The following is a 230686-nucleotide window of genomic DNA, read 5'->3' on the forward strand; positions in this document are numbered from 1 at the left end:
TTGCATCAATACGCACATCTTCAAAATAACCACTGGACTGTAAGTTATTATTGAGTTCAGCTATTAGGTTTGAATTATAAGGCGTACCTTCTTTAAAGTTTACAAAACGATATAACAAATCTTCATCAAACGGATTATCTTCTTTACTGAACGTAACTTTTCCAAGGGTTGCTCTAGGGCCACTTTGGTACTGAATATTGATATCAGCCCTTTTTTCTTCTGGATTAATCAATAATTGATGTTGAGTAAATTCACCAAAAAAGAAACCATAGTGTAAGGCCTGTGCTTTGATTTGTGATTTTGCGCTTTCGTAAACCCCATGATTCAAAATAGCGCCTGTTGTTAAGTCTTTACCACTAGGTGTTTTAAATTCTTTAAGTGATGCTGCATCGCCTTGTATATCAATATTTACATTTCTTAAATATACGGGATCACCTAATAAAACTTTTATCCTTAGGGTAGGGCTATTAGTTTTTTTACCCCTTACTCTGGTATGTACTTGAGTATCGTAGTAGCCTAATGCTTGAGTCGCTTCAATCGCTTGTTTTTTTACAACCGATTGCAGCCGCAGTAGGGTGGGTGTATCTTGGTTTTCAAAAGTACCAATATAGGCTTCAATATTATCTTTAATGGCTTTATTTTCTGGTATAACCTCTACACTCACTTGATTAGCTACTATTACTGTTGAGTAGCTAATTAAAATAAAAAGTAAGGTATTATGCAAACTCATAATAAAGTTAGACCAGTGTTAGTAATATATATAGTTGTAATTTAGGGTAAGTTATATTTAATTATTAAATTAAAACAAAAAATAATATTACAAGATATAGTACATTTTGTTATAGAGAGTATTTAAGTAGATTATAAATCCTTGATCTTTCAATTAATTACCTATGTATTCACAGCCACTAGTACAAGTCTCTTTAATACATACTTTGGAGAGTTCAGGTAATAATGGTTTTAGCTGTTGCCAAATCCAAATGGCTAAATTTTCACTGGTAGGATTTTCCAGACCTTTAATATCATTTAGATAATTATGGTCTAGTTGCTCGTAAATAGGTTTAAAAATAGCCTTTATTTCAGCAAAGTCTTTTATCCAACCCATTTTAGGATCAACCTCACCTTGAACGTAAAGGATGACTTTAAAAGAGTGTCCATGTAAGCGACCACATTTATGCCCTGCTGGAACATGAGGTAAAAGGTGGGCGGCTTCAAATGTAAATTCTTTAAATAATTCCAAGGTAGTAAACTCGTCAAGCTAATAAAAACAATATTGTAACAAGTAGCACTTATTAACTCTATGCTTTATATTTATATATTGAGAACCAGTAGGTAAAGACTACGCTGAATCTTTAGCAATTGATTTATTAGTTGATTTATTTGAGAGAATACCAACGTTTAAAGAAAGGTAATGTAAAAATAATAGTTTTTGTGGGCTATGGTGTTTGTAGATGAATGATTATAAGCTATATGAAAATATAAAATTTTGTATTTAAAGGTGTTTCTATGATAATACACTCAATTATAACAAAAATAATAGATTTAGCATTTAAAATGCTATAAATGCTAAGTTAAACAATTATAGTAATTAAATAATTGTAATTATTTAACAAAATATACAAAGCTATGATAAATAGCTAAACTGTTATCATTTAGAATAGTTTAAATACTATTTCACTGTAAGATAATTAATATATTTGATGATAAATCCATGATTAGTAGAGTCGCTATAAAGCCTCTTTTTATAGGATTAATTTTGTTATTAATCCTTGTTTTTGCTCTATCTTTAAGTATTGGTGCGATACCTATTTCTTTTAAAGAACTCTGGAATATATTATTCACTTCACAAGCAGAAGCTTCTCAAAACAGTTTAGTTATCTGGCAAATTCGTATGCCGCGTACTTTACTGGGGGTAATGGCTGGTGCTGTATTAGCTATTTGTGGGGTGGCAATGCAAGGGTTGTTTCGAAATCCTTTAGCAGACCCTGGTTTAATAGGTGTATCGAGTGGTGCTGCATTAGGGGCGGGTATTGCAATTGTTTTTGGCGCCTCTTTAACGATTCCTTTAGTTATAGAACCTTACTTATTGTCTATTTTTGCCTTCTTAGGTGGCATAGTGGTTACTTGGTTAGTATATAGGTTGGGATTGCGTAATGGTCGTACAGATGTGGCTACAATGCTTTTAGCAGGGGTTGCCATTACTGCCTTATCAGGTGCAGGGATTGGGCTATTAGCTTATATTGCTGATGATAGTATGCTACGTAAATTAACCTTCTGGAATATGGGTAGTTTAAATGGGGCTATATATCCTAATTTATGGCCATTATTAATAGTGACAATAGCTATATGTATTTTTTTACCTTTTCGAGCTAATGGCTTAAATGCGCTGTTACTGGGTGAATCTGAAGCGCGTCATTTAGGTGTGAATGTAGAGCGAATAAAAGTCGAACTAATCGTTTGTACTGCGCTGGGTGTTGGCACAGCAGTTGCGGCGACAGGTATGATAGGTTTTATTGGGTTAGTAGTACCCCATCTTATACGATTAGTTGCAGGGCCAAATCATCGAATATTATTGCCTGCTTCGGCAATAGCAGGTGCTTGTTTATTGTTATTAGCAGATATTGTGGCTAGAGTAGTTCTAGCTCCAGCAGAATTACAGATAGGTATTGTAACTGCGCTGTTGGGTGCACCATTCTTTTTATATCTACTTATGCGTAGGAGGTTTTAGTGATCAAGGCTGAAAACTTAACCCTCCAACGTGCAGATAAAACAATTATTAATAACATTGATTTAACGTTGCAAAGTGGTGAATTATTAGGTGTGTTAGGTACTAATGGTGCAGGTAAAAGTACTTTGCTAGCAGGTTTATGTGGTGAACTGGGCAGTGTAACAGGACGAGTAATTTTAGATGATAGACCATTAGACGCTTGGCCAGCTACTGAGAGAGCATGCCATTTAGCTGTATTGCCACAAACCGCTCGTTTAAATTTTGCATTTTTAGTCAGTGAAGTAGTGGGCTTTGGTCGTTTGCCTCATAACACGGGGTTTACAAAAGACCAAGCTATTATTCAGGAAGTGCTTGATTTAACCAATATCAGCTATTTAGCAAAACGTAATTATTTAGAGTTATCAGGTGGTGAACGACAACGTGTTCATCTAGCTAGAGTATTAGCACAATTGTGGCCTATTAATAATCAGTCAGTGTTGTTGCTGGATGAACCTACCTCAATGTTAGATCCGTTGCATCAACATACTTTGCTAAAGGTAGTTAAGTATTGTGCACAGCAGGGGGCTGCGGTGATGGTAATAGTACATGATTTAAATTTAGCAGCTTGTTATTGTGATCAATTAATCTTTTTACAAGCAGGTAAAATTTTTACTCAAGGCATACCTCAACAAGTATTAACTGTAGAGAATATTAAAACGATCTTTGGTTTAGATGTGTTAATCCAGCCCCATCCTATACAAGGATATCCATTAGTTATTGCATGTTAATTTGATATAGCTCTAAACAAAGTGATTCTTCTTTGAGGTGTTAGGTTAATTTATATACTATAGATAATAGTTAGTATATTGATTATCTGAGTTGTTACTATTTAATGAAAGCTTCAAAAGTCCAGATTGAAAATGAAGATGATAGTTTTTTTAGTTTAAGTATTTGGTTTAGTAAAGATAGCTTTCTTAAGTATATTGTAGTTTGCAGGGATGTATTAGATGATCCTGATACCATTGTGTATACAGAGTGTTTAGATAAACTTTATTATTTACAAGCAACAACCGATGATTTCTGTTATCAAATTATTGATAATGTTTTGCATCTTCGATTAAGTTCTGCCACGCCTCTTTGTTTTTTTACTGATAATAGTAAATTGCAAAAAATAGAGTTAAGTATTAATGATCTCGCTAAAGTTCAAGCAATATTAGCAGATATATTTCCACCTAAAATAGAATATAGGAGGGTACATTAGTATTAGATAATTGCCGTAACAGTTTTTAAAATATATAATGTTATTTATTGAATTATAAGGGATTATAGTATGAAAAAAATTTTATTTATTGTTATTGTTTGTGGTATCGGTACTTTAGTTCAAGCCCAATCATTTAAGTGTAAGCAAAGTAATGGTCGTTATCTGTATTCAGACAAGCCTTGTGTAACTTCTTCTGTACAAGCAAAAAAAACTGTTATGACACCCAATGGAGCGGTAGTTCCTTTAGCAAATGATATAACACCTATTCCATTACCTAGTGTGGTAGTTACTGAGTTTTTTACTAACATTGGGAATGCTTGTAAAACGGAAAATGAAGATGCTTTATTAGAGCAATTTTCAGAAGAAATGCAACAGGATATTAAGGAAAGGATAGGTAATAAAACAGTTTTTGAAATGGTTTCTTCTGTTTGTAATAAAATGAATGTTATTAAAGAAGAATTAAATAAATCCTCAGAACAAACATTATTCGCTAGTAAAAGACCAAGCCAAGCAACAGTATTATGTTTTTATAAAGAAACTAAAGGATTAGATAGCTGCATTGGTAATATTCAGATCACAGCTGAGCATAATAAATTAAAATTAAATGGTTACTGAAATCAGTATATTGATATTAGAAAGTTGCTAATAGCTCATTAGTTGTTTTAAGCTAATGAGCTATTTTTCATGATATTGATGAGCAATGCAACCAGTAAAACAAAGCGTTAATATTTTTATAGCATTCTGGCGTGTCATTAGATTATTTTTACACTTTAGTGTAGGAGCTATCAGGGTATTTTTTTTTATAAGATTCTATGATGAGGCTAAAACTGCGCAAGTGCTTCGTGCATGGTCTTCTAAATTAATGAAGATACTGGGTATTAGGTTGGTCGTTGAAGGTAGCCTCCCCCAAAAATTGCATAATACATTAATTGTAGCTAATCATATTTCATGGTTAGATATTTTAGTTATTTTTACGGTTCTAAAACCCCGTTTTGTGGCAAAAAAAGAAATTAGCCATTGGCCCATAATTGGTAGATTAACTAAATTAGGTGATACAGTTTTTATTGAACGAGAGAATAAACGACATATTATGCAAGTTAATCAGCAGTTAGCAAAAGAGTTAACTAATGGGAATTGTATAGCTGTTTTTCCAGAAAGTACTACCTCTGATGGTTTAGCAGTAAATAAATTTAAACCTTCATTATTTGAGCCTGTTTATCGTTCAAAAGGGTGGGTAATACCAATTGCAATACAATATTTAGATACACAGCAAAAGATTACAACACGCCCTGCATTTATTGGTGATATGTCTTTATTAGCGAGCGTTTGGAAAGTATTAACCTGTTATCAATTAACTATAAAAGTTATTTTTAATGACGTGTTAGATAGTCATCAATATACCAGTCGAAGTCACTTAGCTAACATAGCACAACAACAAATTGGTAAGCATTGGGTAATGCAGAATGAACCTACAAACTAGATGGCTAAATAGCTGTCAGCAGTTGGGAGTATCGCCTGATCAAACTATTTTTATAAAGTTAGTTAATTATTACTCACAACCAGATCGTCATTATCACACTTTACAGTATTTGCAAGAGTGCTTTTGTTATTTTGATTTAGTGAAAGATCAGGCTGAAATGTCTCCTATAATTGAAATGGCATTATGGTTTCATGACGCGATTTATAATGTTAGAGGACATAATAATGAGCAACTAAGTGCTCAATGGGCAGCAGAATGTTTACAATCATTGAAAGTTGCACAAAGTATTATAGATGAAGTACAACAGTTAATTCTGGTAACAGACCATCAAACAATACCAAAAACAATAGACGAAAAAATTATTGTAGATATAGATTTAGCTATTTTAGGGGCTACACCACAACGTTATGCAGAATATGAACAACAAATTAGAAAAGAATACAGTTGGGTGCCTTATTTTCTTTATAAGAAAAAACGTAAGGATGTGCTTAAATCTTTTATAAAACGACCCACTATTTACCAAACAGCAAAGTTATTTAATTTATTAGAGCAACAGGCTAGAGATAATCTTAATAGAATAATCTAAGACTATCTATATTATTATCATACTATTAAAGGGATAGGTTTTAACAATAACTGATAATATAATGCCAAGTCATTTTCAATAAATAAAATAATTTTAGAAGGTTAATAATGGGATTATTGGGCATATTATTAGGGCTAGGATTACTGGTTTTTTTAGCATTTAGGGGCTGGACTGTACTTATTTTAGCGCCTCTTTCAGCTTTAATCGTAGCACTGTTTAGTGGCGAGCCCTTATTAGCGCATTGGACCCAAACTTTTATGGGTAATACAGCACGATTTTTTTCTCAGTTTTTTCCCTTATTTTTATTAGGTGCTGTGTTTGGTAAATTAATGGAAGATACAGGTTCAATTTCAACAATTGCTCAATTTATGATGAAGCACTTAGGAGAGAAAAGAGCTATTTTGGCAGTAGTATTAGCAGGTGCAATGGTGACTTATGGTGGAGTCAGTTTATTTGTAGCTTTCTTTGTATTAGCCCCTATGGCAAATGAGTTATTTCGCTCAGCTAATATTCCCCATCGTTTAATACCTGGTGCTATTATTTTAGGTACTTCAACTTTTACTATGTCTGCCTTACCGGGTACGCCTTCTATTCAAAATGCTATTCCAACTGCTTTTTTTGGAACTACTCCTTTTGCTGCGCCAGGTTTAGGTATTATTGCCAGTGCAGTGATGTTAGCAGTAGGTTTATGGTGGTTATATCGTGTGCAACGTATAGCAGTGTTAAATGGAGAAGGTTTTGGTAAAGGCAGTAAAATGGCCACAGCCTCTGCTCTAGCTAATGATGATAAGTTACGTGAGCAGGTAGTACATTCTACCGAATTTGATCCAACAGGTGTTAATAAAGGAAAACGTGTTAAATATTTTCCTCCTATTGTATTTGCAATGTTGCCATTGATTGTTGTGGTGAGCGTTAATTTACTGATGTCAGAAGTTATTTTACCCAATATGGATACCAGTTTTTTAGCAGAAGCAAAATGGGGAAGTACTAGCTTTGCAGCGGTAGGCGGTATTTGGTCAGTGATTACTGCATTAACTTGTGCCATTGTAGTGGTTATTCTTGTTAACTTTAAAAAATTACCTGATTTTCGTAAATCATTGGGGGCTGGTGCTAATTCTTCTGTACTACCTGCTGTTAGTGTTGCTTGTTTAGTCGGTTTTGGGGCTGTGGTAGCAGCCATGCCAGCCTTTACTGTGGTTAAGGATTGGGTGTTAGGTATTGAAGGTGGGCCTTTAGTTTCTTTAGCTGTATCTACCAACTTGCTAGCAGGTTTAACAGGCTCTGCCTCTGGTGGACTATCCATAGCCCTAGATTCTTTAGCAAGCACCTATATGACCTTAGCAGAGCAATTAAATATTGATCCTGCATTAATGCATAGAATTGCGGTCATTGGTTCTGGCACATTAGATACCTTACCTCATAATGGGGCTGTTGTATCCTTGTTAGCCATTTGTGGTTGTACTCATAAAGAAAGTTATAAAGATATTATTATGGCAGGTATTCTAAGTGCTTTAATCGCATTAGTTGTAGTAATTGTGTTAGGTTCAATCTTCGGTAGTTTTTAATAAGATGGCTATTACTTTTTGACTTTATATAGCGTTGATTTGTTATGTCATAATTGTTCTACAGTCTGTGGTTAGTTATGTTATAAAAAACTAAAAAGCATTAATTATAATGCACTCTAGCTTAGAAGATTTTCTATAAAGTTAAACTTTCTGATATAATTATTATTTTGATAGAACCCTTGGAAGTTTCCTCATGCAGCCTATGCTAACCATTGCATTACGTGCCGCCCGTAGTGCAGGCGAATATATTTTTAGAGCAACAGAACGTTTAGATAGTCTTAGTCCACAGCAAAAAGAAACTAATGATTATGTTTCTGAAATCGACAGAAGTGCTGAAGAAATTATTATTACTGCTTTACAAAAAGCTTATCCAAATCACGGTATCCTAGCAGAAGAGCGTGGGTTAATTAAAGGAACAGCGGAAGGTGCTGACTATTTATGGATTATTGATCCATTAGATGGAACAACTAATTTTTTACGTGGTGTTCCACACTATGCTGTAAGTATTGCTTGTCAATATAAAGGGCGTTTAGAACATGCTGTAGTATTAGACCCTGTTCGTCAAGAGGAATTTACTGCTTCCCGTGGTCGTGGTGCGGCGATGAATGGTAAACGAATTCGTGTTAGTGCGCGTAAAAGCTTAGACGGTGCTTTACTAGCAACAGGTTTTCCATTTAAACAAGATCAATTAGACGGTTTAGATAGTTATTTAGCGATGTTTCGCGACTTAATCGGAGCTACTGCGGGTATACGCAGGGCTGGAGCAGCTAGTTTAGATTTAGCTTATGTGGCAGCAGGTCGCTATGATGCATTCTGGGAATCTGGTTTGTCGCAATGGGATATGGCGGCTGGTGCATTATTAATTCAAGAAGCAGGCGGCTTAATTAGTGACTTTAAAGGTGGCCATGACTTTTTAGAAAACGGTCAAGTAGTCACAGGTAACCCTAAATGTTTTAAAGCTGTTTTACAAACTATTCAGCCACACCTTTCTAAAAAATAATATCTCTTTTATGGGTTTGCTTTTTTTAAAGAGCAAATCCACCTTTCTTTTTTCTATTTTTCATTAATGTAAGTAAAAGTTTGGCGTATTTGTTCTAGTTGATTTATTGCAATACAAAGTAAGAGAAATTTCTATATAACACCTCATGAGGAAGTAGCTCTGATCATGCTGTTTAATTAATGAGGATATACAATGAAAGTATTATTAATTGATGGAGCAAAAGCATTTGCAAGTACACGTGGTAAATTGAATGACACAATGTGTGAAATTGCTAAAACTACATTGATAGAATTTGGTCATGAAATACAAGAAACACGTGTTAATGATGGTTATGATGTAGACGCTGAGGTACAGAAGTTTTTATGGGCAGAAATGATAATTTATCAAATGCCTGCATGGTGGATGGGACCGCCTTGGATTGTCAAAAAATACATGGATGAAGTATTTAATGCAGGTAATGGTATTTTTTATGAAGATGAAAGTAATACGCCAGAAGAATTACTAAAACCCTATGGAAAAACAGGTTTATTACAGGGACGTTATTACATGCTATCAGTTACTTGGAATGCACCCGCTGAAACTTTTTCAGAATATGATCATTTTTTTGATGGCAGAGGGGTTGACGCAGTTTATTTAGCTTTTCATAAGGCGCATCAATTCTTAGGTCTAAAAGCATTGCCTACTTTCTTAGCAGCCAATGTTGATAAAGATCCACATATTGACCAGCAAATAGCGGCTTATAAAACACGCTTATCCAGAGTAATTTGGATGATGGCGAAAAAGAACTTTAATGATTTGTAAAATTCTGTATTGATTTATAAGATTAAATTTTATGTTTGACCTTATGGATAACTGATTTTTACTCAGAGAAAATTTATAATTGGCACCATATTTTAAAGTATTTATTTTGAGGTAATTGTGAAAATATTATTAATTAATGGTTCCCAAGTGTTTGCTCATTCAGGTGGTGAACTTAATACAACTTTACATGATGTAGCAGTTAAAATACTGTCTGATTTAGGTCATCAAGTTAAAGAAACCCATATTGAAAAAGGCTATGATGAAACAGAAGAAGTAGAAAAAATACTGTGGGCAGATACCATTGTTTATCAAATGGCAGGTTGGTGGATGAGTACACCATGGAAAGTAAAAAAATACATGGATGATGTCTATACCGCTGGTCATGGTAAGTTATATAAAAATGATGGACGTACCCGTAGCGATCCTACTAAACAATATGGTTCAGGTGGTATGTTACAAGGTCGCCAATATATGCTTTCGGTTACATGGAATGCGCCTGTAGCTGCTTTTGAAGAGTTTGGCAATTTCTTTGATGGCAGAGGGGTAGACGGTGTGTATTTCCCTTTTCATAAATCACAGCAATTTTTAGGTTTATCCGCGCTACCTACCTTTATGGCAAATGATGTCATTAAAGAGCCAAATATAGAAGCAACTACTGCAGCTTACAAGGCGCATTTAAAACAAGTTTTTGCTCAAGTATAAGCTTTAAGTAATACTTTCACTGACTGATGTGGCTTGTTGTTGCTTTGTAGTTAAGTAAGTAATTATCATACTAAGTGTAACGCTACAAGCTAACATCAGTGCTGTTGGATAAGCAGTACCATTTTGTAACCAAGCGGTCATACCAGATAAACTAGCAGCAATAGCAAATTGTATTGTGCCCATTAATGCAGAGGCACTGCCTGCTTGACGAGCATCTACTGCCATAGCACAAGCTGTAATATTTGGCAGTAACACACCTAATGATCCCATAAAGATAATAATTGGTATGGTGAATAACCAGACAGGTGCTTGTAGATAATGGGCTAAGATTAATAAAAGCGCAGCAATAAGTGATACCCAAAGTACTTTAGCAATCCAATAATCAGAGCTATGTTTAGCTAATAAAAAATGGTTAAGTTGTGCAGATAACATAATACTTAATGAGTTAAGTGCAAATATCCAAGCATATTGAGTATTGCTAAGTCCATGCAATTCAACAAATAAAAAATGAGAGCTACCAATATAAATAAACAAACCTGCTAATATAAAACCACTGACAAAGCTATAACCTAGAAATTTCCGTTCTTTAAATAAGTGCTGATATTGTTTAAAAGCAGTGCTTACTGCTGGGCGAGGTGCATTGGCAGATAATGTTTCAGGCAGCCAGAAGAGTGCAGTGATCGCAATACTAATAGCGAAAATAAAACAAAAGTAAAAACTAGTCTGCCAAGAAAAATAGACTAAGAGTAAACTTCCCAATAAAGGGGCAACCATTGGTGTAATACCATTAACTAACATTAACTGTGAAAATACTTTTGCAGCTGTATTAGGGTCACATAGATCTCTTACTACTGCCCTAGAAATAACCATGCCAGCACAACCACCTAATGCTTGTAGAAAGCGTAAAGTGATTAGCCAGTTTAGACTAGAGGCTAATGCACAACCTAATGAGGCAACAATAAATATGCATGCACCAACGATTAAAGGAGGTTTTCGACCTAGTTTATCAGTTAATGGCCCATACAATATCTGTCCAATGGCGAGACCAATAAGATAAACAGACAGGCTAAGTTGTACATTGTCGGTTAATGTGTTGAATTCATTAGCTATTAAATCAAAAGAGGGTAGATATAAGTCTATAGCTAGTGGTCCAAAAGCATTTAAACCTGCTAAGATGAGAATAATTCGTAAAGTCATTAATGCATTTTATAATAAAATGTAGAACTGTGCTGTATTAAATGATATAAATTACATACATCTTGTTTGTAAATAGATTAAAATAGTCATTCAAAATAAATTGAGGAACGATGATTAACTATGCGTCGAACTAAAGAAGAAGCTGAAAAAACAAAAATTGCGATTTTAGACGCAGCCGAAACTCTTTTTTTAAAGAAAGGAGTATCAAAAACCAGCTTAGAGGAAATTGCCCGTGCAACGGGTATGACCAGAGGAGCTGTTTATTGGCACTTTAAAAATAAAGACCATTTAATTAATGAGTTAATAAGTCAGATTTTGCAGCCAGTAGAGCAGGTTTTTGAAGAGTTTATGGCAATGGAAGGCTCTGTTATTCAAAAGTTATTCGGATTATTTAAAAATATATTTGATGCTTTATCTAATGATGAGCAAACGCGTAATATTTTTACCATTTTGTTAAGACGTTGCGAATATACTGAGGAATTAAGTGAGTCAGAGGCACGTTGTAATAATATGATTGAGAGCTTTATTAGTCATTGTGCCAGACTAATTAGTGAGCCTGAAACAGCAAAACGATTACGTCCAGATATTACACCAGATTTAGCAGCGCATATGCTACATATTATGACTATCGGCGTGTTAAATGATTGGGCGCGAGACCCTAAACAGTTTTCAGAAGGTTACAATCCTGATCTTATTATCAAATCGTTTTTTCGTGGTATTTTTGTTGATTGGGAATAATACCAACACAACTTTTACAACAGGTAAGTTACTAAACTAGTAGTATTAGCCTACTAGTTTAGTTCTAACCAAATAGGGCAATGATCAGAAGGTCTTTCCATCCCTCTAATCTCATAATCAATTCCAGCTGCTTTAAGTCTATTTTGTAAAGCAGTAGAGGCAAGAATTAAGTCTATTCGAAGACCGCGTTTAGGGGTATCTTCAAAACCACGACTGCGATAGTCAAACCAGCTAAATCTATTATCAGTATCAGGGTAAAGACTACGGAAAGTATCAATTAATCCCCAATTTTTTAAATTACCCATCCATTCACGTTCTTCTGGTAAAAAACTACATTTGCCTGTACGTAGCCAACGTTTAGCATTTTGTTCGCCTATACCAATATCACAATCTTGTGGTGAAATATTGAAATCTCCCATAATTAATAATGGGTTGCTAGGAGATTGCTGAGCATTTAATAGTTGTAATAAATCAGCATAAAATTTTTGTTTAGCAGGGAATTTTATAGGATGACTTCGGCTTTCACCTTGCGGAAAGTAACCATTCATAATAGTAATGGGTTGTCCTTGGGAATCCTCATATACACCTGCAATAAAGCGACATTGTGCACCTTCAATATCTGTTGGAAAACCAATATGTGTTTGTAAGGGGGCACGTAACGATAGTAAGGCTACCCCATAATGGCCTTTTTGACCATGATATTGTACATGGTAACCAAGGTTTTGAATGGCTTCTAAAGGAAACTGTGGATTATCTACTTTAGTTTCTTGTAAGCCAATGACATCAGGTTGATACTTATCAATAATGGCTTTTAATTGATGAGGGCGAGCACGTAACCCATTAATATTGAATGATATAATTTTCACAATAATAACTTTTTATTTAATAAGACTTAAAAATTCAGCACGTGTTGTTGCTTTTTCACGAAATGCACCAAGCATAACGGAAGTAGTCATTGTTGAATTTTGTTTTTCAACACCACGCATCATCATACACATATGTTTGGCTTCAATAACCACAGCTACACCTAATGCCCCTGTAATTTTTTCAATGGCATTGGCTATTTCATGGGTTAAGTTTTCTTGAATTTGCAGGCGTCTCGCATACATATCAACAATACGCGCAATTTTAGATAAACCTAATACTTTACCATTAGGTAGGTAAGCAACATGTGCTTTACCTATAAACGGCAACATATGATGTTCACACAGTGAGTAAAGCTCAATATCTTTAACTAATACAATTTCACTATTATCAGAGCTAAATAAAGCGCCACCTACTACTTCTTCTAACGTCTGTTGATAACCTTTACAAAGGTATTGCATGGCTTTAGCCGCACGTTTTGGAGTATCTATTAAGCCTTCACGCTGAGGGTTTTCTCCAAGTTCAGTTAGGATAGCTGTATAGTGTTGTTGCAAAGACATGTAAGTTTCCATTTAAGGTATTAAATTAAAATGTTAATAGTACCTCAAACCGTTTATTGATAAAACTCAAATTTTATATTAATTGTTCATTGTAAATATTAATTATCAATGGATTTATCCTTGTATAATAAACATATAGGATATAGTAATGATGCTAAATAACTAGGAGAAATTTTATGGCAGGATTACCAAAAAATATTGTTATTTTAACAGGGGCAGGTATTTCTGCTGAGTCAGGGATTGATACTTTCCGAGATGAAGGGGGAATATGGGACAATCATCGGATCGAAGACGTTTGTACACCTGAAGCATTTAAACGAAATCCTGAGTTAGTACAAGATTTCTATAATATGCGACGTGCCACTTTACAAACGCCAGAAATAAAGCCAAATGCAGCTCATTTAGCTATTACAGAGTTACAAAAAGAACATTCAGGAACAGTAACAGTCATTACCCAAAATATTGATAATTTACATGAACGGGCTGGCTCTACTGATGTTATTCATATGCATGGTGAATTATTAAAAGCGCGCTGTAGCAAAACTGGCCGTAGTTATGACTGGACTGAGAATATTGAAAAGGATGATATTTGTCCATGTTGCCACACTAAAAATACTTTACGTCCTCACATAGTTTGGTTTGGTGAAATGCCTTTAATGATGGATGAGATTTATAAAGCCATAGAGAACGTAGATTTATTTGTTGCTATAGGTACTTCTGGCAGTGTATATCCTGCTGCTAGCTTTGTAACAGAAGCCAATGCTAGAGATGCAGATACTTTAGAGATTAATTTACAGCCAGGACTCAATCAAAGTTTATTTAAACGCGCTATGTATGGTTTAGCTTCAAAGAAAGTGCCTGAGTGGGTAGAAAGTTTATTAGTTAATAGTGTTAGTAGACGCTATCCAGGGCTTACTAAGAAGAAATTTGACTAAAATCAGTTATTTATTTACTAATCATAGCTTTTAAATTATTGATTATAAATCAGTTAGTTATAAAATTTTTGATTTTTAATAATATTGTATCGCTAGATGAAATTAGTTATTGTTTTGTGATATGATAGTAGGTTATTAAAGGATTGAAATTAGCATTTATATAACGCTATCAATGATGGTCTTTAGTAGTTCAGTAGTTATAAGTTCATTTTATATAACCCACTGTTTATTTGCTAAATAAATAGTGGGTTGTATGATATTGATAGTATGTATTATCTGAATGGGCAGTAAGATTATTATTTGGTTGTGTATATAGTGTATTAATTACTATGGATAGTAAGAAAAAAAAATAATTGTGAGTTTATTGAGCTTAGGAATAAGTGAATAATTTATAAAGAGAAATCACTATGCAGAAAAAACCAATATATAAGTCTTTATATTTCCAAGTTATTGTTGCCATTGTTATTGGCATATTATTGGGACATTTTTCTCCCACTATTGTTGATCCTGTAACAAATACAGTGATTGAAAAGGGATGGGGTGAAGCAATGAAGCCATTAGGGGATGGTTTTATTAAGTTAATTAAAATGGTTATTGCCCCCATTATTTTCTGTACCGTTGTCAGTGGTATTGCTGGTATGGAAAGTATGAAATCAGTAGGGAAAACAGGTGGTATAGCTATTCTTTATTTTGAAATAGTTTCAACTGTTGCGCTTGTTATTGGGTTAATTATTGTGAATGTTGTACAACCTGGTGTTGGTATGAATGTAGATGCTTCAACGCTAGATATTAAAGGTGTGCAACAATATATTGGTAAAGAGCAAAGCACTATTGAGTTTATTATGCATATCATCCCTAATACGGTGGTGGGTGCTTTTGCCAGTGGTGAAATATTGCAGGTTTTATTCTTTGCCGTATTGTTTGGTTTTGCTTTACATCGTTTAGGGGACTTTGGTAAGCAACTACTTAATATGATTGATCAAATTGCTCATGCAATGTTCAATGTAGTTAATATGATCATGAAACTGGCACCTATTGGTGCATTTGGTGCTATGGCCTTCACTATTGGTCGTTATGGCATTAGTACCTTATGGCAATTAGGACAGTTAATGATTTGCTTCTATGCTACTTGCTTAATCTTTATTTTCTTTGTATTAGGGGCTATTGCGCGCTACAGTGGCTTTAGTATTACTAAGCTCATCCGTTTAATTAGAGAAGAATTATTGATTGTATTAGGTACTTCTTCTTCTGAGTCTGTACTACCTCGTATGCTAAAGAAAATGGAAATGGCAGGTTGCCATAAATCAGTGGTAGGTCTTGTTATTCCAACAGGTTATTCTTTTAATCTGGATGGTACTTCTATTTACTTAACAATGGCTGCTATTTTCGTTGCACAGGCTACCAATACTCCATTGGACTTAATGCATCAAATTACCTTATTACTTGTATTATTACTTTCCTCAAAAGGGGCTGCTGCTGTAACGGGTGGTGGTTTTATTGTGTTAGCTGCAACCTTATCAGCAGTTGGACATATACCAGTGGCAGGTATTGCACTTATTCTAGGTATTGATCGCTTTATGTCAGAAGCACGTGCTTTAACCAACTTAGTGGGTAACGCATTGGCAACTGTGGTAGTAGCTAAGTACTGTGGTCAGTTAGATGTAGAAAAACTAAATTATGCATTAGCTAACCCAGCGGAAATTGATCAGCAAATGGTAACCGCTGTAAGATAATTAGATAGTTTTCAAGTTAAAAATGGATAATACTTAGGCGTATTATCCATTTTTTTTGACAATTAAAATTAACAGCCTAGTGTATTAACCTAATAATTCATCATAGCCTTCTTGATAGCTAGCATAATTGGGTTTCCAACCTGTTGTTTTGGCTAGTTTATTAGATAGCCTTTTACTGCCTACACGACGCTCACTGTACTCATCAGCCAGTGCTGTGATATTGAGCTTGCTTCTTATCCAAGCCAGTGTTTCTTGAATAGGTGCAGGATTATCATCAACCCCAATGTAGCAATTATTTAATGTATTGCCCATTTGTTGATACTCTATTAATTGTTGTATAAGGTTTGCTGCATCATCAATATGAATTCGATTAGCATACAGCGGTGGCTGATTGGGATAGTGAACGCCTTGTTTAGCCTGATTGATTAGGTAAGTACGATTAGGTCCATAAATGCCTGATAAACGCACGCAGGTGTAATTCAACTTACTGTGCAACGCTAATTGCTCCATTGCTAACATGGTTTTACCCTGTGTGTTATTAGGAGTAGTTGGGCTGTTTTCATCAAGCCATTGCCCATCATTTTGTGCATAAACTGCGGTACTTGAAACTACAAAAAGTCTTTTTGGCATTTGTTGGCATAGTTGCAACCAATGTAGAGTATTTTCTAGTCCTTTATAATAAAGATCATAATATCGATCATGTTCTCCTTTGCTGGGTGCTACACAATATACTATATAGTCCAAATTATGTTGTGGCCAATTTATGGGCAAGTTTTGTTGGTATAGGTTTAGGTTAATACCTACAATTTCCTTAGGTAATTGACTAATATCTCTTCTGGCACCATAAACCTGCCAACCTTTATTAGCCATCTTTATGCCTAGCCGTGTACCTAAATCACCACAACCAATAATAAGTAAAGAGAGTTGTTTATTATTCATTATCAGTTATTCTTCGCTGTTGTAGACAAAATAGCATCCATACCAATAGCGCAACTGTGGCTGTTATAGTGCCAACAAGGGTGACACCCATCCAACCAAAATGAGCAAAAATCCAAGTAGAACTTAGTGAGCCTGTAGCACCACCTATAAAGTAGCACAACATATAGCAAGCATTTAAACGATTTCTAGCGTCAGGATTTATTTTATACACTTGGTTCATTGTAGTAACATGGATAGATTGCACAGCCAAATCTAATATTAAAATACCAATAATTAATAAAATTACTGAATAAGCGGTAAAAGCCAAGGGTAACCACGAAGCTATCAGTAGCATAAATCCTAGCGTAATGACCAAATTACTTTTTCCATGGTCAGCAAGCTTGCCTGCATAAGGAGCCATTAATGCACCTGCTGCACCAATTAAGCCAAACAGCCCAATTACTAAATCACTATAGTTATAAGTATCAGCCAAGATAAGCGCAATGGGTGTCCATAATAGACTGAATACAGCAAAATTTAATGCGCCTAACAGACCATATACCATTAATTTAGGGTATTTAATAAATTGCCCGATGGTAGAAATAAGTAAATGATGGTAAGCCATCTTAGTGGGGGCTGGATAGCGCGGAAGTGTTTTTAACAATAAAAGAATGATAATAAATAAAGTTGCAGCAGCAATAAAATAAATAGTGCGCCAACTGCCTATATAAGAACAAAATCCAGCAGCTGTTCTGGCTAATAATATGCCTAGCAATAAACCGCTCATAATTGTGCCTACTACTTTCCCTCGCTCAGCTGGAGAAGCTAAACTAGCTGCAAAAGGTACAATTACCTGTGCAACTACAGCAAAGAAACCAGTTATTGCCGTGCCTATCAATAACCATGGCATATTTTGCGCTGTAGCTGATACAAGTAGCCCTAACATTGACAGCGTGGACATGCTGACAATAAGTCCTCTTCTTTCAATGAGATCGCCTAATGGCACTAATAATAACAAGCCTGCGGCATAGGCTAATTGGGCAACAGTGATAATAACACCTGTACTACTTAACGGAATGTGCAGGTCATTACCAATAGTATTCAATAACGGCTGAGCATAATAGTTACTGGCTACGCTTACTCCAGTTGCGATTGATAATAGCAGTACAAACCAAGAGGAGAGAGGTTTGGTAGAAGTCATATAAACATTTCTATTTAAAAATTAATTGATTGTTTTGAGGAGTAAAGGTAAAGGCCATGATTAGTAAAACAATGCTTATGATACCCATAAATAGCCAAGCTAAGGCAAGTGAACTAAAGTATTGTAATATCATACCAATAATTAAGGGAAATAGGGTATCAATTAATAGTCAATGGCTAGCTCTCGTAAAACAATAGTAATAAAATTGCTTAGAAGATAAAAGTAACAAAAAAGTGGGCGTTAATTAGTTAAAATATTATTATAATCACCAAAAATAGAATGGAGATTTAAAATGCGAATAACATTAATTTTCACTATGATTTTAGCTACATTGGTGGCTTGTAGCAGTAATTCTCCTGAAAAAAGATATCGTAATGGGCCGTGGGATGGTCTATTTGGTGTACAAATGGGAATTACTAAAGAACAAGTCGAGCGTTATACACCTTTAGCAAGTCTTGGTAATGATGGACAAACATTTGCTGGCAATGCGTTACCTGAAAGTTATGGTTATCAATTTGAATCTATCGTATATACCATTAATTCCATAGAAGGATTATGTGCATTGTCTGTAGTTAGTGCGAGTGATGATGACACTGCTCAAATACGCTATAAAATAGAAGATCTTTATGGTAAACCAACCATTGAACGCCCTAATAAGTATGTAACGTGGGATAAAAAGAATATGACACCTACTGCGGTCATAGTAATTAATTATTCGCCTAACAATAATGTCATTAAGGTTTTTTACCCAAATGCTGATCGTTGCCGCTTACTTTAAATAATATATAGATAATCAGTCGCACTCGGTTTAAGATTTTATGCTGCTGTAAAAGCTAAAGAGGTAACTTTTGACTACTAAAACGTTAATTATAGGCGCTGGTATTATCGGTTTATTAACTGCCTATAAATTAGCAAAGGAAGGCATAGAAGTTATTTTATTAGAAAAAAATAGTGCTGTAGGAAGAGAAGCTTCTTGGGCTGGTGGAGGTATTATTTCACCTTTATTTCCATGGCGACAGCACGCTGCTATTACTAGTTTAGTCAATGTTTCTCAAGATAGTTATCTAGAATTTATCGCTGAGTTAAAAAGCCTTTCCAATATTGATCCAGAATATTATATAACAGGCTTGTATTGGTTAAATTTAGAAGATGAACAACAAGCTCTTGACTGGGCTCAGCAGTATCAACGACCACTTAATAAAGTAGATATTGTTGAGGTTGAACGAGCTGTAAGCGTTTTAGGGAGTGGTTTTACCTCTGCTGTCTATATGGACAATATAGCGAATATCCGTAATCCAAGGTTAGTTAAGGCATTACATTCCATCCTAGTTAATATGCCTAATGTGCAGATTAAAGAAAATTGTCTGTTTATTGATATTATCCAACAGGGAGGTCGGGTCGTTGGTGTTCATACGAGCCAGCAAGATTATTATGGTGATAATGTTGTAATCTGCACTGGTGCATGGACAGGTAGTTGGCTAGATACATTGGGGATTAACCTATCTATACAGCCAGTTAAAGGGCAAATGATTTTATTTAAATGTAAGGAAGATTTCTTACCTACTATTATATTAGCTAATGAACGTTATGCAATTCCCCGTCGGGATGGACATATTTTAGTAGGAAGTACAATTGAGTATGTTGGTTATGATAACGAGCCTACTTTAGAAGCACAGGAAAGTTTGCGACAGTCAGCCGTCGAGATGTTGCCTGAATTGGCAAAAGCACAAGTGATACAACATTGGTCTGGGATAAGGCCTGCGGCACCTGAAGGGATTCCCTATATTGGTGAAGTACCAAATTATTCAGGATTATGGTTAAACTGTGGACATTTTCTTAATGGCTTTGTTTTAGCACCTGCTTCATGTCAGCTATTAACAGAATTAATGTTAGGTAGACAGCCAGTAGTAGATGCAAACCCTTATATGCCAATTAATCGAGTTTAACGTGCTATTTACTCGGAATAAATAAACGCTTACCCGACAATCTGTGTAACGTCATATATTTTATAGGCAATAGCAGATAACATAGTAATAGCACCTAACCACATGATGGCTATGCCCCAATTATGTTGACGGAAATTAAAACCAAAACCTAACAAACAACAGGCAATAATTAGTAATATCAGCACTATTTCAAACGTTGTCATTGTTTTATCCTTATTTTTTGGGTAATGGTGTTAATAAATTAGCAGGGGGAATTTTTCCTTCTAATTTTTGACCTAATAAAGCCTCAATATTAGGTAATATAAAAATATCATCTTCTCCGATTAGACTAATAGAAATACCTTTAGTTCCTGCACGACCAGTACGGCCTATACGATGCACATAATCATCAGGAGTTTCTGGTAAATTATAGTTGATAACATGGCTGATACCATCAATATGGATACCCCGACCTGCTACATCAGTAGCAATTAATACAGCAATTTTACCTGAGCGGAATTTTTCTAACGTTTGTACACGTTTATTCTGAGCCACTTCCCCTGATAATAGAGCAGTGCTAATGCCTTGATATTTCAATTGCTTTTCGATATCTCGTACTTGGTCACGTCGATTAGCAAAAACAATAACCCGTTGCCAATTATTTTGCTGTATTAGATTATAGAGTAAAGTCAGTTTATCTGTTTCTGATACAGCATATATATGTTGCTCAATAGTATCGCTAGCAACGGTTTCTGGCGTTATTTCTACAATCGCTGGATCTGTAGTCCATTGCTTTGCTAAATCCATTACATCATCAGTAAAGGTGGCAGAGAAAAATAGAGTTTGTCTATCGCGTTTATGGGGAGTATGGCGAATAATTTGTCTAACTTGTGGGATAAAACCCATATCTAACATCCGATCAGCTTCATCAAGAACAAGTATTTCTAGCATATCTAAATGAATTTCATTACGTTGCTGAAAATCTAATAAACGACCAGGTGTCGCTACCAAAATATCACAATAATTGTTCTCTATTTGCCGCAATTGCTTGTTAAAGTCCATGCCACCCACAAAACTCATGACATTAAGAGAAGTGTATTTGGTTAATGTTTGTGCTTCTTTAGCGATTTGTATAACCAATTCTCGAGTAGGGGCAATGATTAACGCTCTAGGTTCGCCCATGTAGCGTTCAGTGGGTGGTGGCGTCTCTTCTAATTGGGCAATAATAGAAATAAGAAAAGCTGCTGTTTTTCCTGTGCCAGTTTGTGCTTGTCCAATGCAATCTAGCCCTTTTAAGGTATGGCCTAGTACACCTGCTTGAATAGGGGTGCAATAGGTAAAACCAAGATCATGTATAGCATGCATTAGAGAATTTGATAAAAATAAATCATGGAAGCGTGTTTTACCAGCTTGTGGTGCTACAATAAAATCTTCTAATTGCCAGTCGGTGATAGGTGTTTTTGCTAATTTCTTGTTTGCTGATTGCTGCTTTTTAACACGAGGCTTTTTATAAGGTGTTTTTTTGTGTTTATTATTTTGTTGCGAAGCGTTTTCAGATGGAGCTTTATTAACCACTTGTTGAGGAGTAGTAGCTTGTTTTTTAGTAAAAAAATTCTTTAAAGCTTTTAGCAAAATATTGGTTCCATTTAATAAGTAATAACTTCTTTATTTTAACGTAGATTAGCATTATCTGCACTATCCTAATGCTCTTAAAAATAAACTATTGGTTTGATTATAGTATATTTGTTGCCAATATCTTTTAATGTGCATCATTAATTAGTTGTAAACAATTGGCTTAATTACTTGGGATTATTTATAGTATGCTTTTTATAAGTATTTAAAGGCAAAAATTATGAAAGTACAGTTATTCGTTATGGCAACAATGCTTACTTGTGGAATGGCATGGGCACAAAATACACCAAGTACGCCAAAATTAACTAAAGAAAATGTTTTACAAGAATTAAAAACAGGTTGCTTACAAAGTGGCAATACTGAAAAGTCTTGTGAGTGTTCTATCAAAAGCTTTGATGATAAATTAGCAAAAGAAGAGTGGGATTTATTATTAACACCACCACAAAGCATTACTCAAGAAGATATCACTAAGTTTAAAAATGTTGAAACTAAAATGCTTCAGGTAGTAAGTGATTGTGGTGCAACTAAACAATAGTTTGTATCCAATAAACTAATTAAAGCGCAGTAAGCTGCTTTAATTAGTTGATGCAAAGTTCATTTCATGGTCTTCTATTAATACCTGTGGGATATTTAATTTGTGGCCATAAATGACTGAATAAAATAATACGTTTTGTACATATTGACGGGTTTCGTTAAAAGGTATGGTTTCAATCCATACATCAAAATCAACATTGTTGGCATTTTGTAGCCATTGTCTCACTCTACCAGGGCCTGCATTATATGCAGCCGAAGCTAAAATTCGATTGTTCTGAAAACGCTCATACATTTGTCCTAAGAAAGCTGTACCTAATTGTATATTCGTATTAGGATTTAATGCCTCTTGCGGGTTTGCTAAGGGGATATCAAATTTCTTAGCTGTTTCTTTTGCGGTAGCAGGCATCAGCTGCATTAAACCCATTGCACCTGCATGTGATTTAATGCGGTCATTAAATGCACTTTCTTGACGCATAATAGCAAAAGCCCAATTGGGGCTAATACTTCTATTATCAGCTTCTTTCACTAGAATATCTTTATAAGCAATAGGGAAACGAATAGTTAAATCATCCCAATAACTAGTAATAGCTAAAGTACGTATAGCATAAAAATAAAGATTCATATCATAGGCTAACTGTGAAAGGGCTAGCATTTCTTGTTGAGAAAGATTGCGCGTCAGGTTATGCCATTCAATCCAAGCTTCATTATCCATTCCTTTATACAAGTACTCTATCGCTCTTTGGATAGCAGGCATATTTTTAATTTTTAGCACCATATTATTATTTACGATAATAGGCTGGTGATTAAACTGATAACTCGCATTAACCCGTTGTGCAGCTAAGAAGCCATAAAAATCTCTTTCTTGAGCAAGTTGGCTATATTGCTCTATAATTTTAGGGTCTTTAGGATCAATATATTGTGCTACCCTAATTTTCCAATACTTCCAACGATTGGTTTGAGCGAGTTGCTCAGGTAAACGATCAATTAATTCTTGTGCTTGTTGCCAGCGATTTAAGCGTAATAATAATCTGACATGCCATTCACTGACATCGTTATGATCTAGGTTGGCATCATATTTAGCTAAAATCGGTAATGCTCGAGCATCGTACCGACGTGCAAAGGTTAAACCTATATCATTTGCTAAATCGACTTTTTGCTCATCAGAAAATTGTAAACGAGTTTCGTAATACTGGAGTAAAGATAATGCTTGTTCAGGATCTTGGCGTGCTAAACGTCTTAACCCTAAACCAACAATATCACCTGTAATTTTATCTCTACCTTGATAGCTTTGAGTTTTGGCGATTAAATTAGGATTTTTAGCAACATAAGTAAACTCTTTACCTTGTTCAATTAATGAGGCAGGTAATAAACCTACGATATGGTTAGCCAGCCTATATTCTTTTGCTTCTAGCGCCATTTTTAGGCGCTGCCAACGCATATCAGCAGTCATTTTGCCTTGTCTTTCCCAATCATTGAAGACTACATCGCAAGCATTGGGTTGTGAGTGAGGTTTTAACCAAAGTTTTTCTGCTAATTCATTGGCCTTAGTTATTTGATTAGTTTGATAGAGGTATTGCCCGTAAAAGCAATCCAGCTCAGAAAAACTATCAGCCTGATAATATTTTAGAAATGTATTCCAATCGCCACGCTCTGCTACTAAACGTAGCCAACGCATTTCTAACCAGCGTGTTTGCGGTAAGTCTTGGTGTTTTTTTACAAATAGTATAATTTCATCATCAGAAGCAAGTTTTACACGCTTATTAAGTTCTAAATAGGCAAGGTACGGTTCTAAGGGATAACCTTGTAATGCTTTTTTATGGCTATAGTATACAAGCGGATTATTTTTTTCTAAGGCAGTTTTAGCTTGATCAAAATAGTTACGCTGTTCTTCTAAAGTGGCTGCTTGCAAAGTAAAACTGGCTAGTAATAAGCAACTTATAGTCGACACATAGCGAATCAAAGCGTTAACCATAATAGTGTAAGACCTTTATATTTCATGAAAATACCATAGCTTACCTTGCTCATTCAGAATTTGCGAACACTTAAATAATACAAATTATTGATTGCTAGTTTTGGTTATAAGTAATGCCTGTTAAACTATCTGGCTTGATGGTTGGAGATAACTATGACATTGCTTAAATTTACTGATGTATCATTGGCTTACGGTATGACGCCTTTATTGGATAAGGTATCGTGGCAAATAGAAAAAGGCGAACGTGTTTGTATTATTGGGCGTAATGGTACAGGTAAGTCTAGTTTATTGAGCTTAGTTCGAGGAGTTAATCAGCCTGATGATGGTGAAATATGGCGTGCCCCTGGCTTAAAGATTGGAGAGTTACCGCAAGAGTTACCTAAAGCAGATAATCGCATCGTATTTGATGTGGTGGCAGAAGGTTTAACTGGAGTAGGAGAGCTATTAGCTCGCTACCATCACTTAAGCCAACATATAAATAATGATGATGATTTGCAACAGCTAATGCAAGTTCAGCAGCAGTTAGAAGCAAAAGATGGTTGGCGATTACAGCAATTAGTAGACACCACTTTGACCAGACTACAGTTGCCAGCCGATAAAAAGCTGGCAGAGCTATCTGGTGGATGGCGTCGTAGAGTTTTATTAGCACAAGCACTAGTGGCTGAGCCAGACTTATTGTTATTGGATGAACCTACCAACCATTTGGATATAGGAGCGATTAACTGGTTAGAAAACGCTTTGATGGATTTTAAAGGTGCAATTTTATTTATAACCCATGATCGTAGTTTTTTACAGCATTTAGCTACCCGTATTTTAGAGTTAGACCGTGGTTATTTGATTGATTGGAAAGGTGACTATGCTAGCTTCTTAGTGCATAAGGAGCAACAATTAGCCGCTGAAGAAACAGCAAATGCATTGTTTGATAAAAAATTAGCTCAAGAAGAAGTGTGGATTAGGCAAGGTATTAAAGCAAGACGTACCCGTAATGAGGGGCGTGTACGTGCGTTAAAAGCTTTGAGGCAAGAGCGTGCTGAACGTAGAAATGTGCAAGGTAAGGCTAGTTTTCAGTTAGATAGTTCTGAAAAATCAGGTAAGCAAGTTATTATTGCAGATAATATTAGTTTTGGTTATGAAGATAAACCACAAGTAAAAGATTTTTCGTTAATTATCCAACGAGGCGATCGTATAGGTCTATTGGGTGCAAATGGTACAGGCAAAACAACCTTATTAAAATTATTGCTAGGTGAGTTAGCGCCCAAAAGTGGACAGGTAAAGCATGGCACAAAGCTAGAAATAGCCTATTTTGATCAACTACGTAATCAATTAGATGAAGAAAAAACAGTATTAGATAATGTAGCAGAAGGGCGTGACTTTATTAATATTGCAGGTCAAGAAAGACACGTACTAAGTTATTTAGGTGATTTCTTGTTTAGTCCGCAAAGGGCAAGAACACCCGTGAAAGCTTTGTCAGGTGGTGAGCGCGCTCGATTATTATTAGCTAAACTTTTTAGTAAACCTGCTAACTTATTGGTATTAGATGAACCTACCAATGATTTAGATATAGAAACTTTAGAATTACTAGAAGAAGTACTGGATAGCTTTCAAGGAACAGTGCTGATTGTCAGCCATGATCGTGTCTTTTTAGATAATGTTGTAACCAGTACCTTAGTGTTTGAAGGAGATGGTAAGGTTATTGAATATATTGGTGGTTATGATGATTGGTTAAGACAAGGTGGCTCAGCTAAATTATTAGGTGTGCAAGATGATAAGCAACCAGTAATAGTCAATGAAACCACTACTCAACAATCTAAGCCAACAGTGGCACAAGAGCAAACTACCAAACGTAAGCTAAGTTATAAAGATCAGCGTGAATTAGAAGCATTGCCCGCTAAGATTGAAACATTAGAGTCTGAGTTAGGTGCATTACAGGAGCAAGTAAACAATCCTGATTTCTATCAACAATCAACAGAAGTAACCAGTGTGGTATTAGAAAAGTTAACTACTATGCAGCTTGAGTTAGATAAATTATTAGAGCGTTGGGCGGAGTTAGAGGGGTAATGTAGCTATTGCGCTATATTTTTATACGTTATCGAATGGCGTTGCAGTAGTTATACTGTTTTTTGTCTTTTGCTTTATTTAAGATTGCATAGCAAATGCTATAGATTGTTATAAGAAAGCCCAGTATTAACCGGGCTTTTTATTGAGAGTGGGCTTATTTTTTAAACATCCCCATAAGATCCCAAGGATATTCAGTGATAATACGAAGTTCATTAACATCATCAGAGAAGCCAGAAGAACGATAGATAGCATAGCGAACACGCACGCTTAGATCTTTAGCAGGTCCTTCTTGTACAACGTATTTTGCTTCAATATTGTGTTCAGATTCAGTGACCTTACCACCTGATTTATTGCTATCACGTAAGTATTCAGAAATATTAGTGCCACGAATATAACGAGTCATAAAGCTTAAACCAGGGGCACCATATTTACTCATATCAAGATCATAACGTGCTTGCCAAGAGCGTTCATTTTCATTATTAAAGTCTGAATACTGTACCGAGTTGGCTAAATAAATAGCACCACCACCATCAACCCCATATGGGTTGCCTGGGCCATCGCCTGTAACGCGTTGATGAGCTAAAGTAAATTTATGGGCATCATAAGTATAAGAAGCTTGCAAACTCCAAACATTAGAGTTGATTTTATCACCGTTATATACTTGGCGACTTAAGTGTTTAACGGGCCCTTGGCTCTTAGTATTGTAGTAATTAAATGAAAAATTGACAGCTTGTTTCTCATCTATTGGGATGGCGTAGTCTAAGCCAACATATTTTTTCTTCCAAAAGTCTTTTACATCTGAGTAGTAAAGAGAAGCTGATAAATTATCAGTAAATTGATAAGTGCCACCAATAAAGTCAGCGCGTTTTAATCCCGTACCTCTATAATTATATAAACCCCAACCGTTATCTATTGAATCGCGATAAGTTTGGTTCATTGCACGTAGTGAGGTAAAATGACCTGCGTTAATGGTGAGATTTTTAATTTCGTTACTGGTTAATAAGAACCCTTCGGCTGTTTCAGGAAATAGACGAGCATCATCAGTAGCAAAAACAGGTGTATCTACGATTTGTTCACCATATTTTAAAGTAGTGTTAGATAAGCGCATTTTTACGGCGCCACTGGCTTTGGCGTAGTTGTTTTCAGCTTTTCCATGACTATCAATAGGCAGTAAACCTGCACCATTGCGTCCTCTACCAGTATCTAGCTTAAAACCATACATACCAAATGCATCAACACCAAAGCCAACAGTTCCTTGAGTGAAGCCAGACTCATAGGTGGCTATAAAACCTTGCGCCCACTCTTCTCGATAACTTTGGCGTTCTTTACCATCCTGTGTCATGTTTGAATTGCTAGAATTACGAAAATCACGATTAAAATAAACGTTACGAATAAGCACATTTAAGTTACTATCTTCTAAAAAACCAGCAGATTCAGCTTGCGCGCTTTGGTTTAGTATAGAATTTGATGTATCTTGTTGTTGTTCAGCGATGGCTATAGTGGGTATGAGGGTTGTGATAGTTACTGCCAGTAAGTTTAATTTAGCTTTGTTCATTCGGTAATTCCCCTATTTAAAGTCATAAGCTAAGTTTTTGTAATGTTGCTCGTTAGACGTCTTATTGTAATGAAAAACTATGTAATAAATTAAGTAAACACTTTTTGTTAAATTTGAAAAAATATTCATATTTCCTCATCCGTTAAAAACTATAGCATTAAACACAGCGTTGTAAAATCGGTAATTAAAGATTTTATGATTTAATGCAATTAGTGTGCCTTATGTGTTTGTTTGTTATAAAAACTGATAATTTATTTATCTATAGTGATTATGTTTTTTAGATTTGTGTGAACAGAAAATCATCTCTACGTGATTTATGTTAGAATTTTTTAAAATGTTTTAAGTAAAATTGTTAACATAGCGTAAACTAAGTGACATACGGTTTTTTATAATAGGAATTAATATGTTTATATTAGATGAGTATTTAAATAAGGATTGTATTGCAATTGGTAATTTTCCGCTTTGCCAGTTATTGTTGAAGAATGATAAAAAATATCCATGGTTTATTTTAGTTCCAAGACGCAATGATACGATGGAAGTATTTGATTTGTTGCCTGATGAGCAACATCAGTTATGGGCAGAAGTAACTGCTTTTAGTGAGTTAGTAAAAGATGTTTTTAAGGCTGATAAGATCAATATTGGTGCATTAGGTAACATTGTTAGCCAATTACATATCCATGTCATAGCACGTTATAAAAATGATGTTGCTTGGCCTCAACCTGTATGGGATAAACTACCTGCAAAACCTTATGAAGAAACTGAAATAGAGGCCATTAAGAAGCAGTTGCAAGAAGTAATGCCTGTTACGTTTTCATTTAAGTGATTAATATGACTGAATTAGAGGCACGTATAACTGACTTGGAAAGTCGACAGGCTTTCCAAGATGACACTATTCAAGCACTAAATATTACCATTGTAAAACAACAACAGTTAATAGACCTTTTAGAAAGAAAGGTACAGTTATTGATAAAAGGGCATAATGAGTTATTAGAGCAGTGGCGTGAGATCGAGGATAGTATACCACCACCTCATTACTAAAAATTGTATTATGTAGGGAACTTATTACCTTTTTAACTTTCTGTTAGTGAACAGAATCCTAAAAATCTGAAAAATAAGTTTGAAGAGAAATAATAAATTTCTCAGATATTTCTCTTTTTCTTATCTCTAGTAACTTTGTTATGGAAAAGAAGCTAATTACTTTACTTAAGCAATTAGTCAGTGATTTACGTGTTTGTTAAAATTAGGTTATAAATTAAGTGATATTTCTTTTAATAAGGGAAGTTTAGCACATTTATGAATGCTTTATTACAACCCTTTATTTGCCCGAGTTTAGATGCTGTAAAATTTGCTATTAAAGTGTCTATTGCAGCAGGTTCAGCATTATTCTTCGCGTTTTGCGTAGATTTAAGTCAGCCACAATGGGCGGCTGCAACTGCTGTCATTGTAGCTCAACCACATTCAGGGATGGTGGTAAGTAAGGGGTTGGCTCGATTAGTAGGCACTATTATGGGAACCATAGTGGCATTATTAATGACAGCACTATTTAGCCAAACACCTTGGTTATTTATTATTGCTATGGCTGTTGGTTTAACTATTTGTACTGCAGCCTCTACAGTGATTCGTAGTATTTGGTCTTATTCATTTGTATTGGCAGGTTATACCACCGCTATTATTGTGTTACCTGATGTCTTTAAGCCACTTTCTATTTTTGATTATGCTATTGCAAGATGTACAGAAATTTGTTTAGGGATTATATGTACTTCTGTAGTGTTTGCTATTTTATGGCCAGTTCGTGTTCATCATGGCTTAGTAACTGAGGCATCTAATACTTGGAAGGCAGGTATGCTATCCGCTTGTTCGGCATTAAAAGGAGAAAATGTTAACGAAAGCTTATTGAATAGCCTTGCTAAAATTGTAGCTGTGGATGCACAGCGTGAACATGCACTGTTTGAGGGCAGCGATGGTAAGAATAGGGCAAAAGCCATCCAAGATATGAGCCATGATATTTTGGCGTTATTAAGGGCTGCAAGAGGAGTAGCAAGACAATGGAAGTTTTTATCGAGAGACAGTGTTGAGCAACTACAACCATGGCTTGATGACTGTATTGAGAAACTAACTATACCTACCCATAAATCTTTAACTCAATTAGCTAAAAGCCTTTATGAAGCTGGTCGAGTTAATAAAGAAATGGAACAGAAAGATATTTTAGCACGATTAGAAATGGTTATTCGTCATGCGATTGCAGCTGGTTTGGATTTAGCCTCGGTACGTAGTGGTAAATTACACAGAAGGGCGAAAGCTACTTATTTATCAATACATAGAGATTATTCATTGGGGTTGTTCTTTGGATTGCGAACAGGCTTAGCTTTTTTTGTGTTGGCTGCCTTTTGGATGCTGTGGGGATGGCCCATCAATGAAGCAAGTGGCGCGTTGATGATGGTAGCGGTAACCTGTAGCTTATTTGCTAATAGAGAAAATGCCGCTCAGATAAGTATGGGATTTTTGCGTGGTATTGGCTACGCGGTAGTTGTGGCTTTTGTCGTGTCTCAGCTTATAATTCCTTCATGGAGTGGTTTTCCATTATTATGGTTAGCTATTGGTGTGCCCTTATTTTTTAGCTCGCTTGGCCTTGTAAAACCTGAGATTGCTGGTACTTGTACTATATTTTCTATTAATATTGTAATGTTATGTCGGCCTGCTAATCATGGCTTTCAGTCCACAGAAATGTTTATCAATCAGGGTTTAGCTATGCCAATAGGTATTATAGCAGCGATGTTGGCATTTCATTTGATTAAAATAAATACACCTTATTGGCAGGGGCGATATATGTTAAGCGCCATGCTAAAGGATTTAAGGAAGTTGACACAAAGTTCAGTGGGTGGTGCAGAAACCTGGTTTGGTGGACGTATGGCAGATCGTTTGATTTTATTAGCACGCCATCGAGAAATAATGGCAGCAAACGCTGAAGAGCGTTGGAATGATGCGTTGCATGTAATGGATATAGGGGATGAAATACTTAATCTACGTAGTAGTTTAATAGGGCAAAAAGTGTTAAGTACCGATTTAGCTGATTATTTAGAGGTGTTAGTGAAAGTATTTGAGAAAGAGCCTGATAGTATTAATACACTACTGTTAGATGAAGCGAGTGAAAAGTTTAAATCAGCTATTAGAAAAAAAGAAGTAGATACTAATTCATTATTAGCATTGTCATCTGTTAAGCAGTTACAGCAAATTTGGTCTGCTTGGAGTCAAGAACAATCTACACAGAAGGAAGAAAGTTATGGGGCTGCATGAAGTAGCTATTGGTGGTATTTATGTTAGTCCACTGCTAGTTTTTGCAATATTAGCATTACCTATTACTAAAGGTGTTTTAATGCTTATTCAAAAAACCTCATTACCACAATGGATATGGCATGAAATGTTGTTTATTTGTGCATTATATTTATTGATTTTTTGTATATTAACATTAATTGTTGGCGTCTTTTTTTAGGGTGAGGTAAGTGTGCGTTCAGTTATACGTGTAGGCGTGACTTTATTTGTAGTAGTGCTTGCTATTATTGCAGCCATTTTATTATGGCGATTTTATATGCTGTCACCATGGACAAGAGATGCTAGAGTCAGAGCAGATATCGTTACTATTGCGCCTGATGTGGCAGGTTGGGTAATAGAGCTTAAGGTAAAAGATAACCAGCAAGTGAATGAAGGTGATATATTGATGACGATTGATAAAGATCGTTATCAGGCCGCTTATGATCAGGCAAAAGCAATTGCTGAGACGAAAAAACAACAAATGTATTTGAAACAACATGAAGCGAAACGTCGTCGTATACTTGGTTCACAAGCTATTAGTGCTGAATTATTGGAAAATGCTCAAATAGAAGCAGCTATTGCTAAAGGTGAGTATGATCAGTCTTTGGCACAACTTGAATTAGCCAAACTTAATTTAGATAGGAGTGTTGTTAAAGCGCCACGTTCTGGACAAATTACTAACTTACAACTGGTACAGGGTAACTATATTAAAGAAGGCCAAGCCGCTATGGCTATTGTGGTGAAAGATTCTTTATATATACAAGCCTATTTAGAAGAAACCAAGTTACCAGGCGTTAAAGCTGGAATGCCCGTAGCTATACGCTTGATGAGTGGTAGCAAGTTATTAAAAGGACGAGTTGAAGGCATTAGTAGTGGTATTACGGATCGTAATGCTACACCAGATGGACAATTATTGGCAGATGTAGAACCTACTTATAATTGGGTTCGTTTGGCTCAGCGTATCCCCGTGCGTATAGAGTTTGACGAAATACCTGAAGATATACATTTAGCAGCAGGTATGACGGCAAGTGTAAGGATTGGGGAACCAAGATTTGCTGATTTATTTATTTTATGGTGACAGTATACAGCTTCTCGCATAATGCAGGGATGGGAGAAACTGTTAAAGACAAGAGTAAATTAACCAATAGCTACTTTAGGTAATTCAGCCATTTCTATTGCAACACTTTCATTTGGCAATAAAGCAGTTGCATCACCTACTACAATACGTTTATTACGTTGATTAAATACCTTTGTTGATAAACGTACTTGATTTTTAGGTAATTTTTCTAATACTTCAATTTCAATTCGTAAGGTATCGCCTGCATGAACAGGACGTAGAAATTCTAAGGTTTGTGTTAAGTAAACTGAACCAGGCCCTGGTAGATGGCAAGCCATCGCTGCGCTGATAAATCCTGCACTTAACATTCCATGTGCAATAGGTTTTTTAAAGTTAGTAGTAGCTGCATATTCTGCATTTAAATGAACAGGGTTGTTATCTCCAGATGCTGCAGCAAATAATAATATGTCTTTTTCTTCTACATTTCTTTCGATAGTAGCTTTTTGTCCAACCTCAATGGCATCATAAGTAATAGTTTGAATTATATTTGGCATGGTTTACTCAGTGTAATGTCAATTAAATCATTCATTTTAACTAAAATTAAGCACTAGTTTAAATAAAATTGTTGTTCGTTTTGGTTTGGTTAAGCAATATGAGAGCTTTATTAAATGTTTTATTAGTTTGAAATAAACAACTATTAGTTAATATCAGTCGCTGGAAATGATATAATTTAATATTACATAACTAAAAAATAGTTAAGTTAATGACTCACTTTCTATTAATAGCTATATCATACTAATTTACTAGTTTTGCATAATGATATTCTTATTGATTTTCATTAATAAGAATTAATAAGTAAGGTTTTTTTGTGGCTGAATTAACAACAGAGTTTAGTTACCCTAAACTGGATAAAGTTACCGTAATAGGGTTAGGTCTTATTGGTGGCTCCTTTGCCAAAGCAATAAAGGAGCGAGGGCTTAGTCAACAAGTAATAGGCTTTGATACAAGTACTGTTACTTGCCAAATAGCTATACAAAATCAGGTAATTGACTATTCAGCTACATCACTGGTTGATGCTTGCCAACATGCAGACCTTATTGTATTAGCTATTCCTATTCTAGCATTAGAAAAACTTTTACCACAGTTAGCTGAGCTTGATCTAGGCAAGGCAGTTATTACTGATGTAGGGAGTGTTAAAGGAAATATAGTTAATGCGGTGCGTTTAGCAATGCCAGATCAGTTACCGATATTTGTTCCTGGTCATCCTATTGCGGGTTCTGAGCGTAGTGGTATAGAAGCAGCGAATAGTGAATTATTTATTAACCATAAAGTAATTTTGACACCTACTGAGCAAACCAGTTTATCAGCTTTACAGCTAGTCACAGATATTTGGCTGGCATTGGGTGCTAATGTTGAACAGATGTCAGTTGAGCATCATGATGAAATTTTAGCAGCTACTAGTCATTTACCCCATTTATTAGCCTATGGCCTAGTAGATTGTTTAGCAAAAAATCATGATAACTTGGATATTTTCCGTTATGCCGCAGGAGGTTTTCGTGACTTCACCCGTATTGCGGGTAGTGATCCTATCATGTGGCATGATATTTTTCTGGCAAACAAAAAAGCAGTACTCGCTGTTTTAGATAGTTATATGCAAGAGCTAAATGAACTCTATAAAGCTGTTGAAGAAAAAAACGGTACACAATTATTAGATGTATTTACTCGAGCAAAAGCAGCCCGTGGACATTTCAATAAGATTTTAGAAGAAAGAGCGAATATGAACAATAAATCTCAACAACAATCAGATTTAATTTTTATTGCTAAACCCGTTAAACAATTATCAGGTCAATTACAAGTTCCAGGTGACAAATCCATTTCACATCGCTCTATTATTTTTGGTTCTCTAGCGGAAGGTGTAACCACCGTTGATGGCTTTTTAGAGGGTGAAGATGCACTGGCTACTTTACAAGCCTTCCGTGATATGGGCGTGATTATTGAAGGACCAGAGAATGGCAGAGTGGTTATTCATGGTGTTGGTATGCGAGGTTTAAAAGCACCTTCTGGAGCAATGTATTTAGGCAACTCAGGTACTTCAATGCGTTTATTAGCAGGTTTATTATCTGCGCAATCCTTTAACTCGATATTAACAGGTGATACTTCTTTATCGAAACGCCCTATGAATCGTGTGGCAAAGCCGCTTAGAGAAATGGGTGCTGTTATTGAAACAGGTGCAGAGGGAAGACCTCCCTTAAGTATAGAGGGCGGACATCTTTTAACAGGTATGCACTATGATATGCCAATGGCGAGCGCACAAGTTAAATCATGCCTATTATTAGCGGGTATGTATGCTTCAGGAGAAACATCTGTTACTGAGCCCGCTCCTACCCGAGATCATACTGAGCGTATGCTAAAAGGCTTTGGCTATCCTGTTCAAGTTGATGGTGCAACGGTGACGATTAAACCAGAAGGTAAATTAACAGCAACCAATATCCATGTACCTGCTGATATTTCTTCCGCCGCGTTCTTTTTAGTAGCTGCAACCATTGCTGAGCAGGCAGATTTAACATTGACCCATGTAGGCGTTAATCCAACACGTACTGGTGTTTTAGATATTTTGAAGCTAATGGGCGCAGATATTACCCTTGAAAATGAAAGGGAAGTGGGTGGAGAGCCTGTTGCTGATATCAGAGTACGTAGTGCAAAATTAAAAGGTATTCAAATTCCTGAAGATCTAGTTCCTTTAGCCATTGATGAGTTTCCCGTATTGTTTGTGGCTGCTGCTTGTGCAGAGGGTACAACGATATTAACAGGGGCTGCTGAATTAAGAGTAAAAGAATCTGATCGTATCCAAGTAATGGCTGATGGTTTAATTACTTTAGGTATTAAAGCAGAGCCAACACCTGATGGCATTATTATTGAAGGTGGGCAACTAACTTCAGGCGAAGTGTGGAGTCATGAAGATCACCGCATAGCAATGTCTTTTGTCGTTGCCTCTATTCGTGCGCAAGGTGATGTTCGTATTCGTGATTGTGAAAATGTAGCTACCTCTTTTCCCAATTTCTTAGAGTTGGCTCAGCAATGTGGTATTAATGTAAAACAGGAGTAAAGCCGATGGCAGTAGAGCAAATACCACTAATCACCATCGATGGGCCTAGTGGTTCTGGTAAAGGAACCATAGCTACATTGCTAGCTAAACGCTTAGGTTATAATTTGTTAGATTCTGGTGCTATTTATAGGGTGTTAGCAACAGCCGCTGAAAAGCATCAGATTGCTTTAGATGATGAATCGGCATTAGTTCAGTTAGCAGAAGATTTAGATGTTGTTTTTAAGGTTGATACAAACCAAGATAAACAGTGTATTTTATTAGAAGCTCTAGATGTTTCAGATAAGATTCGTACTGAATCTGTAGGTAATTGCGCTTCTAAAGTAGCTGCTTTACCAAAAGTAAGAGAGGCTTTATTGCAACGCCAAAGAGCATTTTTAACAATGCCAGGCTTAGTTGCTGATGGTCGCGATATGGGAACTATTGTATTTCCTAACGCTCCTTTGAAATTCTTTTTAACTGCCAGTGCTGAGGAAAGGGCTAGAAGACGCCATATTCAGTTGAAAAAAGCAGGTGAAGATGTTATATTGGGGAGTCTTATTGATGAAATTAGAAAGCGTGATGAGCGTGATACTAATAGGTCAGTTGCTCCTTTAAAACCTGCTGCTGATGCTATTACCATAGACTCAACCACACTAACGATTGAACAAGTGTTGCAGGAAATTTTAACTGAAGTATCGAAGCACACTATTTTTCATTAATTTAAAAGTAATTTTTTCATACCAAAGAAACCAGCTAAAGTTCTTTGGTATTTTATTAACTAACCCGTATTTAAGCTGGAAATACGGTTAGACGATTTATCGTCTTTAACTACAGGTATGAACATGAGCGAAAGCTTTGCAGAACTTTTTGAAGAAAGTCAAAAAATCCAATTAATGCAGTCTGGTTCTATTGTAACAGGGACTGTGGTTGATATCGCCGGTGACTGGGTTATCGTAGATGCTGGATTAAAATCTGAAGGTTTTATCCCTTTAGAGCAATTTTTAAATGAACAAGGTGAAGTAACCATTAAAGTGGGTGATGACGTTCAAGTAGCGTTAGAAGCTGTTGAAGATGGTTGGGGTGAAACCAAGCTTTCCCGTGAAAAAGCTAAGCGTGCTGAATCTTGGCAAACCCTTGAAGCTGCATTCGCTGCCGAAGAAGTGGTTAAAGGCCTTATCAATGGTAAAGTTAAAGGTGGCTTTACAGTTGATGTAAATGGTATTCGTGCTTTCTTACCAGGTTCATTAGTAGACGTACGTCCTGTACGTGATACTTTACACCTAGAAGGTAAAGAGCTTGAGTTTAAAGTTATCAAGTTAGATCAAAAACGTAATAACGTTGTAGTTTCTCGTCGTAGCGTATTAGAAGCTGAAAACAGCGCTGAGCGTGAAGCATTATTAGAGAACTTACAAGAAGGTCAAGAAGTTAAGGGTACTGTTAAGAACTTAACTGACTACGGTGCATTCGTTGATCTAGGTGGTGTTGATGGTTTATTACATATCACTGATATGTCTTGGAAACGCATCAAGCACCCATCAGAAGTAGTTGCTGTTGGTGATGAAATCGATGTTAAAGTATTGAAATTTGATCGTGATCGTAACCGTGTATCTTTAGGCTTAAAACAATTAGGCGAAGATCCATGGATCGCAATCAAAGCGCGTTACCCACAAGGTACTCGTGCAATGGCACGTGTTACTAACTTAACCGACTATGGTTGTTTTGCTGAGTTAGAAGAGGGTGTGGAAGGCTTAGTTCACGTTTCAGAAATGGATTGGACTAACAAAAATATTCACCCATCTAAAGTGGTACAAGTGGGCGACGAAGTTGAAGTTCAAGTGTTAGAAATTGACGAAGAACGTCGTCGTATTTCTCTAGGTATCAAACAAACTAGAACTAATCCATGGGAAGACTTCTCCACTCGTTACAACAAAGGTGACAAAATCACTGGTAATATCAAATCAATCACTGATTTCGGTATCTTCATTGGTTTAGAAGGTGGTATCGATGGTCTAGTGCACCTATCTGACATCTCTTGGAACGAAACAGGTGAAGAAGCTGTTCGTAACTACAAGAAAGGTGATGAAATTGAAACTATCATCTTATCTGTTGATGCAGAACGTGAGCGTATCTCTTTAGGTATCAAACAACTTGAAGCTGATCCATTCCTTGATTATGCTGAAACCCATGATAAAGGTACAGTAGTTAAAGGTACTGTGAAAGAAGTGGATGCTAAAGGTGCAATTATCACTTTAGCTGAAGAAGTTGAAGGTCAACTAAAAGCTGCTGATATCTCTCGTGAACGTGTTGAAGATGCACGTACAGTGTTGAAAGAAGGTGAAGAAGTTGAAGCGAAGATCACTAACGTTGATCGTAAATCTCGTGTAATCACTCTTTCTATCAAAGCTAAAGATGTTGAAGAAGAGAAAGATGCACTTAAAGAACTTCGTAAACAAGACGATTCAGCACCAACTACATTAGGTGACTTATTCCGTCAAAAGTTAGAAGATCAAAATAACTAATTGATCGGCTAATTAAGTAAAAAAGGGCGATTTATTCGCCCTTTTTTATTATCTTATAAGTAACTTTAGTACAACAGCGATAATGTTTTTAGCACAAATAAAAGTTAATTGTTTTTTTTCATAAATATCTGCTGTTTTTTAATAGAAAAAGCTTTACAAAAATTAAAAAACCTCTATAATGCACAACCCATAAAGCCGGTATAGCTCAGTCGGTAGAGCAACTGACTTGTAATCAGTAGGTCCCGAGTTCGACTCTTGGTGCCGGCACCATATATAAAGCCTAGTTAATTGATTTAACTAGGCTTTTTTATTTTAAGCTACTTTGAATTGCTAGTTTAACCCTTATTTTAGCTTTTTAAGCTTAAGCTATAACCAATAGGCTTGCAGATGGCCTCGTGAAGCTAATGATTGGGATGGTAGTTCACCAAATAATGTGTGATAGTCTATTGCAAACTGACTCATATGCCAAAATCCCCAAGCCATAGCTGCATCTTGTACAGTTTTATGTTTCGAATAACGGCTTTCTAACTCTCTACGTACAGCATTCAGCCGAATTGCTTTAAGGTATATATTAGGGCTGATTCCCCAAATAGCATGGAAACAATTTTGTAGTGTACGTCGACTCACATGAAGATATTCGCAGAGATTAGCCACAGTAATAACATCTTGTGGATGTCCTAATACATAATCGCGGGCTTTGGTAACAATTTTTTGATAGTTTTCTCTTGTACGAGAGTGTTTATTATCCACTTGGTGAGAGTTGAGTAATAAACCTGCTAGGCTATCTAATAAATCTTGTCGAAGTGTATTTAATGTAGCAGGGTTAGTTGTTAATTCTGGATGTTGTTCACCTGCAATTAATGCTTGTTGAATTAGATGACAAATATATTGTTTCTGTAAGGCGTTAACTTGCAGTGTTGTATTACGCATAAGTGGCAATAAAGTGTCTTGTTGTTCTTTATAGAGGCAGCTTATATGCTTCGTTAACAGTTCTAGATCTACCACCAAGCCCATAATTGTGTAGTCATCAGGAGTATTTAGTTCAAATTCTTTGCCACCTTCTCGAATAGCAATTGTTTGCTGTGAAATCGCTTGCGAGCCAATATAACCTTCTGTGGTTTCTGTATCTGGTGGAATACCTAACCAAACAGCATTTGGCCAAACCATACATGATTGACGTAATGCGGAGCTAGTGTATTCTTTGAAGAATTGTACACCTTCTAACCAACACTCATCTAACTGTCCGATAAATTGGCCAGGTTTTAATTGGTCGTAGAGTTGCTGCCATGCAGTGATATTACAAGCATGTTGATAAACGTCATCTGTTTTACGCACATTGACATTATGTAAATCAACAATGGGCGTAAAATTTTTTTCCTCAACAGCTGACTTTTCGTCGATAGGATCAACGATTAAATGGTGTAAATCTATATCCCTGATTTTATGATTCATAACAACCACCATAGATAACAAGAACCGTTATCTATACTATAGCAGTTGTTGCCATAAATCTCTATGGGGTCTAGGCACAACCATACTATATACAAGTAAGCCTTTTTCTCCTGCATTAGCACTGGCAGTGTTGACCGCAGTAGTTGTGTCAGCCACATCACCTGTTAACACTAAGTAACACTTTCCTCCAATACCGAAGGCCATATGAATTCTAATCAATGTTACATTGGCGGCTTTTACTGCACTATCAGCCGCTTCAATACAAGCAGCGACACTATAGGTTTCTACAACACCTAATGCTTGTTGTGAATCAACTTGTGTTACACCGCTAATAGCAGGTAATACAGAATGGTGAATATTAGGTAAGATAAATTGATCAACTAATAGATGACCACCTTCCTCAGCGCCTACTTCTACTGATTGCTTAACAGCCGCTACATCACCACCTACCATGACAATATATTTGCCTGGACAGATGGTTTTGGCAGTGAGTAAAGTAACCTCAGCTGTTTTTAGCATTGCATCAGCCACTTGTATACCTTTAGCAATGCTATTTAGTTCTACTAACCCAATTGCATGATGCATTTATTAAGACTCCTGAGCAATAACAATATTTTGGTCATCAATTTGTTGTACAAAGCCTGTGATACTAGCATGGAGAGGTACACCAAGTTGCCCTTGTGCCATTTCAGCTAATAATTGCCCTTTGGTTACTTTATCACCTACTTGAACAATTGGTTTTGCAGGTGCACCAATGTGTTGTCTAACAGGTAAGGTTACTTTAATAGGCTGCCAACTGGTATCTAACCAAGGTGCTTTATGGTTCACTTTGTCTAAATCTAAACGTGTGATAAGGCGTTTAATAGGCAGTAAACGATAGCGTGCCATTGGATCTGCAGGGCGAAGTTCGCCTTCATAGCGTCCACCTTGTTCACGGAATTGTTTCTTTAAGGCTTGATTTAAACGCATAGGCGAAATATCAACAGGGCAAGCGTAGGCTTCACAAATTCCACATTCTGAGCAGGTCAGTGCTGATAATAAAATAGAGGCTTCATCTGCTTTTTGATAGTTAACAGCACGTACAATGAGATGGGGGGGTAATTCATGACCAATTAAATGACGTGGACATAGTTCGGTACATAAACAACATTGTTCACATACTGTTCTAGCCATTGCTACCACGCTTTGCATATTTTGCGTACGACGACGGATTAATAAATGATCATCTGGTAATACCAATAAACCGCCTGTTGTTTTAGTAACTGGCTCGTCTAATGATTCTACTAAGGCACCCATCATAGGGCCACCATTGATAAAAGCAGGGTTGCTTATAGTAGGGCCACCCGCTAAATCTAATACTTGCTTTAGCGTTGTACCTAGAGGTACGGTTACGGTAATAGGTTGTTTAACCATACCGTTGACGGTTAGGGTACGATCTGTTACAGGCGTTTCATTCTCTACTGCATAGGCAACATTAATTAAGGTCTGTACATTATTTACTACCACACCCACTGATAAAGGAAGGGCAGCAGGTGGTACTCTACGGCCTGTTGCAAGCCAAATAGTGATAACTTCATCACCTGCAGGATAAATATCTTCTAATATATGTAAACGGATATTAGCAGGTAGTAAAGGTTCAAGTTGCTCAATAGCCTCTTGATATTTTGCTTTTAAAGCAATAATGCCTTCTTTAGCACCTGTAGCTTTCATAGCATATTGCAAGCCGCGAACAAGATCATTGGCTTGCCTAGCAGCTAGTTGCTGATCTACTTTTAATAAAGGTTCACATTCAGCACCATTTACTAAATAAATTTCAGCTTCAGCATTTAATTTAACGTGGGTAGGAAAACCTGCACCACCTGCGCCAACAATACCCGCTTGTTGTACACGTTGCCGTATGGTGGCTGCATCAACTTCAGTAATCATTTTTTAGCCTCAATGATATAGTAACGATTACCTTTTCGACGTAACTTACCTTCACCCACACAATTTTTTAATAATGCAGTAATTTCTGCCTTAGAAACATTAAAATGGTTCATCAGATCAGTTAAATTACGGCCTTGTGGATGTTTGGCAATAAGTTCAATAAGCGTTACTTCATTAATCTCATCAGGTTTGGTAACTTTAACTTGAGTAGTTGTTGCAACTACTGGTTTAGCAGCTTTTTCTGGTGCTGCTTTTGGTGTGGTGTTAGCCACTGCAACTTCTTTAGCAGATTTTACTTTTTCAGGCGCAATAGGTTTAGCTGTTGACGCTTGAGGTTCTTTGTCAGCTTTTGGTGCTTGTTGAAAATTAAGTACAAACCATTCAGTATCTGTTTCTGGGCGGCCTATCTCTTTACGTACGATGACTTGACCTAAACGACTGGCTGCTGCTGAACCTGCATCTAATGCGGCACGACAGGCAGCCAGATCACCTTCAATCACTAAAGTAATCATCCCAGGTGGGGTTATGGTTTGACTGATTAGACGCACTTGAGCTGCCTTAAGCATTGCATCGGCAGCTTCAATGCTGGCGGTTAGGCCACTTACCTCCAACAGTCCTAATGCGTTTATCATAGTTACTCCTTACCTAAGATTGGATAGGATTACGACCTATTTCCAAAACAGCTTCAGTAAATGCATCACAGGCAGATTTACAAGCAGCTTGACTACCTCTTAAAAAAGCAGCTGAATAGTTGGTTTCAGAGGGAGGTGGAACATAACAAACCAAATCCACTTCAGCTGCTTTTAATGCTGCATCAATACCATAAGTAGCTTCTAAAGGTGGAGCTACCAAATAAGCAATTGGATCACCTAATGGAATATTAGCCATTTCAGAAAGGTAAGAACCAGTGCGTGATACTACGTGCGCTAAGAAAGCAGTATCTTCTTGGTCATTTGCCCATTGGAAAGCAGGGCCATCTTCAATGGTAGCAATCATCGCGTTTAAACCAGCGCGTACTTCTGCTGGGTTAGGGCCACCCAACATGATTAATACTTCACCAGAGCTTGGTGATGGTGCATGTGCTGCACCTGCGTATAAGGAACGGCCATATACTACTTGCACTTGAGCTTGTTTAGTTGCTTCATCGGCAGCAATATAGGTTACGTCATCAGAGTCAGCTGTTATTAAACCTAAACTACGAATATTATCAGGTAGTTTTAGCTCTTTGCGAAAATCGTTTTGTAAAGAGGCGATTAATCTTACCGCTTTAACACTGGGTTTTATGAGGTCTAATGTAGGCATGATATTGCCTCCTTATTAACGGGTTAAGCCAATGCCAGAAGCTTTTTTATCTAGCATGCGTTTAACTAAATCAACAATAACTGCTGCTGCTTCTACTGGTGGTGTACCTGCACGGTGAATATTGGAGATACAGGTTCTATCTGCTTCAACAGTATTCGCTACCGTTGGGCTATAAACAGCGTAGCAAGATAAACTTTCAGACTGGCCTAAACCAGGTCTTTCACCTACTAATAACACTACCGTTTTAGCACCTAGTAATTCGCCAATTTGGTCTTCAATTTTTACACGACCATAACGAACGAAGAAAGGAGTACCTACATCTAAACCAGCACTTTGTAAACCTGCTAATAGAGGTGGTAAGATTTCTTCATAGTTAGCAAGGATAGCATCTGTTGATAAACCATCTGAAATAACTACTTGTACTTGAGGGTTCTTTTTACATTTCTCAAGTAAGGTTTTAACAGACTCATCACTTAAAACACGTCCCATATCTGGGCGAGTTAAGTATTGATCTTTATCGCTAACCTCAGATTGTAGCTCTAGTAAACCTTGTTTTTGTACCCATTCTGCTGGTACTTCTTTAAGTACAGTATCTTTTGAACGAGAGTGGTCAGCTAAGAAACGTAATAATGAGTTTGTTCTTGGTCTAACACCAGCGCGACCTGAGCCAACACGTGCCGCAGTATTACTTTTAAGTGATTGTAATACTTCAAGATTGTGTGGATGTTGTACACCAATCCATTGTTTAGCTTCTTCAGAACCTAAATCAAGGGTACAACTTTCAGCACTGGTATTGGTTGCTTGAGAACCATTTTGTGTTGTAGTAAAAGATGTACTATTACCTTTTATATCAAGCTTGCTCATCACTTCGCGAACAAGCGCATCAATTTGTCTTTGATCCATGATTTTTCACCCCTCTTAGAAGAATATAGAAGCATCGCCAGCAATACTGGTTAAGCGGCCGTTACTCATAAGTCCCATACTTTCTAACCAACGCTCAAACTCTGGAGCAGGGCGTAGATTAAGAAGCTGGCGAACCATGGCTGTATCATGGAAAGCAGAGGTTTGGTAATTGAGCATGATGTCATCACCCAAAGGCATACCCATAATATAGTTACAGCCTGCTGCTGCTAATAAAATAGCTAAGGTTTCGTTAACATTTTGGTCAGCATTCGCATGGTTGGTATAACAAGTATCACAACCCATAGAAATACCACTTAATTTACCCATAAAGTGATCTTCTAAACCAGCACGCATAATTTGACGGCCATCATAGAGATACTCAGGGCCAATAAAGCCAACCACAGTATTAACAAGGAATGGATCATAGTGACGAGCTAAACCGTAGTTGCGCGCTTCCATTGTTACTTGGTCAGCACCATAATGAGCATTGGCAGAAAGGGCTGAGCCTTGTCCTGTTTCAAAGTAGAAGAAGTTACTACCTGCAATACGGTTATACTCTCTACCTACTGCTTGAGCTTCATCTAACATTTCTAGGCTAATACCAAATTCTTTTAAGCCTTTTTCACTACCACAGATACTTTGGAAGATTAACCCGCCATGTGCACCTTTGCGGATGGCTTCCATTTGAGTAGTAACGTGACCTAATACACAGCCTTGAGTAGGGATTTTGAATTTATCAATGACTTCATAGATGGTATCTAATACCCGACGTAAGTTTTCAACGTCGTCTGTTACAGGGTTTACACCAATAACAGCATCACCTACACCGTAAGATAAACCTTCATAAATTTGTGCTTCAATACTCTTAACATTGTCACGTGTATCATTGGGCTGTAAACGACCACTAAAATGACCTGGTAAACCAATGGTATTATTGGCTCTTTTAACTACAGGCATTTTCTTACCACCATAGATCAAGTCACCGTTAGAACATATTTTAGCGACTGCAGCAACTACTTCAGATGTTAAGCCTTTACGTAAGTAAGCTATATCATCACAGGTTGTTTCATCACTAAGGATATATTCGCGTAACTCGCCAATAGTCCAGTTTTTGATGGTGTTATAGGAAGTTTCATTAACACTATCTTGAATTAAACGTGTAACGCAGTCTTCTTCATAGGGAACCACAGGGTTCATACGAACATCTGCGACAGTCATTTCAGATAGCACTTGCTTCGCCGCTACGCGTTCTTGTGATGAAGTAGCAGCAACACCTGCTAAAACGTCACCAGAGCGAGGCTCATTAGCTTTTGCTAAAACTTCTTTAACATCTTTAAATTGATAGCTTTGACCAAAAAGCTGGGTTTTAAGTTTCATTAATTAAACTCCTTTAGGAAGGAAATGCCAGTGATTTGACGGTGATTGGTACAATTTCTCCGCCAAATAATGGATTGCCAATATCAATATAATCGCCTTCTCGGGTTACTACTTCATCAATGACTGCCAATGTTCTACCCCCTAAGTGTGGTTGTAGTAACATCCCTAGTACCTTACCGAGATCCTGACGAGCGATCACGATAAGTGGCTGAGAATTAGGATAACGTTGTGAGAAATTGCCCAGTGCTTCAACACATAATTGAATAGCCTGATAAGTTACAGGCACATCAGCAGGAAGTGTTAATGCATAAGAGTCAGTTTCAGCAGATAAATCATGTTGTGTTAGTGCTTGTTGCCAAGCTGTACAAAGCTCCTCTGGATTAAGTGATACACCATTTATTCTGGTATGCATAACTGGAATATTACGAATAGGTAAAGGAACTTGTTTTAACCAAATAGTACTACCAGAGAGTGATAAGGTATGGGCACCTGCACCAATAACAGTAGCTCTAATAGTTTGTTTAGGAGCTTTTAAAGGTAACTTGGCAAAACCTATATGTTTTGTAATAGCACGCGCAAGTAATGGACCAATATCCCCAAACTTGAACAGTTGCTCATCACTCACAGGTTGATAAACACAAGTACCAACTCCACCTGAAATAGTTAATGCATTTAATAGCCCAGAGGTGGGGAGGGCATCTGTCATTAAAAGTTGTTTAGCTAAGTCAGAAGGTTGTCCAATAGTTACTTGATAAAGTAGATCAGCCATTAACTCTGTCACTTGTACAAGTTGCTGTCTATTAAGGGTCAATGGGTCTTGATTACCAAATAGCGCTTGGCAAACTAATTTACCAGGCGCATGGGCACGTATCACACGACCCTGTTGATCTGTTTCTAATAAACGACCACCAATGTTAAGACATGCAGAGTCAACAACCTCACCATCTTCAAATAATACATAGTTAGCAGTACCACCACCAATATCAATATTTAATACACGGCCAATGGTAGTACGTGATAATTCGCTAGCCCCTGAACCTTGTCCTGCAATAATTGATTCTAAATGTGGGCCTGCGGTAGCTACAACAAAGTTGCCTAGGGTTTCTGCTAGTTTTAATACCGCAGGGCGTGCATTACGTGCTTTGGATGTTTCACCAGTAATGATGATAGCACCAGACTGAATTTCTTCAGGGGTAACACCCGCAATACGGTACTGATCTAAAATAAATGACAATAGCTCTTCTTCACGAATACGTCCCTCAAAATCAATAGGTGTAAAGATTACAGGGCTTTCATAAAGAATTTCGCGTTTAGTGAATTCATAGTGAGGTACTTGTGATACAGCAGCACGATTTACTAACTCTAGGCGAGAGAAGATCACCTGAGTAGTTGTCGTACCTATATCAATACCTACACTACGAATTACTGTGCTAGCCATTTTAATATACCTTATTCAGGTTTGATTTCTGTTTCATAAGTGGTTTTTTGTTCTACTACAGCACCTTCTTGCTCTTCCTCAGGCATAGGAGCAGAAGTTTTTGGTGCAATCATCATTGCGACACCAATAGCTGTAATACCACCCACTAATTTGCCAACAATCATTGGGAAAATCATAGTTGACACACCAATACCTGCAACGAAACCTAAGTGATCACCTAGGGCGAAAGCGGCTGATACTGCAAAGGCACAGTTAATAATTTTGCCGCGCTCATCCATTCTGTTCATCATGCTGAACATAGGAATGTTGTTAGCTAAGGTAGCAATCATGCCAGCAGCGGCAATATCATTCATTCTTAATAAGCCACCCACTTTCATTAATGGTTTACCAAACCAACGTGTAATTAGGAATACCATTGGGTAGGCACCCAATAGGATACAAGCGATTGAGCCGATTACTTCCATGGCGCGCATGTCATCCGCTTCAGGTGCTTGAGTGCTGAATATTGGGTCCATACCAGGAATAAAAGTCCAATCAGTGGTAAATTTCAATACAGCGGCTACTAAACCTACAGTAATGATGCCCACTAAGATTTTTGCAAAAATCTGGAAGCCAGAGATCATTTTTTCAGGGAATAGTTTTAATCCGACAGCAATAAGTGCAGCGATGATTATCACTGGAATCATATTGATTAATAGGAATGTAAAGGTAAATGCAGCAGGTTGACCATTAATTTCTGCGCCTGTTGCCATTGCTACTAAACCGCCAGCAATACAACCAATAGGAATAGTTACAATACCTGCAAGTATACCTAATGCTAAATAGCGGCGATCTGATTTATCAATAATGCCAAGTGCTACTGGTATGGTAAATACAATAGTTGGTCCCATCATGGCAGCTAAAATAATACCTGAATATAATTCAGCAGCAGGGGTTGTTGCTAACTGTTTAGCTAAGAAAAAGCCACCCATATCACAAGCTAATATGGTACCTGCAAACATACCAGGATCAGCACCTAACGCTTGATAAACAGGAATAACTACTGGGCCAAGCACATTAGCAATCACAGGCGCCATTGCTGTAATCCCCACCATGGCTAAACCTAAAGCACCCATCGCCATAAAGCCTTCTTCAAACTGGCTTCCTGAACCTTCAATGCCTTTACCTACTTTACCTAAACCAATTTTGCCAAGAATAGATTCTGAGCCCCCAAACTGGTTAAGGATACGATCAAAGGCCGCTATTATCATAAAGGCCATCATGATATAGACAATAATTTCATTAATACCCATTAGCCGAACTCCTACTCAATATAAAATTAAACTTGCTTGTTAGTTTATTAAGAGGTTAATGCATCTTGATAAACTGCAATTACTTGCTCTTTTGTTACTGTCCGTGGATTAGTTGTTAAACAGATATCTTGCATAGCCGCTTCGGCAAGCTGTGGGATATCATCAAGAGACCCTCCGAAATCTCCTAATTTCTTACAAAGGCCAACATCATATATAAGCTGTTGTACTGCTTTAATAGTGTCTTCTGCTTCTATTTGCTTACAGGTTAATGCATGACCAATTTCAGCATATTCTTTTTTACATACTAATTGGTTAAAGCGCATAACAGCTGGCAACATAATGGCATTACACAAACCATGAGGAATATGATATTTAGCACCAATCTGGTGTGCCATTGCATGACATAAACCAAGCCCGCCATTAGAGAAAGCCATACCAGACATATAAGAGGCAAGCATCATTGATTCACGAGCAGGTATATCATTGCCTTGACCTACTGCATGGGGTAATGCTTCACCAATCAAGGTAATTGCTCTATAAGCAAAGCCCTTAGTTAGGGGAGTTGCATGACAGGCTACATAGGTTTCAATGGCGTGCGTGAGTGCATCTATACCTGTAATTGCAGTGATTTCAGAAGGAACACCTAAAGTAAGGCAAGCATCAATAATGGCTAAATCAGGTATTAGTTGCGGATGAACGAGTACTTGTTTGACATTATTGGTTGTATCAGTAATAACTGCAATATTCGTTGCTTCTGATCCAGTTCCTGCTGTGGTAGGAATAGCGATCAGTGGTAGACGTTTTTTTAACTTAATTGCTTTATTGGCTAAGCTCTCAATAGGTAAATCGACATTAGCGGCTAACATAGCAGTTACTTTAGCGGCATCCAAAACAGAGCCACCGCCTAATGCCAGTACACTATCACATTGTGCTGCAAGCAGTTGTTTAGCTGCTTCTTCAACTATTTGAGTAGTTGGTTCACCACCTGCATAGGTAATGATTTCGTATTTAATATTGGCGCCTTCTAAAGAGCGATATAAGCCTTCATCAATGCCTTGTTTGTATAGGAAACCATCAACCATCACAAACACACATTTAAGGTCTTGCTCTGCCATTGCTTCACCACAACGTGCTAACGCGCCTGCACCAATAAAGGTTTGTGGTGGTACGGTAAATTCACGTACAGACTTGGCATTAATTAGATCAAGTGCACGATAAATTATATGGCTGACTTCGTTAATCTGCATGATTATCCTCCATTCCACAAACGGCAATGGCTAAGGGTGTAATGAAGATAGGCAGGGTAGGTAGTATTACTTTCTGTTCAGGAAATGCTTGGCTGAATAGAACTCCTACACCAGGTAGTGCACAAGAACCACCTGATAAATAAATTTCTTCGACTGGGTATTGTTGTAAATGATCGCGCACAATATCAGTCATTTTTTCAAAAACAGGACGTACAATAGGCCAAATCTCTGTACCTTGCTGTTTTTTCTTTGTTTCTGCTTGTTCAATGGGTAGATTAAGGTTGCCTGCTAATGTCAGGGAAACATGATGGCCACCTGTGGCCTCATCACCTGAATAAACAACTTTACCATTTTTAATAACAGCGATGCCTGTCGTTCCACCACCAATATCGACTACAGCCGCACTTTTTAGATGCAACATATTAGCAACCGCGGATGGCTCATCAATTACGTGAGTTACTTCCAAGCCAGCTGCTTCTAAAACATTGACGGAGATTCTGGGGTCTGTTCCAGGAGGAAAAGAGGTTGAGGCTTTGCTAAATTCAACACCCAATTGCTCTTGTAGGCTAGCAAGTTGTTTTTTAACAATTGATACAGCCCCAAAGAAATCCCAAACGATACCATCACGTACTACATCAGCCTGATCGAGGCGCGTAGCTATTGGATTAGCATCTTTGTCTATAACGATTGACACAATATTACAAGTACCCAAATCGATACCTAGAAACCACTCTTTAAGCGGTTGCTCTGGTTTTTTATCAGCTTCATGTAGTTGCTTCTCCGCTAGTTGTAAGCGGTGATTTAACCATTGATCGATATCTCTTTGGGACATGATTTTTCCTTATTACACAATACGGAAATGTTCGGTTAATACACAACGACGTAACCGTACAAAGGTACGTGCGCAAGTTACGCCTTCACCTGTAGGGGTAGTAATCGTCATTGTTGTCCAACCTTCACCACCAAAACCTAAACCAGCAATACAAGGACCATTTTTAACAAAGATACTGGTATCGATAGCGTTAGCCATACGATCTAAGTTATCTAAGTTACGTGAATGCATGGACGCTGTATGGTGGCAACCACCTTCAAGTTTTACGGCTAAATCAATTGCTTGATTAACATCTCTAGCACGTACAATAGGTAGTACTGGCATCATCAATTCAGTAATAGCAAAAGGATGGTCAGCAGGTGTTTCAACAATCAACAAACGCGTGCTTTCTGGAACTTTTAAACCAATAGCGGCAGCGATTTTATAAGCATCACGTCCTACCCAATCACGGCTTACTGTACCTCTACCTTGTTCATCAATTTTAGGTAGTAGTAAAGGTTGTAATTGTTTGGCTTGTTCTGCTGTTAATAGCACGGCTTTGTAACGTTGCATAGCTGCAATTAGTTGATCAGCTACTGAATCAACAACAATAACTACTTTTTCATCAGCACAAATAATATTGTTATCAAAAGAGGCACCGTAAACAATTTTATCGGCAGCTCTATCAATATCAGCTGTTTCATCTACCACGGCAGGAGGGTTACCAGCACCAGCGGCGATAAGACGTTTATTAGTATGCTTGCGAGCAGATTCCACAACAGCATCACCGCCTGTAACAACTAGTAAACCAATGCCTGAATATTTGAATAAACGTTGTGCTGTTTCAATATCAGGGTTTGCTACAGTGACCACAAGGTTAGCTGGGCCGCCAGCAGCAACTACCGCTTCGTTAATAACCGTAATAGCACGTTGAGATACTTTTTTAGCAGCAGGGTGGGGGGCAAAAACAACACTGTTACCCGCAGCAATCATACTGATAGAGTTATTAATAACAGTTGCAGCAGGGTTAGTAGAAGGAGTCACTGAAGCTACTACACCCCAAGGTGCATTCTCTGTTAAAGTAAGACCATTGTCACCTGTTAATACTTCTGGTCTTAAGCATTCTGTGCCAGGTGTTTCACGTGCTTGTAATAAATTCTTAGCTGTTTTGTCATCAACACGACCCATGCCTGTTTCAGCCACAGCTATTTCTGCTAATTCTCTAGCGTATTTCTCGCCTGCTTGGCGTATAGCAGCAATGGCAAGGTTACGCATTTTTACAGTTTTTAATGCAGTTTGTGCTTCTCCTGCAGCAGCAACAGCATCATCTAATTCGTTAAATACGCCTGCAGCGATTTGTTGTGATGCAGCGGATGTTGGTTTGTTAGGCTGACCACTACCCATAGAAGTCAGTACCGCTCTGACTACTTGTTCAATTTCTTTAGGATTTATGTCCACTGTATACCTCACTTATGGTAGAAAACTTTACCATTAAGAACAGCTTCATCTACAATACCTACGATACTAGCATCTACAGGCGCTTCAATACCGTTAACAGTATGGATAGTTTTACGAGCTGCGCTACCACTAACAACCAAGACCCACTCACCATCGCCTGCGCCCACAGAATCGGTAGCGACAAGCCGTTCACCTTCTGGTAAACCGTTTTTATCTATCATGTCTACAAGCAGTAGGCGTTCTTGCTCAAACCCAGCAAGTTTTACGGTACTAACAACTTGTCCTACGACAACGGCTAATCTCATGAGTCCTCCTTTATTGCTATGTTACAAAGGCAACAGCAAACAGCACTGCGTTGTTGGGCTAATAATTAGTACAACAATACCTTTTGTAGCACGCAATACATTAAAACCAATTGGATAATAGAGGTGTGGAATTATTATTAATAAAACACACACCTCAATTCGGGTGAGTTGTTGCTCAGTCCAATGGTTTCTCAGCAGACATTTTGATTGGGAAGATGTCTTCCAAATCGCCATGTGGGCGTGGGATAACGTGAACTGCAATTAACTCACCACCAACACGTTGTGCAGCTGCTGCACCAGCGTCTGTTGCTGCTTTACAAGCTGCTACATCACCACGTACCATTGCAGTTACTAAACCACCACCAATTTGTTTGTAACCAACTAGTTTAACTCTAGCTGCTTTCACCATGGCATCAGAGGCTTCAATTAACGCCACTAAACCTTTGGTTTCAATAATGCCTAAAGCTTCCATTATAAATTCCTCTCAGTTAGCCTCCCGTTATGGGAGTTAATACAAGTGGCAAGCCACCCAGTTAATCTTTTTATAGAAGTTCTAACTATCCTATAAAAAGTGGTAATCGCGTTTTTTACAAATAAAACGCCATATTTCTTATTTAACACGCATTTTGGTAGCAAGCATGGCTACTTGAACCATATCTTGCCAACTACAACCGCGTGATAAATCATGCATAGAACCATTTAATCCTTGAATAAGTGGACCAATGGCTTCGTATTTACCTAATCGTTGTGCAATCTTATAACCAATGTTACCTGCTTCTAAAGAAGGGAAGATCAACACATTGGCTTTACCTGCAACTTGGCTATCAGGTGCTTTTTGCTTAGCAACACTGTCTACCATTGCTGCATCAAACTGAAGCTCGCCATCAACTGCTAAGTTGGGCATACGTTCGCGTACAATATCTGTTGCTAATTGCACATTACTGACTGCTTCATGTTTAGCACTGCCTTTAGTGGAAAACGATAACATTGCCACACGGGCAGTTTGTTCTGTTATTGCTTCAAAACTTTGCGCAGTACTAATTGCAATGTCTGCCAACTGCGCCCCTGTGGGTTGTGGAACAACCCCGCAGTCGGCAAATCCTAGGATTTGATCTCCCTCTGGAGAGATCATAATCATAATTGAAGATAATGTTTTGTTATTAGGTGCCAAACCTAATACACGTAATCCAGCTCTCAATACACTAGAAGTGGAGGAGAGGTTGCCAGCAATACAATAATCACTTTTACCTGTAGCGATCATCGCTGCGCCAAACCATAGTGGATCCTTAATATTTTTCTTAAGGTCTTCTATTGGTTTATCTGGCATACGTTGTGCTAAATAGGCTGTAAATTCAGGTAACCATTCTGATGTGGCTGGATCAATAATATTTAATTGATTAAAAGGTAAATCATGTTGCTCACATAAATTACGCAAATCAGCAGGGTTAGCTAACAACCAAGGATAGCCTAATTGCTGTTGCTGTATATAAATAGCAGCTTGAATTGCTCTGATATCTACTGCATCAGGAAATACAATCCAGCTTGGATTAGCTTTTGCTTGCTGTTGGCAGCGTTCAATAAGGTTCATTATTGGGCTCCCAATTTAGCGCGTAACATTTCTGTAGTAGGCCATTCTTTACCTGTTTCATGGAGTACACATAACAGCATTAATACATAAACTGCACTGGATAACCGATTTAAACCTTGCATAAGGTCAGGTCTTGAAACCACTAAATCACGATCAATAAAAATGGAAGCCGCAGAGGTTTCAGTTTCACGAATCTCAGTACGTAACAAGTTCAATAAACAAGCATTACGACCATGTTCTACTGCGGGCACAATATGATCGTGTCCGATGTATTTAAGTGGTTGATGAGAAAGTTTATGGATGGCTTTTTCATCTAACCCAGCAATCATAAAATCAGTTAATGTTTCATTTAATACATCCGCTCGCATAATATTACCTAACACGGAGCGAATATCTGCTAACCAAATTTGTGGTTCAGCAGTTACTTCAATTTGCAACCAAACAGCCATAGCAATACAGCTGTCTAATTTAGCTCTAAAAGCTAAACGAGGATCAGATTTAGACACTAAAGTGTGCGCATTTAAGTGTGTCAGCGTGTCTGGTTTTTTGGCAACAGCTTGATGGCAAAGCTGACATTCAGCAGCAACATGCCCCTGTTGACTGGTTAAACCATGTACCTGTTTCAATTTAGGTTGATAAGTACTGTCGTTATTGGTTGGTCTGTCTTCTATTGATTCAACAAATAACCGTCCTTGTTCATCATGAAATTTCACTACTAAATGATGATCAGTAATCAAACCACGAGCAGCAGGCGTTAGTTTGCAATCAGCAGGTAAGCGAATTTCAGTACCATCGCTTAGGCTGTAGTTTGCTCTTAGCCAGTCTTCTGTTATAAAGTTACTCATGATTATTCTCCATGACGCAACTATTGGTCTTGCCAATTAGCAGGCCATGAAACATACACAAAACGAACTTTAGTAGGTGTACCAAATTGAATAGAAGAACCTTTAGGAATAAAGATTAAATCTCCCGCTTTGGCTACTTTAACTTCATTGTTGTGACAAATATGTAACTCACCTTCCAGTACAATATTTATTTCATCGTAGTTTAGAGTCCATGGGAAAAAAGCATTTTCCCAAGCCATATAACCAGCAGCCATATTACTGTTATCAGCAGCACCGATCATATCAGCAATACCTACTTGTTTTTCTATGCCTGCACCTTCAAAGATTTCTAATTTAGCCATATTGCCTTTTACTAACTTAACAGCTGAAGGTTTTTGGTTAGCAGTTTTAGGGGCAGCAGTATGTTTGTTTTCTTGTACAGCTTTACAAACTAATTGATCTATTAGTGCATCGCTAATCATGGCACCTTTAGGTAATTGTTCAATAATGGCTTGTCTAATAACTTTAAGTTCTGTTTCACTTAATGAAGAAGAGCATTTTTGTGCATTAGGTTTAGCTGCTGGAGGGCTATTTTTGTCTACTATGCGGATACCTAATTGTTCTGCCACCTCTTTTGCTTCAGGCGTGATAATGCAATTCGTTAAGCTAACCTCAATTTCAGATTGCCCTTTAGCTTTAATCTCGCGGATATTGTCAGCTGTAATTAATTGTTTACTCATTGCGCTTTCCTCTTAGATGGCACATCCTGCTCAAGAAATGTTGCTAAAGCTTGAACACTAGTTGGATCTTGTGTGCAGATTTCAAAAATAGGTTCTTTTAAGCCATGCTCTAACAGCATTTGTTTTATTGCAGGAACATCAACATTAGGTAGATCTATTTTGGTAATAACAGTAATAAGACGTTTGTTTTGATAAACTTCAAGTAGTCCTGTGGGCATACGACAAATAGGATCGTCTGCAGCGTGGACATAAATAATGGTTTCTGCTTCAGTAGTAGTGCTAATTAGCGCACGGTATAGGCGAGGGTGGTTAAAAAACTCACCTGGAGTATCCACGCCACCTTGTTGATCAAAAGCTATAGCTTGAGTTTTAACCGCTAAGCTATAGTCGTCATTGAGTGCATTAAACAAAGATGTTTTACCTGCACCAACGGGACCAACTAACACGTAGCGCTGTTGTAACATGGTTAGCTCCTAGTTACTGTACAGACAGCATAACCCAAAGCTGTGCCTAGGTTACGTATTGTGTGATTGAGTGCTTCTTCAACAGCACCCACTGAACCATAAATTACTAAGGCGCCACTAAAGCGATCAAGAAAACCTATTTCCACATTGGCAGCTTTGGTTGCAAAGTCACCTGCAATCATAGCGGTTTCACTAGGGGTTAATGTCATAATGCCAATGGCTTCAGCATCAGGTACGCCAATTTTCTGTGCTAAATCTTTTCCAGGATGAGCAATAAGATGCGCCAATGTGACTTGTTTACCAGGCACAAATTCTTGGATAATTCTCGTTTGGGTCTTCTCAATATCCATCATTACCTCCTAAGATGTAATGAGCTTAACAAGTAAATTCGCACAGCGAATATCAAAAATTGGCAATTAATTTATAAAATTGTGCTAAGTCATTTTTATTGTGTATTAAGTTATTTTTGTTGTGTGTCTAGCATGCTCTAAAGTACTTTTTATTAATATTAGCCAATTGTCTTATTTATAGAAAAAATAGGTTTTATCCCTTTTCTATAAGTTTCAATATAGAGCAAAATTGTGTATTTAGCCACACTATTTGACGAGGTTTTATTTAAGTGATTGAAAGAATAATAATTAGTATTTTGTACAAGTATTAGCTAAGGCTAGTATTAAATAACACTAGCCTAAATAGCCAACAAATTAGTTTTGTTTGGCTCGGCGTACAGTAATACTTTCTCCACCAATTCCCCAATTATCTTGGTTAATTTCATCAATAACAACTACAGTGGTAGCAGGATTTTTATTAAGTACAGTGGCTAGTAACTCTGTGACCCCTTTAATTAGTTCAGCTTTTTGTTCTTTGCTAGGGGCTTCATTACCGCCTGTTACTTTGATATTAACGTATGGCATGTTGTTTCTCCTTCGATAGTTGAATGTAGATACTTCTTATATATTTAAAAATAAGCAAAATAGCAGCAATAAATAAACTTATTGCTGATAATATAAAGGCCAACTCAAAACCCTGATTATGGGAAATTAATCCTGTAATAAAAGGCCCTATAATCTGCCCAATGCCATAAACACCTGTTAATAGCGCAATAGTGTAGGCGCTGGGCTTGCCACTTAAAGCAATACCGTATTGCAGAGCAAGTACAGTAATACCCATAAAAGTGCCACCTAATAGCAATGCGCCTAACAAGATAATAGCAGGCGAATGCGTAATAATAGGTAAAACTACACCAATGGCTTGCAACAAAAAAGCGAGTATTAACATAGGTTGATAACCTTTTTTTGCTGCGTAACGCCAAAGTGGGGCACTTAATGCAGCAGCAATGCCTGTTATTATCCACGCTGTACTCGCTAGGGTGGCTGATTGAGTGGTAGTTTTTACCAATGATACTAGAAATGTAGTACCAATAATGTAGCCAAAGCCCTCTAAAAAATAGATAAATAGCAATAAATAATAACCACTTTGTACTTTTTGTGGCACAGTTGTGGTTGAACTGTTGTTAAAGTTTAGTGAAAAGTTTTTAGCAGGGCGTAAATAGGTTAATGCTACTAGCATTAAAGGGATACACAGCAATGCAGTAGCTATCCATGCACCATTAACGCCTATGCTATGCACTAAAGGCTGACTACTTAGTCCACTTAATGCAATACCTACACCCACACCACTATAAAGGATACCTGCTAGTATAGGTTTATTAATAGTTGCTAAGGTATCTAATACAATCGCAGAACATAAAACAAAACAAGCCCCCGAAGCAATGCCTGCTATAAAGCGTATAATATTCCATAGGTAAACTTGTTCTGCGAGTCCCATAGCTAAAGTGGTTAAAAAGCTGAGGCATAGGAAAAAGCTCAGGAATAGATAACGGCGTAATCCAGCTTTTTCCTTAAACATAGCCAGTACCCCAAGTAAATAACCTGTATAGTTCCAAGCAGCAATTGTTCCTACTGCTTTTTCATTTAACTGATAACTATGCATCATATAAGGTAATAGAGCAGTATAAGCGAAACGTCCAATGCCCATTACTATAATAAGTACACAAAACCCACCCAGCGTTTGCAGTAAGCCATTTTTATATAATGGGTTCACGATGAAATCCTATACAGAAATTATTTTTAAAAGCTTATTAATTGTTTTATAGGCTCATTCTAGTTAAAATAATATTTCAAGTAAATTGAATAAAATTGAAGTTTATATTCAATTTTGGAGAATATAAAGTGGAATTATCTGATTTAAAAACATTAATAGCGGTTGTTGAGCAGGGTGGAATAACACGAGCTGCAAAATATCTCAATAGAGTACCCTCAAGTATCACAACCAGAATAATGCAACTAGAGGATAATCTTGGGGTACAGTTGTTTATTCGAGAAGGTAAGCGGCTATTAACTACGGATAAAGGACAGTTATTGTATAACTATGCTAAACAAATTATTGAATTAGCAATGGAAGCAGAACTACAAATAAAAAGCTCACTACCTAAAGGTAAACTACGTATTGGTGCTATGGAAAGTACAGCAGCGGCGAGGCTACCTAACTTATTAGCAAAATTACATTTACAGTATCCACAAATAGAGTTAGAACTTACAACAGGTACTAGTCATTCATTGTATCAAGGATTACTAGCTAATCAGTTAGATGCAGTATTTATTGCAGATACACCAAAAGATAATCGATTGGATAAACAAGGAGTTTTTAAGGAACAACTGGTCATTGTTGCACCTAAAGATCATGCTGCTATTAATACGCCACAAGATATTCACAAAAAAACGTTATTAGTATTTAAAGATGGTTGCTCTTATCGTGATAGGTTAGTTACGTGGTTTGTAGAGCACGATGTAAAACCTGAACGTATCGCAGAATTATCTTCTTATCATGCTATTTTAGGTGGTGTATCTGCAGGAATGGGAATTGGTATTGTTCCTGAAGCTGTGCTTAAATTATTTCCAGATAAACAAACCTTAAGTGTTCATCAATTATCTAAATCTATTGGCAGTGCAATAACAGATTTAGTGTGGAGAAAAGGCATGTTATCCGCTAATATTTCAGCATTGCAATCATGTTTAACCTATTAATTTATAATTGAGCTTAATTGAAAAATGAGAGAAATGATTAGCAAAATAATAATGCTATCTTTGTTTTGTTAACTTGATTAGCATGGTGGTTGAGTAGCCTTGCCAATAAAAATAATGTAATAGGAGTTACTTTGTGAAGTCTACTGAAGCTTTAATAGTTATTCATGCAGAAACAGATTCAATAGGTAATTTAGCAGATATATTACCTGAGTTAGGTATTACTTATAAGGTGGTAACTGTTACTGATAATTTACCAGAACCTGATGAGCTACAGTTACTCATTTTATTGGGTAGTCCTGCGTCCGCTTACGATCATCGCTTAGCTTGGATTCCTAAAGAATTAAATTGGCTTAAGCAGGTACAACAGAAGAATATTCCGACTTTAGGAATTTGTTTTGGTGCACAAATATTAACCCGCGCATTAGATGGTCAGGTTTTTAAAAATAGTCAACCAGAGTTAGGTTGGACTGATATCAATAGTGTGAATGATAGTTGGCAACATACAGGCCCTTGGTTTAATTTTCATTATGATGCATTCACTGCCCCTAAAAGTGCTATATTATTGGCGGAAAATGATATAGCACAGCAGGCCTATAGTTATGGAAAGGCTTTAGCTGTACAGTTTCACCCTGAAATGTGTACTACAATGTTCGATTGTTGGATGAAAGAATGGCAAAGTAGTGAAGGGGGTAGAAAGTTTTTAGTGAAATTGGCTGATTTGCCAGAACAATGGCGTCAAGAAACTGCTGCTAGAGAAATAACCAATCGTCAAAACTTCAAACAATTATTAATAACGTTTTTAAAGAATATTTAACTAACAAGAGACTCAAAAATGACAAAATTAACAGTAAATGATTGGCAAGACCGTGCTAAAAATTTAATCATAGAAGGTAGAGCTTTTATAAATGGCGAGTATATGGCTGCAGAAAGTGGTCAAACTTTTGAGTGTATTAGCCCAATAGATGGCATTAAATTAGCAGATGTTGCCAGTTGTGATATTACAGATGCCAATAAAGCTGTTACTAATGCCAGAGAAACCTTTGAATCTGGTGTTTGGTCGCAACTACCTCCAACCAAAAGGCAGGCTATTTTAATTCGTTTTGCTGATCTAATAAAAGCTAATAAAGAAGAATTGGCATTATTAGAAACCTTAGATATGGGAAAACCTATTAGTGATTCTTTAGCTATAGATATTCCTGGCTCTGCTAAGTCAATTCGATGGATGGCAGAAGCAATTGATAAAGTGTACGGAGAAGTCGCTGCTACGCCAGAAGATCAACTTGGGTTAGTGACCAGAGAACCAGTTGGCGTTGTGGCAGCTATTGTACCTTGGAACTTCCCGATGATGATGGCCTGTTGGAAACTAGGGCCTGCATTGGCTACTGGTAATTCGGTTATTTTAAAGCCTTCTGAAAAGTCACCATTAACCGCTATTCGTGTAGCACAATTAGCTATTGAAGCAGGTATTCCTAAAGGTGTGTTTAATGTGTTACCTGGTTATGGTCACACGGTAGGTAAAGCGTTAGCCTTACATATGGATGTGGATACGTTAGTATTTACAGGCTCTACCAAAACCGCTAAACAGCTAATGATTTATGCGGGCGAATCTAATATGAAACGTGTTTGGTTAGAGGCGGGAGGTAAGAGTCCACATATCATATTTGCCGATGCACCTGATTTAAAAGAAGCGGCACAAGCTGCTGCTACAGCCATTGCTTTTAATCAGGGAGAGGTATGTACAGCAGGCTCTCGATTATTGATAGAGCGCTCTATTAAAGATCAGTTTATGCCATTATTGTTAAAGGCTATTAAGTCATGGCGACCAGGTAATCCATTAGACCCTGCCACTAATATAGGGGCATTAGCAGATGCTACCCAAATGAAAACAGTTATGTCCTATATAGAAGCAGGTAAGAAAGAAGGGGCTAAATTGCTATTAGGTGGACAACGTATTGCTGAGGAAACAGGTGGCATGTACGTAGAACCGACTATTTTTGATAATGTTAGCAATGAAATGAAAATTGCTAAAGAAGAGATTTTTGGGCCAGTACTCTCTATTATTACATTTGATACTGTTGAAGAAGCTGTGAAAATTGCTAATGATACTCAATATGGCTTAGCAGCGGCATTGTGGACAGCTAACTTATCTAAAGCTCACCGCGTAGCACGTGCATTGAGAGCAGGTAGTGTATGGGTAAACCAATATGATGGTGGTGATATGACAGCGCCTTTTGGTGGCTATAAACAATCAGGTAAGGGACGTGATAAATCACTGCATGCTTTTGATAAATACACTGAAGTAAAAGCTACATGGATTAAACTATAAATTTTTAATGGTAATAAAAAAAGCTCTACTAAAAAGTAGAGCTTTTATTTTAAATTACTTAAGTAATTCAATAATGCCTTGGCTTTCTAATTCAGCAATTTTTTCATCAGATAAACCAAGATGCCTTTTTAATACATCCTTAGTATGTTCACCTAAACGAGGTGGGGTAAGTTCATAAGTTACAGGCGTACCTGAAAGTTTAAGTGGGCAACCAACCATTGTATAGTCAGTACGTAATGGATGAGGCATATTAACTTTCATACCACGTGCTTCAATTTGTGGTTCAGCCATTGCTTGCCCTACATCGTTAATAGCACCAACAGGTACTTTAGCAGGGTAAATGGCCGCTACCCATTCATCGGCTGTTTTAGAAAGGAAGTGTTTAGAGAGTAACTCTACAATCTCCGCACGGTGCTCCACACGTGCTGCATTAGTAGCAAAGCGTGGGTCTTGTGGTAAATCAGGTAAACCAATGGCTTTAGACAATGAAACAAATTGACTATCATTACCACAGGCAATAATAAAGTCTCTATCAGAGGCACGAAATACTTGATAAGGAACGATATTAGCGTGTGCATTACCATAACGACCAGGGACTTTATTAGAGGTTAAGTAATTCATACCTTGGTTAGCTAACATAGCCACTTGTGTATCTAACAATGCAACATCAACATATTGTCCTTTGCCTGTTTTTTCACGGCTATAAAGGGCGGCTTCAATGCCTACTGCTGCGTACATACCTGTCATTAAGTCTGCTACTGCAACACCAGCTTTTTGAGGGCCACCACCTGGCAAATCGTCACGTTCCCCTGTAATACTCATTAAACCACCAAGCCCTTGAATGATAAAATCATAACCAGGTTCGTTAGCACGAGGGCCAGTTTGACCAAAGCCAGTGATTGAACAATAAATAAGTCTTGGGTTTAGCTTAGAGAGATCATCAAAACCAAGACCATATTTCGCTAAGTCGCCTACTTTATAATTTTCAATTAACACATCTACTTCACAAGCCAATTTACGGATTAACTCTTGACCTTCTGGAGAGGCTATATTAACTGAAACAGATTGTTTACCTCGATTGGCAGACATATAGTATGATGATTCTTTGGTTTTATTACCATTATCATCTGTCATATAAGGAGGCCCCCAACCACGGGTATCATCTCCATGAACGGGTCGTTCAATCTTGATAACTTCTGCTCCTAAATCGGCGAGAAGTTGACCACACCAAGGACCTGCTAAAACTCGACTCATGTCAAGGACACGAACTCCTGCTAATGCTCCCATCACTATACCTCTTTTGTTTTTGTTTAAACGCGTTCAATAACCATAGCTAACCCTTGACCAACCCCAATACATAAACTAATCACCGCATAACGTTGACCAGTACGTTGTAGTTGTCTTGCTACCGTTAAAGCTAAACGACCTCCCGATGCTCCCAAAGGATGACCTACTGCAATCGCTCCACCATTAGGATTCACTCGTGAATCATCTAAAGCTACATCCAGTCCTTTTAAACAGGATAACACTTGGCTTGCAAATGCTTCATTGATCTCGATAATGTCCATATCATTTAAGGTTAAACCCGCACGGGCTACTGCTTTTTTAATCGCTTCTACAGGGCCTACACCCATAATACGTGGTTCTACACCTGCCGCTGCCGCTGATAAAATACGTGCTATTGGTTTAACGCCACGTTGTTCACCAATTTCTTGGTTACCAATTAGTAAAGCTGCTGCACCATCGTTAACACCAGAAGCATTACCCGCTGTGACTACACCACCTTCAAATAAGGATCTTAGTTTTGATAATGATTCAAAATCAGAGCTAGGACGTGGATGCTCATCTTCAGTGATGATTTTTGGTGGTGTCTTTTTACCTGTAGACACTTCTACAGGACAAATTTCATCTTTAAAGAAACCAGCCTGACGAGCGGCTTCGTATTTAGCCTGTGATGCCGCAGCAAATCTATCTGCTTGTTCACGACTAATGCCAAACTCTTTAGCAACGTTATCACCTGTTTCTGGCATGCTGTCATTACCATACTTAGCCACTAAACGTGGATTAGGGAAACGTGAACCGATGGTTGTATCGTAAATGATGGCTGCACGGCTGTAAGCTGATTCTGATTTAGGAATAACAAAAGGCGCACGTGACATGCTTTCAACACCACCTGCTAAGTATAAAGCCCCTTCATTACAAGTGATGGCACGAGCCGCATCAATAATGGCCGCTAGACCACTCGCACAAAGACGATTAACGGTTTGGCCTGGTAGCGTGTAAGGTAACCCTGCTACTAATAATGCATTACGCGCTACATTACGAGAATCTTCACCTGCTTGGTTAGTAGAACCTAGAATAACATCTTCAATATCTTCTGCATTGAATTTGCTTTTTTCGATAAGTTGTTGCATAACGCCTGCAACGAGATCATCTGGACGGATGGAAGAGAGTGCACCTGCATGGCGTCCAAATGGTGTACGAAGACCCTCATAAATATAAGCTTTTAGCATTATTTTTCTCCTGAGTTGTAGCTGTAGTAGTGTTGCGAAAGTTCCTTGTTATATAGCAATATGTTTTTAATGTACTTATTTATCGTGATTAACATAATAGTGATTAGATAAATAGTACAAACTTCTTTTGAAAAATGTACTAATTACTTTATCTCTTTGCAATGTTATTAAAAATTTATTTTATTTTTATCACCTTTTTAACCTAATAAATTGACTATTATTTTAATATAAGTATTTGAATTTATATAAGGTTATTTCTTTTTTTGTCAGCCAGGCAAAGGATTTGTTTTTTTATTAGAAATTGCTAAAAATTTCATTATGCGAAATACAATTTTGTTTTTGTTGATTTTTATTAATAATACGGTTTATGATAAGTAAAAATAAAACATCAACTATATGGAATTTTATAATGGCAAAAATAACAAACTGCCTGCCATTCCAGTAGTTGTTTATAACAGAAGTATCTTGAAGGAGGATTGATTTAGTTACTCAGTCGTATTTACATAGATTTGTTAATAGACAGACTACAATTAGCGTGCAAACTTCAACTAAAGATTTTGGTGCTATAAAAATATAAGTATTAATTTTTAAATGTTTAATAGTTAGGAATATTTTTCATTTAATAAATAAGTAAAACAAACAAAACAATCAGCAAATGTTAGGAGATTAACATGATCCGCGACCAAGAAACATTAGATATTTTATTAGACTCTATTCGCAATTTTGTTACGAATGAGTTGATGCCTAGTGAAAATGAAGTAGCAGAAACAGATCAAATTCCTGAACGTATTGTTTCGCAAATGCGTGAAATGGGGCTATTTGGCTTTTGTATCCCTGAAGAGTTTGGTGGCTTAGGTTTAACCATGGAAGAAGAAGTAAATGTCGCTTTCGAGTTAGGTCATACTTCTCCAGCATTCCGCTCTCTTTTTGGTACTAACAACGGCATTGGTTCGCAAGGTATTATTATTGATGGTACACCAGAACAAAAAGAAAAATACTTACCAAAATTAGCAACTGGTGAGTTTATATCTTCGTTCTGTTTAACTGAACCTGATGCTGGTTCAGATGCTGGTTCATTAAAAACTACCGCTAAGCGTGATGGTGATGACTATATTCTTAATGGAACTAAGCGTTTTATTACTAATGCGCCACACGCTGATATTTTTACAGTAATGGCGCGTACTAATCCTGATATTAAAGGGGCAGGTGGTATTTCAGCGTTTGTTGTGGAGCGTGGTACACCAGGCTTAACTGTTGGTAAGCCAGATAAAAAAATGGGCCAAAAAGGTTCTCATACTGCTGACGTGATTTTTGAAAACTGCCGTATTCCAGCTACCCAATTAATTGGTGGTGTGGAAGGTGTTGGTTTTAAAACAGCGATGAAAGTATTGGATAAAGGCCGTTTACATATCGCAGCATTCTCTGTAGGTGTTGCAGAACGTATGTTAAATGATGCTTTACATTATGCTTTAGAACGTAAGCAATTTGGTAAGCCTATTGCTGAGTTCCAATTAATTCAAGCAATGTTAGCCGATAGTAAAGCGGAGATTTACGCTGCTAAATGCATGGTGATTGATGCTGCTCGCAAGCGTGATGAAGGTAAAAATGTTGGTACAGAAGCTTCATGTGCGAAGATGTTTGCAACTGAAACTTGCGGCCGCGTAGCAGATCGAGCGGTTCAAATTCATGGTGGTGCTGGCTATGTTAGTGAATATAGCATTGAACGTTTCTACCGTGATGTGCGTTTATTCCGTATTTATGAAGGAACTACGCAAATTCAACAATTAGTTATTTCAAGAAATATGATTAAAGAGGCCCAAGGCTAAAGAAATCTAAAAAAGGGGTTTGTTGCTCCAGGAAAGGAGCAACAATAATTAAGTTATGGATTTAAACAAAGAGAAAACATAATGACATCTTCAAATAATCCGACAAGTGCGCCTAATACGCCTAATGAACAAGCAAGTAAAATATGGATTCTAGTATTTATATTTTCTTTCTTAGGTTTGTTGGTTGATGGTGCAGATTTATTATTACTTTCATTCAGCTTAAGTTCTTTAGAAGCAGAATGGGGATTAACGCAATTTCAAAAAGGGATGTTAGGTACTTATACACTAGCAGGTATGGCGATTGGTGGTATCTTTGGGGGGTGGCTAGCTGATCGCTTTGGGCGTGTAAAAGTAGTGGTTGCCAGTATCTTAGTATTCTCTATTGGTACTGCTATCCTTGGTGCAACACAAAGTTATTTTCAGTTTGCAGTAATGCGCTTTGTTGCTTCACTAGGACTTGGTGCATTATATGTAGCTTGTAATACCTTGATGGCAGAATACGTACCTACTAAATACCGTACCACCGTGTTAGGAACTTTACAAGCAGGTTGGTCAGTAGGCTATATCGTTGCTTCATTACTAGCAGGTTGGATTATTCCAAACTATGGTTGGCGTTGGTTGTTCTATATTGCAATTATTCCATCGGTTATGGCTGTGGCGATGCAGTTTATTGTACCTGAGCCTCCAGCATGGCGTGCGGCTAAGGCAAAACGTGATGCAGATAAAGCAGCGGGTATTGATAACAGTAATGTTAAAAAAGAAGGCTCACTAAGCTTAATTTTTGCTAACAAAGCTACACGTAATATGTTCTTATTATGGGCAGCTACTGCTGGGTTCTTACAGTTCGGCTACTATGGCGTAAACAACTGGATGCCTAACTACTTAGAAAAAGAATTAGGCATGGCTTTTAAGTCGATGACATTCTTCTTAGTAGGCTCTTATACTGCAATGATTTTAGGTAAAATTTTAGCTGGTATTGCCGCAGATTACTTTGGCCGCCGTGCAGTATATGCATTTGGTGCTATCGGTACAGCTGCATTCTTGCCTATTATCGTATTCTTTAACTCGCCAGGAAATATTATCTATTTAATGGTTGCCTTTGGCTTCCTGTATGGTATTCCTTATGGTGTAAACGCTACTTATATGACTGAGAGTTTTGAAACCAAAATTCGTGGTTCTGCGGTAGGTGGTGCATATAATGTTGGGCGAGCAGGGGCGGCGATTGCTCCCGCTTGTATAGGCTTTATTGCTACCCACTATTCTATTGGTGCAGGATTCCTTGTAATGGGTGCTGCTTACTTTATGTGTGGTCTAATTCCAGCATTATTTATTAAAGATAAGTTATTTGATCCTCAAAAATAACATTTATCTGTTAAGTAGCTTTTATTCAAAAATAACAACTTCAGAATAAAAGCTACTTTAAATATCTAGAAACATAGCTACTACTATTAGCTAATTGTTTATTAAAGGATTTTCAATATATACTTTTAGCCGCTGCTTTTAAAGTTGTGAGTGGCTTTAGTAAATAGTTGTTAAAAAATAAATACAATAAAGAGAATTGAATTATGACGATATCATCAAATACATTATCATCTAACAAATCACCCAATAAGATTTGGATTTTAGTTTTTATCTTTTCTTTTTTAGGACTTCTAGTGGATGGAGCAGATCTATTGCTGTTGTCTTTCAGCTTAAGTTCGTTAGAAGCAGAATGGGGGTTGACCCAATTTGAAAAGGGTATGCTTGGTACATATACCTTAGCAGGTATGTCAATTGGGGGTATTTTAGGAGGTTGGCTTTCTGATCGTTATGGTCGAGTAAAAACAGTGGTAGGAAGTATACTAGTATTTTCAATAGGTACTTCAATATTAGGGGCTACCCAAAGTTATCTACAGTTTGCTGTTATTCGTTTTTTCGCGTCATTTGGCATAGGTGCATTATATATCGCTTGTAATACCTTAATGGCTGAATATGTACCTACTAAATATCGCACTACTGTGTTAGGAACTTTACAAGCTGGTTGGTCAGTAGGCTATATTGTTGCTTCATTATTAGCAGGTTGGATAATTCCAAACTATGGTTGGCGCTGGCTATTCTATATAGCTATTATTCCTGCCGTATTAGCTTTTGCAATGCAATGGATGGTCCCTGAGCCTGAGTCATGGAGAAAAGCACAAGCAGAAAAAGCAGCTAATAAAAATAAACAAACAGATACAAAAAAAGAAAATGCACTTACCCTCATTTTTGCTGATAAAAGCACACGTAAAATGTTTATCTTGTGGTCTATAACAGCAGGCTTCTTACAGTTTGGTTATTACGGGGTTAACAACTGGCTTCCCAATTACCTTGAAAAAGAAATGTCGATGAATTTTAAATCGATGACGTTATTCTTAGTAGGTTCTTATACAGCAATGATTTTAGGTAAAATTATTGCAGGGATGGCTGCGGACTATTTTGGCAGGCGAATTATTTATGCCTTTGGGGCAATTGGTACAGCTGTGTTTTTACCTGTGATTGTTATGTGGCATACGCCTGATAACATTCTTTACTTAATGATTGGTTTTGGTTTCTTATATGGTATCCCCTATGGTGTTAATGCAACCTATATGACGGAGAGTTTTGAAACCAAAATTCGTGGTTCTGCAATGGGTGGCGCTTATAATGTTGGAAAGGTAGGAGCGGCGCTTGCCCCTGCATTTATTGGCTTTGTAGCTACTCATTATTCAATTGGAGCAGGTTTCTTAGTAATGGGTGCTGCTTATTTCTTCTGTGGTTTAATACCTGCATTATTTATTAGAGATAAACTATTTGACCCACAAAAATAATTAATTAATGAAAAAAGCCCACTTTATAGTGGGCTTTTATTAAGATTTTGCAGTATAACCACGATAAGCTAAAGGCATAAAAGCCACCAATAAGGCAAGTATAGCCGTAATACTAACATAATAAGCTGGGGCCATTGCATTATGATGTAACCATGCACCAGTAATCATAGGGGTTAGTCCACCAAAAATGGCGTAAGACAAATTATACGCAAAAGATAACCCTGTAAAACGAATAGCTGGTGGGAAAGCTTTAGTACCAACTATGGGAGCGGTAGCGGTGGAACCTGCAAAAAGTCCCATTAGGCCATAGTTAAAAATTAAAGTACTTGTACTCATATCAGTATGTAGTGAACTATAAAAGTAAAAACTAGTGATAATCAGGCCACCCCATACTATTGAAAGAGTTAAGCGAATACCTAATTTATCACATAAATAGCCCCATAAAACACAGCCTAGGGTTAGTGTTAAAGTAGCTACACAGTTAGCCTGTAGTGAGGTAGTACGATCAATGTGATACATACCCTCTAAAATAATAGAAGGCGTCATTAATATCGTCACTACAATGGTGGTAGAAAGTGCCCATGTTAATATAGCAGTAATAAAACAGGCTGTTTTATGTTGTTTGATAACAGTAAGAATAGGTAACTGAGTGGCTAATGCTTGTTTTGCTGCCATTTCTTTAAAAACAGGCGTTTCTTCTAAAAATCGACGTAAATAAACAGAAATAAAACCAAAGATGCCACCCAACAAAAAGGGGATACGCCAAGCATATTCTTTGACTTCAGCATCAGAAAAATTTTGTTGAATAATAATGGCTACAATTGAACCTAAAAATATTCCACCCGTGATACCTGAAGTAAGTGTACCAACACCCAGTCCATAACGTTGTTTGGGGGTATGTTCAGCAATAAAAACCCATGCTCCCGGCATTTCTCCACCGATGGCAGCACCTTGTAAAATACGCATAATCAGCAATAAAAGAGGGGCTAATATACCTATGGTTTCGTAGGTGGGTAAGCAGCCAATCACAAATGTAGGCAGTGCCATTAAGAAAATACTTAAGGTAAACATGCGCTTGCGACCAATTTTATCGCCAAAATGCGCCATTATTATGCCACCAATAGGGCGTGCTAAATAACCCGCAGCAAATACCCCTAGTGTTTGCATTTGAGCAAAAAATTGGTTTTCACTAGGAAAAAATAATTGGGTAAGAATATTGGTAAAAAAGACAAATATCACAAAGTCATAAAATTCTAAGGTGCCACCTAATGAAGAGAGAGCCAGTGTTTTATAATCACTTTTATTAAGAGGGCGGGCATGGGGTTGTCCATTTATAGGAACATTTGCTGTATTTATCATGGTGATCCAATAAGTCTTATATAAATAAATCTATTTATTATATAAATGCTTTTAATTAAAAGGCTAGGAGGAGAATAGATTTTTGTTGTAATTACTTCCATCTATTATTTTTATTAGCTAGTTTTTGATACTCGTAATTATCAATTCCATTCAGTCTAAAAGGTGTTTTATATACTGTAAATTGAACATGTGGTTGTTGTTTCTTTTGATAAGAACGGTATGTTTTATGGGCGCGTATAGTAAAAGATAGTTGAGGATTATTTGGGCTTTGCCATATTTGTTGCCAGTCATTTTCTGAACTAATGGTAAAGGTTATTTTAACAGGGGTTCCTATAAAATAAGGGAGTATATTGGTAACAGACCATGTTAAAAAAATAGTAGCTCCACCGATACAAATCAAAAATATAATAATAACTAAATTGAGCAATTTAAAACGACGTATATGTTTAATTGATAAAAATATAGCAGCAGTCATTGCTATTAAACAAAACCATGTCTGCATATTATTATCTAATAGTATAGTAGGTGGCTTAATAGCTAATGCTATTGCTGCTATCATCATAAAAATAGTGAGGTATGCAATATGATAAACCTCCTTAGCTCTGTCATAAAACACAAGCGCATACATATCTATATTATCTTTTTCATTACTTGTAGGTGGTTGTGATATGTTTATATGTTTGTTAGTTTTATTCATAAATAACGAAAGCCCAATATTAATATTTGAATTAATCAGTTAATAAAATATTCATTACCTGAACGAAATTGATTCTGTTACTAGGTTCGACCAGTGGCATTTAGGTCAAAGGATGTTTTATATACGGTAAACTTAATATGAGATTGTTGTACTTTATTATAAGTGGGGTATTTAGTTGAGATTCTTCTAGTCGAATATAATTGAGTGTCATCTATACTTTGCGATATTTGTTGTAGATTATCATCTGTTATTATTATAAATGTCATTTGATAGGGTGTTCCAATAAGTTGCGTAAGAATATGGGTTACAGAAAGCATTAGAAAAGATGTTGTGCGGCAATAAGCAAACTGGGAGTAACCCTAATATATATTTTTACAATGCATAAGCCAAATTGTAAATAGTATAGCAATAGTGGTCGCTGATATACACCACTATAACTGGCTACTGTTACCTAATAAAACAGTAGATAGAAGTTTGTATTTATGTTTATAGAAGATTTACTCATGTCATAAGATCCATTTCTAAATTACTTAATTAGTTTTTAATTATCACATAAGATATATATTAAATATATACTTGTTAGAATTAGTATATCTACAGGTTTATTATTATAATAGTTATTTTATAGGCTTTATATATTAAAGTTATTTTAAAGGATTATTAATATAAAGTTAATGCTTAAAAAGCAAACGACACAGTACTACCCACTAGCCAATTTCTTTTGGCAGCAGGCTCATAAAAATAACCATTTTTTTCATTAACAATAACAGAACCTACATAACGTCGATTCAGTAAATTATCAATTCTTACAAAGCCATTAATTGTCCAGCGATCACTACTTTTCCATGTATATCCTGTGTAAGCAGAACTAGTGAAGTAGGATGGTGCAGCTTCAGAGTTATCATCTGTTACATAGATTTTACTCATATATTGACCATCTACACCTATATACCAACCTGTTTCTGGTTGCCATGCGATAGCACCATAGAAGGTTTGTTTAGCAACACCTGGAATAGCGTTATTACTTCTAATTGAGGTAGAAATATTATCGCGGTAGTAGGCATCTATCCATGTATAAGATACTTGTGTTTTGATATTTTCAGCAAAGTTGTTATTCCAAGCTAATTCAAAACCATTACGACGTGTTTTGCCACCATTTTTATATGTGGTTCTGCCACCGATACTACCTGCTGTAATAATTTCATCCTTTGTATTGATTTGGAATAGGCTAGCGCTGAGCATGCCACGGGGTAACATTATTTTAGTACCAAGCTCATAATTATCACTAACAGAAGGACTAAGGCTTAAATTTAACCCTGCATTACCATCAGGACGATAAGATAATTCAGTAAAAGTAGGGGTTTCAAAGCCTTTAGCATAAGAAGCATAAAGATTAATATCAGAAGTTATGGCATAGCTTAATGCTGCCATTGGTAATATTCTATGGTAGGTTTTAGAACCACTATCATCACCATTGGATAAATACTTATCATTTGATTTAAAACGAACAGTGCTATAGCGAACCCCTGTATCTAGTTTCCACTTAGAAGCTAATTGCCATGCGCTTTGGATATAAGGGTCAATATTATAAAGTTTATTGTTTTCTTTACGTCGTAATTGGCCTTTTTCTCCATAAATAGGATTGCTAGCAGTGCCTATATAGTTTTCATAACCTTTGCGATTATCTTTCATTAAGTCATAAGAAATACCTGAGATTAAAGTAAAAGGTCGATCAGCTAAACTGAGATGGGATGTCCAGCGTAAATCAACACCACCATAATTACGTTGAAAGTCAATTACACCACCTGCATGACCAGCATTTTGTTGCGCACCAAAGGGTATAGATTGATATTGCACATTATCTCTTACCCCATAATAAAGCATGGCCGATAATTGATTATATTCATTTATATTTTGTTCGTATAAAAAGCCACCTTGGGTTTGTGTGGCTTTTTTACGTGTATCGTATTGTTTTGCTTTATCAGCATTTTTAGGATCATGTTTAAATTGTTGGCGTGTTACACCTAAAGGGTCTTGAGCTTTTAAATTAACACTGTTAAGTACAAAACTAACTTTACGATCAGGGTCTACTTGCCAGCTAAATTTGGCATTTTGTAAGTTTTTCTGAGTATCACTATGGTCTCGATAACCAGTGGTTGAAAAGTGGCTACCACTTAATGTGTAATTAAAACTGCCTGTTTCTGTAGGTGTTGTGCCTGTTCCTTTAACACGATTACGATAGGTGTTAAAACTGCCCATGGCGGTGCTACCTTCAACGGTAGGCCGATCAGAACCATCTTCTGTGAAAATTTGGATGACTCCTCCCGAGGAATTACCATACAATGATGAAAAAGGGCCCTTTAATACTTCAATATGGTCAACACTGCCTAAATCAATATTAGAAATTTGCCCTTGGCCATCAGGCATTGAAGCAGGTATACCGTCCACATAAATACGTGTCCCTCTAACTCCAAAAGCAGAACGTGCGCCAGCACCACGTATAGATAATCGTAAGTCTTGCGCATAGTTATTACGATTCTGTATTTGTACCCCTGCAACACCTTGCAGACTTTCAGATAGATTAACTTGTAGCTTACTATCACGAATATCTTTTCCTTCAATAATATCTACCGAAGCAGGCGTGTCAAACACACTGGTATCAGTACGAGTACTGCTAACTTCTATAGTAGGTAACTGTAAATCATCAGCAGCTACTACATAGTCTATTGGTAAAATAATAGGGCATAGTAGATAAATAAAGGTTTTGTTCTTGTTCCGTAATAATTTTTTCATAACATCCATTAAACTTTAAAATTTAGATCTAATCTCTAAGCCACCTACTACAGCATTGCGGACATGTGTTACGCCGCCAGGATTTTTAACATATTGAAGATTGGGACGCACAGACAGCCATTTAGCTATATCAAATGCATAATAAAGCTCTGTGTTATATTCTGTCCTTTGGATAGGTGTGTAACTGGGGTTGTCATAGCCTATCATGCCATTATTAGCTTGATAAATAGCATTAGCTAGCTGTTGTCCTCGTCTTGCTCTCGATCCAGCATCAATCCTTGTTATCGCTAGCCCTAAGCTGTCTTTTGGGCGAAAGTCAAAAGGCCCTTTATAAATCCCACCAATAAACTGACTGTTGGTAATAACATTGGTATTTCTATCATGCATACTTAAGCCAGCAAATAGCACTAAACCTCTAGAAGTATCTTTGCCGTAAGAGGTAATTTGTTGTTGACCCAATAGCCACCAAGCATGCCTACTACCTCTACTTTTTGGTTGGTTGCCTGTTATTGCTATAGGTGAACCAAATTCATCTTTATAAACATCATCTTGATTAGCAGATGTATAGAAATAACCAGCCCTGTATTCTCCTGGCAAACCATTTTCACCCAGTTTAGGTGTCCAAATAAATTCCATAGGGAATAAGGCACCCCGACCACCGCTGCCATTTAATTTAAAGCCATTACTTTTTTCTAATAAAGAAGGATTTTGTTCAAACGCACCTATTTGGAAAGCAAGTTCAGGTGTGAAGTTATATTTTATGTTAGCCGCCCATTGGCCAATAGGGCCGTTATACCAAGAGTTTGTCCAGTTACCCACTTGTGAACCACAAAAGGCTAAATTTTGAAATTCGCAACCTAAAGCAGCAAAGGTATTAAAATCATCTCCAACCCCATAACGACCTGCTTTAATAATCAAGCGATCAAAGAATTTTTGTTGATACCATAAATGACTAAGGCGAACGGTTTGTCCTCTACCATAAATTTCTTGAGTATTCGAAAATTGTCCTGTTCGAGGATCGGATAGGCGGTCGCCTGATAATGATCTACCATTACGTGATGTTATCATTGTTTGAAATTCAGCGTTGGGTAACCCTAGGATTTTCTCTAAGTCTAAATGGCTTACTAATGTCCACTGATCAGCATAACGTGCAGTACGATCATTATTGTAGCCACCGCCTAAATTGGCAGATGCCTCAGATAAATATTCAAAAGAAAACTGATAACCTTTGGCTTCTAAATCTGAACGAACACCGCCCCAATCTCCTAGCATCCAAGGAGAGTCTATATCAAATGGTTTAGCCTGAGCAATTGGGCTAAAAAGAACAGTATGTAATCCTATTGCGACTAATGTTTTTACTAGGTAATTATTAGTTTTTTGCGGTATAGGTATCATAATGTCCCTTTTAGTATCAATTTAATTTAGTCATTGGTTTCTGGTAAGGCGTAAGCAATAATATAGTCGCTGAGTTTAGAACCAAAAGAACCATGACCACCCACCACTAATACAACATATTGACGACCATCTTTACCTTTGTAAGTCATTGGTGTTGCTTGACCACCAGCAGGTAGCCTTGCTTTCCATAATTCTTTACCGTTTGCAACATTGTAACCACGAATATATTGATCTAGTGTGCCACTCATAAAGGCAACACCACCTGCTGTTGTAATAGGGCCACCCATGGCAGGTACTCCTACTGGGAAAGCCATAGGAATAATGGGTGTACTATCGCGTGAAGTACCATTATGGTGTTTCCAAACAACAGAGTAGTCAGTTAAGCTAATGCCAGCAATATCTCCCCAAGATGGTGCTTGGCAAGGGAAGCCTAATTTAGATAGGAAGGGGTGCATAATGACGGCATAAGGTGCCCCTTTATTAAGTTGTAATCCTTGTCCTTCAGACGCTTTTTTAGCATTATCAGCAAGTTCTGATGCAGGTACAAGTTGTGAAACAAAGGCCATGTAATTAGCAGGTGTAAAAATAAGTTGTCTTTCAGGGTCTATTGCAATGCCCATCCAATTAAATATACCCACATTGCCTGGATAGATAAGGCTACCTTGTAAAGAAGGCGGTGTATATTGTCCTTCATAACGCAATGATTTAAAACCAACCCGACAAACTAATTGATCGAAAGGCGTAGCACCCCACATGTCTTTTTCAGTTAAATTGGGGGGTAATAAGTTAAGTGCTGACCTTGGTTGAGTTTTTGAAACCCAATCACCTTCAACTGCACCTTGTGGTGTTTCGATATCGTGGATAGGAACAATCGGCTCGCCTGTTTTACGATTTAATACATATAAACTACCTTGTTTGGTAGGTTGTATTACCGCAGGTTCAACGCCAAGTTTAGTTTGTAAGTCTATTAATACAGGTTGTGCAGGTACATCCATATCCCATAGATCATGGCGCGTAAATTGATAGTTCCAACGAACTTTACCTGTGTCTATATCTAGCGCTACAATGCCAGCACTGTACTTTTCAGCACCTGCGGTACGATCTGCACCATATTGATCAGGCGTTTGATTACCCATAGGCAGGTAAACCATGCCTAATTTTTCATCAGCACTCATTACAGTCCATACATTAGCTGAGTTGCGAGGGTATATTTCTCCTTCAGCAATAGGTTCTGTTTTGTCAGGTTGAGTACTATCCCAATTCCATACTAGATGACCATCATATATATCAAAGGCTCTAATAACCCCTGATGGTTCATCGATAGACTCATCATCGGTAACGTGAGCGCCTACAATAATTAAATTACGTGTAACAACTGCGGGTGAGGTTGGATAGTAGCCACCTGGAGTAAATGGACCAATATTTTTAGTTAAATCCACAGAACCATCATCACCAAAATCGGTACACATTTCTCCTGTATCGGCATTAAGAGCAATTAAGCGTGCGTCGGCGGTAGGTAAAATAATACGACGTGGACAAGAACTATTTTTAACTTTCTCAACAATAGCGTTATCAATACTGTTCGCAGCGGTTAAATCGTTATCTTCGGTAGTTTCTTGATCTTGTGATAAATAGGTATCAGCATCATAGTAAGAAACACCACGGCAAGTCATATGAGCCCAGCCAGCAAAATTTTCAGCACCTTCTAAACTGATTTGTGGGTCATATTCCCAGCGGGTTTTACCTGTTTCTGGTTCTAAAGCTAAAACTCTGCTATGGGGAGTACAAGCATAAAGCAGGCCATTAACTTTTAATGGTGTATTTTCATTAGTAATTTCTACAGGATCTCCTGTAGTAGGCTTATCACCTGTTTGAATACGCCATACTTCTTGTAAATGATGAATATTCTCAGGTGTGATTTGATCAAGAGAAGAGTAGTGTAGACCCGCGTTAGTACCACCATAAGCTATCCAATCATCACTTGCCACCTGGTCAGGGTTAATATAGTTTGCTTTTGGGTTATCTATTACACCTGTAATAGTGGTTTTAGGGTCGGTAAAAAGTGGTGCTATGATAGTAATGGCGCTAAACACTACCGCGATACTAAGTAAAATAGGTAATTTAGGTTTTTTAGTATTTATCTGTAAGGGTTTCCACCACCATGGCAATAACAGTACTACCCCTAGTACAAACCACACCCATAAACGTGGTACGACCAATTGCCACCAGTCTAAACCTACTTCCCACAATCCCCAGCAAGTAGAACCTAGTAAAAATAAAGCAAATAAGATAAGGGCTTCTTCATGATTAAGCGCAATTAAAATACCCGTAGCAATTAACGTAATACCTGCAATTAGATAATAGTAAGAGCCACCTAATGAGACAAGGTCGATACCACCGATGGACAAAAATAATCCCATCAGAATGAAGATTATCCCTGTGGCTATCAGTAATTTATTTTTGCTAAACATTTATTAACCTTCATAAGTTAGTTTGATTTTCTGAAAGGGGGAAAATGATAAATTCAATTTATACTGTAATGATGCTCAGAAATTGAAGGTATTTAAGCGTGTTATTAAAAAACAGTAAATTAACAATAAGTAGCAATTAAAATTTGATTATGCTAGAGAACTTTATCATTGTTTTGCTGTATCTATTTGGGCAATAAAAAGCCAGTTTATCACTGGCTTTTCAACTAAAATGAAAATGATTTATATCTTATTAGGGTCATACTCAAATTTAAGAATAGAACCTGGATTAGCTAATTTTTCAGTAGGCCTACCATTTTCATCTAAAACGGAACCTGTGGAATCTGTAGCAATATAGATTGTTTTTCCATCTGGACTTACTCTTGCTACCCTGTAACGATTAATAGTATGGAAATAAACCTTAATATCTCCTTGGGGTTGAGCTTTGTCCTGACTAAGAGGCAGTTTATATAAAGTACCATTTTTTAAAGAGGTAACTAATAAGCTGTTTTGCCAACTTGTAATAGCTCCTTTAGTGGGATAGTAAGTAATACTGGCTGGCGCTATGGTTGGCCAGCATAAATAAGGTTCACTACTACAATTACCATCGGTAAAGTTATAGCCATCACGCACCGTATAGAAAGTTTTAACAGGCGGTACAAAGTTATCTGCGTGCCATGCACTTTCTTTTTGCGTAGGTACTCCATCTGGAATTACATTAGGATCGTATTTGATATTTTCACAATCATCTGCTTTAGACCAGTTAGCATAAACGTAGGCGTTATCATCTTGGAAGCCAGCAACATGTGGCCAACCATAATTACCACCTGCTTTTAATAAATTAATTTCGTCGTCACTGGAAGGGCCTTGTTCACTTGAATAAAGGTATTGATCTACAAATACCAGTCCTTGTGGATTTCTATGGCCATAAGTGAAAATATGGCTCTTTACTCCATTAATCTTAGGGTTATCGTCTGGAATGCTGCCATCTGGGTTAATACGAAAAACTTTACCCAAATAGTTTTTATAATCTTTATTTTTTATTTCTGCCACGCTGGGAATGTTTTGTGCAGCTATAGGCTTACAATAGTTACCCCATTGGTTATGGCCTAATTCTCCTTTAGATAAATAGAGCTTACCATCAGGGCCAAATAACAGACGGCCACCTTGATGATCATTACCTGCTGGTATACCTTCAATAATGGTATGGGGATTAATTAATTGTTCTTTATTAGCGTTCCAATCTAAACGCACAACTTTCTCTAACTCATCACCTTTATCATTTTTATAGGTATAGGCAACATATACTTGCCCTTTGTTAGCTGTCATATCAGGAGAAAAGGCCATGCCTAAAATACCTTCATGCTGTGGTCCAACAAATACTTCATCGATAGTGGCGGCTACTTTTTTAGCACCTGTTTGGGGATCAACACGAGTAATACGTTTACCATGACGTTCGGTTACCCATAACATATTGTCATGACCCCATAACATTTCCCAAGGTTCATCTAAATTAGTTGTTAACACTGTTCCTTTAAATGGTTCGGCAGTTGCTATGGTTGCTTTCTCAGCACTCCATGCGAATGGACTACAAGTTAGAACAATTGCAGCAGAAATGCCTATAACAGTATTCTTTTTCATAAGATATTCTCTTGTTTAGGTAGTTATACCCTAACAAAATATATAAAGCAGAAACTGCAAACAATTATCAATTGGGTTGATAGCCATGCCATGAAATATTAGTTTTATTTAAATTGCTTCATTATCAAACCCAGTAAAAGTTGTGAAATTAGTAACGGGTTCACGTTCAGTTATTAACTGGTTTTCAGGAGCATTACTGTCCTCATAACCTAACGCCATTCCACATACCAAAATATCATCTTCTGCTATGGGTATATAAGGACGAATAGCTTGATGAAAATTAGCAAAGGCTGCTTGAATACATGTATCTAACCCATAACCTTTCGCAGTTAATACAATATTTTCAATAAATATACCTAGATCAAGATAGCTGCCTGTAGCCATACGCTTATTAAGGCTAAAAAATAACCCAATGGGTGCATCAAAAAATATGAAATTACGTAACATTTGTTGATTGCGTGCTTGTGTATCTTCACGTTTAATGCCCAATGTATCATAAAGGGCATAACCCACTTGGCGGCGGCGGGTTTTATAGGGCTCAAACCAATCTTCTGGATAGTATTGGTATTGAGGGCTAGCTTCTCCCTGTTTGGCAGCAGTAAGTATTGATTGGCTGATTTGTTGTTTAACTTTTCCAGTCACAACATGCACATGCCATGGTTGAATATTACTACCGCTGGGTGCGCGGCTGGCAATTTGTAATATATGTTTTATGGTTTCTTGAGCAACCTGTTTTGGCAGAAAACGCCTAACTGATTTTCTGCTTAGAATAGCGTCATGAACATGCATAAAAACTCCTTATTATTTGGATAGTAGAGTAGCGTGTGTATTTATTGTTTTACCCAGTGAGGAGAGCGTTTCTCTAAAAAGGCATGTAATCCTTCTTGTCCTTCTTTACTTACTCGAATTTTAGCGATGGCTTCTTCTGTATAACGTCTTAATTCAGGTGTAATTTCAGCCGTACCAATTTCTGCAAAAAGTTGTTTGCTTGCTACTTGGGCTGCAGGGCTATTTTGTAAGAGCTGAGTAATCCATTTTTCGGTGAGTGTTGAAAGTTCTTCAGCAGGACAAGATTGCTGGAGTAGTCCTAATTCAGTTGCGCGTTTACCGTTAAAACGTTTTGCGGTTAAGGAGTAGCTAAGAGCCGCTCTTTTTCCCATGCAACGTATAATAAAGGGGCTCATAGTAGCAGGGATTAAGCCAATGCGCACTTCAGAAAGGCAAAAGCTAGCATTATCTGCGCCAATTGCCATATCACAACAAGCAACAAGACCTACTGCACCACCAAAGGCAGCACCTTGAACAACCGCTAAGGTTGGTTTTGGTAAGTGATAGAGTTGATAGAACAATTCTGATAGTAGTTGGGCATCTTTTAAGTTACCTGTTAAATCCAGATTAATAGACTCTTGCATCCACTTTAAATCACCACCACTGCAAAAGTGTTTTCCTTTGCTACGTATTACTAACAATCTAACCTTTGGATCAGAAGAAACTTGTTTAAATGCTGTGGTTAATTCATTAATAAAATCTGCATTGAGGGCATTATTTCGTTCTGGTCTATTTAACCAGAGTGTTGCTACATTACGATTATCTATTTCTAATTGTAGGTAGTTAAATGCTGTCATTATTTTCTCCTTCATCTTCAGTTGCTGAAGATGAGTATATTATTAATACTTACTACTATTTGTTCTATTATGTTATTAAGGTTAATAAGAGTAATGCTAAGTTTAGGGCTTGTAACTATTTTTATACAATACTCAACAGTCGTAATCTACTAGATAACTAATATAACTGTTTATTTATTTTATGTAGAGGTTTGAATAATACAACCATCACTTATTTCTAAAATATGCTCACCGAATAACTCAACATCATCTATATCGTGGGTAATAAGAATAATAGGAATATCAAGCTGTTGTTGCAGTTCATTTATTTCATTTCGTATTTTTTTACGTAAAGCGTGGTCTAGTGCTGAGAATGGTTCATCTAATAACAAAACACTAGGATTAGTAACTAAGGCTCTAGCCATCGCTGTACGTTGTTGTTGTCCGCCAGAAAGCTGATAAGGATAATGATTAGCTAATGCAGATAGTTCAAGTGTTTCTATCCACTTAGTGACTTCTGGAAAATGGGTGCGACGGCTCGGGTTTAATATACCTTTTGTTAGTGAAAAGGCGATATTTTGTTGCACGGTTAAATGAGGAAATAAACTAAAGTTTTGAAATAGATAAGCCAGATTACGCTGTTGTGGTTTAAGGTTAATATTTTGCTTAGAATCAAATAAAATTTTTTCTGTGAGTTTGATTTGACCACTATCTGGTGTTATTAAGCCTGCTATGCTTTTTAGTATCATGGTTTTACCTGCGCCAGAGGGACCAAAAATCACTATACGCTTACTATTAGAGGTAAATTTTACATCCAAGGTAAAGGTATGAGTAGCAGACTTTAATGTCTTCTGAATATCAAGTTCAAGTTGCATAGCGTATTAGTAAGTTACTTTATTGGCTGTTAAACGTTTAGCGAGTAATAATACTACAATACAGACAATAGAAGTAATAATGACGAGTGTATTAGCGATAGCGTCTTGTCCTGCTTGAACAGCTTCGTAGATAGCCACTGATAAGGTTTGTGTCTTACCAGGAATACTCCCAGCAACCATTAAAGTAGCACCAAACTCGCCCAAAGCTCGGGCAAAGGCTAATAATACTCCTGCTAGAATGCCGCGCCATGCTAAAGGCAAGGTTACTCGAAAGAAAATAGCTAATTCAGAAATACCTAATACCCTTGCTGTTTGCTCATATTGTTGATCAATACTTTCAAAGGCTGCCCTAGCAGGTTTAAATATTAACGGAAAGGTAACCACTACTGAAGCAATGACAGCACCTTGCCAAGTGAAGATTAAATTAATATCAAAAACATCTTTCAACCATTGACCAATCCAGCCATTTCTACCTAATAACACCAGTAGATAATAACCTAGCACAGTAGGGGGCATTACCATCGGTAAGGTAAGGATAGTATCTAATAACTCTCTGCCATAAAAGCGTGTACGGGCAAGGATATAGCCCACTGATATTCCCAGTATTAAATTAATGAAGATAGCCCAGCCTGCAACCTTTAAGGAAAGAAAGAGAGCTGACCACGCTATATCCATAATAATTCACTAATTGCCGATAGAAGAGAAACCATATTTAGCCAATATTTGTTGGCCTTCTGTTGATAATACAAACTCAATAAAGTTATTAGCTACTTGATTATGCTTGCTATCTTTTATTTGTGCAATAGGGTAAGTAATAGGAGTGTTTAAAGAGGCTGTTAATAATATTTTTACTTTATCTTGCATAATGGCAACATCGCTACCATACACAAAGCCAACATCAACTTCATCTCGGGCTACATAATCTAATGCTTGGCGGACATTTTGCGTATAAATAAATTTATCTTTTAAAGCTTGCCATTGCCCAGTCTGTTCTAATGCTTCTTGAGTATAGCGTCCTGCTGGTACATTAGCAGGATTACCAACTGCGATACGTTTTACAGTATCTAGGTTAAGATCTGTAAGTTGTTTAATGGTTAATGAGCTTACAAGTGGAGAGATTAATACTAAGGTATTTTTGGTAAAGTCTTTACGGCTTTCAGTATTAATTAATTGTTGTTTTTCAGCCTGATCCATTGTTTCTTGGTCAGCAGAAGCAAATACATCAACAGGAGCACCTTTCGCTATTTGTTGAAGTAGAGTACCTGAGGCTGCAAAATTAAAAAGAATTTGGTCTTCAGGGTAGTTCTTTTCAAATTGAGTAGCAATTTCCTTAAACGCGTTATTTAAGCTAGCTGCTGCGGATACAACAATTTCTGCAGCTTGCACAATTGAAGCGAACGATAAACCAATCACACTAGCCATTAACTGTTTTATTAAGTTTTTGCTAATCATAATGAAATCCGTTTGAATTAAAAAAAGTACCCACCTAACAAGGAAGGATGGGTACTGAGTGAAATACTAAGAACGAGGACGTACTAGTTGCCATGCACGTGTTATATATGTAACAGCAGCAAAGCCACTAAAGACATGAACAAGTCTTGTAAAAGGGAAAATAACAAATAATCCCATTCCCATAAATATATGTAATTTGAAGATGATAGAAGCTTCAGCGATAAAGCTAGCTGCATCACCACGGAAAGTTACAATATGTTGTGCCCAAGTCATTAAAAGCACCATTTCATGACCATCTAAGTGTTGCGAGGATACAACAATAGTACATAGGCCAAGTAATAAGGTAATTAATAACCAAATTAACACTAATTTATCACGCCACGTACTATTGGCTAATAAGCGATCACAGGTAAAGCGACGATGAATTAGGATGACTAATCCTACTAAACACATAACACCCATTATACCACCAGCAGTCATGGCTACTACTTGTTTGAATGAGTGGCTGATGCCAAAGGTATCCCATACAACTACAGGTGTTAGTAAGCCTACTAGATGACCAAAGAAAAGGCCTAAAATACCCACATGGAATAAGATATTACCTAAACGCAATTGACCTGCGTAAAGTAATTGGCTTGATTCACTTTTCCAAGTGTATTGTTCGCGTTCAAAACGAACTAAACAACCTACAATAAAAATACTCATGGCAATATATGGATAGATTCCAAATACAAACTTATCGATATAATTCATTTTGCTTGCCTCTCTAAAGTAGTACTGGCCATACAGGTGTTGGAGCTGTTTATTTGTAAAAGCGGCTCTATACCTTCAGGATTAGGGCCGAATTTTTCTAAAGCTTCATCCATATCCCGTATGGGAGGTGTGGTTAAAGGTTTTGGTTTGACAGGTGAAAGTGATTCTAACACTTGAAAAATACCAGCATACACAGAGTTGTCAGCAGCTAGTTTATTACCAAGATGACTGATAACATCAATAGCTTCACCTAATAGGGCTGTTGCTTTATCTTCATCACAAATAGTTAGAAACTCTAGAAATAATGGTAAATAATCAGGCAGTTCATCTGAAACTAGTTCAAAGCCTGCCGCTTTATATTCTTCCATTAAATCTACCATAGCTTGACCACGAATGCGGTCTTCGCCATGGATATGTTCAAACAAATGCAAAGAATGAGTAGGGGTACGATCAAAAGTTTGTACGTAGTTCTCTTGCAAGGTGATAAGGTCAGTTGTTGTTAACTCAGTTAGCAAGGGCGTTAACTGATGAGTAGCTACTTTCTCATCTGCCAGTAGTTGCTTGATAGTAGGAATACTATCAAGCAAATCCTGTTCAGGATAACAAAGTAATACGGAGATTATTTTGTAAATTGCCATTAGCTATTACTCTCCTTATTTCTATTGGCCTCACGATCTTGCATAGCATCACTAAAGATAATAGGGGAGGCTTTTTTCCTGCCAAATAAGCTAGGTTTACTAACACCATCTGAACAACCATTACCAAAGGTAAAGCCACAAGAACTCTTGTCGTTAAATGCGGCTTCAACCATTTCTTTATGGGAAGTAGGAATAACAAATCTATCCTCATAATTGGCAATAGCCATGATTTGGTACATTTCATCTACTTGGCTAGGCGATAAATGGGTATTTTTTAAAGTAGCTTCATCAGCTTGTTTATCAACAGATTTACTACGCATATAACGACGCATTGCAATCATTGTTTCTAGTGCTTTTAAAACAGGTTCTTCTTTACCCGCTGTTAATAAGTTAGCTAAATAACGTAAAGGAATACGTAAATCTTTAACATCAGGGATAATACCGTTTTCACCAATTAAGCCATTCTCTAAGGCTGATTGAATAGGCGATAAAGGTGGGATATACCAAACCATTGGTAAGGTGCGGTATTCTGGGTGAAGAGGGAATGCAACTTTCCATTCCATTGCCATTTTATAAACAGGTGATTTCTTCGCTGCATCTAACCAGCTTTGAGGAATACCTTGTTTTTGTGCTTCAGCAATCACTACTGGGTCATTAGGGTTTAAAAATATACCTAATTGAGCATCATAAAGATCGTGAGTATTTTCTACAGAAGCGGCTTGTTCAATTTTGTCGGCATCGTATAGCATTACACCAAGGTAACGAATACGACCTACACAGGTTTCAGAACATACTGTTGGTTGACCACCTTCAATACGTGGGTAACAGAAAGTACATTTTTCTGCTTTACCTGATGTCCAGTTATAGTAAATCTTTTTATATGGACAACCAGAAATACACATTCTCCAACCACGACATTTATCTTGGTCAATAAGTACAATACCATCATCTTCACGTTTATAAATAGAACCAGATGGACAACTTGCTATACAAGTTGGGTTTAAACAGTGTTCACATAAACGTGGTAAATACATCATAAAGGTATTTTCAAACGTAGAGTGAATCTCTTTTTGAATACCTTCAAATAACATATCTTTGGCACGCTTCTTAAATTCACCGCCTAAGTCATCTTCCCAGTTTGGACCCCATTCGATTTTGTCCATTTTCTTGCCTGTTAAAACAGAGACAGGGCGGGCAGTAGGTGGGGTTTTTACATCAGGGGCATTTTGTAAACGCTCATAATCATAAGTAAAAGGCTCGTAATACTCATCGATTTGCGGTAAGTTAGGGTTAGCAAAAATATTACCCAATATCTTTAATTTACCACCTTGTTTAGGCTGTAATTTACCACCAGTGAGTACCCAACCACCGTTATATTTTTCTTGGTTTTCCCACTCTTTAGGAAAACCAATACCTGGTTTAGTTTCTACGTTGTTAAACCATGCATATTCCACACCATCACGGCTGGTCCATACGTTTTTACAAGTTACGGAACAGGTGTGACAACCGATACATTTATCAAGGTTTAACACCATGCCGATTTGTGCTCTAATTTTCATCAGCTAATCCTCTTCTCTTATAACTCGACTTTAGGTTGTTGTACGGTATCGGCTTGTTCTAACCAATCAACTTTCTTCATTTTTCTAACCACTACAAACTCATCACGGTTTGAGCCTACTGTACCGTAGTAGTTAAAGCCATAAGCAAGTTGCGCATAACCACCGATCATATGGGTTGGTTTAAGTACTGTACGAGTTACTGAGTTATGGATACCTCCACGTTTACCAGAAACTTCTGCACCTGGAACATTGACGATTTTTTCTTGGGCGTGATACATAAGTGTCATACCTTCAGGTACACGTTGGCTTACAATCGCACGAGCGGTCAATGTACCGTTTAGATTAAAGACTTCAATCCAGTCATTATCAACAATACCCGCTTTTTGAGCATCTATTTCAGATATCCAAACATGTGGACCACCACGTGATAGCGTAAGCATTCTAATGTTGTCTGAATAAGTACTATGGATACCCCATTTTTGGTGAGGTGTAATAAAGTTAAGGACAACTTCTGGATTACCATTACTGTGTTGACCTAACACTTTCTTAGTGGTTTTTAAATCCACAGCAGGTTTATAAACACAAAGCTCTTCACCAAAACTACGCATCCATTGATGATCTTGATAGAACTGCTGACGACCAGTAATAGTACGCCATGGGATAAACTCATGAACGTTGGTATAACCAGCGTTATAGCTTACCTCTTCACTTTCTAAACCTGACCATGTAGGAGAGGAGATAATTTTGCGAGGCTGTGCTTGAATATCTCTAAAACGAATGCTGTCATGCTCACGAGGTTTAGCAAGGTGAGTGTGATCAAGCCCGGTAATTTTAGAGAGGGCATCCCATGCTTTAACGGCAATATGACCATTCGTTTCTGGCGCTAAGGTTAAAATCATTTCAGCTGCATCAATAGCTGTTTCTAATTTAGGTTGGCCTTGTGCTACACCTTCTTGAACTACTTTATTGAGACCGCGCAAGATATCAACTTCATGTTTAGTATCCCAGCTAATACCTTTACCACCATTACCTATTTTTTCTAGTAATGGGCCAATAGAAGTATATTTCTGATAAATAGCACCATAATCACGTTCAACCACCGTCATAGCTGGCATTGTTTTGCCTGGAATTGGCTCACATTCCCCATGTTTCCAGTCTTTAACATCGAATGGCTGGCCTAACTCTTGCGGTGAATCATGCATTAAAGGAGTTAACACTAAGTCTTTTTGTACACCTAAATAATCTTTACCAAGTTCAGAAAATTTCTTAGCAATACCTTTATAAATTTCCCAGTCACTTTTGCTTTGCCATAAAGGTTGCACAGCTTCGCTTAATGGATGAATAAAAGGATGCATATCAGAAGTATTTAAGTCATCTTTTTCATACCAAGTAGCAGTCGGTAATACAATATCACCGTATAGACAAGTAGTAGACATACGGAAGTCAAGTACCACTAATAAGTCTAATTTACCTTCCACAGCAGGACGAACAGTAATTTCGGTAGGTTTAATACAGTTTTCTTCTTCAGAAATAACCGCGTTTTGAGTACCTAGTAAATATTTTAGGAAATATTCATGGCCTTTACCTGAAGAACCTAAAATATTAGAACGCCATACAAACATATTACGTGGGAAGTTAGCAGGATTGTCTGGATCATTACATGACATATCTAAAGAGCCATTTTTTAATCCATTTACTGCATATTGAATAGGATCTTCACCATTTGCATTAGCATGTTTAGTTACTTCTAGTGGGTTAGTGGCTAATTGTGGTGCAGAAGGTAACCAACCCATACGTTCAGCTTTAGCATTGTAATCAATTAAAGCCATCTTGGTGAGTTCGTTGCTGGCAGTAGGTGCAACGATTTCATTAGCACCTAATTTTTCATGACGCCATTGGCTAGTGTGAGCGTAGAAGAAAGATGTACCATTCATTTGACGAGATGGACGATGCCAATCTAAACCAAAGGCTAGGGGAGTCCAACCAGTTTGTGGGCGTAGTTTTTCTTGTCCTACATAGTGAGCCCAACCGCCACCACTTTGTCCAATACAACCACACATCATTAGCATATTGATAATACCACGATAGGTCATATCCATGTGATACCAGTGGTTTAATGCAGCCCCCACAATTACCATGCTCTTACCATGAGTTTTGTCAGCATTCTCAGCAAACTCACGAGCTACTTGAATAACCATTTCTGGTTTAACACCCGTATGTTTTTGCTGCCATTTTGGTGTATATGGCACATCATCCATATAGTCTTTAGCAACATTGCCACCACCTAAACCACGATCAATACCATAGTTAGCTACTGATAAATCAAATACAGTAGTCACTAATGCTTGACTACCATCTGCTAAGGTAATGGTTTTAGTGGGAACATTGCGAACGATTTGCTCGCTGTGTTCATCGCCAGCAAAATAGCTAAAAGCAACGGGTGTAGCTTGATCATACTTATTAAGTAAAGATAGTTGTGCTTTAATTTCACGACCTTTACTATCTTGTTCTTGTAGGTTCCATTTGCCTGATTGTCCCCAACGGAAACCTACAGAACCTTTAGGTGCAACAATATCACCTGTATTTTCATCAATAACTAATGTTTTCCATTCAGGATTATTTTCTTCATCTAAATTATTAGCTAAGTGACTAGCACGTAAGAAGTAGTCTGGTACATATTTTCCATCTTGCTCTTTTAACATGACTAACATAGGCATATCAGTATATTGACGACAGTAATCTGTGAAATATGCAGAAGGATTATCCAGATGGAATTCTTTTAAAATTACATGGCCCATTGCCATTGCTAAGGCGGCATCAGTACCTTGTTTAGGTGCTAACCAAATATCACCGAACTTGGCCATTTCACCAAAATCTGAGGAAACCGCTACGGTTTTAGTACCTTTATAACGTACTTCTGTGTAAAAGTGCGCATCTGGCGTACGGGTCATGGGTACGTTAGAACCCCATACCATCAAATAAGTAGAGTTATACCAGTCTGCTGATTCAGCTACATCGGTTTGTTCACCCCAAACTTGAGGACTTGCTGGAGGTAAATCACAATACCAATCATAGAAAGAGAGCGGTACACCACCAATTAATGATAAGTAGCGTGAACCTGCTGCATAACTTACCATTGACATAGCAGGAATAGGCGAGAAGCCAATAACACGGTCAGGTCCAAAGTTTTTTACAGTGAAATTATTAGCCGCTGCAATGATCTCATTTACCTCGTCCCAGTTAGAGCGGACAAAGCCACCTAAACCACGACGTGATTTATAAGATTTTGCTAGTTCTGGAGTTTGGCTAATATATTCCCATGCAGCAATAGGATCTCTCGTTTTACGAGCTTCTCGCCATAACTTGGCCATTTGTCCACGTAACATAGGGTATTTAACCCGTTGTGCAGAGTATACATACCAACTATAAGAGGCACCACGTGGACAACCACGAGGTTCATGATTGGGTAAGTCTGGGCGTGTACGAGGGTAGTCAGTTTGCTGAGTTTCCCAAGTAATTAAGCCATTTTTAACATAAACTTTCCAGCTACAAGAACCTGTACAGTTTACCCCATGTGTTGAGCGAACAATTTTGTCATGTTGCCACCGTTGCCGATAAGCGTCTTCCCACTTTCTATCTTCTTCAACTACAGCTCCATGGCCATTAGAGAAGGTGCTTTTTACCTTCCCAAAGAAGTTCAAACGATCTAGTAAATGGCTCATAATATCTCCTAATCACGGGATTTTTAATCTAGTAAATCTATTATTTATTATCAGTTAGCAAGGCGCTTCCGCATTCTTACGTGCATAGAACCACCAATTAATTAATACACAAGTTATGTAAAAGCCGATAAAACAATAAAATGCCATTGCAATGGAGCCTGTTTGGTCAATCGACATACCATTAATTCTAGGAATAGCAAAACCACCATAGGCACCAATGGCTCCAATAAAACCTAATACAGCACCTGATTCTTTATTAGCATTAAGCATGGCATGTTTTTGAGCATCTTCACCTTTGCCTACTGCTAAGCGTTTATGGAATTGAATAAAGATATTGGGTACTTGAGCAAAAGTAGAACCATTACCCACACCAACAAAGGCAAATAATAAGAGGAAACTAATTAAGAAGCCTGCAAAGTTACCACCTTGTCCCTGATGAGGTAAGAAAAATAAAACCGCGCCTACACAAAGGATCATGGCAATAAAGCTCCATTGTGTTACACGTGCGCCACCGATTTTGTCAGATAAGAAACCACCAAATACACGGAAGATAGAGCCTAGTAATGGGCCTAAAAATGCATAGGTTAAAGGATTAACAGTAGGGAACTCATGTTTAATCAATAAAGGTAAAGCGGCAGAGAAACCAATAAATGATCCAAAAGTACCCACATACAGCCAACACATAATCCAATTATGTTTACGTTTAAATATAGTAGCTTGATCTGTAAAAGAAGCTTTAGCCGAAGCGATATCGTTCATACCAAACCAAGCAAAAATAACCACTAAACTAATAAAGGGAACCCAAACAAAACCAGCGTTTTGTAACCATAAATAAGAGGTAGTACCATCATGGGTCCAAGTTTGCGAACCGCCTGCAATAGCACCAAAAATACCAACACCAATCACCAGTGGTACAATAAACTGAACAGCAGAAACACCAAGGTTACCTAACCCTGCATTTAAACCTGTGGCACCACCTTTTTCTGCTTTGGGGAAAAAGTAACCAATATTAGCCATTGAAGAACTGAAATTAGCACCACCAAAACCACAAAGAAGTGCAAGAATAGCCATGGTTGAAAAACTAGTAGTTGGATCTTGAATACAGATACCTAAGCCAATAGTAGGAATTAATAGGCTCGCAGTTGATATAGCTGTCCACCGTCGTCCACCAAAAATAGGTACCATAAAAGAGTAGAAAATTCTTAAGGTAGCGCCAGAAAGGGCAGGTAACGCGGTTAACCACATCAGTTCGTTAGGTGTATAGTTAAATCCTATGCGAGGTAGGTAAACCACAACAACACTCCATAGTTGCCAAACAGCAAAGGCAAGTAGTAACGCGGGAATTGATATCCACAGATTACGTCGAGCAATGGAGCGTCCTTGTTGTTCCCAAAACTTGGAATCCTCTGGATTCCATTGAGTAAGTACTTTAGCCATGTGTTTACCTATTTATTTGTTAGAAGCTAATTTGCCAGATTTTTGTAAATTTTTTATTTGCATCGATTTAAATGAGAAGTGCATCCAAATCAAACTAACTGCAACAGTACCGAATAAAAGCATAAAGGAACTAGAGCGAATACCTGTAATATCAACTAGTGCGCCAAACATGATGGGCAGTAAGAAGCCACCTAAACCACCAGCAAGTCCAACAACACCAGATACAGTACCAATATTGTCTGAAAATTCGTCAGAAATAAATTTGAATACAGAGGCTTTACCAATAGCCATGGCAATTCCTGCAAAGAATAATAAAACAGTAAACCAGAAAGCATTAATACCAATAGTGATACTTAAAGGAGCATCAGGATTTACAGTACCAATTAACATTTTTGTTTGAGGGTAAGAAAGAATAAAAAATACAACTAAGCAAACCCACATTACCGCCCAAGTGATTTTATAGGCACCATACTTATCAGATAACCAACCACCAAAGGCACGTAATACACCGCCAGGCAATGAGAAACAAGCCGCTAAGAATGCAGCAGTGGTTAAAGTAAAACCATACTCATCAACATAGTAGTGAACCATCCATAAAGATAAACCAACATAGCCACCAAATACCACAGAATAGTATTGGCAATAACGCAATACAGCAGGATCTTTCATCATCGCTAGTTGTTGTCTTAATGTAACTTGTTCAGATGAAACAATATGCTCAGGCTTGCTGTAACTAAACACATAAAACAATATGGCAGTGGCTAGCATAATAATGGCATACACATTAGGAACCATTTGCCAACCCCAAGCTAAAACAATAGCAGGTGCAATTAGTTTATTAACAGCCGCGCCCGCATTGCCAGCACCAAAGATACCCATTGCTAGACCTTGGCGGTCTTTGGTAAACCAACGAGCAACATAAGGTGTACCTACTGAGAATGAACCACCTGCTAAACCAATAAATAAACCAATAATAAGTAATTGCCAATAAGCAGTAGCATATTGCAGTAAGAAAATAGGGATAACACAGCTCATCATTAAGATGAAGAATACTATTCGACCACCAAAGCGGTCAGTCCAGATACCTAGGGGGATTCGAATAAGTGAGCCAGATAAAACGGGTAGAGCAGTTAAAATACCGAATTGTGTTTCAGTTAGACCAAGCTGTTCTTTGAGTGGAACACCTATAACAGCAAACATCATCCAAATCATAAAGCAGACAGTAAAGGAAACCGTACTAGAACCAAGTACAATATAAGGCTTATAATTTTGCTTAACCATTGTAGTACACCATTAGTCTGAAGTTGTTATGTATACCTTACAATTTTTAATGGTAATTACCAATTGGTCAGAAGCCCAGTCTACTTTAGTAGCTTGGTTTATAGCCAACTAATCATTTTGGCTTAGTTTATAAAATAGTTGTTTGTGCTTATGGGCAATAGCAAAAATTAGTTATTATGGTTCTAATAGCAACACTGATTTTAATGTGATTAATTATGTATGAATGATCAACAATTATTGCGATACAGTAGACATATTTTATTACCCCAGTTAGATATAGCAGGGCAGCAAAAAATACTGGATAGTAAAATGTTAGTGGTGGGCTGTGGTGGCTTAGGTTCTACAGCCATTCCTTTTTTAGCTTCAGCAGGTGTAGGGCAGCTAACCATAGCTGATGATGATAAAGTAGATTTTTCTAATTTACAAAGACAGACCCATTATACCAAACAAAACATTGGCCAATCTAAAGTTGAGGCAATGGCTCGCTATATTCTTCAACAAAACAAAGAGGTTAATATAACCACTCTGGCTAAAAGGCTTGTACTAGAAGAGTTGGTAGAGCTTTGTAAAGAGCATGATGTAGTATTGGATTGCAGTGATAACTTTGCAACACGTAAGGCTATTAATCAAGCTTCAGTTATCACTAAAACACCACTGGTATTTGGTTCAGCTATACGTTTTGAAGGGCAGCTGAGTGTTTTTGATCCTCGTAATAAAAAATCGCCTTGTTATGCCTGTATATTTGATGGTGATGATATAGCGCAGGAAAGTTGCGCAACTTCGGGTGTATTTGCACCACTAGTTGGTATTATTGGCGCTAAACAAGCAGCAGAAGCATTAAAAATAGTCACCAAGATTGGTACTACACCTGTAGGTACAATGCAAAATTATGATGCGTTAGATTTAAACCATTACCCCGTTAAGTTTCAACGTAATCCTCATTGTAAAGTATGTGGCAAACCCCATTAATCAGTAATTAACTGACTATTTCCCATGGTTGCACATCCCCAGTTACTAATGTAAATAGGGGGTGTTGCTTTGGTATTAAAATTTCTTTGTATTCTATAAATAACTGAGGGCTGCGGCTGGCTAGTTTTTTTAATAAATGCTGCCATTCATAATTTAATTGGCCAGAGGTTTCAGTAATTTTAAGTGTGGTTTGTGGATAAAGAATTTTAGCTTTATCAAAACTATAGTTTCTTTTTGTAGCTTCAATAACAATTTCTGTTAAAAAAGAGCCTATCGCTTGTAGTGGTTCTGGATGATTTTTAAATCTATAGAGCTGTGGGTGATTGGTGTAACCTTTAGTTGCACCGAGTAACACTTTTTGGGCTAATAACCCTTCTCGCCAAGCAGCTAAAAGCCCTTTGGTGTCTAGATATTGGGGGTGAACTGTCCACAAGCGCATAAATTAAATATAAAACCTTGTATCAAACTTTATCCAGTCCATGTTCAATAGCATACACGGCAGCTTGCACACGGCTATGTAAATTAAGCTTTCTTAATACGTTCTGTACATGTACTTTGATGGTACTTTCAGTCAAGTCTAATGAGCGAGCAATTTCTTTATTGCTAACACCTTTAGTAAGCCATGCTAAGGTTTCTTTTTCTCTAGGTGTTAATGTTTCATAAAGCGTATCAATATCTTGGCTGCTAGGGGCACGTAGTTGAGTAATTAATTTAGTGGTCATTTCTGGTGATAAAACACTGTCACCATCTACTGCTTTACGAATGCTGTTAAGTAAAAAATCGGAGTTTATATTTTTTAATAAATAACCTCTAGCACCTATACGCATACATTCAGTAAGGTCACTACCATCTTCCGAAACAGTTAACACCAGCACAGCAAGATTAGGTTGGGTACTGAGTAGCTGTGGAAGGGCTTCTCTACCACCCATAATAGGCATATCTAAATCGAGTAATACCACATCAGGGTGGAGTGATTCAGCAAGCTTTATACCTTCTAAACCATCGGAAGCCTCGCCAATAATCTCAAAATCATCTTGTGTTTCTAATAAAAAACGTAAACCACTACGAAACAATGTATGATCGTCAACAAGTAGAATTTTAGTTTTATTATTTGTCATAAAATGCCTCGTTGTTCTTTGGGAATAGTAAGTATTATTGTAGTCCCTTGATTAGGGATAGAGTTAATTTCTATAGTTGCAGAAATTTGTGCAGCGCGCTCTGCCATAATTGACATACCCACATGACGCGTTTTTTTCTGTTCAATAGTTTGTTTATTGAAACCACAGCCATTATCGGCAATGGTCATGATAAATTGATCATCATTTTTAAAAGTGATTTTTACATGGTTACATTTAGCATGTTTACGGATATTAGACAGCGCTTCTTGTAGGATAAAAGTAACCTGTAGTTGCTGTTGTGGGTTGAGGGAAGGGCCATTGCCAGTTATTGTAACTTGCACTTCTGCTTTAGTCTGTAACTTAAAACGATCGGTTAATTTTTGAATGACTTCTTTGAAATCTTCTTTATTAATACGTGTTCTAAAATTTAACAGTAGCTCACGTACATCCTCATAAGACTCTTGCACGCCTTGCTGAATAAAATTTAGGTTTTTTTCAACTTGTGCCAGCTCATTATTGGCTAAAGCTGTTTGCAACATTTGCACCTGTAAATTTAGGAAAGAAAGAGATTGCGCAATACTATCATGCAAACCTTGAGCGATCAGATTACGTTCTTTCATTACGGCAAGTTGTTTATCACTTAATGCTAGTTGTTGGTTTTCTAGGGCAACTGCTAATTGATCTGTTAATGTTTCGATTAAATATTGTGTTTGTGGGGTTAGTTTTGACTCTTCATTGATAAAGTATAGAGTCATAATCCCTATTTCATGGTTATTATGTTGAATATGAAATATAAGAAAATGGTTAAAAGAGTTTTTAATACAATAAGCAACCGTGGGGTTGGTAATATTTTTGATACTGATAAGTTGTACTTCTTTGTCTTGTGAAACGCTGGTGCCACAAAAACAATCAGTGATAGAACTACATTCAGAAGAGGTGATTAGCGCTTCAGGCAAACCTTGGCTAGCTATATAGTTGAATCTATCATGGGTTTCATCAAGCAGTCTGATACTGCCCGCATTGGCATTACTTAAATGGATGATATTATTTAAAAAACTTTCAGTCATTATTTCTTGGGTATGGGCTTCATGTAAAAAAGCAGTAATATCATAAAGTGCTGAAAGTTCGTGATTTTTTTCTTCTAAGGCAGCTGTTTTCTCAGTTACTTTTTGTTCTAAGTTGGTGTATAAATCCTCTAAATTACTTGCCATCTTATTAAAGCCTACTGAAACAGTACCAAACTCATCGCGGCTAGTAATGGTAATACGTTTAGATAGATCACCATGGCTTACATGAGTAATGGCTTCCTGTAGTCGGCTTAAGGGTGAAATCACCAACCGATAAAGTAAGTAGATAGCTGTAAATGCTGAAAAAATTACCATAATAATTAAAATGGTCTGAATAAAACGCAACCAACTAATATGTTGAGTATTTTGCACCTCAATAAATTTAACTAAAGAATCAATATCCCCCACAAATTGATCAAAATAGGCAAGGTCTTTGGCTAATATTTTTTCATCAGTTTGCTGGTAATGACGGACAAGAGGTAATACTTTTTGTTGCCATGAGTTATGAATATTGGATATTTGAATATCAATACTAGGATTTTTAGGTAATAAAAAACTGGTACGATCAATATTTTTCAGGTTCTCTAAAATATGTTCAAAATTTGTTTGTTCTTGTAATAGTTCAGCCTCGTCTTGTTTTAGGGATAATAAGGCAACAATATGATAGACCCTCTTGCGTAAGCTACCCGCATCGTTGATAGCAATACCACCACTTTCTAATTGCCACAATAGCGCAAGCGTATAGCCTGTAAAAATAAGCGCACAAACAACCCATAGCACCACTGAGACCAGTAGTTTGGTAGAAAGGCTATGACGTCTTAAAGTGCTTCGCATCATTTTGTTATTCCGTTGCTTGCCATAAGCCGCTTTTGCCACCTTCTTTTTTTAATAGATGAATGGACAGAATACACATACTTTTATCGACAGCTTTTAACATATCATATACGGTTAAAAGACCAATAGAAACAGCATTTAATGCTTCCATTTCAACACCAGTTTTGCCTACTGTTTCAGCAGTTACTTGGAGGTGTAAACATGAGTTCGCTTGATCAGCATTAAACTCGACACTAACATGGGTTAATGGCAAAGGATGACAGAGAGGAATTAAATTAGAAGTTTGTTTAGCACCTTGAATAGCTGCAATACGAGCAATACCTAAAACATCTCCCTTTTTACTAGCATTATGGCCTAATAATTGGAATGCTTCTGCTGACATTTGAATAGAGCCTGTTGCAATTGCTTGGCGTTTAGTAGATTGTTTTTCTGCAATGTCAACCATATGTGCTTGTCCTGAAGCATCAAAATGAGTCAGCTTTGTCATAAAATTATCCTATAGCTATAAATTACAAAAATTAACACGCTATGTCGTTATAAGCAATTAGCCGAAGTGGTTAGTTACATTAGGACAAATGGTGAGTTGTTTATCTAGTAATATTTTATTATTCTTACTCATAGTTTGAAAGGGTGGTATATTCGATTATGATTAAAATTCGTTATTTTGGTTCGTTAAAAGAAACCTTAAATACTACAGAGGAACAGCTTGATTGGCAAAAAGGGCTTACTACAGATAAGCTATTGCAAGAGTTAAGGCAAAGAGATGCGACATGGGCAGAAGCCTTAGCTGAAAAAAATGTTTTTAGGTTAGTGGTCAATCAGCAAGTTGTTTATCAACCAGTCGCTATTAAAGAAGGTGATGAGGTTGCTGTTTTACCTCCTGTAACAGGCGGCTAACATGATCTCTGTTAGCATACAAACAGAACCTTTTAATAGTTTGCAAGAAGAGAGTAGATTACAGACTACTGCTAGCGATTGTGGTGCTATGGTTAGCTTTAAAGGAATGGTTAGAGGTCACGATCAGCAACAGCCATTGTCTCATCTTTACTTAGAGCATTTTCCACAAGTTACTGAACAAGAAATAGAACGTATTATTAAATCAGCGCAAGCGCGTTGGCATTTTTCAAGCTGTCTAGTTATTCATCGAGTGGGTAAGCTAACCGTAGGCGAAGATATAGTGTTGGTCATGGTTGCCGCTAAGCACCGTAAAGAGGCATTTCATGCTGCTGAGTTTATTATGGATTACTTGAAAACAGAAGCACCTTTTTGGAAAAAGGAGTTTTTTCTAGATGGTACTAGTCAATGGGTTACAGCAAAAGAATCAGATACAAAAGAAAAACAACAGTGGTCTAATTAATGATTAATACTGCATATAAAATTATTGGCTTGATCTTAGCAGGTGGTCAAGGCCAACGTGTTGGTAGACAAAATAAAGGGTTGCTTAAACTACAGGGTAAACCATTAGTACAACATGTATTCGATAATTTATCTGCACAAGTTGATGAAGTAGTTATTAGTGCCAATGAAGATATCAAAAGTTATCAAACATTAGTAAAATCAGTGTTTACTGATAACCCTTGCTGGCAGGGTAAAGGGCCATTAGCAGGAATTATCAGCGCTTCTCAAGTATTACCTAAAAATATTGATGCTATTCAGGTTGTTCCTTGTGATACGCCTTTTTTACCTAGTGATTTAATAGCGCAATTAGCTAAAGCATTATTTAGTGATCCACAGAATGAAATTGCTTATGCAGCTACAAAAGATTGTATACATCCCAGTATTTTCTTATGTAAACCCTATATAAATGCTAAATTAGCAGATCATTTAGCAAATCAAAAATATAGCTTAAAGTCATGGATTTTTAGCCATCATGCGGTAGAAGTCTTTTTTGAAGATGAACATGCTTTTACTAATATTAACCATTTAGAGACTCTAGCTAGCTTTCAATAAGAGGTTACCATGTTAGATTACTATCAAGCATTACAAGAATTATTAGAAAAGCTTTCTCACACTCCAAAAGTAGTGCAAACGGATTTATTACAAGCAACTAACTTAGTATTAGCAGAAGATATAGCTGTGCAATATAACGCACCTTTATTTGATAATAGTGCAATGGATGGTTATGCCGTAGGCGGTGAGCTTGCAGGTTGCGATGAGTGGCAAATTGTTGAGCGAGTTGCAGCGGGTGATAGTGCTGAAAATATTGTTTTAACTACAGGCCAAGCGGCAAGAATTTTTACAGGGGCACCAGTTCCTAAAGGAACTACGGCAGTGATTCAACAAGAGAGTACAATTGTTGAAGGCAATGTTCTAAAGGCTACACAAGCTATTAAGAAAGATCAAAATATTCGCTATTGTGGTGAAGAACTAAGCAAGGGTGGCAAACTATTAACAGCACAACAACGCTTAACACCTGCCGCAATTGCTCTATTAGCAAGCCAAGGCTATAACCAAGTTAAAGTCTACAAACCCCTTACTATTTATGTTTTTTCCACAGGTAATGAGCTAATAGAGCCAAATCAGACATTGTCTACAGGTAAAATCTATGACGCTAACCGTTATTTATTATTAAGTTGGTTACAACAATCTCCCCATCAGATTATTGATGGCGGTATTTTGCCTGATAATCAGCAACAAACAGTGTTAGCATTGGCAGAGGCAAGTAAAAAGGCAGATGTTATTATTACTTCTGGTGGTGTATCTGTTGGTGAAGAAGACCATGTACGGGCGGCTATTCTGCAATTAGGTGAGTTGGTTTTCTGGAAATTAGCAATCAAACCAGGTAAACCATTTGCATGGGGTAATATAAATAACAGTAAAGTATTTATGTTACCTGGTAATCCTGTTAGCTCATTAGTGACTTTTCAACAATTGGTTGTACCTGCGTTAAGGGTTATTGCAGGTGAGCCTGCTAGTAAAGCTATGATTAAGCCGATGATGGCTAAAACTAAGTTTGCAGTGAATAAAGTACAGCCTAGACGAGAATTTTTACGCATTGGCTTAGCCAATGATGAAGCAGGATTTTGGGCAGAAAGGTTAGAAAATCAAGGTTCAGCTATGTTAGCTACTTGTATTACAGCCAATGCATTAGCAGAAATTCCTGCCAATGCAACCGTGAATGAAAATGATTTAATAAAGATCTTTCCTCTTGATTACAAGGTGTAATGATTATGCAGCATATAAAAATAGGGTTAGTTTCAGTCAGTGATAGAGCAAGTACTGGCGTTTATGAAGATAAAGGTTTACCTAGTCTAAGAGAGTGGCTAGATGAGGCTGTACTAAATCCAAAAGAATATATTGAGCGTTTAATTCCTGATGAACAAGACTTAATTGAAAAAACATTGCTTGAGTTAGTGGATGAGCAGCAATGTTCATTAGTGCTTACTACAGGTGGTACTGGCCCTTATCCACGTGATGTTACACCCGATGCTACATTAGCGGTGGCGGATAGATTAATGCCTGGTTTTGGTGAGCAAATGCGCCAAGTAAGCTTACATTTTGTGCCTACAGCTATTTTATCTAGACAAGTTGGAGTTATTCGTAAAAACAGTTTAATTCTAAATTTACCAGGTAGACCTAATGCGATTAGAGAAACTTTAGGGGGGGTTAAAGATGAGCAGGGCAAAACTTTGGTACATGGTGTGTTTGCTGCTGTGCCCCTATGTATTGACGCAATAGGTGGTCCATTTATTGAAACAGATGCTGAGGTTGCAAAGGCGTTTAGACCTAAGAATAGCTAATTTAGCCACCTGTAGCGGACATGATGCGTATGATTTGAGTAGGATTATCTAAAAAATTATGCGCTTCAGGTTTTAATCTAACCGCTTGTTTTATGGCAGTTTCCAACTCTTCATCAGTACAGTTATCCCGTAGTAATGGGCGTAACTCGAAACTGTGATTTTGCCCTAAGCACATATAAAGCGTGCCATCTACCGCTAACCTTACTCTATTACAAGTAGCGCAAAAATGTTGTGACATTGGCGTAATCAAGCCGAGAATAAAATCACCATCTGCTGTTTGCCAATAACGAGCAGGGCCACTACCCATGATTTTAGTAGAAGGTATAAGATCAAATTTAGGTTTTAATTGAGCAATGACTTTCTGTAAATCAACATAGTGTGAATTTTGTCCAGTAACACCCATCGGCATAACTTCAATTAAGCGTAAAATAAACTTATTTTCAATACAAAATTGTATCATTTGCTCAATATCGCCAATATTTTGATCAGGTAAAGGCACCATATTGATTTTAATTTTATTGAAACCTGCATTCCTAGCAGCAGCTAGGCCATCTAAAACTTTATTAAGACTATCACTGCCACTGATTTGCTCAACACAATCACGACGTAGTGAATCTAAACTAACATTTAATCGGTCAACACCTGCTTTATAAAGTGCTTCAGCATGCTTAACGAGTTGGGTGCCATTGGTTGTTACAGAGAGATCATTGACCCCCTCAATTTTTGAGAGATTAGTAGCGAGTTCAGCGAAATTTTTTCTAAGTAGAGGTTCTCCACCCGTGAGACGAAAATGGTGAGTACCTAATTTGGCAAAGGTTTTTACTACACGTTGTATTTCTTCAAAGGTTAACCAGTTTTTAGGCACTTCGAAATCTTTAAAGCCTTTAGGAATACAGTAACTACACCGTAAATCACAGCGATCAGTTACAGATACCCTTAAATAACTAATATTTCTGCCAAAATCATCGGTCAACATAGCACTAACCATATTATAAAACTTTGTATTAGTATAGTAGTAAATAAGGCGTTAGCCACTCCCCTAGAAGTACGATACAACTAACTATTTAGTATTAGTGAAGAATTATAAATAAGTAATCAAGTAAGTGGTGGTACAAATATATGCACTCAAGCTATGGCTATTTACTTTTAAAAGATTGCAAATACTATATTAGCTAATATCAGTAACGTTATTTTTATAATAAAAGGATTTTTTAAGTTTAAATTAAACTAACCATGAGACTATCTAAAAAAGGTAGTGTTTATCTGAGTATAAATACTTGGCTTGTTGTAGTAAATCAGTAAACTTAGTATTTTTTAAGCTATGCTGAGTTCAGATAACATAATAATATTATTAGATTAATAGTTGAGTAACCTATGCGATTTACTCTCAGTTTTAGTTTAGTTGTGGTTAGTTTAGCGATAGCCGCTACTTGTTTATGGGTAGCTAGCCATTTAGCTTGGTATTGGGCATTATTGGCTATTTTTCTATTTGCACATATAAATAATATGCCATTCTCTATCATGCATGAAGCTGCGCATGGTATAGCTGCTAATTCTAAATTAGGTAATCGTATTATTGGTGTTATGAGTAGTTGGGCTTATCCCACTTCTTTTTTATTACAAAAACAAGCCCATCAAGGCCACCATGAACGCAACAGAACAGATGTAGACCTTTATGATTATTATTTACCTCACCAGTCTAAATTTAGGCGAAATATAATTTTGTATGGTGGTAATTTGTTAGGTTTATATTATGTTTGTGTGGTATTGAGCAACATTGTTTATTTGTTTGCTAGTGGTTTTTATAAATCAGCTTTTTTTAAAAAGAAGGTGGGGAATAATTTAGAATGTGGTCACTATATAGCAGATATTTCTAAACTACCCACTTTACAAGTATGGAGTGAGATAGCGCTTTCTTTTGGCTATCAAGTTTTATTAATTTGGCTATTGGATTTAACCTTCTGGGGTTATGTGCTTTGTGTATATGCTTTTGCACTACATTGGTCTGTTTTACAATATGCTGATCATGCGTGGAGTAGTCGTGATATTAAAAATGGTGCATGGAATTTAAAAGTGTTACCTATCTTTCGTTGGCTAGCATTAAATTATCATTACCATTTAGCCCATCACCAACATCCTACAGTACCTTGGTATGATTTACCTAAATATGTGGATAAGCAAGAATTACAGCCTAGTTTTTGGCGCGTATACTTTACTCTGTGGAGAAGGGTGCGCCCAGCTCCAGCTATGGGCGCTCCAGCAGATTTAGCTTTTCTTTTTCCTGAATATAAAGAAACCAAGTAATAATCCCACAATTTGGTTTTATCTTAACGCAGGCTCACATACTGCTCATCATTTAAAGCTAGGTTTATATTGGAGTTTATTACAAGAGGAACACCAGCAAATTAAACGTAACATACCAGATCGCTATCTTCATCATTCAGCAATGGCCTTTTATTTTCGCTATCTGGCTAGTAACAAGTATGTGTTAAACTAATGAGTAATAAATAATGGTGCTTAAGGATATGACTTATCAGGCTTATTTTCAAACAGTGAACTCTCTTACTGATTATAAAAAACAGCAAATGGCCAATATTTACTTTCAATACTATCAAGGTAGCGATTTAGAACGTTTTTATAACGATTTAGAGAGTAAAAATGAAGTCCTTTTTTTAGAGCACAAGGGGCAAATCGTTGGTTTTACAACCATAGAGTTTTATTCTTTTCAGCAGAAAATGATTGTTTACTCAGGTGATACCATAGTGATGCCTGAGCATTGGCAGCAACAGTCATTACATGCCGCTTGGATTCAACGGATGGGCAAACTAAAGCAAGAAAATCCAACAACACCTCTTTACTGGTTTTTATTAGTGAAAGGCTATAGAACTTATAAGTATTTAATTGTATTTGCAAAGAAGTTTTATCCCCATTGGGATGAAACACAACCAACCTTAAAACAATTAGCAGATCAATTAGCAATAGCTAAGTTTGCAGATCTTTATAATGTGCAAACAGGTGTTGTGGAATGTCCTAGTGACTATGGCTATTTAAAAGAGGATTTAACAGAAATTGCAGCCCACGAACAGCAAAAAAAGTCGAGTCAATTTTTTCTCAGTAAAAATCCTAATTATTATCAAGGTCATGAGTTAGTTTGTTTATGTGAGCTTAGTGCTGATAATTTACAGAGACGTGCCCAAAAACTATTTTTAGATACTAATATTGAGTATCGCAATGAATAATCCATGGCAACATTTTACGCAGTATTTAAAGCCAACCATTCAGTCTACGGTTATAGCTCAACAGCAATGGTTGGCGGAGTGTTTGGCGTATAATCAGCAGTCTGCTTATGGTCAACATTATCATTTTGCCAGTATTCACAATATAGCTGAATATCAAGCACAAGTTCCTGTTACTAATTATGAGCTGTTAAGCCCTTGGATAGAAAAATTATTACAGGGAGAAACTAACCAATTATTTAATGGTGAGGTAGTAGCTTTTGAAAAAACGGGAGGGAGTTATAGTGGTGGAAAGTTATTCCCTTATTCAGCTAGGGGACTAAAAGATTTTCGTCATGCTTTATTAAATTGGTTAGCGGAGTTAATCGCACAATATAAAATTACGCAAGGTAAAGTATATTGGGCGCTTAGTCCAGCTACTGCACAGCCACAGACTACAGCAAATGGAATCGCTATTGGTGGTGGCGATTCGCTTTATTTGGGAAATGAAAATCTAGCCGCATTTATGGCATTATCTGCTGTTCCATTGTCTGTGGGGCAGGTAAATAGTGTAGAAGATTGGCAATTATTAACACTCTATTATTTATTATGCAGTGATGATTTAGTGATTATTTCCATTTGGAGCCCTAGCTTTCTTATTCAATTGCTAAAAGCCATACAACAGCAGCAGAATAAGCTGTTAGATTTATTAAATAATGGTGGTATGGTTGCTGGTCATATCTTAGAAAAAGATGTAGGCGCTGCTCAGCGTTTACAACAATATTTAAGTCAGCAACAAACACAAATAATATGGCCAAATTTAGCACTAATAAGCTGTTGGGCTGATGCATCCTCAGCTATGCAAGCCAAAGTATTAGCAGATTATTTTCCTTATCCTGATATACAACCTAAAGGTTTATTATCTACAGAGGCTGTAATTACAGTACCTAATCAAGCCAATGAAGCTGTGCTTTGCACAGCAAGTAATTTTTATGAGTTTTTAGATAAGCAAGGAAAAATATACTTAGCTCATGAATTAGAAGTACAACAGAGTTATCAGGTAATAGTTACTACTAATAGCGGACTTTATCGTTATAACACAACTGATATAGTAGCTTGTTTAGGTTATCAACAAAATAGGCCAATACTTAAATTTGTAGGACGAGCAGGTATAGTATCTGATTTAGTGGGTGAAAAATTAACGGAAAGTTTTGTCAATCAATGCTTAGCTCCCCTTAAAGGATTTGCTATGCTTTGTACAAACAAACAGCAATGTAGTTATATTCTGTTAATAGATAAAAATTATTTTGCTGAAAATATACATATACTTATAACTATTGAGCAGGCGTTGTGTAATAATCCACAATATGAATATGCTAGAAAGCTGAATCAGCTAGCGCCACTAACATATAAAGTAATTGATGTACCTGAAAAACAGTATTTAACTTGGCAATTAGCTAAGGGTAAACGATTAGGCGATATTAAGATTCCAGCCTTATTTTTAGGCGACTGGAAAAAAGTATTTCAAGCATAGGTAATAAACAATGGAAACAAAGTATAACAACGATCGCAAAATGAAATTAGTATTAATTTCACCAAAGGGACCGTTATATCGGAAAAGTGGCGGGATTTTTAAAAAATCCTTACGCTATCAGCCATTGACATTGACCACCTTAGCAGCCTTAACGCCTAAAGAATTACCTATCGAAATCACTTTGATAGATGAAGGTATTATGGAAATACCTGCCGATTTACAAGCAGATTTAATTGGTATTACCGCCATCACTGGCACTGCAATAAGAGCTTATGAGCTAGCCGATCAATTTAGGGCAAAAGGAATAAAGGTATTATTAGGTGGTCCTCATATTACACTAATGCCAGAAGAGGCAGCAGAGCATGCAGATGCTATCTGTATAGGTTATGCAGATCAAACTTGGCCACAATTAATTTATGATTTTTTTGCGGATAAATTGCAAGCTGTTTATAAACAAGGTGAATGTTTTGATTTAACTGATACAACCTTACCTTTTCCTGAAAGAGAACGATTTGATAGTAAATACTTTCTAACCCAAGCTGTATTTGAAGCAACCCGCTCTTGTGGACATGATTGTGAATTTTGTGTAGCGCCTACTGCATGGGGACGTAAACAGTATCAGCATCCTGTTTCATGGGTAGTGGAAGATATTCGCCAATTTGTAGCGAAAACAGGTAAACGAAAACTTATCTTTGTTGATTTAAATTTAGTATCTGATCTTGAATATGCCAAAGAGTTATTTACTGCACTTATTCCATTAAAAATTCAATGGTTTGGTCTATCAACTGTATTAATTGCACATAATAATGAGTTGATGGAATTAATGGCTAAAAGCGGTTGTAAAGGATTATTGTTAGGTTTGGAAACTGTAACCACAGGCAGCTTAGGCGATGCAGGTAAGAAATTTAACTCTTCTGTAAACTATAAAGAATTAATAGCTACATTACATAAGTTGGGTATTTCTATTCAAGGGTGTTTTGTTTTTGGATTAGATCACGATACCTTAGATACCTTTGATGCAACAGTGGAGCTAGCTATAGATGCAGCAATTGATTTGCCTCGCTTTTCAGTATTAACACCTTTTCCAGGAACACCTTTATATAAAAGGTTAGAACAAGAAAAACGTATTTTAACGAAAGACTGGTCACTTTATGATGCACAACATGTGGTGTTTGAGCCAAAGTTAATGACAGTGCAGCAGTTATCAGAAGGCCATGAAAGAGCATGGAAGAAAATATACCAATATAAAAATATTTTTAAACGTTTATGGGGTGCACGTAATTTCCAACCTTTAGCATTGACAGCAAACTTTGGTTATAGATTTTATGCACATAATCTCCATAAGTTTTATACCTGTGATTGGCCTATTGAGCGCAATCCTTCTAAAATAATTTTACAAAGTAAATAACTATGCGGTTAACTTTTGTACATCCTGCTATTGGTCATCGTTTAGGTGAGTCTTATTTGCGTTCATGGCAAATGGAGCCATTACCCATAGCGGCATTAAAAGGGCTTACTCCTGATACGGTAGAAACACGTTTCTATGATGATCGATTAGAAAAAATTCCCTATGATGAACCGACTGATGCGGTGGTTATTTCAGTAGAAACCTATACTGCTAAACGGGCTTATCAAATAGCCAGTGAGTATAGGCGACGCGGTGTACCTGTGGTTATGGGCGGTTTTCACGTGACCCTTATGCCACAAGAAGCTAGCCGTTATGCTGACGCTATAATGGTGGGGGAAGCGGAAGGCAAATGGTTAGAGTTAATAGATGATTTACAGCATCATACCCTTAAACCTTTCTATCAAGGTATACAAACAGATCTTAGTGGTGTAAAAGTAGATAGAAGCCTTTTTAAAGGGAAGCGTTATTTACCCATTGGTTTAGTTGAAACAGGGCGAGGCTGTCGTTTTCCTTGTGAGTTTTGTGCGATTCAAACGTTTTATCAACGCAGTTATCGTAGACGTGATCCTGACCAAGTATTAAAAGAATTAACCAAACAAAAACGTAGCAAAAAAATATTCTTTTTTGTGGATGATAATTTTGCAGGCAATATTCATGAAAGTAGGCTTTGGTTACCAGAGCTAGCTAAATTAAATATTCGTTGGATTACCCAAATGAGTATTAATGCAGCCCATGATGAAAGTTTTTTAAAAGAGCTAGCGGAATCAGGTTGTAAGGGTGTATTAATAGGTTTTGAGTCGCTTAATGAAGAAAATCTTAAACTGATGAATAAACGTTTTAATACCATGAAAGGTGGTTTCTCTCAAGCATTAGCTAATTTAAGAAAATATGGTATAGCAGTTTATGGGACTTTTGTATTTGGTTATGATCACGATACAGAAGATTCCTTTAGCCAAGCGGTTACTTTTGCTGAGCGAGAGGGTATGTATATTGCTGCTTTTAATCATATGACTCCTTTTCCAGGCACACCACTTTATAAGCGATTACAACAAGAAAATAGATTACGTTATGAGCATTGGTGGTTAGATGATTACTATCGTTATAATGAAGTACCCTTTTATCCTACTCAATTAACACCTGAGCAAGTGACTACAGGTTGTGTGAGCGCACGTAGAGATTTTTATAGCTGGCGCTCCATTTTTAAACGTAGTTGGAAAAATCGTAATGACTTTTTTATGTTTCGTAACTTTTTTCCAATCAATGCATTACATCGCAATGAAATTAGTTCAAGGAATGGTTATCCATTGGGTGATGAAACATGGCAAGGTAAGTTATTGGAGATTCAATGATTAATTTCCATGCTGTATCTGCAACTAATCAGCAATACTTTCTTAAGCTATTAGAAGAAAATGCGATGCAAGGTTGGGTAGATATGTTGATGACTCGCCAGCCTAATTATTTAAATAAGCAACATTATTTTGGTCAAGAGTATCCTATTTTGGCAGAACAAGAAGGAAGTTTTTTAGGTTGTTGTCAACTAACTAGACAACAAGGATTTGTAAATGGTCAACTTGTTGAATTAGGCTATCTTAATAGCTTAAGAGTTAGCAAAAATTATAGAAATAAGATACGTGTGCTAAAAGAAGGTTTTAATTATCTAAAACACTTTTTTAGCCCACCTGATTATTGTTATACTAGTATTGCTAGTGATAATAAAACAGCCCGTAGGATATTAGAAAAAGGTGTTGCAGGATTACCTAAATATCAGTTGCTAGGTGAGTTATGCACCTTTGTTATTGCCAAACAAAGAGCTAAAGACTTAGGATTATGGCAAAAAGTAGAACAACCACAAGCTATTGTTGATTTTTATAATAAACAAGCTATCCAGTACCAACTAGCTCCCTATTTAACAGAAGATTGGCTCATAAAAGCTAGCTTGCCAGTATTAGGTTATTATCAAAATAATCAATTACAAGGCTGTACAGTTTTGTGGAATCAGCAGCAGTTTAAGCAGATCGTAGCTGCTCATTATCATCCTATGATCAGTCTATTAAGACCTGTCTATAATGGTTATGCTAAGCTGACTAAAAGGCCAACATTACCAAGGCTTAAGCAAGTATTAGATCAAACTTTTTTAAGTTTCTTCCAAGTACAAGATCAACGAATGATCATACCTTTAATAAAAGACGCTTTGCATCATTGTCAAACTTCTTTATTAACATTTTCTTTAGCTGCTAATCATCCCCAAGCTTCTGCTATTATTAATATATTTAAACCGCTGCTTTATAAAACGAGAATTTATGGCGTTGAGCTAGTCGCTAATCCAAGGTGGGAAAAACAAATGCTAAATCCTGAAGCTGCTATTTTATGAAAATAGTATTACTAAGACCTAATATGGGGGATTATCAGGCTACTGATGCAATGCCACCATCAGCTATGGGCATATTAGCCGCAAGGGCTGAAGGTCATGATATTCAGTTTTATGATGATCGAGTGGAAGTGATACCAGCACAGTTAGAAGCAGACTTAATTGCTATTTCAGTAGAAACTTTTACTGCTAGACGCAGTTATCAATTGGCTGATTATTATAGAAAGCAAGGTATTAAAGTGGTGATGGGTGGCTATCACCCTACTTTTTTGCCAGAAGAAGCATTACAACATGCAGATAGTATTGTTGTAGGAGACGCTTAAGGTGCGTGGGAGCAGTTATTAAAAGTTTTTCGGCAAAATAAATTACAAACTATTTATTATGCTAATCATAGTATACCTTTAGATGACTATCGATTAGATCGCAGTATTTTCAAGGGCAAAAAATATGCATCTGTCGATTTGATTCAATACACTCGAGGCTGTCGTTTTACCTGTGATTTTTGCTCTATTCATGGCTTTTATAAAAATGGTGTATCTGAATATCGTTTTAATCAAGCAGCTTATATTCCTAAGTTGATGACACCTAAACAATTAACTAATGCTTGTCATAATGCTCGTAGTTATTTTAATAGTATCCCCTCAATAATAAGACGTTTTTCTGATTTAAGAGTGACTTTACAATCAATAAACCGAGTGTTTTCTTTTTGGCGTTATACTTTTTTATTTAGAAAAGAAGTTTATAAAAAACATGGTATAAAATTTGGTCTTAAATGAAAAAGTTATTGCAAATTTACCCTTATCTAGCAGCAGATTTATTATCACCATTAGCAGCTTATTTGTGGTGGAAAGAATACCAAAACTTATTGCAAATGTTATTAGCATGGCTAATCCCCGTATTGTGGGCTTATATAGTTCCAGGTGTGGGTACTAATATTTGTAAGGTCTGAGAAGTTAAATCTAGATTTAATCTAGGACGTTTTCGCATACAATATGGATTTGTTTTTGGTAGCGCCACAGCATTACTTGCATGGTTAGTTTATCAATATACTGCACACACAATACTAGATATATTTATTTCAGCATTGATTCTTTGCTCAGTAATGGGTTTTTGGAATATTCTTTATGATATTGTCGCCATTAAAGCAGGTATTTTATTTGTTTATAATGAAGCTTGGGCAAACAATAAAGGAGCAGAGGCAATAGTACTTGATTATGTCCCTTGGATTTTTGGTGGATTTGGCTTTTGCTATGGTTTAGTTATGAGTAGCTATAAATATATAGCTTACTTGTATGGACAGCAAAGTTATTTATTCTATACTGTGTTTTTTATTTTAGGTTTATGTATTTGTATTGTTATCCCTGTATTAGGCGTGATGAATTATTCTTATAAAAAATATGGTCACACAGGCACTAAACCTATTATCCTTAAGAATAAGATTTGAAATAAGGATAGCTTTTTTGTAAGTTGTATCTATTTAACAGGTTACTTTTAAACAAATAATAGATATAGATAATTCTCTTTAATAATATACAAAAAATACTTATAGTTAAGTGAGTAATATATTATCTTGCAATACGATGACTACGGTTTCATGTTCCGTGTTATGAGCAGATGCAATGGATAACATATATTGGTCTTGAAAGTTTTGGGAATATAGATACCAGTTGTTTTCTTTGATATTTATTTGGCTATGATTAATAAATGGAAAAGGTATTTCAAAGGAGCTAGGAGATAGAAAGAAGCCACTACCTTCTGCTTTCATAATAGCTTCTTTTAACGTCCATAATTGAAAGAAATCAAGTTTTTTATTATTTATAAAAGAGTAATATTCACTGTTAGTAAGTGCCTCTTTATATTCGTGTATATTAATAGGTACTTTTTTTTCTATATCTACACCTATAGCTCCTTGATCGTTATAAGCACAAACTACCCAGCTGTTTGAGTGTGAAATATTAAAACCACCTTGCATACTATCAATAATTGGTTTTTGATAATGGTTATAGCTTATATCAGGCAGAGTATTTTTTTGAAAATTCTCATGTTTTTTTAGTATATAAAGTAATAGCATTTTACCTACTAAAGAGCGACATTTATCTTCATTAAATCTAAATTGTTCAAGATCTTTTTGAGTTGAGCTATTAAGTATTTTTTTCTGAGACTGAAGATGTGACCACTCCAATCCTTTTATAGAGGCACAGTAAATATAGTTCATAATATATAAAAAAAACTCCACCAAACAAAAGGTAATTGCTTGATGGAGTATGCAGTAAAGTAGTTAGCTGACTAGTTCAGTGATATAGCTTATGATCTCTTGTTCCTTTTCAAGTATCTTGTAGTGATCACAGTCTATTTCTACAAGTTGTAATTGATTAGGATAAGTGATGTAAGCATCAATATTATTTAGTGGATATCTTTGATAGAGCTCTGCAGAACCATGAATCTTATTAGCTTTAAATAATACTACTTGAGCTTTTTTCAGCTTGCTCGATAAAGGTTGTACAGAAAGTTTATTATCAATCTCCATCATGGATTCTACTTTAGGTTTTAAATAGGCAGGTATATTTAATTCCTTCATGATATGGACAAGATCAATGGGCTGATCATTTAATTTTAAATCATCTTCATTTAATAGCCATGTATCAAGTAGATAAACTTTAATATCTTTTATACCTCTTGCTTCTAAATTAGCGGCTAATTCTAAGGCAATTTGTCCTCCTAAAGACCAGCCCAGTAAGGTGATAGGCTCATCTTTATTAAGTATTGTTTCAATATGCTCTAAGTAGTATTGAGTTAATAAAGTGAGATCATCAATTTTTTGCTCATGATAGAAATTATATGAATCAATACCATAGCAATGATGATGTCCATTTAATTTATTGGCTAAGGAATTATAAACTTCACAGCCACCTAACCCTGGATGGATCATAAACATTTGTGGTTTATCTTGCGCACTATTTAATAGCATAATCGGATTAAACTGCTCTTTAGTATTAGCAATTTTTATAGCTAATTCTCGAATAGTGTTGGTAGTTAAAATATCTACTAAACGTAGTTTAATTTTAAAAGCTTCGTTAATTTTATTGTTTAGTAACATTGCTAAAATGCTATTACCACCTAATTTAAAGAAATTATCTAGCATACTAATTTCAGTATTTGAAATTTTTAAGACACTAGAGAATACTTGGCAGAGGGTATTTTCAATAGCATTTTCAGGAGCAACATAGGTAATGGTTTCAGTAAAGTTTGGCTTGGGTAAAGCTCTCCTATTTAGCTTACCATTGGAGGTAATAGGTAGTTCAGTTAGATGAATAAAGTAACTAGGTATCATGTAACTAGGTAAGTTTTTATGCAAATAGTCGTGTAGTAGTTGTGAGTCAATCTCTTGTGGTGATGTATAGTAAGCCACAAGGTATTTACTACCTGATGAATGCTCGTATGCTATTACAATACTATGATTGATTGCTGAGTATTGTGTTAGACGTGCTTCAATTTCACCTAATTCGATTCTAAAACCACGGATTTTTACTTGGAAATCATTACGTCCTAAGTATTGTATATTGCCATCTGGTAAAGAACGAACAAGATCGCCTGTTTTATAAATACGACTATTATAGTGTTGCTGTTTTTCCTCTGCTGTTTGGAAAGGATTAGCAATAAAACGTTCAGCGGAAAGACTAGCGTTATTTAGATAGCCTCTAGCAACACCGTCACCTCCTACATATAACTCACCAATAGCTCCTATAGGAACAGGTTGTAGCTGTTCATTAAGAATATAGGCAGATGTATTAGCAATGGGCTTACCAATTAGTACATCAGTTATATCAGGATTGTTACAATCGTAATATAAAACATCCACTGTTGCTTCAGTAGGGCCATATAGATTGTGTACTTCACAATTAGGTATCAAGCTATGGCATTTTTTAACTTCGTAAAGATTTAGTGCTTCACCGCTACAGAATAAATACTTTAAGTTTTGTACCTTAGATTGTAGTTCTGTTTGGGTGGCTAATGTTTCAACAAAAGCTACCAGCATTGATGGTACAAAGTGTAATACATTTACTTGTTCACGTTCTATTAACTCAGCTAAATAAAGATTATCTTTATAAAGTTCTGGATGTGCAAAAACAATACAGGCGCCATACCAGTTTGCCCAGAATAATTCCCATACAGATACATCAAAGGTATAGTTAGTTTTCTGTAAGATATGGTCTTGCTCGGTGATTGGATATTGATTATGCATCCAAACAATACGGTTAACCACACCTTGATGTTCTAACATTACACCTTTTGGATTGCCTGTTGTACCACTGGTATAGATAACATAAGCTAAGTTGTTCGGTTGTGCTACTGGTGTTAAGTCATCGCTGCTGTAATTAGTAATTTCAAGTATTGTTTCTGGTGCTTGTAAATTAATAACTACTTGTTCTGTAGTCGCTAATGCTTTGACTTTTTCATAACTTGTGTTGGTGGTTAAAACGACCTTGGTTTTAGTATCTGCAAGCATGTAGCTAATACGCTCAGCTGGAGCTTGTGGGTCCATAGGTACATAAGCACCACCTGCTTTAAGAATAGCTAAAATACTAATTAGCATATGTTGCGAGCGGTCCAAACAAAGTGCCACCAGATCATCTGCTTGTATTGCAAAGTTATCTCTTAAGTAGTGAGCTAACTTATTGGCGCTTTGGTTGAGTTGTTGGTAAGTTAAGCGATTATCTTCATATACCATCGCAATATTATTAGGTGTTTTTTGCACCTGCTCTTCAAAAAGCGCATGAATAGTCGTATTTTTAGGATAATCGCATTGCGTTTGGTTCCATTGATAAATGGTTTTTGCAAAAGTATCTTTGTTTAAATAGTTTAGTTGTGTGATGGTTTGTTGCTTTTCACATAAACTAGCAAATTGCTCAAGTATGCATTGATAAACAGTAATGTAATGCATTATGGTTTGTTCATCAAACAACCGTGTAGCATAGTTAAATATACCTGTGATAGCTTCTTTAGAGTCATCTAACATGGTGGTTATATCAAATTTAGCTACTTGATACTCAGTACCTGCCGCTTGATAAGGCAAAAATAACTGTTCTGTGTCCGTTGTTAGATTATTACCGAAAGACTGTACACCAAACATAACTTGAAAAATAGGATGTCTTGAGGAGTCTTTTTCAATCTGCATAACATCGACTAATTTTTCAAAGGGTAGATCTTGGTGCTTTTGTGCATCAATGATTAATTGCCCTGTATGTTGAATAAACTCAACAAGTGTTTGCTCAGCTGAAATCTGTTGTCTTAATGCTAAGGTGTTAACAAATAAACCAATGGTTTGTTCAATAGCTTGATAATGTCTTCCCGCAATTGGTGTACCAATGACAATATCTTGTTGATTACTGAAAGCACCCAATAATAGATAATAACCACTTAATAATACACTATATAAACTTACATTGAGTTCAGCAGCTAAAGAGCGTAGTTGTTGACTGAGTTTAGTATCTAGCTGAAAATTAATATCTTTACCACTGTAGTCTATTTGTAACGGACGGACATAATCAGTTGGTAAATTTAATGGTTGATAATCAGCTAATTGTTGTTGCCAATAGTGAAGTTGTTCATCTAATACTTTGCCTTGTAGATACTGACGTTGCCATAAAGCATAATCTTTATATTGAATATCAATAGCTGGTAATAACCATTGCTCCGCTTGTTCAACTTGTCCTTGCTGTAGGGCAGTAAGGTATTGATAATAATGAGTTAGCTCTTTAATCAATAGTTCTATTGACCAACCATCAAAAGCAATATGATGAATAATCATACTTATGTAATTATCATTACCTAGTAGGTAATGGTTTACAGCAATCGGCAGTTCTCTATCTAGCTTAAATACGCGATGTATATGCTTGTAAATATGTTGATCTAAATCTTCTTGTGAGGAGCATATAAAGGTATCCACTACAAATGGAGTAGAGGATAGTGACAGTATTTGCTGATAACCTAAACCATCACTATTGGTTTTAATAACAGAACGTAATACCTCATGGCGTTCAATTACTTTTACAATAGCTTGTTCCATAATAGCGATATCAATGGAAGGGGCTACTTTAAATACTAATGGAATATTATAAGCATTGCTGCCATTCTCATAAGAATCAATAAACCATAACCGTTCTTGGGCAAAGGATAATAGTTGTTGCTGTGGGTTATCCACAACAGGGGCTATAATGCACGCATGTTCACCTTTTGATTGTTCAACAAATTTTGCTAAAGCTTGTACTGAGCGTTGCGCAAAGATATCAGCTACATGGATAGGTTTAGCGAATAGTTTAGAGATTTTGCTAGCTAACTTAATGGCTAAAATACTATTACCACCTAATCTAAAGAAATCATCTGAGATACTTATAGTTTCAGCTGCAATATGTAAAAACTCAGCATAACATTCCACTAGTAGCTGTTCAGTTTCTGTAGTAGGTGCTATATATTGTTCTTGGCTAATTAGTGATGGCTTAGGCAAGGCATGGCGATCTATTTTTCCATTGATAGTAACAGGGAAGGATGTTAAATGTACAAATGCAGCAGGTAGCATATAATCAGGTAAAAACTGTTGTAAGTACCTCAACAACTCATCGTTAGTTAAAGCTTCTTCAGCTACATAGTAAGCGGCTAAGTATTTATTACCTGTAGTACTGTCTAGTGCTAAGACGAGAGCTTGTTTAATGGTAGGATAATCATTTAAACGCGCTTCAATTTCACCTAATTCAATTCTAAAACCACGAATTTTAACTTGGAAATCGTTACGGCCAATATATTCAATATCACCATCTGCTAAATAACGTACAAGATCGCCTGTTTTATACAATCTGCTATTATAATCTTGCGCTTTTTCTTGCTCAGTCTGGAAAGGATTATCAATAAATACTTTATTGGTCATTTCAGGGTTATTCAGATAACCACGCCCAACACCAGCTCCACCAATATAAAGCTCACCGATGACACCAGCAGGAACTGGCCGTAAATATTTATCTAAGATATAGGTACAAACATTATGAATTGGTCTACCAATGTTGGTATTAATATCATCTTTTTGGTAAGGGTGAGCGGTTGCCCAAACAGTTGTTTCGCTAGGGCCATAGACATTAATTAATTTTACACCTTGTTGACAGTATTGATTAACTAATTCCTTACTAGTCGCTTCACCACCAACAGTTAAAACAGGTAGTTGGAGCGTTTCATTTTTATCTAGTAAGGCAGGGGGAATAAATGCAAAGTCTATATTACGTTGTTTAATATAACTAGATAAGGCTGTAAAATCTAGTCGTTTAGTCTCTGCAAGGACATGTAAACAATGTCCATTTAATAATGCATTATAAATTTCAAATGCATGAGCATCAAACACATAACTGGAATACCATAGTACATTTTTGGGTTTATTGTGAAGATTACAACGGGCTAAATCCAAAATATCCTGTTGTACGGTAGCAAGATTTGCCAAGGTATGATGCTCGATCATCACGCCTTTTGGTTGCCCTGTAGTACCACTGGTATAAATAATATAAGCCAAGTTATTTGCTTGTGTTTGGCTAGTAATATTTTGTTTATCAAAATTTACTAATTTGTTAATTAATAGAGGATTATCTATATCTATTATTTGAGTACTATAATTTTCAGCAATAGTATTTAATTGACCACAGTAATGTTGATTGGTTAACACGGCTTTGCACTGTGTATCTGCAATCATTAACTGAGTACGTTCCACGGGTGTTTGTGGGCTCATAGGTACATAGGCTGCACCAGCCTTAAGTACAGCTAAGATACTAATAACCATATGCTCAGATTTATCAAGATATAATCCAATCAAATCATCTGGTTTTATTGCTAGCAGTTGTCTTAAATAACTTGCCAGTTGATTGGTGTAATCATTTAATTGTTGATAGCTGAATTGAACATCTTCATAAACCAGCGCAATATTATTAGGTGTTTGCTGAACCTGTTCTTCAAATAACTGGCTAATCAGTTTATTTTGAGTAAAGGGTACAGTTTGTGCTGCCTGATTTTGTATAAGTTGTGTGTGTTCCTGTGTGGTTAACAGTTTTAATTGATTAACATGGATATTAGGATTATTAAGTAGTTGCTCAAGGGTTAGTTCAACACCTTGTAATATCCTAGTAATAGTTTGTTGATCAAATAGCTCACCCGCATATTTTATTTTAAAGTTAATTTCACCTGCTTTTTCATAAACTACGATGCCTAGAGGGTAGTCTAATTTTTCTTTACCTTCTTTAAAGACTATCTTAAGTTGTTCATTGTTACTATCTGAAACTGGGTAGTTTTCAAAAACAAATAATGAGTTAAATAGCCGATTAGCAGATTTTTGTAGTTCTGTAAGATTTACATTACTGTGATTATTTACATTGTTAATATGGGTTTGTAAATTCTTAACAATATTAATTAATGTATCTTCAGTATGCTCTAAGGTAATGGGTAGGGTATTAATATAAAGACCTACCGATGTTTCTATGCCATCAACAGGTAGGTTTCTACCTGATACAGTCATACCTAATGTTGTAGTATCTGTATTACCATAAATACTTAGTTGTTGATGCCAACAGTATTGCATTAATGCATTTAAAGTAAACTCATGGCTTTTGCATAGTTGTATAAGTTGTTCACCTTGCTGTTTAGCAATAGTTATAGAAAGTTCTTGCGGATCTTCAATATAACGATGTTCACTTAGGTTTATATGACGCATCTCTGGTTTAAGAAGACTTTCTAAGTTTTCTTGGTTATCTTGATTGAGATAATTTTTCCAAAACTCATCTGTTTTATGCGTTTGTGCTTGTAAAAATGCTTGTGCGGCTAAATAACTTTTATCTTCCTGTCTATTAATAGGTTGATTATTGAGTAGTGCCAAATAGTTTTGGTGTACATCATGCAATAGAATAGGAAGACTCCAACCATCTAAAATGGCATGATGGTTATTGAAGATACAACGGTAATGTTGTTCGTTGTATTTGATTAAATAGATTCTAAATAACCCCCCTTGAGCGAGGTTGTAATTGATTTGACGATCTGTTTCTAATAGATTGCTTGTAGCAATTAATTGTTGATCTTCTGCTTGATCGCTTAAATCAATAAACTGCCAATTAAAGGTATTGGTTTTATCAACGATTTGGATAAAATCTTCATCCCAAGAGAATCTTAAACGGAGTGTTGGATGTTTTTCCTGGGAAAGTTGCCATGCTTTATGAAGTAAATCAGCTTGTAATGGATTTTGGTAATCCCAAATCATCTGGATACGATAAGCGTTATCTAATTCACCTTGTACAATGGCATGGTATATAAAGCCTTGCTGTAAACTATTAGCAGGGTAGATAGCAGTTATTTCATTATTGTCTTGAATTTTATCTAATAAATTTTTAGAAATGACATGATTAATATCTGATACAGTTAAATAGCTACGATTTAACAGTAACAATTCAGTAATTAAACATTCTAATTGTTGAGTAAAGGCGACAGAGAAATATTCTAGTTGTGCACTATTTAAATAACCTTCCACTGCGAATTGTAATTGTCCATTTAGAATGCCACCATTTAATGCTAACAAATCAGTATTACGATTTTCCGAAGACATTGCGACACCTGAACTTTCATTGCTGAATGTCCAGTATGAATGTTGTTCATCACTATCAAATTGACCTAAATAATTAAAGCAGATAGCAGGTAATGGCTGTTCGATATAACCCACTAATACGCCATAGCCAAAGCCATGATGTGGAATACTTCTTAAGTAATCTTTAATAACAGGTAAATTTTGTACAATTCCTTGCTCTTTGACATCAAGCTTAACAGGATACATACAGGTAAACCAACCAACTGTATTATTTATGTCAATATCATTAAATAAATCTTCTCGGCCATGTCCTTCAAGATGGATATAGTGCTGATTAAGATTAAAGACAAGTTTTAAAGCACTGGCTAGAGCTGTAAGTAAAATATCATTTATTTCTGTACCATAGACTTTATTTACATCACGTAGCAATACCGTTGTTTGTTCTTTTGATAGTTGGATTTTGGTTTTATTGAGTGTATCTGTTCGATAAGAAGCTAATTGTTGATTATAATTATCTAACCCTTTAACTGTTTCATGCCAATAAGCTTGTTCGCTATCAAAGCCTTGTACAGTAAAATTTGGATAGTTTTGTTGCTTATTCACCCATTGACGATAACTTGTACCTTTATCACCTAAAATAGTGCTAGCATCAATGGCGCTATCTAATGATTTATTTTGTTCAGCAAAGAACTGATAGAGTCTTTGTAGATCATTTTTAATAATTCGCCAACTCACTGCATCAATATTTAAATGATGTACTGCAATATGAATACGCGCACTATTATCTTCATAACCCTCAAGATAACCTATGTGGAATAGTGGACCTTCTGCAAAATTAAATTGATTTTGCCATTGAGTTAACTGTTGAGTAATTTGTGTTTCAGTAAGGCCTTTGATATCTATACTATCGAAAGGTAATGCTGCAATTGTTGAATGATAATAGCCCGTCAAGGAGTCTTGATAAGTAGCTCGTAATATATCGTGATATTCAACCAACTTATTAAGGCTTAATCGTAGTAATTCAATATCAAGTTTTGGTACTTTAATTAAAAATGCTTGGTTCCAATGATGATAAGCAGGTAACTTACCTAATTCTCTATTTGCAAAAAACCATTGTTGAATTGGCGCTAAAGGAATATTACCTTCTAAAACACCCTGTTCAGATTGAATAGTGGCTATTACATTATCTTGGTTTTTAAGTACATGGTCACTTAATGCTTTAACTGTGCGATAGGTAAAAATATCTTTAATAGATAGATAATAATTCAATGATTGTCTAATGCGATTAGCCAATTGAATACTGCTAATACTATCACCACCTAATTTGAAGAAATCATCTTCTATGCTAATACTATCAGCTTGTAATCTAAGTACTTCAGCAAATGTGTTGCAGAACAGAAGTTCTGTATCATTGGTTGGTGCTTGATAGTTTTTTGTATTGGTTAAGACGGGTTTAGGTAGTGCTCTGAGATTCGCTTTACCATTACTCGTAATAGGGAAGGCGTGCATATGTATAAAAACAGCAGGCAACATATAATCAGGTAAAAATTGCTGTAAATAATTTAGTAAGTCATTACTATCAAATGCTTCATCAGCCATGTAATAAGCAGCTAGGTATTTATTGCCTATATTATTATCTAAAGCTAAAACAATAGTTTGTTTAATACCAGAATAATTACTTAGCCGCGCTTCAATTTCACCTAATTCAATTCTAAAACCTCGAATTTTAACTTGGAAGTCATTGCGGCCAATATACTCAATATTACCATCTGCTAAATAACGTACCAGATCGCCTGTTTTATAAAGCCTGCTATTATAATCCTCAGCTTTTTCTTGATCGGTTTGGAAAGGATTATTAATAAATACTTTATTGGTCATTTCAGGGTTATTTAAATAACCACGCCCAACACCAGCCCCACCAATATATAGTTCACCAATAACACCCACTGGCACAGGCTGTAGTCGCTCATCCAATATATAAGTTGTTGTATTGGTCAGTGGTTTACCAATGGTGACGGTTTGCTTAAATGGAGCGGTTGCTTGATTGGTTAAATAAGCTGTAGCATAAGTGGTTGTTTCTGTTGGGCCATATACATGAACTAAATTAACGTTTGGATAGTATTCTCTAAATTTATTCACATGAATGGCAGAAGAGGCCTCACCACCAAATAACACGTATTTTAACTGAGCTAAATTAGTTAATTTAGCATCTACTAATGTATTGAAAAAGGCTGTGGTGGAAAAGAAATTAGTAATTTTATAGTCAGCAAGTAACTGATTAAATTTCTCCAGATCTAAGAAGTTATCTTTAGTCGCGATTACTAAACTTGCCCCATTGAGTAAACAGCCAAAAATATCGTAGGTTGAAGCATCGAATTGATAACCAGAGATACTTAATAAATGATCGTCTTGGTTAATCTCAACATAATTAGCATTGATGATTAAACGATTAATATTATGGTGTTCAATCAACGTGCCTTTAGGATTACCAGTAGTACCACTGGTATAAATAACATAAGCTAAATCATGTGGCGTAGTATCAATAATAGGATGAGCTGTTGGATACTGTGCTAATGTATTTACAAAAGCTGGCTCATCGATACAGGATACAGGGATATCTACAGCTAAAGAAGTCACCTTATCTTGATAATGTGATTGAGTAATGATGGCTTTTAGTTTTGCATCTTGTATAATAAAGCCATTACGTTCATTAGGTGCATCAGGATCCATAGGTACATAAGCTGCACCTGCTTTTAAGATAGCTAAAATACAAACAACAATTTGTTCTGAGCGATCCAGATATAACCCAACGAGATCATTAGGCTGAAGCTGATAAGTGGTTTGTAAATAATGCGCTAATTGATTAGCGCGTTCATTGAGTAGCTCATAAGACAATTGTGTTTGATTAAAGATAACCGCTGTATTATGAGGTGTTTTTTGTAGTTGTTGTTCAAATAACTGAACCACAGTTTTGTCATTTGCATAGGGCTTTTTAGTATTATTTTTTGAATAAATTAATTCTTCATAGGCGTCCCCGTTTAAATATTTTAATTTGTTGATAGTTTGTTGTTGTTCACATAAGTTAGCAAATTGTTTAAGAATAGATTGATAAACAGTAATGTAATTTTCTATGGTGTGTTTATCAAAAAGTGAAGTGGCGTAATTAAATATTCCTGTGATTACCTCATCAGAATCATCTAATGTAGTCGTAATATCAAACTTAGCTACCTGATATTGTGTATCTTCAACTTGATAAGGCTCTAATAAGCCATTAATTGCTTTTAATTGTGAGCTACCAAAGGACTGCACACCAAACATTACTTGGAAAATAGGATGTCTTGAGGAGTCTTTCTCAATTTGAAGAGCATCAACTAATTTTTCAAAAGGTAAATCCTGATGTTTTTGAGCTTCACTAACTAATTGTCCTGTTTGTTTAATAAATTCTACTAGTTGTTGCTCAGATTTAATTTGTTGTCTTAAAGCTAAAGTATTTACAAAGAAGCCTATGGTATGCTCAATAGCCTGATAATGTCTACCAGCAATAGGTGTTCCTAATACAATATCTTTTTGATTACTTAAAGCACCTAATAACAGATAATAACCACTAAGTAATACAGTATATAGACTAACATTCAAATTTGTTGCGATGGTTCTTAACTGTTGGCTTAATTGGCTATCCAATTCAAAATAAACATCTTGACCTTTGTAATCAATCTCTAATGGTCGTACATGATCTATTGGTAGATTTAATGGTTCATAGTCAGTGAGTAGTTGTTGCCAGTATTGCAGCTGTTCATCAAGCACTTTGCCTTGTAAATATTGACGTTGCCATAAAGCAAAATCTTTGTACTGGGTTTCAACTATAGGTAATTCGAGTTCTTTAGCAAGCTCATTAGCTCCTTTTTGCTGAGCTTCAAGATACTGGTAAGCTTGGATAAATTCATTAATAAAGAGATCAAGAGACCAACCATCAAAAGCAATATGATGGATAACAATGGCTAGATAATGTTCATTGGCTAATTGATAACGATTAATAAAGATAGGGTATTCTGAATCTAAAGCGTATATATGATGAATATGCTGATATATAGTACTTTGTAAGTCTTGTTGGGAAAGACATAGATTAGAATGAATGGCAAAAGGCATGGTTTGTAAATCCATTACCTGTTGATAGCCAAGCCCTTCTGAATTTGTTTTAATTAATGAGCGTAATACTTCATGACGTTCCATTACTATAATAATAGCTTGTTCCACAAGACTAAAATCAACTACAGGGTTTACTTTAAATACTAATGGAATATTATAAGCATCACTGCCACCTTCATAAGAGTCGATAAACCACAACCTTTCTTGTGCAAAGGATAATAGTTGTTGTTGAGGATTATCAACTGTAGGGGCTACAATAGAAATTTGTGCAGTTTTAGTATTATCAATAAATTCAGCTAACGTGCGCACAGTACGATGAGCAAAAATATCAGCTACATGGATTTGTTTAGTAAATAATCTAGCTAACTTACTGGCTAATTTAATCGCTAAAATACTATTACCACCTAACCTAAAGAAGTCGTCAGTAACACTAATAGTTTCACTTTCTACACCCAAGAACTCCGCATAGGCTTCAACTATTTGTTGTTCAATAATGCTGCTAGGCGCTATGTATTGTGTCTGCGTAATAAAAGAGGGTGCAGGTAAGGCACGGCGATCAACTTTGCCATTTATATTAATAGGGAATGACTGCATGTGTACAAAGGTAGCGGGCAACATGTAGTCTGGTAAGAATTGTTGTAAATAATTTAGTATCTCATCATTATCGAAAGCTTTATCAGCCACATAATAGGCAGCTAAATATTTATTACCTGCATTATTATCTAGGGCTAGAACAATAGACTGTTTAATAGCAGGATAATTATTTAAACGTGATTCAATTTCACTTAACTCAATTCTAAAGCCACGAATCTTAACTTGGAAATCATTACGACCAACATATTCAATATTACCATCCGCTAAATAACGAACAAGGTCGCCCGTTTTATATAATTTACTATTATAACCTTGAGCTTTTTCATCAGCAGTTTGGAAAGGATTACCGATAAACACTTTATCAGTCATTGCAGGGTTATTTAAGTAACCACGCCCAACACCTGCACCACCAATATAAAGTTCGCCAATAGCACCTATAGGAACAGGTTTTATTTGCTCATCTAAAATATAAACAGTTGTATTGGTCAAAGGTTTACCAATAGCAACAGTTTGATTAAAAGGTTCTGTTGCCTGATTTGTTAAATAAGCTGTAGCATAAGTGGTTGTTTCTGTTGGACCATAGACATGGACTAAATTAACATTGGGATAATATTTTCTAAATTTATTTACATGAATAGCAGATGATGCTTCACCACCAAATAGTACATATTTTAAATGAGCTAAATTAGTTAGTTCAGCATCCACCAACGTATTGAAAAAAGCAGTGGTTGAGAAAAAGTTTGTAATTTTATAATCATTAATTAATTGATTAAACTTTTCTAAATCTAAGAAATTATCTTTAGTTGCGATTACTAAACCTGCACCGTTTAATAAGGAACCAAAAATATCATAAGTAGACGCGTCAAACTGATAACCAGAGATACTCAATAAACGATCAGTTTCATTGATCTTAACATAATTAGGATTAATAATTAGACGATTAATATTATGGTGTTCAATCAACGTACCTTTAGGGTTGCCCGTCGTACCACTGGTATAGATAACATACGCTAAATCACATGGTTTAGTTGTATTTGTGGGATTAGTAATTGGGTATTGTGCTAAAGTTGCAATAAAAGCCTGTTGATCAATACAAGATACTGGGATATCTACTACAAGTGAGCTTACCTTAGCTTGATAATGTTGCTGAGTAATAATGGCTTTTAATTTAGCATCTTGCATAATAAAGCCATTACGTTCATTAGGTGCATCAGGATCCATTGGTACATAAGCGGCCCCTGCTTTTAGTATCGCTAGAATACAGACTACGATTTGTTCAGAGCGATCTAAGTATAATCCTACAAAATCATTAGGTTGGATATTATAGGTTGTTTGTAAATGGTGTGCTAGTTGGTTTGCTTGCTGGTTGAGTAGTTCGTAAGATAGCTTTTTTTGATTGAAAATAACAGCAATGTTAGCAGGATTTTTTTGAACCTGTTGTTCAAATAGTTGAATCACTGTTTTGTCATTAGCATAGGGTTGTTGTGTGTTATTTCTAGAATAGATTAACTCTTGATAGCTTTCTTTATCGAGCAAATCAATATCTTTAGTTAGGGTGTGAGTAAGATCATTGACTAGATAGTCTAACAATTGAACAAATAATTTTTGGTATAGCTTAATAAACTGTTGTACAAGTTGTTTGTCTAAGTGTCTATCATCAAATTTAACACGGTAGTTAATACAATTATTGTATTCTTCCTGTTCAAAAACTAACTTGTTAGCTAAGTCTATTTGTAATTCATGATTTATTTTTTCGCCATGAATACCATTAAGATGAGTTTGATGGTCACGGAAAAAAGTTTGTACAAAGGCAACATCTAAAATATTCGGATTATCAACATAAGACATAATCTCATAGACAGGTAAATACTTACCAGCAGATTTTTTAAGGCTTTTATAGTATTCAATAACATTATTAAGAACAGTTTGTATAGTAGTGTTATTATCAAAATGATAGTTGATTAACAATGTATTAACATGTGATCCATACTGTAAATCTTTACCTTCTAACATGGCTACTGGATAAGCAAGAGGAATATTAGTTTGCCTTGTCATTTTATGCAGCAGTAAAGCCATTACTAGCTGACCAAACATGTAAGTAGTAATTTTATATTTACGACGGAAGGTTTTTAATTGCTTATCAACTTGTTCATCATAACTAAATAGATACTCTGTAATAAAAGGTATAGTTTGCTTTTCAGAGGGTATACTGGTTGCTTTTAAAAAAGATAAATCAACACTTTGTACTTCTTTTAAATGTTCTTTCCAGAACGACTCCATTTGCTCTTTTTGGGTAGTAAGTATCTGTTGGTAGTTATTATAAAGCCTTTGATGCATTTCAGTTTGAACATCAAGGGTAGGAACTTCATAATCAATACCATTATAATTTTTACGAATCTTTTCCCATATTTCTTGGGTACTAATACCATCTACCACAACATGATGAAAAACGAACAATAGCCGATATTGTTCATTAGCTAATTTGATTAGATGTATTCTCGCGAGAAGATCTTTTTCCAAATTAAAGGGAGAGGTAACGATCTCATAAAGTTCTTCATCAGATAACGGCTGATCATAATAAGTTACAGAATTTTGAACAGGGGGAGAGGGGATCCAGCAAATACCTTCTGCTTCATTAGATATAGTATGGCGTGTTATAAAATGTTCATTAAATATCTTATTAAAACTAGCAGTAAATTTCTTTACATCTACCTCCCCCAAAACTGTATTGTCAATCACAATGTTGTAGTCGCTGCGAAGAGGGTTAGATAACCACTCATAATAGAAAATTGACTGATAAGGGGTCAGTTTAATGTTTTTCATTTTTGTATAACCTATAAATGCTGAAATATAGTAAAACTACATTGATGTACAGATAATCATCATGTTTATTGTTGTCGCTAATAACAAAGGAAATTAGGACAATTTTTTGCTAACACCAAAAATTAGTTAAAGTATTAATTTGAACAAATAAGAAAAGACTCTATTGAGTCTGTTTACATCCAGGACTAAATAATTTTCTTAACAGAATAAATTGATTGGTAAGTCTGAAGGATAGACGATATAAAATATTAAAAGGAGTATGATGGTAATTAAGAAATATTTTGTTTATGAGTTTTATAAAAAAATAGAAACTTATTGAGATATTATTTAAAAAAAATAATGATGGTTTTTTATTATCCCTATGTCCTTTTTTTATTAATGAATAAAAAGTTTTTTCATTAATTTTGTTGATCATCCTAATACTCCCTATGTTCCTATTAAAAACTGCTGTTAAGGATACCAAGTAAAAGATAATACAAAACTATACTTTGGTATAATATACGAATAATATTAATATGCTACTTAGTGTTTTTGGTAAAGTTAAAATCAGTAAATTAACTGATTTTTCTAGCTTTTTTGGCAAAAATCGGTGCAAATTTGCATAAATTAGGGCTAAATATTATTTATAATAAATAAGGTATTAATTTTATTAATTAGGTCATTTGCGTAATGGTTTTTCTGAAACGAGCTAATGCAAAAGTGAAAAAACTAATGCCTAAGATAGTTAAAAATAAGAAAGGTATCCATACCGTTTCAATACCCGCCCCACGAAATAAAATCGCTTGACCAAGTTCTACAAAGTGAGTGGTAGGCGCTATAAGCATTATATATTGAACAAGTTCAGGCATACTTTCGCGGGGTGTACTACCTCCTGATAACATTTGCAGAGGCAGTAGAATTAGCATTAATAACATACCAAATTGAGCCATGCTCCGTGCCACGGTTGCTAAAAAAATTCCCATTGAGGTAGTGGCAAATAAATGTAGTGCAGCACCACAAAGAAATAGCCATTTAGAACCAATAATAGGTACTTTCAGTGCCAACTCTACAATTAGTACAAGTGAACAGCTGGTTGCAATTAAAACCGCTAAACCCATTGACCAAATTTTAGATGACATAATTTCAAAAGGTGTAACCGGCATTGCCAGTAAGTGTTCAATCGTACCATGCTCTCTCTCACGCATTAAGGCTGCACCTGTTAAGATAATAGAGAGAATAGTGACCATATTAATGGTTTCTGTTACTGAGCCAAACCAAGCATGGGTTAAGTTAGGGTTATAACTCGTACGTAATGCTAAATCAACGGTTGCTGTTTCAGATGTACGATAGCGTTGTACATATTCATTAATTTCATCCAATACAATTTGTTGTATATAGCCACTACCTGTAAATGCTTGACTCATTCGGGTTGCATCGACATTTAATTGAATATCAGGTGTTTCTCCTTTCAGTACATCGCGCTGAAAGTAAGGAGGAATATTAAGCACAAAAGTATATTTATCTTCGTCCATTCCTGTGTCCATTTCTTTTAAAGAAATTTTGGTAGGCTCGTTAAATAAAGGAGGGTAGAAAGCATTAATAATCTGCCTTGATAAAGGTGAATCATCTTCATCTACGATGGCAACAGAAGCTAATTTTAGGGTATCAGGAATGGAGGTGGCCGCTGTATAGATAGAGGCTGTAAAACAGTAAACAATAAGTATCAACATTACAGGGTCGCGCGCTAAGCCCCATAATTCTTTCATTCCTAGCTGATAAATATTTATAAGTTTCTGCATAAATCAGCTATCCTGTTTTTTTAAGAGTAGAATACTAATTCCTAATAACACAGGAATCATCGCTAATAGCATATTTATAGAGCTATAGAGATCTGAAAAGGTAAGTGCTTTATTAAATATGCCACGGCTAACTAATAACATATAAGTAGTAGGGAAATATTCACCTATTACTCGGCCGCCTCCTTCAAGCGAGCTAACGGGGTTAATAACACCTGCAAATTGAACAGCTGGCACAAGTGTTAATAGTACCGTTAAAAAGATTACAGCAACTTGGCTGCGAGTGATGGTTGAAGCTAATAAGCCATAGCTTGTAGCAACGATACAATAGAGAAATGCTGCAAAGCATAAGGTTAGGAAACTGCCTTTAATAGGTACATCAAATATTATTATCGCCATTAATAACAGTATAAAAAAACTGATCATTGATAGAATAATATAGGGAATCTGCTTACCAATTAGAAACTCTACTCGCGACATGGGGGTAACATATAAATTAAGAATAGAACCCAATTCTTTTTCACGTACAACAGAGAGTGCTGCTACCATAGCAGGTAACATAAGTAGCAAAATGGGAATAACAGCAGGCACCATAGCAGGTAAACTTTTTACATCAGGATTATAGCGATACCGTATTTCTATTCCTGCATTACCTTGAATATCCATGCCTTGTCGTTCTCTTGCTTGTTCTTGTAACCATTGCGCATGAATACCTTGTACATAGCCACGCACAGTCTCAGCGCGCATTGGCATAGCGCCATCAATCCACACACCAATTTCAGCTTGATCACCGCGCTCAACTTTTCTAGCAAAGTTAGGAGGAATTTCTATAGCAACATTAATATCGCCTTCTCTTAAACGTTGATCTATTTCTTGATGACTATAAAGAGGTGGTTTTTCTATAAAATAACGTGATCCTGAAATACTTAAGCTATAGCTATTACTTAATCCTGTTTGATCTTGATCTAATACAGCAAATTTTAAATCCTCAACATCCATGGTAATACCATAGCCCATTACCAACATCAAAATAGCGGCTCCTAATAGTGCTAGTGTGGCCCTAATAGGATCTCTTCTTAACTCAAGCGATTCACGCCAAGTACATCCAATTAAACGATTTAAACTAAATTTTTTAGGAGCTTCATGAGATGTTTGTTCAGGTTGTTTAAGAGTTTCTATTGATGTTGATACAACTTCTTCATTAGTAATACCAGCACCTGCATCCAATAGGTATTCTATAAACGCTTGTTCAAGCGTAGTGGTTTGGTGTTTTTCCATTAGGTTTGCTGGCGTATCACTGTCTAATACTGTTCCTGCATGCATTAAAGAAATACGATCACAACGTTCTGCTTCATTCATAAAATGGGTAGTGATAAAGATAGTTACCTGATCTTTACGTGATAACTCTACTAGCAAATGCCAAAAATTATCTCGAGCAATAGGATCAACTCCAGAAGTAGGCTCATCCAAAATCAGAATATCAGGCGCATGAATAACGGCTACAGCAAGAGATAAACGTTGCCGTACACCTAATGGAATATTATCTGGTAAAGTATTTGCTACATTCTCTAAATCAAAACGTTGTAGCATTTCATTAACACGGTTAGCAATAGTTTCTTTAGCAACACCAAACAGTTTAGCATGCAATACAAGATTTTGCTTAACGGTAAGTTCACTGTATAACGAAAATGCTTGAGACATATAACCTAAATGCTTACGCGTATTCAAATCATTAGCATCGATTTCTTTACCAAATAACCAAGCTTTGCCTTCTGTGGCAGGTAGTAAACCAGTTAACATTTTCATGGTAGTGGATTTACCACAACCATTAGAACCTAAAAAGCCAAATATTTCTCCCTTAGCAATACGAAAGTTAACATGATCCACTGCGATAAAGTCGCCAAACCGTTGTGTTAATCCTTTTGCTTCAATAGCAATAGAAGTGGTTTCATGTATATGTAATGGGGGAATAGTGACAGGTTTGTAATGCCGTTTTTTTTCTTCTGGCATTAATTCTATAAATGACGCCTCCAATGAGTCCTGTTGCGTTTGTTCTAGTATTTCGCTGGGTGTTCCTGTAGCTAATATTTTACCCGCATCCATTGCTACTAAATAATCAAAACGTTGTGCTTCATCCATATAAGCAGTGGCAACAATAACACTCATTTGTGGTCGCTGTTTACGGATATTATTAATCATATCCCAAAATTGTGAGCGAGATAATGGGTCTACCCCTGTAGTAGGCTCGTCTAAAATAAGTAAATCAGGATCATGTATTAATGCAGCACATAATCCTAGTTTTTGTTTCATACCGCCAGAAAGCTTGCCTGCTGCTCTATTTAAGAAGGGATATAATCCCGTACTGGTAGTAAGCTCATCAATTCTCTGACGTCGTTCAGTAGCATTATGACCAAATAGACGAGCAAAGAATTGTAGATTTTCTTCAATTGATAAAGTAGGGTATAGATTTTTTCCTAGCCCTTGTGGCATATACGCAATACGTGAACAAACAGCCGTACGATGTTGTTTATTAGCCATGTCACCATTTAATGCGGTTATGGATCCTTGTTGGATTACATGAGCTCCTGAAATTAAAGAAAGTAAACTTGATTTACCAACGCCATCTGGACCAATTAAACCTACCATACATTGTGCAGGGATATCTAAACTAATATTATCTAAGGCCAATGTTTTGTCATAACGTAGTGAAACATCTGTTACTTGTACCACAATGTTTGTAAAGCCAATGAGACTACTCATAACAATAACCTTAAGTTTTTTGACACATAGGTACTAGCTTGGATAATTCATCAGGCCATGCTGCTTGTTGATCTAGTTTCAACCAAGCAACACCAGGTACACCTGTTTTAATTTGCTCTAAATAACAATTTAAAAGTTCAGGTTTAATTTGTGCTTTCACACGGAACATTAATTTTTGGCGTTCATTATGAGTTTCAACGGTTTTTGGGGTAAATTGAGCAACACTAGCTACATACGAAACATAAGCAGGTATAGCCATATCTGGATAAACATCTAAAACCATTCTTACTTCTTGGTTTAAAGCTATTTTACCTGCTACTGTTTCAGGTACAAAAAAAGTGAGATAGACATCGTTTAGATCAACCAAGTTTAATACTTTCCCTCCAGCGCCTAATACTTCTCCTACTTGGGATATTTTATATTGCACACGTCCATTAGCTGTTGCTGGTAATGTACTGTCATTAATATCTGCTTGAATGCGATCAATGGTAGCTTGTGCTGCTTTAATTGCATAGCTGGCATAGGTGACATTAGCTTCAGCCGCTTGAATAGCGGCATCAGTTACATCAATTTGAGCATTGGCAGCAGAAAGCGCTGCGATGGCATTATTTACAGCTGCTTTATCATTATCGTATATTTGAACTGATACTGCACCTTGGCGATGGAGAGGTGTAGAGCGTTTTAAGCGAGTATTGGCTAAGTTTAAATCACTTTTGCGTTGCTTAGCAATTGCTTCAATAGCCGCTTTATCACTGATCTTTACAGCAAGTTGAGCCTTTGCATTGACCTCGTTGCTAATAGCTTGCTGTAGTTGTGCTTTTGCTTCATTTAACTGTTGCTGAAGAACATCTGTTTGCATAATAACCAGAGGTTGGCCTTTTTTAACAAAGTCACCTTCTTTTACTAGTATTTGTTCAATACGTGCTGCTAATTTGGTTGATATATTAATTTCTGTTGCTTCTATACGACCATTGCCATTAACAAAATCCTCACCAAAATCACGATTATGTGTACGGCTCCATACTAAGTAGCTTATTATCAAAATAAAAATAATAATTATTGGTATTAGTATTGGTTTTTTTAGTTGAACTCTCATTTTCCGAAGTCTTATCCTTGAATATTATTATGCTGTTTAAGCATATCCTTTATAAATAACAGTAATATGGATTATCTGATAGTGATGAACAATGTCATATTTATTATTTAATATATTAATTCTGTTAGTTTGAATATCTTTTAAATGATTCAACTTTTGTATTTATTTATCATAAATTAAAGTTAATAGATAAATTTTCTATTTATGAAAATAATAGAAAGGAATCATATATAGTCAAAGGCTAAATATAGGAATAGTTTTCTTGAAGATACTATTTAAATAATTAATGAGTTTTTTAATATTTTGAGTAGAAGATTCTTTATTAATTAAATTAAACACGCAACATCCTTAATTTTCTGTTGTAATAAGTATTTGTTTAACAAAGTGTAATTATTTAAAAAGGTGTAACTTTAAAGGTTCTTAATATGCAATAAAAACTAGACAAAGGTCTAGTTGACTATATACTTTATTAATAAAAGTTTTACTGTTATAAGTACTAATAAAAATAATATACTTTTTGCTATAGCTATTGTTAATAAAATATATTTTAAATAAAGGGGTTAATAATTCACTGGTAAGTTATTGTAATGACTGTTCTAAATGTATTGAAGAAATATATTGTCAAACAAGGTAACTATGGGTATTGATTGTTTATTAAATTAAAAAGAGTTCTTTTCGTAAATAAAAAATATCTACTAGACGAAAGTGTAAAATATTTCGTTATTGTAATTAGGTACTATGCTACTACTAGTGCGTGTAATTCTGTATATTATATTTAACAATTTTTAGGTTGAGGATTTTTGCTATGAAATTTATTAAATTAGTGGTTATTGCTTCTGTTATATCTTTTCTTGCTGGTTGTACTGGACATGTTTATAACAATGAAAAAAACTGTAGCTATGATTATTTCCTACATCCAGATATTTCCATTTCTAAAGTAATTGGTGGCTGTGGCCCTGTTGCACCACATAAATAATTCAATGTTTTGCAATTAACAAATATATAATGTTATACGGCTTCTCTTTTATAAAGAGAAGCCGCATAATAATTAGTGTGCAAGTAAAGTTTGTTTATATAAGGATTAGTAAATAATCTAATAATAAAAAGTCTTTTATTCTGATCTGTTTAAGTATAAATAATTAATATAATTCATCCTTATCTTATTAGATAAAATCACTGTTATAGATATTTGTGTAAATTAGTATTCTTTTTATATAACAGAGAAAAAAATTATTTACTTTGAAAATACAAAATACAAAGATTCCTTAATGCTCCTACTCAAAATATCTCAAAAAAGAGAATGGAAAAACTTATTTCCATATAATGTATTGTTGAATTAGAAAGAAATTATAAAAATTTATAGCTTTTTATTCGTTCTATTTTAAAGAATAAAAGAGGTATTTTAACTTTCTTTTAAACTCCGTAACTGCTGTAACTTGTTGTGACCATAAGCCAACCTTGTTAGCTTTGGCAATTTCTTCAGCTTCTAGGTATTGTTCATTTTTCTTTCCAAAAGGCCGGTACCAAGCCATACCTTTATTAATCATTTCAAGGTTGATATCAAATAACATTTTTTCTTGTATATAAACAGTACCAAGGGTTCGCCTATATCTATCTTTACCATAGGTGTGTATTCTAACGGTCTTGTTAAATATAAGATCAGATAAGGCTTTTCTTGAAGCTATAGCAAAATCTTGTTTAGATTCAGGTGCATCTATATGATATAACCTAATTTTATGTTGAACTTTATCTTCTAGGCATATAATAGTATCACCATCAGTAATAGCTACTACTTTACAAATAAGAACATCTGCATAGGAAAGGATAGGGCAGATTAATAGTATGGGTAGTAACTTCATATTATTGGTGCAGATATAAAAACTGTAATATTATCATTAAATGAAATAATAAAGGGAATCTTAACTATTTTAATAACCTGTTTGCAATTCAGATTTGAAGTTTCTAGCTGTAAATATTAGACAGTGTAAGTTTGTTTTATCTTCAGCAAAGCTTTTTAAGAGTCTTTTCGCTTGGTTTGTTAGAACTTTTTTAACGGTATTCATTTGCTGGTACAGGTACAGGGCTAGGAACATAGCTCATAACCTCAGAGCAGCTTTTATATTCCATAATCATTCTCAATACAATTTGAGCAGTACGTTTATTGATAAGCCACTGTCTAGCCTGTTCACGATATAAGCCTAATAATATCTTTTGAATATTCTCTTTATCATATAAATCCATATAATTATTTCCTTGATGTATTTTTTAAGGTAGATAATGTTTTATTAATCTCATCTTTAGTGAAGTTTAAAAACTGGATATTTTCTACAAATGGAGTTACCTCATGAAATAAATAAACCATTGTATTAGGCCTATCTAAAACGATTGAATCTACACCTATGATTAGCTCAGGCATTCCTTTAATCTTATATTGCGTTATTTCACCATTACAAATATCTAAACCTTTTCTAGCATCATTTTCTGAATTATTTTTGCCTATACCAAAGGCATCAAGTAATGTATTCTTATTTTCTTCACTAATTTCTGTATCACTATGAAATGCAAAATGTTTTTTATTGTCATAGATGTATGCCATCATATCTCTAGAAAAAATAACTCTATTTGATGGATAGATATTTAAAGAATACCTTCCAGCAAAATTAATAATTTGCTGGTCGCTTGCTGTAGGATTTAAGTGAGTTTCCTTGATTTTTGGCGCATCACATTTTTCAGCATAAGTTGCTGAAACAAAAGAACAAATAAATAGCAAGCTTAGAAATCGTTGCATATAATAAATATTCTTAAAGTATTTATGGATTATTAAATTTAGTTTAGATTATAGTCCATTAGCTGAAAGTTTTTTTACTATTTCATGCCCTAAGTCTGATTTATCTTAAATGATACTCTTGTTAATCTTGCACTAGAGGTGCAATAGTTATGTGTGGTAGATTTGCTCAAATTAGTCGCTTAAAAGAAGTGCTTGAAGAACTTGCTAGAAGATTAGAGCAAGAAGAGGTTAATGATAATTTGACTGGTCGTTATAATATTGCGCCTCAATCAATGGTTAAAATACTCAGAGTTAACGATCAAAAGGTTATTGTAGATAATGTCCATTGGGGTTGGAAACCTTTTTGGGCTAAAGATATGCAACCACCTATTAACGCCCGTATTGAAAAAGTGGCTAGCTCTAAATTCTATAGTCAAATCTGGCCTCATCGTTGTTTAATTCCAGCTAATGGTTGGTATGAATGGGTTAAAGAAGGCAGTAGCAAACAACCATACTATATTCATCTAAAGACAAATAAACCTATGTTCTTTGCAGGGATTGGTCATTTCAAAGAAAATAGTGATAATAACGGTTTTGTGATTATTACTGCTGATTCACAAGGTGGTATGATAGATATCTATGATCGTAGACCTGTTGTATTAACACCAGAATATGCAAATGAATGGATAGATTCTAATACTACCCTTACTCGAGCAGAAAAAATAATCAATGACCACTATCGTAAACCAAAAGATTTCGACTGGTACAAAGTCAGTGAAGCGGTAGGTAATGTTAGAAATCAGGGTAAAGAATTAATTAAACCTATTGACTCAGAATAGAGCCATGGCTTGCTAAATCTATAATTTCAGGATTATTATATCTTAAAAAGTTAATTAATATTAAATAAGCGTCTCGACTAAATGGTGGTAAAGGCTCATTAACAACACTGTCTAAACTTTCAACAGTGGTCATATAACGCCAATTATTGATTATATGCCACTGTTTTATATTATATAGATAATCTTCTTCAAGAATAGCAATAGCACCTTTCCAAGACCAAGATATTAGCGAAAAATCCTCAAAAGCTTTGAGTAAACGATGATTATGAGTATCAATAGGCTCTTGTCCACAACAAGCCCCTAAGCATCTTCTTAACTGATAATTAAAGCAATTTCTAGTGGTTTTCTCTAAGCCAATAACCTTAGAACAAAGCTGATACTGCGCTATGAGATTCTTTAACCATTGTTTAGCCCTATGAGCTGATCGGTATAGTCCGACACTTATTTGCTCATCTAAAATATCATCAATTAGCTTTAGCTCAGGTTTATATTCACTATTCAAAATCCATGAGTATAAATGTTTAAGTTGTCGTAATCGCTTATTATATAAAGGATATAAGCGTTTAATTTCAGCAGATTCTAAGAGCAATGCACCTAATTCGCCCGCTGTGCATTTATATTCAATAGCGGCCACCTGTTTAATCATATCCAGATGAAATCTCGTTTCGTCAGGCTTATAGAAATGAGAAAGCACACGTTTACGGATATTGACACTTTTACCAATATACAGCAGAACATTATTACTATCATAAAAATAGTAAACACCTGGTCTTTCAGGTAAGGAATAACAACAATCAAGCATCATTATTTAACAGTAGGTATCTCATCCCAGCGCGTAGTATAACGTTTACTCAGCAAATCTCTTTTAATACTCCATGCGGCATTATGTCTTATACCACCTATTCTAATAGTATCTCTACCCATTTTTTTATTGATTGAATCAATAGTATTCATAAGTTGATCTGATTTTTTACGTTCTTTGCTATCTTGTGCTGGGCAAAACATATCAAACTACTCTATATCCTTATCAGTAAGATCAAGCATCATCGCACCAGCTTTCATAAACAAATAACCTTTCCTGTAAATATTCGTTAATCCTTGCTGTGCTGCCTTAACAATCTCCCGTGTATCATTAGTAGAATAACAATAGATGGATTATATTGAGGTAAATCATCCCTAAATCTATTGGTTTTAAGAAATATCATCACAGCACTAGTAACAGAATTTTGCTTTATTAACTTTTCCACTCCATGACTCGCATGTACTCTAATAGCTTCGTGTAAAACATATAAACTCTCTGTTAAACGTCCAAAACTACGAGAAGTCATAATATTCTGCTTAGGTGTATCAACATCATCAAGCTCTATACAGGGTGTACCCTGTAATTCAAGTAAAGTCCTCTTAACCATAACGGAAAACTGCTTTCTAATAAATTTAGGGTTCTGCCTCCCTTAATTGCCAAACTGTTTTAATGCCCATTGCCTCTAGTTTGGTTGCTATACGATAGCTAACTCCCCATATTTCACTCACAGGTAATTTTTTTAATAATGATTCAAGTTTTGATTCAGTTGGATGCAACCAGTACACACCCTTATACTCTGGATTTTTTTTAGCCACATGATTAGCTATTTTAGCCAGGGTACGTGTAGGAGAAACTCCAATACCCACAGAAATACCTGTATTCTGCTTAATAATTGCTTTTAATCGCTTACAGTGCTCAACGAGATTACCAAAGCCAGTTAAATGAATAAAGGTCTTATCTATTGAATAAAGCTCTACATCAACCGTATGTTCCCTTACTGTATCAAAGACCCTTTTGCTCATATCCCCATACAACTCATAATTAGAGCTAAGTAAAGTAATCTGTTTACGAATATTAGGAGGAATTTGGAAAGCAGGTATCCCCATAGGCACAAGCGGCTTAACCCCATTAGAACGAGCTATAACACAGCCGTCATTGTTGGAGAGAATGCCTATAGGTTTGCCTTCAAGCTTAGGATTAAATACACGCTCACAGCTTGAATAGAAATTATTACAATCAATAAGACCTATCATATATACAATACAACTCAAATGTATAAAAACATGATTAAAACTACAGAATAAGATGAGTTAAATATATAGATCAGATTTTATGGCGGTCAAGTAGGGTTAAGATTTTGAGATAAACACCATAAACGCTTCCACGTTCCTGATTAAATACTTTTTGTTCAGATTTTTTTTATTGCTGGGGCAAAAAGAAACAAAAATATATAAGAGATAAAATTCAACTTCCATTAATAAACGAGGAAAACAAAATGAATCAATATGATTTTTCATGGGCTTTAACAAAAATTAAATCAGGAGAAAAACTTACGAGAGTTGAATTCCCTGAACTGAACTATGTCGTTTTAGAAAATGATGAAAATAACAACGAATATATTAAATTAGTTGATGGTAATGGTGGTTTTCAACCATGGCCTGATACCCATCAAGATCTATTAGCAAATGATTGGAAAATTTATGATGGCGGAATTATTGAGCCACCACCACCAGTAAGAGAAAATCATGTTAAAGGTATCGTAACCATTGGTTATTATTTTGATAAACCAAGTTCTTCACAACATGACTATGGATATTATCAAAAATTTGCTTCTGGTGGATTTGAGCTTATCTCAACTGACTTATTTGATCCTAGCTCAGTAGAAGTAGCAACATGCTGTGGTTTTAAGAATGATACTCATGAAGGATTTTTATTTCAAATTGCTAATGAAGGTAGTGGCCAAAATATCAACTTTTTATCTCAAAATAGAAATGCTCCCTTAACTGTTTATATTGGTAATGACCAATTCAACTTAGGCGCTTACACTGGCTTGTCTAATTATAAAAATTACTACTGGCGGGAAACTGAACAATCTATAGCTTTAAGACAGAAATATTTTAATCAAGATATGGTTGGGAAAAGCTTTGAAATCCTACTCCAATTTGATTTAGCATAATTATTTTGCAAAGTTAACTTTAAAAATTAAAACTGCGCCTAGTCACTCTGGGCGCTTCTTCTCTATATCTGTCCAGAATCTTACTTCACTTATAATAATAAAGGCAGTTGATAACTTATTATAATAGTTATCTCTAAGTTAGTTAAATTACAGAAACAAAAAAGCCTTATGTGATATAGGGCTTAAAATGGTTAAAAACTGTTTAGAAATAGATATTAGTTTTTCGAAAAAATATATTAAAGGTTTTATAGATTATATAAGTTGCTGAAAATATTTAATTATTTGGTGGGCCGTATAGGGCTCGAACCTATGACCAATTGATTAAGAGTCAACTGCTCTAAGATTGTTATTGGTGGTACTTTTGCGCTCACAGTTTTTTATTAAAACTGAGAGACATGAGCCATGCAAAATTCAATATTATCTAGCACTAACCGTGCAAAAGTTATTTCCATTGTTTCAACCAAAGGTGGAGTAGGTAAGACTACTACTGCTGCAAATCTAGGTGCTGTCATCGCTGATGCAGGTAAAAAAGTACTGCTTATCGATTTAGATACACAGCCAACATTATCCAGTTACTTTGCATTAGAAGATGAAAAACAAAAAGGAACATATGAGCTTGTAGCACAAGGTGATACCAGTTTTGATAATGTATCTAAAACCAATATAAATAACCTAGATATTCTTATATCCAATGACTTTAAAAGTGAACTAAATGATTTAGGCGGAAGTGGCTTAGAAGTTAGATTAATCACGTTATTAGAACCATTCAAAACTCACTATGACCTTATATTAATTGATACACAAGGAACACGATCACTTACTCTAAAAATGGCTATTCTAGCTGCTGATACTACTATCTCCCCAGTTCCTCCTGAAATGCTAGCTGCTAGAGAATTTGGTAGAGGCACTGTGCAGCTTTTTAAAGAGCTACAAGAAGCTTATCTACCTTTTGGTATTAAAGTACCTATAGTTAACTTATTTATTAATAGAGCAGATTTCACCTCAACAGACAGCCGTTTAATCTCGGATTCGGTTCGTGAAAGCTTCAGTAATTTTGATAACGTCAGAGTACTAAATACTGTTATTCCTTCTATTGCAGTCTATAGAAAAGCAGCTACTGAAGCTAAACCTGCCCATCGTTATGAAACTAAACGTCCACATGGTCGCAAAGCACCTTCAGCACTTGAAACCATGACAGAACTAGCTAAAGAAGTTTTTCCAGAGTGGGTAGAGGAATTAAGTGCTTTAAATCCAGAAACCATTAAATCCATAGCAGGGACAGAGGTAATCCAAGAAGCCTAGGAGAATAACAACATGGCAGGTCTAAAAAGCTTGGCCTATTGTGATGTTATCTTTAAAGGCATCAAAAAGAATACTCACAATGGCTATGATATTGTTTTTATAAAAGATGGTGTAGAACAACGTCTACCTTATTATTGTTCATATACACGTACTAAAGAAGATAAAAAGTACGATAAATTTGTGGTGGGTAAGATTGGCTCAATACAACCAGTAGTATGTTGTACGGGTTATTGGTTTGAAATTTATACAGATCAAAGCCTGAGACGTGCTCCTGAACTGGATATGGATCAAATTGATATTGATCAGAATCCTGAAATCATTGATACCATTGGATGGCGTAATGAGCGAAATCCACAAGGCTTTCGTTCGCCTGAAGGTATTATTCCTTATTGTTTTACTCCAAAACAAACACCTTCTGAAAGAATCACCTTAGATATACCACAGGGATTTGAAACTATCTGTGAACAATATCATTTGTCACCAGAAAAAATCCTCCAAGATTTTATCGAAGGCGTTTGTGTGCAAACAACAAGCCAATTATCACTTAATCCTAATAGGGAGGTTTTAGTTACTAAACACTACCTTCAAGCACGTTATGGTAAAGCAGAGGAACAATTGATATGAGTTCAAAAATTGTTCCACCTTCATCTATGGAAGCTGAACAAGCTGTATTAGGTGGTTTGATGTTAGAAAACAGTACCTATGATGATGTAATGGAAATCATTTCAGAGCATGACTTTTATAATTTTGATAACAAAATTATTTTTAATGCAATCCATCTTTTACATATAGAAAATAAGCCATTTGACCCCGTTACATTAAGCGACAAACTTATATCAACCCAACAACTACCTCATATTGCAAATGTTTTAGCCTATGTGGTGGAGTTGTCACGTAGCATTCCTTCAGTAGCCAATATTGTTGCCTATGCCAAAATAGTAAAAGAGCGTTCTACTCTTAGACAATTGGCGAACTTAGGTCATGAAATAAGCCAAGCAGCACATCAAAAAAGTACCAACAGTACTGAAGTGATGGCAGTTGCTGACCAAAAACTATTTGAAATCACTCAAAAACAAACAGGTCAGAAAGATTTTATTAATCTAAGAGACTGTTTAAACGATGTCTTAAACGATATAGACCAACACTTTAATGATGGTAATCCAATCACAGGCGTACCATCAGGATTAACAGACCTTGATGACTATACATCAGGCTTCCAAAACGGTGATTTAATTATCCTTGCTGCTAGACCTTCAATGGGTAAAACAAGTTTAGCTCTAAAGTTTGGTTTGAGTGCATTAGAGTCCAAAACTGATAAACCAATACTTGTTTATTCTTTAGAAATGCCAGCAGAGCAACTACTTAAACGCTTAATTGCGCAAATTGGTGGTTTAAACCTAAAGTCAGTAATGTCGGGACAACTAAATGCTGATAATAATGGCGTTAATGAATTTAATCTACTGACATTGGCTTTCAATCAACTGACACAATATGAAAATAGACTCATCATTGATGACACAGCCTCATTAACCACTTCTGCCATACGTGCACGAACCAGACGTTGTACACGTAAATTTGGCAACCCCTCACTAATTCTCATTGACTACCTGCAACTGATTGCTGAATCAGGTAAATACGAAAATCGCAACAATGCAGTAGGAGCGATTACCCGTGAACTAAAAGCGTTAGCTAAAGAGTTTGAATGTCCTGTGATTGCCTTATCGCAACTTAACCGAGATGTTGAAAAAAGAACCAATAAACGTCCAGTGAATGCAGACCTTAGAGACTCAGGTTCGATTGAGCAAGATGCAGACCTAATCATGTTTATCTATCGGGATGAAGTTTATCACCCTGATAGTTTAGAAACAGGTACTGCGGAAATAATTATCGGTAAACAACGTAATGGTCCAATTGGTACTGTGCGGACAACCTTCTTAGCTGCTCAAACTGATTTTAAAGACATCTGTCGCACTACTTATTACTAAGGAATAGGGGAGTAAGTTATGCCAAATAAAAATACCCAAGAACAAGCTGTTCTAACTTTTACCAAAGAAAGTAATGATATTTACAAAATGATCGCTAATTTTACCCCAGTAAATAGCTTAAACAATGAAGTTTCAGTGTTTCATAAACATGTTTTAGCAATAGCAGCAGAAGTGATGGGAACCACCTTATTACTAGCTAATTCAGGTGAAATCTTTGTACTTAGCAATACACCTATTTGGGTAAGACCTATTGCAGTGGCATTAAGCTTAAACAGTCAAGTTTTAGAAGGAGTATAACAATGCAATATAAACCAATGGCAATATTTCCAGAACTAATCAATGGCTTATTTACTGGCAATACAAAACAAATTAGAACTCTATGCGAACCTGCAAATATAGCCAACTTAAGCTATATAGAGGAAATTGATAGCAACAAGTTTGATGATGAAGAAGGTTATTTAACTTTTGAGAGTCCTTACCAAGTTGGCGATAAAGTTTGGTTACAGGAAGAGTTTAAAGTAGGTGCTTGGCGGCATGATGGACGTATAGCAATAGATTACTTAGCTTCACCTGAAATACGTCTGACACCTTGGTTATCACCTCTAAACAATGCAGACAGAGATATTATCTATCTATGGCAAAACGAAACTCTGATAGATGTCATGGACAGTGACTTAACGTCTGATGAACATGGTGATTTTTATTGGCAACCAGGTAAAGCTCCTACCCGTATAAGACCTGCGATTACTATGCCCATGTTTGTCAGTCGAATATGGTTTGAAATTACTGATGTGCGTGTTGAAAAACTACATGAGATGACTGTTACAGATGCTCTTAATTCAGGCATTACCCCACAATTCTATAATCAATCAGTACGCGGTTATAAAAATTTTCAGTTGCAAGACCGTGCTAATGATGAAGCTACCTGCTTCAGATCACCTATAAAAAGCTACGCTAGTTTATGGAATAAACGTATTGCTTCAAATACGCCTAGTTTAGCGTGGGAAAGTGATAACAATCTATGGATATGGGTTTATGAAATCCAACGCATTAACAGTCCGTTTAATTGATGTAAATACAGGGAACACGAGCCATGAACATGAATATAGGCCAATTAACAGCACAACAGCTTTTAGAGCTTTGTTTAAAAGCTCATGTATTAGGTAGTGAACCTAATGAAGCTGTGATGATTACAGAACAAGAATTACCGCTATGGAAAATCTTTGGTGATATTGTTGTGATCACAGACATAACTAAAGATATGGCCATTAAAGGTAATCAAGTTAGCCATTATAACTACCAAATAACTGTTAATAGCAAATATCAAGGGGATGCAGGGGTTATGCTGATTAGCTGCTTGTACAATGAATTTTTACCTCTGTATTACCTTGATCATCACTATAACTATGTCAAAAACTTTAACAAGATTGAAGAAGATGTAATAGAAGTCCCTCTGCTTGAACAACCTTTTAATGCGAATGAGCACTCCAATAAGGAGGCGACTTATGAATGAGCATAATCGTAAAGATTGGGCAATAGACAAAATAAAAAAATGTTTAGCCTTATATGCCAAATCGACAGGCAATGAAGCTGAGACTGCATTGCGTCAAGCTAAAAGCTTAATGGAAAAATATGGTCTTAATGAGACAGATATAAAATTAGATGACATTAAAGAATGTGATGAAGCCATAGGTACTGGTAGTGGAAATATCCCTCAATGGATAACCTCTTTAGCAACAGTAGTAGCGTATTGTTTTAATTGTCAGGTAATTTTTTCCTATAAGACAGTGATAAAAAACTATCGTTTTAGTACTGTTAAACTAGTGAGTTTTATCGGTATTGATTCCTCGCCTGAACTAGCACAGTACCTCTTTGTGGTACTTAAAAGACAATTGAATAAAGATCGTAAAAAATACCTCAATACAGTGAGCCCTTTATGTCATTTAGCGACTAAACGTAAAAAAGCTGATTTGTTTGCAGATCACTGGATTGAAGCAGTAACAGAAATAATTGATAGATTTACTGAATTTAACAAAGAGTTCTATCAATTGATTACTCAATACAAAGATATTAAATACAGTGATCGTACTAAAATTGAAGAGAAACCAAAAACTCAGGATAAACGTTTTGACTCAGCACGATTAGCAGGTCACCTATCAGGAAAACAAGTCAAAATACATCATGGTATTAAGTCAGATAAACCTACTCAACAAACATTAAGTTGGGAGGAACGTCATGTTGGTTGAACAAAGTAAATTGAATTGGTTTAATCAGTACCAAAGCATTAACTCCTGTGCAGTACGTTATCATGGAGGCAAGTATAGGTTAGCACCTCATATTGTAAGCTATTTTCCAACTCACAATACCTATGTTGAGCCTTATGGAGGAGCAGCTAGTGTATTACTTTATAAACAACCTAGTTATGCTGAAGTTTACAACGACCTAGACGATGAAATAGTCAACTTTTTCAGAGTACTTCAGGATGAACAACTGCTGCAAATATTGGTTAAAAAAATAACAGTTACACCTACTGCACGGAAAGAGTTTGAACTAGCATGGCAACCTACAGATGATCCAGTTGAACGGGCAAGAAGAACGATTATTCGTGCTCAGTTTGGTTTTGGAAGTGCAGGTGCTACACAAGGTCATACAGGTTTTAAAATCGACACTAAACGTGAATACAGCCTTAGTTTTCATTTATGGCGAGACTATCCTGAAAATTTAGTGGCCATTAGAAATCGTTTTATGGGCATTCTTATTGAAAATAAACCTGCTTTAGAAGTGATTAAAAATCATGATCGTAAAGATACCTTATTTTATATAGATCCACCTTATCCTAAATCTACACGCTCCAGAGAAAGACGTAATGCGTATCGCTATGAAATGACTGATAGCGAACATCAACAACTACTTGAGCTACTTAACGAGATACAAGGCATGGCTATTATCTCGAGCTACCCTAACAAGCTTTATAAAAAGCACTTAAAACATTGGCACTATATTGAAAAATCAGCAGCCATTTCAGGTAATAAAGGCACTGCGACAAGAACTGAAAGTCTATGGTTAAACCCTGCCTGTTATAACTCTTTAAACCAACTCGCTTTACCCTTAAGGATGGTCTTATGAGCAGTACAAACCCAAAAAACCAAAAAAACTTACAACAACAAAAAGTAACGCAAAGTTTAATGTCAAAAACCTTTAAACGTGGAGAAGAGCAACCAGGTAATAAAACGCCTGTGAATGATATTTCAATCATTGTCACTTTAGACCAACTAAGAGCCTATGATCATAACCCACGTAAAAGTGTTAATCCAAAGTTTGCTGAGATTAAAGAGTCTATTCGTACACGTGGTTTAGATCAGCCACCTACCATAACCAAACGTCCTGATGAAGAACACTATATTATCCGTAATGGAGGTAATACACGACTTAAAGCCCTTAAAGAACTATGGACTGAAACAGGCGATCAACGTTTTTATCGTATTCAATGTTTATTTAAACCTTGGGATGGTGAAATAGCAGCACTGGTTGGGCATCTAGTTGAAAATGAGTTACATGGTGAATTGTTATTTATCGATAAAGCAGTGGCTATTAGCAACATGCGCGAGTTTTATAATAGCCAAGCTAACAAAAATCTCTCACTACGTGAACTGGCAGAATGTTTTAGAAAAGATGGCTATCCAGTATCACATACCTTAGTAAAAAGAATGCTAGATTGTGTTGAGTATATCTACCCTTATATTCCTGAATTGCTATTTGAAGGGTTAGGTAGACCCCGTGTAGAAGAATTAATTAGCCTTAAAAACCAACTCTATAAAATATGGAATAAATATATAGAAGATAGCAATCCAATAGATCCTGATGATAATGAAATGTTTCTTGGCTACTGGGGAGTATCTTTAAGCAAATTTAATGACCTTAATGTTGACGACTATAATTTTAATCGAATTAAAGATGAATTATTAGGTGATTTAGAGTTCTATACAGGGCAAGAATACAGAATGCTTGAACTCGACTTACTTAGTTTAACTAAAACCAAAGACCCTATTGAAGCAGAGACACAAGCTCCAACAGTGTTAGCAGATCCTGTTAAAAATGCAACAGTACCTACAGCTACAACAGAAACAACTGGCTCAGTAAATACCCCATTAACCACACCTACACTAACCACAGTAGCTAAAGATGCTGCAACACAGCGTCAACAACCATCAACGAGTGATGATGGTGGATCTGCTGCTGAAGCAGTCATCCTTCATAATATAGCCATTGACCAACCTTCAGAAGAACAACAACTCTCTACTGAAGAACAACAATACCTTATTGAAAAAACCACTGTAAAACCTGTAACAACCTCTTCAAAGGTACAGCAACTCAATGCCTCATTAGAAAAAAGTCTAGGAGGAGAACTGCCCGTATTTAAAGAAGAAGTGGTTAAATCAATTCCTGTTGAAGCTGGTGGTGGTTTGGCGGAAGTATCCAATATTTGGTATATCTCTAAACAAATTGAAAACAGTCCTGAACTAATCCGAGAAGAAATATTCAACCTAGCTTGTGATATTGCCAAAGAAGGTAACTACCAATCATGGCTTATTAAAACCAATGAAGGTCTAGGATTTGGTATGCAGCCTATGGCTACGTCCAATACTGACCAGTCTGAAGCAATAGGCTTATTGCTGACCTCACTATTAAGAATGTTAGATGGTGTACAAACAACACAAGCACTTCCGAATGCTTTGTTCTGCCAACTCTTGATAGGTGGTTATGACATCCAGATTGGAAATAAACCACCTGAAGCAACAGGCCTCGAAAGATTATCAGATGTATTACTTATTAAATTATTTAGATTAATAAGGCTAGCTAGACACCTAGTCGATCTAATTAAAGAAAATTAATGGAGGGCCGTAGCATGGAACTTAAGGAGTTTTTACCTGCGAGTACACCGCTTAACCAAGCGGTACTCAGTCAACTCATAAAAGATATTAATCAAGGTTACTATAATCGTTGTAGAGCGATGGGTATTAATGATGAAGTGATCAAAATGATTGAGACATTACCTCCTAATGCACTATTTGAGCTAATGGGAACTCCTGTCGTTTGGGCTAAAATTCAAATTGATGTCAACATGCTACAACGTGTTATACAACTAACTGAGCAAAAAGAACAACATAAAGAATTGATCGATAAGGCTATTAGAAATAATGCGTCAAATCGTATTCTTAATGAATGTTTTGGTATCACCAGTACGATAGCGGCTATTAAACGCAAAATGATGAATATCCAAAAGAGCAAAGGGAGAGTAACACGCCTTAATGATGAGCAGAAAAAAATTCTATGGAGCGAATGGAAGCTCTTTCTAAGTACCGAACCTGTGATTGACCATATCAAGCGTATGGAAAAACTAATTGCCATTGCGGAACAGTATAACTGGGATCTCACCTCATTATGGTGTGAGATTGAAGAAAATAACTTAGAAACCAAAGCAGATCAAGAACTGTTTGAAAAACTAATGATGCTTAGAGCAAAAATTGAAATCGTTACTACCTTTTTTAATGTTTCTGATCGAAAAATCAGTGTAACAAGAAGGTTTATCAATAGTGATAACCAAGATCGTCAGCCTTTTGGTAGTTGTGATGAACAAATTAAAGGAAGTGTAAAGGACGAGTGGCAATACCTTTTGAACAAAACCAAAGTAAAACACCTTCATCAATTGACACGTGAACATCTTAAAAAGTTAATTAGTCTTTCTGATAAATATCGGATTGACTTTAATACCTTATGGAATGCATTAACTAAAGGGTTACTAGGGGAATGAAATGACTAAAAGTATTTGGTCAGAGATTGTTGAACAATGCATTAAAAAAACCGATTCACAGTGGCCACAAAAGATTACCTCTGATCGTCCTACACCTGAAGGAAAATCACCCAATGGAGTGAGTGGCATTATATACAGTGGTAACATCCATGAGACGGTACCTAAACGACTATTATTAGATAACCGTTTAACACCGATTGAACGTAATGCGTGGCAAGTATTTAAACTACTGCTTGATAAAGAAGGTTTTGCTGTACCTCATTATGAAGATCTACAGCCTTATCTATCAATGGTACCTTATGGTGAAAAAGCCTCCAAAGAAACCATCGCTAGAACTATCCATATCCTACGTTTAACTCGTTGGCTCAGTTTAGTCAGTCGTGGCAGAGATAAACGAACAGGACAACACCTTGGCTCATTATACATACTCCATGATGAACCCATTACTGTAGCAGATGCGGTAGAAATTGATAAAACTTATATTGAACTTGTAGCGAATAGTCGTAAACATGCTAATAAAAGCGTGAGAATTGTAGCTGATGGAGCAATGGATGATCTACAAAGCTCAGAACATGAAGGTGTGCAAACACGTCTAGCATTAATGGCAGAACGGATTAGCTTACAAAGCTTGTCTAAAACTAATGAAATGCACCAGTATCAAACATCTAGTTCGGAATCCAAACCCAGTAAAAATAGCCGAGTTCGGAATCTAAATAACCCAAGTTCGGAATCCGAAATCAGCAAAAATCACCCAGTTCGGATTAATGATTTACTCAGTTCGGAATCCGAACCAAAGCTAGAGCCACCTAATAGCAACGGAGTTCGGAATCCAAACCTATATAGTACTAGTACTGTATTTATAAACAATAGTACTAGTACTGTACTGGATAATAAATATTTAACTGAGGCTACAGCACAACAACATAAAAATATTAACGAGCTAATCAAACAGATTGAACCTGATCAAATACCTTTGGTGATTCAAGAGTTTAATCAACGTTGTGCTGAAGGAAATATTCAAAGCCCTATTAAATACTTATTTGGTTTATTAAAACGTGCTGTAAACAATGAATTTAAGCCTTGGGCAGCTAAAGCAGAAAATAAGCTACCTGCGCAACAGCTTGTGAAGCCAAGTATACAGCCTTTAAAAAATTATCGAAGGGATATAAGCCAACCTATACCAGAGGATACTAAGCGACAACTTTCAAGTTTAAAAAATCTGTTATCCATGAATGGCCTTAAAAAATGATTAAGTTTTGAATTTTTTTAAAATATTTACTTGTTAACACTGTTAACAGCAATCAAAAATTAGTTTAGGAAAATAGCTGATGATTAGCTTAATTTTAATATATTCAATATTTCTTTATTTTATGTTGAGTATTTTTTTTGAAGTTTCAGAGAGGAAAGCAATTAGTTTTAGTATTGCCTTCTTTATACTTTTAATAGTAACTGAAATGATTTTTAATAACTATTATGATAATAAACTTTCAATACAACTAGCCATAAACAAAAAAATAATAGCTGAACATCATGAGTTTAATATTATAAAAAATAATACAACATTTACTGATCAAAATTCGACACTAATATTCTCAGAACTGGTTGAACCTAATGATGCTGCTTTACCTTATAACTTTAATGAACAGACAAAAATACTAGTCAATAATCTTTACCAATCTACTATTACTAATAACTTCTTTTGGTATAGATATGTCGTTTTGAATAGTGAAGTTATAGAGGAACAAATTGTGACAGTTGAAGAAGATGCTGTTAAAGAGTTTTTATTAAAAACAGATAAAGCAATTTACCTTAAAATATTTGGTGAGCCAAATCCTTATTAATACTGTTAACAGTGTTAACAAATTAACGAAAGAGAATTATATGAAACATAAATCTTTACAAATGTTAATAATAGAGTCTGAAATTAAAATTCAAAGCAAATTAAACGCTTCATTGAAGAATAGCAGCTTATTAAATTATGCTAAACCTAAGATAACGATTGTAATTCAAGAGTTAGAGAAAATAAAAAATTCTAAATCATAAAACTAGCAATTAAAAAGTTAGTTGTTAACAGTGTTAACACTGTTAACAATATTGTGTACAAAGTACTTACCGTTAATAGGTTTTGACCTATTTCTATTTAACCGCAGTTTATAGAGCGTTTTTAGTAGACATTATCATCATAGTTAATTTTTTATCATATGAGGTATAACTATGGATGTAACAGAAGATGATGTTTATATTGAGTCAGAAAATAGAATAGGACCATTACAAAGTCAAGTTGTAATTACACTTCATACCATACAAGCTATGAAGCTATGGGAAGGTAGGAAGGCTACTGATCCCAAGAAGAGAAATGTAATTATAGGATTACCTGGTTTTATTAGTCGTTTAAATGCTATTCATTTTACAGCAAGTTTTGATGATCCTTATGCAGATTGGGACCTGATTAAAATAGAAGATAAATATAATAGTACTAGACGAGAGCTATCAAGACTGATTAACACTATTAAGCAAATCAAAGAAAAAAGATTACCTAAGCAAATTAAGGTATCTGAAAACTTAAATATTAATCCCTGTGAGCTGATGTTAATTAGTAAGTCACCGCTTGGTTTTAGTGGTGCTTATATGCTAGTTGAGTATGACGATTTCACGAAGGGAATACTGCAATTAAGGCATCTTGGACTAATTGGTCGAACTCAATCTGAAGATTTTATTAATGAAGGCTCATCACTCATGAGAAGTTTCTATAGTGTTGTACGTAATTATAGAAACTCTGGTGCAACTCGTGATGACTTTGCAGCAAACAATGCAAGAGCAAGACAAGCATTAGAGCGAATGGGAGAGCTACCACCTAAAGAAATATTGGAAGGAAGGAAAAGATCTGAATTTGCTCCAGTCATTAAAAAACGTAAGTTAGCTAATATTGAGCCAGTTATAAAAGATGACAAAACTGAACATTCGATTCCTCAGTTGGAGGCGAATGTTCAGTTGGATAACGATCAATTGAATGAAGAATAAAGGTTAAAGAATGCAGAACTCTGAACAAAGTGCTTACAAACTAGCTGAACAAATTGTCTCCAGTTCGGCTGAACAAATTGCCTCCCTAAAAGGCCTTTTAAAGGGTAAGGGGGAGCATGAGGACTCAGCATTGTTAATCAGTCATGCTAAATACTTAAAACCTAAAATTTTTCGACTAATGGAGGAGCTTCTCGTAATAGTTAATCAACCCCCTTATACATTATTCGATTTGAGAATGAGAATACAAAATTCAGCAGGTGATAATTCCTATCTTAGATGGAGAAATAGTGATTTCACATTAATGGGGGTACATATATGGGAAAACGCTATGTTAAATCCACCTGTAAGAAATGAGCAATCCTTAAAGTGGTTAAATGATTTAGCGTATTTTGAGATTGCTCGATTAGAGCTTAATAAGCATATGAGCTATTTATCAATATTAAGCAAACAGCATAAGGAGCATTTGCAAAACTTAGATAAAGTAACAATGGTTTTAAAGAAATCTACAGAACAATTTAAAAGGTAAATACATTTTATTAATTCAATACAGGTTTGTTAACAGTGTTAACACAAAATTAAATTTAGAGGGTTAAAGTATGTCAACAGTATTTTTAGGTGAAGGTAATATTGGAAGTATTAATAATAGAACGGTAGCCAATGGTAATGAAACACCGCAAACAGTAATATCTTTAAATACCCATTTTGATAATTTAGTCAGAAATAAAAAAACAGATGAGTTAGAAGATCAAGGTGGATTTTGGGCACCTGTGGAGTTTTGGGTAAAAGATCCTGATGAAGCTAGCCTGTTAATTACTAAGATTTTTAAAAAAGGAATGCGAATTAAAGTTGATGGTGTTCTGGTTCGGGAAGAATTTGAAGCCAAAGAAACTGGTGAAAAGAAAGTTATTATGAAAGTACGTACTTTTAGAAGTGGTGTAAGTATCTGCTTACAACGTTTAGAGTCTGTGACTATGAAAGATAATAATAGTGCTGCTGTCAATCAATCTACTTCTGAACAAAAGTCGTTTGAAGATAGTAATTTAGAACAGGAAGAAGCTTTTTAATTTTTATTGTAGGGTGATGGTAATTGTAATAAGAGAATCTATTGAACATGTAGGTTCTCTTTTTTGAGTTTTGTTAACAGTGTTAACAAGAAGAATAAATAATAACTACATAAAGGAAAGTTAATAAATGCCTTGGATCAAAATACCCATCAAACTAAAACAAGAAATAATTGTTTTGCATGAAGAAATAAGTAAAAGAGGTGATTTCTTAATATCTTATGGGATTACATCTTATTCTAGTGGCTCAGAAGATATGGACGCTTATGTAGAAAGCTCAAACTATCATATGCCTGTTAAAGTTACTTTAAAGCCCACAAAGCGCATTAAGGAAAACTGTGATGACTCATCATGCGTAGTATCTTTGAAAGATATTAAACAATATATAAATGAGTTAAAAATGCTGTTGAATATCTTAAAAAACAAAAGTAAATAAAGTAACGCGTTACTTTTAATGATTTTTGGAGATAAGTATGTGGAATAAATTGAAAATCGTAGCAAATAAAAAATGGCCTTTTAGTGACACAATGACTTTATTTGGGTTAATAGTTGGGTTTATTTGGTTTATGTATTTTTATATAGCATGGGGAAATATTTGTATTAAAGATATTATTGAACTCAGTATACCATCTACAGCTGTTCTGTTATTTGCAAAATTAACTGCAAGTTACACAGATGATTGAATATAAGTTATGAAAAAAGATAAACAACCAATAACACCTGCCGAGCGTATGAAAGCTAAGAGGCTTCGTGAAAAAGAATTACACCAACGATTAGGTGGTAAAGAAAAACGAATACACCTCTATAACTATTCAGTAGAGCATATTAAAACTATTATGGAAAAGTGTGATTATAGTTGTGAGGATGAGGCAATAGTGGATGCTTTAGCTGTGGCAACACAAGTGGTATTACAAAATGAAGCTGACTTTAATAATTATTTATCAATGAGTCGTAAAAAATAGTAGTAAGCAATTTTGTTAACAGTGTTAACAGATAATGTAAGTAAAAATCTAAATGAATTAATCCAATTTCCTATTAACTATAGTCTACCTAACTAGAATTAGGTGATTCTATTCTTATTTTAATAATAGGAGTAGATTATGCAACTTATCTTATGTGAAAAACCTGATCAGGGAAAAATAGTCGCTAAAACGTTAGGTATTACCCAGTCGAAAAATGGCTATATTGAAGGAAATGGTATAACTGTAACTTGGTGTATAGGTCATATTTTGGAACTGGCTCAGGCCTCAGATTATGATGAGAAATATAAAAAATGGGCGTTAGATTGGCTTCCCTTTATTCCGAATCAATGGAAATATAACGTAACACCAAAAAAATCTGGACAGTTTAAGATTATTAAACAGTTACTAAAACAAGCAACTGAAGTCATTATAGGTACTGATGCAGATAGGGAAGGTGAGTTAATTGCGCGTGAAGTTATGGTATTGTGTGGTTACAAGGGGCCTGTTAAAAGACTTTGGTACAGTGCTTTAAATGCTACAGCGATTAAAAAAGCTTGGAATGAAATGCAAGATGGTCAAAAAACCTATCCATTATATCTATCTGCTTTAGCTCGTAGTAAAGCAGATTGGCTTGTAGGATGTAATCTTACTTGCTTATTTACAATTTTAGCACAACAAAATGGATATAAAGGCTTTATACCAGTAGGCAGAGTACAAACTCCTACTTTAAAGTTAGTGGTTGATAGAGAGCTAGCTAATACTAATTTTGTTCCAATTCCCTATTGGTTGATAACGATTAAACTCACCAGTCAGGGACAGTCTTTTAAGGCTGCATGGGATGTGCCTAAACAATTTACAGATGAAGTAGGGCGTTGTATTAAACAAGAAGCAGCTATCCAAGCAACTAAACTTTTTCAAACCACAGGACAGGCCACTGTTACCTCAATTACTACAGAGCGTAAAAATACTAATCATCCATTACCTTTTGATTTGGCAGGACTACAACTGATGTGTTGTAACAAATACGGTTTTGATGTGGAGGAAACCCTTAATATTGCCCAATCACTGTATGAGAAACATAAAGCAACTTCTTATCCAAGAACAGAATGTGGTTATTTACCGACTAGTATGTTTGCTGAAGCACCTGTTATATTTAACACATTAGCCAAAACAGATCCTAGTATCAGTAATCTACTCACAAAATTAGATACCACCATTAAATCTAAATCATGGAATGATAAACAAGTGGATAAACATTCACATCATGGCATTATTCCTACGGATGAAATCGTTGATCTTTCAGCTATGACGGAAAAAGAACTACAAGTCTACAAATTAATTAGAGCTAATTACCTTGCCCAGTTCTTACCACTACATGAATATGACCATACAACAGTATTACTGGACTGCAAAGGGCAAACACTGGTAGCAATAGGTAAGAAAATAATAGTTAATGGTTGGAAAGCTTTATTATCAGGAGATATAGATGATGATAATACTGAAACAGAAGAGAGTACAGAGCCATCTGAAGCTAAAAATCAAACACAAATACTACCACCTCTTCAGCAAAATATGACATGTCAGATTAATCAAGTGGATTGTCACTCTAAGCAAACCACTGCACCACCCTTATACAATGAAGGTACGTTAGTAGTAGCTATGAAATCTGTTGCTAAATTAATTGATGATCCTAAAATCAAACAAAAGCTAAGAGAAACGACAGGTATTGGAACACAGGCGACTAGAGCAAATATTATTAAAAAGCTTAAAGACAAAAAGCTAATTACTAAAAAACGAGGTAAATTAATTGCCACAGAAGTAGGGCATTCTATTATAAAGACTGTACCAGATGTTATATCTAATCCTGGTACTACAGGTATATGGGAGCAAGCACTAGATATGATAGAGCAGGGGGAAATATCAATAGATGCCTTTTTGCATAAGCAGTCACAGTGGTTAGCTAGCATGGTTCAGAAGTATGGGAATACTACCATTGAGATTAAGCAACAACCTATAGCAACTGGTGATCCTTGCCCTAAATGTGGCAAACCTACCATAAAACGTAAGGGAAAAACCACTACATTTTGGGGATGTCCTGATTATCCTAAATGTGATGGTGTTATATTTCCTAAAACCCGAAAGAAGAAATATAAAAAACAAGAATAAACAACTAATAACTTTTGTTAACACTGTTAACAGTGTTAACAAAAAAGAGATTAGATAAATTAATCAAACACTATTAAGGGGCACTCTCTTGTAATCTTTTTAAATCGAGAGTTGCCATTAGGTAACCGTTATCAAGAGCTTTTTTATACCAGTATATTGCACTATCTAGGTCGTTTAGTTTCTTTTCATAAATATAAGCAATATTAGCCATTGCATACATATTACCTTTTTCAGCAGCTTTTTTATACCATACTATAGCTAGTTCATAATCCTGTTTAACATATATTCCCCACTCATATAGGGAACCCATATTATATATGGCTTGAATATTACCTTTATCAATAGCCTTTTTATACCATGCCAAAGCTTGTTCACTACTATGTTTGACACCTTCACCTTGAGAATACATATAACCAATATTATACATAGCTGTGCTATTTTCTTTGTCTACACCTTTTAGATACCATTGCATAGCTTGATCGTAATCTTGTGTTACTCCATAACCTTCTTTATACAAATAAGCAATATAATTGATGGCCTCTGTATATCCGTTATCATTAGCTTTTAAAAACCATTGCATAGCTTGTTGATAATCTTTCTGAAAATAATAGACAAGACCAACATGAGCCATAGCTTTACTATTTCCTTTATCTGCTGCCTTAAGATACCAAGGTAAAGCTTGCTGATAATCTTTTTGTTTAAAATGACTTTCAGCCTTAATCATAATCTCATCAATAGATTGATCATCATTTCCATAACTAATAGAACTAAAACAAACAACTATTAAACTAGCTAAAAGGAAATTTAATAGTTTAATAAATATAGTTTTCATAGAATACCTTGGTTTTTTAAAGTATTTATTTAGTCATAAAACAGTTGTATTAAAGGTATGTTAACAGTGTTAACAAAAAAAGAGTAAGAAAAAACTATTTAATATCATAACAGCCAGTAGAAGAATCAACCTCAAGTTCTCCATCAGCACCTATAGGATACTCTGTTTGTATTAAGGTTATATTAATTGAGTTACCACATTTAGGACACTTTGTATCTATTGAGACCCAATAATTAATACTAGGTCCCATGTCACAGTCAGAATCAAAATCTTGGTCAAACTCCCAATCGTTAAGATCTTCGGTTCCTTCAGTATTACACTTGTTACATTTAAAAGTTATATTAGTCATTGAGTCTATCCCCTGTTAACAGTGTTAACAGCAAAAATTACTTATCCATATTCTTTTTTACATAATAATCTACAAGTCCTTTGAGCATTTCAGCCATTTCTTGATTTTTTTCTAGCTGCTCTTGTTCATCTTCAGTTAATTTGATTTTCATAATTTGTACAAAATGAGCCGAATTATTTAATGCTTCTTGTTTTGCTAGGGCAACTCTTTGTTCACCATAATTTTGGCCTAATCGAACAGATATAATACAAATGTCACATTTATGTTTAATGCAGTAAGCAAAGTTTTCTCTGATGAAATCAGTATGATCACCACATGTAGCTATACCTATATTTAAACCATGATAATTATTAATAACCATTTTTCTATCATAATCATTAGCCTGATACTTTTCTGCTTTATCTATGTCATAGTTTGGATCTAGTAGTTTAACCAATTGTAAAAGTGTTTTTGATTTACCTCTAAAATTAAGACCAGTGAGCGCAATAACTGTTTTCATAATAAAAAATCCCTATTTATTGAGTTTATTGAAATAAGACTTGTCAGTTAAATATTATTTTAACATAATAAACATGTTAACCACGTTGACTACTAACGTCATTTAGTAGTACCCCTGAACTGATAACTTTATCGATGGCTCGTGTCGGTTATTAGTTCAAACCTAAGACCGAAAAAGCTTCAGGTGGGTCGGTCGGTGCTTAAATGTAGTTTAAGGATTGAAGCTTTATTCTCTGAGGGTATTTTGGTTAATACCCATTTATTCTTTGATTTATATTTATTATAAATATTATCTAGGTGGATGCTTTAAAAATTTTTATTGAGAGTTTTTAAAGCATCCACTTGGATGCTATTCAGATCCAGGCCTAACTGGATAAACATTTAGGAACCTTTTGTGCCAATTGAGGTGCCAGCTGGATACTAGGTCCAGATAATTGATCAGCTACACATAGGATCAATGGTTGAAAATACTGACAGCGATGATAACTGGATAATGATTGACGAGGGATTATTTGGTTTATTTGAGCTAATCATGTAAACATACTTTGTAGCTTTTTTCTGAAAATTGGTTAATTACTTTACAAACTTGAATTGCCAATCTATTTTATATCAAGGCTACAGGCTTTAATTAGCACAGTCTTTCAAATTATTTTAAAAAAATGCTTGACAAGTGTTTTTTTATAGATATAAATATTAGGCATGGATTGTTAGCGTTGCTAACAAAACCTGCCCAGTGAACCATCGATCTTCAAGGTTCAGTACAACGTAGTTGTATGGTCACATAAAGTCGATAAAAGCGCACGGTAGCATCGACGATTACTAAACTGAGTAATGTGTGCTTCTTTTCTACAAATTCTATTTAGCTTATTGCATGAAATGTGTATAAGTTATTTCATTGAAATTCCATTAAAGAATACCGAATGGGGAAACTTTTTTCCTCATAAAGGAATTCATGTTTCTCCTTTATTTATTTTATTTAAGTTTTATATTGGAGAGACAAATGGCAGATTTAGTGAATGAAATTAAATTGAAATCAAATATTGTTAAGTTATTGACTAGATCAAGCGATCCTGAGTCAAAACAAACAGTATTAAAGTTTCAAGAAATGATTGTAACTGATGTAGTTAATTTGGCTTATAAGGATGTGATTGAAAATAATCACAGAGATCTTGAGCAATTAGATACATTAGGAATAAGTAAGCTTTATGAACTTGAAAAAGCTCGCTTACAAAGTGGAAGTTTTGCTATAGCGTGTTAACACTGTTAACAGCAAAATGAACTAAAAATTTTTTATAAAATTGTTTTTGAACCCAATTGGGGAAATACTTTCCCTTTGGGATTAGTCTTTCTCCAATTTTTTTTGAGAAATATTATGAGTAATCGAACTCTACAAGCTATTTGGAGAAATATCATGACTAATCAAACTCAACAAACTACTCAATACTTCAACGTTCACACTACTGGTCTTGGTTATGTAAACCGTATTCGTGAAGTAAAACCTGAAAATGGTGGTAAGCCATTTTGGTCTTGTACTGTTGCAGTATTAAGAGGTGCATCTGATAACGTTAAGTATACCTATATCGACTGTCGTGTTTCTGGTGAAGAAGCGTTAAGTTTAGTTAAACGCCTTAAAAAGACAGTTGATGAAGCTATCAAAGAGGGTAAGGCTGAACCAAAGCTATTAATCGGCTTTACTATTGGCGATATCTATCCTGAATCATTTACTTATGAATCAGGCGATAAAAAAGGTAAAACTGGTGTAAATATCAAAGGTAGACTACTTCGTATATCTTCTATCAAAAAAGATGGTGAAACAGTTTATCAAGCACCTAAGAAAGAGGAAGCTGATCCAGAAGTTCCAGTAGATAATATTCCTGCTGAACAAATAGAACAAGCTCAACTTCAAAATGATGTTCCAACAACTCCAGCACCTTCTGAGCAACCTGCTCAAGAAGAAGCTGAAGAAATGGCAGCATTTTAATTAACTATTAATAATCAAGGCCTCTTCTGAGGCCTTTTTATTATAAATTTAACCCATTGGGGAAATATTCTTTCCCTTATGGAAATAGTGTTTCTCCAGTACTTAATTTTTTATTTATTGGAGAATGACCATGACTGATTTAACAAGAAGAGAAGTACAGCAAGCTTTTAATACCTATATGAGTAAGCGATATGATACTTGTCCAGATATTAGAGGTTGTAGTTTTCCTTTGCCTAGTAAGAGTAAAGCTTTAGCACCAGGTAGACATATCGTCATTAATACAGGTGTATTTGAGAAGGAGCAAGGTTTTGTAGAGTTAAGTGAAGATTTTTGCTCACAAATGTCTAAACCTAGTAAGCATTTTGATAGAAAGACAAGAGCTTGGTTTGTAGGTCAATATTACATGGGGCAGTATAAAAAGGTTTTTTCTTTTTCAATAAGGTGTTCACCTTATTTCACAGGAGAAGATGCTCCATATGCCGCTGAAGCTCTTGCCAGAAAATGTAGAAAATTTGGCTACATTGAAGCTTTAAAAAAAGAGGGGTTATATGACGATTTTATTAACAATGTGAACACTGTTATTGATAGTAAAATATAACACTTACTTTAATCCCAAGGGAAATTTCTTCTCTTGGGAAGGTATTTCCCTGTTATTTTGGAGAAATACCATGTTTTTAAAAATTGTTGTTCAAGAAAGTAGGGTTAAATCTAAAACTATTGGAGCAAAGGTTAAAACAGATATTGAAGGTGGTATAACTTACGCTCAACATCAAGTTAAATCTATGCTTTCTTATTTAATTGATAACAAAGTAATACAACCCAAGTTAGTAAAGTTAGTAGCATTTATAGAGGGACCAAAAGTTGTGCCAGGTGTATCCTCATTAATAGAGGCTACTGTTGTTTCAGGTAAAATTTTAGAAACAGGAGACATCCAATGGATGATACCTCCAGTTACTAAAGAGGCTGAAGATGCTCTATTTAGGAGTATGCAAAAGCTTGAAAAAGATCCTGATTTAAAAAATACTGATGAAGCTTTGTATTTACAAGGTTTTGATATTTTTTATAAATTTAGTGAACGTGTTGCTGAAGTCTTAAAAAATCTTAATCAACCTATGTTGTATTTAGATATTAATAAGGTGGGTAGTGGCACTATTAAGCTCAAGTAATCATTCATTAAAAAACTTTCCTATGGGGAGATACTTTCCCTAGGAACAGTATTTCTCCTTATTTTTTTATTTGGAGAAATAATATGTCAGTTTTAAACATTTCAAAAAACCAACAACCTATTAAGGTTTGTAATGAGGAAACTACAACTCAAAGTTTAGAGGAAAAGCTACGTAAATTATTGGTCTATAAAAGGCTCTGTAGTCGAACAGATAATAGAAGGGCTGAAGCAAAAATAAAGCATGATGTAGCTATATTTAAGCAGTTTAATATAGACTCGATAGATATATTTTACTTAGCAATACCTGAGACGTTAACTCAATATCCTAAGCTGTTTAAACAGTATGGATTATTAACATTTCATAACTATTCAGTGTTGAATGAATTAAATATTTTAGAGATAGACACTGGTTTTGTTATAGGTACAGTAACCTTTTTTAGAGGGTTTGGAATAAAAGATAGAGTACGATTATTGCGTGAATCTATTGAAAAATTCGATACTTATGATGAAGCAAGAGTGGCTTTAGAAACTACTAATTGGACACAATGGGTGCTACTAGATAATTATGAAGAATCAATTATTGATACAAGTAATTATGATTGGTCACTTTTAAGAAAATAGTCTTTTTTTAAATCAGAATGGCTAACCCAATAGGGAAATACTTTCTCTATTGGGAAAGTGTTTTTCTAGTAATTAATTCGCTAATTATTGGAGAAAAATTATGTCTGTATATTCAAATAAACCAATGCATATTTGTGCTGAAGCATTTGAGACTATTGATAAGTTTGAAGGTTTTGGTGGAAATGTAATCGCTGATATTGAAAAAGCAATTAATCATTTTCAAGATCAGTTCAAAGGTATTTATTTTCCTGTAATAACAGAAAATACCGTTATATTGCGACCAGACTTAAGGTCAAACATGATTAAACCTAAAGTGGTAAGTTTATTCACTTATATAGGGGGTAAACCTATCTCTGAAGGTGTTATTGAACTACTACGGGTCACGCTTTTATCAGGTGTTGTCTTAGAGAATGGTAATATTCAGTGGATGTTACCAATCACTGATGGACCTAATAATAATGATCCACGTATAGAAGAAGCTGAAAATGCATTGTATGAAAAGGTTCTTGAATTAGAACAAAATCCTTTTACAAGAATGAGTGACGAATTTTTGTATTTAAGAGGGTTTGAACCACATTTTCGTTTTAGTGGTGTTGTCAGAAAAGTATTAAATAAACTAAATCAACCATTATTAGTTTGTGATATTGATAAATCTGGCAACTATACAATCAAGCAAAGTCAATAATACTTAGCTAATCATCAACCCAATGGGGGAATACTTTCCCCTTGGGCTTGGTGTTTCTCCATTTTTTCATTTTATAAGTTAATTTTGGGGAAATACCATGTATGAAATTCCAGCTATAGCCTTAGCTCCTGGTCGTCATCAAATTGTATCTACACAAGATGAAGAGGATCAAGGATTTGTAGATTTATCTTTAGAGTTATGTAAAGAGATGTCAAATCCTAGACTTTATGAACATAAAGAAAAGGGATATTACTTTGCATACTACTATCAGGGTAATAAGATAAACGTTAGGTTCAAGGTGATATGCTCACCTTATATTAAAAAAACAGATATTCAGAAATTTCTTGAAGTAGCTAGAAAGTTTGGTTTTGCAACTGCTTCATTAATGTTTATGGAAGGTAATAAACAATGATTGCTGATCGTCAAACTCCTGCTATCTGTTTATCTAGTCATCAACTTAAGGCTTTATGTACTAATACACATCCATCTGAAGAACAGCTTAATGCTTTAATTAGATTATGGATTGTAGCACGTAATAGTACTTCTCAAAATAAGCGTATAGCATCATTTTTACTAAACTTTTGGGGTGGTAGTTACTATAAGTTTGATATGACAGAGTTAAAAACAATGGAAAAGGACTTATTGGATGACTGTTTAACAGTAATTCAGTTACTAAGTACGAGTAGCCAATCACTGACACAGCTTTTAGGTGTGACAGAAGATATGCTTCAAGCTCTAGCCAATCATCATAAAATAAGACCTTTCTATATAACTAAGAAATAAATAGGGCATCTTCGGATGCCTTTTTTATTAGAAAAAGAGCAGTTTCTATTTACCTGCATCATTAATTCATAATAGCTTGCAACATAGTTATATTCACTAATAATTATCTGAGTGGCATATGACTATAGAGATCGAGAAACTTTCAACTAAATATTCTGCAAGCCAAATAGAACATGCATTACTATGGAAAGAACGATTTAAAAAATGTGCAGATAATCCTGATAAATTTGAAAAAAACTTTCTTAAAGATTACTTAGACATAACTAATAGACACTACTTCTGGTTTTACCAGATTAGTGATACAGAAGTTATATTACGTCTCTTTGATTATTTCTTATATTACGATGGTCAATTTATACGTGGTGTAGCTAATACCTATCGTAAAGCCAGTCCTAAAAAATTAACCAAAAGATATATAACCCAATGTAAAGAGATGGTTATAGAGCAAGGTTGCTACTATGATCCGCTTATCCCTAGTACAAGCTTTACTGACAAATTTCGAGAAAATATAGCGAGCTATACGAAATATATTTATTACACATTGCTTGTTAAGAAGTATTTTAAAGTAGTAGATAAGCATTATCACAATGCATACAATATTGATAAAGAGATATGGAATCAGTTTCATACTAATACAACGAGGTTTATCAGAGGTAAGAATTATTATTTTCTTCGTTTGGCAGCCTTTAAGTTAAAGCTTTTTAATCAAGCATTAAACCCCAATATTTTAAAACTTATACGATCAGTTAGGTGTCCTACCTATCGGTTGTATAATTGGGTTGCTGAAGGCAACTCATCTTATCGAGAACAACTGATTAGGGCACAACCTGTATTGGTACCTATGCTAGTATTACATGATGTGACAGATATACACCCATTAAAAGAACTTTTACTTTATTTACAAACCAATAACTACCCTTGGAAACTATTAAATAACATAAAGAAACCTGATCTAATTGAAAAAGATTATATTGATTATAAGTTACCCTACAAGATTAAAGGTGAACCACAATATTTGTTCAACTTATTTGGAGTAGTAGCAGATAGACAGCTACCTTTAAATGAAGTATTAAGTTTCTTTTTTAGAACACCCTCAATTAAAGAGATTAGCTATATAGGTAAAATGAGAGTGTATGATCTAGGAGGAGCCATTTCTTATACTCATTATAATATCTATGATTGGTTATTTGATGGTACTAAACTGGGTAATATAAAACCAAAAAATAAAAAAGAGTGGCAAGCATGGCGAAAATTATATTGGAAATATGAAGAATTTATAACAAAACGTCCAGATTTGATTAGTTTTTTCAAAGGAGTCAAAAACCCTCTGAATGAAGGGATGTTTGATGAATATAAAAGAACTAAAGAAGATTATATGGAAATGATACGTAATTTATCTACTACACGTTTAGGGGGTGATAATCTCTTTTATGAACTAAGAGATAAATTAGAAAGTCATTTAAGCTACATCCAATTAAAAAATATTCTAATTAAATACCATAAAGTATTGCCCAAGCTACAGGCTAAATTGACACAGGAGCTAACAGGCCTTAATCAGGGTAATTCATGGCAACCCATGTTAAACCAAAATAATCTAATAGCACCCAACAAAGTGGTTATCACAGAATTATTAACACCAGAAGCTTTAGAGAAGGAGGGACGTAGTATGAAACATTGCGTTGCCTCTTATTTTTCATCCTGTTTTGAAGGATATTGTCGGATTATTTCTTTTAGAAAAGAAGGTAAATCATTAGCTACTGCTGAGTTTAATATTCAGACTGTTCAACAGGGTGATAGTTACATTGATGAAATACAATGTAGGCAATTTAGAGGCTTTGGTAATAAAGAGACCCCTAAAGAAGCTGACGAGGCATATAGGTGGTTTAGCAAATATTATCTAAGTACTTCATCATCTATTATTAACCTAGACTGGCCAGATGAAAGTTATAAAATTGATGGACTACGTTATTTTCGTAATAAACTTTCGGATGAATTAAGGCATTGGTTAAAGGGTATTATCTTATAAAAATTTACCCTTGAATAATAGGTTTTGGCCTATTTCTATTTAATCGCATAAAAAAAATAACAGCTATGTAAAAGTTAACTTATTTCAAACATGTCAATCATGGAGTTAACTGAATGAAACAGTGCATTGTAATCATCTCACTAGGCTTATTAATCAGTCTAACAGGTTGTTCAAGTAAAGATACAACCCAAAAATCAACACAACAACCCAATATCATTATTACAGATAATGACCAAAATGGTGGCTTTCGTAATCCTGAGCCATTAGCCCCTGATCTTTATCCACAAGGTTCTGAACCAACACCAGAACCTATTATTCGCTATGGTCGATATAATTTAGCCAGTGCCAAGCCTACAGCAGAACAACAAGATTTGATGGCACAAATTATTACTACCAATATTCCCATAACTATTACTAATCCAACTGTGATGGATGCGATGGATTATGTTATGCAAAGATCAGGATATAACCTTTGCCCATCTAGTACGAGTAAAGAAATTCGTACTCTCTACTCAAGAAACTTACCTGCTGCACATTACAAGCTTGGTCCTATTACCTTAAGAAATGCTTTACAAGTTTTAGCAGGTCCTGCTTTCCAAGTGAATGTTGATGAAGTTAACCGTAAGGTTTGTTTTGATGTTAGGGAAGATTACAAATTACCAGAAGCTACATCTAGCATTAAACAAATCGCTGCTAACGATGCTTACTTAGCTACACAGTCCACATTAAAAAATAAAAACAACAAACCTGTAGCAGAGCAAAAAGAAGGGGATAACAACAAATGATTAATTCAGAAAAAATCAAGAAATCATTTAGAGGCCTTACATTTAAGCAGATTTGTTTAATTAGTTCGGCTGTATTCGCTATTTTGTTTCTTACTCTGTTTATTTTAATGAACATTTCTGATAATTCAGCTATAAATAGTTTAAAAACACAAATAACAAAGTATGAGACAGAAATTGAATCATTAAATAACCAAGTTATTACCAGTAAGGAGCGTGTAGAGCATTTTAAAAATGAACTCACTAAAATTATTACTACCAATGATAAAATTAAAGACACAATAGCTAGTCTCAACCGTAGGTTAGAAGAAGTACAGCAGTTCCAATTAGACCAATATTTAAAACAAAGCCAAGCAACTGAAGATTCACCTTCAAAAGATGATATAGCTAACCTACAAACTCAAATTACCACACTACAATTTCAGATAAGCAGTGTTAATCAAAAGATTTACGAACTCAATAAGCAAAATATAACCAGTGTTGTAAACAACCAAACAACAAATACTGGCAACGCCACTACAACCACTGCTAAAACTGTAGTAAGGCCATTAAAACCAAATTTTGCCATCGTTGGTATTGAATCTAGGGGTGGACAGCTATTTGTGGCAGTAGCTCCTTCTTCTTCAGCAAAACTCAACCAAATTTCACTATTACGTGAAGGTGATAGCTATCGTGGTTGGCAATTAAAAACAATTCGTACCAATGCCGCAGTTTTTAATGTAGGTGGTCGTCAACAAGTCATCAGTATTCGTTAGGGGATAATCATGAAATATAACTATTTACTAGCTTATTGTTTATTAACCGTTTCACTGACAGCTTCAGCACAACTATCTGTAACTAGTGATAAAGAAAGTTTTAGTTTTCTTAATCAACAACAACTGCAAGGACAGACTCACGCTGAGACTAAGCAAACTCAGTCGCAAATTACCAATAGCCTTAAACAACAATATGCAGAACAAGCAGCCCAATGGTCACTTACTGAACAAGAATGGGAAAAGTTTGAGGCAATTAAGAAAGGTCCTAGGGGATACTGGAGTCCTAATCTTGATCCATTAACCGCATTAGGTATGGAAGCTGAAACAGATGAGGAACGTCAACGTTATGCAGAAACTCAAGTAAAAATGGAAGTAGCCAGAGTTGAGCGAGAGCTAGCTTATCAACGCGCTTATAACGCAGCCTTTAAACGTCTTTATCCCAATATGCTACCTGTACAAGGCATGGGAACAACTAAACCTTTAATGAGTACTAGTACAGCTACCAGTAATCGTTTAACAGTATTTGTTAAACAAGACTGTAAGCCCTGTGAAGCAAAAGTTAAAACATTGCAAAAAGCAGGTACTGGTTTTGATATATACATGGTCGATAGCAATAACAAAGACGATGTAATCAGAAAGTGGGCCAATAAAGTTGGTATCCAACCACAGCTTGTTCATCGTAAACAAATTACCTTGAATCATGGAGAAAAGCTTTGGAAACAAGTAGGGAGGGAAACGGACAAATTGCCTATTACCTATCTTCAGGCTAATGGGCAATTGGTTCGTCAAAATTAAAAATTTAAGTTGTAGGTAGTAGAAAGTATGAGAAATAAATTGTTATTAGTTTTACCCTTATTTATGACGAATATAGCAATAGCAGGGAACTGGTCTACCATTTTAGATGTTGAGGTATATGGTGACGGAAATGGCAATAACCAGTCGCCATACTCCGTAACAAATGGTTATAACAATACCTTAACAGACATAGACCCTGGTGGGGAAACAAGAAGTTCAGAGTCGAGTATGGTCACAGGTTCTGGTAACTATTTTGGTACGGGGGAATGGAATAGTGCCTTTGGTAATAATAATACCGTCAGAGGCTCTATTTGGACAAATGGAGCTAATATTTTTGGCAACAGTAATAGTACCAATACTGCACACTCTAACACCATTGGCAATAACAACACTGTAACAGGTACAGGCAATATTACTATAGGCAATAATAGTACCGTTTCAGGAACCAATAGTATTTCGTTAGGGAGTAATAATAGTGCCTCCAATGGTGGTATAGCAATAGGTAGTAATTCAACTGCTAGTCGAACAGATGAAGTTAACTTTGGAGATCGTCAACTCACTGGCATATTAGCAGGGCAAGCGGATACTGATGGTGTTAATGTCAGTCAAATGAATAGTAAAGCACTGGAAGTATTGGATGATGCAAAACAGTATACCGATGATACCTTTGAAGATGCAAAATCAGTAGCCAATAGCTATACAGACCAAAAAATCTACGAATTGCTAAATGACAGCACTATCGACTTTTCCAAAGACAATGCTTATACCACAGGGCGTATTAATCAACTAAATAAAAAACTAGAAAAGATACAAAAAGAAGTCAATGCAGGTATCTCTTCAGCTATAGCTTCAGCCTCAGTACCCCAAAAATTAGGCAAGCAAGTTAGTTTCGGTATGGGGGTAGGTACCTACAAAAATGAAATGGCTTATGCCTTGGGTGTTAAGTGGGGTATTACCAAAAGAGTTGCATTAGGATCATCTATTGCTTTCAACACCCAGAAAGATACAAGTTTATCGTTATCACTGGCTTATGGCTTCTAAAGCGTAAAGCCAATGGCAATTATTTATTAGATTTACAACGTTAGAGTGAAATAAGGTGTTTTATGAAAAATGTTAAAAAGAAAGGTTTATTTATTATTAGTGTATTAGCTTTAACAATTGCTAATACTCATGCTAGAACAGTTAATGTGGTTATGCCAGATAATGTGCTACATGGTGATGGCAATGTCATCACTAATGCAGATAAAAGTGTCAATATTGGGTGGGGTGATCGCATTACAGATGTAACCAATACTAACAGCATTGGTTCAAATAATACGATCAATACAGCGACTGATAGTAATGTTAATGGGATTGGAAATAATGTAGAAAATGCCACTGGCACCTCGGCAATGGGCAATAGCAATACAATTAAAGATACAGAAAATAGCCAAGTTATTGGCAACAACAATACTGTTTCAGGTTCAAACAATATTGCTATCGGTAACAACAATAATGTATCAGGCGAAAATAGCATGGCCATTGGAGGTGGTACTGCTAGTAATGGGGGTATTGCCATTGGCAGTGGGTCAACAGCCAATCGAGAAGATGAAGTCAACTTTGGAGATCGTCAACTTACTGGTATCAAAGCAGGTGTGGCAGATACTGATGCAGTAAATGTTGGTCAGCTTAATAGTAAAGCGAGTGAAACACTTCAAAATGCAAATAACTACACTGATAGCAGAGTACCTACTATTATCAACGAAGCTAATCAATATACTGATTACCAATACAATCAGGCAATTGATCAACTTTTTCAGAAAAATCGTGGCTATATCGATAGTCAGATAAATCGCTTAGATAAAAAAATTGATAACTATCGAAATGATGCTTTTGCAGGGGTGGCAGGTGCGTTAGCTATTGCTTCTATTCCGAAAAAGGAAGGCTATCAAACCTCTTATGGCGTAGGTGTTGCTAACTTTCGTAATCAACAAGCCATAGCAGCTGGCATTGAACACAACACCAGTACTAGAACTGTCATGAAATTTAACTTCTCCTCGGATACTAAAGGTGGAATCGGTCTAGGCGCAGGTTTTGCCATAGGGCATTAATGCCATTTGACAGGGAAGTCTTTTTTATCTCTTCAATGCAACGTTGTTAACACTGTTAACAGTGTTAACAAAATCTAAAGGTGAACAAATGTACAAACTCCCTTTATACCTTTTTATTAGTTTCACAAGTTTAGTAGCTACAGCCAATGATAAGCTAACCATTGTAGCTGATCTTGGAGGTGAGTCAGCACTTCAGTACTATCAAACACTTAATATTCAAAATGATAAAAAGCCAGTTAAGCCCATTCCTCTTGTAAAAGTTCCTTATGATGAACGCTCAGTACTACCTATCGTGAGTAAACGATTAACACCAGGTAAGGTTGAGCCACGTTTGATCAATGCTAATGGCTTGATTAGGCCTTTTTTTCTCGTAGGTGATGATGATTATTCCTATCAATGGTTACAAAACAGGGCTGACATACTTAGACGTTTAAAAGCGGTTGGATTAATCGTTAATGCCAACAATGAAGCTTCATTAAAAAAGATCCGCACCTTTCTTCCTGATGTCACTTTATTACCTGTCTCAGGAGATGACATCGCAGATCGCTTTAAATTGACTCATTATCCAGTATTAATCACTGCCACTGGTATAGAACAATAAAAAGGCTTTGACGAGGGAAAAGGCTATGGCAAAAAAGCATATCTTAGAATCAAAATTAAGGCCTCCTGTAGAGTTGTATACTGCAACTGTTTGTTTTGGTAGTGCAGCACTCTGTTTGCATTCTCCTTGGGCGTTAGCATTATCACCACAAATAGGTATTTATACAGCAATAGGATTTGGTTGTTTAGGTACTATTAGAGCTAAACAAGGTTATGAAGTGCTGCGTTACCATCGTAATATAAAGCGACTGCCTACCTATGAAATGACCTCAAAGCAAATACCTATTAGCAATAAATTCTTGTTTATGGGCAAAGGTTTCATGTGGACAAGAGAGCATACGCAACGACTAATCGATTCTGATGATCCCAATGTTCAAAAATATGTTACCCCTTCAAGTTTCTTTAATTTAGCTCGCTATTTAGAGAAAAAGTTTGAAAATACCTCACTAGCACCACTGACTAAACTCACACAAACAGACCATTGGCTTAACCCTGTTAGACCATTACCACCTGTGGGGGGTAAATCAACCATACATGGTGTAGAACCCAATGAAGTAGATGCTTATTTACCATTAGGTGAAAGAGTTGGACATACAGTTGTTTTCGGAACTACTCGTGTAGGTAAAACTCGTCTATGCGAAGTTTATGTTACCCAAGATATACATCGTGGAGAAGTGGTAATTGTATTTGATCCTAAAGGTGATGCTGATCTACTGAAGCGAATGTATGCTGAATGTAAACGTGCAGGTCGTTTAAATGAATTCTATATGTTCCATCTAGGACACCCTGAAATATCAGCACGATATAATGCCGTAGGTCGTTTTGGACGTGTATCTGAAGTTGCTTCAAGGGTAGCAGGGCAACTTAGTGGATCGGGTAATAGTGCAGCGTTTAAAGAATTTGCTTGGCGATTTGTTAACATCATAGCCAGAGCACTGGTAGGTTTAGGTAAGCGTCCTGATTATTCATTAATTGCCCGTTATGTAATTAATATGGATGAACTCTTTGTTGAATATGCCATGACCTACTTCAACAAATACCAACCTAATGCTGCTGAACTAATTGTCAAAATTGAAGGAGGCCTGAACGATAAAAATATACCCATGAATATGCGTGGTCGTGAAAAACGAGTGATTGCTATTGAACAATATATCACTGTAAGCAAAACCTACGACCCTGTACTAGATGGTCTACGTTCAGCGATACGCTATGATAAAACCTACTTTGATAAGATCGTAGCTTCCTTATTGCCCCTGCTTGAAAAACTAACCTCTGGTAAAACAGCCGAACTACTAGCACCTGATTACACCGACTTAAACGATGATCGTCCAATCTTTGATTGGCAACAGGTTATTCGTAAGCGTGGTGTAGTTTATGTTGGCTTAGATGCCATGTCAGACTCAGAAGTGGCAGCAGCAGTAGGTAACTCCATGTTTGCCGACTTAGTATCAATGGCAGGGTGGATTTACAAACATGGTTTAAATGAAGGCTTACCAGGGCAAGCAACCAATAAAAAAACACCTATTAATATTCATGCAGATGAATTTAACGAATTAATGGGCGATGAATTTATACCCTTAATCAATAAGGGGGGTGGTGCAGGTATTCAAGTGACTGCCTATACACAGACACTAAGTGATATTGAAGCACGTATAGGTAATGCTGCAAAGGCAGGGCAAGTAATAGGTAACTTTAATAACTTACAAATGCTTAGAGTACGTGAACCTAAAACAGGAGAACTACTCACCAACCAACTGCCTAAAGTTAATATCCTAACCAATACATTAGTATCTGGTGCAACGGATGTGGCTGATCCAACAGCCAACACACAGTTCACATCATCCTCTCAAGATCGGGTAAGTCAAACCAGTGTACCTATGTTAGAACCTGCCATTATGACCAAACTACCTAAAGGTCAAATGTTCTCTTTACAAGAAGGTGGACAGCTTTGGAAAGTTAGAATGCCATTACCTAAACCAGATCCAGATGACATTCTGCCTGATCGTTTACAAGACCTTGTTAACGACATGCGAAAGAACTACAACGCTAATGCAGGGGAGTGGTGGAAGTCCTCTATCAGTGCACCTTCTAGTATTGAAGGCTTTGAAGATTTACTTAAATCATACAGTACACCACCTTCAGTAATAGATGATGGTATAGATGATGAGCTTATGTTTTTTGGTAGTCAAATGACTGAACAATCTTATGAAGCAACTGCTGACTTGCAAGACTAAGGACAACATAATGCAAATGGCCGAATGCAACCACAGCAAAACGATTATTAACTCTATTCAAGTACATAGTTTAGAAGTTGATAAAATTGCTTCAGATTACCTAAAAACACTGCTCAATAAACTCTTATTTCATTCTGACACAGAAGAAAGCTTAATCAAACAACTCATAGAGCTAGGATTAAAGCCAACAGTACTTGAAGAAGTAAGTATTGCAACAAAGGCCCTTATGATAGACGACCCTGATGTAGGTAAAGCAGTTCTCTATCTTAATGAAATCACTGTTAGCATACATTAGGAAAAAATATGAGTAGCACAGTATCTGAAGCACAAAGAATACAAGCTAAACCCAAAGGTTTTATTGGAAAAACAATCAACTTACCCTTTGCAATATTAGGACTACTGCTAGTCTCATTATTACTCTCCATTGTCTTTGAATGGATCGGTATATTCTTCTTTTGGAGTGAAGAGGGTTGGCATCATAGTCAAATGATGTTTAATACAGAATTAGGATGGTTGAATGATAACTTTAAGCAATCATTGGTAGTGAGTGAACCAGGCTCTACAATTGTTTGGCTATTAGAATTAATTTATGAATGGTTATTTGTTAAAACAGGATTTGTAGATTTTACCTCTAGTGCAAGGGTTAGCAGTCAACAAGGCAATGATGTAGCGACAATCTATATTCTGATTGAAGACTACTTAGTTGCCATTATTTATGTCACCTTAACCTTTATTGTAAGGGTAATGGTATTAGTTCTATCAATCCCTTTATTTATGATGGCCATGTTAACAGGCTTTACTGAAGGACTAGTAAGGCGTGATTTAAGACGTTTTGGAGCAGGGCGAGAATCAAGTTTTATCTATCATAGAGCTAAACGATTGATTACCCCCTTATTGATAGCACCTTGGTTCATTTACTTATCCTGTCCAGTATCTGTCAATCCTGTATGGGTGTTAATACCCTGTGCCATTGCATTAGGTATTGCAGTTACAGTGACTGCTGCTACCTTTAAAAAATACCTTTAATTTATCTTACTTCAGGAGTTACTATGCAACGTTACCGACATACCACTAGTTATTTTAAGATTCCTCATGTAGTAAATAAAACAGGCCTATTATTTAAAAAGCAAGAACAACCTAAAGAACCTGATGATAAATTAATATTATCAGAGCTTGAAGCGCATGTGAATCAATATGAAAAGCAAGGGTATGAACTTATCAATACCCAAGCTGTTTTAAAGGCAGTTGAAATGCAAGTAACAGAACAATCTATCACCAGAGGCACAGCCTATAATCTGACTGATGGCATTATATTGTTTTGGAAAAGAGCTATTTAGTCTGTTAACACTGTTAACAGTAAATATATAAAAAAGGTATTACCAAAATAAGTAATACCCCTTAAAAATAGTTATTTTTTCTTTTCAAATTGATTTTTATTCCTGCTAATAGCTGAAGATACTTCATCTTGGGTTAATTTTCTTTTGTTAGTATCTTTTCTAGTCTGTTTACCAATTTCTTGAAGCTTCTCACGATTAGCTTCGGTCTGTCTGAGTTCATGTTTTTTAAGTTGATAATTTAATTCGTGGTCTTCTTGAAAGTTAACAAATTTGTTGTCGGTCATTTTTCCAACTCCTATATTACTTTAAAAAATAAATATAGGGATAAAAGAATGGCTTTCAAGTATGGTTTTGCTTTATAAAAACTAATTGGTGATCCAAGTCATCAATTGTATTTTTTACAATAACTACTTAGTTCTCTTTGGCATTATGTTTTTGATCATCATTAGAAGTTTCTACATAAATAATAGCTATATCTGAGTCTTTAAAGGTAATGCAGTTTTTAAGTCTCGTATTTTTTGTTAATTTGTGTGGTGGGAAAGGTTTTTTACATAGCACACGATTATTTCCAAGAAAGTATTGAGTGTAAGCAGGGAAGATATTACTTTCTAAGAACTTAGCTTTTATTTTAGTTTCATCATTAACTTCATCTTTATCATAATTATCAGTTGTTAATAGCTTTGTTAAAATTGCTTTTTTATAACTGTCATTAATTAATAAAAAATGTTGTTCTTGATCGTTATAAATGCCTGAATTTTTTAAAATAATAGTTTTATAGGCTAATGGAGAAACGATCAGGCTCAATATGGCTAGTATTACTATAATGACAAGAATTTTTGTAATGATACTAGCAGCCTTATGATTAGAGCTTTTAAGTGCAAGATAAACACAGCCAGGGATATATCCTAATATTGAAGTAATAATAATAGAAATTCTTACGGGCTTACTTTCTAAGGAGTCTACAAAAAAATTATTTAAACTTGCGAAGTTTGGAATTGGTAGTATGGTGGCAATAAAGATAAAAACGATGATGAATAAAAATTCAATTTTATTCTTTTTTGTTAGACTGTGATAAATGGAAAGCCAGATAGTAGTGTATGGTTTAAAATTACTAGGAATAAATAGTACACCTATTAAGATTAGAGCTACTATGCAAAGGATTTCCTCGACAGAAAGAGTTTTAGTAAACTCCCAAGATGACCAAAAATAAATAATAAATGCTAAAGGGGTAAGAAAATAAGCCATTATAAGTGAAGTGGGAATTTTATTTTCGTTATAGTTAGTGGTTACTAGCATTGTAGCTATTATAGTAGGGGTAAAAACAAGAACACAGAATGTAAAAGCAAAGATAAATGCAACCAAAACAATACTAAGTAAGCTACTAAATGAAGCCAGAGAAGAGTTATATAGATCAATTGCATCCAATTTTTGCAATAAATCAAAAATAATTAAAGCAATTATAAAACTAAAAAAACTTGTTAAAAGTGTTAAGGATTGTAGAAAAAAACCTGCCCAATTGTAGAGAGTTTGACTTAATGAAGAAGGAAAGATTTGTTTCTCATACTTCTTATTAGACACAATATCTATTTTGTTGTTAACAGTGTTAACATGTTGGTTATTTTGTGTTACTGGTGGTTCAAGCTTATTGTTGTTATTAACGTCTGTCATTAACAAAATCCTTGTATATAAGTCATGTCTTAAATAATTAACCTATTAATATAGCTGACTGTAGCTACTTTGTAAAAAACATAACTGCATAATAAATTCCCTGTTTGAAATCTACCCTCAATTAATAGGTTTTAGCCTATTTCTATTTAACTGCATAATTTAAGTCCATTTTTTAGGAAGCTTATTAAACGCTAAAACATCATTGTATGGAGTTTGTTTAATGAGCATTTTTTGTCGTCAATTAGTAGTTATTGTTTTTAGTTTATTAGCATTTAATGTAATGGCTAGTTCTGCTTATGAGCGTGAGCAATTACGTTTAATTTTAATTCAACTAGATAATGCAGAAGTTTTGGCAAAGCAAAGTAATGCCAATAAATCTACATCTGTTAATGATCGTTTTAGTTTCGATTACCAACAATTCAACAAAGACATACAAGCTATTCGCCAAGGTATTTTGAATTACCTTGATCCTTCTCGTGCACAACCAAGAGAGCTTTACGAATTAAGCACAGATTATCGTGCTGATAGTAAGGAGTAACTCATGAATGAAGCACAAAAAGCAGCTTTCACAAGTTCTTCAGGAATGGCCATCGATAAATTAGGACTACTTTGTCTTAGTTTTGTTTGTGCGATGGCTTTTATATGGGCGGCTTGGACCGTAGTAACGCTTTATCGAGGATGGGCTGCTGGCAATGTACCGCTAGGTAAATTGATGGGTGGAATGGTGCGTATGGCTTTTACGTTGGGAATCTTATTTTACGTTGTGCTTTAAAGCTTAAGAAATGGAGATATACGATGCTAAAACGATTAAAAACAACTTGGCGTGAACATATTGCACTATTTATGTGTGCATTAGCCACTGCTCAGGCAAAGGCTGCTTTACCCCAAGCGCAAAGTCCAAATGATTCAGGAGGGTTGCTAGATCAAATATTTGAATGGCTAAAAGCCAGTGCCAATATTTTAGGGATCGGTATCTGTGTCATTGCTTTTATTGCAGTGGCTTATTGGTCTGTAGTGGTATTTGGTGAAGTTCAAAAAGGCAAGAAAACATGGGGTGATTTAGCTATCTGCGTCATTATCGGTGCAATCATTATTGTTATTGCTATTTGGCTACTTAACCAAGCCAATGATGCAGCTTCCAGTCGTTAAGGTAAAACAATGGATGATTTCAGTAACAAAGAAGGTACTGTTACATTCTTACCTGAAAATCTAAATAGGTTCCCCGTAGTAATGCGGGGACTTACTTCAGATGAAGTAATAGCCACCTTTGTGATAGGTATTGTGATAGGGCTAGTAGCAGGGATTATTACCTTTTTAATGTTTGGTAAACCTGCATTGATTCCAACTGTTATGTTTGTGATCACAGGGTTTATTTTAATGTCTACCTCAAGCTTATTAAGACGATTAAAACGTAATAAACCAGATACATGGTTTTACCGTAAGGTTCAATGGGTAATACAGTACAAACTAGGGTTTAAGTTTGGTAAACCATTAATTACTCGTTCGGGTCATTGGACAATTAGACGTAGTGAACCATCACGAACAAAACTTCTTCAAAAAATAAGTGGGCAAACGAATGAGTAGGTATAAGAATTTTGCTGACGCACAGAAAGCACACATTTTAACACTAAGAATTATAGTCATAGGCTTAATAGCTATCTGTCTCTATTTTGGCTATGGATGGAGTAAAGCTCCTGAAAAACTAACTGTACATGTTCCTCCTGACTTAAGGGCAGGGAGTACAAGATTATGGTGGGATATTCCACCAGAAAATATTTATAGCTTTGCCCTGTATCTATTTACCCAAATAAACCGTTGGCCTACTAATGGTGAAACGGATTACAAAAAAAATATCAATGCTTATCAAGCTTATCTAACAAGTAGCTGTAAAGCGATCTTAGAAGATGACTTTCAAAAAAGAAGCTATGCAGGGGAACTGCGTAATCGTGTTCGTGGTGTATATGAAATCTTAGGTCGTAGTTACGCTGAAGATCCTACCTTAAGAGTGAAACAACTGGATAAAAATACGTGGCGAGTCAACCTAGACCTTAATGCTGATGAATACTACATGTCAGAACCAGTTAAAAGAGCCGTAGCACGTTATCCATTACGGGTGCTGAGATTTGATGCAGATCCTGAGCATAATCCATTTGGGCTTGTACTCGATTGTTTTGACTCAACTCCACAGAAACTAGAGATACCAGAGGGGAAATAAACCATGATCAACTTTTTTAAACAATGGCTATTAGTCAGTATGCTCCTGATTGTCTCTTTCTCAGCTTCAGCAGTAGAAATACTAAAATGGCAACGACTACCACTTGCTGTTCCCTTAGTGTTAAATCAAGAGCGTGTGATCTTTATTGATAAAAATGTTCGTGTAGGAATGGATGCTTCATTAAGAAGTAAACTACGTGTGCAATCCACTGGGGGTGCATTATACCTACTAGCTACTGAACAAATAATGCCTTCACGCCTACAAGTACAAGTAGTGGAAACGGGAGAAATTATTATTATTGATGTGGCTACGATCAATGGTGAAAATGCCTTAGAACCCGTTAAAATCATCGATGAAAAAGACGCTCAGCTTAATTTAACTACTGAAGAACAGGTAGCACATAATCAACAAGTTACTGAGTCACTTAAAATACCTGCACCTATAGCATTAACACGCTATGCTGCTCAATCACTGTATACACCCTTACGCACCATAGAACCTTTAGCAGGGGTTAGTCGAGTTCCTGTCAAAGTTACCCATGCTCAACTAAAGACCCTAATGCCTACCTATCCAATAGAAGCTAAAGCTTTAGTGGCTTGGCGTTTAGGTGATTACTATGTGACAGCGATAAAGCTCACTAATAAAGGATTTAATCGTATTGATTTAGACCCACGCAAGTTACAGGGTAATTTCTATGCAGCTACTTTTCAACATACCTATTTAGGTGAAATCAAGACCGCAGAAGATACCACCACACTTTACCTAGTCACTCGTGGTGCTAGCCTTGAGAAATTCCTCTTTACCGCTATTGTGATTGAGGAGAAAGCTTAATGAAAAGTAATACACTACTGAAAGTCATTGTAGTAGGCGTAGTGGCATTTATTGCTGTATTAATTTTTGGCACTAGCTCCTCTAAAAATACCAATAACAACCATGATCCAAGCTTAGAACTTACTGCTGAAGAGGCACGTGCCTTGGGTATTGAAGGTGATACAGCAAAAGATACGCTAGCTACCTTATTAGGCCAAATGAAAGCTACTCGTAGTGAAATCAAAGATGTTAAAGACAAAAATGACAACCTACTGAAGGAAAATGCACGTCTAAAAGAACGTGAGGAAATCTTTGATCAACAAATTCGTAAAGCAGTCAGTGATGCCACTTTAAATGCTCGTAAAGAAATTGAAAAAGCACAAGAAGCTGCCAATAAAAACTTTGATAATAAAACCAAAGGAATTATGGATAAATTCAATTTTTTACAAGGTAAGATTGGTGATCTAAACAACACGCAACAGCAAGCATTACCTATTGGCGGATCTCAAGTAGAAGAAGAAACCATTGGTACTATTTGGATAGAACCTAACGATGCACAAATAGTTGATCCAAGAGCTAGCCAAAAAAATACAGGGTTTGCCTTTCCTAATGCGTTTAGTAGTACAGTATCAGAAAAACAACAAAGCTTTAATGACAGCTTAGATCAAGTGAAAAAGCCACTTGAGCTACGCAAAGTACAGTATACCGATGCTGATCGTTTCAAAGACGAAAAGCCTATGTACACCATCGCCCAAAACTCCACCTTTATGGGTTCATTAGCAATGACCGCCTTAATTGGTCGAGTACCTGTTGATGGAACAGTTAATGATCCTTATCCCTTCAAAGTACTGGTAGGTAAAGATAATTTAGCCGCCAATGGTTTCGACCTGCCTGAAGTAACAGGTGCAGTGATGTCAGGTACTGCTACAGGTGATTGGACACTTTCTTGTGTAAGAGGACAAATAGAATCCATTACCTTTATTTTTGAAGATGGCACTATTCGTACAGTACCAGAACCTGAAAAAGTGTCACGTTCCAATGGTAGCAGTAACAACTCTTCTAACTCCAATACTAGCAAAATTAAAGGTGGATTAGGTTATATCTCAGATCCTATAGGTATCCCTTGTGTATCAGGTGAACGTAAATCCAACGCTAAAGAATACATAGGTACCCAATCATTAATTACTGCCGCAGGTGCAGGTCTCGCTTCCGTATTAAGTAAAGACGATAAAGGTAGCAATGGAGGTTATTACAGCAGTGGTAATAACAGCACCTCCAGTGATCGTAATGGCGCATTAAATACCATTCTTTCAGGTGGTGTAGAAGATGTTCGTAACTGGATAAACAAACTCTATGGTGAGGCCTTCGCAGCTATCTATGTAGCACCTCATGCAGAAATTGCAGTACATATAGACCAAGAAATAATGATTGATTATGAACTTAATGGTAGAAAGGTAAGACACAATGAACAAATTATCAAAAATACTCATCTTGATTAGTTTAATAACAGCCTTAACAGGCTGTTACACCAGTAAAGATAAAATGTTTCCGAATGATGGTGTAACCATGCAAGAAATATTTAATAGTTCAGGTACCGCAGGGACTAACCAAAACTTACTAGATGCACGTTCTACATTAAGACGTGCTATGGATGTACCTCATGACTTACAAGAACCCTATAGTCGTACAGCCATTAATGAAATCAATAGCCAGTTTCAACGACTGCCTAACCCTGATTTAATCATGTATGTTTATCCCCATTTAGCAGGTGCTGAACAAGCTCCTATACCAGGATATTCAACGGTATTCCCCCTGTATACCAAAATACAATATGCACTACCTGGTGAGCGCACGGAGGACTATTGATGTTAACTCGTTTAAAGCAACGCTTTAGCAAAAAGCAGACGCCTACGCAAGAGAAGCAACCATCAGACGAAATAGTTACTGAAGCCACAACAGGCGAACAGCATTGGCGACATCCTAAACAGCGTAGAGCTACCAAAATGGATGAGCAAACTAAACTCTATAGCCATGAACCAGGCTTTACTGATTATCTACCCTATGTTGAATACTTAGCTGATTCACAATGCTTTCTATTAGAAGATAATCAATCAATGGGAGCCATCTTTGAACTAACGCCTATTGGTACTGAAGGAAGAACAGCAGAGTGGCTACAAACAGCTAGAGATACGGTAGAAGATGTACTACAAGATAGTTTTGATGAATTTGATACTGCGCCTTGGGTAGTACAGTTTTATTGCCAAGATGACAACGACTTTACCCCCTATATTAGAAACCTACAAAACTATATTAAACCGCAAGCCAGAGGTACAGCACTCACTGAGCACTATATTTCTGTCATGGAACACCATACACGCACTATCGCCAAACAAGGAGGCCTGTTTGAAGATACTCGCATTACCAAATTGCCTTGGCGTGGTAAAAATCGAAGAGTGAGATTAGTGATCTATCGTTGGTTAATGCCTAACCATAAAGTGAAAGACAGCACCCAAAGACCTGAACACAAACTCAATCAAGCGTGTGAACGTGTAGTAGTAGGTTTAAGTGGTGCAGGGGTTAAGAGCCAACGCATGAATGGACATGACTTCTATGATTGGTTAATGCCTTGGTTTAATCCTAAACCAAGCTTAACCGATGATGATCCCATTGACTTCTATCGTAAAGTACAGCACTTAGAACCCAAAGCCAATGATCCTGATGATCCACAACTATTGGATCTACCATTTGACCATGACTTTGCGGAAAGACTGTTTTTTAGTGAACCTACCAGTGACGTAGATAAAGGTATTTGGTACTTTGACAATATACCTCATACCGTCGTGTTAGTAGATCAAATCCGTAATGCCCCTAAAATAGGGCAAATCACAGGTGAAACACATACAGGTGATCAGCTTAATGCGCTTTTTGATCAGTTTCCTGAAGATACCACCCTAACCATCACCATGCTAGTAACACCACAAGATATACTTGAAGATCGGCTTAATATGCTTGATAAAAAAGCGATTGGTGAAAACTTAGCTTCAACTACTACCCGTAGTGATGTAAAAAAAGCACGTCATATAATTGCTTCCAAACACAAACTCTATCGAGGTAGTATAGCTTTTTATCTGAAGGCAGTTGATGAACGAACCCTGCAACATAAAGTTATCTTACTCAACAATATTTTAACCAGTGCAGGGCTACAACCTGTTAAAGAAGGTGAAGAAGTAGCTGCTTGTAATAGCTATCTACGTTGGCTACCAATGGTCTTTAATCCTAATGAAGATCCTAAACAATGGTATACCAGACTCTATTTTGCGCAACATATTGCTAACTTATCCCCGTTATGGGGAAGAACCACAGGAACAGGTCATCCTTGTATCTCATTTTTTAATCGAGGAGGAGGTACTGTCACCTTTGATCCTCTCTCACAACAAGATAGATCAATGAATGCCCATATGCTTATCTTTGGTCCTACTGGATCAGGTAAATCAGCTTCCTTAGTGGCATTAATGATACAAGTAATGGCAGTTTATCGACCACGTATCTTTATAGTGGAAGCAGGTAACTCCTTTGGTTTATTGGGACAATTCTTTAAAAAATTAGATTTAACCGTTAACCAAGTATCATTAAAAATGGGCAGTGGTATCACCCTAGCTCCCTTTGCTGATGCAAGATTATTGGTTGAAAGGCCTGATATAGTAGCTAATCTTGATGTTGATGCTGAAGCACCTGAAGTTGAAGAAGAGGATGAAGAAGGTGATTCACAACGTGATATTCTAGGTGAAATGGAAATTATTGCACGACTTATGATTACAGGCGGAGAAGCCAAAGAAGATCACAAACTAAGCCGCGCAGATCGCAGTCTAATCCGTCAATGTATATTAGATGCTGCCACCAAGTGCGTTAAAGAAAATAGACCAATACTTACTGAGGATGTCTACTTTGCTTTAAAAGAAGCAGCCAAAGACCCCGTTATAAAAGAAAACCGCAGCGAACGTATTAATGAAATGGCAGAATCCATCTTACTCTTTACCCAAGGTTTTGATGGTGAAATCTTTAATAGAAAAGGGGCTAGTTGGCCTGAAAGCGATGTTACTATCGTAGACCTAGCTACCTATGCCCGTGAAGGCTACGAAGCACAAATGGCTATTAGCTATATCTCCTTAATGAATACCGTTAACAATATAGCTGAACGTGATCAATACGATGGTAGGCCTATTATCATGGTAACAGATGAAGGCCATATCATTACCAAAAACCCACTGGTTGCTCCTTATGCAGTAAAAATCACAAAAATGTGGCGAAAACTGGGCGCATGGTTCTGGCTAGCCACCCAAAACTTAGCAGACTTTCCTAATGCAGCCGAAACGATGTTGAACATGATCGAATGGTGGACCTGCTTAAATATGCCACCTGATGAAGTAGAAGCGATTGCAAGATTTAAAAGCTTAAATACACCACAGAAACAACTACTTCTTTCAGCGACTAAAGAACCCCGTAAATATACGGAAGGTGTAGTGCTTTCAAAAACTAAAGAACTGATGTTTAGAGCAGTACCTCCTAGTTTAATCTTAGCATTAGCTGAAACTGAACCTGAAGAGAAACGTGAACGTTTTGAAATCATGAAAGCGCATAACTGTTCAGAGTTAGAAGCAGTATTTATTAAAGCTGAAATGATGGATAAGAGCAGAGGAGTGGATACTTTACCTTGGCGACATTTTTTTGAAAGTGAGAAGTGAAACAGAAATGGCTTAAATTTAAATGATTTTACAATTGATACGCTAAATATTGTTTTTATAAACAATTTACTTTAATAAATAATAGGAAGAAATATAGTATGACTGATTTTACACAAAAGTTTTATGACAGGATTGCTCCAGTTATTGATTTAAGAAAAGCACGAGAAAGTTTAGCAACAATAGTAGAAAGTACCTGTTTGCAGTATTTGCCTGAATTAAGGATAACAATAATTAGTTAATATAATTCAATGTGATATAATTTTTTTGCAAAGATATATTTTTTTAGGAGTAAGTAATGAACAAAGCTGAACTTATCAAGGCAATAGGCGAAAAAGCAGATATTCCAAATACTGAAGCAACCAAAGTTCTTAATGCTTTTTTAGAAACAGTGACTGAAACCTTGCAAACTGGTCAATCAGTAGTTTTAGTAGGTTTTGGTACTTTCCTAGTAAAAGAAAGAGCAGCACGTATGGCTAGAAACTTACAAACTGGCAAACCCATTAAAATACCTGCTAAAAAAGCTCCATTATTTAAAGCAGGTAAAACACTAAAAGAAAGTGTAGCAGCAGCTAAAACAAAAGCGAAAACTAAGAAACAATAGTTAATATGTATTAGTGTGATTACCAGGCGATTTTGACGTGAATTAGTTAAGATCTAATCTGACAGACTGCTTTGTGCCACAAGCAGCCGTAGCAATGCCGAGTACAACGATGGTCTTCTGTTGCTGTTTCCGCATATGTTGGTTGAATTATGTTCTTAAACACAGCGTCAAACATTAGGGAGCTTTAATTGTCTAAAATAAAAAAATATGCACTATGGCTATTAGTGCTGTGCATTATTGTTGTGGTGAGTGCAATTCCTGCAATAGTCTTTTTTATTAACTTCAGTGGCGATTTATCCAGTGATTCTTCTAAATGGGCTGATTTTGGATCTTATATGTCAGGAACAACAGGGTCTCTTCTTTCAGCGTTAAGTATCCTAGCCTTAATCTATACATTGTTTAAGACATCACAAGATAATAAAGCTTCACATGAATTGACTATGAAGTCAATTGAAAAGGCAGAGTTTCAAACAAAAATCATGGAGAGAGAGTTTAGAATAAATCTCCTAAGAAGCTATATTTCAAACTTAAATCGATCGCTAGCAGATAAGATCTTTTATGATGTTAATGGGAATAAAATCACCCAATCATCATTTGTTTCTGAATGCTATCGTAGATTAGGAATATCTATTTGGGCGAGGATGTCCAACACTATTGTAGAAAACCGATGTGGTTTTGATTTTTACTTGCTAAGTAGCATATTGTCAGATTGTAAAACAACATTTCAGTCTGAAACAAAGAGTTTATTTTATGTATTGGATTTGATATATCGATGCAATGATGATGAGTTAAAAACATTACTTATTAAAACTTATCATTCAGACATCGATGAGGATATTGTATTCTGGCTTAATGGGTATGCGTATATTCATAATTCACATATACAGGAGATTTTTGAAAAAAATATGGGTTCTCTTCTCTTTATTACAGAAAGGGCTGCTAATGAAATCAATATTGGTACAGAGCATGCTGATAAAAATTTAGGCCCTCCTCATAATAAGCAAGGAACTTAACAAAAAATCTATGAATGTCTAATCTAAGGCGCATCTTGGTAGGCGTTATGTCAGCTCCTCGCTCGTTGCCGACTGTCGGGGTTAATCACATCAATACATTTAAATAGCTGACTATCTACAAAATGTCTAATAAATTAACCCCTAATAAATAGAAATTGACCAATTTCTATTTAAACGCTGTATTTTTTCTATAAGATATTAATCTGGATCTCATCATGATAAACAAGAGGTCCAGATTACATGTCTATTCTTACCAAACCCATAGCACTTTTCATGCTACTTGTGGTAGGTGTTCTATCTACTGCGACAGGCAATGCTGAAGTACTTATCTTTACTGATCAAAAACACCCTGTTTACAACGTAGGTAATTATAAAGTCATCTATTTGGATGAACCATCCAACATTGAACAAATACTTTCAGAGGGATTATCCAATAAGCCAGAAGAAGCAAAACTACAAGCAACAGAACGCATAAGCAATCCTACGCTTCAAAAATCATTAATAGAAAGCTACTTACAAGTTGCTAAAGCTTGGCAACTGGGTATTACCAAAGTACCTGCAGTAGTAAGTGAAAACTATGTGGTATATGGGCAAGCCGATGTTAGCCAAGCCCTAGTTTTAATCAATGATTATCAAGTGAGGAACTGAAAATGAAATGGATATTCAGCTTACTGTCTATGCTATTGCTTGTAATAGCGACACCTGTTAATGCTCAAAAATTAGGGGGAGGTGGAACTAATACAGCAGAGATAACCAGTTCAGCGATGTCACCTTCTTGTATGCAGTGGACACCAGTAGGTGTTTGTTTGTGGATGGAGTGCAATCCAAAATGTAAAGTAAAAACATCAGTGAAAGTCAGGCATTTTGTACCTGAAGCAGTAGTCTCAACCTATGCTGATACAGGTTCAAACCCTTGGCAAGAGGTAAGTCCTATGTCTTTACCTGTGCCTGGTGCTGAAGGAGGTGGAGGCATGGTTCAAAGTGATGGAGGACGGAATAATCATGCCAAATTCAAAAATGCTGATGTCATTGGTCACCCTGGTGGCTATGCCTATAGTGCAGTAGATGGTGGTTATACCTGCGAATCAGCTACCCAACCCTTTTATCCCTATTTTTTAAGTACCTTAGATACCATTGGATGGCGTTTTGGTATTCCTGAAATGATTTATCCAGAAGCTTTAGCACCTGGTATGCGAGAAGTAGGGAGCATATTCTCTGGCAATATGTGGGGTAATGTTTATCCAAGAGAAGGTACCATTGTTCAACCTGATGATTATAAATCAGCAGCAATGGCAGCTCAGAGAGCAGCCGATATTACAACACGATCAGGACAACCACATGTCTATACCCAAATAAAAGGACATGCCCGTGATGGCTATTGGCCACCAGAACAACCCGTTATCGAAAATGATGATAGTACCCATACATGGCAACAAATATCACCCTCTACTGAAAAAACTTGCGATGTATTTCCTAATACCGAAATGACAACACGTAGTGCCAATGATGCTTATGTTTTTGCTCTATGGCGACCTTACCGTTGTTGTAAAAAAGTAGGCGATATTTTCTTAGGCTCAATAGGTAATTAAACCTCCCAATATTAAAAGGAATAGTGATGAAAAAAACATTATTAGCTTTATTGATTGCTTCAATGGCTAGCACATCCATAGCCAAAGACTACAGTGTTACTACTTCAGGAGAGGTAGTAGAAGATTATGTTATGTACAGTATAGGTGGTGGTAATGCTTCAGGTGTACCACTTACTTATACCAAACCAAATACTATTGGTCTAGGTTTAGAGTGGAACTCCAATCTTATCTGCGGAAACATGGATATGATGGCCACTGTACAAAACCAACTTAATGGAATAACTAATGGCTTTCAACAACTAATGGGCGAAGTTGTTGACTCTGCAACAGGGGCAGTACAAAGCCTACCTGCGATGTTAATCCAACGTGCTAATCCTGGTCTTTATGAACTACTAAGCAATGGTGTACTGCAAGGCAGATTAGATTTTGATAAATCAAAACTAGCTTGCCAAGCCATGTCTGCCAAACTAGCAGATGTAGTCACTAGTGCTGCCTTTGGAGCTGTCTCAGATGGTCAAGCTATGCAAGATATGTTAGGTGCAGCAGATGGAGCAGTTACAGGAGCATTGGGTGATGGCTCTGGTGTTGACGCAGTATCAGCTATGAAAGGCCTAGAAGAAAATTTAGGACAAAATGGTATGGCATGGTTAGGAGGAATGGCAGCAGGTGGGGTCAACCAAGAACCTATTAAAATTACTGCGGATAGCGTCAAAGCAGGTTATAACGCTATTAATAACCGTGATGAAGGCGATACCTCCTCTATTAGCACAGGTGATTGCAAAGGAGGTGCTGCTTGTACGATGTGGAAATCTCCTGAAGAAGCTACAGAATTTGCTCAACGTGTAGTAGGAGAGTCTGAACGACAAACCTGTCGTACTGAAGGATGTAAAACTTCTGACTCAACAGGTGGGGTAGGATTGACACCACTGGTACAAGAAGAATATGAGAAACGTTTGGAACTTATGCAAGAATTGTTATCAGGTGCTAAACCCATTACCCCTGAAAACCTAAAAGAAGTATCCAGTGATATGTTACCAGTGACACGTGGCGTGATAGAGGCCTTAAAAGACGATCCTGATCAAGGTATCCTTGCACAACGTATAGCTTCAGAAACAGCGTTATCCTCTGTTTTAGAAAAAGCCTTTATGCTATTACGTTTAATGCAAGCAGGGTCAAAAAATCCACGTATAGAAGAAATGAAACCTGTTTCCATTGCGGTAGCCAACAATATCAAACACCTCAAAGATGAAATGGAAATCATCAAAATGGAGCTAGATTTAAGACAAACCCTAGCTAATAACACTGCTCGCATGGTACTAGAGCGTCAAGCTTACAATGCAGCCACCTCAAGATCTATTGAAGCAGCAGATCCAGATAAAGATCGTTTCAATAAACTCAATACGACACAACAATCAACAGGTGGTATCGATGAATAAATTCTGGCAATACTCCAAGAAAATACTAACCAGTGTGTCAGGCCTCTGCCTATTAATGCTAATAACAGCCCTATTAATCTCATCAATAGGTACCTTATTATCGGGTGGTATTCAACAATGGCAAACAGTACTCAATAATGCTGCTTGGTACTTTCTTATTTGGCGACTAGTCATCTATATAGTGGTGGGGTATTTCTGGTATGCCACCATAAAAATCTATCATAGAAAAAATAACCAAGAAGGTGTTGAGAAAATGCACAAGTTAGGTTGGTTAGCTGTAATCATGATCGTCCTAGTAGAAGGCTCAAAACTATGGGGAATGATCAATGACTACTAATAGTTTTTTAGAATACTACCTAACCTTATTAGCTTGGATTATCAACAACAGTATTTGGAATACATTAGTAGCAACAGGTTTATTTGCTATTCCACTTATTTCCATTATTATCAACGAATGGATTACAGCACGAGGTGAAGGGGCAGACGAAGGTAACAAAGGAGCATTAGCTTTAGCAAGGGTTGAAAATAAACTTTTTACTGCCTATGTGGTGATCTTATTTTGTTGTATTCCGATGCTTAATATCTCACTAGAACACATGAAATTTGACTCAAGTCGGAGTACTACCTGTGGAGTGAGTGTACCTGAACCTAGTAAAACAGGCTATGCCACTAGTTTTGAAACAATAGGTGATCAGTCGGCTAGTGTGCCTATATGGTGGTGGCTCATTCATGCAATTAGCAAAGGAATTACTTCAGCAGCTACAGCGTCTATTCCTTGTGCTCCTGATATTAGGCAAATATCAATGGAAGTTGATACAACACGTATTGAAGATCCAATCTTACTGCAAGAAGTTTATGACTTTACCAACGATTGTTATGGTCTTGCTAGAGCTAGGCTTTTCAATAACAAACCTTCTTTAACGGATGCACAAGCCTATGATGTGAAATGGATAGGATCTGACTACCTACTTAATACACCTGGCTATTATGACAATGCTTATTCTAAATTACCGCGTAAGAATTGGCCTTGGAATGAAGCCAGAGATACAGCACGTGCACGTACCGCTAATGGGGGAGGTTATCCAACATGCAAACAATGGTGGTCTGACTCATCAATTGGGCTTCGTGATCGTTTAGTAAATGCAGTAGACCCTACCTTATTAACTCGCTTAAAGGGTTGGATTACATGGTCCAGTAGTAAAGAGGTTGAAGATGCTACATTACGTCAACTGGTGAGTCCAGAACACCAGAAAAAAGCCTTATCTACAGGTGAAATATTTCAAGGATATGGTGCAAGTGGTAGACCTTCTATTGCTAATAATGTTGGTCATGGCATTAACAATACTGTCAGTAATGTGGGATTATTTGCAGAAAAAGCACAATTTTATCCTAAGATGAATGCTATTAGAACTGCATTACCGATGGTACAGGCTTTTTTAATTATGGCTCTTATTATTACCTTGCCTATTTTAATGGTAATCAGTACCTATAATTTGAAAACTGTCTTTACAATAACTTTTGGGATGTTTACTTTGCATTTTATGACCTTTTGGTGGGAATTAGCTCGATGGGCTGATTCATCTTTATTAAGTGCTTTATATAAAAATGAAAGTTGGGGATCAATGGCAAAAGGCTATTTTTTACCTGTCTCAATCGTTTCAGATGGTACTGTACAATCTCAAGTAATGGATTATGTAAATGGTGCAATGTTTTTAATATTACCCATGTTTTTTGTTTCTACAATGGCTTGGGCTGGTTATCATGTTGGAGGAGCAATAAGTGGTTTATTAGAGAAGGGAACAGCAGGATCAGGTGCAGCAGCAGCTACTGGTGCAAACACCACAAAACAAATAGTAGAAGGAGCAATAAAAGCAGCAGCTAAAGGAAAACCAGGTTAATAAAAAAGGCTGAATAATCAGCCTTTTAGTTTATTTGTAATTACCATCCTCATCATATCGCCAAGGATATTTATGGTGATGTTCTGATGAGCCAATAGTTTCTTCTAGTATTTGTTGTGAAGTCTTACTATCAGAAAACCAAAATGCCATGATAGCTAGAACTCCAAATAATATCCAACTACCTATAAATACTAAAAAAACAATCAGTGCTAGTTTAAATAGTAGACCTAAAATACGAGTTAAAATATAACCACAAGGTATTTTATTTTGTAAAGCTCTAGCAATTTTCAGTTCTTGAATCGTAATTAGTTCATAACCACGACCAAGCACTCTGCGAGTCCTTTGAAATATTGTTGGTCTGGTTTGAGTAGTCATTGTTTGTACCATGAATTAAATTACTGTTTGAATTATTTATACCACTATTAAGTAGAATAATAAAGTGTTTTCAGCAAAAACTTTTGGCTTGATTTTGTAACGAATCTATTAGTAATAGATTCGTTCATGGTGATAAATGAGAGTATAGAAACTCTGATGTGGAGAAAATATAAATAGCAGATTTTAGCAATAGAGATTAGAAAAACATTGACATAACAATATATTTGATTATATTAAATAGTTATGGATTACTAGTGTTACTAGTACCTACCCAGTGAGCTAAAGACCTTTAAAGCTCAGTACAATTTGACTAGATTGTATGGTCTATCCGCAAAGTCGATATAAGCGCACGGTAGCATCGACGGTTACTAAATATTAGTAATGTGTGCTTTCTAAATTGTCAATTTATAACCCTATGGGAGCGTTCCCACTAGGGCACCTCCCATGTATTACATAGGAGGCAAATTATGTCAGCATTATGATGCAGACACACTAACAATTTATTAGATATAAAGCTGTATATTATTATCTAAATTATTCAATCAATTATCCACCCACCTAGACGGGGAAATACTTTCCCTGTTAAGCGGTGAGTGTTTCTCCGTTTATATCGGAGAAACAAATGGATAACGCTTATACACTGCAATTTAATGATTGTAGGGCAACTGCTAATCAAGTTGAACCTATAAAGATAAGCATCATTATCTGTAATGTGGTTTGTCATTATATCAATGATAACCAAATAACCATTACTTTTACTGATGCGATTACTTGTCAAATGGCAAGGGACATTTTAGGTGACGAAGATTGGCAGTTTAAAAGTGAGAAAATAATTTATGGTACTCATGTCAATGAACTTGGTTACAAGATTCAACGACATTATTTTAATTCACTGTCAGTATTAACTGACTTTTCTGAAGTGAAATAATGACCATAAATTTTAACCCATAAGGGGAATACTTTTCCTTTATGGGAGTGGTATTTCCTTAAGTTTTTAAAGAGGAAATACCATGAAAGTAATTAATTCTATTTATCTTTTTATCAAACATTTATTGCTAAGTGTTTTTAGGACTAAAAAACGATTATTTAGTGATGAGGAGCGAGAAAGATTAGATGCTTCGTTTAGAAGGATTTGTGCTATCCAGTGTGAAATATTTGCAGATGAACCTAAATCTCAAATAAAAGGTAAAAAGTTTCTGGAGTGTTCAGAGGGTATTTTTATATTACCTGATAATTTTACAAAAGATGACTTTTTAGCAATGCAAGGACTAGTACAAGTTAAACCAGAGACAAAGCATAAAAAAGAAAATTGCTAATTTGCAATTACTTACCCATAAGGGAAATACTTTCCCTATGGGAGTGGTGTTTCCCTTTTATTTAATTAAATGGAGAAACACCATGAGAATTACCAGTAATGATGTACAAACATTAATGTTATTAGTAAAACGTTTCATGTTAGCACTAATGATGGGCGTTAAATATGTAGCAGTAGGAAATAGTGCTGCACTTAATGAAATAACTTTAGGTAGTGACCAGGTAGAGAAAAAGCCAACACCTTCTAAAAGGAGAGTAAGGCAATTTTCACCAGTGGTTATCAATCAAGATATTTATGATATACCTGCAATGGTAAGGCTTCATAAAGTTAAATTAGATAAGTGGCAAGAAGAAAATCTAAAACCTATTGCATTAGATAAAATCTTAAAAGAACATTATGAACAATTGACAGCCAAAGGTTTAAAACCAAGCAATCTATATTTGGATGTTTAAATTGTTATTAATTGTTATTCGATAGTAATCAAACCTATAGCCGATCATTTGATCGGCTTTTTTAATATTACTTGATGCAGCTTTAGCTCTTAAAGTTAACTTAAAGCTATTGACACAACTAGATATTTAGATAAGAATAAAGTTTCACAGCGTCATCGTTGATGACACTGCCCAGTGAGTCAAAGACCTTTGAGACTCAGTACAATTTGACTAGATTGTATGGTCTATCCGCAAAGTCGATAAAAGCGCACGGTAGCATCGACGGTTACTAATTTTAGTAATGTGTGCTTTATACATACAAATTCTATTACTGTTAACAGTGTTAACAGAAGATCAATTCACCCAATTGGGGAAATGCATTTCCTCAATACTGGGACTCGTGTTTCTCCAATATCTATTTATTTTATTTATTGGAGTTAAATATGATTACTATCCCAGGTACACTTACCATTGTTACATTGGATGGACGTTTTGGTCCATTTAATACAGCAAAATTGACTACATCAATAGGCGAATTTGTTGTCAAAGACAAAGAACTTGACCAGTACAAAGCAGGCAAGTATCAAGGCCAATTTGTGATAGATAAGATTCAACCTTCACATTACTGTTATGGTAATCGTTTTGTCGTTGAGTGTCGTGCTTATTTAAATAGCTTCGAACTTAATGAAAATGATGACTTAACACCTGAAGAAGAAGCTGCTTTTTCTACGAATGCACAAGATCCGTTAGAAGAAGAAAAGCCATTTACTTCAGATTCCTCTAAAAAATATTCAAAAGCAGCACCTAAACCTGCTAAGAATAAAGCAAATTCTAAACAAACTAATGACTCTACAGCAGAAGCTGCAACAGATAAATCATCTGATGATGAAAAGCTGTTTGGTTTACTATGGCCACTTGGTAATAGTATAAAACTAGATTCAACTTGTGATCGTGAAACAATGCGTATGCAGAAGGCACGATTAGAAGAACTTGGTTATGAATTTGATTTTCGTACACAACTTTGGAATTTAATTACCGCATTCTAATTCTAAACCACTTCACACTATTAATCCCGTCAGGGTAACTCCCTGGCACGAGCACGGGATTACGCTGACCAAACGATGAGGAAACAAGCATGGGATGGTTATACTGCGAACATTCAAAACAGTCTTTAGTAGAAAGATTAACTAAACCTTGGGAAGATAACGATTGTTCAGTACATACAATTAAACATTGTATTCGTAAAGAACGAGGAGAAATCATCTTGTGGACAGTTAATGAGTATACCTTTAAAAAAGATAATGATTTTTATGGAAATCGACAAGTTGGTGATAAGGCCAAAGTGATTCATTGCATTATTATTTCTCAACATCCAGATTATTCATCTGGTTGGAACAGTTGGGGGTACAATGCGATGAGTGAATCAGCAGGTCCTTATTATTATCGTTGTCCCATGAGCTATTTAAGACTTGCTGATGCAGGTATTGATAGCAAATGGCGAGAAGAAGTAAAAAATTATCACCAAAGACTACGAAACAAACAAAAATTTATCATGCAGTTAATTCAAAAGTAGACTGCTATATAAATTAACTTCACCTTACTGAAGGGTAGCTATAAATCCTTCAGGAAATATATCTGCCCTTTATATTTCTAAAGGAAATTAATAATGGGCGTAATGTTATTATTTGAAAAAACACCTTATGCTTCAGTTGAAACAGTTGGAGATTTCTATAGTCGAGCAATGCTACATTGGTTAAACAAAAATGTTTGTTTAGTCGATGCTGCTGTAGATGTAGAGCTTCATAAAGGACATATACATCATTTAGTAAATGACCTTAATCGACTGACTACTGAAAATCGTGATCAGATTTTTCCTCTATCTTGGGGAGAAAATGAAGAAGATTATTGGAAGTATGTGGCAGAGGTAAAAACTTGGGCAGAAAAAATACTAAAAGAGTTTGATTTTAGCAGTAATAAACTCAGTTTTTCTGCCTCTTGGTAATCTACATTAAAACTTAACTAACCCTCTAGGGGCATTTGCCTCTAGGTAAATGCTTTTAGATTTATTCATAGGAGTATTTACAATGGGTTTAGATATAACAATGAGCTATAGGCCAAAGTCAGATTATGCAGAGCTGACAACATTTGGATATAACAACCCGTTATTTGCATGGGTTGAAAAGCACATTATAGAAGAAATAGATATTGATACAGAGGTCTTAATTACTCTAGAAAATCTCCAAAAGTTAAGAGATACATTGGAACAACTTAATGAGACTAATTGTCAGGAGCTATTTCCTGTCGATGATGACTTATATTATGGTGTTCAAGAGTATAACCAAGACTATTGGAATTGTGTAGCTGAATTAAAGCGATGGGTAACAGATACCTTAAGCACATTTGATTTTGAAAAAAATGATCTTTTATTAACTGCTTGGTGGTAAAACACAAAGCTAATACACCCCTAGGGGCATTTAATGCCCTAGGCGTTGATGCTCCTTTTATTTAATGAATAATTAATTGGAGCAGATTATGTATACAACAAATGCAGTCAGAAAAGAGGAGAATACTACTTCTCTTGAAAAACACATGCACAGGTTAGAAGAAATACCTGACTTAATGTGTGATGCTTGTGTGGTAGATAAATACAACAACTTAGTCTTCTTATCAGTATGGGGACGTGATACAGCACTACAAGAGCTCTATTCACGAATTACTCTTGCTAAAAAAGACAAAGAATTTGGATTGGAATACCTAACCTTTAAAATACAGGGTGTACGTACACGGGTTTATGTTGGCAATGTTAAAGAGCTAACAAAACGATCCACTAGAACGTATAAACAAACCAAGTTTGGCACCTTATTACATACATGGATATTTGATAAGAGTTGTATCAAGCCTGACAAAGCTAATCATACTGCAACAGTACTTCTTGAAGGAGAAATACCAATAGAAGAATTTGCTCAGTATCATTGGTCAGTCATCAAAGATATATGCCCGTTACCTTTGTTAGATCATTGGCGATCAGAAATCACACCATTATTGATTGATCATAAAATGTGTGAAGATCTGAAAACCTTTTTTGGACAAGTGGGAGGAGTACGTCTAATACTAGATATACCCAAGCTCGAAGAATCAATGGGAGATCTTATCCTACGTGATAGATTAACCACATATCCAACACACCATACTGGCTTACAGCATTAATAAGGAGGCTAGATATGGCATTAATATTTCCAAGAGTCGCAGCAAACTTTGCGAGAAATGGTTATTATCCAACAGATGAACCTACTATTGAGCGTATTCTAAATGCGATAGCTGCCAAAGACCCAAACCAACGTATCAGGATCATTGATCCGACAGCAGGTGAGGGGGTAGCAATAGCTGAAGTAGCGCATCATTTAGGACGTGAAAATGTTGAAGCTTATGCTGTGGAATATAACCGTGAACGTGCTGATCATGCCAGTACCTTAGTAGACCACTGCTTACGCAGTGATCTGATGGATACAGTTATCAGCAACACAAGTTTTGGATTCTTATTTTTAAATCCGCCTTATGGTGATATGGCCCCTGGTTACAACGGAGCTATTTATGACCAAAGTAAAGGGCGTAAACGATTAGAAAAACTGTTTTATCAAAAAAGCTTTCCGATGCTTCAGTATGGTGGAATATTGACCTTCATTATTCCCTATAACCAACTGGATGACGAACTAAGCACATGGCTTTGTAACCACTTCTCACAACTGAGAATTTATGAAGCAGTCGATAAGCAGTTTAAACAAGTAGTGATTCTAGGTGTTCGCACTAAAAAATCCGATCTTGATTTAGCTGATCGTAAAAAAATGCTAGGTGTATTCAAAGCAATATACCTAGGAGAAATGAAAGCAGAAGAACTACCTCAAGATTGGCCTTATGAACCTTATCTTGTACCTAGTAGTAAAGCTGAACTACAAAACTTTTATCAAATAACTATGGACCCTGCTGAACTAGCAAGAGAAATAGCTAATTTAAAAGGATTGTGGCCAGAATTTAATCTGCACATGAAATACAAACAAAGTGTTCCAAGAGCACCTGTGACCAAACCTAGAGACTGGCATATTGCAATGGCTCTATCCGCAGGTGAGATCTCAGGCCCGATTCATTCATCTGAAACAGGCCAAACACTGATAGTAAAAGGTGATACCCATAAAGAAAAGGTAGAACACACTGAGTGGAAAACCGAGCAAGATGGCAGCAAAACATTTATCAGAACATTGATAGATAAGTTTGTACCTGTTATCAAAGCATGGGATATGACCGATGGTTCACCCTATAAGGGCAAAATCATCACTATCACTACAGTAAAAGATCCAGAGCCAGAACAAAACGTTAATAACGATGGAGTAGATCTATCTAGTTTTTTATTTCCAATAGGTAGATTGCTAATGACCAGAGGTATTGATGATCTAGTTCAACAAGGCCTTGATTTATTGCCCTATGTTACAAGGCATGGTCAAGGTGATTGGGGTGATGGTTATGAATCTGATAACAAACAAAATGATCGAGCAGTTAAGGCGATGGTTGATGGACACCTTTATGAACGTGTCATGTCAGTTTATATCATTGATCCTGAAAATGACTTGAAAATTTGGATTATTACCGAATGGCATGGTGATGATGATGGGCATATAACCACAGTGTTATTGCCTTCAGAATACTAGCTATTTATAAAACCAACCTGTTAGAGGGTATGAAAATACCCTCAAGGTATTTCATACCTTTTTTTATGAATTTTTAATGAAATGAGAGGTATGAACATGACTATTCCAACAGAATGCTGTAACAGCATACATTTAACTAATGCTATCGAGATTGATGGAAAAGTATCACTTATTGATATATTTCTTAATGGTGTTGTACGTGTCCGTGTTACAAATGAAGCGGGCTACGGAAAGCAACTAAGGGTGACTTTTAACAGTGAGCAATCAATGAAATTTGCATTAAAGCATACTCATTGGGCACGCAAACCAGCAGAAGTAAATACCATAGCAGCAGACATCCATGAGAAAGGTATTCGAGTTAAGAGGACTTTCTATAGAGACTTTGATCTTCTATCCAGTTTATCGGAGGGATCGAAGGATGTCTGATAGTAGCCAAGCCACAGCACAGCAATTGCAGTTTACTGGTTGTGATAATGGCTTTTTAAAAAATGAAAAGATCACTATAGAAGGAGTGATCAATTTAACATTCAGTGAGTTTAGGGGATGCTGTGCAGTTTCAATAATGTTTGAGTCAGCAGAAGCCTGTTTTATGGCAAATGAAAAATTGTCATGGCGATATGCAGATCCAACGTATGCTCCTAATACTTTAAATGGCACATATGAAAGACAAAAAGGTTTTGTTATTCAAGGCTGTTATTTTAAAAGTATGAACTATGATGAGTGATATAAATTAAAACTAACCTATAGGGTATGTAATTACCCTTGGGTACATTCATACCCATTTTTTAGGAGTATGTAATGTGTACTAATGATAAAAGATTAATTATTGCCTTATCCAATGGACATGACCTAGATGGAGAGCTTGTTGTAGACGAATGTGTACTTAAGGGTGTTAAACATATTTCATTTAACTATATGTTTGATACAGACAGTACCATAACAGTGCAATTTGATTCTGAAGAATCCTTTCAAGAGGCCTTAAAGCTGACTGATTGGAGGTTGTCTTTGAATCATAATCACAGTCTAGGTATTAATTGTGCTGAAGGTGGGGTAAGAATAGCTAATATTGTTTATGAAAAAATAGATGTATTACTTGATACTCAAGGAGCTACATCATGATTGTTTTTAAGCAAAGCAATAAAAAACTAAAACCTTATCGTTTAAGGTTTTATGGTTGTCAGGATAAACATGATCAGGATAAAGAAATTATTATTGAAGGTGTTATAAGACACTTATCTTATGTGGATTATAAAAACCACTATATCAATGTTAGTTTCCTTAATCTAGATTGGTATCTATTAGGACTTGAAGTATTAAGTTTTAATCCTTTAAGTTCTGATGCGCTGCCTAATACATTAGTTGGCATATTTGATCGTAGAAAAGGTGGTTATTTTATTAAAGGCCAATATTTTAAGTATTTGGAGCAAAAATAACGACAGCTGATCATTAAGCTACAACTTAAACCTACAGGGTATGAAAGTACCCAAGGGTTAATTCATACCCTTTTAACAGGAGTATGAAATGCAAATAAGTCTTTTTAGTGGTTATTTTCCTCCAGAGGACGATGACGAAGAACAACTAAAAGAAGGGCCAGTAGTTAAAAATATCGTAAAAATGGATTACATGATTACGGTAGGTTTAGCAGTTTGGTTTAGTAATTTAACCGATCTTGAAATTGCATCTCAACAAACAGGGTGGCCTAGAGATAGCGAAGAACTTTGTTTAATCGTGCAAGAATTCTATGATCAAATTGTTATTAAAGACAGAGAAACAGACGAAGTAACTTATTACGAACGTCTTTTTATACACGAAAATTAATTTAAATCCCACAGGGTATGAACAATACCCTATGGGAGTACTGTGTTCATACCTTGTTTTTCTTATTTTTTGGAGAAACAACAATGAACACAGCAATACAAAACATACCAGGTAAGGGACTAGTACAAGATTTAAGCGTATTTATTAATACGTTTAAAGGGCAGTTACTAGACTCACTAGGACAATCTAATCCACCTGTGTACACACCTGAAAAAGCCAATCCTATTCGTCAAGCGATTATGGATAACCTTATTCGTCAGCCATTCCCTGCCCAAGCAGAGATAGTGCAAGCAGTTTGTGCACTGTTAATAGACAGCAACGAACCTGCGGCTATTATCAATGCAGAAATGGGGACTGGTAAGACAATGATGGCTATTGCGATTGCAGCGGTATTATTTGCTGAAGGCTATAAACGATCACTGGTTATATCACCACCCCATTTAGTTTATAAATGGCGACGTGAAATACTAGAAACAGTACCTCATGCCAAAGTATGGGTATTGAATGGTCCAGATACATTAGCAAAGCTTCTACAAGCGAGAGAGGCTTTAAAGGTAAAAAGTGAAGATGTACCAGAATTTTACATTCTAGGTCGTGTCAGAATGCGTATGGGCTACCATTGGAAACCTGTATGTAAAAATGGACGATTTGTAGAGCGTTATCTGGATGAAGATTCACAAAAGACCTTTACAAAAATAAGACCAGCAGCCTGTTGCCCAGACTGTTTTAGTCACATCATTAATCCAAAATCAGAACAACCTTACACACCTGAAGAGTTTTGTGAGATCAAAAATCAACAACAGTGTGAAAGTTGTGGTAGTAAGCTTTGGACATTAATGAATGGTAAAAAAGTTGAGCATAAGCAAGCTGACTCAGAAGCTGAAGAAATCGAGCAACAAGATTTTCGGAAGCAACTGGTTAAAGAAATGTGCAAAATCCCTACGATTGGTACTGCAACAGCTAACAAACTTATTAATACGTTTGGAACTGATTTTATTGCAGAAATGCTCGTAGACAATGTACATAACTTTATTAACTTAATGGATGAAAAAGGTGACTTAATCTTTAATGATAGCCAAGCAGTCCGTATGGAGCGAGCTTTAGGGAAAATAGAGTTTAGTTTTGGGCAAGGTGGATACCAAGCTTCAGAATTTATTAAACGCTATCTACCTCAAGACTACTTTCATCTACTGATCGTGGACGAAGGGCATGAGTACAAAAATGAAGGATCTGCACAAGGTCAAGCTATGGGAGTACTGGCTAGTAAAGTAAAAAAAATACTGTTACTGACAGGTACACTCATGGGAGGCTATGCATCAGATCTCTTTTACTTATTGTTCAGAGTTATTACGAGCAGAATGATTGAAGATGGGTACAAACCCAATGAGCGAGGTAGTTTAGCTACTGCCTCAACAGCATTCCAACGTGATCATGGCATATTAAAAGACATCTTTACTGAAAAACAAGGGGAAAGCCACAAGACAGCTAAGGGCAATAAAATGGTCCATAGAACGTCAAAGGCTCCTGGTTTTGGTCCTAAAGGTATTTTACGGTATGTACTACCTTTCACCGTTTTCTTGAAATTAAAGGAAATAGGGGGAGATATACTGCCAGAATATACCGAGGAGTTTGTTGAAGTAGATATGACAGACGAACAACAAGACGCTTATAGCTACCTTGTTGGTACCTTAACTACCTTACTAAAAAAAGCATTAGCACGTGGGGATACCTCACTGCTAGGCGTAGTACTTAATACCTTACTAGCATGGCCTGATTGTTGTTTTAGAGAAGAAACAGTAACGCATCCTAGGGATACAAACGATGATGGTACACCTAAAGTATTGGCAAAAGTAGAAAGCCTATTTACGCCAGTGAACATCATGCCCAAAGAAGCAGAACTGATTCGAATTTGCCGAGAGGAAAAAGCGAATAATCGAAGAGTCCTTGTGTACTCAACCTACACACAGACTAGAGATACAACGCATAGACTCAAGACTATTCTAGAACGAGAAGGTTTTAAGGTAGGTGTCTTAAAATGTAAGCCAGAGGAACGTGAAGACTGGATTTTGGCACGTGTAGAGGAGGGCATTGATGTACTTATCTGCAATCCAGAACAAGTTAAGACAGGCCTCGATTTACTGGACTTTCCTACTATTGTTTACATGCAAACAGGATTTAATGTTTACACCATGATGCAAGCAAGCAGAAGATCTTGGCGGATCGGGCAAACACAAGTTGTTAGAGTAATATTTTTAGGTTATAGGGATACGACACAGATAAACTGTTTAGAACTTATGGCCAAAAAAATAGCGGTTACCCAAAGTACATCGGGCGACATACCAGACAGCGGTTTAGATTGCTTAAATCCAGATAGTGAGTCAGTAGAAATGGCATTAGCTAAACAGCTACTGGCAAAAGCTGCTTAATAAAACAACTTACCCACTAGGGAGAAACTTCCCTGGTGGAAGTTTCTCCTTATTACTAGGAGAAAATACATGTTAGATCTACCAAACACTGTGTATAACAGTGATTATACTAAGTTAGCCTATTTAATTGCACAAAGCTTAGCTGATCTGCGTTATTCATTGCCCAATGATGATCAACTTCTCAGTGTAATTAAAAATTGTGATAGCTCAGTTGAAGTAGCACATGCTATTAACAAATACTACGTGTCACTACTAAATGAAGCATTGCTTAAAAGTGCAGGAACAGGTAAAGCTGCTGTTGCAACGCTATTAAATGTTCAATACTGGAAGCATGACGGAGATCCAAGTGGAGATCGTTGTAGTATCCATTTTTTACAGTACATGTTTGAAAATCCAACGAGAGAAGATATAAAAACATTCTGTAAATACATGGATTATTACATTTTAAACCTTCACTTAGGTGGTTTTAATGGTCATACAACCTTTTCAGTGACATTACCTCAAAAAGCTCTTAATCAGCTAACAGAGGAAAAACTGGATAGGTATATGTGTCCATTAATGTTTCGTAGTGGTGAAATAAATAGTCAGCCTACCATTACAGGCTATCTATTAGATGTTGGCCTTATGCGGCAACATGATACTGAAACTAAAAATCACTTTGGCTTTGTTCAAAGAACATTCGATGTGATTAAGGACTACAACCGATTTATTCTACATGCAGAAGATTTTTTACCTGATTATTTGATAATTAATCTAGCTGAAGAATAAAAAACTTTAACCAACACCCATTGGGGATATTCCCCAGTGGAGTATCTCCAAGTTTATTACTAATTAACTAATGGAGATTATAAAAATGGCAATTTTTAATAGTGGTCAAATACTTGTAAGGTATGGTGGTACGAGCCTAGCTAGTTACTTATATGAGTTTGTTTGTAAGATTGAGCGTAAATGTAAGGCCTATAGAGTTCCTACAATGACGGATCTTTTGAATGAAGTAGTTGAGCATTCAAGGGATGAAATATCTTTAGCCCATAACATCAATCAATACATGATGGAACAAGCGGTTAAAGTTATTTACAGAAGTATTAATCGTGATTGTAGAGATATTATAGAGCAACAGTTACAGGTTAATAAAAAATTTGATGCAACAAATCCTGAATTTGATAATTGTGAGTTTGTTTTTTTACATCATCGGGTTCTAGGAACAAATGTAGAGTTATTAATAGAGCTTCAGAAGTATATTGAAGAATATGCAAAGAATCTTGTTAGTAACGGTATTCAAGCAAATGTGACTTTTTCACTCACCGTTCCACAACTGGTATTAGATAAGTTAAATAAGGGAGCTGTAAGTAAATATTTAGATCAGGTAACTAATCCGAATATTGAAAACAAAACTATTCCTAATACCTATTTATTACGGTTGGGAGAGATGAGGCGAAAAAAAACACGAGAGCAGGGTGTTTATTGTTACCTTAAAGCAGCAGATATACTTTGGGCACATAATGATAGTTATTGTGATGTCCCAGATGAAAATCCTGATTTTATAGTGTTAACAGTAAAGTAATGTTGTTCAATTAATTTTATACACCCATTGGGGAGATATTCCCCAATGGGGAGTATCTCCATTTTTTATTATTTTGGAGATTAATATGTCAAAAACAATAGCAAGAATTGTTGCTTTAGGTTATTCAGAACTAGCTAATGATCTATATGATTTTGTAAAAAGTCGGGGGCAATTACCTGATGAAGAAACAGTCCTACAGATACTTAAGGGTAGTACTGATTTTAATGAAATAGGTAATCAGCTAAATCACGTATTCTTAGAATGTACCAGAGAAGCCTTATTAAATGCGGTGTCTCAGGAAAACAGAGAAAAAGTACGTGCCATGCTACTAATACGGGAAGATCTACACGAAGATTCTACTCAAGATCAGTTTGAAATTAGATTTTTAGATAGAACTTTAGGCTATGTAGATACTGCTGTATTAGATGATTTCTATTTTTCATTACAAAGGTATGAGCGAGATTATCTAGCTAATAACCTTACAAGAAAAGTAACGTTTTCATTGGAGGCTCCTAATCAGTTGATTGATTCATTGTTAGCAATAGAGGGATTAAATACCTTTCTATATCAAACAGCAGTTGAACCAACGGATAACAGAGAACATGAAACTTACATTTTGCACCAAGGACTTATCAGGCAGTTATGGAGGTCACAGGAAGTTAGCTTTGAAAAGCTGTCACAGCTTCATAGCTTAATACGTCCCTATATGGGGAGATTAAGAGAGAATTCTGTTACACATCCTTTTAATGCTGAATTTATTGTGATCAATGTAAAGGCTTAATAAACCTTAAATAACCCATTGGGGATACGTCCCCAATGGGGAGTATCTCTAAATTTATTTTGGAGATAAAAATGTTAAAAGCAATGGAAACTATAGTGGCAACTGGCTATTCGAAATTAGCTGAAGAACTATATTACTTTGTGAAAAGTCTAGGGAAACTCCCTGATGGAAATGTAGTACTACGTATTTTAAACAGTGGTACTAGCATGAGTGATATAGGTAATAAGCTTAATTATCTTTTTTTGGAGGCTACAAAAGAGGCACTACTCAGTGGTGTATCTGATGAAAATCGAGAGAAGATAACTAAATTGCTAACATTAACCATTAATTTACAGGAAAACTCTAGGAAAGATAGCTTTCAAATTGGTTTTATGGGAACAATCGTAAGCCATGCAGATAGTGAAAGACTAGTAGAACTATATTACGCAATTAATAGATATGAAAAAGAGTTTTTAATTGCTGATTTAGAACCACAAGTATCATTCTCATTAGAGGCTTCTCAACAATTGATAGAGAAGTTGTTGGCAATAGATGGACTAGATAGTTATCTATTACAAACAACAGCAAAGCCTTGCGATAAGCAGGAGTTTGCTACTTATATTTTACAAACAGGACTTATTTATAAACTTTATCGTCAACGCAAGAATACTTACCTAATACGCCAAGTTAAAGCTGTCTTTAACAAGTATTATCGTAAGAGCCATTGGAGATTAGCTCACTTTAGTAAAGCTAATTTCTATGTGATTAACGTAAAAGAGAACTAAGTTCTTAAACACAACCCACTGGGGAAGCATTATTCCCTAGTGGGAATAGTGTTTCTCCAAATTAACTATTATTTATTTGGAGATTTTACTATGAGTCGTGTCATCGTGGCATTAACAGAAACTGGCTATTCACCTATTGCAGATAGTCTTTATGAGTATATTCAACTTCATGTAGATATGTTACCTGAAGAAGATGAAGTTATAGCGTTATTTAAAGAAAATGCAGGTAATTTATCAGAATATGGTCACAAGCTAAATAGATTGTTTATAGAGCGTGTACAACATATTTTATTAAGTGGGGTATTTTCACCTAATAAAGAACAGGCTAAAAAATTACTAAGAGTTGAGGAAATTTTCTGTGAGGAAGATTCCAGTAAAGATAGTTTTAAAATTAGCTTTGCTGGAATAACTTATCAAGATCCGACTACTGAAGAATTAGAAGCTCTTGATAAAATCATTGTAAATTATAGCCATACTTACTTACAGGGCAATGTAGAAGTAGCTAATACTTATACCTTATCAGTTCCTGCGGAAGTAGTGACTAAAATAAAAGAAATTGATACCGATGGTATTTGTGAGCAGATAGTTGATTACAGCTGTGGCGTATCCAGTACTCATATTATTGAGACAGGGTATCTACGAGAAAGTGGTGAAACATTAGGTCATCAGGCCCTTGAGTACTATGACGCTATTTGGAAAATAATCAGTGATTATATTCCAAACTTTATGGAGATTAAGGGGCATAAGCCTGATTTTTTAGTTCTTTATGTATCCTATGCAGATTAGGGGGTATTTATGAAAAATAAACTCTACTTTACACTGTGTCAACTAGAGGGTGCTCATATTGCACAAAATATCTATCCATTTTTGGTAGATTCAGGTCTTATTCCTGATGTTGAAGATACATTAGAGTTAATGTTTGATGCTTATTCAAGTGTTGAAGGTAAAATGACTACTGATGAAATGGCAGCATTTATGAATGTAGACCTAAGAGAAAGACTAAAAACATACATTGAATGTCATTTAGTCCAAGTGGAGAACAGAGAAAAATTGAGGGAGGCATTAGTTTATGATGAATACACTAATGTTAAAAATCCTAGTCAAGATCTGTTTTGTATATTTTTTCAAGGTAAAGGTTATAGTCCAACGGTTGAAAACATTGAAGCATTATGTAGAGCAATCAATGAGTTTGAACAAGCAATATAACTATTAACCATCTTTAAACATTTAACTTCTCCTATATACATAGAGATTTTATGATGAATGTCAGGAATTTTGATTTACTTATATCATATTTAAGAGAATACCATACTTTATCCAGTATCATATTCTATAGAGTATGATGCTTTTAAATTACTCTATTAAGGTGAAAATAAACTAAACTATGAGGTTAATTACTTTAATACTTGTACCTTTAGCCGCTCAAGCACAGCCAAGTACTTTCTTTGAAGCAAAGCAACTAACTAATCAAATCTACTTTGATAACAATACCGAACTTTACTGTGGATGTACCTACAATAAACATAAACAAATCGATTTAAATAGTTGTGGCTACAAAATTCGTAAGAATACCCAACGTAATCGTGCTGAAAGAGTAGAGTGGGAGCATGTAGTACCTGCGGCAGTGATAGGAAAACAACGTCAATGTTGGCAGAAAGGCAAACGTAAATATTGCCAAAATAATGATCCTGAGTTTGCTAAAATCGAAGCAGATCTGCACAACCTTATTCCTGTGATCGGAGAAGTGAATGCTGATCGTCAAGACTTCATGTTTGGATGGCTACCTGGTCAACCTTCTAAATATGGTCAATGTCAAACCATCATAGACTTTAAAAAACGTAAAATAATGCCTAGACAAGAAGTAAGGGGTATTGTGGCCAGAATTAGTCTCTATATGTATGATCGTTATCATTTACGATTATCAACACAAGATAAACAACTTTTTCAAGCATGGAACAAAGCTTATCCTGTTACTCACTGGGAAAAAACTAGAAATCAACGTACTGCTTGTATTATGGGATGGGGCAATAACTATATTTCAACAGTTGATTTAACTAAATGCCAAACAAAATAAATTAAAAAAATAATATGAGTTTTATGACGTACTAGAATAATTAAAAGTCGTTATGTAATTTAAATAAATTCTATAAAATGTATGGTTAATTATCATTAATGGTGCTGTTAATGCAGTAGGGGGATGATAATTATATGAGGAATTACATACCTATGTACAAGTGATAACATAGGTTCGAAGGAGTAACGAATTGTTTTATAATGCTAGTGAAACTCATTTTCAATTATTTTGGGACGACTCTTCTGCACAAAATAATCAACTATCAATAGCTGAAGAACAACCTAAAACAGCAATAGATAAATTACAAATATTATCTTTTCAAGGAGTCGAAGGTATATCAACACCTTATGCTTTTGAAATAACCTTAATTAACAAACATATCCGTTTTGATATTACTCAACTCCTAAGTAAATCAGTCTTTATAAGTTTTACTCCTGAAGGCACATCTGGTAATGGTACGCATGGAATTGTACAGAGTGTTAAAAGAGGGCCTATAAGCCAACACTATACAACCTTCTCTATTATCATTACACCACGTTTTACTAACCTAATGCGTAGAGTTAATCAACGCAAATTTGTTCAAAAAACTACCCCTGATATTATAAAAACCATCTTAGAAGAACATGGTCTGATGGAAGGAGCTAACACTGGCTTTGAATACAAATTCAAAGAAAGCTATCCAGTCAGAGATTTTTGTGTTCAATACGATGAATCTGACTACCATTTTGTGTCGCGCCTTTGCCAAGAAGAAGGTATTGCATATTACTTTCAACATGAAAGTAATGGTCATAAAATGATTTTTACTGATGCCATGCCATTCTTTCCAAGCATAGCAGAAGCAGTTAAATACATGAGTGATACAGGCATGGTTGCAGACCAACAAGCCTTAAAATACTTTGATGTATCACTTGCTTCAAAAACTCAAACAGCAGCATGGCGTGACTACAACTTTACCAACATGAAAATCCCTGAAGGGGCTAGTCAAGGTAAACAAAGCCAAAAAGGTAACGAAGCCACAGAACCAAACTTAGAACACTACGACTATCCAAGTTCAGGTATGGACAAAGCCAGAAATGAACAACTGGCTAAAATACAAATTGAACGTCTCAGAGCTAACCACCTAACAGGTGATGGATATTCAGACATTCCAGATCTACACAGTGGTTATTACATCACTATCGAGGGACATCCTAGCCTAGATACAATGGATGCTGACAAACCTTGGCTAATTACCCAAATAAAACATAAAGGCTATCAACCACAAGTTTTAGAAGCCTTTGCAGGAACAGCTAGTGCAGCCAGTACCACTATACCTAGTCAACTGCATAAATATCTTGATATAGATACCCAGTTAGAATTTTCAGTAAATGACCAACAACAAGGTTATTTCAACGTATTCAACGCCATTCCACAAGATGTGCCCTACAGACCTGCTTTAAGACATCCAAAACCCAAAGTACTAGGTTCGCAAACAGCCATTGTAACAGGCGCAGCAGGTGAAGAAATCTACTGTGATGAGTATGGACGAATCAAAGTTCAATTTCACTGGGACAGAGAAGGTACATACGATGAAAATAGCTCCTACTGGATCAGAGTAGCAAGTAACTGGGCGCATGATGGCTATGGTACAGTTGTTATACCTAGAGTAGGTATGGAAGTGATGGTAGATTTTCTGGAAGGAGATCCTGATCACCCCATAATTTCTGGAGCAATCCATAATGGCGTTAACAAAGTCCCTTATGACCTACCTGCTAATAAAACTCGATCAGTATTTAAAACAAGCTCATCCAAAGGTGGTGTAGGCTCTAATGAACTAAGAATAGAAGACAAAGCAGGGCAAGAACAAATCTTTGTACAAGCACAGAAAGATTATGATCAACTCACTAAAAATAATCATACCGTACAAGTTAACAACAACAGCCACCTACAAGTACAAAACGAACACTCAGAAACCATAGTAAAAAACAGATACACCAAAAATAAAGCTGAAGAACATCATTTAACAGAGCTAGATCGAAAGACTCAAATAATGATGAACGACTACAAAGATGTAGCTATAGCAGAACATACCACAGTAGGTACAGTAAAAACTACAGAAGCAGGGATGGAAATTAATCTAAAAGCTGGAATGCAATGTATTATTGATGGTGGCTTATCCCTAACCTTAAAAGCAGGTGGTCAACATATCGTACTAAACCCCGCAGGGATATGGATGACAATGCCAGTATGGACTGGTGGTGTACCAATGGAAGGAACACCTGCTATACCAGTTCCACCATTAGCCAAAGAAAATGCAGTGGCACCGACAGTAGCTCCACCCATTATCTATAAAAATGGTTTTAAGCAAATAGCAGAAAAACAACAAGGAATCTATAGAGGAACGCTTACGCTTATCGACAACAAGCAAACCCCCATAACTGACAAATACTACAAAATAGTCACTGACCAAGGTACTGTTTTAGCTGAAGGTTTTACTGATCAGCAAGGTAAAAGTATAGAAGTAGCAACTAATGAAGGACCAGGGGCTAAAGTATATATAGGTCAAGGTGGTTGGACATTCTCAGAACAAGTGCTGCTAGCTGACAGAAATGAATGTTCAGGGTGTAGTAGTGAAGACACTCAATACAGAGGGCAACTAAACCTCGTAGACAAAAATCAAAATCCTATAGCAGATGCTTATTACAAGATAGTAGGTAGTAATGGCGAAGTATTAGCTGAAGGAATAACAAACGAACAAGGTCAAAGTGAAGAAGTTGTATCCTATACTGACTCTGAAGCAAAACTTTATTTAGGTCAAGGTGGTTGGGTACTAACAGAACAAGTAACTATTGAAGAAGAGTGCTGTTGCTAAGGAGTAAAAAATGACAGATCACAGCCAACATAACCACAGAGCGACTGCACGAATACAATTTATGGGACAGTTCGAACCGATAGTAGGAATAGGTTATCGCTTTAAATATTCTTCTGAAGAGCCTATAGAGGGTAAAACAGATGATGCAGGATATACCAAAACCTTAATAGCTGATAACAACATAATAAATGCGAATGACGAATCAATGAGCTATATCAAAATGGATTCAGACACTATGCCTATCACACTTGAAGTACAACGTGATGATGGATCTTGGAAAGAAATAGGTGATTTTCAACTAGAAGCTGATAAAGAAAAAACCATTACAGCACAAATAGAAACCATTGTTTTACCTTTTAAACTAGAACTTGTAAAAGGTCTATAAGGCTAATGGAAAAGGAATTGTAGAGCATGACAACTACCGTAGCAGAAGCACCTCAAAAAACAACAGTTGGAGCGAAAGTAATAAGCAATACCAAAGGCGATAATTTGGTACAGTTTGATGTGACTTATTATATTAAATTCAATGTATATCTGGGAGGAATGATCCTTTCAGCGGGGAACTCATTACCCTATATTTGGGTATGTTCAGATAGCCCTAATAGTGGAACATGGACTGTAGCTAAAACAGGAACGACCAATGGAGGGGTGACTTTACCAGTAAGTAATACAGGGCAATATCGTCTATATATAAGAGAACCCCAAACATCCGATAAAGTGGGGGGCAAATTTACAATTCCTTTTCATGCATCTAGGTACGTTAGTTTACCTGCTAGAGCAGTACAGCCTCTATATGCAATTGATGTAACTGATGCAGCTGACGGTCTGGAAATTAAACCATTATTTCCTATTGAATATCCTTCTAGGCCGACAACAGGGGCAACTCAGAAAGTCTATCCAAAATTAGGTGCAAAAAAAGCACTAAATAATAAACATACATTAAAAGCTCCATTGAATATGGGGGATTACAAAATAACTTATCAACTATGGGCTGATGCAAGTCAAGCTTATGGAATACTTAACTCTTATATTGCAAAAGCTAAATATAGTGATGCTTTAAAAATTTTATACAATGGTATTTTCTTGCCTGAAGTAGTGAATAAGCAAGAAACAAAAAATGGTTGTGTTTTATTATTTAAAGATGGAAATATAGAGCGAAAATTGATCTTTCAAGACAATTCTACACAAAATGCTAGAGGATATAAATCATTTGCTAGTGATAAAACAATGGCAGCAGAAGAGGCTATTAGAAGAACTCACCCATCCGTATTTGATTACTGGCTTAAAGTGATGAGTGATTTTAATATGGTATCAGCAACAGTTAGTAGTGCTTGGCGACCTGCTATTGGATCTATATATCATCGTTACTCATTGGGGTTAGATATTAATAAATTTACTGCTAAAGTACTAAACCCTACTACTAAAAAAACTGAAGAAGTTAATGTATCCTTAACACGAGAAACTGGAAATAATGGTGCCACATGGTCACCCGTAAAAGTTAGTGAATTAACATCAAAAACTAGCATGGCTAAAACACTAACTACAAAATTATATGTTTATCTAGCTCAAGATAGAATATCTTCTACTAGAGAAATAAAGATTGAAGCTTTAGAAATGAATTTTAGTTTTTTAGGTATGCCTAAATTAGGATGGCTAGGTGCTCCTTGGGCAATGACATATACAGACCTTGGAATCAACTACAAAAGTGCAAAACCTGCAATAGCAACTAATTATGACCATCGTCATCATCTTCATCTAACCATTAAAGATGATTTGGAATAACTATTATGAAATTTATAAAATGGCCTGTTTTTATATTAATATTACTATTGAATAATGTTATACATGCTAATGCCTATAACCCTGAGTGTGAAACCTCTAGGGTTAATTGTGATACACCATTGCCTTCTCCACCAAAATCTTCTTTAAAAATGACAAAAGAAGATATCAACAGGCCTCTTAAAATATCACGTGTAACGAAATGGGATATAAGAGCCATAGTTGCTATCGGAGCAGGGGTATTTGAATTTGATCAACAAGCAAATGTAATTAATAGCAACGGAGAGCCTATGACAGGTTATCTTGTTGAATTCTTAAATGAAGATAATAAACCTTTATGGAAAGGGAATGATAAAGTTTATTATTGGTATCGACCAGAAAGAGATACTGGTGACAATTTTAATGATCAAAGTTTATTAACAGCAGGAGATGGTATTTTTATTGATGCAGGTAATAGAATATGTCCTGCCAAATGGATAGCTGAAGAATATACAGCTTTTGAAATTGATTACGCAGAGTATTATTTAGATGGTAACTGTACAAAGGCTACAAGAAAGAAAATTGGAAAAAACACATTCTGGATATACCCAATAAATGAAGAGCAAGACTCTTTTTATTGGTCCATTCAACAGATTAAAGATCCTATAAAACCAATGTATGATGCAGATGGAGATTGTTTACTGTATTGTGATAAATTGTGAAGTATAAAATCTTACTAAGACCATTACAGAGTATTTTGCATATAAGAGCATAAGCAGTTTTTGTTAAGTCATAAAAGGAACAAAGAAGGTGCAATTATTAAGTTTCATACTGCTTACTCTAATGGATAAGTTTAAGCCAACTCCAAAACTAAATGTCAGCATGCGGCCTAAAATAAAGCCAAAACCTCGTAGAAGAACCAATAAATTAGGTATTTTTCTGGTTCTAACAATCTTCTTGTCAGTGCTTGGAGTGCTAGCATTAGGAGTTAAATTCGTTGTTAAAAAAATTAAAAACAGAAATAAAAAACGAATAGAGCAACAGACAACAGAGTAAGGAAAAGATAATACTACCTATTTTTTAAGAGTTAAACTTTAACAACGGGTAGTTCATTCCATCTGGTTGTAAAACGCTTACTGAGAAAGTTTCGTTTTATACTTGTGTTAGCACTAGCTTTAGTACAACCCACTTGTATAGTACCTCTTCCCATCTTACTATTAATCTTATCAATGGTACCCATCAGTTTATCACGACTTTGTTTCTCAACTGGTTGTGAAGAATTAAATAAGTCTAATTGCATACGATCTTTATCTATGAGATCCAGTAACATAATACCTGTTTTCATAAATAAATAGTTCTTACGATAAATAGCTTTTAATCCTTCTTTAGCGGTATTAGCAATTACACTGGTATCATCAGTAGGAAAGGGTAAAGGAATAACAATAGAAGGATTGTATTGTGGGTGACTTTCTTGAAAGCGATTTGTTTTCAGAAAAACCATTACAGCTTGTGCAACAGAGTTTTGTTTTCTTAACTTTTCAGCACCTCTATTAACATGTAATCTAATGGCTTGACTCAAATAATAAAGATTACTTGTAGTATGTGACAAACTTCTTGAAGTCATTATATTCTTTTTGGGAGTCTCAAAATCATCTAACTCAATACAAGAAACTCCACGTAACTCAAGAATAGTACGTTCCAAAAGTACTGAAAAATGCTTTCTAATATACTTTAAATCGGCCTCTCGCAACTGCCAAGCAGTTTCTATTCCCAATGATAATAATTTAGTAGCGATTCTACTGCCAACACCCCATATCTCTGAAGTAGGTAATTCCTTTAATAGATCATCTAATAATGTATCATCGGCATTTAAAAGACAGACTCCCTCATATTCAGGATTCTTTTTTGCTACATGATTGGCTAGCTTCGCGAGGGTTTTACTGGATGATAGACCAATACTAACGGGTATACCTGTATTACGTTTAATGATCTTTCTTAAATGCTTACAATAATCAACAGGATTGGCATAAGCTAATAAATGAATAAAAGCTTCATCTATTGAATAAATTTCCAAATCTGAAACTTCCTCATTAATCGTGTTAAATACCCTTCGGCTCATATCTCCATAAAGCTCATAATTAGAACTAAGTAAAGTGATATGTTTACGAATATCAGGAGATATTTTAAAAGCAGGCATTCCCATAGGCACAAGAGGCTTAATCTCATTAGAACGAGCTATGACACAGCCATCATTGTTGGAAAGAATACCTATGGGTTTACCTTCAAGTTTTGGGTTAAATACACGTTCACAAGAAGCATAAAAGTTATTGCAATCAATAAGACCAATCACTAACTTCTACCTCTTAAAGAATGAATAGTATGTATGACGACACCCCATACATGAACATCTTTATCCTCTAAAGGAATAGTAGGGTATTCAGGATTGCCAGAAACCAAACAAAGTGAATTAGGCATATAAGCTAAACGTTTACAGGTTAACTCACCATCAATAGCTACAATTAAAATATCACCAACTTTGGCTTCAAGAGAACGATCAACGACTAGTAAATCACCATCAAATATTCCATACTCAATCATAGAATCACCTGCTGCTCGAATGTAGTAGGTAGCACTAGGATGTGGAATTAAATGTTCTGTAAGATCAAGTTTAGTTTCTAAGTAGTCATCAGCAGGTGAGGGAAAACCAGCTCTAACGGGGTTATTAACAAGCGGTAGGTAACGTTCAACGACCTCACGGACACCGCCAAGTACAACAGCACGGGTTATTCTGTCCAAGAGAAAATCTCCAAAAAAATTAATACAATACAAAGTCCGTAGGCCAAAATCCCTAGGCATCATGCTCATTATTTTTGGAAATGAATGCGATAAATAGAGTTATCAAAGAGGATAAAACAAAAATCATAACTGAATGATATAGCTATAAATTTATGTTAGTCAATAAGAATTATACGACTTTGGTCTAATATCAGCATTTTATGCACTGAAAAATAAAATATAATGTAATTATTGCGAATATGTATTTAGGTAAGGTTTTTAGATAGATTACATTAAGGAAAAGAAATGACAATACAACAGACTGTTACTAAAGAGACATATGATTTTCTAAAAAAGTTTGAAAGCAATTTCTGTTCTCTTCCTAATGAAGAACTGCTATCTATTAATAGTTTTAGTCTTTTATGGATGCTCTTTGAAAATAGACTACTAAATAAATCTGCTTCAGCCCAAAAAATTATTGATAAAGTTAATGAATTGAAAAAAGATAATAAGTTATCTAGTATATTTTGGATGCCACATCTTAATTATTTTCAAAATAGATACATTTCAAATGATGGTACAAATTATTTATTTGATGATCTGTATTTTCGTAAACCTGATAAAAAAGAACTAGTTAAAGCTGTTTTGTTGGGGGAAACAAATGAACCTGAAGAAACGCTTGCTGCAATATTGATAATTGTTTTACGTTTACGAAATAACCTGTTTCATGGAGAGAAATGGTCATATGGAATTAGAGATCAACAAGATAATTTTAAACAAAGTATTGATCTATTAATATCCTGTTTAACAAGGTTTATTTATGAGAAAGATTTGTGAGATAAATCCTTTTCTTAATTCAACTAAAGACATGCGCTCCAAGTATTCTTAATACATTATCTGCGTCATTAATATGTTTTTTCCTATAATTATGCTTTAAAAAAATAACACATCTTTCAATAAGCATTTATTGGTAATAATAAATCTCAAGATTATAAAATTAGTATTACATTAGTTGAAAAAAAGAACACAGTTAAATGGAAATGAGTAATTTCTATTTAACTATATTCCTACGAGGGTAAAAGGCGTAAAAAGGTCAAAAGGCTTCTAAAAGGCTAAAGGGAAGGGTAATTAAGGGGTAAGGGGCTTACCCTAAAAAGGCTTAAGGACTAATTAAAAGGCCAAAGGGAATATCCTCCACCTCGCTGCGCTCGTCGGAGAAATACATGCTCATTAAACTACGAACACTACTTGGGTTGGTGGATAAAAAGACCATACCCAGTGAAGTTAAACATAACTTGCAACAGGGTTATTTACAGCCATTATCGGCAAAAGAACTACTGCAAACAGACCTAAGACAAGCGATATTAAGTCATATATGGCAGCATACCTCCTTATCTAAAGAAAACTTCTACACCATCTATCTACTGCCTATAGAACGCTATGCTCAACTGGTACAACAATTCCCTGCCTCTGAAAGCCACCACCATGCCTATTTAGGTGGAATGCTAGATCATGGTTTAGAACTGATCGCCAATGCCCTAAGATTGCGTCAAAGCTACTTATTACCACCTGGAGCACCACCAGAAGACCAAGCTGTCCAAGCCGATGCTTGGACAGCAGCTATCGCCTATGGAGGACTACTCCACGATATAGGTAAAATTGCTGTCGATATACATGTACAGCTACAAGATGGAACACACTGGCATCCTTGGATGGAACCAATCAAACAACCCTATCGCTTTAAATACATCAAAGGACGCGACTACCATCTACATGATGCAGCAGCAGGGCTACTCTACAACAAAATCATTGCACCAGAAATAATGAACTGGTTATCCAACTATCCAGAACTGTGGAGCAACCTACTTAACTTACTAGCAGGGCGTTATGAACAGGCAGGTGTGTTGGGTGAAATTGTTAACAAAGCGGACAAAATCTCTACTGCTAAAAATATTGGAGCTAATCCTGACAAAGCTATCCAAGCTCCTAACAACTCACTTCAGAAAAAACTGATTACAGCCTTACAACACTTGATTAAAAATGAATTGATCATCAACAAAACACCAGGTGATGCATGGTTAACCAACACAGGCTTGTGGTTAATGAGCAAAACAGTAGCTGACAAAGTAAGAGCCTACCTACTAAGCAATGGATTTGAAGGCATTCCTAGCAACAACACCAAACTATTTGACGAACTACAATCCTTTGGCATTATCCAAGCCACAGAAGAGGAAAAAGCTATATGGAAAGCCACTGTGAGCGATCAATCAAACAACTGGCAACAAGAATTCTCTCTGATCAGAATATTGCCTACCTTAATCTGGAACAATACAGAACAAACACCTTCAGTATTTGATGGAACTATTGCTTTTAGTGAAGATAAACCAACCAAAACAACCAATGAACCAGAAATAAACCTATTGGCTGAACCAACTGTTAAGCAAACAAATTTAGACACGGGTCAAGAACATAATCTAATCAATAATACTGATAACACAGTCAACCTATTAGAAGATACGCCAAGCAATATACTTACTCAGTCACCTGTCAAAGAAACCAAAAACTTTGAACTTAATACTGAAGATGATACAGATAACATACTTGCGCTATTTAATGATGATATAACCCCAGAAAGATCAGAAATAAATGATGAAATCAATAATACAGAATGTAAAGAAGTAGTAAATAAAAATAAACAATCGTTTGAAATAACAGAAAAAATAGACAACCCAGAAAAATCACAACCAGCCTTTATTATCAATGCACAGCAAGAACTTTCACCCAAAGAAATAGGTAAACACTTTGTAAATTGGCTTCAATTTAAAATTGAACATCATAAACTACCTATCAATGACAGCAACGCCAAACTACACATAATCGAACAACAGCTCCTCATAGTTTCACCAGGTATCTTTCAGCGATTTACTCACGAACACCCTGAAATAGAACAACTTAAAGCAAAATCGATCAAACTGGAAACATGGCGTTGGGTACAAAGAGGGTTTGAACAACAAAAACTCCATAAAAAACGACCCGATGAACTCAATATATGGCAATGCGAAGTCAAAGGGCCACGTAAAAAGGGCAAAATCATTCAAGGCTATTTATTAAATTCAGAATCGTTTTACAAAGAATTTATACCTCATGACAACCCCTTTTTAACCTTAAAAACTGAAACAGAGACACAGCAAGATAACTTAAGCAATTAATGTGCTATATGATTAAACATCAGGAAATTAGATAATGGTACCCGTTATATATACCTGCCAAGAACTACTTGAAGAATTTTTATTCTCCCGAATTATTCGAAAAGATACAGTCAGCAGCTATCGTAAAGCTATCAACAAACTACAAACACTCCTTAATGAACACCAAGGAATGGATATCCATAGCATTGAGCCTAAACTACTACTTACATGGCGAAGAAAAGAACTTAACCGAGGATTAGCCTATGTGAGTTGGAACACCTATATTAGGCACCTAAAAGCCATCTTCAACTACGGTATAGAACACAACCTACTCCATTATCCTAAAAACCCCTTCTTAGAACTCACTGTTCCAGTACCTAAAAAAAAGAAAAAAACCATTACTGAATTTTCAATCGTACTGGCTAGAGAATATTTAGAAGAGACTCAAGCAAAGGATCAACAAGGGCAACCTGTTGGCAAACTACATCCTGTATGGTTTTGGCGAACAGTCTTTGAAACTTTCTATTATACAGGTATTAGACGTAACCAACTCATTCATTTGAGACTCAGAGACGTAGACCTAAGAAACCAATTAATTAACATACGATTCGAAGGCTCAAAGACTCATCGAGAATACCAAGTACCTATCTGCGATAGCTTATTGCCTTGGCTAGAAAATATTATCCAAATAGCTGTTCGCAAAGGGTTTAACAAAGATGACCAACTCTTTAATGTTAACCGCTATACCTTAAAAGCTAGAAAAAACCTAACCAAAGAAATGACCTTAGACAGAGTATCTAATGTCTTTCAATCCCTTTCCATAGAACTCAGCAGCAGAATCACCCCACATCGTTTCAGACATACACTAGGAACAGACCTGATGAAAGACCCTGATCGTAATCTGCATTTAGTCAAAGATTTGATGGGGCATACTAACCTAAAAACCACCTTAGAATATATAGAAACGGATATTAGCTCCATCAAGCAAATATTAGATACTCGTAACACATTGAAAGGACGAAAATTTAGTCAGGTTTAATTGCTTGTAATACTAATAGCTAATATATTTTAGATAAATATTCTTATATTTTAAAAAGTTTTTTAAATTAATGCGGAAATAACTCATACTATCATGAGTCTAACTCATTATAGTACTCTATTCAAAATTTAATAAAACTCTATAAAACACAATATGTAGTAATATTTATTTATATTTCCTCAATATGGTGTGTTTAAAATAAATAATTAATAAATGGTTATTAGTCTCATACCTCATCTGAGATTATTTGACGCACATGAATATTTTTGGATACATTATTTACAGAAACAAAAAGTCACATTTTGTTACGTTTTGTTTCTAGTCATAAGGGAGGAATGGACTAAATAACTGTTATTAAAACCATTCCAATTGTGATGTTATAAAAAACGAAATCACTTTAGGTGATGAAAAAAATAAATATATTCTGTTATTACAGAATTTACAGATAAGAGTGTGAAATTATGTCGTTTTCATCCAAAATATCATCATTCACTTGTCAGTCGCTTGTTGAGTATTTTTTATTTAATAACATATTAAGACCAGAAACCAAAAGGACTTATCGTAAAATGATGAGTAAGCTACAAAGTTTACTTATAAAACATCAAACATTTAGTATTTATAACCTTGAAAAAACACTGCTTATCAATTGGAGAAGAGAAGAGCTAGACAGAGGACTAAAAGCTTCCAGTTGGAATAGCTATGTTAGACATTTAAAAGCCATCTTTAATTATGCCATCAAGGAGGGCATATTAGAGTATGAGAAAAATCCTTTTTTAGAACTCTCTGTTCCAGTACCTAAGAAAAAGAAAAAAACATTGACTGCATTCTCTATAGTCAATACAAGACAATATTTTGAAGAAATCCAAGCAAAGGATGAACAAGGACAACCTGTTGGTAAACTGCACCCTGTATGGTTTTGGCGAACAGTTTTTGAAACCTTTTACTACACAGGTATTAGAAGAAACCAACTGATCCATTTAAGACTAAGCGATGTTGACCTAAGAAGTCAACTGCTTCATATTCGCTTAGAAGGCTCCAAGACTCATCGAGAATACCAAGTACCTATCTGTGATAGCTTATTGCCTTGGCTAGAAAACATTATCCAAAGAGCTACTATAAAAGGTTTTAATCAAAGTGACCAACTCTTTAATGTTAATCGCTATACATTAAAAGCAAGAAAAAATCTAACAGAAGAAATGACCTTAGACAGAGTATCCAATGTGTTTGAATTTATCTCTAAAAAAGTTGGTAGTAGGATTACCCCTCATCGATTTAGACATACATTAGGCACAGACCTAATGAAAGATCCTGATCGTAATTTACATTTAGTCAAAGAACTGATGGGACATACTAATATAAAAACCACTTTAGAATATGTTGAACCCGATATAAAAATGATCAAACAGGCTTTAGATAACAGACGAGTAGTGGGGTATTGTAAATAATCATTTAGATATAAAAGAGGAGAAAAGAACAACGCCTACAAAAAAAATTACAAGAAATATCTTGCAAAATTTCTGTAGGCGGTATATTCTGAAAGAGTACGTGAATTGTGAGCGCACGTATATCTTTCATTTAACTTCACAGGACGGCAATCCCGTGAAAGTCAAGAGTAGCAGTTGGTGGGTCGTACAGGGTTCGAACCTGTGACCAATTGATTAAGAGTCACTAGCTCGAATCTTTAAAAACATTGCAACACAAAGCATTAATATACATACAAAATCCCACACTATATAAAAATATACTGAAATTGATTACTATTTTGCAATGGTTACAGCTTTCTTGTGGGACAAATTTAATCAGCTATTTCTGCCTTTCTATCATATACTTTTTTAGTTAAAGAGGTAGAAGAGTGACCTAATCTTTTTCTAGCTTGTTCAATATCATCTGAATCGGTAGCTACTTTAGCTCTTAAATCATGCTCTGTAAAACGTTCTTTTAAATTAGTAGTATTTAATGCCTTCTTCATATATCGCTGCCATATAGAAGCAAAACCGCTTGCTTGGCTGCCATCTGAATATGAGTTACCATCACGAGTACAAAATATATACTTTGATTCACAAGGACGAACCTTTAAACACGCAATAATAGCTTCTCTTCGTTCTTCATTCCATGTATAGATAGTTTTCTTTCCTGTTTTTTGATGTACTGAATAGATACCATCATCTTGTAAATTATCTATAGTAAGTCTTAACAGGTCGCCTTGTCTTAAACCTGTTGCTAGTTTTAATTTTACATAAGCATTAATAAAGGGAGAGCATACACTTAAAAATTCTTCTAATTCCCAATGCTCAACATAGCGAGTACGTGACTTCATAGAAAACTTAATATTTAAGCCTCTCATTGGGTGCTGCTCATTCTTGATAATTCCCCACTCAATAGCTTTACTAAATAGGTGACTCAATACTGCCAAGTCATTATTAGTAGCTTTCTTTCTATCCTTATTTTTATCTTTATATTTAAATACCCACGGTGTTTCAAACTCAATTACTGGTATCTCACCAAATACAGTACGCAGTCTTTTAATTGAAATAATATCTAATTTTTGTGTATTAATAGCTTTAGTTGGTGTTACTTCTGATAAGTACCTAATCATTAGGTCATTCATTGTTATAATTGGTTGATCTTCTTCAGAGAGTGATTTTATTATTTCTGAATACTTTATTAAAGCGTCAGCTTGGTTCTTTGCTAATGTTATTTCTTGTTTGCCATTAAAGAGTTGTTTTCTTTGCGCTTCTGATACCCATCTAGGAACTCTATATCTCCATGCACCATTTTTCCAGCGCACAGATTGAGCAAATGTCTTTATCCGTTGTCGTTCCATTTTGGCTGTCTCTTAACTTTTGTTTTATCTTCAATTTGAATAGAGGATTTAGGGATAATAATTACATTGTCTACAGGGTGGACAAAATACCTAATTCCCATAGCGTCTAATACTTCTCGTTGTGGTTTTGTATGTTTACGTCTAGTTAATCGAAATACATCATCTTCATCTAATACTTCACTCATCTTGACCACCTTTATTAAGAAACTTGGCTATTTTTATGGCTGTTTCTAATTTAAAAATAATTCCTATCATTTCTTTAGGGTTATCTGGTTCTGCTTTATGAATAATGAATCCACTATCAAAAGTACCAATAATGAAATGTTCATTATTAGGAACTGATATTGCTGCTTCTGAAGTAGTTAATATCTTTACACCTTGCTCAACTCTCATTCAATAAGCTCCTCTTTAACTTCTAATTCATTGCCTAAAATCTTTTTTAGTAGAGAAATAACTTCTTTAAATGCTTCATCATCCATACCCTTGTCAATCATTGAGTAAAGGCTTAATAAAGCATAGCGATCAATAGGATCATCTATATAGTTTGGAAGCTTCTCGTCAATAACTCTTAGCAGGTACTTGCTACCAAGTGTTGCTAGATAATCTATACTTACTTTAATCATAATCACTCCTCGCCCTAAGTAGGCTCTACCTGTAAACTACTCAAAAATTGATTGGCTGCATCAACTGGATTATCAAAAGAGTTATTAGCAATATTCTTAATAAAATCTGTGAATACAAAGCTGACTAACTGTGTTTTATTGTTAATACCTAACTTATTAAATATGTTTGTCGTAAGACGTTTTACGGTTGGTTCTGCAATTCCCAACTCAAAACCAACTTGTTTTGCTGGATAACCATTGATTAACAAAATACAAATTTCTCTTTCTCTTTTAGTTAGCTTGTTCAATAAGTCATTAATCTGTTTCATTTACTTAACCTGTTAATAAATTAATCTGTTCATTAATCTTATGGAAAGGAGTAAGCTTTCTACCTTGCTTAATCATTACCTTTAAGTTATTACCCCCCCTGTACGTTTTGCTAGGTCGATATAATCAAAACAAAATTCAGGAGAAGAAAATTCACCAGATACAGTTTTATATTTACCTTTATCTGTTTTTTCACAGACGATAAAAGACATAAGTACACCTCATTAGTGAAAATGATAGTTAGTAGGAGTAGGGTATTTATCCACAAATACTGTGAATAAGAATGTTAGTAAGTGTTGAGTAAGAGTTTTTACTGTGTGCTATGACTAGCTAAGTGTTAGATAGTTAGGAATTAGGCGGTGTTAGTTCTAAAAAGTGGGTATATATTTTTTTAATAGTACCAAAATTAGATACGCCACCTTCAGTAGCTATAAGACAAATTCCTTCACCATTTGCCTCTAATATTTGGGCTGGTAAATATTTAGGCCTGCCTTGTCCATGCAGTAAAATAGGCATTGGCTCTCTAGGTAATTCCTCTATAGGCTGCCAGTTAATAGCTGGTTGGCGAGTGTTCCATATTCTGATTACTTCAGATTTAGAAGATAATCGCGGTGTAGTTATTCCGCATTTAGTACATTCAACATAATGAAAAACATCGTTAAAGTAACTGTTTAGCAAAGATTCGCCACCACAAGCACATGGTTTAAGTTCTGTCATTGGCTTGCTCCATATCCTTAATATCTTGTTCAGTTAATTTATTCAATCTTAACTATTACTACTGAAATGCTTGTACTTGAAAACTCATTGTCATACACGGGTGAATAGGTATGTTTAAAGCCTTTCAATAGTTCTTTATCTTTTGCACTTGCTGGTAATACTGCAACAAGCTTCCCATTTTCATTAAGTAGCTTGCTAGCTGCTTCAATATGAGCTTTCCAACGTCCTTCACTGTATGGCGGATTCATTACAATACGATCAAAGCGTTTATTAGTTTTTTCAGCCAGTTCGATAAAATCACCATTAACAACTGTAAATCCTTTTTCTTTAAGGATTTTACTGTGTAGCTCGCTTATTTCTACACATAATGTTCTATCTTTAGGCATGAAATCGGCAAGTCCGCCTATACCAGCACTAGGCTCTAAACATTGATCTGTTTCGCCTATTTCAGCTATTTCTATAGCCTCTTTAGCAATATTTTCAGGCGTAGGATAAAACTGATAGCTTTTATAATGTGGTATTTCACCCGTTTGGACTATTTCATCAATTATGCTGTCAACTGGATAGTCAAATGAGTATGTTACCCAATGGCTACCCCTAACAGTTTCTTCGGTAGTTTTAACACCGCCTATTTGTTTTAATACTTCAGCAGCTTCATCAATAATATATTGATTAACGCCATAAGTTTTAAACTCTATAGAGTTGTAACTTATTCTTGTGCATTGCGTTAGAAATACAATAACTTCACTAGGTAATGGCTTTTCCATTAGCTTAAATTCTTTAGCCTGTTTTTTTGGTTTTTCTCTGAATCTAGGCGGAATAGCAGTAGGATATAAATACGCTAATACATTATTTAATTTCCAAGCCATTTCAGGATTAATTTCAACGTGAGCAGTACCTTTTTTATAAACTCTTAATCTAATGTGGCCACCATCAATTGACATCCATTGACCTGTAACTCTATTTGCTGTGCGTATTAGATCATTAGTAGTATTATAACTAGAGTCATTAGGAAGCCCTGCGAATTTCCTTACTATTACCCTTAGATCATGTAAATATCCTTTCTTTGTATAATTTCCATAATAAATATGTCCATCATTAACATACTCAAGAATCATCCTTTTACTAAAGCCTTCAGGCTGATTAGTAACATGATTGCCTGATAATGCTCTAAAAACGCCATCCACACGTTCAGCAAAAAACTTTTCCCTATCAGTTAAAAGACTTATTACAGTAGCCTGTATATTGTCTCTATTAAACTCTATGGTTTCATATTCGCTAATTTGCTTATTTAATTCAGCTCTACGTTTTTCTGGCATAATGTCTAATACGCCAGTAAGGTTAATAATTTTTTGCCAATATTCAGCTTCTAAAGACTTAATAGCACCTTCTTTATTTGTTAAATACTCAAGACGAGGCGGATAATTACCATTATTCTTTTTAGCATAGTAATTTCCAAAATAACCTGATACTTCATCCATTTCTTTAATAAGATTTTCAGAAAAACTATTAATCTTATTTTTCTTAAAAGTAAATTCAGAAAGTAAATCATCAACTCTGTTGTAAGCAACAGGAGCAAAGAAAGGATTGCTATCTACTAATTCGCCAGCAATAGGAGAGCATTGAGCGTTCATGGTAAGCCTCATTAAATAATAGCTTGGTATTGGAATTTAATTAATGTACAGTTTCTTTAGTTGGTAAAGATTTAAAGAAATCTAATAAGTCTTCTGGCTTAACAAGATAGTCATCCCATTTACTGCCATTTTCAGACATGCTAATTGATTGGTAATACCGTACCAACTCACATGGAATCAAATAGATTTTATGAAGCTTATTATCTTTGATGGCTATACATACAAAGAAATCTGCAAAGTATTCTTGTTTTTTAAGGCTAAAAGCCCATCTTTTAGATTCTGATCTACAATTACTTTTCTTGAGAGTAGAGGTTTTAACGTCTACGCTATAACCTAATACATCAAAATCAATCTTGCTTTGAAATTGCTCTGCATTTAAATCTTTAGCTATAGGAACTAACTCTTTAAAAATACGCTCACCTTCAGCTGCTAATTTGTCACTATCAGAGCCATAACGCGCCTTGTCACCAGTTACTTTTACACCTTCTTTAATAAGAATTGTGTAAAGCTGTTGCCACTTAATACCTACTTCATCAGCAGCTAACTTAAGGTTTTTATGTTTATCATAAGCTTCTATACATGCTTGATTGCTCATATAGCCTCCTAGAAGGGGATTGAATCATCAAAATCATCAAAATTAGGTGCTGGCTGTTGTGGTCTTTGTTGATCTTGAGGTTGTTGAAATTGCTGTGAATTATTGTATTGTTGTCTTTGTTGCTGTGGTTGCTGGTTAGGGTACTGTTGACCATAACCATTATTTGCATCTTGACGACTGTCTAGCAGTTGCATTGTACCGCCCATATCAACCATTATTTCAGTTGTGTACCGTTCTATACCTTGTTGATCTTCCCATTTCCTAGTTTGTAAACGACCCTCAACATACAGTTTAGAACCTTTGTGTACATACTGGCCTACAATCTCAGCAATCTTGCCAAAGAAAGTTACTCTATGCCATTCAGTACGCTCTTTTTGTTCTCCTGTATTTTTGTCTTTCCATGTGTCAGAAGTAGCTAATGAAACAGTAGTCACTGCATTGCCATTAGGCATATAACGCATTTCTGGTTCATTGCCTATGTTACCTACTAATATAACTTTATTAATGCCCCTTTGAGCCATAGTATTTAACCTCTTAATCTTTTTTCATATTCATCAACTAGCAGCTTAAACTCTAATAAGTCAGCTTCTAGTTGCTCTATATAATCATCATCACGTTTAAACTCTTTGTACCAAAGCTGTTTGCCTACCGATTCAAGAGCAGGGCAGTACAAGCACACATGCCACCATTTACGACCAGTAATCCACATACAGCCTTGAACCTGATCTATTACGTCAGAAATATCTTCATCAAGATAAATAGCTCTTAACTTGTCAGGGGCTAGAAAACATTTATATTCAGAGCCACCGTCATCATTAATAAAGCCATCAGCACTAGCACCAAAAACACCGTCATCAGTTTTTACAATGCCTACTTCCTTAACTAGAAATCCTGTTTGCGCTTCGTGTTCCATACGCGCTAAAGGTTCTAACTCATTGCCTCTTCTGGCTTGCCAAGTTTGATAACCTTCATCTAATGGCTGTCCTGATATACGTTCAATGGCTACTTTTAAAGCATAGTTTTTGGCTTGCTCTGAAAACTCACCTACTTTTTCACCTCTAAGAGCTTTAGCTATAGAATCAGCTTTAGGTCTAGCCTTATAACTGGCTTTCTCTAAAGCTTCTTTTTCTGGTAAACCTTGTTTGATAGCATTAACGTAAATGCTTTGTTGAACTGTTAAAGTATTTATCTTGCTCCTTGCTACTTTAAACATGCTTGCAGTAATACAGCCTGCACGCGCTTTAAACCATTCATCACTTCCTTGTGAACAGTTATACATAATCATTAGTTAGCCTGTTCTTGTTCGCTTATTGATTTTTGCTTATCAGAAATTAATACTTTTAATCTGTTCCAAGTTGTAGAGTCACCTATATTTTTCAAGGTGTTATTTGTATCAGTCCATAGCTCCCTAAGATTTTCAGCAGTATTTGCTTTTTCTAACTTGGAATTAAATTCATCCTCATTAAATAAAGGAGTTATATCACCATAAGTATCAGCTTCTTGATCTATCAATTCAGCAGTTGGAATACTAAACGTTTGAAGTAGGGCGTATTTGTGAGCTATTGACATGGCTTTAGCTGTAGCCTTGTCTCCACTATCCATACCTTCACCAGCAACAACACAATCAAGATGTGAGCCATCTTTACACCAAAAAGTATATTTAACCTTTATATTAACAAAGGCTAATACACTAACTTTGCCATTCTTATTAGTGGTTCTTTCAGTTCTTGATTGCTCTAAAACTTCTGGAGCAGTGAATATTCCATACTTTGATAAAATAGGATGAATAACATTGTAAATATCATCAATGCCACGATAATTAAAATTTTGTTGTTCGTTTCTTTTATCTTTGCCTATAGCTTCAATATCAGCCATAACACAGGCCATTGCTTGATAAATATTCTTTGCTTCTGGCAACTGTTCAGGTTGGTTATTTTGTTCTGACATTTTAATACCTCTGATTAATGTTCATTTACACATAAGAGAGCAATCTAGCCATTGTTTAAATTGGCTTAGCATAGGTAACTAGGGGTATAGCTAAATTGCTCTCTTATAGATAAAAAGAAAGGCCGAATTAACAGCCTTTCTTGATTCTCTTAAATTAAATATTATTAAATGTTAATTAAATTCATAGCATGAATAGTCTCCTCTGTTGTTCGCTAGCGAATCGCCTAGCACTTTTAATCTATATAGGAAATATGCTTAGTTATGAGGTGCTGGTTACTCTCGTCCAGCGACACGAACCTAATATCAAAATAATTAATATGACAGGGATATTAAGTTGTGACAGGTGATTGCCTTCTAGCTACTGATTAAATAGGCAATTACATTAATCAGATTGCAGTAATACATTCCTGCGCGCCTTCCGTTGTATTCTTATGTAACATCTGGGGTGAGAGAGGGAACTACAACACTCATAGCTTACCGACTGAAATAAATCGACATCCTTGTCATGGCTTAAGTAATTAATATCTTGAAGAAACTACATAAAAATAGTTTTCTGTTTTAATTGCTTTGCTGCGTTCATCAGGATCACCTGTTTTCTCTCTTAGTTTTTCCTCTGCTTTCTTATTACAATCACAATTTCTCATTAGTAAGACCTCAACTAGTTCATTAATAAAATCAGCCTCTAAAAGCTAATTTTGTTAGTGAACTAAATCGAAAGCAGAATATACAAGGATTCTTCTGCTTTCTTTTGTAATTAATTAAAATTTAAAACTATCAACAACGGCTTTAAACAGAAAATCTTTAGTGCGCTGTTCCTGTGGTAACTCGCTGTAAGGTCTAAAACAAGGATGCTCTTTCTTTTCGGGATCTTTTACTTCCCCGTACTTCCAGCCTTCATCCTGCTTTTGTTTTAACCAGCTTTCATGGCTTTGTTCAGGTGTAACGTTATCATTACTTAAATGATATTTGACACCATTGATAGCACTATCTTTTTGCCATTGCGGTGCTTCATGCCAATTAGGTTGACTATCATCACCAATAGAATGACAATAAGCCTTATTCACATTGTGGGCTATCATCGCTACAAAAGAATGATCTATACAATCAGCTGATGGTGACTCACAATATTTTTTTTCATAATCATCTAATGCAAAACAATCTGAATCATTTTTACTCATCTTAATTTACCTGCTTGATTAAAAATTGATTTTTATAAAGCTTTTCGAGCTGTCTATCTTTCCTTGTGCGGTACAAACCTTTACCTGTATCTCGCTACTGGCGACAGATCAGGCCACTTATAAACAGCTAGCATATAGAGCATGGGTCTATATGGCTGATATATGTCGTATCAGCTCGCCTTGATTATTTATCCACATCAAACATAACGTTCTATCAAGCGTGGGATTCTAACTATGTTAAAGAGCAGGGCATTAAAGCCAGTTGTAACCATTTTTAGTTGCTAACCTCGTAAAGTTAGCAAGTGAAAAGGGCTATTTAGTTAAATCAATGTCACAATGTCGCTTTGCGCTATCCAGTGTTTTTTCATCAAGTTCTTCTGTACGATAATCCATAACTTCAAAATCACCTTTAGTTGCTGACCATTCAGCTTCACTAATTGCTTGTTCTTCATTATCTGCTTCAACAATCACAGTACATCTTGCTAATAAATCTATTTCGTAATAAGCCATGACTAACTCCTATGGTCTTCAAAATATTTTTTATCCATTTCTAGCTTAAATTCTTTAGCTAAGTCCTCTACGTAATATCTACCTATTTCACCATTAGCTATTTTTTCTACAAATTCTTCATAGCTACTTAAAATTTCTAAACAGTGTCCTACTGACATAGCTGAAATTTCTCCTAGATTTTCGTTATCTTCAAATAATTTGAATGTTTTAACTCTGTCTTCTGAAGGGTTTTTAATAACTAAAGTAATGTATTTATCGGACATGATTAACCTCTCTACTCAGCAGGGAACTTATTAATAGTTTCAAACAACCAGTCTTTAACTTCTTTCCACCAGTCGAGCGCACCAATATCCATGCGTTCAATTTCATCATCAGAGAAATTACGCCATTGTTCTATTGAGTAGTTTTTACAGCCTATTTGAATACGGTCTTTTGTATAAGTAATCGTATACTTGCCACAGTTTCTTAATGTTTTTATAAATCTGTTATCACCGCAAGTATCCCATAGCCTATTATTTTCTAGGTTAGCACCACACAGGTTAGCACCACACAGGTTAGCACCACGCAGGTTAGCACCACACAGGTTAGCACCACGCAGGTTAGCACCACACAGGTTAGCACCACGCAGGTTAGCACCACGCAGGTTAGCACCACACAGGTTAGCACCACACAGGTTAGCACCACACAGGTTAGCACCACACAGGTTAGCACCACACAGGTTAGCACCACGCAGGTTAGCACCACGCAGGTTAGCACCAAACAGGTTAGCACCAAACAGGTTAGCACCACACAGGTTAGCACATTCTCCGCCTTCCTCGTCTTCTAACCACATGCCATGTTTTTTTAATACTTCTTGAAGTTCATCTAAGTTCATTGTTTTTCTCCTATAAAGCCCATACAATTACTGAATAAATAACCATTGCGGTGAAAATAAAACCGCACATGATGTTTAATACTGTTTCCATTTATGCAACCTCAATCTTTGAAGCTTGTGTAATATCCATAGCAGCATTAGTAAGAAAATAACCATAAGAGCCTATTCCGCTTTGTAGTGTTACTGATTCTGGATACTTAACTGATAGATCAAGAGCATCTTCCATTTTTTGAATAAGACTTTTACTTTCTTCAATACCTTTTCTGATGGCTTCTATTTGGGGTTGAGAGAACATGATCTTTCTCCTATGCAGCGTCTAGCGTCATAATTTCGATAACTAACTTATAAGCTTCTTCATAATTCATTGGTGCTCCTGTTGCGTCACCGCATAATTCAGGGCATGAACCAGTAGTCATAAGTTGGTTAATGTAGTTATTTACTTCTGATTGAACGAAAAATTGAGGTTCTGGACGATTCCAAGCAGGATCATTAGCTAAGTCATGACTAGCTTGTCCTTTTATATAAACTTGGTTTGCCATTTTGATTACCTCAACTGTTCGTTGTTTGTTGGGATAATATTACAATGTGTAATCATATTAGTCAATACGAAATGTAATTATTTTTGTAATCAGTGTAATAATTTCAATTATTGTATTTTTTAGGTTAAGATATTGCTTACAGACTGAACCTCTGTAATTAACTAGTTGGAACAATGCTATTATGGTGGCATTGTGTTTGCTGTTGTCTTATATCCAACTAGGTAAGTTAACAGGGTTCACTTGCACAATGTCGCCTCCAGCCATGAACCAGCTAGGCGATATTTTAACTAGTTGGAGAATCATCATGTCACAATCAAAACAAGCTCAATTCAATATAGAACTATTGAAGTTACAGCAGAAGTATCAAACAGAACCACAGTTACTAAACACATCTAAGCATCTAGTAAGCAGATCATTAAACTTAGCTATAGAAAATCCATCTTTTAGAGAAGCTTTTTCAGCTTTAATTGTTAAGAATATGAAAGGGTAGGCAATAAAAAAGCCCTTGTTAGGGCTTTAAATATAATCAATTAATAATTCTTTAATTTCTTTTTCTGTTTCTATTTTATTTATCTCTATTTCAAGATTTGTTTTTTGTGGAATCAGTTTTGTCCACTTTTCTAGGGCTTTTTCTCTTGTCTGCGATACTTCCTTCGGAAGTTGATACTCCATCATTTTCTCCTTCTTTAGAAACATCTTTATTTTCCTCTACTTTTATCCTATTTAAATTAAAACATATTGGATCAGGATTATCTATAGCTAAACTCAAATCATCTAATAACTTTAGTATTAATTTTGTTTCAATATCTGTTGGAGCGCGTACCTTTTTGAACAAAGTAGCCGCTTCTTTTCTATCAATAACAAAACCATGATCTGGATATTGTGCAACAATTTTGGGAAGAGCATTAGATTTAAGATTTTTTGCGTCTTTATTAAGTCTTTCACCGTATTCATAACCAATAGCATTAGCTCTATTCATTTCTCCTAGTCTATAAGGATCTATTTGAGCATAAATAGGAGTCAATAAGTCAGTGGCTAATTTTGTTGCTATTTCAGCAACAAGCTTTGTAGATAGTCTACTTCGTAATTTTATCTCAAGAATTGAATCAGCAATAATCGCTTTTGCTTGGTTCCTAAGCATTGAAAGCGCTTGAGGAATAACCATACCAGAACTACGCTCAATCAGTTCATCAGGTTTCATCATTTGAACATCAAGCGGCCCTAATTCTCCTTTATCTGCAATAATTAGCTCACTGCCCCCCATTACAACTAAAGTGCCTGCTGATTTACATATATATGGAATTACTACTTTAAAGTTTCCATAATAATGTCTAAAGCATCTGGCCATTCTAAATCCTGCATGAGGATCTCCTCCGCAAGTATTTAATACCAGATAGGCAGAATCGCTAATTTTCTCATTAATACATATATCTGTTAATTTTTCATATCCATCCCTATTTATATCTCCACAGTAAACAATGATGTCATCATCTATTTCTTCGAATCGTTTTATATATTTATTATCACTCATTTTAATTTCCTTTGAGTATGTAATCAGAACTAAATTTCTAAGCCCCATAAGGGGCTGTTGTTAATCTATATCACCCAAATTTCTATCTATTACTTTTCCAAGAAATTTGCACTCAGCTTCATCAATAGGTATTGGCTTAAAGTTATCATTTAATGAATTAAGATAACTTTGCCCTGCATCTCGTAGTAGTTGCTTAAAAGTCTTAGAGCCATCTGGCATTTCTACTATGTAAAACTTACCGTGTTCTAGTTTATTAAAGTTAGGATCTATCAAAATCATGGTACCACTAGGAAATGTTATTTTATTCATAGGATTTGATGACCACATTGAATTTCCAATAACTTCAAGCCAAAAACCTTTTTTTATATTTTTTGAAGACATTAGTGCGCCTCTAATCAGATTAGAAGATAAGCGCTTATCTAGGTATTTTTCAACATCATCCCAGTTAATCACTGGGTAGGAGAAAGGTTTGATCACGTGAGGTTGTGATTGTACACTTTTCACGTTGTTAATTTCATTATACGAAAGATTATTAGACGAAAGTTTTGTGCCACCAATAGAAAGAGGTGGAAGGCTTAGTGCTTCTAATATGTTGTTAATTGTGTCAATATCAGCAGTACGCCTACCACTCAACCAGTGAGCAACAGCGCCCTGACTACAATCTAATTTTTCAGCTAAAGCATATTGAGAAATTTTTAGCTGTTTCATTTGCTCTTTAGCAAGTTTTTTCCAATCATTCATATTTCAAATATTACACTCTGTACTAAATAGAACAATACACAATATGTAATCATTGTTTGACTTTAATGATTACAATATGTAATCTATATTTAAGATAAATGGAGGTAAGAATGTCACCCCTAACCAAATATAGAAAAAAATTAAATATCTCGCAGAGAGAATTCGGAGATAAGGCTGGCTTTAGTCAGTCAGCAATTAATCATTATGAAACTGGCAGAAGAACTCCTTGTATTTCTGATGCAAGAAAAATAGTAGAAGCGCTTAACCAATTAGGAGCGGTTTGTACTTTTGATGATGTTTTTCCACCAAAAGATAAAGCAGCATAAAAGATGAACATGATGTTTGTCATTATAGGTAATTAGATGAGCAAATTATCAGACGAACAAAAGGAAAGAGCACGCAAGAATTATTCAATTATCGTGCAGAGACTTGCATCAGTAGGAAATAAATCTGTTGCTCTTGCGATAGGTTGCGATGAATCAACTATAAGCAGAATGAAGCCAGAAAAGCTTCAGGAATTTGCAGAAATACTTTCTTTTATGGAGTTAAAGATAGTTCCTGAAAATGTGAAATGTTTTAAAAAGGAAGATGTTGATTTTCTTATGTATGGTTCTAAGAAATGGCATGAACATATCAACTCATCTGATGATCTTTGTGATGAGTTTTAAATATATTAGGTGAATTATGGCTAGAGCTAGAAATATAAAACCAGCTTTTTTTATGAATGAAGATCTAGTAACTCTACCATTTGAGTATAGATTACTATTTATTGGATTATGGACATTATCAGATAGGGAAGGGCTTATTGAAGATCGTCCTGTAAAAATTAAAATGGAATTATTTCCTGCTGATAATATAGATGTTAATGAAGGTTTAATTAAACTTGAAACATTAGGTTTTATTGAAAGATATACTGAAAATGATATTAAAGTTATATCAATAACTAATTTCAAAAAACATCAGTCACCACACCATACTGAAAAAGCTAGCAATCTTCCAAAGAAAAAAGAAAAACAACCTATTGAAAATATGGAAGAAAATAAACAACCGTTAATTAACGGTGAATTAACGGTGAACTCACAAAACAACTTTGGTGAAAATCCCCCTGATTCTCTGAATCCTGATTCATTGAATCATGAATCCCTATGTATAGGTTCTAGCGAACATGAGCAAATCGAAAACGATTCGCATAAACCTAAAAAATCTAATCGTGGAAGTAGATTGCCCGATGATTTTGTCATGCCTAATGACTGGTTAACCATTGGTAAAGATTTAAGATCTGAACTATCTGAGCATGAAATTAGATTATCTGCTGATAAATTCATTGATTACTGGCATTCGGCAACAGGCGCAAGGGCAACAAAGCGAGATTGGTTGGCAACATGGCGTAATTGGATTAGAGATCATAGGCCAAATTCTAATAACGTTCATAAGTTTCCTGATAAAAAACCATCAATGCAAGCAAACACAAGCAATATTAACTATCGAGAAGGGCTTAGAATAGGGTCTGATGGGGAGTATATATTTTGAATACTGTTAAAAATCTATTTGAAGTATTGGCTACTGAGATTAGGACCTGTGAAAAGCATGGTGAATATGAATCTCAATTAATCAAAATTGCAAGTCGTGAGTCTTGGTCGCCTTGCTCTAAGTGCATGGATGAGGCTCGTGAAGCTGAAAATATTGAACGCCAAAAGAAAGACCAAGAGGACATGCTTAGAAGGTCCATTGAGCGTAGATTGGGAAGCGCATGTATACCACCTCGCTTTCAATCCAAAGGATTTGATAGCTATGTTGCAAATACTAAGGATCAGCAAAAGGCCCTAGCTAAATGCAAACGTTATGCAGATCAATTCAAAGATAATTTTGAAAATGGTAGGTCCTTGTTACTTTTAGGAAGTGTGGGTACCGGTAAAACCCATCTAGCCAATGCAATAGCAAATCAAATTATCACAGAGCTTGGATATACAGCGTTATATGCAACAGTAGGTTCCATGCTTAGATTTATTAGGTCATCATTTAACAATAATGATCTTAGTGAATCAGAAGCATACAAAACGTTTATTGATCCTCATTTACTAATCATAGACG

The 230686-nt window shown here is 35.8% G+C and carries 238 protein-coding genes and 1 tRNA gene (2 of these 239 running past the window's edge); 141 read left to right on the plus strand and 98 right to left on the minus strand.

The features are described from left to right. Together JHT90_RS05470 and queD are read right to left on the minus strand one after the other, a co-directional pair. On the minus strand, positions 1–730 hold the 5' end (the start) of the coding sequence (locus JHT90_RS05470; protein ID WP_201095020.1) for an autotransporter assembly complex protein TamA. The gene continues 986 nt to the left of window position 1, outside the view; only the first 730 of its 1716 coding nucleotides appear in the window; its start codon is at positions 728–730; the stop codon falls past the left edge of the window. Positions 731–883: 153 nt separating this feature from the next. Further along, positions 884–1240 carry a 6-carboxytetrahydropterin synthase QueD gene (gene queD, locus JHT90_RS05475; RefSeq protein WP_201095022.1) on the minus strand — a complete coding sequence of 119 codons (357 nt, stop codon included), beginning with the start codon at positions 1238–1240 and terminating at the stop codon, positions 884–886. A 516-nt stretch (positions 1241–1756) separates the two neighbouring features. On the opposite strand from queD, the gene JHT90_RS05480 reads away from it, so the two are divergent. From JHT90_RS05480 to JHT90_RS05525, 10 genes are all read left to right on the plus strand, one after another. Next, entirely contained in the window at positions 1757–2728 is a 972-nt protein-coding gene (locus JHT90_RS05480) for a FecCD family ABC transporter permease (protein ID WP_379971824.1), read from the plus strand. Continuing rightward, complete coding sequence (locus JHT90_RS05485) at positions 2728–3495, plus strand: heme ABC transporter ATP-binding protein (RefSeq protein ID WP_201095026.1); 768 nt, start codon at positions 2728–2730, stop codon at positions 3493–3495. The genes JHT90_RS05480 and JHT90_RS05485 overlap by 1 nt, the downstream gene beginning before the upstream one ends. 104 nt (positions 3496–3599) lie before the next feature. Continuing rightward, entirely contained in the window at positions 3600–3968 is a 369-nt protein-coding gene (locus JHT90_RS05490) for a hypothetical protein (protein WP_201095028.1), read from the plus strand. Between the two features lie 69 nt (positions 3969–4037). Next, positions 4038–4583 carry a hypothetical protein gene (locus tag JHT90_RS05495; protein ID WP_201095030.1) on the plus strand — a complete coding sequence of 182 codons (546 nt, stop codon included), beginning with the start codon at positions 4038–4040 and terminating at the stop codon, positions 4581–4583. 85 nt (positions 4584–4668) lie between these two features. After that, positions 4669–5448: a lysophospholipid acyltransferase family protein gene (locus tag JHT90_RS05500; RefSeq protein ID WP_201095032.1), complete on the plus strand. Its 780-nt coding sequence runs from the start codon at positions 4669–4671 to the stop codon at positions 5446–5448. Beyond that, entirely contained in the window at positions 5432–6034 is a 603-nt protein-coding gene (locus JHT90_RS05505) for an HD domain-containing protein (RefSeq protein WP_201095035.1), read from the plus strand. The genes JHT90_RS05500 and JHT90_RS05505 overlap by 17 nt, the downstream gene beginning before the upstream one ends. Before the next feature lie 107 nt (positions 6035–6141). After that, a complete protein-coding gene (locus JHT90_RS05510; RefSeq protein ID WP_201095037.1) occupies positions 6142–7599 on the plus strand; it encodes a GntP family permease in 1458 nt (485 codons plus the stop codon). A 193-nt stretch (positions 7600–7792) separates the two neighbouring features. After that, complete coding sequence (locus JHT90_RS05515) at positions 7793–8599, plus strand: inositol monophosphatase family protein (RefSeq protein WP_201095039.1); 807 nt, start codon at positions 7793–7795, stop codon at positions 8597–8599. Positions 8600–8791: 192 nt separating this feature from the next. Continuing rightward, positions 8792–9400, plus strand: a complete 609-nt coding sequence (locus tag JHT90_RS05520) for an NAD(P)H-dependent oxidoreductase (protein WP_201095040.1) — start codon at positions 8792–8794, stop codon at positions 9398–9400. Between the two features lie 114 nt (positions 9401–9514). Then, positions 9515–10102, plus strand: a complete 588-nt coding sequence (locus tag JHT90_RS05525; protein WP_201095778.1) for an NAD(P)H-dependent oxidoreductase — start codon at positions 9515–9517, stop codon at positions 10100–10102. Positions 10103–10105: 3 nt separating this feature from the next. Here the strand turns inward: JHT90_RS05525 and JHT90_RS05530 are convergent, their stop codons facing one another. After that, positions 10106–11299, minus strand: coding sequence for a multidrug effflux MFS transporter (locus JHT90_RS05530; RefSeq protein ID WP_201095041.1), 1194 nt, complete (start codon positions 11297–11299; stop codon positions 10106–10108). Between the two features lie 120 nt (positions 11300–11419). Here JHT90_RS05530 and JHT90_RS05535 point away from each other — a divergent pair, with 120 nt between their 5' ends. Continuing rightward, positions 11420–12037 carry a TetR family transcriptional regulator gene (locus JHT90_RS05535; RefSeq protein WP_201095042.1) on the plus strand — a complete coding sequence of 206 codons (618 nt, stop codon included), beginning with the start codon at positions 11420–11422 and terminating at the stop codon, positions 12035–12037. Between the two features lie 53 nt (positions 12038–12090). On the opposite strand, the gene xthA is transcribed toward JHT90_RS05535, so the two are convergent. Together xthA and folE are read right to left on the minus strand one after the other, a co-directional pair. Beyond that, positions 12091–12903 carry an exodeoxyribonuclease III gene (gene xthA / locus JHT90_RS05540; protein WP_201095043.1) on the minus strand — a complete coding sequence of 271 codons (813 nt, stop codon included), beginning with the start codon at positions 12901–12903 and terminating at the stop codon, positions 12091–12093. Positions 12904–12915: 12 nt separating this feature from the next. Next, complete coding sequence (folE, locus tag JHT90_RS05545; protein WP_201095044.1) at positions 12916–13461, minus strand: GTP cyclohydrolase I FolE; 546 nt, start codon at positions 13459–13461, stop codon at positions 12916–12918. 176 nt (positions 13462–13637) lie between these two features. Between folE and cobB the strand changes: the two genes are divergently transcribed. Together cobB and JHT90_RS05555 are read left to right on the plus strand one after the other, a co-directional pair. Further along, positions 13638–14396, plus strand: a complete 759-nt coding sequence (gene cobB, locus JHT90_RS05550; RefSeq protein WP_201095045.1) for a Sir2 family NAD+-dependent deacetylase — start codon at positions 13638–13640, stop codon at positions 14394–14396. A gap of 407 nt (positions 14397–14803) precedes the next feature. After that, positions 14804–16129, plus strand: a complete 1326-nt coding sequence (locus JHT90_RS05555) for a dicarboxylate/amino acid:cation symporter (protein ID WP_201095047.1) — start codon at positions 14804–14806, stop codon at positions 16127–16129. Between the two features lie 84 nt (positions 16130–16213). Here the strand turns inward: JHT90_RS05555 and JHT90_RS05560 are convergent, their stop codons facing one another. Both JHT90_RS05560 and JHT90_RS05565 read right to left on the minus strand, forming a co-directional pair. Next, the gene (locus JHT90_RS05560; protein WP_201095049.1) at positions 16214–17068 is read right to left on the minus strand and encodes an NAD-dependent epimerase/dehydratase family protein; all 855 of its coding nucleotides are present in this window, start codon (positions 17066–17068) and stop codon (positions 16214–16216) included. Next, a complete protein-coding gene (locus JHT90_RS05565; protein WP_201095050.1) occupies positions 17061–18248 on the minus strand; it encodes an MFS transporter in 1188 nt (395 codons plus the stop codon). Before JHT90_RS05565 ends, JHT90_RS05560 begins: the two co-directional genes overlap by 8 nt. Positions 18249–18540: 292 nt before the next feature. On the opposite strand from JHT90_RS05565, the gene JHT90_RS05570 reads away from it, so the two are divergent. Continuing rightward, positions 18541–19026, plus strand: coding sequence for a hypothetical protein (locus tag JHT90_RS05570; protein ID WP_201095051.1), 486 nt, complete (start codon positions 18541–18543; stop codon positions 19024–19026). A gap of 70 nt (positions 19027–19096) precedes the next feature. Next, positions 19097–20194, plus strand: a complete 1098-nt coding sequence (thiO, locus tag JHT90_RS05575; protein ID WP_201095052.1) for a glycine oxidase ThiO — start codon at positions 19097–19099, stop codon at positions 20192–20194. A gap of 29 nt (positions 20195–20223) precedes the next feature. Here the strand turns inward: thiO and JHT90_RS05580 are convergent, their stop codons facing one another. Beyond that, positions 20224–20397, minus strand: a complete 174-nt coding sequence (locus tag JHT90_RS05580) for a hypothetical protein (protein WP_201095053.1) — start codon at positions 20395–20397, stop codon at positions 20224–20226. 10 nt (positions 20398–20407) lie between these two features. Beyond that, positions 20408–21805 carry an ATP-dependent RNA helicase RhlB gene (gene rhlB / locus JHT90_RS05585; protein WP_201095054.1) on the minus strand — a complete coding sequence of 466 codons (1398 nt, stop codon included), beginning with the start codon at positions 21803–21805 and terminating at the stop codon, positions 20408–20410. A gap of 220 nt (positions 21806–22025) precedes the next feature. Between rhlB and JHT90_RS05590 the strand changes: the two genes are divergently transcribed. After that, complete coding sequence (locus JHT90_RS05590; protein WP_201095055.1) at positions 22026–22340, plus strand: hypothetical protein; 315 nt, start codon at positions 22026–22028, stop codon at positions 22338–22340. Positions 22341–22379: 39 nt separating this feature from the next. Here JHT90_RS05590 and JHT90_RS05595 read toward each other — a convergent pair whose 3' ends face one another. Then, a complete protein-coding gene (locus JHT90_RS05595; RefSeq protein ID WP_201095062.1) occupies positions 22380–24311 on the minus strand; it encodes a transglycosylase SLT domain-containing protein in 1932 nt (643 codons plus the stop codon). Between the two features lie 153 nt (positions 24312–24464). On the opposite strand from JHT90_RS05595, the gene JHT90_RS05600 reads away from it, so the two are divergent. Next, a complete protein-coding gene (locus JHT90_RS05600) occupies positions 24465–26369 on the plus strand; it encodes an ATP-binding cassette domain-containing protein (RefSeq protein WP_201095064.1) in 1905 nt (634 codons plus the stop codon). A 154-nt stretch (positions 26370–26523) separates the two neighbouring features. On the opposite strand, the gene JHT90_RS05605 is transcribed toward JHT90_RS05600, so the two are convergent. Next, positions 26524–27924, minus strand: a complete 1401-nt coding sequence (locus tag JHT90_RS05605; RefSeq protein ID WP_201095067.1) for an OprD family porin — start codon at positions 27922–27924, stop codon at positions 26524–26526. A gap of 403 nt (positions 27925–28327) precedes the next feature. Here JHT90_RS05605 and JHT90_RS05610 point away from each other — a divergent pair, with 403 nt between their 5' ends. The 5 genes from JHT90_RS05610 (at position 28328) to JHT90_RS05630 (ending at position 32311) form a co-directional block, all read left to right on the plus strand. Continuing rightward, entirely contained in the window at positions 28328–28747 is a 420-nt protein-coding gene (locus tag JHT90_RS05610; protein WP_201095068.1) for an HIT domain-containing protein, read from the plus strand. Between the two features lie 5 nt (positions 28748–28752). Continuing rightward, on the plus strand, positions 28753–28962 hold the full coding sequence (locus JHT90_RS05615; protein ID WP_201095069.1) for a SlyX family protein: 210 nt from the start codon (positions 28753–28755) through the stop codon (positions 28960–28962). Between the two features lie 255 nt (positions 28963–29217). After that, complete coding sequence (locus JHT90_RS05620) at positions 29218–31218, plus strand: FUSC family protein (RefSeq protein WP_201095070.1); 2001 nt, start codon at positions 29218–29220, stop codon at positions 31216–31218. Then, entirely contained in the window at positions 31205–31414 is a 210-nt protein-coding gene (locus JHT90_RS05625) for a DUF1656 domain-containing protein (RefSeq protein WP_201095071.1), read from the plus strand. The genes JHT90_RS05620 and JHT90_RS05625 overlap by 14 nt, the downstream gene beginning before the upstream one ends. Before the next feature lie 12 nt (positions 31415–31426). Further along, complete coding sequence (locus JHT90_RS05630) at positions 31427–32311, plus strand: efflux RND transporter periplasmic adaptor subunit (protein ID WP_201095072.1); 885 nt, start codon at positions 31427–31429, stop codon at positions 32309–32311. Between the two features lie 59 nt (positions 32312–32370). On the opposite strand, the gene JHT90_RS05635 is transcribed toward JHT90_RS05630, so the two are convergent. Next, positions 32371–32844: a MaoC family dehydratase gene (locus tag JHT90_RS05635; RefSeq protein WP_201095074.1), complete on the minus strand. Its 474-nt coding sequence runs from the start codon at positions 32842–32844 to the stop codon at positions 32371–32373. A 314-nt stretch (positions 32845–33158) separates the two neighbouring features. Between JHT90_RS05635 and JHT90_RS05640 the strand changes: the two genes are divergently transcribed. The 4 genes from JHT90_RS05640 to JHT90_RS05655 all read left to right on the plus strand — a co-directional run bounded on the left by JHT90_RS05640 (position 33159) and on the right by JHT90_RS05655 (position 38164). Beyond that, a complete protein-coding gene (locus JHT90_RS05640; RefSeq protein ID WP_201095076.1) occupies positions 33159–35396 on the plus strand; it encodes a bifunctional prephenate dehydrogenase/3-phosphoshikimate 1-carboxyvinyltransferase in 2238 nt (745 codons plus the stop codon). Between the two features lie 5 nt (positions 35397–35401). Then, entirely contained in the window at positions 35402–36094 is a 693-nt protein-coding gene (gene cmk, locus JHT90_RS05645) for a (d)CMP kinase (RefSeq protein WP_201095079.1), read from the plus strand. A 123-nt stretch (positions 36095–36217) separates the two neighbouring features. Beyond that, positions 36218–37894, plus strand: a complete 1677-nt coding sequence (gene rpsA, locus JHT90_RS05650; protein WP_201095081.1) for a 30S ribosomal protein S1 — start codon at positions 36218–36220, stop codon at positions 37892–37894. Positions 37895–38088: 194 nt separating this feature from the next. Further along, a tRNA-Thr gene (locus tag JHT90_RS05655) sits at positions 38089–38164 on the plus strand. Between the two features lie 96 nt (positions 38165–38260). On the opposite strand, the gene eutR is transcribed toward JHT90_RS05655, so the two are convergent. The 21 genes from eutR to JHT90_RS05760 form a co-directional block, all read right to left on the minus strand. After that, positions 38261–39346, minus strand: a complete 1086-nt coding sequence (eutR, locus tag JHT90_RS05660; RefSeq protein ID WP_201095083.1) for an HTH-type transcriptional regulator EutR — start codon at positions 39344–39346, stop codon at positions 38261–38263. 36 nt (positions 39347–39382) lie between these two features. Further along, on the minus strand, positions 39383–39931 hold the full coding sequence (locus JHT90_RS05665; protein WP_201095085.1) for a BMC domain-containing protein: 549 nt from the start codon (positions 39929–39931) through the stop codon (positions 39383–39385). Positions 39932–39934: 3 nt separating this feature from the next. Next, a complete protein-coding gene (locus tag JHT90_RS05670) occupies positions 39935–41272 on the minus strand; it encodes a 4Fe-4S dicluster domain-containing protein (protein WP_201095087.1) in 1338 nt (445 codons plus the stop codon). Further along, on the minus strand, positions 41269–41904 hold the full coding sequence (locus JHT90_RS05675; protein ID WP_201095089.1) for a BMC domain-containing protein: 636 nt from the start codon (positions 41902–41904) through the stop codon (positions 41269–41271). Before JHT90_RS05675 ends, JHT90_RS05670 begins: the two co-directional genes overlap by 4 nt. A 13-nt stretch (positions 41905–41917) precedes the next feature. Next, positions 41918–42574, minus strand: coding sequence for an ethanolamine utilization microcompartment protein EutL (gene eutL, locus JHT90_RS05680; RefSeq protein ID WP_201095091.1), 657 nt, complete (start codon positions 42572–42574; stop codon positions 41918–41920). A 15-nt stretch (positions 42575–42589) separates the two neighbouring features. Then, on the minus strand, positions 42590–43477 hold the full coding sequence (gene eutC / locus JHT90_RS05685) for an ethanolamine ammonia-lyase subunit EutC (RefSeq protein WP_201095093.1): 888 nt from the start codon (positions 43475–43477) through the stop codon (positions 42590–42592). Between the two features lie 15 nt (positions 43478–43492). Beyond that, the gene (locus tag JHT90_RS05690) at positions 43493–44854 is read right to left on the minus strand and encodes an ethanolamine ammonia-lyase subunit EutB (protein WP_201095094.1); all 1362 of its coding nucleotides are present in this window, start codon (positions 44852–44854) and stop codon (positions 43493–43495) included. Positions 44855–44867: 13 nt separating this feature from the next. Next, the gene (locus JHT90_RS05695) at positions 44868–46292 is read right to left on the minus strand and encodes an ethanolamine ammonia-lyase reactivating factor EutA (protein WP_201095096.1); all 1425 of its coding nucleotides are present in this window, start codon (positions 46290–46292) and stop codon (positions 44868–44870) included. 11 nt (positions 46293–46303) lie between these two features. Next, complete coding sequence (gene eutH, locus JHT90_RS05700) at positions 46304–47584, minus strand: ethanolamine utilization protein EutH (RefSeq protein ID WP_201095098.1); 1281 nt, start codon at positions 47582–47584, stop codon at positions 46304–46306. 47 nt (positions 47585–47631) lie between these two features. Beyond that, positions 47632–48831 carry an iron-containing alcohol dehydrogenase family protein gene (locus JHT90_RS05705; protein ID WP_201095099.1) on the minus strand — a complete coding sequence of 400 codons (1200 nt, stop codon included), beginning with the start codon at positions 48829–48831 and terminating at the stop codon, positions 47632–47634. Further along, entirely contained in the window at positions 48821–49663 is an 843-nt protein-coding gene (eutJ, locus tag JHT90_RS05710; protein ID WP_201095100.1) for an ethanolamine utilization protein EutJ, read from the minus strand. The genes JHT90_RS05705 and eutJ overlap by 11 nt, the downstream gene beginning before the upstream one ends. 12 nt (positions 49664–49675) lie before the next feature. Beyond that, on the minus strand, positions 49676–51100 hold the full coding sequence (locus JHT90_RS05715) for an aldehyde dehydrogenase family protein (protein ID WP_201095101.1): 1425 nt from the start codon (positions 51098–51100) through the stop codon (positions 49676–49678). 8 nt (positions 51101–51108) lie between these two features. Continuing rightward, positions 51109–51405 carry a EutN/CcmL family microcompartment protein gene (locus JHT90_RS05720; protein WP_201095102.1) on the minus strand — a complete coding sequence of 99 codons (297 nt, stop codon included), beginning with the start codon at positions 51403–51405 and terminating at the stop codon, positions 51109–51111. Positions 51406–51580: 175 nt separating this feature from the next. Further along, entirely contained in the window at positions 51581–51877 is a 297-nt protein-coding gene (eutM, locus tag JHT90_RS05725) for an ethanolamine utilization microcompartment protein EutM (RefSeq protein WP_236254054.1), read from the minus strand. A gap of 138 nt (positions 51878–52015) precedes the next feature. Then, complete coding sequence (pta, locus tag JHT90_RS05730) at positions 52016–52993, minus strand: phosphate acetyltransferase (protein ID WP_201095103.1); 978 nt, start codon at positions 52991–52993, stop codon at positions 52016–52018. Continuing rightward, entirely contained in the window at positions 52993–53838 is an 846-nt protein-coding gene (gene eutT, locus JHT90_RS05735) for an ethanolamine utilization cob(I)yrinic acid a,c-diamide adenosyltransferase EutT (RefSeq protein ID WP_201095104.1), read from the minus strand. Before eutT ends, pta begins: the two co-directional genes overlap by 1 nt. 20 nt (positions 53839–53858) lie before the next feature. After that, complete coding sequence (eutQ, locus tag JHT90_RS05740; RefSeq protein WP_201095106.1) at positions 53859–54557, minus strand: ethanolamine utilization acetate kinase EutQ; 699 nt, start codon at positions 54555–54557, stop codon at positions 53859–53861. Beyond that, positions 54554–55021: a EutP/PduV family microcompartment system protein gene (locus JHT90_RS05745; protein ID WP_201095107.1), complete on the minus strand. Its 468-nt coding sequence runs from the start codon at positions 55019–55021 to the stop codon at positions 54554–54556. The genes eutQ and JHT90_RS05745 overlap by 4 nt, the downstream gene beginning before the upstream one ends. A 2-nt stretch (positions 55022–55023) precedes the next feature. Beyond that, positions 55024–55374, minus strand: a complete 351-nt coding sequence (gene eutS / locus JHT90_RS05750; protein ID WP_379971814.1) for an ethanolamine utilization microcompartment protein EutS — start codon at positions 55372–55374, stop codon at positions 55024–55026. A 351-nt stretch (positions 55375–55725) separates the two neighbouring features. Further along, positions 55726–55935, minus strand: coding sequence for a tautomerase family protein (locus tag JHT90_RS05755; RefSeq protein WP_201095109.1), 210 nt, complete (start codon positions 55933–55935; stop codon positions 55726–55728). Continuing rightward, positions 55922–57124, minus strand: coding sequence for a YbfB/YjiJ family MFS transporter (locus JHT90_RS05760; protein ID WP_201095112.1), 1203 nt, complete (start codon positions 57122–57124; stop codon positions 55922–55924). The genes JHT90_RS05755 and JHT90_RS05760 overlap by 14 nt, the downstream gene beginning before the upstream one ends. 128 nt (positions 57125–57252) lie before the next feature. Here JHT90_RS05760 and JHT90_RS05765 point away from each other — a divergent pair, with 128 nt between their 5' ends. The 3 genes from JHT90_RS05765 (at position 57253) to JHT90_RS05775 (ending at position 60433) form a co-directional block, all read left to right on the plus strand. Continuing rightward, complete coding sequence (locus tag JHT90_RS05765; protein WP_201095114.1) at positions 57253–58107, plus strand: LysR substrate-binding domain-containing protein; 855 nt, start codon at positions 57253–57255, stop codon at positions 58105–58107. 133 nt (positions 58108–58240) lie between these two features. Then, positions 58241–58921 carry a type 1 glutamine amidotransferase gene (locus tag JHT90_RS05770; protein ID WP_201095116.1) on the plus strand — a complete coding sequence of 227 codons (681 nt, stop codon included), beginning with the start codon at positions 58241–58243 and terminating at the stop codon, positions 58919–58921. Positions 58922–58939: 18 nt separating this feature from the next. Then, positions 58940–60433, plus strand: coding sequence for an aldehyde dehydrogenase (locus tag JHT90_RS05775; RefSeq protein WP_201095118.1), 1494 nt, complete (start codon positions 58940–58942; stop codon positions 60431–60433). A 54-nt stretch (positions 60434–60487) separates the two neighbouring features. Here the strand turns inward: JHT90_RS05775 and JHT90_RS05780 are convergent, their stop codons facing one another. Further along, positions 60488–61720: a CaiB/BaiF CoA transferase family protein gene (locus JHT90_RS05780; RefSeq protein WP_201095120.1), complete on the minus strand. Its 1233-nt coding sequence runs from the start codon at positions 61718–61720 to the stop codon at positions 60488–60490. A gap of 23 nt (positions 61721–61743) precedes the next feature. After that, positions 61744–62946 (minus strand): 3-oxoadipyl-CoA thiolase, encoded by a 1203-nt coding sequence (locus JHT90_RS05785; protein WP_201095122.1) that lies wholly within the window; start codon positions 62944–62946, stop codon positions 61744–61746. A 671-nt stretch (positions 62947–63617) separates the two neighbouring features. Here JHT90_RS05785 and JHT90_RS05790 point away from each other — a divergent pair. The 3 genes from JHT90_RS05790 to JHT90_RS05800 all read left to right on the plus strand — a co-directional run bounded on the left by JHT90_RS05790 (position 63618) and on the right by JHT90_RS05800 (position 67597). Next, a complete protein-coding gene (locus JHT90_RS05790) occupies positions 63618–64772 on the plus strand; it encodes an acyl-CoA dehydrogenase family protein (protein ID WP_201095124.1) in 1155 nt (384 codons plus the stop codon). An 81-nt stretch (positions 64773–64853) separates the two neighbouring features. Further along, positions 64854–66134, plus strand: a complete 1281-nt coding sequence (locus tag JHT90_RS05795; protein ID WP_201095126.1) for an MFS transporter — start codon at positions 64854–64856, stop codon at positions 66132–66134. Positions 66135–66337: 203 nt separating this feature from the next. Next, positions 66338–67597, plus strand: a complete 1260-nt coding sequence (locus tag JHT90_RS05800) for an MFS transporter (protein WP_201095128.1) — start codon at positions 66338–66340, stop codon at positions 67595–67597. A gap of 39 nt (positions 67598–67636) precedes the next feature. Here JHT90_RS05800 and JHT90_RS05805 read toward each other — a convergent pair whose 3' ends face one another. From JHT90_RS05805 to JHT90_RS05885, 17 genes are all read right to left on the minus strand, one after another. Next, positions 67637–68956 (minus strand): MFS transporter, encoded by a 1320-nt coding sequence (locus JHT90_RS05805; RefSeq protein WP_201095130.1) that lies wholly within the window; start codon positions 68954–68956, stop codon positions 67637–67639. Between the two features lie 91 nt (positions 68957–69047). Beyond that, positions 69048–69653, minus strand: a complete 606-nt coding sequence (locus JHT90_RS05810; RefSeq protein WP_201095133.1) for a hypothetical protein — start codon at positions 69651–69653, stop codon at positions 69048–69050. Between the two features lie 678 nt (positions 69654–70331). Then, a complete protein-coding gene (locus JHT90_RS05815) occupies positions 70332–72446 on the minus strand; it encodes a TonB-dependent receptor (RefSeq protein WP_201095135.1) in 2115 nt (704 codons plus the stop codon). Positions 72447–72461: 15 nt separating this feature from the next. Continuing rightward, a complete protein-coding gene (locus JHT90_RS05820) occupies positions 72462–73841 on the minus strand; it encodes a carbohydrate porin (RefSeq protein ID WP_201095142.1) in 1380 nt (459 codons plus the stop codon). Positions 73842–73867: 26 nt separating this feature from the next. After that, complete coding sequence (locus tag JHT90_RS05825; protein WP_201095143.1) at positions 73868–76312, minus strand: glucose/quinate/shikimate family membrane-bound PQQ-dependent dehydrogenase; 2445 nt, start codon at positions 76310–76312, stop codon at positions 73868–73870. Between the two features lie 240 nt (positions 76313–76552). Next, a complete protein-coding gene (locus JHT90_RS05830) occupies positions 76553–77950 on the minus strand; it encodes a glucose/sorbosone family PQQ-dependent dehydrogenase (protein ID WP_201095144.1) in 1398 nt (465 codons plus the stop codon). Positions 77951–78058: 108 nt separating this feature from the next. Beyond that, positions 78059–78739, minus strand: coding sequence for a nitroreductase (locus JHT90_RS05835; protein WP_201095145.1), 681 nt, complete (start codon positions 78737–78739; stop codon positions 78059–78061). A gap of 41 nt (positions 78740–78780) precedes the next feature. Further along, positions 78781–79575 (minus strand): enoyl-CoA hydratase-related protein, encoded by a 795-nt coding sequence (locus JHT90_RS05840; RefSeq protein WP_201095146.1) that lies wholly within the window; start codon positions 79573–79575, stop codon positions 78781–78783. Positions 79576–79754: 179 nt separating this feature from the next. Then, the gene (locus tag JHT90_RS05845; RefSeq protein ID WP_201095151.1) at positions 79755–80429 is read right to left on the minus strand and encodes an ATP-binding cassette domain-containing protein; all 675 of its coding nucleotides are present in this window, start codon (positions 80427–80429) and stop codon (positions 79755–79757) included. 6 nt (positions 80430–80435) lie between these two features. Continuing rightward, a complete protein-coding gene (gene modB, locus JHT90_RS05850; RefSeq protein WP_201095162.1) occupies positions 80436–81104 on the minus strand; it encodes a molybdate ABC transporter permease subunit in 669 nt (222 codons plus the stop codon). A gap of 9 nt (positions 81105–81113) precedes the next feature. Then, positions 81114–81881: a molybdate ABC transporter substrate-binding protein gene (gene modA, locus JHT90_RS05855; RefSeq protein ID WP_201095164.1), complete on the minus strand. Its 768-nt coding sequence runs from the start codon at positions 81879–81881 to the stop codon at positions 81114–81116. A 66-nt stretch (positions 81882–81947) separates the two neighbouring features. Beyond that, the gene (narI, locus tag JHT90_RS05860; RefSeq protein ID WP_201095166.1) at positions 81948–82634 is read right to left on the minus strand and encodes a respiratory nitrate reductase subunit gamma; all 687 of its coding nucleotides are present in this window, start codon (positions 82632–82634) and stop codon (positions 81948–81950) included. Then, positions 82631–83272: a nitrate reductase molybdenum cofactor assembly chaperone gene (gene narJ / locus JHT90_RS05865; protein WP_201095167.1), complete on the minus strand. Its 642-nt coding sequence runs from the start codon at positions 83270–83272 to the stop codon at positions 82631–82633. Before narJ ends, narI begins: the two co-directional genes overlap by 4 nt. Beyond that, positions 83272–84831: a nitrate reductase subunit beta gene (narH, locus tag JHT90_RS05870; RefSeq protein WP_201095169.1), complete on the minus strand. Its 1560-nt coding sequence runs from the start codon at positions 84829–84831 to the stop codon at positions 83272–83274. The genes narJ and narH overlap by 1 nt, the downstream gene beginning before the upstream one ends. A gap of 17 nt (positions 84832–84848) precedes the next feature. After that, positions 84849–88553, minus strand: coding sequence for a nitrate reductase subunit alpha (locus JHT90_RS05875; RefSeq protein WP_201095171.1), 3705 nt, complete (start codon positions 88551–88553; stop codon positions 84849–84851). Between the two features lie 54 nt (positions 88554–88607). After that, positions 88608–89990 carry a NarK family nitrate/nitrite MFS transporter gene (locus JHT90_RS05880; RefSeq protein ID WP_201095173.1) on the minus strand — a complete coding sequence of 461 codons (1383 nt, stop codon included), beginning with the start codon at positions 89988–89990 and terminating at the stop codon, positions 88608–88610. Between the two features lie 12 nt (positions 89991–90002). Then, on the minus strand, positions 90003–91271 hold the full coding sequence (locus JHT90_RS05885; RefSeq protein WP_201095174.1) for an MFS transporter: 1269 nt from the start codon (positions 91269–91271) through the stop codon (positions 90003–90005). Positions 91272–91490: 219 nt separating this feature from the next. Between JHT90_RS05885 and JHT90_RS05890 the strand changes: the two genes are divergently transcribed. Continuing rightward, positions 91491–92240 carry a HesA/MoeB/ThiF family protein gene (locus tag JHT90_RS05890; protein ID WP_201095176.1) on the plus strand — a complete coding sequence of 250 codons (750 nt, stop codon included), beginning with the start codon at positions 91491–91493 and terminating at the stop codon, positions 92238–92240. A 7-nt stretch (positions 92241–92247) separates the two neighbouring features. Here the strand turns inward: JHT90_RS05890 and JHT90_RS05895 are convergent, their stop codons facing one another. From JHT90_RS05895 to moaC, 4 genes are read right to left on the minus strand one after another with little or no spacing between them, the layout of a single operon-like run. Next, positions 92248–92679, minus strand: a complete 432-nt coding sequence (locus JHT90_RS05895; protein WP_201095178.1) for a pyrimidine dimer DNA glycosylase/endonuclease V — start codon at positions 92677–92679, stop codon at positions 92248–92250. Between the two features lie 22 nt (positions 92680–92701). Further along, positions 92702–93358: a response regulator gene (locus tag JHT90_RS05900; protein WP_201095180.1), complete on the minus strand. Its 657-nt coding sequence runs from the start codon at positions 93356–93358 to the stop codon at positions 92702–92704. Further along, positions 93355–95262: a histidine kinase gene (locus tag JHT90_RS05905; RefSeq protein ID WP_201095181.1), complete on the minus strand. Its 1908-nt coding sequence runs from the start codon at positions 95260–95262 to the stop codon at positions 93355–93357. The genes JHT90_RS05900 and JHT90_RS05905 overlap by 4 nt, the downstream gene beginning before the upstream one ends. 4 nt (positions 95263–95266) lie before the next feature. Beyond that, positions 95267–95746: a cyclic pyranopterin monophosphate synthase MoaC gene (gene moaC, locus JHT90_RS05910; protein ID WP_201095182.1), complete on the minus strand. Its 480-nt coding sequence runs from the start codon at positions 95744–95746 to the stop codon at positions 95267–95269. Between the two features lie 158 nt (positions 95747–95904). Between moaC and moaD the strand changes: the two genes are divergently transcribed. The 5 genes from moaD to mog are packed head-to-tail and all read left to right on the plus strand — an operon-like array spanning position 95905 to position 98999. Next, positions 95905–96156, plus strand: a complete 252-nt coding sequence (gene moaD, locus JHT90_RS05915) for a molybdopterin converting factor subunit 1 (RefSeq protein WP_201095183.1) — start codon at positions 95905–95907, stop codon at positions 96154–96156. A 1-nt stretch (position 96157) separates the two neighbouring features. Further along, positions 96158–96616, plus strand: a complete 459-nt coding sequence (locus JHT90_RS05920) for a molybdenum cofactor biosynthesis protein MoaE (RefSeq protein WP_201095184.1) — start codon at positions 96158–96160, stop codon at positions 96614–96616. Continuing rightward, positions 96616–97209 carry a molybdenum cofactor guanylyltransferase MobA gene (gene mobA, locus JHT90_RS05925; RefSeq protein WP_201095185.1) on the plus strand — a complete coding sequence of 198 codons (594 nt, stop codon included), beginning with the start codon at positions 96616–96618 and terminating at the stop codon, positions 97207–97209. The genes JHT90_RS05920 and mobA overlap by 1 nt, the downstream gene beginning before the upstream one ends. A gap of 9 nt (positions 97210–97218) precedes the next feature. Continuing rightward, positions 97219–98424 carry a molybdopterin molybdotransferase MoeA gene (locus tag JHT90_RS05930; protein WP_201095186.1) on the plus strand — a complete coding sequence of 402 codons (1206 nt, stop codon included), beginning with the start codon at positions 97219–97221 and terminating at the stop codon, positions 98422–98424. A gap of 5 nt (positions 98425–98429) precedes the next feature. Further along, positions 98430–98999 carry a molybdopterin adenylyltransferase gene (mog, locus tag JHT90_RS05935; protein WP_201095188.1) on the plus strand — a complete coding sequence of 190 codons (570 nt, stop codon included), beginning with the start codon at positions 98430–98432 and terminating at the stop codon, positions 98997–98999. A gap of 1 nt (position 99000) precedes the next feature. On the opposite strand, the gene moaA is transcribed toward mog, so the two are convergent. Then, positions 99001–99975 carry a GTP 3',8-cyclase MoaA gene (moaA, locus tag JHT90_RS05940; protein ID WP_201095190.1) on the minus strand — a complete coding sequence of 325 codons (975 nt, stop codon included), beginning with the start codon at positions 99973–99975 and terminating at the stop codon, positions 99001–99003. A gap of 398 nt (positions 99976–100373) precedes the next feature. Between moaA and JHT90_RS05945 the strand changes: the two genes are divergently transcribed. The 10 genes from JHT90_RS05945 to JHT90_RS05990 all read left to right on the plus strand — a co-directional run bounded on the left by JHT90_RS05945 (position 100374) and on the right by JHT90_RS05990 (position 108968). Next, positions 100374–101303 (plus strand): fatty acid desaturase, encoded by a 930-nt coding sequence (locus JHT90_RS05945; RefSeq protein WP_201095192.1) that lies wholly within the window; start codon positions 100374–100376, stop codon positions 101301–101303. A 221-nt stretch (positions 101304–101524) separates the two neighbouring features. Beyond that, a complete protein-coding gene (locus tag JHT90_RS05950) occupies positions 101525–102238 on the plus strand; it encodes a hypothetical protein (RefSeq protein ID WP_201095193.1) in 714 nt (237 codons plus the stop codon). Continuing rightward, complete coding sequence (locus JHT90_RS05955; protein WP_201095194.1) at positions 102231–103748, plus strand: GH3 family domain-containing protein; 1518 nt, start codon at positions 102231–102233, stop codon at positions 103746–103748. The genes JHT90_RS05950 and JHT90_RS05955 overlap by 8 nt, the downstream gene beginning before the upstream one ends. Positions 103749–103758: 10 nt before the next feature. Next, positions 103759–105156 (plus strand): B12-binding domain-containing radical SAM protein, encoded by a 1398-nt coding sequence (locus JHT90_RS05960; RefSeq protein WP_201095195.1) that lies wholly within the window; start codon positions 103759–103761, stop codon positions 105154–105156. A gap of 2 nt (positions 105157–105158) precedes the next feature. Then, positions 105159–106505: a B12-binding domain-containing radical SAM protein gene (locus tag JHT90_RS05965; RefSeq protein WP_201095196.1), complete on the plus strand. Its 1347-nt coding sequence runs from the start codon at positions 105159–105161 to the stop codon at positions 106503–106505. Then, on the plus strand, positions 106502–107527 hold the full coding sequence (locus tag JHT90_RS05970; protein WP_201095197.1) for a hypothetical protein: 1026 nt from the start codon (positions 106502–106504) through the stop codon (positions 107525–107527). The genes JHT90_RS05965 and JHT90_RS05970 overlap by 4 nt, the downstream gene beginning before the upstream one ends. Beyond that, positions 107524–107847 (plus strand): cobalamin-dependent protein, encoded by a 324-nt coding sequence (locus JHT90_RS05975; protein ID WP_201095204.1) that lies wholly within the window; start codon positions 107524–107526, stop codon positions 107845–107847. The genes JHT90_RS05970 and JHT90_RS05975 overlap by 4 nt, the downstream gene beginning before the upstream one ends. A 138-nt stretch (positions 107848–107985) precedes the next feature. Then, on the plus strand, positions 107986–108300 hold the full coding sequence (locus JHT90_RS05980; protein ID WP_201095206.1) for a hypothetical protein: 315 nt from the start codon (positions 107986–107988) through the stop codon (positions 108298–108300). Beyond that, positions 108297–108473, plus strand: coding sequence for a hypothetical protein (locus tag JHT90_RS05985; RefSeq protein ID WP_201095207.1), 177 nt, complete (start codon positions 108297–108299; stop codon positions 108471–108473). Before JHT90_RS05980 ends, JHT90_RS05985 begins: the two co-directional genes overlap by 4 nt. Positions 108474–108626: 153 nt before the next feature. Then, a complete protein-coding gene (locus tag JHT90_RS05990) occupies positions 108627–108968 on the plus strand; it encodes a hypothetical protein (RefSeq protein ID WP_201095209.1) in 342 nt (113 codons plus the stop codon). Positions 108969–109073: 105 nt separating this feature from the next. Here the strand turns inward: JHT90_RS05990 and JHT90_RS05995 are convergent, their stop codons facing one another. From JHT90_RS05995 to JHT90_RS06015, 5 genes are all read right to left on the minus strand, one after another. Beyond that, positions 109074–109739, minus strand: a complete 666-nt coding sequence (locus tag JHT90_RS05995) for a 4'-phosphopantetheinyl transferase family protein (protein ID WP_201095211.1) — start codon at positions 109737–109739, stop codon at positions 109074–109076. A 63-nt stretch (positions 109740–109802) separates the two neighbouring features. Then, positions 109803–124688 carry a non-ribosomal peptide synthetase gene (locus JHT90_RS06000; RefSeq protein WP_201095214.1) on the minus strand — a complete coding sequence of 4962 codons (14886 nt, stop codon included), beginning with the start codon at positions 124686–124688 and terminating at the stop codon, positions 109803–109805. Positions 124689–125341: 653 nt separating this feature from the next. After that, complete coding sequence (locus tag JHT90_RS06005; RefSeq protein WP_201095215.1) at positions 125342–126466, minus strand: ABC transporter permease; 1125 nt, start codon at positions 126464–126466, stop codon at positions 125342–125344. 3 nt (positions 126467–126469) lie between these two features. Continuing rightward, complete coding sequence (gene rbbA, locus JHT90_RS06010; protein ID WP_201095216.1) at positions 126470–129223, minus strand: ribosome-associated ATPase/putative transporter RbbA; 2754 nt, start codon at positions 129221–129223, stop codon at positions 126470–126472. A 10-nt stretch (positions 129224–129233) separates the two neighbouring features. Beyond that, on the minus strand, positions 129234–130319 hold the full coding sequence (locus JHT90_RS06015) for an HlyD family secretion protein (RefSeq protein WP_201095217.1): 1086 nt from the start codon (positions 130317–130319) through the stop codon (positions 129234–129236). A gap of 805 nt (positions 130320–131124) precedes the next feature. Here JHT90_RS06015 and JHT90_RS06020 point away from each other — a divergent pair. Continuing rightward, on the plus strand, positions 131125–131295 hold the full coding sequence (locus JHT90_RS06020; RefSeq protein ID WP_201095219.1) for a YhfL family protein: 171 nt from the start codon (positions 131125–131127) through the stop codon (positions 131293–131295). Positions 131296–131695: 400 nt separating this feature from the next. On the opposite strand, the gene JHT90_RS06025 is transcribed toward JHT90_RS06020, so the two are convergent. From JHT90_RS06025 to JHT90_RS06035, 3 genes are all read right to left on the minus strand, one after another. Then, positions 131696–132178 (minus strand): thermonuclease family protein, encoded by a 483-nt coding sequence (locus JHT90_RS06025; RefSeq protein ID WP_201095220.1) that lies wholly within the window; start codon positions 132176–132178, stop codon positions 131696–131698. Positions 132179–132368: 190 nt separating this feature from the next. Then, positions 132369–132560, minus strand: a complete 192-nt coding sequence (locus JHT90_RS06030) for a hypothetical protein (protein ID WP_201095222.1) — start codon at positions 132558–132560, stop codon at positions 132369–132371. Between the two features lie 4 nt (positions 132561–132564). Further along, positions 132565–133107 carry a hypothetical protein gene (locus tag JHT90_RS06035; RefSeq protein ID WP_201095223.1) on the minus strand — a complete coding sequence of 181 codons (543 nt, stop codon included), beginning with the start codon at positions 133105–133107 and terminating at the stop codon, positions 132565–132567. A 149-nt stretch (positions 133108–133256) separates the two neighbouring features. On the opposite strand from JHT90_RS06035, the gene JHT90_RS06040 reads away from it, so the two are divergent. Further along, positions 133257–133925, plus strand: a complete 669-nt coding sequence (locus JHT90_RS06040) for an SOS response-associated peptidase family protein (RefSeq protein WP_201095224.1) — start codon at positions 133257–133259, stop codon at positions 133923–133925. Here JHT90_RS06040 and JHT90_RS06045 read toward each other — a convergent pair. From JHT90_RS06045 to JHT90_RS06060, 4 genes are all read right to left on the minus strand, one after another. After that, the gene (locus JHT90_RS06045) at positions 133909–134730 is read right to left on the minus strand and encodes a GIY-YIG nuclease family protein (RefSeq protein ID WP_201095225.1); all 822 of its coding nucleotides are present in this window, start codon (positions 134728–134730) and stop codon (positions 133909–133911) included. The two genes, JHT90_RS06040 and JHT90_RS06045, sit on opposite strands and share 17 nt — an antisense overlap. Next, positions 134730–134930: a DUF4113 domain-containing protein gene (locus JHT90_RS06050; RefSeq protein ID WP_201095227.1), complete on the minus strand. Its 201-nt coding sequence runs from the start codon at positions 134928–134930 to the stop codon at positions 134730–134732. Before JHT90_RS06050 ends, JHT90_RS06045 begins: the two co-directional genes overlap by 1 nt. Positions 134931–135016: 86 nt before the next feature. Beyond that, positions 135017–135334, minus strand: coding sequence for a DinB/UmuC family translesion DNA polymerase (locus tag JHT90_RS06055; RefSeq protein WP_201095229.1), 318 nt, complete (start codon positions 135332–135334; stop codon positions 135017–135019). Positions 135335–135359: 25 nt separating this feature from the next. Next, positions 135360–135980: a Y-family DNA polymerase gene (locus JHT90_RS06060; protein ID WP_201095231.1), complete on the minus strand. Its 621-nt coding sequence runs from the start codon at positions 135978–135980 to the stop codon at positions 135360–135362. Between the two features lie 242 nt (positions 135981–136222). On the opposite strand from JHT90_RS06060, the gene JHT90_RS06065 reads away from it, so the two are divergent. The 20 genes from JHT90_RS06065 (at position 136223) to JHT90_RS06160 (ending at position 153212) form a co-directional block, all read left to right on the plus strand. Further along, entirely contained in the window at positions 136223–136903 is a 681-nt protein-coding gene (locus JHT90_RS06065) for a Thoeris anti-defense Tad2 family protein (protein WP_201095233.1), read from the plus strand. Positions 136904–137305: 402 nt separating this feature from the next. Continuing rightward, a complete protein-coding gene (locus JHT90_RS06070; RefSeq protein WP_201095235.1) occupies positions 137306–138205 on the plus strand; it encodes a ParA family protein in 900 nt (299 codons plus the stop codon). Positions 138206–138217: 12 nt separating this feature from the next. Beyond that, positions 138218–138829, plus strand: a complete 612-nt coding sequence (locus JHT90_RS06075) for a hypothetical protein (RefSeq protein WP_201095237.1) — start codon at positions 138218–138220, stop codon at positions 138827–138829. Then, positions 138826–140190, plus strand: a complete 1365-nt coding sequence (gene dnaB, locus JHT90_RS06080; RefSeq protein WP_201095239.1) for a replicative DNA helicase — start codon at positions 138826–138828, stop codon at positions 140188–140190. The genes JHT90_RS06075 and dnaB overlap by 4 nt, the downstream gene beginning before the upstream one ends. 18 nt (positions 140191–140208) lie before the next feature. Next, entirely contained in the window at positions 140209–140487 is a 279-nt protein-coding gene (locus tag JHT90_RS06085) for a hypothetical protein (protein WP_201095945.1), read from the plus strand. A gap of 2 nt (positions 140488–140489) precedes the next feature. Further along, positions 140490–141260, plus strand: a complete 771-nt coding sequence (locus JHT90_RS06090; RefSeq protein WP_201095242.1) for a hypothetical protein — start codon at positions 140490–140492, stop codon at positions 141258–141260. A gap of 23 nt (positions 141261–141283) precedes the next feature. Further along, a complete protein-coding gene (locus JHT90_RS06095) occupies positions 141284–141703 on the plus strand; it encodes a hypothetical protein (RefSeq protein ID WP_201095244.1) in 420 nt (139 codons plus the stop codon). Continuing rightward, positions 141696–142436, plus strand: coding sequence for a DUF2786 domain-containing protein (locus JHT90_RS06100; RefSeq protein WP_201095245.1), 741 nt, complete (start codon positions 141696–141698; stop codon positions 142434–142436). The genes JHT90_RS06095 and JHT90_RS06100 overlap by 8 nt, the downstream gene beginning before the upstream one ends. After that, a complete protein-coding gene (locus JHT90_RS06105; RefSeq protein ID WP_201095246.1) occupies positions 142426–143316 on the plus strand; it encodes a DNA adenine methylase in 891 nt (296 codons plus the stop codon). The genes JHT90_RS06100 and JHT90_RS06105 overlap by 11 nt, the downstream gene beginning before the upstream one ends. Then, on the plus strand, positions 143313–145082 hold the full coding sequence (locus JHT90_RS06110) for a ParB family protein (RefSeq protein WP_201095247.1): 1770 nt from the start codon (positions 143313–143315) through the stop codon (positions 145080–145082). The genes JHT90_RS06105 and JHT90_RS06110 overlap by 4 nt, the downstream gene beginning before the upstream one ends. Positions 145083–145096: 14 nt before the next feature. Then, positions 145097–146002 carry an STY4526/YPO1902 family pathogenicity island replication protein gene (locus JHT90_RS06115; RefSeq protein WP_201095248.1) on the plus strand — a complete coding sequence of 302 codons (906 nt, stop codon included), beginning with the start codon at positions 145097–145099 and terminating at the stop codon, positions 146000–146002. A 1-nt stretch (position 146003) separates the two neighbouring features. After that, positions 146004–147251, plus strand: coding sequence for an STY4528 family pathogenicity island replication protein (locus JHT90_RS06120; protein ID WP_201095249.1), 1248 nt, complete (start codon positions 146004–146006; stop codon positions 147249–147251). Between the two features lie 79 nt (positions 147252–147330). Next, positions 147331–147843 (plus strand): hypothetical protein, encoded by a 513-nt coding sequence (locus JHT90_RS06125; protein ID WP_201095250.1) that lies wholly within the window; start codon positions 147331–147333, stop codon positions 147841–147843. A 373-nt stretch (positions 147844–148216) separates the two neighbouring features. After that, the gene (locus JHT90_RS06130; protein ID WP_201095251.1) at positions 148217–149023 is read left to right on the plus strand and encodes a PFL_4669 family integrating conjugative element protein; all 807 of its coding nucleotides are present in this window, start codon (positions 148217–148219) and stop codon (positions 149021–149023) included. 10 nt (positions 149024–149033) lie between these two features. Then, on the plus strand, positions 149034–149549 hold the full coding sequence (locus JHT90_RS06135) for a DUF3158 family protein (protein WP_201095256.1): 516 nt from the start codon (positions 149034–149036) through the stop codon (positions 149547–149549). A 70-nt stretch (positions 149550–149619) separates the two neighbouring features. Then, positions 149620–150087, plus strand: a complete 468-nt coding sequence (locus tag JHT90_RS06140) for a single stranded DNA-binding domain-containing protein (protein WP_201095257.1) — start codon at positions 149620–149622, stop codon at positions 150085–150087. Positions 150088–150214: 127 nt separating this feature from the next. Beyond that, the gene (locus JHT90_RS06145; RefSeq protein WP_201095258.1) at positions 150215–150520 is read left to right on the plus strand and encodes a hypothetical protein; all 306 of its coding nucleotides are present in this window, start codon (positions 150215–150217) and stop codon (positions 150518–150520) included. A 37-nt stretch (positions 150521–150557) separates the two neighbouring features. After that, a complete protein-coding gene (locus tag JHT90_RS06150) occupies positions 150558–150767 on the plus strand; it encodes a hypothetical protein (RefSeq protein WP_201095259.1) in 210 nt (69 codons plus the stop codon). Between the two features lie 9 nt (positions 150768–150776). Beyond that, a complete protein-coding gene (locus JHT90_RS06155) occupies positions 150777–151046 on the plus strand; it encodes a hypothetical protein (RefSeq protein ID WP_201095261.1) in 270 nt (89 codons plus the stop codon). A 138-nt stretch (positions 151047–151184) separates the two neighbouring features. Then, positions 151185–153212 (plus strand): DNA topoisomerase III, encoded by a 2028-nt coding sequence (locus tag JHT90_RS06160; RefSeq protein WP_201095262.1) that lies wholly within the window; start codon positions 151185–151187, stop codon positions 153210–153212. Positions 153213–153285: 73 nt separating this feature from the next. Here the strand turns inward: JHT90_RS06160 and JHT90_RS06165 are convergent, their stop codons facing one another. From JHT90_RS06165 to JHT90_RS06175, 3 genes are all read right to left on the minus strand, one after another. Continuing rightward, entirely contained in the window at positions 153286–154044 is a 759-nt protein-coding gene (locus JHT90_RS06165; RefSeq protein WP_201095263.1) for a tetratricopeptide repeat protein, read from the minus strand. A gap of 94 nt (positions 154045–154138) precedes the next feature. Then, the gene (locus JHT90_RS06170; RefSeq protein WP_201095264.1) at positions 154139–154393 is read right to left on the minus strand and encodes a hypothetical protein; all 255 of its coding nucleotides are present in this window, start codon (positions 154391–154393) and stop codon (positions 154139–154141) included. A gap of 37 nt (positions 154394–154430) precedes the next feature. After that, positions 154431–154892, minus strand: a complete 462-nt coding sequence (locus JHT90_RS06175) for a hypothetical protein (protein WP_201095265.1) — start codon at positions 154890–154892, stop codon at positions 154431–154433. A gap of 999 nt (positions 154893–155891) precedes the next feature. Here JHT90_RS06175 and JHT90_RS06180 point away from each other — a divergent pair. The 19 genes from JHT90_RS06180 to JHT90_RS06270 all read left to right on the plus strand — a co-directional run bounded on the left by JHT90_RS06180 (position 155892) and on the right by JHT90_RS06270 (position 170745). Then, a complete protein-coding gene (locus JHT90_RS06180) occupies positions 155892–156149 on the plus strand; it encodes a hypothetical protein (RefSeq protein ID WP_201095266.1) in 258 nt (85 codons plus the stop codon). Between the two features lie 153 nt (positions 156150–156302). Then, positions 156303–156872: a DUF3577 domain-containing protein gene (locus JHT90_RS06185; RefSeq protein ID WP_236254057.1), complete on the plus strand. Its 570-nt coding sequence runs from the start codon at positions 156303–156305 to the stop codon at positions 156870–156872. Positions 156873–157002: 130 nt separating this feature from the next. After that, complete coding sequence (locus JHT90_RS06190; RefSeq protein ID WP_201095268.1) at positions 157003–157470, plus strand: hypothetical protein; 468 nt, start codon at positions 157003–157005, stop codon at positions 157468–157470. 70 nt (positions 157471–157540) lie between these two features. After that, on the plus strand, positions 157541–158038 hold the full coding sequence (locus tag JHT90_RS06195; protein ID WP_201095270.1) for a hypothetical protein: 498 nt from the start codon (positions 157541–157543) through the stop codon (positions 158036–158038). An 83-nt stretch (positions 158039–158121) separates the two neighbouring features. Beyond that, a complete protein-coding gene (locus JHT90_RS06200; protein WP_201095272.1) occupies positions 158122–158658 on the plus strand; it encodes a hypothetical protein in 537 nt (178 codons plus the stop codon). 100 nt (positions 158659–158758) lie between these two features. Next, entirely contained in the window at positions 158759–159343 is a 585-nt protein-coding gene (locus JHT90_RS06205) for a hypothetical protein (protein WP_201095274.1), read from the plus strand. A 97-nt stretch (positions 159344–159440) separates the two neighbouring features. After that, positions 159441–159755 (plus strand): hypothetical protein, encoded by a 315-nt coding sequence (locus tag JHT90_RS06210; RefSeq protein WP_201095276.1) that lies wholly within the window; start codon positions 159441–159443, stop codon positions 159753–159755. Then, positions 159752–160126 carry a DUF7673 family protein gene (locus JHT90_RS06215; RefSeq protein WP_201095277.1) on the plus strand — a complete coding sequence of 125 codons (375 nt, stop codon included), beginning with the start codon at positions 159752–159754 and terminating at the stop codon, positions 160124–160126. The genes JHT90_RS06210 and JHT90_RS06215 overlap by 4 nt, the downstream gene beginning before the upstream one ends. A 118-nt stretch (positions 160127–160244) precedes the next feature. Then, complete coding sequence (locus tag JHT90_RS06220) at positions 160245–162152, plus strand: PcfJ domain-containing protein (protein WP_201095278.1); 1908 nt, start codon at positions 160245–160247, stop codon at positions 162150–162152. Between the two features lie 113 nt (positions 162153–162265). Continuing rightward, positions 162266–162937, plus strand: coding sequence for a PFGI-1 class ICE element type IV pilus protein PilL2 (gene pilL2 / locus JHT90_RS06225; RefSeq protein ID WP_201095279.1), 672 nt, complete (start codon positions 162266–162268; stop codon positions 162935–162937). Continuing rightward, complete coding sequence (locus tag JHT90_RS06230; RefSeq protein WP_201095280.1) at positions 162934–163689, plus strand: hypothetical protein; 756 nt, start codon at positions 162934–162936, stop codon at positions 163687–163689. The genes pilL2 and JHT90_RS06230 overlap by 4 nt, the downstream gene beginning before the upstream one ends. A gap of 9 nt (positions 163690–163698) precedes the next feature. Further along, a complete protein-coding gene (locus JHT90_RS06235; RefSeq protein WP_201095281.1) occupies positions 163699–164484 on the plus strand; it encodes a TIGR03759 family integrating conjugative element protein in 786 nt (261 codons plus the stop codon). Positions 164485–164511: 27 nt separating this feature from the next. Beyond that, the gene (locus tag JHT90_RS06240) at positions 164512–165525 is read left to right on the plus strand and encodes a YadA-like family protein (RefSeq protein WP_201095282.1); all 1014 of its coding nucleotides are present in this window, start codon (positions 164512–164514) and stop codon (positions 165523–165525) included. 62 nt (positions 165526–165587) lie between these two features. Then, on the plus strand, positions 165588–166574 hold the full coding sequence (locus JHT90_RS06245) for a YadA-like family protein (protein WP_201095284.1): 987 nt from the start codon (positions 165588–165590) through the stop codon (positions 166572–166574). A gap of 88 nt (positions 166575–166662) precedes the next feature. Further along, complete coding sequence (locus tag JHT90_RS06250; protein ID WP_201095286.1) at positions 166663–167175, plus strand: integrating conjugative element protein; 513 nt, start codon at positions 166663–166665, stop codon at positions 167173–167175. Between the two features lie 25 nt (positions 167176–167200). After that, positions 167201–169408, plus strand: a complete 2208-nt coding sequence (gene traD / locus JHT90_RS06255) for a type IV conjugative transfer system coupling protein TraD (RefSeq protein ID WP_201095288.1) — start codon at positions 167201–167203, stop codon at positions 169406–169408. A gap of 10 nt (positions 169409–169418) precedes the next feature. Continuing rightward, on the plus strand, positions 169419–169703 hold the full coding sequence (locus tag JHT90_RS06260; RefSeq protein WP_201095291.1) for a hypothetical protein: 285 nt from the start codon (positions 169419–169421) through the stop codon (positions 169701–169703). A gap of 8 nt (positions 169704–169711) precedes the next feature. Beyond that, complete coding sequence (locus JHT90_RS06265) at positions 169712–170434, plus strand: TIGR03747 family integrating conjugative element membrane protein (protein WP_201095292.1); 723 nt, start codon at positions 169712–169714, stop codon at positions 170432–170434. Positions 170435–170457: 23 nt separating this feature from the next. Next, on the plus strand, positions 170458–170745 hold the full coding sequence (locus JHT90_RS06270) for a hypothetical protein (protein ID WP_201095293.1): 288 nt from the start codon (positions 170458–170460) through the stop codon (positions 170743–170745). Between the two features lie 71 nt (positions 170746–170816). Here JHT90_RS06270 and JHT90_RS06275 read toward each other — a convergent pair whose 3' ends face one another. Together JHT90_RS06275 and JHT90_RS06280 are read right to left on the minus strand one after the other, a co-directional pair. Beyond that, entirely contained in the window at positions 170817–171029 is a 213-nt protein-coding gene (locus JHT90_RS06275; protein WP_201095294.1) for a hypothetical protein, read from the minus strand. Positions 171030–171156: 127 nt separating this feature from the next. Continuing rightward, positions 171157–172413, minus strand: coding sequence for a hypothetical protein (locus tag JHT90_RS06280; RefSeq protein WP_201095295.1), 1257 nt, complete (start codon positions 172411–172413; stop codon positions 171157–171159). 220 nt (positions 172414–172633) lie between these two features. Between JHT90_RS06280 and JHT90_RS06285 the strand changes: the two genes are divergently transcribed. From JHT90_RS06285 to JHT90_RS06365, 17 genes are all read left to right on the plus strand, one after another. Next, positions 172634–172951, plus strand: a complete 318-nt coding sequence (locus JHT90_RS06285; RefSeq protein ID WP_201095296.1) for an integrative conjugative element protein, RAQPRD family — start codon at positions 172634–172636, stop codon at positions 172949–172951. Between the two features lie 3 nt (positions 172952–172954). Continuing rightward, positions 172955–173185 (plus strand): TIGR03758 family integrating conjugative element protein, encoded by a 231-nt coding sequence (locus JHT90_RS06290; RefSeq protein WP_201095297.1) that lies wholly within the window; start codon positions 172955–172957, stop codon positions 173183–173185. Between the two features lie 23 nt (positions 173186–173208). Continuing rightward, positions 173209–173562, plus strand: coding sequence for a TIGR03745 family integrating conjugative element membrane protein (locus tag JHT90_RS06295; protein ID WP_201095299.1), 354 nt, complete (start codon positions 173209–173211; stop codon positions 173560–173562). A gap of 9 nt (positions 173563–173571) precedes the next feature. Beyond that, on the plus strand, positions 173572–173997 hold the full coding sequence (locus JHT90_RS06300) for a TIGR03750 family conjugal transfer protein (RefSeq protein WP_201095301.1): 426 nt from the start codon (positions 173572–173574) through the stop codon (positions 173995–173997). Continuing rightward, positions 173990–174628: a PFL_4703 family integrating conjugative element protein gene (locus JHT90_RS06305; protein WP_201095303.1), complete on the plus strand. Its 639-nt coding sequence runs from the start codon at positions 173990–173992 to the stop codon at positions 174626–174628. The genes JHT90_RS06300 and JHT90_RS06305 overlap by 8 nt, the downstream gene beginning before the upstream one ends. A gap of 3 nt (positions 174629–174631) precedes the next feature. Beyond that, positions 174632–175459 (plus strand): TIGR03749 family integrating conjugative element protein, encoded by an 828-nt coding sequence (locus JHT90_RS06310; RefSeq protein ID WP_201095304.1) that lies wholly within the window; start codon positions 174632–174634, stop codon positions 175457–175459. Further along, a complete protein-coding gene (locus tag JHT90_RS06315) occupies positions 175459–176937 on the plus strand; it encodes a TIGR03752 family integrating conjugative element protein (RefSeq protein ID WP_201095305.1) in 1479 nt (492 codons plus the stop codon). Before JHT90_RS06310 ends, JHT90_RS06315 begins: the two co-directional genes overlap by 1 nt. Continuing rightward, positions 176903–177304, plus strand: a complete 402-nt coding sequence (locus JHT90_RS06320) for a TIGR03751 family conjugal transfer lipoprotein (RefSeq protein ID WP_201095306.1) — start codon at positions 176903–176905, stop codon at positions 177302–177304. The genes JHT90_RS06315 and JHT90_RS06320 overlap by 35 nt, the downstream gene beginning before the upstream one ends. Further along, a complete protein-coding gene (locus JHT90_RS06325; RefSeq protein ID WP_201095307.1) occupies positions 177304–180180 on the plus strand; it encodes a conjugative transfer ATPase in 2877 nt (958 codons plus the stop codon). The genes JHT90_RS06320 and JHT90_RS06325 overlap by 1 nt, the downstream gene beginning before the upstream one ends. A gap of 98 nt (positions 180181–180278) precedes the next feature. Further along, entirely contained in the window at positions 180279–180419 is a 141-nt protein-coding gene (locus JHT90_RS06330; protein ID WP_201095308.1) for a hypothetical protein, read from the plus strand. Positions 180420–180475: 56 nt separating this feature from the next. Next, entirely contained in the window at positions 180476–180781 is a 306-nt protein-coding gene (locus JHT90_RS06335; protein ID WP_201095310.1) for an HU family DNA-binding protein, read from the plus strand. Positions 180782–180969: 188 nt separating this feature from the next. Further along, positions 180970–181794 (plus strand): hypothetical protein, encoded by an 825-nt coding sequence (locus JHT90_RS06340; RefSeq protein WP_201095312.1) that lies wholly within the window; start codon positions 180970–180972, stop codon positions 181792–181794. Positions 181795–182034: 240 nt separating this feature from the next. Beyond that, positions 182035–182442 (plus strand): TIGR03757 family integrating conjugative element protein, encoded by a 408-nt coding sequence (locus JHT90_RS06345; RefSeq protein WP_201095314.1) that lies wholly within the window; start codon positions 182035–182037, stop codon positions 182440–182442. Between the two features lie 2 nt (positions 182443–182444). After that, entirely contained in the window at positions 182445–183383 is a 939-nt protein-coding gene (locus JHT90_RS06350; RefSeq protein WP_201095316.1) for a TIGR03756 family integrating conjugative element protein, read from the plus strand. 26 nt (positions 183384–183409) lie between these two features. After that, positions 183410–184819: an integrating conjugative element protein gene (locus JHT90_RS06355; protein ID WP_201095318.1), complete on the plus strand. Its 1410-nt coding sequence runs from the start codon at positions 183410–183412 to the stop codon at positions 184817–184819. Beyond that, on the plus strand, positions 184812–185156 hold the full coding sequence (locus JHT90_RS06360; protein WP_201095320.1) for a hypothetical protein: 345 nt from the start codon (positions 184812–184814) through the stop codon (positions 185154–185156). Before JHT90_RS06355 ends, JHT90_RS06360 begins: the two co-directional genes overlap by 8 nt. After that, positions 185146–186717, plus strand: coding sequence for a conjugal transfer protein TraG N-terminal domain-containing protein (locus JHT90_RS06365; RefSeq protein ID WP_201095323.1), 1572 nt, complete (start codon positions 185146–185148; stop codon positions 186715–186717). Before JHT90_RS06360 ends, JHT90_RS06365 begins: the two co-directional genes overlap by 11 nt. 30 nt (positions 186718–186747) lie before the next feature. On the opposite strand, the gene JHT90_RS06370 is transcribed toward JHT90_RS06365, so the two are convergent. After that, positions 186748–187092 (minus strand): hypothetical protein, encoded by a 345-nt coding sequence (locus JHT90_RS06370; RefSeq protein WP_201095325.1) that lies wholly within the window; start codon positions 187090–187092, stop codon positions 186748–186750. A 622-nt stretch (positions 187093–187714) separates the two neighbouring features. Here JHT90_RS06370 and JHT90_RS06375 point away from each other — a divergent pair. The 26 genes from JHT90_RS06375 to JHT90_RS06500 all read left to right on the plus strand — a co-directional run bounded on the left by JHT90_RS06375 (position 187715) and on the right by JHT90_RS06500 (position 208296). Continuing rightward, complete coding sequence (locus JHT90_RS06375; protein ID WP_201095326.1) at positions 187715–188020, plus strand: hypothetical protein; 306 nt, start codon at positions 187715–187717, stop codon at positions 188018–188020. A gap of 82 nt (positions 188021–188102) precedes the next feature. Then, a complete protein-coding gene (locus JHT90_RS06380) occupies positions 188103–188408 on the plus strand; it encodes a hypothetical protein (RefSeq protein WP_201095327.1) in 306 nt (101 codons plus the stop codon). A gap of 82 nt (positions 188409–188490) precedes the next feature. Continuing rightward, the gene (locus JHT90_RS06385) at positions 188491–188859 is read left to right on the plus strand and encodes a hypothetical protein (protein ID WP_201095328.1); all 369 of its coding nucleotides are present in this window, start codon (positions 188491–188493) and stop codon (positions 188857–188859) included. Positions 188860–189281: 422 nt separating this feature from the next. Beyond that, positions 189282–189884: a DUF3275 family protein gene (locus JHT90_RS06390; protein ID WP_201095329.1), complete on the plus strand. Its 603-nt coding sequence runs from the start codon at positions 189282–189284 to the stop codon at positions 189882–189884. A gap of 89 nt (positions 189885–189973) precedes the next feature. Next, positions 189974–190411, plus strand: a complete 438-nt coding sequence (locus JHT90_RS06395; RefSeq protein ID WP_201095330.1) for a hypothetical protein — start codon at positions 189974–189976, stop codon at positions 190409–190411. A gap of 93 nt (positions 190412–190504) precedes the next feature. Beyond that, a complete protein-coding gene (locus JHT90_RS06400; RefSeq protein WP_201095331.1) occupies positions 190505–190840 on the plus strand; it encodes a hypothetical protein in 336 nt (111 codons plus the stop codon). Between the two features lie 82 nt (positions 190841–190922). Further along, positions 190923–191282 carry a hypothetical protein gene (locus tag JHT90_RS06405; RefSeq protein WP_201095332.1) on the plus strand — a complete coding sequence of 120 codons (360 nt, stop codon included), beginning with the start codon at positions 190923–190925 and terminating at the stop codon, positions 191280–191282. An 88-nt stretch (positions 191283–191370) separates the two neighbouring features. After that, on the plus strand, positions 191371–192045 hold the full coding sequence (locus tag JHT90_RS06410) for a hypothetical protein (RefSeq protein ID WP_201095333.1): 675 nt from the start codon (positions 191371–191373) through the stop codon (positions 192043–192045). A gap of 14 nt (positions 192046–192059) precedes the next feature. After that, the gene (locus JHT90_RS06415) at positions 192060–193538 is read left to right on the plus strand and encodes a DUF6094 domain-containing protein (RefSeq protein WP_201095335.1); all 1479 of its coding nucleotides are present in this window, start codon (positions 192060–192062) and stop codon (positions 193536–193538) included. An 81-nt stretch (positions 193539–193619) separates the two neighbouring features. Next, positions 193620–193964 (plus strand): hypothetical protein, encoded by a 345-nt coding sequence (locus JHT90_RS06420; protein ID WP_201095337.1) that lies wholly within the window; start codon positions 193620–193622, stop codon positions 193962–193964. After that, complete coding sequence (locus tag JHT90_RS06425) at positions 193957–194262, plus strand: hypothetical protein (RefSeq protein WP_201095339.1); 306 nt, start codon at positions 193957–193959, stop codon at positions 194260–194262. The genes JHT90_RS06420 and JHT90_RS06425 overlap by 8 nt, the downstream gene beginning before the upstream one ends. A 74-nt stretch (positions 194263–194336) precedes the next feature. Continuing rightward, positions 194337–194657 (plus strand): hypothetical protein, encoded by a 321-nt coding sequence (locus JHT90_RS06430; protein ID WP_201095340.1) that lies wholly within the window; start codon positions 194337–194339, stop codon positions 194655–194657. Further along, complete coding sequence (locus JHT90_RS06435) at positions 194654–194971, plus strand: hypothetical protein (RefSeq protein WP_201095341.1); 318 nt, start codon at positions 194654–194656, stop codon at positions 194969–194971. The genes JHT90_RS06430 and JHT90_RS06435 overlap by 4 nt, the downstream gene beginning before the upstream one ends. Before the next feature lie 88 nt (positions 194972–195059). Next, the gene (locus tag JHT90_RS06440; protein WP_201095342.1) at positions 195060–195356 is read left to right on the plus strand and encodes a hypothetical protein; all 297 of its coding nucleotides are present in this window, start codon (positions 195060–195062) and stop codon (positions 195354–195356) included. An 83-nt stretch (positions 195357–195439) separates the two neighbouring features. Beyond that, positions 195440–197782, plus strand: coding sequence for a DEAD/DEAH box helicase (locus JHT90_RS06445; protein ID WP_201095343.1), 2343 nt, complete (start codon positions 195440–195442; stop codon positions 197780–197782). Positions 197783–197851: 69 nt separating this feature from the next. Further along, entirely contained in the window at positions 197852–198550 is a 699-nt protein-coding gene (locus JHT90_RS06450) for a hypothetical protein (RefSeq protein WP_201095344.1), read from the plus strand. An 85-nt stretch (positions 198551–198635) separates the two neighbouring features. Next, the gene (locus tag JHT90_RS06455) at positions 198636–199346 is read left to right on the plus strand and encodes a hypothetical protein (RefSeq protein ID WP_201095346.1); all 711 of its coding nucleotides are present in this window, start codon (positions 198636–198638) and stop codon (positions 199344–199346) included. A gap of 85 nt (positions 199347–199431) precedes the next feature. Next, positions 199432–200127, plus strand: coding sequence for a hypothetical protein (locus JHT90_RS06460; RefSeq protein WP_201095347.1), 696 nt, complete (start codon positions 199432–199434; stop codon positions 200125–200127). Between the two features lie 71 nt (positions 200128–200198). Further along, positions 200199–200891 (plus strand): hypothetical protein, encoded by a 693-nt coding sequence (locus JHT90_RS06465; protein ID WP_201095348.1) that lies wholly within the window; start codon positions 200199–200201, stop codon positions 200889–200891. 90 nt (positions 200892–200981) lie between these two features. Beyond that, entirely contained in the window at positions 200982–201677 is a 696-nt protein-coding gene (locus tag JHT90_RS06470) for a hypothetical protein (RefSeq protein WP_201095349.1), read from the plus strand. Positions 201678–201686: 9 nt separating this feature from the next. Continuing rightward, complete coding sequence (locus tag JHT90_RS06475) at positions 201687–202097, plus strand: hypothetical protein (protein ID WP_201095350.1); 411 nt, start codon at positions 201687–201689, stop codon at positions 202095–202097. A gap of 178 nt (positions 202098–202275) precedes the next feature. After that, positions 202276–202965 (plus strand): endonuclease, encoded by a 690-nt coding sequence (locus JHT90_RS06480; protein WP_201095351.1) that lies wholly within the window; start codon positions 202276–202278, stop codon positions 202963–202965. 190 nt (positions 202966–203155) lie between these two features. Further along, complete coding sequence (gene tssI / locus JHT90_RS06485) at positions 203156–205816, plus strand: type VI secretion system tip protein TssI/VgrG (RefSeq protein ID WP_201095353.1); 2661 nt, start codon at positions 203156–203158, stop codon at positions 205814–205816. A gap of 10 nt (positions 205817–205826) precedes the next feature. After that, positions 205827–206201, plus strand: a complete 375-nt coding sequence (locus JHT90_RS06490; protein WP_201095355.1) for a hypothetical protein — start codon at positions 205827–205829, stop codon at positions 206199–206201. A gap of 26 nt (positions 206202–206227) precedes the next feature. Then, complete coding sequence (locus JHT90_RS06495) at positions 206228–207598, plus strand: hypothetical protein (protein WP_201095357.1); 1371 nt, start codon at positions 206228–206230, stop codon at positions 207596–207598. A gap of 5 nt (positions 207599–207603) precedes the next feature. Further along, positions 207604–208296 (plus strand): hypothetical protein, encoded by a 693-nt coding sequence (locus JHT90_RS06500; RefSeq protein ID WP_201095359.1) that lies wholly within the window; start codon positions 207604–207606, stop codon positions 208294–208296. Positions 208297–208661: 365 nt separating this feature from the next. Here JHT90_RS06500 and JHT90_RS06505 read toward each other — a convergent pair whose 3' ends face one another. Together JHT90_RS06505 and JHT90_RS06510 are read right to left on the minus strand one after the other, a co-directional pair. Continuing rightward, a complete protein-coding gene (locus JHT90_RS06505) occupies positions 208662–209924 on the minus strand; it encodes a Y-family DNA polymerase (protein WP_201095361.1) in 1263 nt (420 codons plus the stop codon). Then, positions 209924–210370 carry a LexA family protein gene (locus JHT90_RS06510; RefSeq protein ID WP_236254059.1) on the minus strand — a complete coding sequence of 149 codons (447 nt, stop codon included), beginning with the start codon at positions 210368–210370 and terminating at the stop codon, positions 209924–209926. Before JHT90_RS06510 ends, JHT90_RS06505 begins: the two co-directional genes overlap by 1 nt. 285 nt (positions 210371–210655) lie before the next feature. Here JHT90_RS06510 and JHT90_RS06515 point away from each other — a divergent pair, with 285 nt between their 5' ends. The 4 genes from JHT90_RS06515 to JHT90_RS06530 all read left to right on the plus strand — a co-directional run bounded on the left by JHT90_RS06515 (position 210656) and on the right by JHT90_RS06530 (position 216021). Beyond that, positions 210656–211186: a hypothetical protein gene (locus JHT90_RS06515; RefSeq protein WP_201095363.1), complete on the plus strand. Its 531-nt coding sequence runs from the start codon at positions 210656–210658 to the stop codon at positions 211184–211186. A 386-nt stretch (positions 211187–211572) separates the two neighbouring features. Further along, positions 211573–213558: a MobH family relaxase gene (gene mobH, locus JHT90_RS06520; protein ID WP_201095365.1), complete on the plus strand. Its 1986-nt coding sequence runs from the start codon at positions 211573–211575 to the stop codon at positions 213556–213558. 34 nt (positions 213559–213592) lie between these two features. Continuing rightward, a complete protein-coding gene (locus JHT90_RS06525; RefSeq protein ID WP_201095367.1) occupies positions 213593–214576 on the plus strand; it encodes a tyrosine-type recombinase/integrase in 984 nt (327 codons plus the stop codon). Between the two features lie 566 nt (positions 214577–215142). Then, the gene (locus JHT90_RS06530; RefSeq protein WP_201095369.1) at positions 215143–216021 is read left to right on the plus strand and encodes a tyrosine-type recombinase/integrase; all 879 of its coding nucleotides are present in this window, start codon (positions 215143–215145) and stop codon (positions 216019–216021) included. A 350-nt stretch (positions 216022–216371) separates the two neighbouring features. On the opposite strand, the gene JHT90_RS06535 is transcribed toward JHT90_RS06530, so the two are convergent. From JHT90_RS06535 to JHT90_RS06615, 19 genes are all read right to left on the minus strand, one after another. Continuing rightward, on the minus strand, positions 216372–217400 hold the full coding sequence (locus JHT90_RS06535) for a tyrosine-type recombinase/integrase (RefSeq protein WP_201095372.1): 1029 nt from the start codon (positions 217398–217400) through the stop codon (positions 216372–216374). Next, positions 217382–217585 carry a DUF4224 domain-containing protein gene (locus JHT90_RS06540; RefSeq protein ID WP_201095374.1) on the minus strand — a complete coding sequence of 68 codons (204 nt, stop codon included), beginning with the start codon at positions 217583–217585 and terminating at the stop codon, positions 217382–217384. Before JHT90_RS06540 ends, JHT90_RS06535 begins: the two co-directional genes overlap by 19 nt. After that, positions 217578–217793, minus strand: a complete 216-nt coding sequence (locus JHT90_RS06545) for a hypothetical protein (RefSeq protein WP_201095376.1) — start codon at positions 217791–217793, stop codon at positions 217578–217580. The genes JHT90_RS06540 and JHT90_RS06545 overlap by 8 nt, the downstream gene beginning before the upstream one ends. Beyond that, positions 217790–218023 carry a hypothetical protein gene (locus tag JHT90_RS06550; RefSeq protein ID WP_201095378.1) on the minus strand — a complete coding sequence of 78 codons (234 nt, stop codon included), beginning with the start codon at positions 218021–218023 and terminating at the stop codon, positions 217790–217792. The genes JHT90_RS06545 and JHT90_RS06550 overlap by 4 nt, the downstream gene beginning before the upstream one ends. A 14-nt stretch (positions 218024–218037) precedes the next feature. Then, on the minus strand, positions 218038–218331 hold the full coding sequence (locus JHT90_RS06555; RefSeq protein WP_201095380.1) for a helix-turn-helix transcriptional regulator: 294 nt from the start codon (positions 218329–218331) through the stop codon (positions 218038–218040). Positions 218332–218412: 81 nt separating this feature from the next. Then, the gene (locus tag JHT90_RS15315; RefSeq protein WP_269090271.1) at positions 218413–218541 is read right to left on the minus strand and encodes a hypothetical protein; all 129 of its coding nucleotides are present in this window, start codon (positions 218539–218541) and stop codon (positions 218413–218415) included. Positions 218542–218674: 133 nt separating this feature from the next. After that, on the minus strand, positions 218675–219046 hold the full coding sequence (locus JHT90_RS06560; RefSeq protein WP_201095383.1) for a Lar family restriction alleviation protein: 372 nt from the start codon (positions 219044–219046) through the stop codon (positions 218675–218677). A gap of 38 nt (positions 219047–219084) precedes the next feature. Continuing rightward, positions 219085–220680: a class I SAM-dependent methyltransferase gene (locus JHT90_RS06565; RefSeq protein ID WP_201095385.1), complete on the minus strand. Its 1596-nt coding sequence runs from the start codon at positions 220678–220680 to the stop codon at positions 219085–219087. Between the two features lie 40 nt (positions 220681–220720). After that, the gene (locus JHT90_RS06570) at positions 220721–221275 is read right to left on the minus strand and encodes a hypothetical protein (RefSeq protein WP_201095386.1); all 555 of its coding nucleotides are present in this window, start codon (positions 221273–221275) and stop codon (positions 220721–220723) included. Positions 221276–221283: 8 nt separating this feature from the next. Beyond that, positions 221284–221796 (minus strand): single-stranded DNA-binding protein, encoded by a 513-nt coding sequence (gene ssb, locus JHT90_RS06575; RefSeq protein WP_201095388.1) that lies wholly within the window; start codon positions 221794–221796, stop codon positions 221284–221286. 5 nt (positions 221797–221801) lie between these two features. After that, entirely contained in the window at positions 221802–222560 is a 759-nt protein-coding gene (locus JHT90_RS06580) for a lambda exonuclease family protein (protein WP_201095390.1), read from the minus strand. Further along, complete coding sequence (locus JHT90_RS06585) at positions 222560–223222, minus strand: ERF family protein (RefSeq protein ID WP_201095392.1); 663 nt, start codon at positions 223220–223222, stop codon at positions 222560–222562. Before JHT90_RS06585 ends, JHT90_RS06580 begins: the two co-directional genes overlap by 1 nt. A gap of 518 nt (positions 223223–223740) precedes the next feature. Beyond that, on the minus strand, positions 223741–223866 hold the full coding sequence (locus tag JHT90_RS15320) for a hypothetical protein (RefSeq protein WP_269090272.1): 126 nt from the start codon (positions 223864–223866) through the stop codon (positions 223741–223743). A 114-nt stretch (positions 223867–223980) separates the two neighbouring features. Beyond that, positions 223981–224400 (minus strand): RyR domain-containing protein, encoded by a 420-nt coding sequence (locus JHT90_RS06590; RefSeq protein ID WP_201095393.1) that lies wholly within the window; start codon positions 224398–224400, stop codon positions 223981–223983. 312 nt (positions 224401–224712) lie between these two features. Then, complete coding sequence (locus JHT90_RS06595; protein WP_201095395.1) at positions 224713–224910, minus strand: hypothetical protein; 198 nt, start codon at positions 224908–224910, stop codon at positions 224713–224715. A 2-nt stretch (positions 224911–224912) separates the two neighbouring features. Beyond that, complete coding sequence (locus JHT90_RS06600; RefSeq protein WP_201095398.1) at positions 224913–225173, minus strand: hypothetical protein; 261 nt, start codon at positions 225171–225173, stop codon at positions 224913–224915. Positions 225174–225184: 11 nt separating this feature from the next. Continuing rightward, positions 225185–225784: a pentapeptide repeat-containing protein gene (locus JHT90_RS06605; protein WP_201095400.1), complete on the minus strand. Its 600-nt coding sequence runs from the start codon at positions 225782–225784 to the stop codon at positions 225185–225187. Between the two features lie 91 nt (positions 225785–225875). After that, positions 225876–226079, minus strand: coding sequence for a hypothetical protein (locus tag JHT90_RS06610; RefSeq protein WP_201095401.1), 204 nt, complete (start codon positions 226077–226079; stop codon positions 225876–225878). 10 nt (positions 226080–226089) lie between these two features. Further along, a complete protein-coding gene (locus JHT90_RS06615; protein WP_201095402.1) occupies positions 226090–226323 on the minus strand; it encodes a hypothetical protein in 234 nt (77 codons plus the stop codon). 181 nt (positions 226324–226504) lie between these two features. Between JHT90_RS06615 and JHT90_RS06620 the strand changes: the two genes are divergently transcribed. Further along, entirely contained in the window at positions 226505–226813 is a 309-nt protein-coding gene (locus tag JHT90_RS06620) for a hypothetical protein (protein WP_201095403.1), read from the plus strand. A 90-nt stretch (positions 226814–226903) separates the two neighbouring features. On the opposite strand, the gene JHT90_RS06625 is transcribed toward JHT90_RS06620, so the two are convergent. After that, complete coding sequence (locus JHT90_RS06625; protein WP_201095404.1) at positions 226904–227854, minus strand: S49 family peptidase domain-containing protein; 951 nt, start codon at positions 227852–227854, stop codon at positions 226904–226906. 60 nt (positions 227855–227914) lie between these two features. Beyond that, complete coding sequence (locus JHT90_RS06630) at positions 227915–228595, minus strand: LexA family protein (RefSeq protein ID WP_201095405.1); 681 nt, start codon at positions 228593–228595, stop codon at positions 227915–227917. A 110-nt stretch (positions 228596–228705) separates the two neighbouring features. On the opposite strand from JHT90_RS06630, the gene JHT90_RS06635 reads away from it, so the two are divergent. The 4 genes in view from JHT90_RS06635 to JHT90_RS06650 are tightly spaced (at most 36 nt apart) and all read left to right on the plus strand, a layout consistent with a single transcriptional unit that may run on beyond the window. Further along, a complete protein-coding gene (locus JHT90_RS06635; RefSeq protein ID WP_201095407.1) occupies positions 228706–228921 on the plus strand; it encodes a helix-turn-helix transcriptional regulator in 216 nt (71 codons plus the stop codon). A 36-nt stretch (positions 228922–228957) separates the two neighbouring features. Continuing rightward, entirely contained in the window at positions 228958–229263 is a 306-nt protein-coding gene (locus tag JHT90_RS06640; protein ID WP_201095408.1) for a CII family transcriptional regulator, read from the plus strand. 16 nt (positions 229264–229279) lie between these two features. After that, positions 229280–230125: a hypothetical protein gene (locus JHT90_RS06645; protein WP_201095409.1), complete on the plus strand. Its 846-nt coding sequence runs from the start codon at positions 229280–229282 to the stop codon at positions 230123–230125. Beyond that, positions 230122–230686 carry the 5' portion of an ATP-binding protein gene (locus JHT90_RS06650; protein WP_201095410.1) on the plus strand. The gene runs 212 nt beyond the window's last position, so the window shows 565 of its 777 coding nt (coding positions 1–565); it begins with the start codon at positions 230122–230124; the stop codon falls past the right edge of the window. The genes JHT90_RS06645 and JHT90_RS06650 overlap by 4 nt, the downstream gene beginning before the upstream one ends.

Origin of the sequence: Entomomonas asaccharolytica, assembly GCF_016653615.1 — a bacterium.
In the GTDB taxonomy this organism is placed as follows: Bacteria; Pseudomonadota; Gammaproteobacteria; order Pseudomonadales; family Pseudomonadaceae; genus Entomomonas; species Entomomonas asaccharolytica.

What these genes read in the sequence shown, in the direction of transcription:
- JHT90_RS05490 (WP_201095028.1), top strand. Translation starts at nt 3,600, where the DNA reads ATGAAAGCTTCAAAAGTCCAGATTGAAAATGAAGATGATAGTTTTTTT.
- JHT90_RS05495 (WP_201095030.1), top strand. Translation starts at nt 4,038, where the DNA reads ATGAAAAAAATTTTATTTATTGTTATTGTTTGTGGTATCGGTACTTTA.
- JHT90_RS05500 (WP_201095032.1), top strand. Translation starts at nt 4,669, where the DNA reads ATGCAACCAGTAAAACAAAGCGTTAATATTTTTATAGCATTCTGGCGT.
- JHT90_RS05505 (WP_201095035.1), top strand. Translation starts at nt 5,432, where the DNA reads ATGAACCTACAAACTAGATGGCTAAATAGCTGTCAGCAGTTGGGAGTA.
- JHT90_RS05510 (WP_201095037.1), top strand. Translation starts at nt 6,142, where the DNA reads ATGGGATTATTGGGCATATTATTAGGGCTAGGATTACTGGTTTTTTTA.
- JHT90_RS05515 (WP_201095039.1), top strand. Translation starts at nt 7,793, where the DNA reads ATGCAGCCTATGCTAACCATTGCATTACGTGCCGCCCGTAGTGCAGGC.
- JHT90_RS05520 (WP_201095040.1), top strand. Translation starts at nt 8,792, where the DNA reads ATGAAAGTATTATTAATTGATGGAGCAAAAGCATTTGCAAGTACACGT.
- JHT90_RS05530 (WP_201095041.1), bottom strand. Translation starts at nt 11,299, where the DNA reads ATGACTTTACGAATTATTCTCATCTTAGCAGGTTTAAATGCTTTTGGA.
- JHT90_RS05535 (WP_201095042.1), top strand. Translation starts at nt 11,420, where the DNA reads ATGCGTCGAACTAAAGAAGAAGCTGAAAAAACAAAAATTGCGATTTTA.
- folE (WP_201095044.1), bottom strand. Translation starts at nt 13,461, where the DNA reads ATGTCTTTGCAACAACACTATACAGCTATCCTAACTGAACTTGGAGAA.
- cobB (WP_201095045.1), top strand. Translation starts at nt 13,638, where the DNA reads ATGGCAGGATTACCAAAAAATATTGTTATTTTAACAGGGGCAGGTATT.
- JHT90_RS05555 (WP_201095047.1), top strand. Translation starts at nt 14,804, where the DNA reads ATGCAGAAAAAACCAATATATAAGTCTTTATATTTCCAAGTTATTGTT.
- JHT90_RS05560 (WP_201095049.1), bottom strand. Translation starts at nt 17,068, where the DNA reads ATGAATAATAAACAACTCTCTTTACTTATTATTGGTTGTGGTGATTTA.
- JHT90_RS05565 (WP_201095050.1), bottom strand. Translation starts at nt 18,248, where the DNA reads ATGACTTCTACCAAACCTCTCTCCTCTTGGTTTGTACTGCTATTATCA.
- JHT90_RS05570 (WP_201095051.1), top strand. Translation starts at nt 18,541, where the DNA reads ATGCGAATAACATTAATTTTCACTATGATTTTAGCTACATTGGTGGCT.
- JHT90_RS05580 (WP_201095053.1), bottom strand. Translation starts at nt 20,397, where the DNA reads ATGACAACGTTTGAAATAGTGCTGATATTACTAATTATTGCCTGTTGT.
- JHT90_RS05590 (WP_201095055.1), top strand. Translation starts at nt 22,026, where the DNA reads ATGAAAGTACAGTTATTCGTTATGGCAACAATGCTTACTTGTGGAATG.
- JHT90_RS05595 (WP_201095062.1), bottom strand. Translation starts at nt 24,311, where the DNA reads ATGGTTAACGCTTTGATTCGCTATGTGTCGACTATAAGTTGCTTATTA.
- JHT90_RS05600 (WP_201095064.1), top strand. Translation starts at nt 24,465, where the DNA reads ATGACATTGCTTAAATTTACTGATGTATCATTGGCTTACGGTATGACG.
- JHT90_RS05605 (WP_201095067.1), bottom strand. Translation starts at nt 27,924, where the DNA reads ATGAACAAAGCTAAATTAAACTTACTGGCAGTAACTATCACAACCCTC.
- JHT90_RS05610 (WP_201095068.1), top strand. Translation starts at nt 28,328, where the DNA reads ATGTTTATATTAGATGAGTATTTAAATAAGGATTGTATTGCAATTGGT.
- JHT90_RS05615 (WP_201095069.1), top strand. Translation starts at nt 28,753, where the DNA reads ATGACTGAATTAGAGGCACGTATAACTGACTTGGAAAGTCGACAGGCT.
- JHT90_RS05620 (WP_201095070.1), top strand. Translation starts at nt 29,218, where the DNA reads ATGAATGCTTTATTACAACCCTTTATTTGCCCGAGTTTAGATGCTGTA.
- JHT90_RS05625 (WP_201095071.1), top strand. Translation starts at nt 31,205, where the DNA reads ATGGGGCTGCATGAAGTAGCTATTGGTGGTATTTATGTTAGTCCACTG.
- JHT90_RS05635 (WP_201095074.1), bottom strand. Translation starts at nt 32,844, where the DNA reads ATGCCAAATATAATTCAAACTATTACTTATGATGCCATTGAGGTTGGA.
- cmk (WP_201095079.1), top strand. Translation starts at nt 35,402, where the DNA reads ATGGCAGTAGAGCAAATACCACTAATCACCATCGATGGGCCTAGTGGT.
- rpsA (WP_201095081.1), top strand. Translation starts at nt 36,218, where the DNA reads ATGAGCGAAAGCTTTGCAGAACTTTTTGAAGAAAGTCAAAAAATCCAA.
- eutR (WP_201095083.1), bottom strand. Translation starts at nt 39,346, where the DNA reads ATGAATCATAAAATCAGGGATATAGATTTACACCATTTAATCGTTGAT.
- JHT90_RS05665 (WP_201095085.1), bottom strand. Translation starts at nt 39,931, where the DNA reads ATGCATCATGCAATTGGGTTAGTAGAACTAAATAGCATTGCTAAAGGT.
- JHT90_RS05670 (WP_201095087.1), bottom strand. Translation starts at nt 41,272, where the DNA reads ATGATTACTGAAGTTGATGCAGCCACCATACGGCAACGTGTACAACAA.
- JHT90_RS05675 (WP_201095089.1), bottom strand. Translation starts at nt 41,904, where the DNA reads ATGATAAACGCATTAGGACTGTTGGAGGTAAGTGGCCTAACCGCCAGC.
- eutL (WP_201095091.1), bottom strand. Translation starts at nt 42,574, where the DNA reads ATGCCTACATTAGACCTCATAAAACCCAGTGTTAAAGCGGTAAGATTA.
- eutC (WP_201095093.1), bottom strand. Translation starts at nt 43,477, where the DNA reads ATGGATCAAAGACAAATTGATGCGCTTGTTCGCGAAGTGATGAGCAAG.
- JHT90_RS05690 (WP_201095094.1), bottom strand. Translation starts at nt 44,854, where the DNA reads ATGAAACTTAAAACCCAGCTTTTTGGTCAAAGCTATCAATTTAAAGAT.
- JHT90_RS05695 (WP_201095096.1), bottom strand. Translation starts at nt 46,292, where the DNA reads ATGGCTAGCACAGTAATTCGTAGTGTAGGTATTGATATAGGTACGACA.
- eutH (WP_201095098.1), bottom strand. Translation starts at nt 47,584, where the DNA reads ATGGGTATTAATGAAATTATTGTCTATATCATGATGGCCTTTATGATA.
- JHT90_RS05705 (WP_201095099.1), bottom strand. Translation starts at nt 48,831, where the DNA reads ATGCAGATTAACGAAGTCAGCCATATAATTTATCGTGCACTTGATCTA.
- eutJ (WP_201095100.1), bottom strand. Translation starts at nt 49,663, where the DNA reads ATGTCCCAAAGAGATATCGATCAATGGTTAAATCACCGCTTACAACTA.
- JHT90_RS05720 (WP_201095102.1), bottom strand. Translation starts at nt 51,405, where the DNA reads ATGAGATTAGCCGTTGTCGTAGGACAAGTTGTTAGTACCGTAAAACTT.
- eutM (WP_236254054.1), bottom strand. Translation starts at nt 51,877, where the DNA reads ATGGAAGCTTTAGGCATTATTGAAACCAAAGGTTTAGTGGCGTTAATT.
- pta (WP_201095103.1), bottom strand. Translation starts at nt 52,993, where the DNA reads ATGAACCTTATTGAACGCTGCCAACAGCAAGCAAAAGCTAATCCAAGC.
- eutT (WP_201095104.1), bottom strand. Translation starts at nt 53,838, where the DNA reads ATGAGTAACTTTATAACAGAAGACTGGCTAAGAGCAAACTACAGCCTA.
- eutQ (WP_201095106.1), bottom strand. Translation starts at nt 54,557, where the DNA reads ATGAGTAAACAATTAATTACAGCTGACAATATCCGCGAGATTAAAGCT.
- JHT90_RS05745 (WP_201095107.1), bottom strand. Translation starts at nt 55,021, where the DNA reads ATGTTACAACAGCGCTACGTGTTAGTTGGTCCCGTTGGTGCAGGTAAA.
- eutS (WP_379971814.1), bottom strand. Translation starts at nt 55,374, where the DNA reads ATGATGGATATTGAGAAGACCCAAACGAGAATTATCCAAGAATTTGTG.
- JHT90_RS05755 (WP_201095109.1), bottom strand. Translation starts at nt 55,935, where the DNA reads ATGCCATACGTTAATATCAAAGTAACAGGCGGTAATGAAGCCCCTAGC.
- JHT90_RS05775 (WP_201095118.1), top strand. Translation starts at nt 58,940, where the DNA reads ATGACAAAATTAACAGTAAATGATTGGCAAGACCGTGCTAAAAATTTA.
- JHT90_RS05780 (WP_201095120.1), bottom strand. Translation starts at nt 61,720, where the DNA reads ATGGGAGCATTAGCAGGAGTTCGTGTCCTTGACATGAGTCGAGTTTTA.
- JHT90_RS05785 (WP_201095122.1), bottom strand. Translation starts at nt 62,946, where the DNA reads ATGCTAAAAGCTTATATTTATGAGGGTCTTCGTACACCATTTGGACGC.
- JHT90_RS05790 (WP_201095124.1), top strand. Translation starts at nt 63,618, where the DNA reads ATGATCCGCGACCAAGAAACATTAGATATTTTATTAGACTCTATTCGC.
- JHT90_RS05795 (WP_201095126.1), top strand. Translation starts at nt 64,854, where the DNA reads ATGACATCTTCAAATAATCCGACAAGTGCGCCTAATACGCCTAATGAA.
- JHT90_RS05800 (WP_201095128.1), top strand. Translation starts at nt 66,338, where the DNA reads ATGACGATATCATCAAATACATTATCATCTAACAAATCACCCAATAAG.
- JHT90_RS05805 (WP_201095130.1), bottom strand. Translation starts at nt 68,956, where the DNA reads ATGATAAATACAGCAAATGTTCCTATAAATGGACAACCCCATGCCCGC.
- JHT90_RS05810 (WP_201095133.1), bottom strand. Translation starts at nt 69,653, where the DNA reads ATGAATAAAACTAACAAACATATAAACATATCACAACCACCTACAAGT.
- JHT90_RS05815 (WP_201095135.1), bottom strand. Translation starts at nt 72,446, where the DNA reads ATGAAAAAATTATTACGGAACAAGAACAAAACCTTTATTTATCTACTA.
- JHT90_RS05820 (WP_201095142.1), bottom strand. Translation starts at nt 73,841, where the DNA reads ATGATACCTATACCGCAAAAAACTAATAATTACCTAGTAAAAACATTA.
- JHT90_RS05825 (WP_201095143.1), bottom strand. Translation starts at nt 76,312, where the DNA reads ATGTTTAGCAAAAATAAATTACTGATAGCCACAGGGATAATCTTCATT.
- JHT90_RS05830 (WP_201095144.1), bottom strand. Translation starts at nt 77,950, where the DNA reads ATGAAAAAGAATACTGTTATAGGCATTTCTGCTGCAATTGTTCTAACT.
- JHT90_RS05835 (WP_201095145.1), bottom strand. Translation starts at nt 78,739, where the DNA reads ATGCATGTTCATGACGCTATTCTAAGCAGAAAATCAGTTAGGCGTTTT.
- JHT90_RS05840 (WP_201095146.1), bottom strand. Translation starts at nt 79,575, where the DNA reads ATGACAGCATTTAACTACCTACAATTAGAAATAGATAATCGTAATGTA.
- JHT90_RS05845 (WP_201095151.1), bottom strand. Translation starts at nt 80,429, where the DNA reads ATGCAACTTGAACTTGATATTCAGAAGACATTAAAGTCTGCTACTCAT.
- modB (WP_201095162.1), bottom strand. Translation starts at nt 81,104, where the DNA reads ATGGATATAGCGTGGTCAGCTCTCTTTCTTTCCTTAAAGGTTGCAGGC.
- modA (WP_201095164.1), bottom strand. Translation starts at nt 81,881, where the DNA reads ATGATTAGCAAAAACTTAATAAAACAGTTAATGGCTAGTGTGATTGGT.
- narI (WP_201095166.1), bottom strand. Translation starts at nt 82,634, where the DNA reads ATGAATTATATCGATAAGTTTGTATTTGGAATCTATCCATATATTGCC.
- narJ (WP_201095167.1), bottom strand. Translation starts at nt 83,272, where the DNA reads ATGGCAATTTACAAAATAATCTCCGTATTACTTTGTTATCCTGAACAG.
- narH (WP_201095169.1), bottom strand. Translation starts at nt 84,831, where the DNA reads ATGAAAATTAGAGCACAAATCGGCATGGTGTTAAACCTTGATAAATGT.
- JHT90_RS05875 (WP_201095171.1), bottom strand. Translation starts at nt 88,553, where the DNA reads ATGAGCCATTTACTAGATCGTTTGAACTTCTTTGGGAAGGTAAAAAGC.
- JHT90_RS05880 (WP_201095173.1), bottom strand. Translation starts at nt 89,990, where the DNA reads ATGGCTAAAGTACTTACTCAATGGAATCCAGAGGATTCCAAGTTTTGG.
- JHT90_RS05885 (WP_201095174.1), bottom strand. Translation starts at nt 91,271, where the DNA reads ATGGTTAAGCAAAATTATAAGCCTTATATTGTACTTGGTTCTAGTACG.
- JHT90_RS05890 (WP_201095176.1), top strand. Translation starts at nt 91,491, where the DNA reads ATGAATGATCAACAATTATTGCGATACAGTAGACATATTTTATTACCC.
- JHT90_RS05895 (WP_201095178.1), bottom strand. Translation starts at nt 92,679, where the DNA reads ATGCGCTTGTGGACAGTTCACCCCCAATATCTAGACACCAAAGGGCTT.
- JHT90_RS05900 (WP_201095180.1), bottom strand. Translation starts at nt 93,358, where the DNA reads ATGACAAATAATAAAACTAAAATTCTACTTGTTGACGATCATACATTG.
- JHT90_RS05905 (WP_201095181.1), bottom strand. Translation starts at nt 95,262, where the DNA reads ATGATGCGAAGCACTTTAAGACGTCATAGCCTTTCTACCAAACTACTG.
- moaC (WP_201095182.1), bottom strand. Translation starts at nt 95,746, where the DNA reads ATGACAAAGCTGACTCATTTTGATGCTTCAGGACAAGCACATATGGTT.
- moaD (WP_201095183.1), top strand. Translation starts at nt 95,905, where the DNA reads ATGATTAAAATTCGTTATTTTGGTTCGTTAAAAGAAACCTTAAATACT.
- JHT90_RS05920 (WP_201095184.1), top strand. Translation starts at nt 96,158, where the DNA reads ATGATCTCTGTTAGCATACAAACAGAACCTTTTAATAGTTTGCAAGAA.
- mobA (WP_201095185.1), top strand. Translation starts at nt 96,616, where the DNA reads ATGATTAATACTGCATATAAAATTATTGGCTTGATCTTAGCAGGTGGT.
- JHT90_RS05930 (WP_201095186.1), top strand. Translation starts at nt 97,219, where the DNA reads ATGTTAGATTACTATCAAGCATTACAAGAATTATTAGAAAAGCTTTCT.
- mog (WP_201095188.1), top strand. Translation starts at nt 98,430, where the DNA reads ATGCAGCATATAAAAATAGGGTTAGTTTCAGTCAGTGATAGAGCAAGT.
- moaA (WP_201095190.1), bottom strand. Translation starts at nt 99,975, where the DNA reads ATGTTGACCGATGATTTTGGCAGAAATATTAGTTATTTAAGGGTATCT.
- JHT90_RS05945 (WP_201095192.1), top strand. Translation starts at nt 100,374, where the DNA reads ATGCGATTTACTCTCAGTTTTAGTTTAGTTGTGGTTAGTTTAGCGATA.
- JHT90_RS05950 (WP_201095193.1), top strand. Translation starts at nt 101,525, where the DNA reads ATGACTTATCAGGCTTATTTTCAAACAGTGAACTCTCTTACTGATTAT.
- JHT90_RS05955 (WP_201095194.1), top strand. Translation starts at nt 102,231, where the DNA reads ATGAATAATCCATGGCAACATTTTACGCAGTATTTAAAGCCAACCATT.
- JHT90_RS05960 (WP_201095195.1), top strand. Translation starts at nt 103,759, where the DNA reads ATGGAAACAAAGTATAACAACGATCGCAAAATGAAATTAGTATTAATT.
- JHT90_RS05965 (WP_201095196.1), top strand. Translation starts at nt 105,159, where the DNA reads ATGCGGTTAACTTTTGTACATCCTGCTATTGGTCATCGTTTAGGTGAG.
- JHT90_RS05970 (WP_201095197.1), top strand. Translation starts at nt 106,502, where the DNA reads ATGATTAATTTCCATGCTGTATCTGCAACTAATCAGCAATACTTTCTT.
- JHT90_RS05975 (WP_201095204.1), top strand. Translation starts at nt 107,524, where the DNA reads ATGAAAATAGTATTACTAAGACCTAATATGGGGGATTATCAGGCTACT.
- JHT90_RS05985 (WP_201095207.1), top strand. Translation starts at nt 108,297, where the DNA reads ATGAAAAAGTTATTGCAAATTTACCCTTATCTAGCAGCAGATTTATTA.
- JHT90_RS05990 (WP_201095209.1), top strand. Translation starts at nt 108,627, where the DNA reads ATGGGTTTTTGGAATATTCTTTATGATATTGTCGCCATTAAAGCAGGT.
- JHT90_RS05995 (WP_201095211.1), bottom strand. Translation starts at nt 109,739, where the DNA reads ATGAACTATATTTACTGTGCCTCTATAAAAGGATTGGAGTGGTCACAT.
- JHT90_RS06000 (WP_201095214.1), bottom strand. Translation starts at nt 124,688, where the DNA reads ATGAAAAACATTAAACTGACCCCTTATCAGTCAATTTTCTATTATGAG.
- JHT90_RS06005 (WP_201095215.1), bottom strand. Translation starts at nt 126,466, where the DNA reads ATGCAGAAACTTATAAATATTTATCAGCTAGGAATGAAAGAATTATGG.
- rbbA (WP_201095216.1), bottom strand. Translation starts at nt 129,223, where the DNA reads ATGAGTAGTCTCATTGGCTTTACAAACATTGTGGTACAAGTAACAGAT.
- JHT90_RS06015 (WP_201095217.1), bottom strand. Translation starts at nt 130,319, where the DNA reads ATGAGAGTTCAACTAAAAAAACCAATACTAATACCAATAATTATTATT.
- JHT90_RS06020 (WP_201095219.1), top strand. Translation starts at nt 131,125, where the DNA reads ATGAAATTTATTAAATTAGTGGTTATTGCTTCTGTTATATCTTTTCTT.
- JHT90_RS06025 (WP_201095220.1), bottom strand. Translation starts at nt 132,178, where the DNA reads ATGAAGTTACTACCCATACTATTAATCTGCCCTATCCTTTCCTATGCA.
- JHT90_RS06030 (WP_201095222.1), bottom strand. Translation starts at nt 132,560, where the DNA reads ATGGATTTATATGATAAAGAGAATATTCAAAAGATATTATTAGGCTTA.
- JHT90_RS06035 (WP_201095223.1), bottom strand. Translation starts at nt 133,107, where the DNA reads ATGCAACGATTTCTAAGCTTGCTATTTATTTGTTCTTTTGTTTCAGCA.
- JHT90_RS06040 (WP_201095224.1), top strand. Translation starts at nt 133,257, where the DNA reads ATGTGTGGTAGATTTGCTCAAATTAGTCGCTTAAAAGAAGTGCTTGAA.
- JHT90_RS06045 (WP_201095225.1), bottom strand. Translation starts at nt 134,730, where the DNA reads ATGATGCTTGATTGTTGTTATTCCTTACCTGAAAGACCAGGTGTTTAC.
- JHT90_RS06050 (WP_201095227.1), bottom strand. Translation starts at nt 134,930, where the DNA reads ATGTTTTGCCCAGCACAAGATAGCAAAGAACGTAAAAAATCAGATCAA.
- JHT90_RS06055 (WP_201095229.1), bottom strand. Translation starts at nt 135,334, where the DNA reads ATGGTTAAGAGGACTTTACTTGAATTACAGGGTACACCCTGTATAGAG.
- JHT90_RS06060 (WP_201095231.1), bottom strand. Translation starts at nt 135,980, where the DNA reads ATGATAGGTCTTATTGATTGTAATAATTTCTATTCAAGCTGTGAGCGT.
- JHT90_RS06065 (WP_201095233.1), top strand. Translation starts at nt 136,223, where the DNA reads ATGAATCAATATGATTTTTCATGGGCTTTAACAAAAATTAAATCAGGA.
- JHT90_RS06070 (WP_201095235.1), top strand. Translation starts at nt 137,306, where the DNA reads ATGCAAAATTCAATATTATCTAGCACTAACCGTGCAAAAGTTATTTCC.
- JHT90_RS06075 (WP_201095237.1), top strand. Translation starts at nt 138,218, where the DNA reads ATGGCAGGTCTAAAAAGCTTGGCCTATTGTGATGTTATCTTTAAAGGC.
- dnaB (WP_201095239.1), top strand. Translation starts at nt 138,826, where the DNA reads ATGAGTTCAAAAATTGTTCCACCTTCATCTATGGAAGCTGAACAAGCT.
- JHT90_RS06085 (WP_201095945.1), top strand. Translation starts at nt 140,209, where the DNA reads ATGCCAAATAAAAATACCCAAGAACAAGCTGTTCTAACTTTTACCAAA.
- JHT90_RS06090 (WP_201095242.1), top strand. Translation starts at nt 140,490, where the DNA reads ATGCAATATAAACCAATGGCAATATTTCCAGAACTAATCAATGGCTTA.
- JHT90_RS06095 (WP_201095244.1), top strand. Translation starts at nt 141,284, where the DNA reads ATGAACATGAATATAGGCCAATTAACAGCACAACAGCTTTTAGAGCTT.
- JHT90_RS06100 (WP_201095245.1), top strand. Translation starts at nt 141,696, where the DNA reads ATGAATGAGCATAATCGTAAAGATTGGGCAATAGACAAAATAAAAAAA.
- JHT90_RS06105 (WP_201095246.1), top strand. Translation starts at nt 142,426, where the DNA reads ATGTTGGTTGAACAAAGTAAATTGAATTGGTTTAATCAGTACCAAAGC.
- JHT90_RS06110 (WP_201095247.1), top strand. Translation starts at nt 143,313, where the DNA reads ATGAGCAGTACAAACCCAAAAAACCAAAAAAACTTACAACAACAAAAA.
- JHT90_RS06115 (WP_201095248.1), top strand. Translation starts at nt 145,097, where the DNA reads ATGGAACTTAAGGAGTTTTTACCTGCGAGTACACCGCTTAACCAAGCG.
- JHT90_RS06120 (WP_201095249.1), top strand. Translation starts at nt 146,004, where the DNA reads ATGACTAAAAGTATTTGGTCAGAGATTGTTGAACAATGCATTAAAAAA.
- JHT90_RS06125 (WP_201095250.1), top strand. Translation starts at nt 147,331, where the DNA reads ATGATTAGCTTAATTTTAATATATTCAATATTTCTTTATTTTATGTTG.
- JHT90_RS06130 (WP_201095251.1), top strand. Translation starts at nt 148,217, where the DNA reads ATGGATGTAACAGAAGATGATGTTTATATTGAGTCAGAAAATAGAATA.
- JHT90_RS06135 (WP_201095256.1), top strand. Translation starts at nt 149,034, where the DNA reads ATGCAGAACTCTGAACAAAGTGCTTACAAACTAGCTGAACAAATTGTC.
- JHT90_RS06140 (WP_201095257.1), top strand. Translation starts at nt 149,620, where the DNA reads ATGTCAACAGTATTTTTAGGTGAAGGTAATATTGGAAGTATTAATAAT.
- JHT90_RS06145 (WP_201095258.1), top strand. Translation starts at nt 150,215, where the DNA reads ATGCCTTGGATCAAAATACCCATCAAACTAAAACAAGAAATAATTGTT.
- JHT90_RS06150 (WP_201095259.1), top strand. Translation starts at nt 150,558, where the DNA reads ATGTGGAATAAATTGAAAATCGTAGCAAATAAAAAATGGCCTTTTAGT.
- JHT90_RS06155 (WP_201095261.1), top strand. Translation starts at nt 150,777, where the DNA reads ATGAAAAAAGATAAACAACCAATAACACCTGCCGAGCGTATGAAAGCT.
- JHT90_RS06160 (WP_201095262.1), top strand. Translation starts at nt 151,185, where the DNA reads ATGCAACTTATCTTATGTGAAAAACCTGATCAGGGAAAAATAGTCGCT.
- JHT90_RS06165 (WP_201095263.1), bottom strand. Translation starts at nt 154,044, where the DNA reads ATGAAAACTATATTTATTAAACTATTAAATTTCCTTTTAGCTAGTTTA.
- JHT90_RS06170 (WP_201095264.1), bottom strand. Translation starts at nt 154,393, where the DNA reads ATGACTAATATAACTTTTAAATGTAACAAGTGTAATACTGAAGGAACC.
- JHT90_RS06175 (WP_201095265.1), bottom strand. Translation starts at nt 154,892, where the DNA reads ATGAAAACAGTTATTGCGCTCACTGGTCTTAATTTTAGAGGTAAATCA.
- JHT90_RS06180 (WP_201095266.1), top strand. Translation starts at nt 155,892, where the DNA reads ATGGCAGATTTAGTGAATGAAATTAAATTGAAATCAAATATTGTTAAG.
- JHT90_RS06185 (WP_236254057.1), top strand. Translation starts at nt 156,303, where the DNA reads ATGACTAATCAAACTCAACAAACTACTCAATACTTCAACGTTCACACT.
- JHT90_RS06190 (WP_201095268.1), top strand. Translation starts at nt 157,003, where the DNA reads ATGACTGATTTAACAAGAAGAGAAGTACAGCAAGCTTTTAATACCTAT.
- JHT90_RS06195 (WP_201095270.1), top strand. Translation starts at nt 157,541, where the DNA reads ATGTTTTTAAAAATTGTTGTTCAAGAAAGTAGGGTTAAATCTAAAACT.
- JHT90_RS06200 (WP_201095272.1), top strand. Translation starts at nt 158,122, where the DNA reads ATGTCAGTTTTAAACATTTCAAAAAACCAACAACCTATTAAGGTTTGT.
- JHT90_RS06205 (WP_201095274.1), top strand. Translation starts at nt 158,759, where the DNA reads ATGTCTGTATATTCAAATAAACCAATGCATATTTGTGCTGAAGCATTT.
- JHT90_RS06210 (WP_201095276.1), top strand. Translation starts at nt 159,441, where the DNA reads ATGTATGAAATTCCAGCTATAGCCTTAGCTCCTGGTCGTCATCAAATT.
- JHT90_RS06215 (WP_201095277.1), top strand. Translation starts at nt 159,752, where the DNA reads ATGATTGCTGATCGTCAAACTCCTGCTATCTGTTTATCTAGTCATCAA.
- JHT90_RS06220 (WP_201095278.1), top strand. Translation starts at nt 160,245, where the DNA reads ATGACTATAGAGATCGAGAAACTTTCAACTAAATATTCTGCAAGCCAA.
- pilL2 (WP_201095279.1), top strand. Translation starts at nt 162,266, where the DNA reads ATGAAACAGTGCATTGTAATCATCTCACTAGGCTTATTAATCAGTCTA.
- JHT90_RS06230 (WP_201095280.1), top strand. Translation starts at nt 162,934, where the DNA reads ATGATTAATTCAGAAAAAATCAAGAAATCATTTAGAGGCCTTACATTT.
- JHT90_RS06235 (WP_201095281.1), top strand. Translation starts at nt 163,699, where the DNA reads ATGAAATATAACTATTTACTAGCTTATTGTTTATTAACCGTTTCACTG.
- JHT90_RS06240 (WP_201095282.1), top strand. Translation starts at nt 164,512, where the DNA reads ATGAGAAATAAATTGTTATTAGTTTTACCCTTATTTATGACGAATATA.
- JHT90_RS06245 (WP_201095284.1), top strand. Translation starts at nt 165,588, where the DNA reads ATGAAAAATGTTAAAAAGAAAGGTTTATTTATTATTAGTGTATTAGCT.
- JHT90_RS06250 (WP_201095286.1), top strand. Translation starts at nt 166,663, where the DNA reads ATGTACAAACTCCCTTTATACCTTTTTATTAGTTTCACAAGTTTAGTA.
- traD (WP_201095288.1), top strand. Translation starts at nt 167,201, where the DNA reads ATGGCAAAAAAGCATATCTTAGAATCAAAATTAAGGCCTCCTGTAGAG.
- JHT90_RS06260 (WP_201095291.1), top strand. Translation starts at nt 169,419, where the DNA reads ATGCAAATGGCCGAATGCAACCACAGCAAAACGATTATTAACTCTATT.
- JHT90_RS06265 (WP_201095292.1), top strand. Translation starts at nt 169,712, where the DNA reads ATGAGTAGCACAGTATCTGAAGCACAAAGAATACAAGCTAAACCCAAA.
- JHT90_RS06270 (WP_201095293.1), top strand. Translation starts at nt 170,458, where the DNA reads ATGCAACGTTACCGACATACCACTAGTTATTTTAAGATTCCTCATGTA.
- JHT90_RS06275 (WP_201095294.1), bottom strand. Translation starts at nt 171,029, where the DNA reads ATGACCGACAACAAATTTGTTAACTTTCAAGAAGACCACGAATTAAAT.
- JHT90_RS06280 (WP_201095295.1), bottom strand. Translation starts at nt 172,413, where the DNA reads ATGACAGACGTTAATAACAACAATAAGCTTGAACCACCAGTAACACAA.
- JHT90_RS06285 (WP_201095296.1), top strand. Translation starts at nt 172,634, where the DNA reads ATGAGCATTTTTTGTCGTCAATTAGTAGTTATTGTTTTTAGTTTATTA.
- JHT90_RS06290 (WP_201095297.1), top strand. Translation starts at nt 172,955, where the DNA reads ATGAATGAAGCACAAAAAGCAGCTTTCACAAGTTCTTCAGGAATGGCC.
- JHT90_RS06295 (WP_201095299.1), top strand. Translation starts at nt 173,209, where the DNA reads ATGCTAAAACGATTAAAAACAACTTGGCGTGAACATATTGCACTATTT.
- JHT90_RS06300 (WP_201095301.1), top strand. Translation starts at nt 173,572, where the DNA reads ATGGATGATTTCAGTAACAAAGAAGGTACTGTTACATTCTTACCTGAA.
- JHT90_RS06305 (WP_201095303.1), top strand. Translation starts at nt 173,990, where the DNA reads ATGAGTAGGTATAAGAATTTTGCTGACGCACAGAAAGCACACATTTTA.
- JHT90_RS06310 (WP_201095304.1), top strand. Translation starts at nt 174,632, where the DNA reads ATGATCAACTTTTTTAAACAATGGCTATTAGTCAGTATGCTCCTGATT.
- JHT90_RS06315 (WP_201095305.1), top strand. Translation starts at nt 175,459, where the DNA reads ATGAAAAGTAATACACTACTGAAAGTCATTGTAGTAGGCGTAGTGGCA.
- JHT90_RS06320 (WP_201095306.1), top strand. Translation starts at nt 176,903, where the DNA reads ATGAACAAATTATCAAAAATACTCATCTTGATTAGTTTAATAACAGCC.
- JHT90_RS06325 (WP_201095307.1), top strand. Translation starts at nt 177,304, where the DNA reads ATGTTAACTCGTTTAAAGCAACGCTTTAGCAAAAAGCAGACGCCTACG.
- JHT90_RS06330 (WP_201095308.1), top strand. Translation starts at nt 180,279, where the DNA reads ATGACTGATTTTACACAAAAGTTTTATGACAGGATTGCTCCAGTTATT.
- JHT90_RS06335 (WP_201095310.1), top strand. Translation starts at nt 180,476, where the DNA reads ATGAACAAAGCTGAACTTATCAAGGCAATAGGCGAAAAAGCAGATATT.
- JHT90_RS06345 (WP_201095314.1), top strand. Translation starts at nt 182,035, where the DNA reads ATGTCTATTCTTACCAAACCCATAGCACTTTTCATGCTACTTGTGGTA.
- JHT90_RS06350 (WP_201095316.1), top strand. Translation starts at nt 182,445, where the DNA reads ATGAAATGGATATTCAGCTTACTGTCTATGCTATTGCTTGTAATAGCG.
- JHT90_RS06355 (WP_201095318.1), top strand. Translation starts at nt 183,410, where the DNA reads ATGAAAAAAACATTATTAGCTTTATTGATTGCTTCAATGGCTAGCACA.
- JHT90_RS06360 (WP_201095320.1), top strand. Translation starts at nt 184,812, where the DNA reads ATGAATAAATTCTGGCAATACTCCAAGAAAATACTAACCAGTGTGTCA.
- JHT90_RS06365 (WP_201095323.1), top strand. Translation starts at nt 185,146, where the DNA reads ATGACTACTAATAGTTTTTTAGAATACTACCTAACCTTATTAGCTTGG.
- JHT90_RS06370 (WP_201095325.1), bottom strand. Translation starts at nt 187,092, where the DNA reads ATGACTACTCAAACCAGACCAACAATATTTCAAAGGACTCGCAGAGTG.
- JHT90_RS06375 (WP_201095326.1), top strand. Translation starts at nt 187,715, where the DNA reads ATGGATAACGCTTATACACTGCAATTTAATGATTGTAGGGCAACTGCT.
- JHT90_RS06380 (WP_201095327.1), top strand. Translation starts at nt 188,103, where the DNA reads ATGAAAGTAATTAATTCTATTTATCTTTTTATCAAACATTTATTGCTA.
- JHT90_RS06385 (WP_201095328.1), top strand. Translation starts at nt 188,491, where the DNA reads ATGAGAATTACCAGTAATGATGTACAAACATTAATGTTATTAGTAAAA.
- JHT90_RS06390 (WP_201095329.1), top strand. Translation starts at nt 189,282, where the DNA reads ATGATTACTATCCCAGGTACACTTACCATTGTTACATTGGATGGACGT.
- JHT90_RS06395 (WP_201095330.1), top strand. Translation starts at nt 189,974, where the DNA reads ATGGGATGGTTATACTGCGAACATTCAAAACAGTCTTTAGTAGAAAGA.
- JHT90_RS06400 (WP_201095331.1), top strand. Translation starts at nt 190,505, where the DNA reads ATGGGCGTAATGTTATTATTTGAAAAAACACCTTATGCTTCAGTTGAA.
- JHT90_RS06405 (WP_201095332.1), top strand. Translation starts at nt 190,923, where the DNA reads ATGGGTTTAGATATAACAATGAGCTATAGGCCAAAGTCAGATTATGCA.
- JHT90_RS06410 (WP_201095333.1), top strand. Translation starts at nt 191,371, where the DNA reads ATGTATACAACAAATGCAGTCAGAAAAGAGGAGAATACTACTTCTCTT.
- JHT90_RS06415 (WP_201095335.1), top strand. Translation starts at nt 192,060, where the DNA reads ATGGCATTAATATTTCCAAGAGTCGCAGCAAACTTTGCGAGAAATGGT.
- JHT90_RS06420 (WP_201095337.1), top strand. Translation starts at nt 193,620, where the DNA reads ATGAGAGGTATGAACATGACTATTCCAACAGAATGCTGTAACAGCATA.
- JHT90_RS06425 (WP_201095339.1), top strand. Translation starts at nt 193,957, where the DNA reads ATGTCTGATAGTAGCCAAGCCACAGCACAGCAATTGCAGTTTACTGGT.
- JHT90_RS06430 (WP_201095340.1), top strand. Translation starts at nt 194,337, where the DNA reads ATGTGTACTAATGATAAAAGATTAATTATTGCCTTATCCAATGGACAT.
- JHT90_RS06435 (WP_201095341.1), top strand. Translation starts at nt 194,654, where the DNA reads ATGATTGTTTTTAAGCAAAGCAATAAAAAACTAAAACCTTATCGTTTA.
- JHT90_RS06440 (WP_201095342.1), top strand. Translation starts at nt 195,060, where the DNA reads ATGCAAATAAGTCTTTTTAGTGGTTATTTTCCTCCAGAGGACGATGAC.
- JHT90_RS06445 (WP_201095343.1), top strand. Translation starts at nt 195,440, where the DNA reads ATGAACACAGCAATACAAAACATACCAGGTAAGGGACTAGTACAAGAT.
- JHT90_RS06450 (WP_201095344.1), top strand. Translation starts at nt 197,852, where the DNA reads ATGTTAGATCTACCAAACACTGTGTATAACAGTGATTATACTAAGTTA.
- JHT90_RS06455 (WP_201095346.1), top strand. Translation starts at nt 198,636, where the DNA reads ATGGCAATTTTTAATAGTGGTCAAATACTTGTAAGGTATGGTGGTACG.
- JHT90_RS06460 (WP_201095347.1), top strand. Translation starts at nt 199,432, where the DNA reads ATGTCAAAAACAATAGCAAGAATTGTTGCTTTAGGTTATTCAGAACTA.
- JHT90_RS06465 (WP_201095348.1), top strand. Translation starts at nt 200,199, where the DNA reads ATGTTAAAAGCAATGGAAACTATAGTGGCAACTGGCTATTCGAAATTA.
- JHT90_RS06470 (WP_201095349.1), top strand. Translation starts at nt 200,982, where the DNA reads ATGAGTCGTGTCATCGTGGCATTAACAGAAACTGGCTATTCACCTATT.
- JHT90_RS06475 (WP_201095350.1), top strand. Translation starts at nt 201,687, where the DNA reads ATGAAAAATAAACTCTACTTTACACTGTGTCAACTAGAGGGTGCTCAT.
- JHT90_RS06480 (WP_201095351.1), top strand. Translation starts at nt 202,276, where the DNA reads ATGAGGTTAATTACTTTAATACTTGTACCTTTAGCCGCTCAAGCACAG.
- JHT90_RS06490 (WP_201095355.1), top strand. Translation starts at nt 205,827, where the DNA reads ATGACAGATCACAGCCAACATAACCACAGAGCGACTGCACGAATACAA.
- JHT90_RS06495 (WP_201095357.1), top strand. Translation starts at nt 206,228, where the DNA reads ATGACAACTACCGTAGCAGAAGCACCTCAAAAAACAACAGTTGGAGCG.
- JHT90_RS06500 (WP_201095359.1), top strand. Translation starts at nt 207,604, where the DNA reads ATGAAATTTATAAAATGGCCTGTTTTTATATTAATATTACTATTGAAT.
- JHT90_RS06515 (WP_201095363.1), top strand. Translation starts at nt 210,656, where the DNA reads ATGACAATACAACAGACTGTTACTAAAGAGACATATGATTTTCTAAAA.
- mobH (WP_201095365.1), top strand. Translation starts at nt 211,573, where the DNA reads ATGCTCATTAAACTACGAACACTACTTGGGTTGGTGGATAAAAAGACC.
- JHT90_RS06525 (WP_201095367.1), top strand. Translation starts at nt 213,593, where the DNA reads ATGGTACCCGTTATATATACCTGCCAAGAACTACTTGAAGAATTTTTA.
- JHT90_RS06530 (WP_201095369.1), top strand. Translation starts at nt 215,143, where the DNA reads ATGATGAGTAAGCTACAAAGTTTACTTATAAAACATCAAACATTTAGT.
- JHT90_RS06535 (WP_201095372.1), bottom strand. Translation starts at nt 217,400, where the DNA reads ATGGAACGACAACGGATAAAGACATTTGCTCAATCTGTGCGCTGGAAA.
- JHT90_RS06540 (WP_201095374.1), bottom strand. Translation starts at nt 217,585, where the DNA reads ATGAGTGAAGTATTAGATGAAGATGATGTATTTCGATTAACTAGACGT.
- JHT90_RS06545 (WP_201095376.1), bottom strand. Translation starts at nt 217,793, where the DNA reads ATGAGAGTTGAGCAAGGTGTAAAGATATTAACTACTTCAGAAGCAGCA.
- JHT90_RS06550 (WP_201095378.1), bottom strand. Translation starts at nt 218,023, where the DNA reads ATGATTAAAGTAAGTATAGATTATCTAGCAACACTTGGTAGCAAGTAC.
- JHT90_RS06555 (WP_201095380.1), bottom strand. Translation starts at nt 218,331, where the DNA reads ATGAAACAGATTAATGACTTATTGAACAAGCTAACTAAAAGAGAAAGA.
- JHT90_RS15315 (WP_269090271.1), bottom strand. Translation starts at nt 218,541, where the DNA reads ATGTCTTTTATCGTCTGTGAAAAAACAGATAAAGGTAAATATAAAACT.
- JHT90_RS06560 (WP_201095383.1), bottom strand. Translation starts at nt 219,046, where the DNA reads ATGACAGAACTTAAACCATGTGCTTGTGGTGGCGAATCTTTGCTAAAC.
- JHT90_RS06565 (WP_201095385.1), bottom strand. Translation starts at nt 220,680, where the DNA reads ATGAACGCTCAATGCTCTCCTATTGCTGGCGAATTAGTAGATAGCAAT.
- JHT90_RS06570 (WP_201095386.1), bottom strand. Translation starts at nt 221,275, where the DNA reads ATGAGCAATCAAGCATGTATAGAAGCTTATGATAAACATAAAAACCTT.
- ssb (WP_201095388.1), bottom strand. Translation starts at nt 221,796, where the DNA reads ATGGCTCAAAGGGGCATTAATAAAGTTATATTAGTAGGTAACATAGGC.
- JHT90_RS06580 (WP_201095390.1), bottom strand. Translation starts at nt 222,560, where the DNA reads ATGATTATGTATAACTGTTCACAAGGAAGTGATGAATGGTTTAAAGCG.
- JHT90_RS06585 (WP_201095392.1), bottom strand. Translation starts at nt 223,222, where the DNA reads ATGTCAGAACAAAATAACCAACCTGAACAGTTGCCAGAAGCAAAGAAT.
- JHT90_RS15320 (WP_269090272.1), bottom strand. Translation starts at nt 223,866, where the DNA reads ATGAGAAATTGTGATTGTAATAAGAAAGCAGAGGAAAAACTAAGAGAG.
- JHT90_RS06590 (WP_201095393.1), bottom strand. Translation starts at nt 224,400, where the DNA reads ATGAGTAAAAATGATTCAGATTGTTTTGCATTAGATGATTATGAAAAA.
- JHT90_RS06595 (WP_201095395.1), bottom strand. Translation starts at nt 224,910, where the DNA reads ATGGCTTATTACGAAATAGATTTATTAGCAAGATGTACTGTGATTGTT.
- JHT90_RS06600 (WP_201095398.1), bottom strand. Translation starts at nt 225,173, where the DNA reads ATGTCCGATAAATACATTACTTTAGTTATTAAAAACCCTTCAGAAGAC.
- JHT90_RS06605 (WP_201095400.1), bottom strand. Translation starts at nt 225,784, where the DNA reads ATGAACTTAGATGAACTTCAAGAAGTATTAAAAAAACATGGCATGTGG.
- JHT90_RS06610 (WP_201095401.1), bottom strand. Translation starts at nt 226,079, where the DNA reads ATGTTCTCTCAACCCCAAATAGAAGCCATCAGAAAAGGTATTGAAGAA.
- JHT90_RS06615 (WP_201095402.1), bottom strand. Translation starts at nt 226,323, where the DNA reads ATGGCAAACCAAGTTTATATAAAAGGACAAGCTAGTCATGACTTAGCT.
- JHT90_RS06620 (WP_201095403.1), top strand. Translation starts at nt 226,505, where the DNA reads ATGGTGGCATTGTGTTTGCTGTTGTCTTATATCCAACTAGGTAAGTTA.
- JHT90_RS06625 (WP_201095404.1), bottom strand. Translation starts at nt 227,854, where the DNA reads ATGAGTGATAATAAATATATAAAACGATTCGAAGAAATAGATGATGAC.
- JHT90_RS06630 (WP_201095405.1), bottom strand. Translation starts at nt 228,595, where the DNA reads ATGAATGATTGGAAAAAACTTGCTAAAGAGCAAATGAAACAGCTAAAA.
- JHT90_RS06635 (WP_201095407.1), top strand. Translation starts at nt 228,706, where the DNA reads ATGTCACCCCTAACCAAATATAGAAAAAAATTAAATATCTCGCAGAGA.
- JHT90_RS06640 (WP_201095408.1), top strand. Translation starts at nt 228,958, where the DNA reads ATGAGCAAATTATCAGACGAACAAAAGGAAAGAGCACGCAAGAATTAT.
- JHT90_RS06645 (WP_201095409.1), top strand. Translation starts at nt 229,280, where the DNA reads ATGGCTAGAGCTAGAAATATAAAACCAGCTTTTTTTATGAATGAAGAT.